The following is a 168,136-nucleotide window of genomic DNA, read 5'->3' as shown; positions in this document are numbered from 1 at the left end:
CGCTCGGTGCCGTTGATGATGAACGTGCCCTTCGGCGTCATGAGCGGGAAATCGCCCATGAACACCGTCTGGCTCTTGATCTCACCGGTGGTGTTATTGATGAACTCCGCCGTCACGAACATCGGGGCGGAGAAGGTCATGTCCTTGTCTTTGCACTCATCGACTGAGTACTTGGGCGGCTCGAACCGGTGGTCGCGGAACGACAAGGACATGGTCCCCGAGAAGTCCTCGATGGGACTGATCTCTTCGAAGATCTCTTCGAGGCCCGACTGGGTCGGGACGTCCCTGCGCCCGGCCTGACGAGCCGCCTCTACCCGGCCCTTCCACTTCTCGTTGCCCAGCAACCAGTCGAACGACTCGGTCTGCAGAGCGAGAAGATCAGGAACTTCGAGGGGCTCCTGGATGCGCGCGAAAGAGACGCGACGGGGACCAGCGGGTACGGCGGAGGCGTTGCGCGAGGCTGCCAACAGATGTCCTTCCGAGGGCTCGCGGCGGACTGACTACACGCACGCCAGACAACCTCGCAACGTGAGCAAGCATCACGGGTCGTCAAAGGGCAGCGCAAAGGGGCAGTGTAGCCGAACGGCACACGCCTGTCCACTTCGCTCTCGCTGCATGCTCCACGTTGGTCGCAGCATCGCCCGTTCAGCCGCAAACGTCAAGCCCGCGAGCCCGACTTTTAGCCGCCTAGAGGCCCGGACGCTGGGTTTTCTCCCCAGTGTGATCGGGCGCCTACCGCCAGGCCCAAGACGATACCCGCGATCGTGGGCGGTTAACGCTCCGTCACCCCGGGGGTCGAACCCATGCCGACCACCGATGTAGCTGTGACTGGAGTACCCCTATCAAGGGCTTCGCCAAACCTGATTTTTGGTAACAATTGAAGGTAGCGGCACGCCCGGCGGCTCAGGCCGTTCCCAGCAGCGTGGACAGCCCCTCGACCAGCCATCGCCCGCCTTGCCTGACCATGACGAACCGGGCGCGGTTCTGGGTCACCTGTTGCTGGGGCCTGTCCTGGTTCGGCACTACTTTTACCGTAACCATGTTCACGAACAACAGGACCTCGACCCTGTCGGGCGTGGCGCGCTCGACGCCGGCGTCCACGACGGCCGCGGTGCGGACGGTCTTCTCGGCCTTGGCCTTGGACACCAGCGACGTGGTGAGCTCCTTGTAATGCCTGGTCAGCTCGCCCGTCGTGTACGCCCCGGCCCTGGCCAGGTCGGCCTCCACCGAGCGGTAGTCGTAGGAGAACATGTCGGGGGCGACCTGCCGGGCCGTCGCCATCGCCTCGGCCCCGGCCCCTTCGGCCCCCCGCAGGTCGCGCAGGTCGAACCACATCCTGGGCACCAGCACGCCCGCGACGATCACCAGGACGCCGAGCAGCACCACAGTGACGGTTCTCACACCACCTGCACCACCTTCGACACCAGCCACACGCCGCCGACCTCGGTGACGTCCATCGTCCAGCGGTAGAAGCGCTCCTGGGGCGGGCTCTTGGAGCCGTCCCAGCGGATCTCGGCGTCGGCCACCACCAGCACCTTCGCCGTGCCGCCGGACATCGACACCAGGCCGGTCGCGCGCAGGACGCCGTGCTGGACGACCTTGTTGGCGACCGTGGTGCTCTTGAGCTTGCCCGCGATGGCCTGGTAGCCGGTTCTGGCCCCGCCGGTGCAGGTGTCGAGGATGCGCTGCACGTCGGCGTCGACGGTCTTGTAGTCGAGCGAGACCAGGTTCTTGGCGTGGGTGCCGGCCGCCAGCAGCGCGGCCTGCCGGTCGTCGGCCAGGGCCTGCGCGTCACGCGCCTGGAGGGAGATCCACACGCCGGCGGCGACGAGCGCCGCCAGCGTCACGCTGAGGGCGGCCACGAGGATGCGTGCCGGGCGCGCGGGAAGTGCTCCCACCTGTGCTCACCCCTTCCGGCCGGTCGCCGGATCATAACCCGCGAGCCAGTCCTGAAGCCCTGGAATCGACGGAGGCGGTTGGGGTGCGGGGGCGTTGCGGGCGCCGCGCACGCCGGTCGCGCTGCCGCGCGGCTCCCGGCAGAACGCCTCCGGGTCGGGCGGCCGGGCGCTGACGTCGTGGGGCTGCCGCCTGCGTACGCCCTCGTAGCCGCGGGTACAGGGCCTGGGGACGTTGAGGTCGAGGTCGAGGCCGAAGTGCAGGCCGTCCCGGTCGACCACGGAGAAGGCGCCCGCGACGGCGGCCGGGTAGCCGATCAGGAGCTGCCGGAGGGCGGTGACCCGGGCGGAGACCGTCCGGCCGCCGATCACCAGGTGGGTCAGCAGCGGGCGCAGGTGAGGCGCGACGCCGTCGGTCAGGCGTTCCAGCGACTCGGCCGCGCGCGGGGTGCGGCCGATCACGCCGGCGAGGTCGCCGCGACCGTCGCGGAGCGAATCCGTCAAGCTCGCCAGATTCCCGGCGAATGCCTTCAGATGGCCCCCAGAGGCCCGCTGAGCGTCGAGCACGGTCTCCCCGGTGTGCAGGACCGCCACCGTCTCGGGAAGCACGCTCTCGGCCTGTCCGAGCAGCTTCTCGCCCGCGTCGGCCAGCCGTCGCAGGGCCGGCCCGTTGCCGCCGAGCCCCTTGTCCAGCTCGGTGACCACCGTCTCCAGGTCGCGCGGGTCGATCGAGGCCAGCAGGCGGTCGGTGTCGCCGAGCAGCTTGGACGTGGGGACCGGCAGCCGCGTGTGCGCCCGGTCGATCACGTCCCCCTCCCTCAGGTACGGCCCCGCGCCCCCGGCGGGCCGCAGGTCCAGGTACTGCTCCCCCACCCCCGACCGGTTGGCCACCACCGCCAGCAGGCCGCGGGCCGGGACAGGATCGCCGGACCCGAGCCTGACCACGGCCCGCGCGCCGTCGCCCGCCACCGCCAGCGACTCCACCCGGCCGATCGGCACCCCTCGGTAGGTCACCTCCGAGCCGTCGAACAGCCCGCCCGCGTCGGCCAGCTCGACCGTGACCCGGTAGGCGGGGTCGAACAGGTCGGCGCCGACCCGGGCGTACCTGACCAGCGTGTACGCCACCGCCACCACCCCGATCAGCGCGAACGCCACCAGCCTGACGGTCATCGCGCACCGCCGAGCAGGTTGCGCAGCGTGGCGCCGGGCGAGGCGTCGACGGTCAGGTCGGTGTTGGCGTAGTCGCCGCGCAGCATGGACGAGGCCGACCCGGGGAACGGGAACGTGATCGCGGTCGCCAGCCCCGACGCGACGCTGTCGCGCGCCCGGTCGAGGTTGAGCAGGAGCTCGCGCAGGCGGCCGAGGTCGGCGAGGGCGTCGGCCTGGGAACGCTCGACGACGCGGGTGGCGGTGCGGCCGAGCCGGTCGAGGGCGGCGAGCATGGCGGTCAGGCCGGCGCGCTGGTCCTTGAGCAGGGTGACGGCCGGGCCGATCTCGGTGGCGGTGGCCCTGATCGTGGCGCGCTGGGCGGCCAGGGTGCCGGTGAGGCCGTCGAGGGCGTCGATCAGCCGGACGATCTGCTTCTTGGAGCCGTCGAGCCCCGCGGCGAACGTGCCGAGCCTGCGCAGCAGGTCCTTCAGCCGGGCCGAGCGGCCGTCGAGCACGTCGGCCAGCTCGCGGTTGACGGTCGCGAGCTGGTCGAGGCCGCCGCCGTCCACCAGCAGGGAGGCGGCCGACAGCACCTCCTCGACCTCGGCCGTCGTGCTCGTACGGGCCACCGGGATCGGACCGCTCAGCCGGCCGCGCCCGGCGGGCAGCAGCCTGACGAACTTCTCCCCCAGCAGGCTCGTCTGCGAGATCGCCGCCGACGTGCGGTCGGGCAGGGCGACGTCGCCGCGTACCGCGCAGACCACGTCGGCCCGCCAGTCGCCGCCCAGCTCCACGCCGGTGACCTCGCCCACGGTGACGTCGTCGACCTTGCACGGCGAGCGCGGCACCAGGTCGAGCGCGTCGGCGAAGCGGATGGTCACCGCGTACGGCCGCGCGCCCAGGTCGGCGCCGCCGGGCAGCGGCAGCGAGGCCACCCCCTCGAAACCGCAGCCGGCCAGGGTGAGGAGCAGCAGCGCCAGGACGAGCGGGCCTCTCATCGCACGGGTCCTTCCGGCAGGGGGTCGGGCGGCCGGATCGAGGCGGGCAGCGGGACCAGGTTCTGGATGATCGTGTCGAACCAGCGCCCGTTGCCGGTCGCGTCGGCGAGCTGCCGGGCGAACGGCCCGAGCAGGGCCAGCGACCGGTCGAGGCTCTCCTCCTGGCGGCGAAGCACGGCGACGAACGAGCGCAGCCGTTCGAGTGCCGGTCGCAACGTGGTCCTGTTGTCGGCGACCAGCCCGTCGATCTGCCCGGCCAGCACCACCGTGTTGACCAGCAGCCCGTGCACGACGGCCCGCCGCGCGGAGACCTCGCGCAGCAGCAGGTCGCCGTCGGTGACCAGGCCGTGCAGGTCGGCGTTGCGGCGGGCCAGCAGGCCGGTGACGGTACGGGCGTGGCTCACCAGGTCGTGCAGGCGGGCGTCGCGGGCGGCGACGGTACGCGAGAGCCTGCCGAGCCCCCGGAGTGAGGCCCTGATCTCCGTCGAGGAGCCCTCCATGGTCTGCGACAGCGCGGTCATGGCCGCGGCCAGGGCCCGCTCGTCGACGCGTCCCGCGGCCGCGCCCAGGTCGGCGACGGCGGGCGCGACCTCGTAGGGGACGCTCGTGCGCGCCAGCGGGATCTGGCCCTGGAGCCGGCCGCCGCCCTCGGGCACGAGCATGACGAAATGTGCGCCGAGCAGGGTCTTGATCCGGATGTCCGCCCTGGTCAGCGAGCCGAGCCGGACGTCGTCGCCCACCCGCAGGTCGACGCGGACGTGGTCGCCTTCGAGATCGACGCCGGCGACCTCCCCGACCTTGACCCCGGCGATCATCACGTCGTCGTGCTCGCGCAGGCCCGCCGAGTCGGCGAACGCGGCCGAGTACGTGCTGCCGCGCGGCAGGCCGCCGACCGCCAGGGCCGCCACGACCAGCGCGACGGCCACGACGATGCCGCCGACGCCCAGCGGCACGGGGTCGCGTCTCCTGAAGGGGGTCAGTGGCATCGCGGGCTCCCGTTGACGATCTTCGGAGTGCGCACGCCGCCGCTCCTGACCGTGAGCGAGCAGAGGTAGAAGTTGAACCAGGACCCGTAGGAGGAGGCCCGGACGAGCCGGCCGAGACGGTCGGGCGCGCGGGCGAGGGTGTCCTCGACCAGGGCGCTCCTGGCGTTGAGCGCCTTGAGCAGCCCGTCGGCGTGCCGGACGCTCGCCCGCAGGTCGGGCCGCGCCCTGCGGACGAGATCGCCGGTGACGGCGGTGAGACGGTCGAGGGTGGCCAGCGAGTCGCCGATGGCCTCGCGGTCGCCGGCCAGGCCGCCGATCAGGGCGCGCAGGTCGATCAGCAGGCGGTCGTAGTCGTGCTCGCGGCCGGCGATCTCGCCGAGCACCGCGCCGAGGTTGGTGATCACGCGGCCGATGACGGCGTCGCGGTCGGCGAGCGTGCCGGTGAGGGAGGCGATGTGGCCGAGCAGGGCCTCGACCGTGCCGCCCTCGCCCTGGAGCACCTGGACGATCTGCCAGCTCAGCTTGTTGACGTCCTGGGGGCGGATGGCGTTGAGCAGCGGCCTGAAACCGTTGAACAGGGCCGTGACGTCGAGGGCCGGGCGGGTGTCGGTGACGCGGGCGCCCGGCGGCAGCAGGCCGGGGCCGCCGGGGCCGGTGGACAGCGTCAGGTAGCGGTCGCCGACGAGGTTGCGCCAGCGGACGGCGGCCACGACCCCGCGGGGCAGCGCGGTGGTGCGCCGTACGGAGAAGGCGACCTCGGCCTGGACGCCCGCCAGCGTGACGCTCTCGACCCGGCCGACCCGCACGCCCGCGATGCGCACCTCGTCGCCCTCGCGCAGCCCCGAGGCGTCGGTGAACAGGGCGTGGTAGACGACCGCCGCGGTGAAGCGGGCGCCGGAGATCGTGATCGCGAGGGTGGCCACGCACAGGGCGGTGACGAGGGCGAAGACGGCCAGCTTGAGCGCCGGCCCGAGCGTGCTCATCGCAGCATCAGCCTCGCCAGGTCGGCCGTGCCGTCGTCGAAGCGCACCCCCGGGAAGGGCACGGGCGCGTGGTCGGGCAGGCCGTAGCAGGCCGGGCCCCTGCGGTCGGCGTAACGCGGGGTGTCCTTGCCCGGTTCGTACGGGTGCGCCGGCCGGACGATCTCCAGCACCGCCTTGGCGCTGCCGTGGCCGAAGGCGTTGTCCAGCAGTGGCCGGAGGCGGTCGAGGCCGCGCAGGACGCACGGGATGACGGGCGCGTGGTGGGCGGCCACGTCGAGGGCCGGGCGGACGACGTGCGGCAGGCCGACGATGCCCGGCTCGTCCGTGCTCAGCAGGCGGTCGGTGGCGGTGGCGGCCCGGGTGACGGCCGCGGTGGCCGGGCCGAGGGGGGCGGCGGTGAGGGTGCGGCCGATCGCGGCGCTGTTGGCGAGGGTGCGCAGCAGGTCGGGGGCGGCCTGGCCGTAGCGGGCTGTGACGTCGGCGAGCTTGGCGATGTCCCGCTTCAGCGCCGGCAGGTGGGGCTGGAGGCGGCGCAGGTAGGCGTCGGTTCTGTCCAGGGTCGTGCCGAGCCGGGCGCCGCGGCCGTCGAGGGCGGTGGCCAGGGCGTTCAGGACGGTGTTCAGGCGTTCTGGATGGACGGCGCGCAGGTGGGCCAGCAGACGGTCGAGGATCTCGGTGATCTCGACGGCGGCGGCCGACGACCTGATCACGTCGCCGTCGCGCAATGGGCCGCGCGGCGAGCTGGGCGGGATCAGGGCGACGTACTTCTCGCCGAACAGGGTCTTGGCGCGCAGCTCGGCGGTGGAGCCGCGGTCGACGTCGTGGTCGAGGGCCAGGGTGAGGCGGGCGCCGTGGTCGGCGGGCGCGAGGTCGGCCACCTCGCCGACCACGACCCCGTTGACCTTGACGTCGGCCCGGCGGTCGAGTTGCAGCCCGGCTGCGGGCAGCAGCAGCGTGACGTGCCGGGCGGTGGAGAACGCCTTCGTGTAGACGGCCAGCGTCAGGGCCGTGAAGGCGGCGATGATCGCCAGGAGCGCGACGCCGTGTCTCATCCGGCCAGCCTCACCGTCGTGGTCGTGCCCCAGATGGCCAGGCCGAGCAGGAGGTTGGCGACGTTGACCGTCACCAGCACCGCGCGCACGGCCCGCCCGACCGCCACCCCGACCCCGGCCGGCCCGCCGGTGGCGTGGAAGCCGTGGTAGCAGTGGATGAGGATCACCAGGACGGCGAAGACCATCGCCTTGCCGAAGGACCACAACACGTCGTAGGGCGACAGGAACAGCTCGAAGTAGTGGTCGTAGGTGCCCGTGGACTGGTCGTGCAGCACGGTCACGATCAGGCGGGTGGCGACGTAGGAGGCGAGCAGGCCGAGCACGTACAGGGGCATGACGGCGGCGAAGCCGGCGATCAGCCGCGTGGTGACCAGGAACGGCACCGGCGGGACCGCCATGACCTCCAGCGCGTCGACCTCCTCGCCGACCCGCATCGCGCCGAGCTGGGCGGTGAACCCGCAGCCCACGGTGGCCGACAGGCCGATGGCGGCCACCAGCGGAGCGATCTCGCGGGTGTTGACGTAGCTGGACAGGAAGCCGGTGAAGGCCGAGCCGCCGATGCGGTCGAGGCCGGTGTAGCCCTGCAGGCCGACCTCGGTGCCGGTGAAGAAGGTCATGAAGGCGACGATCGTCATCGTGCCGCCGATCACCGCCAGGCCGCCGCTGCCCAGCGCGACCTCGGCCAGCAGCCTGAGCACCTCGCGCCGGTAGCGCGCGCCGGCCGGCAGGGCCCTGATCGCCCTGGCGTAGAACTCGCCCTGCCGGTCGAGCGCCCTCATGACCGCACCAGCTCGTTGTAGACCGCGCTGATCAGGAAGTTCTCGGCGAACAGCAGCAGGGCGGCGAACACCACGGCCTGGTTGACCGCCTCCCCGACGCCCTTCGGCCCGCCCGCCGCGCCCAGCCCCTTGTACGCGGCCACGAGCCCCGTCGTGACGCCGAAGACCACCGCCTTGCCCTCCGACACCCACAGGTCGGAGACCTCGGCCAGGGCGTTGAACGACTGCAGGTACGCACCGGGCGAACCGCCCTGGACGACCACGTTGAACAGGTAGCCGGCGACCAGCCCGACCGTGACGACCAGGCCGTTGAGCAGCGGCGCGACCAGCGCGCAGGCGGCGATCCTGGGCACGACGAGCCGGTGCAGCGGGTCGACCGCGAGCACCTCCATGGCGTCGATCTCGTCCCTGATCCGGCGGGCGCCGAGGTCGGCGCAGATCGCGCTGCCGGCCGCGCCCGCGATCATCAGCGCGGTCACCACCGGGCCCGCCTCGCGGACGATGCCGAGCACGGCGGTGGCCCCGGTGAAGGACTGGGCGCCGAACTGGCGGATGAGGTTGCCGGTCTGCATCGCGAGCACGGCTCCGAAGGGGATGGCGACCAGGGCGGTGGGCAGGGCGCTCACGCTGACGATGAACCACGCCTGCCGGACGAGCTCGCGCACCTGGAACGGCCGTCGCGCGGCGGCCCTGGCGGTGTCGAGCGACATGGCGACGAACCGCCCGACCTCCGCCGTCACCATGCGCTTCCCGCCGAATGCGTACGGTGACTCACATGGGCCGCGAGGAGGCACTTCCGGGTCGGATTCATGATCTAGGCGACGCCGTCGGCGTGGGCGTCGATCAGCCGGGGGTACTCCTCCAGCCAGTTGCGGCCGCGTTCGTCCACGAACGAGCCCTGTGGCGGGATCACGCCGTGGGCCGCCAGCCACCGGCCGGGCGGCCGCTGCGAACGGCGCAGCACGTTGCCGCTCGGCATGAGCTGCGGCGGGATCGGCGGCAGCCCGCCGGGGTCGTCGCCCATCCGGGCCTCGGCCTCCAGTTCGGAGACGTCCTTCTCCTCCGACATGCCGATCGGGCCGTGCCTTCGGGCGTTGAGGAACTGCCGCACCACCGGCTCGTCGCTGGACAGCAGCATCTCGCGCGGCCCGAACATGACCAGCTCGCGGCGGAACAGCAGGCCGATGTTGTCGGGGACCGTGCGGGCGGTGTTGATGTCGTGGGTGACGATCAGGAACGTGGCCTCGATGTCGGCGTTGAGGTCGACGATCGTCTGGTTGAGGTAGGCGGTGCGGACCGGGTCGAGGCCGGAGTCGGGCTCGTCGAACAGGATGATCTCGGGGTCGAGCACCAGCGCCCTGGCCAGGCCGGCGCGTTTGCGCATGCCGCCGGAGATCTCGCCGGGCAGCTTGCCCTCGGCGCCGGCCAGCCCGACCAGGTCGATCTTGTCCATCACGATCCGGCGGATCTCGGCCTCGGTCTTCTGAGTGTGCTCGCGCAGCGGGAAGGCGATGTTGTCGTAGAGGCCGAGCGAGCCGAACAGGGCGCCGTCCTGGAACAGCACGCCGAACAGCCGGCGCAGCTCGTAGAGCTTGCGCTCGGGGCAGTTCGCCAGGTCGTGGCCGTCGATCCAGATGTGGCCGCGGTCGGGACGCAGCAGGCCGACCAGCGTCTTGAGGAAGACGGACTTGCCGGTGCCCGACGGGCCGAGCAGCACCGAGATCTCACCCGCGGGCAGCGTGAGCGAGACATCCTCCCAGATGACCTGCCGACCGAACGACTTGGTCAACCCCTCGACCACGACCTCGACGCCCACTGGCCACCTTCCCGATCACAGGGAGCACTCAGGGGATTACGTGCCGCACACTTTACTTCCAGATTGGACTGGCGGTGGCGGCGTTCCGAGGAATTGGAACTCGTTCCCGCCCGCCGTCATGAGCCGTCGGGGCCGGTGAGGGCGCGCAGGCTCGGGCGCAGCAGCCGGGCGATGCGCTCCGGCGGGGCGTCGCGCAGCTCGGGCAGTTCGAGAAGCTGGTGGCCAACGGTGACGCCGAGCAGGATCGTGGTCATCAGGGCCGCGCGCAGGCGGGCGTCCTCGCCGGGGATCGACGCGGCGAGCCTGTCGACCTGCCGGGCGAGCGCCTCGCGGGCCGCCGTGCCCGCCTCGGGGTGGGTGAGCATCGAACGCATCATCGCCAGTGAGCCCTGGGGCAGCTCGCCCATCTTCACGTCGAGGGTGCCGAGCAGGTGCTCGACCAGTTCCTCGGGGGTGGCGGCGGCCTCGGGGGCGGGCGTGGCGCGCACGGCGGCCCTGAAGAGCTCCTGCTTGTTGCCGAAGTACTGCATGACCAGGGCCGGGTCGACCTCGGCGGACTTCGCGACCGCCCTGATGGTGGCGCGCTCGTAGCCGACTTCGGCGAACAGCGCCCTGGCCGCGTCGAGGATCCTTCCCTCGGTCCTGCGCCGCCGTTCGGCACGGGGAAGCACTCGCTCGCTCACGGTCCGACTCTACCCGTGTTGACCGTTCGGCCGAATTCGCTCTACGCTCGTTGAGTCAACGCCTGTTGAGCGAAATGCGAGAGGTCGTGGTCATGACCGTCGAGGAGATCGTCGGCGCCTTCCATGGGGCGATGCTGCACAAGTCGGCCGACGAGCTGGCAGACCTGTACGCCGAGGATGGGAGGCACGAGTTCCCGTTCGGGGGGCTGCCGCCGTACGAGGGGCGGGAGGCGGTGCGGGCGGGGTACCGGGCGTCCTGGGGCGTCTCCCCCGCCGTGCCGCAGGAGGTGGAGCGGGTCGCGTTGCACCGTACGGAGGATCCCGAGGTGGTGATCGTCGAGCAGAACGCGCACGTCAAGGTGGGCCAGCGGGCCATCACCGTCCCGGGGCTGCTGATACTGCGGATCAGGGACGGGCGGATCGTCCACTGCAAGGACTTCATGGACGCCGGCGCCATCGCCGAGATCCGCGAGGCGGCCCAGGAAACCGGGCCCGCCTCCGGGTGACCGCACGCTGGGCAGGCGCGTTGGCCGGGCGATGAGACCAGCCTGAGCCGTTACATGCGAAAAGAGGCGGTCACACCCGGCACCAGGGTGTGTCCGCCTCTTTCGAAGAGCTGTGTGAAGTGGGAAGTTACTTCACGGTCACGGTGGCGCCGGCGCCCTCAAGGGCAGCCTTGGCCTTCTCCGCCTGCTCCTTGTTGACCTTGCCGTCGAAGACCGGCTTGGGAGCGCCGTCCACCAGGTCCTTGGCCTCCTTGAGGCCCAGGGACGTGAGGGCGCGGATCTCCTTGATGACCTGGATCTTCTTGTCGCCGGCGGCCTCGAGGATGACGTCGAACTCGTCCTGCTCCTCAACGGCGGCGGCCTCGCCACCACCGGCGGCGGCGGGGGCGGCGGCGACCGCGACGGGGGCGGCGGCCTTGACGTCGAAGACCTCTTCGAACTGCTTCACGAACTCGGACAGCTCGAGGAGGGTCATCTCCTTGAACGCGTCGAGCAGCTCGTCGGTGCTGAGCTTCGCCATGATGCTTTTCCTTACGTTTAGGACTTGCAGAAAACTAGGAACGGGACCGCGGAAGTTGCGGCAACCCCCGTGTTACTCGCCCGCTTCTTCGCGCTTGGCACGAAGGGCGTCGGCCAGCTGAGCCATCTGCGTGGGCAGCGCGGCGAAAACCGCGGCGGCAGCGCTCTGCTTCGCCTTGAGAGCACCGGCGAGCTTAGCGAGGAGGACCTCGCGGGACTCGAGGTCGGCGAGCTTGGTGATCTCGGTGGCGTCGAGCGTCTTACCGTCGAGGACACCACCCTTGATCACCAGAAGGGGATTGGCCTTGGCGAAGTCACGCAGACCCTTGGCCGCCTCGACAACGTCGCCGTTGACGAAGGCGATCGCGGTCGGGCCCGTGAGCAGGTCGTCGGGGAACGACAGACCGGCCTCGTTAGCCGCGATCTTGGTCAGGGTGTTCTTCGCCACGGCGAACTTCGCATTCTCACCAAGAGCAACGCGCAGCTGCTTGAGCTGAGCGACGGTGAGACCGCGGTACTCGGTCAGAACGGCGGCGCTGCTGCCTTCGAACTCGCTCTTGAGCTCGGCAACGGCTGTCGCCTTATCCGCCCTCGCCATGGGCCTCCTTCCAGGTGTGCCGCCGGCGAAGGCCCCTGGAAATGAGAACAGCCCCGGGCGCAGGGGCGCACGGGGCTCACATATGGAACTGCACCATATGGGAAACTCGCATCACACCTGCGCGGGCCGTCCACAGAACGTGGATCCTTCGGTCGCCAGGACTGATGCACCTGACGACGACCGGCGGTCTTCGGCAACGACCAGAGTACGTGCTGGTCGCCGAGTTTCCAAATCGGTTCTCAGTTGACGGTCGTCTTCGGCAGCTCACCGACCTGGTCCGCGGGCGGGGCCTCGACCTTCACGGGCTCGTTGAAGCCCTTGAACAGCAGGGTGGCGTCCAGCGTCGCGCCCTCCTTGGAGCCGTTCAGGGTGAGCTTGCGGGGCAGGCCGTCGCCGGCCACCCAGATGTCGAACTTGACGTCCTTGAGCTCGGCGAGGTTCGTCCTGGCCTGCTGCTGCTTGTCGGCGGGCAGCTGGCCGACGGCGGCGTCCACGGGGAACGTGCCGCTGTAGTGGGTGGTGTCCGCGCCGTTGACGCTCTCGGTGCCGACCTGCTTCACGTCCTTGGACACGGTGACCAGCTTGGTCACGTTGGCGAGGTCGAACTGCTGGATCTGGCTGAGGTACTGGTTGACCTGGTTCTGGTCGCCCACTTCGTTGAGCGCGACCTTGATCCACGGCTTGGTGGCGCCGACGAGCTGCTTGAGCGCCTCGACCTTCACATAGACGGTGTCACCCTGGAGGACGGCGCGCACGCCGCCCGGCAGGTTCCGGCCGCCCATGTCGACGGTGTCGAGGGTCAGGTCGACGGCGAGCTGGGGCTTGCTCTGGTAGAGCATGCGTCCCTGCACCTTGCCGTTGCCTTCTTGGGGGTGCGTCACGTTCGCGACGGCGTCCACCGTGTAGCTGGTGACCTCTGCGGTCTTCTGCGCGGCCTGCGCGAGCACCTCTGAGGCGGCCAGGTTGACCTGGATGGGCTGCACGTTCGTACCGCACCCGGCGACCGAGGCCGCGATGAGAGCAGCTCCGGCCACGGCGGTGGCGAGACTTATCCTGCGCTTCAGCATGTTTTGACCCTACGGTTGGCTTGTCCCATCGTGGCGACTTCCCCGCATAATTCGGGGAAAACCCAGGGTTCTCCCCCACACGCTGTGCACGATTTCTGCACAACCCCGCTCACCTGGAGAGATCATCCGCGCCGGAGAACCCCGGCCAGACGGGTCCGTCCCGGCGCCCGGAGGTGCCCGGCGGCGCCCGGACAAGCCGAAAGGCCCCCGCCTGGGACAGGCGGGGGCCTTTCGAAGAACGTGCGGCCGTTACGCGTCGAGCTCGGCGGTCAGGCCACGGGTGAGGTTGGGGTCGACGGGGACGCCGGGGCCCATGGTGGTGGAGAAGGTGACCTTCTTCAGGTAACGCCCCTTGGCCGCCGACGGCTTGAGACGCAGCACCTCGTCAAGGGCGGCGGCGTAGTTCTCGATGAGCTGACGCTCGGGGAACGACGTCTTGCCGATGATGAAGTGCAGGTTGGCCTGCCGGTCGGTGCGGAACTCGATCTTGCCGCCCTTGATCTCCGTCACGGCCTTGGCGACGTCGGGCGTCACGGTGCCGGTCTTGGGGTTGGGCATGAGACCGCGCGGGCCGAGCACGCGGCCCAGACGGCCGACCTTGCCCATGAGGTCGGGCGTGGCGACCACGGCGTCGAACTCGTTGAGCCGGTTGCCCTTGGCGATCTCGTCGATCAGCTCGTCGGCGCCGACGATGTCGGCGCCCGCCTCGCGGGCTGCCTCGGCACGGTCACCGGTCGCGAAGACCAGGACCCGGGCGGTCTTACCGGTGCCGTGCGGGAGGTTGACCGTGCCGCGCACGATCTGGTCGGCCTTGCGAGGGTCGACACCCAGCCGCAGCGCCACTTCCACGGTGGCGTCGAACTTGGTGGTCGACGTCTCCTTGGCCAGCTTCGCGGCGTCGGCGGGCGTGTAGAGCTTGTCGCGGTCGACCTTGGCCGCCGCGTCCTTGTGCGCCTTGCTGCGCTTCATGTCTGTCTCCTTGTGGTACGCGGGCCGGGACCCGGCCCTCCCACGGATCTGGGAAAGGTCTTAGTCGGCGATCGTGATGCCCATCGACCGGGCGGTGCCGGCGATGATCTTCTCTGCAGCCTCGACGTCGTTGGCGTTGAGGTCGGGCATCTTGGTCTCGGCGATGCTGCGCAGCTGCTCGCGCGTCAGCCGGCCGACCTTGTCCTTGTGGGGGACGGCGCTGCCCTTGTCGAGACCCAGGGCCTTCTTGATCAGCTCAGGCGCCGGGGGCGTCTTCGTGATGAAGGTGAAGCTGCGGTCCTCGAAAATGGTGATCTCAACGGGGATGATGTTGCCCCGCTGGGACTCCGTGGCAGCGTTGTACTGCTTGACGAAGTCCATGATGTTGACGCCGTGGGGACCGAGGGCGGTACCGACCGGCGGAGCGGGCGTGGCCTGGCCAGCGGGGAGCTGGACCTTGACGAGCGCCGCGATCTTCTTCTTCGGAGGCATGAGTCCTTCTCCGGGTCCTGATCGTGATGCCGTCCGGACGCGGATGCGCCCGGACATGTCGGAAGGCCACCCTTCGCGAAAGGCGGCCGACCGAACGTCTAAGTGTAGGTGATCGTCTTAGATCTTCGAGACCTGGTTGAACGAGAGCTCGACCGGGGTCTCACGACCGAAGATCGAGACGAGCACCTTGAGCTTCTGCGACTCGGGGCTGATCTCGCTGACCGAGGCGGGCAGGGTGGCGAAGGGGCCGTCCATGACCGTGACGGACTCGCCGATCTCGAACTCGACCGTGGGGCCGCTGGCCGCCTTGGCGGTGGCCTTCTTGCTCTCCTCGGTCGGCTCGGGCGCCAGCAGCTTGGCGACCTCGTCGAGGCTGAGCGGGCTCGGCTTGTTGGACAGGCCGACGAAACCGGTCACGCCGGGCGTGTTGCGCACGGCGGCCCAGGACTCGTCGGTCAGCTCCATGCGCACCAGGACGTAGCCGGGCAGCACGCGCTCCTTGACCGGGACCTTCTTGCCGCTCTTGAACTCCTGGACGGTGTGCGTGGGCACCTCGACCTGGTAGATGTAGTCCTCCATGTTGAGCGACACGTTGCGGCTCTCGATGTTGGACTTCACGCGGTTCTCGTAGCCGGCGTAGGAGTGGATCACGTACCACTCGCCGGGGAGCCCGCGCAGGGAGCTCTTGAACTCCTCGACCGGGTCGACGTCGGGCAGGATCTCGGCCTCCGCGTCGGCGGGGGCCTCCTCCGACTCCTCGACCTCGTCGGTCTCGTCGGCCTCCTGGAGAGCCGCCTCGACGCCTTCGTCGCGAGCCTCACCCAGCTCGTCGCCCCATTCGTCGGTGGCCTCTCCCAGCTCGTCGTCGCCCCGCTCGTCGCGGGGTTCCTCGGCCGGAACAGAAGACTCGGACACGTGACCTTTCCTCATTTCCTCGAATCGAATGGTGTCGCCGTCAGCCGACACCACACGGTGTCGAGCTAGGCGGGATCACTCCCCGCCGAAGACGCGGAGGACGGCCCAGCCCAGAGCGGCGTCGAGCCCATAAACGATCGCCACCATGATCAGAACGAATACCAGAACGACCGTGGTGTAGGTGATGAGATCCTTGCGTGTCGGCCAGATGACCTTGCGGAGCTCGTTGACGACCTGCCGGTAGAAAAGGGCAGGTGAAGTGCGTGTCTTCTTCTCGCCACTGGGCTTGCCTGCGGTCTCGCCGCGCGTGTCGATCGCCACAGTCCTCACCTGAATCTGTCGTATCCAACGCAGTTTTGCGGCGCGCTTACACGCCATTATTGCGCGGACCGCACTCGCAGGGCACGAGGGACTCGAACCCCCAACCGCCGGTTTTGGAGACCGGTGCGCTACCAATTGCGCCAGTGCCCTATGTCGTCAACCACACTACCCTGATTGACTCACTGCCTGGACCGAACCGCTCGCCGACATGCGGCGGAAGGACCAGGCGAAAGCATACGGGGGATTGCCCGGTACGTCGAACCCAAACCTGATCGCCCAGGTCACGCCCGCGTGGGAGCATGGGAGGCATGTCCACGCGACCCCGTATCTCCGCAAGAATCTCCGCGATTTCCGAGTCCGCCACGCTCGCGGTGGACGCCAAGGCGAAGGCGATGAAGGCCGCCGGCCGCCCGGTCATCGGCTTCGGCGCCGGCGAGCCCGACTTCCCGACGCCCGGCTACATCGTCGAGGCGGCGGTCGAGGCGGCCCGCGACCCGCGCAACCACAAGTACACGCCGGCGGGCGGCCTTCCCGAGCTCAAGCAGGCCATCGCCGACAAGACGCGGCGCGACTCCGGCTACTCCGTCGAGCCGTCCCAGGTGCTGGTCACCAACGGCGGCAAGCAGGCCGTCTACGAGGCGTTCGCCACGCTGCTCGACCCGGGCGACGAGGTCATCGTCGTCGCCCCCTACTGGACGACCTACCCCGAGGCGATCAAGCTGGCCGGGGGCGTGCAGGTCGACGTGGTGACCGACGAGTCCACGGGCTACCTGGCGAGCGTCGAGCAGCTCGAAGCGGCCCGCACCGAGCGCACGAAGGTGCTGCTGTTCGTCTCGCCGTCCAACCCGACGGGCGCGGTCTACTCGCGCGAGGAGACCGTGGCGATCGGCCGGTGGGCGGCCGAGCACGGGCTGTGGGTGGTCACCGACGAGATCTACGAGCACCTGGTCTACGGCGGCGCCGAGTTCACCAGCATCGCCACGGCCGTGCCCGAGCTGGGCGACCGGGTCGTGATCCTCAACGGCGTGGCCAAGACGTACGCGATGACCGGCTGGCGGGTGGGCTGGCTGATCGGCCCGGCCGACGTGGTCAAGGCCGCCGCCAACCTGCAGTCGCACGCCACCTCCAACGTGGCCAACGTGTCGCAGAGGGCCGCGCTGGCCGCGGTCTCCGGCGACCTGTCGGCCGTGGCCGAGATGCGGTCGGCCTTCGACCGGCGGCGCCAGACCATGGTGCGGATGCTCAACGAGATCCCGGGCGTGTTCTGCCCGGAGCCGAAGGGGGCGTTCTACGCGTACCCGTCGGTCAAGGAGCTGCTGGGCAAGGAGCTGCGCGGCCGGCGGCCCGGGTCGTCGGCGGAGCTGGCCGAGCTGATCCTGGAGGAGGCCGAGGTCGCGGTCGTGCCGGGCGAGGCGTTCGGCACCCCCGGCTACTTCCGGCTGTCCTACGCCCTCGGTGACGACGATCTGGTCGAGGGCGTCAGCCGGATGGCCAAGCTGCTGTCCGAGGCCCGCTGAGCGGCTCACGAGGCGCCCTGCCGGCCTTCCATGGCCGCCGCGGGGCGCCATCGCCGCTTCAGGAGCTCAGGAGGCGGCGGGCCTGACGGCGGCGGCGGTCTGGCGGAGCTGGGCGGTCATGCCGGGCGTGGCGGCGAGGTAGACGGCCGTGCCGGGGCTCTCCAGCCACATGAAGTTGCGCAGGCCGTCGCGGCTCGTCCAGCGCAGCGCGGGTTTGCCGCGGTAGGCGGTCAGGGTCGAGCGGGCCACCAGCGTGGCGAACTGCTCGGCCGTCCGCACGCCGCACACCACGCCCACCCGCAGTTGCTCGTCCTCGTCGTCGCGCCAGGTCACGCCCTTGACCGTGAGCCGCCTGGCGAGCGCGCCCAGGCGGCCGAAGGTGCCGGCGCGGGCCAGGGGCGGTGGCGCGCCGGGGATCTCCAGCCTGGTCGATCCGCAGGCCAGCGTGACGGGCTTCCCGGTCGCCGGCTCGCTCGCCGACGGCGGCGGAGGGGTGGCGCTGGGCGGTCGCGGCGTGTCGCCGCCGCACCCGCCCGTGCCCGCGGCCAGCGCGAACGTGATGAACACCGCTGCCGGGCGCCGCATCGTCCCCCCATGACTCGTGGGATCAACCAGGGAAAAGGCTCCTAGTCTCCTACAGGAGCGCGGGCCGAGGCGGCAATAGGCAGCAGCTCGTCGCCGAGGGAGTCGCTCACCCGGATCCAGGCGCCCGTGCCGGGGCGTTCCAGCCAGGCGATCACCCTGCCGCCGCGCGGATGCGCGCCGACGACCGCGGGCCGGCCCCTGATCGTGGTCTCGCGGGGGTCCAGCACGCCGGCGTGCGCGCGGTAGGCGTCCCAGTCGGCGGCCACCGTGCCGTGCTCGACCTGGGCCTCCACGTAGCGCTTCGCGGTGCCGTACCTGGCCCGGACGCCGTCGGGGGCGATCGGGCCGCCGCCGCTGCGGCGCAGGCCGCGGGGCAGGTAGGTGAGCCAGAGGTCGTCGGAGACGACCGCGAGCGGCGGCTCGGGCCGCGCCGCCGCCGCGCCGGAGCCGGACGGCGCCTTCAGCGGCGGCGGCGGCACGTACGACGAGCCCCCCGAAGGCGGGTGCGGACGGCCGAAACCCGAGTGGAACAGGGCGTAGATGGCGAGAGCGGTCACCGCGAACGCCAGGCCGGCGAGCAGCGCGCGCCGGCCCTGCCCCGCGACGCCCGCACTCTCAGGGATCATGGACGGTTGATCCCCCGATCCGGGCGATCTCTACCGTGCCGATGCCGGGCCGGCAGCCTTGGGCGACATGCGAACCCGCACCTGAGGCCAGTGGCAAAATATGGAAATGCACCGGCCCCTGCACACGCTGCCCAAAGCCCATCTCCACCTGCACTTCACCGGCTCCATGCGGCACTCGACGCTGATCGAGCTGGCCAGGGAGCAGGGGCTGCACCTGCCCGACGCGCTGGAGCAGGACTGGCCGCCGCGGCTGCGGGCCACCGACGAGCGCGGCTGGTTCAGGTTCCAGCGGCTGTACGACATCGCCAGGTCCGTGCTGAGCCGTCCCGAGCACGTCTACCGGCTGCTGCGCGAGACGGCCGAGGACGAGGCGGCGGCCGGTTCCCGGTGGCTGGAGATCCAGGTGGACCCGTCCGGGTTCGCCGCGCGGTTCGGCGGGCTCACGGCCACGCTGGAGCTGATGCTCGACGCGGCGCGGCAGGCCGCCGAGCACGCCGGGGTGCACATGCCGGTGATCGTGGCGGCCAACAGGACCCGGCATCCGCTCGACGCGAACACCCTGGCCAGGCTCGCCACCCAGTACGCCGACCGGGGCGTGGTGGGCTTCGGCCTGTCCAACGACGAGCGGCGCGGCGCGGCGCGCGACTTCGAGCGGGCCTTCCGCATCGCCAAGCGCGGCGGGCTGCTGGCCGTGCCGCACGGCGGCGAGCTGCTCGGGCCGCGCAGCGTGAGCCAGTGCATCGACGACCTGGGCGCCGACCGGGTCGGGCACGGCGTGCGGGCGGCCGAGGACCCGTGGCTGATGCAGCGGCTGGCCGACCGGCAGATCTGCTGCGAGGTGTGCCCGACGTCCAATGTGGGGCTGGGCGTGGCCGAGCGGGCGGCGGACGTGCCGCTGCGGCGGCTGTTCGACGCCGGGGTGCCGATCGCGCTGGGCGCCGACGACCCGCTGCTGTTCGGCACCCGGCTGCTGCGCCAGTACGAGCTGGCCAGGGAGGTCTACGAGTTCTCCGACGCCGAGATCGCCGAGCTGGCCCGGCAGTCGATCCGGTCCTCGACCGCGCCGGAGACCGTGCGCAAGGAGCTGCTCCAGGGCGTGGACGACTGGCTGACCGGCTCACCGGAGTGACTCGGCGATCCGCACCGCCCGTTCCTTGGCGCCGGCGCCCTCCAGGCGGTAGGTGAGCGCGTCCCGCTGCCAGACGAGGGTGGGGGCGGCCTGGCGCAGGGGGATCTCGGTGCCGTCCTGGCGGCGAATGTAGCCGAGCGGGTGCTCGCCGGGGATCCACCAGGCCGTGGTCCCGGCCAGCTCGACGTAGTCGGGCCAGGGCGGGCCGAGCTTCTTGAAGAAGAACGGGTCCACACCGCCCTGGAACTGGTCGAGCCGGACGCCGTCCGGCCAGAACATCGACACGAGCCGGCCCTGGTCGGCGACGGTGGCGCGGGCGGGCGGCCCGAGCTCGGCCGGGGTTCTGACCTGGAACCTCACCAGTCCGGGCAGGTCGTCCGGGGCCACCGGGTGCTCGCCGGGGAGGTTCGCGGTGGTCCGTACCGGCGGGGGCGGCGTGTCGCCGAGCTGGAGTTCGACGCCGGCGAGGCGGAGGATCCGGGCCACGGCGGCACGGCCCTGGGGGGTGGCGGCCGTGACGGCGACGACGGCCAGCACGACGGCCGCCACGATCCGCCACCGAGCCCGCCGCCGCCCGTGCCTCTTGGGCGGGCGCTCCGGACGGGCGCTCCGCCGCGCGTGCTTCTCGGGCGGGAGCTCCAGGCGGGCGCGCACGGCGGCGGCCACGTCGGCCGGGGGCGGGGACGGGGTGTCGAGGAGGGGGCCGAGGGCGGTCAGTTCGGCTTCCAGGTCGTCGAAGGGGTCATGCGAGCTCACCGCCCACCTCCTCCCTCAGCCGGGCCAGCCCCCGATGGGTGCTGGACTTGACGGTACCGACCGGCCAGCCGAGCACCTGGGCCGTCTCCGCCTCCGACAGTTGCAGGAAGTACCGGCACACGACCGCCTGGCGTTCCCGTTCGGGCAGGCCGCGTACGGCCGCCAGCAGCCGGGCCCGCCGGTCGGTGGCGACGGCCGCGCCCGCCGGGTCGTCGGGGGCCACCGCACCGGCGGGGTCGGCGGCGGTGAGCCGTACGGCGAGGTCGGAGCGGCGCCCGCGGGCCCGGGTCAGGTTGTGCGTCTCGTTGGCCACGATCCGCAGCAACCAGGGACGGAAGGGCGCGTCCCGCCGGAACGTGGGCAGATGGCGGAAAGCCTTGACGAACGCCTCCTGCACGACGTCCTCGGCCTCGTCGCCCGCGCCGAGCATGGCGGCGGTGCGATGGGCGAGCGCGCTGTACCTGGCGACCAGGGCCTCGTAGGCCCCCAGGTCACCGTCGAGCGAGCGGGCGATCGCCTCGTCGTCGTCCATGGCGTGTCAGATTCCATCGCATCCGCCCGCGCCCGGGGAAGGGTGTTTCACGCATCAGGTCATCCTCGGGGGCATTAGACTCGTGCAATCCGTCTGCCCCTCAAAGGAACGGGACTATGTCTTCTGGGTATGACCGTGTAGTGCAACCGGCGGCCGGTGACGAGGCCCTGGAGAACCACCTGGGTGGGGACGAGGCCAAGAACTATCGGCAGTACGAGTTCGACATGGTCGCCCCGCACGTCGGCCGTTCGATGCTGGAGATCGGCTCCGGGCTGGGCCACTTCGCCGAGCAGTTCCTGCCGCGGCTCGACCGCCTGGTCGTCAGCGACTTCGACCCCTACTGCGTCGAGCAGCTGGAGAAGCGCTTCGAGGGCCGCGACGACATCGACGTGCTGCAGTTCGGCCTGCCGACCGAGATCCCGCTGAAGGACAAGGTCGACACCGTCGTCATGATGAACGTGCTGGAGCACATCGAGGACGACGCCGAGGCGCTGCGCTCGCTGGCCCGCGTCACGCTGCCCGGCGGCCGGATCATCATCTGGGTGCCCGGCTACATGCAGCTTTATGGGGACTTCGACCGCAAGGTCGGGCACGTCCAGCGCTACACGCCGAAGACCCTGCGCGCCACGGTGGCCAAGGCGGGGCTCGACATCGACGTGCTCAAGCCGATCAACTTCCTGGGCGGCATCGCCTGGTGGGCGGCGGTCCGGCGGGGCGGCGTGGGCTACCCCGACCCGCGGCTGGTCAAGATCTACGACCGCACGGTGGTCCCGGCCACGCGGCTGATCGAGCGGTTCATCACCCCGCCGTTCGGCCAGACGGTGTTCTGCGTGGCCCGCGTCCCGCAGAAGTGAGCCCTCAGAAGTGAGCCCGGCCGCCACCCGGTGGGTTGGTGGCGGCCGGACGTTTTCTACTTGATCGAGCCGGCGGTCAGTCCGCCGACGACCTTCCGCTCGATCAGCGCGAACAGGATGATCACCGGGATGGTGGCGATCACCGAGCCCGCGAAGAGGTTCTGCCAGTCCACCTGGTACTGGCCGATGAACGAGTTGAGCGCGACCGTCAGCGGCTGGTTGGCCGGGGTCGTGGTCAGGGTCAGGGCGACCACGAACTCGTTCCACGCCGCGATGAACGTGAAGATCAGCGCGGTGATCACGCCCGGCATGGCCAGCGGCAGCGTGATCCGGAACAGCGCGCCGAAGCGGCCGTTGCCGTCGATGAAGGCGGCCTCCTCCAGCTCGCGCGGGATCGAGGCGAAGTAGGCGTTCAGGATCCACACCGCGAACGCCAGGTTGAACCCGCCGTTGACCAGGATCAGCGACCAGATCGAGTCCACCAGGCCGAACTGGTAGAACTCGCGGTAGATGCCGACGAGCATGGCCGTGGGCTGGAACATCTGGGTGATGAGCACCAGGATCAGGAACGCCGTGCGTCCCCGGAACTTGTGCCGGGCCGAGTAGTACGCGGCCGGCAGCGCCACGAGCAGCACCAGGATCGTCGAGCCGCCGGCGACCTTGAGCGTCACCCACAGGTTCCCGGCCAGGCCGCTGGTCCAGAAGTTGGCGAGGTTCGACCACACCCACTCGTCGGGCCAGAACGTCACCTCGCGCAGCGAGTCCTGCGACCGCAGCGAGGTCAGCAGCATGACGAGGTACGGGAACAGGAAGACGAACGCGACGAGGTAGGCCGCGCCCGCCACGATCACGGTCTTGAGCCTGGGCATGCGGCGCTGGGCCCGTCCGCGGTGGCCGGGCTGGTGGCGCGTACCGGCCTTGGGCATGGTCTGCACGGCCATCACGCCACCTCCTTGTTCCAGCGCGACACCTTCAGGAAGATCGCGGTCAGCACGATGACCATGCCGAAGTTCACCACGGACATCGCGGCCGACTCGCCGATGTTCGAGCCCTTGAGGATGAACATGAGGATGGTCGAGGTGGCCGTCGAGTAGCCCGGCTGGCCGTGGGTCATCGCCCAGATGATCGGGAAGCTGTTAAAGACGTTCATCACGTTGATCAGCGCGGCGACGGTGAGCGCGGGGCGCAGCAGCGGCAGCGTGATCGACCAGTACGTCCGGAGCTTGGTGGCGCCGTCCATCTTGGCCGCCTCGTAGACGTCGGCGGGGATGGTCGCGAGCCCGGCCAGCAGCGCGTACGTCGTGAACGGCACCGAGACGAAGACCGCCACGAACACCAGCCACGGCATCGCGCTGGAGGCGTCGCCGAGCTGGTCGGCGGAGGCGCCGCCCATCGCGTCGATGAGCCCCAGCTTGACCCTGATCTGGTTGATCACGCCGACCTCGGGGTCGAGCATCCACTTGAAGATGATCGCCGTCATCAGCACCGAGGCCGCCCAGGGCGCGATGAGCGCCCAGCGGGCGATCTTGCGACCGGGGAAGCGCTGGTTGAACAGCTGGGCCAGGGCGAGCGAGATCAGCACGGTGAGCGCGACGACCGCGACCACCCAGATCACGCTGCGGATCATGATGTCGGCGAAGTCCTTCTCGCCGAACAGCTTCGTGTAGTTGTCCGGGAAGTTGTTGCCCTGGACCACTCCGAACCGGCTGATCTTGAGGAACGACGACCGGATCATCTCGATCACGGGCCAGAGGACGACCAGCGCGATCAGCACCACGGCCGGCCCGATCCAGGCCAGGGGTTCGAGGGCGCGCAACCTTCTCATGAGGAACCTTCCATGACGGTGGAGCCGGCGCGGGGACGCGACCCGCGCGCCGGCTCCACAGACCCCCGCTTGATCAGCTGGCTTCGGCGGTCTTCTGCAGCTCGCCGAGGACCTTGGCCGGGTCGTCCTTGACGGCGCCGCCGATGGTCTGCTTGATCGCCGGGTTCACCTCGGCCCACTTCGGGTCCTGGAACGGGTAGAAGCTGGCGTTGGGCAGCGCGTCGAGGAACGGCTTGAGCTTCTCGTCGCCCGACAGCTTCTGGATGCCGCCGTTGGTGACGGGCAGCAGCTTGTAGGTGTCGGAGATCTTCTGCGCCGCGTTGCCGGTGTAGAAGAAGTCGAAGAACTTCTTGATCTCGGCGGCGTGGCCGTTCTTGTTGAACGCCATGATCCAGTCCATGACGCCGAGGGTGGTGTCGAGCGGGCCGGACTTGCCGGGGATCGCCGTGACGCCGTAGTTCTTCAGGCCGGCCGCGTCGAAGATCGGGATGGACATGGGTCCGCCGTTGACCATGCCGACCTTGCCCGCGCCGAAGTCCTCCCAGACCGTCTTGCGGTCCTTGGTGCCCGGGTTCGGGGTGGTGAGGCCGGCGTCGACCAGGCCCTTCATGTAGGTGAAGGTCTCGACGTTCTGCGGGGAGTTGATGGCCCACTTGCCGGAGGCGTCCTTGTAGCCGCCGCCGTTGCCCAGCATCCACAGGAACGACTCGCCCTGGGCCTCCTCCTGGCCCAGCGGGAGGCCGAACGGCTGGCTCACGCCGGCCTTCTTCAGCTTCTCGGCGGCGGCCTTGAGCTCGTCCCAGGTCTTGGGCGGCTCGGCGATGCCGGCCTTGGTGAACAGGTCCTTGTTGTAGAACAGCGCGCGGGCGGAGGAGACGAACGGGATGCCGTAGCCGGTGCCGTCCACCTTGCCGAAGTCGGCGAACTTCTGCAGCATGTCGCCGGAGACGTTCGGGGACAGGACCTCGTCGACCTTGTAGAGCAGGCCGTCCTTGACGAAGCCGGAGTAGTCGCCGGTCTGCAGGATGTCGGGCACCTGGCCGTTCTGGACCATGGTGGCGACCTGCTTGTCGATGTCGTTCCAGTTGATGACCTGGACGTCGACCTTGATGTTGGGGTTGGCGGCCTGGAACTCGTCCACGACGCCCTTCCAGAACGTCTCGCCCGAGTTCGGCTTGCCGGGGCCGTCGCCGTAGTCGGCGGCGACCATCTTGAGGGTGACCTGGCCGCCGCCCGAGGCCTGGGTGTTGTTACCGCCGCCACCCGAACCGCCGTCGGAGCCGCAGCTGGACAGGACCAGCATCGTGGCAAGGCCGAGAGCGGCGCCGCCCACAAGCTTCATGTTCACTGGTGATACCGCCTTCTCGTCGGACGGGTCGCTGGTCCGTACCAGCCACCTGACCCCGTCCAAAGGGATGAGGGGTGCGAGAGCCACAGCTCAACGCGTTTGCGCCAGAGTAAGCCTGTGTTCAGCAGCCGGTCTATACCGGCTGGTATCGGTTTGAAAACACTCAGAGCAGAAAAAGCTCACAACCGGTCTAGACCGGGCGTCACAGGATCTTTCTCCGCACGTTCTCGCCGCCGTCCGGCGTCCCGATCCACGGGCCCTCGATGGACGGGTCGAGAATGCCCTCCTCCAGGAACTCGTAGCGCCCGTCGAGCACGTACCGGGCCAGGCGCACGTCCTGCTCGTCGCTGTTGTCCCAGAGCTCGTCGAACAGCGTGCGGACGCGGCGCCGGGCCTGGCGGCAGAAGGTGTCGGCCAGCTCGTACGGCCTGCGCCCGAGGTCGTCGGCGTCCTCCTCGGCCTTCAGGCAGACGGCCGTCATGGCGAACAGCTCGGCCCCGATGTCGACGATCCGCCCGAGGAAGGACTGCTTGTGCTCCAGCCTCCCCTGCCACCGGGACATGCCGTAGAAGGTGGACCGGGCCAGCTTCCTGCTGGTCCGCTCCACGAACCGCAGGTGCTGGGCCAGCGGGCCGAAGGCGGTGTAGCCCGTGGGCAGGTTGCCCGAGCCGGCCACCAGGGTCGGCAGCCATCCGGCGTAGAAGCGGCTCGCCCGGCCGAGCGCGCGGGCGCGTTCCTGGGGGGACGCCTCGGGGTTGATCAGCTCGCCGGCCGCGGTCAGGTGCGCGTCCACGGCCTCGCGGGTGATCATCAGGTGCATGATCTCGGAGGAGCCCTCGAAGATGCGGTTGATGCGGGCGTCGCGCAGCATCTGCTCGGCGGGCACGCCGCGCTCGCCGCGGGCGGCCAGCGACTCGGCGGTCTCGTAACCGCGGCCGCCCCTGATCTGGACCAGTTCGTCCAGCGCCCGGTACGACAGCTCGGTGGCGTACAGCTTGGCGAGGGCGGCCTCGATCCTGATGTCGTTGCGCCGGTCGTCGGCCAGGCGGGCGGTGAGCTCGCTGACGGCCTCCAGCGCGTACGCGGTGGCCGCGATGAAGGCGATCTTGGTCGCCACGGCCTCGTGGCGGCCCACCTTGCGCCCCCACTGCTCGCGGGCGTTGCCCCACTCGCGGGCGATCTTCACGGCCCACTTGACGCTGCCCGCGCAGGTCGCCGGGAGGGACAGGCGGCCGGTGTTGAGGGTGGTGAGCGCGATCCGCAGCCCTTGGCCCTCCTTGCCGATCAGGTTCTTGGCGGGCACCCTGACCTGGGAGAACTCGGTGACGCCGTTCTCGATGCCGCGCAGGCCCATGAAGCTGTTGCGACGCCTGACCGTGATGCCCGGACTGTTCCCCTCGACCACGAACGCGCTGATCTTCTCGCCGGTCCTGGCCATGACCACCAGCAGGTCGGCGACGACGCCGTTGGTCGTCCAGAGCTTGACGCCGTCCAGCACGTAGTCGTCGCCGTCGCGCACGGCGGTGGTGGACAGGCGGGCGGGGTCGGAGCCCACGTCCGGCTCGGTGAGCAGGAAGGCCGAGATCTCGCCGGCCGCGCACCGGGGCAGGAACTCCCGCTTCTGCTCCTCGGTGCCGAACTGCTTGAGCGGCTGCGGCACGCCGATCGACTGGTGCGCCGACAGCAGCGTGGCCAGGGCGGGGCAGTAGGAGCCGACCAGCGTGAGGGTGCGGCAGTAGTACAGGTAGGGCAGGCCGAGGCCGCCGTACTCGGTGCCGATCGTGATGCCGAACGCCCCGAGAGCGGCCAGGCCCTTGACCACCTCGTCGGGCACCTGCGCGGTGCGCTCGATGAGGGCCGGGTCGACGTGGTCCTCCAGGAAGCGCCGCACCGCGTGGACGAACTCCTCGCCCCGCTCGGCGGCCTCGGCCGGCAGCCTGGGCGCCGGATGCACCAGGTCCAGCCGGAGATCGCCGAGGAACAGCTGCTTGGCGAAGCTGGGCAGCGTCCATTCGCGCTCCCTGGCCTGCTCGCCGACCTGCCTGCTCTCCGCGTACGTGGTCTGCTCACTCATGGCACCCTCCCGACGGTGCGCCGTCATGTGCTGGGAGTACTGCCCGCCTGAGGGCTTTAAGCACGCCCAGCGCGACGACGGCCAGCGCGGCGGGCACCGCCAGGAAGGCTCCGCAGCACGCCAGCGCGACCGCCGACATGCCGGTCGCCACGACGGCGGTGACCCGCAGCCGTCCGGCGGGCAGCACCCGCACCGCCGCCGCCACGCCCGCCGCCGTGACGGCCGCCAGGCACGCCGAGGTGGCCCGCATCAGCAGGTCCAGGTCCACCGCCCACACCACGACCGGCACGGTCAGCACAGCCAGCGCCCCGAGGCTCCGGTACGGCCCCCGTCCCCCGGCGAGCCAGGCGGGCATGGCCCCGTCCCGGGCCAGCGCCACCCCCAGCCGCGCCGCCCCCGCCAGGTACGTGTTGACCGCCCCGAACGTCAGCAGCACGGCCAGCACCCCGGTCACCGGCCGCGCCGCTCCCCCGAGGCCGATCTCCAGCAGCGCGCTCAGCGGCACGCCCGGCATGTCCGCGCCGAGCACGCCGACCGAGGTGATGCCGACGCCCAGGTACAGCACGCCGACCACGACGAGGGTGACCGCGGTGGCCCTGATCAGCCCGCGCCGACCGGCGAACTCGGCCGACAGGTGGCTGGCCGCCTCCCAGCCCACGAAGGCGAACATGAGCACCCCGGCCGCGCCGGCCACCCCGGCGAGCCCGTACGGCGCGAAGGGGGTGAAACGGTCGAGGTCGGCCCGCGGGACGGCGGTGACCACGGCGACGGCCAGCAGGACGACGAGCAGCCCGACGGAGACGAGCTGCAACCGCCCCGAGGCACGCAGCCCGGCGGCGTTGGCGGCGAAGGCCGCGGCCAGGATCAGCACGCCCGCCAGGGTGCCGTCCACGCCCAGGCACGCCTCGACGTACCGGCCGCCCACGAGCGCGCCCGCCACGGTCCCCACCGGCACGGCCCCGTAGAACCACCAGCCGACCACGGCGGCGGCCCGCGGCCCGAAGGCCAGCCCCGCGAAGCTCGCCACCCCGCCCCCGCCGGGATGCCGGACGCCGAGCGCCGCGAACGTCAGCGCCACCGGCACGCTCAGCGCGAGCAGCCCCGCCCAGGCCAGCACGGAGGCCGGCCCCGCCGCCGCGGCGGCGAGCTGCGGCAGCACCAGCATCCCCGGCCCCAGCACCGCGCCCACCAGCAACGCCGCGCCCTGCCCCGCACCCATCCGGCCCTGTTCAGTCATGTCCGCGAAAGTAGCCCGATCGTTCGGCCCCAACCGGGCTCCACCGAACGTTCGATCGGAGAAAGGAGCAGAATCGCGTCATGGATGAACTTGATTCGGCGATCATCCGCCTCCTCCAAACGGATGCGCGGCAGTCCAACCGGGAGCTGGCCCGCCGGCTGGGCATCGCCCCCTCGACCTGCCTGGAACGGGTCAGGGCGCTCACCCGGCGCGGCGTGATCCGCGGCTACCACGCCGACATCGACCCCGCCGCGCTCAACCGGAGCACGCAGGCGATGGTCTCGGTCCAGGTCCGCCCGCTGAGCCGGGCCGTGATCAACGCCTTCAAGCAGTCGGCCGCCGAGCTGCCCGAGGTGCTGAGCGTGTTCGTGCTGGCCGGCGGCGACGACTTCCTGCTGCACGTCGCGGTCCAGGATCTCGACCACCTCCACTCCTTCCTGCTCGACCGGCTCAGCAAGCGCAAGGAGATCGTCGGCTTCCGCACTTCGGTGATCTTCCAGCAGGTGCACGACGCGGTGCCGGAGCGGCTGCCGTCCCCCGCGGAGACCTGACTTTCGTCAGGGGTGCCGCTGGACGGTCGGCAGATCCGGCGGTGGGGGCGTTCTCCGTACGTTTGCCTGCATGAGCTTGAAGATCGCCCTCGCCGGGCTTGCCGCGGCCCTGACCCTCACCCCCGCCCCGGCCCTCGCCTCGGCCCCCGTCGAGCCGACCCCCGCCGCCGTGGACGCCTACCTGCGCGAGGCGCTGGAGGCCACCGGCGTGCCGGGTCTGTCCGTCGTGGTGACCCGCGGCGACAAGGTCGTGCACGCCGCCGGCTACGGCGAGGACTCCGAGGGGCGTCCGGTCACCGCGGCCACGCCGATGCGGGTGGCCTCGGTGAGCAAGTCGTTCACCGCGATGGCCGTGCTGACCCTGGTGGAGCAGGGGAAGATCGCGCTGGACGAGCCGGTGGCCGGGCAGCTTCCCGGTTTCCGGATGGCCGACCCGCGCCACACCAGGATCACCGTGCGCCAGTTGCTGAACCAGACCTCCGGGCTGTCCGACAGCTCGCTGGACATCGGCGACCTGGAGTCCGCGAGCTCGCTGGCCGACTACACCGCCCGCCTGGCCGAGGGCCGCCTGGCCGCCGACCCGGGCAGCCGGTACGCCTACTGCAACGTCAACTACGACCTGGCCGCCCGCCTGGTCGAGACCGCGAGCGGCCGCCCCTTCGACGCCTACATGAAGGACCGCGTCTTCGGCCCGCTGGGCATGACCGGCAGCGCCGTGAGCGCCCAGGCCGTCCGGCCGGCGGACGGTTTCGTCTCGGTCTACGGCATGTGGCTGCCCCGGCCGGAGGCGTCCGGGTTCCTCGACGGCAGCGGCTCGGGCGCGGTGATCACGACGGCCGCGGACATGGGCAGGTGGCTGATCGCCCAGAACGGCGCCGGCCGCCCGCTGGTCAAGAAGCAGAGCCTGGAGACCATGCACAAGCCCGGCGTGCACGGTTACGGCATGGGCTGGAGCCTGGAGGAGGAGTCCGGCCTGCTCGTGCACTCGGGCAACCTGTTCACCTACAACGCCGTGGAGGCCGTCTCGCCGAAGACCGGCTACGGCTTCGCCGTCATGACCAACGGCGCCTCGCTCTACGACCCGACCTACGACATCATGCGGGGCCTGGCCGCGATGAGCGAGGGCCGCGCGCCGGCGGCCCTGGGCGGCGACCGGCAGCTCTACGACCTGGTGCTGGGGCTGCTCGCCGTCGTGGCGGCCGGCCTCGGGGTCATGGGCGTGCTGCGGGCGCGGCGGTGGGCGTCCCGGCGGTCGGGACGGCCGTGGTGGCGGATCGCCCTGCGGCTGGCGCCGGTGCTGCTGCCGGTCCTGCTGTTCGCCTTCTACCCGGACTGGGTGTCCGTGCTGCTCAACGGTCGTTACGTGACGTGGGAGCAGCTCACCTACTTCCCGGCGTCGTTGTCGATCACCCTGCTCGCCGCCGCTCTCGCGGGCCTCTTGACGGCCGTCGCCCGAATTTGTGTACTGTGTAAGCTTACGAGGTACGCAAATTCGAGGAGATCCCGATGACCACGGTCGCCGTCACCGTCCCGCTCGTATGGCTCGCCTGGCTCGTCGTCACCGACTGGGTGCCCATGTTCCCGCTCAACGACCTCAACGGCGCCAACGTCAGGGGCCGGGCCCTGGCCGCCGCGATCAACTACCCGTTCCCGCTGCTCATCGCGGCCGGCGTCGCGCTGCACCGCACGTGGTCGCTCACCGCCGCGACCGTCCTGTGCCTGCTGGTCGTGGCCGGGCACGTGCGGAGCTGGTGGCTGCCCTACTTCGGCACCGCCACGGCCGAGCAGCGCGAGCTCTACCTGCGCGAGTACAGCCGCACCTGGAAGATCCTGCCGACCGCGGGCCACGCCGTGGTCATCGACGTCCAGCACATGGTGGTGGGCCTGCTGTCCCTGCTCATGCTGGCGGCCACGGTCGTCGTTACGCTGACCGCATGACTCAGGCACCCAGGCGGGCGGGGCGACCGGCCGTGCTCACCGTCGAGCGCATCGTGGCCGCGGCCGTCGGCATCCTCGACGCCGAGGGCCCCGACGCGCTGACCATGCGCCGCCTGGGCGCCGACCTCGGGGTGGCCGCCATGTCGCTCTACCGCCACGTGCCCAACCGGGACGCGCTGGTGTCCCTGGTCGTCGACCGGCTGTTCACCGAGGCCATGGCCGGATACACGCCGGTCCCCGACTGGCCGCGGGCGCTGACCGGGTTCGCCGTGGCCTACCGCCGCTTCCTGCTCGCCCACCCGCGCGCCGTTCCCCTGCTGGCCACCCACCCCGTGGACGTACGGCTCGGCACCGAGCTGATCTCCGGCCTGCTGGCCCGCTTCGAGGCGGCCGGCGTGCCCTCCGGCGACACCGTCAACGCGGTGCAGTCGGTGGCCGTCTACGTGCTCGGCCACGCCCTGGCCCAGGTCGGCTCGACCGCCGAGACCCACGACCCGGACGCGCTGCGCTTCTACGACCAGTGGTTCGACGCGGGCCTGCGGGCCATGGTGTCGGGCTTCGAGCAGCAGCTCGCGGCGCCGCGTTAATTCAGTTGCCCGGCGTTCCGGACAGGCCGTAGCTTGTCCGTCATGCGCCTTTACCTGTGACAGCAGCCACCTCAGTCCATCGTCCGACAGACGCGGCCACGCTGTGCTCGTCGACGCCCGGCCTCACCGAGCCGCGTCCTGAGTTCGCGTAAAGGAGCTTCGCATGCGAGTTCGCTCAGCCAAGAAGAAGACCGCCACGCCCGCGCCGCCCCGGCAACTGCCCAAGACGCCGCAGCGCCCGGTCGTGCCGCCCCGGCGGATCATCCCGCCCAAGGGCCGCTAGACAACTACCGGGATGGTAGTCAGCGAGCGCCGCCTCCCCTCTTACGCCCGGGAGGCGGCGCTCACCCTTGTCTTGACCGGTTCCGTTAGAGCCGCTCGATGATGGTGACGTTGGCCTGGCCGCCGCCCTCGCACATCGTCTGCAGGCCGTAGCGGCCGCCCGTGCGCTCCAGCTCGTGCAGCAGCTTGGTCATCAGGATCGCTCCCGTGCCGCCCAGCGGGTGGCCGAGCGCGATGGCGCCGCCGTTGGGGTTGACCTTGGCCGGGTCGGCGTCCAGCTCCTTGATCCAGGCCAGCGGCACCGGCGCGAACGCCTCGTTGATCTCCACGACGTCGATCTCGTCGATCGACATGCCCGCCTTCCGCAGCGCCCGCCGCGTGGCCGGGATCGGCGCGGTCAGCATGTAGACCGGGTCGTCGCCCATGAGCGCGAGCTGGTGGATGCGGGCCCGCGGGGTCAGGTTGTGCTCGCGCACGGCCTGCTCGGAGGCGATCAGCACGGCCCCGGAGCCGTCGGAGATCTGCGAGGAGGTGGCCGCGGTGATCTGGCCGCCCTCCTTGAGGGTCTTGAGGCCGGCCATCTTCTCCAGCGTCGTGTCGGGCCGCGGGCCCTCGTCGTCCTCGACGCCGTTGATCGGGGCGATCTGGTCCTTGAAGTAGCCGTTGGCGACGGCCTTGGCGGCCCGCTGGTGGGACTCGTAGGCGAACTGCTCCAGCACGTCACGCTGGAGGCCCCACTTCTCGCACATCAGCTCGGCGCCGCGGAACTGCGAGATCTCCTGCTTGCCGTAGCGCTCGACCCACTTGTCGCCGAACGGGAACGGCATGCCCTTCTCCAGGGCGGCGGTGATCGACGCGCCCATCGGGACGATGCTCATCGACTCCACGCCCGCGGCCACCACCAGGTCCTGGGTGCCCGACAGGACACCCTGGGCGGCGAAGTGGATCGACTGCTGGGACGACCCGCACTGCCGGTCGATCGTGACGCCGGCCGTCGTCTCGGGCAGCCCCGCCGACAGCCAGGCGTTTCGCGCGATGTCCATGCTCTGGGGGCCGAACTGCATGACGCACCCCATGATGACGTCCTCGACCGCCGCCGGATCGACGCCGGTGCGGTCGATGAGCGCCTTCAGCGTGTGGGCGGCCAGGTCGGTGGGATGGACGGCGGACAGCCCGCCCTTCTTCTTGCCGACCGGGGTACGGACCGCTCCGACGATGTACGCCTCTGCCACAGTGCCTCCTGGAAACCGAGCATTATTCGGTTATTGAGGAGAGACTACAACAGAACGACGTTCTGTGGCTCGTCACTCCGGGGGCACAAGGTCCTCCGCGGCGTCGATCCTGAACCGCCACCGGTCCACGACCAGGCCGTTCAGCGATTCTGCCAGCTCCAGCGCCAGGCTTCCGAGCTTGACGGGCTCCTCGCCGCGCAACTCGATCGCGGTCAGCTCGGTGGCGAACGGCAGCAGCTCCCGCACCGCCGGCGGCTGCCCCTTCTGCGGCACCAGCGCGGCCCGGATGTCGCCCGACGTGTACGTGAACTCGTCCTCCCCCTGCTCCAGCAGCGGCGCCAGGTCGTCGGCGGACGGGCGTACCGGCAAAATGACGGCGGGACCGCCCTCCTCGCCGTCGGCCGGATCGCTCACCTCGCCCCGGCACACCGCGAGCCCCTTGAGCCGGAAGGCCAGCCCCTCGGCCAGGTAACGGTCGAAGAAGTCGAACGGCAGCGGCCCCTCGGCGGTGACCCGGCAGGCCCACGCCTTCTCCAGCACCCCGCCGGTCAGCTCGGCCTCGGCCTCGACCGGCGCGAACACCCGCACGTCGGCCGCCAGGATGTCGTCGCCCTCGCGCCGGGCTTCCGGGTCGGCCAGCCGGACGATCCGCAACAACTCGGCGGGGTCCGGCCTGGCGGGCAGGGCCGCCGTCGGGCCAGTACGCAGTTTCCGCTTCGCCAGCCAGCCCATGCCCGCCTCCGCCAATCAGCTTCGATAGGAGCTCGTCATCGTCGCGTAGACGATGATGTTGTCGTTGTAGTGGCCGATGGTGCGATCGTAGGCACCACCGCAGGTGATGAGGTGGAGCTGGGCGTTCTCCCGGCTCCCGTAGACGCGCTCGGTCGGGAACGTCTTCTTGCTCGCCTGCTCCACGCCGCCCACCGTGAACACGGCGGTCGTCTTGTCCTGGCGCCTGACCTCGATGGTGTCGCCGTTCGTGAGCTCGCCGAGGCGGCTGAACACGGCGCTGCGCGTGCGGGTGTCCTTGTGCCCGAGCAGCACCGCGGGGCCCTCCTGGCCCGGCGTGGACATGTTCCGGTACCACCCGACCAGGTTGGGATTGTCGGACGGCGGCACCTCGATCGACCCGTCCTTGGCCAGCCCCACGGACTTGATCGGCGCGTTGATGCCGAGCCGCTTGATCACGATCCGGATCGGCGTCGAGGGCAGCATCGGCGGCGCCGGAACGATCTTCGGCAGCGGCGGCGGCTGGTCGGGCGGCGCCTGGAACAACGCCTGCTGCGGCTGCCCCGACGCCTGCGTCTGCACGGCCACGGGCAGGGCGTCCCTGTCCATGCCGTACTCCTCGGGCGACTGCAGCACGATCAGCATGCCCGCCACGACCGTGACGACCCCGGCGATGGCCGCGCCGATCAGCACGGTCCTGAGCGCGGTGCTCCCCCGGTCCCGCGGTGGCGGGCCGCCGTACGGATACTGCCCGGCCACGCCGCTCAGCCCCTGCCTGCCGTACGCCGGCGCAGCACCAGCCCGCCGGCCGCCGCGGCCGCGATCAGGACGGTCCCGGTCAGCACGAACAACCGCCCGTCAGGCCCCGCCATACCCCCGGCCCCGGTGTCGGCCCCCGCCTTGGGCGTCTTGGACTTGTCGGGCGGGGTGACGGTCACGGTGGCGGTGCTGGTCTTGGTCGGCTTGGGGGTGGGGGTCGGCGTGGGCGTGGGAGTGGGGGTCGGCGTGGGCGTCGGAGTCGTCCCCGTCCCGGCCGCCACCTGGAAGCTGAAGTTCTTGAGGCCGGTCGTGGGGGCCTCGCACTTGATCGCAGGGGCGGTCGAGGAGGTGCCCAGAGCCAGATCCCCCGCCGTCAGTTGCACAGTGCCGGTGGTCGTGGGCTTGATCTTGACGGTGACGCTGGGAAGCGTCGTGATGTCCTGACCGGCTACGGCGCCGGTGAGGGTCCCTTCGCCCGTCGCCGTGGCGGGCGCGCCTGCGCCGGTCGCCTTGACGGTGACGAAGAGCTTGCTGCTCACCGGGAACCCAGTGGGCGCGGTGAGCGGGTCATTCGTGTTCTCGATGGTGCCTGTCCAGGTGATGGAGGCATCCTCGTTGGCCTTGGCATTGGTGGGCGTCGTCATCGCGACCTTGATGTCGACAGTGGCGGGGTACAGGGCGTCTGTCCCGGTGGGGAGCTTGCAGGTGTAGGCGACCACGTCGGTCCCGGCACCTCCGCCGCCGGTCTGGACCGGGATCGAGATGCTGGCGGGAGCGGTCGACCCGTAGGTGCAGGTGGTCGTGTCCTGGCCGATCTTGATGCTCAGCAGCGGCGTCGTCCCGGTCGCCGTCGCGAGCGGCGTGAGGACGAGGTTTCCGCCCGTCGTCGCGGTCACACTGACCGACGCCGACATCTTCGGCGGCGTGTAGGACCCGCCCATCGCGACCGCCGTGGTCGTGCCCGTGCCGGTGCCCTTCAGGGCGGTGGGCGTCCCGCCGGTCACCGTGAGGTCGCCGCCGCTGGTGGTGACGGTCTCGTTGGCCGTCAGGGCCTTCGCCACCGGGATCGCCGGGAACGTCCAGTCGATCGTCGTCGACTTGGCCGGTTCCACCGACGCCGGAGGCGTGATCGTCACGATCACGGCACCGGTCTGGAGAGCGCCGCCTGTGCAGTTGTAGGTGATCTTCAGGGGTTCTGCCACCGCGGCCTGGGCCGGTGAGGACAGGCCGACCAGCGAGCCGGAGAAGGCGGCGAGTGTGCCCATCAATCCCAAGGCGGAGGTCTTGTGGGCGAGGCGGCGCCACGCCTGGGACGTAAGCACGGGTCCATCTCCGTTTCAGCGCAGTGTCAACAGTCGTGCCAGAATTCCAGCCGATGGTCACGGTTCGGTTGAGATCCTACGAACTGTCCCTGTCAACTTCCCGTAAAACCCAAAATTCGCCCCAAAAACCCCATCAGCCCTTCTTCTTCGACAACGTCGCGTACACCACGATGTTGTCCGTGTAGCTGTGCGCCTCCTTGTTGAAGACGCCGCCACACGTGATCAGCCGGAGCTGCGAGTCCTTGGTGTTCCCGTACACGCGGGACGTCGGGAACGCCGACTTGCTGACCTGCTCGATCCCGCTCACCGTGAACCGGGTGACCTTGCCGTCCGACCGGTACACGTAGATCTGGTCGCCCTTGGCCAGCTCGCGCAGGCGGTCGAAGACGGCGGGGCCCTTGCGGGTGCTGACGTGGCCGTTGATGATCGCGGGCCCGAGCTCGCCGGGCACCGGCGAGAAGCGGTACCAGCCGGTCTGGTTCGGCCGGGTCAGCGGCGGGGTGCCCAGGTTGCCCTTGATGTCCACGGTGACGCCGCCGATGGGGGCGTTCACCTTGATCTTGGGGATCTTGATCCGGCTGGGCCTCGCCTTGGCCTTGGCGGCCTTCGTCCTCGCCTTGGGGATCGGCGGCACGGTCGGGGCCGCGGCCAGCGGCGGCGGCGCGTCCGGCCGGGCCGGGGTCAGCGTCGCGCCCTTGCCGCCCGGTCCCACGGTCGCGGGCAGCACGAACGCGCCCGCGTTCTCGATCTGCACGGCGGTCGGCCGGTCGGCGGCGGCCAGCGTGCCGGAGCCGTCGTCCACCTTGGGCGCCACGGAGAGCAGGCCCACCATGATCGCGCCGACGCCGGCCAGCGAACCGGCGATCAGCAGTCCGGGCATCGCCCGCTGCATCGGAGTCTTCTGCTCGGCCATCACTTCGTTCCTCCCGCGTGCGCGGCCCTGCGGCGGCGCAGGACGAGCCCGCCGCCCGCGCTGCCCATGAGCAACATCGCCCCACTGGCCATCAGCCCGTACGGCCGGTCCGGCTCGTCGGGCGCCTCACCGGTGTCCACCCCGCCCTTGGGGACCTTGGCCACCTGCGCCCTGACGTACGTGGTCGCCGTGGGGCCGGTCGCGGTGGGCGTGGCCGTGCTCGTGCTCGTCCCCGTGACCGCCGGCACCACGACCACGTGCCCGAGCCCGTTGGTCGGGGTGGGCTGGGAATGGCGCCGCGTGGGGGTGCTGGTCGCCGTGGACGTGCCCGTGTTGGTGGGAGTGTTCGTCGGCGTGTTGGTAGGGGTGTTCGTCGGCGTGTTGGTGGGGGTCTGACTGTTCGTCGGTCCCGACTTGTCCCGTACGGTCACCGTCACCGACACCGGCCCGCCCACGAGCTTGCACTTCGCGCCGTGGTAGCCCGTCGGGATCTTGGCGGTGTTGGTGGACACCTTGAACGCGTCGAGCCAGGCGGGCTTGCTGGAGGCGTTCACGATCCTGATGGTGTGCTTGCCGTACTTCAGCTCCGGCGACTTCCAGATCGTGTAGCCGCCGTCGAGGTCGTCGTTGACGGGCAGGTCGTCGTCGGAGCGCGAGGGGTCCTCGGTGGCCACCTTGCCGCCGTCGATGTAGATGTCCACCGGGCCGGCGTCCTTGTCGTGCGGCCCGATGTACTCCACGCCGGTGCCGGTGAAGCTCAGCTCGGCCCAGGCGCCGAGGTCGTTGGTCTCGTGCAGGTCGTTGTGCACGTGGTTCTCCGAGCCCGGACGGTCGTCGATCGAGCTCCAGCCGGGGCCGTAGTTGATCTTCATGTCGGTCGGGTTGTCGGTCTCGTTGCCGTCGTTGGCGACGACCGTGCCGTCCGGCGGGGTGAAGTCGAGCTCGATGTCCTTCGGCGTGACCTTGATGGTCCCGACCTTGTCGATCAGACCGGGGTCGTTCAGGGACTCGGGCAGCGACAGCTCGCCGTCGGGGCGCAGCTTGCCCTTCTGCTCGACAGAGCCCTTCGGCTGCAGGATGCCCTGCCAGCTGCTGGCCAGCTCGACGTTGCCGGTGGCGTGCACGTTGGCGCCCGGGGCGAAGTAGCCGGGCGACTGGAGCCGTCCGTGGTCGGCGTAGTCGAGCTTCCAGGTGAAGTTGAGCGGGTCGCCGACCACCAGGTCGGTGGCGAAGGTGAGATGGGTGTCCAGACGCACCGGGCCGTGCCGCACGATGCTGTCGGCCCCGGAGGGAACGCATTCGTACTGCACGTCCAGGTCGGCCGGTGCGGCCGAGGCCGGGACGCCGGGCAACGCGACGACCCCGACGGCCGCCACCGATGCGATCGACGCGGCGAGCAACGACTTGCGCCACCGACTCACGGGACACTCCGATCATCACAAATAGACCGAGGGTAGATCTTAGAGTCGAAAACACCCGCAACGCAGGCGGTTTCCCCCAAGTTCCAGCACTTGTGATGAAGCCGTGTCCCCTGCCGTGTCCCCCGCCGCCTCCCTCGCCGCGAAAGCGGGTATACCTCCGGGTAACAGAATCGTATTCTGTCGTGCACCACACCTGCTTGGAGGCGAATCGATGCAGCGAGACCTCTTCGACGAGGAGCACCTGCTCTTCAGGGAGACCGTGCGCGAGTTCATGGCCCGCGAGGTCGTGCCGCACCACGGGCAGTGGGAGAAGGACGGCATCGTGCCCCGCGAGGTCTGGAAGAAGGCCGGCGAGATCGGCATGTTCGGCTTCGGCGTCCCCGAGGAGTACGGCGGATCCGGCATCACCGACTTCCGCTACAACGCGGTGATCGTCGAGGAGATCATCAGGACCGGCGCCTCCGGCCTGGGCTTCTCGCTGCACAACGACGTCATGGCCCCGTACGTCGTCGAGCTCACCGACGACGAGCAGAAGCAGCGCTGGCTGCCCGGCTTCGCCTCCGGCGAGCTCATCACCGCGATCGCGATGACCGAGCCGGGCGCCGGCAGCGACCTGCAGGGCATCAGGACCACCGCCGTCCGCGAGGGCGACCACTACGTGGTCAACGGCCAGAAGACGTTCATCACGAACGGCGTCAACGCCGACCTGGTGGTCGTGGTCGCCAAGACCGACCCCGAGGCGGGGGCCAGGGGAACGACGCTGATCGTGGTCGAGCGCGGCATGGAGGGCTTCAACCGCGGCCGGAACCTGGACAAGGTCGGCATGAAGGCCCAGGACACCGCCGAGCTGTTCTTCGAGAACGTGCGCGTGCCCGTCGCCAACCGCCTCGGCCCGAAGGAGGGCGAGGGCTTCTTCCACCTGATGAACAACCTGCCCCAGGAACGCCTGTCGATCGCCGTGGCGGCGGTGGCCGCGGCGGAGACGGTGCTGGAGCAGACGATCGAGTACTGCAAGACCCGCCAGGCGTTCGGCCGCAACATCGGTTCGTTCCAGAACACCCGCTTCGTCCTGGCCGAGCTGGCGACCGAGACGGACATCGCCCGCCACTACGTGGACAAGTGCATCCTGGCGCTCAACGCCCGGCAGCTCACCGCCGTGGACGCCGCCAAGGCCAAATGGTGGACGACCGAGCTGCAGAACAAGGTCATCGACCGCTGCCTCCAGCTCCACGGCGGCTACGGCTACATGATGGAGTACCCGGTCGCCAAGGCGTGGCTGGACAGCCGCGTCCAGACCATCTACGGCGGCACCACCGAGATCATGAAGGAGATCATCGGCCGGTCCTTCGGATTCTGACGGCCGGCGCGCGCCCGGCCGGGCCGCGCCGCATACTGTCAGCATGGACGGCGGCCTGATCCTCCTCGTTTTCCTGGCGTTACTGTTCGCCTGGGGGCTCAACCGCGTGCGCAGGGCGTTCCGGCTCGGCCCTGTCGGCTACGCGGGCGTGATGATCGTCTTCGTCATCGCCATGCTGCTCGTCTGGGGCCAGACGATGCGCTGAGGCCGGCGCAGCTCATCCCGGCATCGCCTGCACGAACCGCGTCAGCAGCCGGGCGAACTCGGCCCGCTCGGCCGCCGACCACCCGGCGGTGGCCGAGGCGAAGGCCGCCTGCCGGGCCTGCCTGGCCTGCGCGAGCGCGGCGGCGCCCGCGTCGGTCAGCACGAGCCAGGCCCGCCGTCCGTCGGCCTGGTCGGCCTCCCGCCGCACCAGCCCCGCCGTCACAGCGGCCGTCACGAGCCGGCTGGCCCGCGGCTGGTCGACGTTGAGCGCCTCGGCGACCGCCGACACGGTGAGCCGCCCACCGGCGGCCTCGATCACGTCGAGCACCTCGAACTCAGGGCCCGCCGCGCCGTGCTGCCGGGCCAGCGCCCGCCTGCTCTGCCTGCGCCTGATCGCCACCATCGCCTGCTCGATCGCGGCAATTTCCTTGTCTTCATACATATAGTTGCTATTGTACATGCATGGACAGACCTATCGGATATTGGGTGAAGCACCTCGACAACCTGCTGGAGAGCGCGATGGGGCAGGCCCTGGCCGCCCACGGTGCCTCGCGCAGGGAATGGCAGCTGCTCCACGCCACCGCCCAAGGGGAGAACGCCACCGCGCTGGCGCCGTTCGAGGGGGTGGAGGCGGCCGTACAGGGCCTGACGTCGAAGGGATGGCTGGCGGACGGGCGGCTGACCGACGAGGGCCGGGCCGTGCACACGGCCGTCTCCGAGCGCGTCACCCGCTTCCGGCAGCAGGTCACCCACGGCGTGAGCCCGCAGGAGTACCGGACCGCCGTCGAGGTGCTGCGCCGCATGGCGGCCAACGCCGAACGTTAGGAGGCCGCTCGGTCGGCCTCCAGCACCACCCGGGCCACCAGCTCCGGATCGTCGCTCATCGGCACGTGCCCGCAGCCCTTGAGCAGCCTGACCCGCTGCCCCGACCAGCGCGCCGCGCGCACGGCCTGGCGGCGCGGCAGCAACCGGTCGCGCTCGCCCCAGGCGATCGTGATGGGCGTCTTCGGCGGGGCGGGCGGCATCAGGCCGCCGAACGACTCCAGCGTCTCGTCGAAGCCCGCCGCCCCGGCCAGCGCCTGCGTGGCCGCGACCAGCCCGGCGGGGTCGAGCCGGCTCGGACGGGCCACCAGCACCCCGCTGGACACCGCCCGCATGAACGGGTTGCCGGCCGCCCTGGCCGCCTGCTCCGGCGACATCGCGCGCGCCGAGTTCCGCAGGGCCTTCAGCGTCGTCTGGCAGTAGAGCAGCTCGGAGCGCGACCAGAAGCCGGCCGGCGACAGCGCGGTCGCCGCGCGCACGACGCCGCGCGAGGCCAGTTCGAGGGCGATGTAGCCGCCGAGCGAGTTGCCCACCACGTGCGGCTCCCGGACGCCGAGCAGCGCGCAGAACGACTCGACCGCGTCCGCCAGCGACTCCGCGGTGTACGGGATGCCCGCGGGCAGCCGCGGCGACACCCCGAAACCGGGCAGGTCGACGGCGATCACCGTGTGGTCGGCGGCCAGCCGGTCCATCACCGGCAACCACGCCTGCCAGTGATGCCCGATGCCGTGGACGAGGATCAGCGGCTCGCCGGTGCCCCGGCGTTCGAAGGCCAGCTCCATGCGGCCCAGTGAACCACTCACCTGCTCCGGGTGGGAATCTCGAACCAGACCGCTTTGCCTTCCCTGGTGGGACGGGATCCCCAGCGCTTGGCGAGCTGGTCGACCAGGTAGAGGCCGCGGCCGCCCTCGTCGTTCTCCCCGGCGCTGCGGATGCGGGGCAGGCGCAGGTCCTGGTCGAACACCTCGACCCAGACCGACTCCTCGCCCCTGCGCAGCCGCAGCGTGAACTCCTTGTCGCCGATCGGCTCCTCCTCGAAGCCCGGCATGTCCCAGGACTCCTCGAACGGCAGCGGCGGCCCCTCGACGACCAGCTCCCGGCGCGGGGAGTTGGCGGTGGAGGCGTGCAGCACCACGTTCGTGACGACCTCGGAGACCAGCAGGCAGGCCAGCTCGGCGCGTTCCTCGGGCACGTTCCAGCCGGAGAACGCCTCGGAGGCCATCCGGCGCGCCTCGCCGACCATGATCGGCTGGGCCGGGAAGGTGCGCTCCTCGACGTCGAGGTCGACGTCGCTGGAGCGGACGACCAGGATCGCCATGTCGTCGTCGATCTCGCCGGGCACCGCGATCGTGGCGGCGTCGGCGATGCGCTCGACGTCGGCGTCGGCCATCTTGGCGAGCTTCTCGCACAGCACGCCGAGCGTCTCCTCCTCGCTCGGCATCCGGCCGTCGCGGCCCGGACGCCGGTCGACCAGGCCGTCGGTGTAGAGCAGCAGCGCCGCGCCCGGCGGGAGGGTGCGGGTCTCCTCCTTGTAGACGAGGTCGGCGTGCAGGCCCTTGGCCCGGACGCCGAGCGGCTGGCCGACCTCCTCGATGTCCATCTCCAGGCACTGGCCGTCGACCACCAGCAGCGGCGGCGCGTGCCCGGCGTTGGCGAAGGAGAGCTGCCGGGACCAGGCGTCGTAGACGAGGTACTGGCAGGTGACGATGGGCGGGATGCTGACGTCGGCGCCGTTGTCGTCCTGCTCGGGGGTGGCGATGATGCGGGTCCACTCGTCGAGCCTGGCGAGGATGTCGGCGGGCGACTTGTCGTCCTGTGCGAAGGCGCGCAGCGCCGCCCTGAGCTGGCCCATGATGGCCGCGGCCTTGGCGCCTCTGCCCTCGACGTCGCCGATCACGATGCCGACGCGGCCGGCCGAGAGCGGGATCACGTCGTACCAGTCGCCGCCGACCTGGGTCTGGATGCCCTGGCCGTGGGAGGCGAGGGGGGCCGCCGGGTAGTAGCGCACCGCGATGTCGAGGCCGTCGAGCTGGGGCAGCGCCCTGGGCAGCAGGTGCTTCTGGAACGACTCGGCGGTGTGGCGCTCCTCCTCGAACAGCAGCGCGTTGTCGATCGCGAGGGCCACGCGGGTGGCGATGGCGCCCACGAAGTCGCGGTCGAAGGCGTCGTAGTGGGGGCTGCGCCGGTCGGTCAGGTTGGACAGGCCGAGGTACATCAGGCCCAGCGTCTCGCCGCGCACCAGCAGGGGGGCGACGATGGCCGAGGTCATGCCGATCTCGCTGGCCAGGCGCGCGCTGCCCTCGTGGGGCATCGGGTAGCTGGTGGTGGAGAAGTCCTCGACGAGGATGGTCTCCTGGCGGCGCAGCGCGGTGTCGGCGTAGTGGCCAGAGGGGTAGCGGATCTCCGCGCCCACCGGCTTCCACGTGCCCGCGGGCGGGGTCCAGCCCTGGACGTGCTCGGAGACCCGGCGGACCAGCCGGTCGCCCTCCATGAGCTCGATGAAGCAGTGGTCGGCGAACTGCGGCACGAGCATCTCGGCCACCCGCTTGAGCGTCTCCTCGACGTAGAGAGAGCCGGCCAGCCGCTCGCCGATGCGTTCGAGGAGCCCGAAACGGTCTTTCTCGCGTTCGTTGCTGCGCAGGGCCTCGCGGGCCAGGATGACGATGCCGGTGACCGCCCCGGACGGGTGGCGCAGCGGCACGGCCTGGGCGCGGACGTAGACGATCGTGCCGTCGCCGCGCCTGACGTCGAACGTGCCCTCCCACACGCCGCCCTTGAGCACGTGCTTGGCCAGCTCGATCGCCAGCGGGTGGTCCTTCTCCATGATCCCGAGGGACAGGACGGACGCGTCACGCGCCGGCGCGTTGCCGGGACGGCCGAACAGCTGCTCGGCGAAGGGATTCCAGTAGAGGAGATTGCTGAAGCGGTCTGTCACGACCACTGCCATTTCGGCATGGTCCAAAACGGACCCGGCACCAAGGTGATCAGCCGTTTCTTGTGACAGATCCCCCCATCGCTTCATCCGGAGACCACTCCTTGGGGTGGCTTGTGCGCACAGCGGACCACGGGTGCTCCTGCAACTGTCTTGGCCAGGGGAGAGTGGAGGGCCTCCCAAGAGGGATTCAACCAAGTGGCTGCGCGCGCGTCAGCGCTTGGAGACAAAAACGTGCGCGGCAACGTCACGCGGAAGCTCCGCGGGAGTGTCGTTCGCGTCACCGTCACCTGTCACCCGCACACCGTCGTCGCTCGCCGCGAGCGTCACCTCGCGTCCGGGTTGTATCCCAACTTGCTTGAGTTTAAGCATCACAGCAGGATCGCTTTGCACTTGTTCGCTGATCCGGCGCACCACGACCGGAATGTCACGCGGCCCGGCGGCCTCGGACATCGAGGTCAGGACGTTGGCCGCGCCGTCGGTCACCTCCGGCGCCCCCAGCTCGGCCAGCCCCGGGATGGGGTTGCCGTGCGGGCAGACCGTGGGGTTGTCGAGCAGCGTCACCAGCCGCGCCTCGACCGACTCGGACATGACGTGCTCCCATCGGCACGCCTCGATGTGCACCTCTTCCCAGGGAAGGCCGATGACCTGGGTGAGCAGGCATTCGGCCAGGCGGTGCTTGCGCATCACGCGCGTGGCCAGCGTGCGGCCCAGGTCGGTCATCGACAGGTGCCGGTCGCCCTCGACGCGGACGAGGCCGTCGCGCTCCATGCGGGCGACGGTCTGGCTCACGGTGGGTCCGCTCTGCTGGAGGCGCTCCGCGATGCGGGCGCGAAGGGGGACGATGCCCTCCTCTTCGAGCTCGTAAATCGTGCGGAGATACATCTCCGTCGTGTCGATCAGGCCGTGTGCGGTCAAGGCTCCTCCCAACTGAAATGCTACGCCGGTCGTGGCGGGGACTGAGCCCGTCCGCTACGGGCACAGAAGTCATCAGGAACCCTATTGGGAGAACGACCGACGATGGTTAAGGACGGCAACAACGGAGCGGCCGAGTTCCTTCCCGCCCGGCGCGACCTCGGCTCCCTGCGGACGGCGGCGGCCCGCTGCGAGGGCTGCGACCTGTATGCGAAGGCCACCCAGACGGTGTTCGGCGAGGGCCCCGAGCAGGCCCGTTTCATGCTGGTGGGCGAGCAGCCGGGAGATCGCGAGGACCGCGAGGGGCATCCGTTCGTGGGGCCGTCGGGGCGCGTGCTGGATCGGGGGCTGGAGGAAGCGGGAATCGAACGGGACGCGGTTTATCTGACGAACGCTGTCAAGCATTTCTCCTTCACTCCCAGGGGGAAGAGAAGAATTCATCAGAAACCGACGGTCGCCGAGATCGAGGCGTGCCGGCCGTGGCTCGGCGCGGAGCTGGAGCTGGTGCGTCCGGACGTGGTGGTGGTGCTCGGCGCGACGGCGGCCAGGTCGCTGCTGGGCCGGGCGTTCCGGCTGACCGAGCACAGGGGCGAGCCGGTGCCGCTCGGCGACGCGCTGGCGGTGGCCACGATCCACCCCTCGGCGGTGCTGCGCGCGCCCGACAGGGACGCGGCCTACGCGGGCTTCGTCTCCGACCTCAAGGCCGCGGCGCGGGTGTCGGAGCGGTAGTCGCGGAACCCGGCCACCGACAGGCCGACGACGAGCACGGTGACCGCGCACGCCAGTCCCCCGCCCACCCAGGCGCCGGTGAGCCCGAAGGCGGTCGCGGTCGCGCCGGCGCGCAGGTCGCCGAGGCGTGGGCCGCCCGCCACGACCACCATGAACACGCCCTGCATCCGCCCGCGCATCTCGTCGGGGGCGTAGAGCTGCAGGATCGACTGCCGCCACACCGACGAGATCACGTCGGCCACGCCGCCGACCGCCATGAACGCCACGACCAGCCACAGCTCGCGCACCAGCCCCGCGGCCGCGACGGCGAGCCCCCACATGGCGATGGCCAGCACGAGCGCGACGCCCTGCCGCGAGATCCGGCCCACCCAGCCGGAGAACAGCGCGCCGGCGACCGAGCCGATCGCCATGGCGGAGGTCACCCAGCCGAGCGCGGTCATCGAGCCGCCGAAACGATCGGCGGCCAGCTCGGGGTAGAGGGCGCGCGGCATGGCGAACACCATCGCGATGATGTCCACGACGAACGACATCAGCAGCACCGGGCTCCTGGCGATGAAGCTGAGGCCCTCCCAGACCGCCCGGGCTCCCGGACGTGTCACCTCGCCCAGCGGGGGCAGGGCGGGCAGCCTGAGGGCCGCGTAGAGGCCGGCGCTGAACAGCAGGGCGTCCGCCGCGTAGGCGGCGGCGTAGTTGGGGTGGTCGCCGCCGGTGGCCAGCAGCACGCCGCCGAGCATCGGGCCGGCGACCGCGCCGAGACTGTAGACCAGCGAGTTGAGCGCGTTGGCGGCCGGTACCAGCTCGGGGTCGAGGACGCGCGGGATCACCGAGCCCCTGGTCGGGCCGGTGATCGCGAACCCGGTGGCGTTGACCGCCGTCGCCGCGAAGATCAGGTACACGTTGTCCAGCCCGAGCAGGGCCTGCGCCAGGATGACCAGGGTGGCCGCCCAGGTGATGAGCGAGCCGATGACGAGCAGTCTGCGCCGGTCGAAGGCGTCGGCGACGGCCCCGCCCCACAGCCCGAAGACCAGCAGCGGGACGAGGTTGGCCATGCCGAGCAGGCCCACCCAGAGCGAGGACCGGGTCAGCTCGTAGACCTGCTGGCCGACCGCCACGACGGTGACGGCGACGCCCACGTTCGAGACGGCCTGGCCGGACCAGATCCGCCGGTACGCGGGCACGGCCAGCGGCCTTGTGTCCACAAGATGACGTTTGACCAGTTCCCCGAATGCCACCTAAGGCAATTTATGGTGCAAGTCTCTCCAAGGCCCAACCGGGTCGGGTGCGCCGGTAGCGCAGCCTGTCGTGCATCCGGTCGAGCTGTCCCTGCCAGAACTCCACCTCGGTCGGCGTCACCCGGAAGCCGCCCCAGAAGTCGGGCACCGGCGGATCCTCCGGCCAGCGGGCGGCCAGTTCCTCGTAGCGCTCGTCGAGCTCCTCGCGCGAGCGCACGACCGCCGACTGCCGCGAGGCCCAGGCCCCGATGCGGGAGCCGTACGGGCGGGAGTTGTAGTAGTCGGCCGACTCCTGGTGGGAGATGCGGGCGACGGTGCCCTCGATGCGGATCTGGCGGCGGATGGCGTGCCAGGGGAACAGCAGCGAGGCGCGTCCGTTCTCGGCCAGGTCGCGGCCTTTGCGGGACTCGTAGTTGGTGTAGAAGACGAAGCCGTTCTCGTCGTAGCCCTTGAGCAGGACCGTCCTGGCGCTCGGCCGGCCGCCCGCGGAGGCGGTGGCGAGGACCATGGCGTTGGGTTCGGGCAGGCCGGCTTCGAGCGCGTCCTGGAACCAGACGGTGAACTGCGCGACGGGGTCGGACGCGAGGTCGGTCTCGAGCAACGGCTCGCCCTCGTACGTTCGGCGTAGCGCCGCCAGCAGGGGCGGGCGCGGGGTGGCATCCACGAGACGGTATTCTTGCGCGCTCATGTGGCAGATCCCACGCTAGGGCGCGTTCGGCGGCCTGACGCAGGTCGCGGGACACGTGCCCACAGCAGGCTCCCTACCAGCGGGTTTGACGTTTCGGCGGGTCCCGAGACCGACCATGACCTGGGAGGGGGTTAAATTGACCCGCCGGTATCTCGACATCAAGGCATTGCCGTTACATGGCAAGAAAGGGAGGCGGCCGAGCATGTCCGACTTCAAACCCGGCCTCGAAGGCGTCGTAGCTTTCGAGACCGAGATCGCGGAACCGGACAAAGAAGGGGGCGCCCTTCGATACCGGGGCGTCGACATCGAGGAGCTGGTCGGCCGTGTCCCGTTCGGGCACGTTTGGGGCCTGCTGGTCGACAACAAGTTCCAGCCGGGCCTGCCCCCGGCGGAGCCGTACCCCATCCCTGTCCACTCCGGTGACATCCGCGTAGACGTGCAGAGTGCGCTGGCCATGCTGGCTCCGGCCTATGGCTTCAAGCCCCTGCTCGACATCAGTGACGAGGAGGCCCGCGACCAGCTCGCGCGCGCCTCCGTGATGGCACTCTCCTTCGTCGCGCAGTCCGCGCGCGGCCTCGGCCTGCCGATGGTGCCGCAGAGCCGGGTCGACGAGGCGAAGACCATCGTCGAACGCTTCATGATCCGCTGGCGCGGTGAGCCTGATCCCAAGCACGTCAAGGCCATCGACGCCTACTGGACCTCGGCCGCCGAGCACGGCATGAACGCGTCCACGTTCACCGCCCGCGTCATCGCCTCCACCGGCGCCGACGTGGCCGCGGCGCTCTCCGGCGCCGTGGGCGCGATGTCGGGCCCGCTGCACGGCGGCGCCCCTGCCCGCGTGCTCCACATGATCGAGGGCGTGGAGCAGCTGGGCGACGCCAAGAAGTACGTCCAGAGCGAGCTCGACAAGGGCAACCGGCTCATGGGCTTCGGCCACCGCGTCTACCGCGCGGAGGACCCGCGCGCCCGCGTGCTGCGCCGTACCGCCAAGGAGCTCGACGCGCCCCGCTACGAGGTCGCGGCGGCGCTGGAGCAGGCCGCCCTGGAGGAGCTGCACGCCCGCAAGCCCGACCGGGTGCTCGCCACGAACGTCGAGTACTGGGCGGCCGTGGTGCTGGACTTCGCCGAGGTGCCCTCGCACATGTTCACCTCGATGTTCACCTGCGCCCGCACGGCCGGCTGGGCCGCGCACATCCTGGAGCAGAAGCTCACGGGCCGGCTGGTGCGTCCGAGCGCCAACTACATCGGCCCGGCCTCGCGTCCGCTGAGCGACGTCCCCGGCGCCTCCGAGGTTGTCGGCACGATCTGACACGTTCTCGCCCGTGTCATGAACGGCCCGCCCGCTCAAGGGCGGGCCGTTCCGCGTCTCATTCGGCGGACCCGTGCGACGTCACCCGGACGGCCTCAGTACGCTTGGCACGTGGCTGACATCGTGATTCCCGCTGACATCAAGCCCGCCGACGGCCGCTTCGGCTGCGGGCCCTCGAAGGTTCGCACCGAGCAACTGGCCGCGCTCGCCGCCTCCGGCGCGAGCCTCATGGGCACCTCCCACCGCCAGAAGCCGGTCAAGAACCTGGTCGGCCGCGTGCGCTCCGGGCTCGCCGACCTGTTCTCGCTGCCCGAGGGCTACCAGGTCGTGCTGGGCAACGGCGGCACCACCGCGTTCTGGGACATCGCGGCCTTCGGGCTGATCAGGGAGAAGTCCCAGCACCTGTCGTTCGGCGAGTTCTCCTCGAAGTTCGCCGCCGTCGCCAAGAAGGCGCCCTGGCTGGCCGACCCGAGCGTGATCAAGTCCGACGTCGGCACCCACCCCACCGCGGCCGACGAGGACGGCGTCGACGTCTACGCCCTCACCCACAACGAGACCTCGACCGGCGTCGCCATGCCGATCTCCCGCGTGGGCGGCGACGACTCCCTGGTGCTGGTCGACGCCACCTCCGGCGCGGGCGGCCTGCCGGTCGACATCGCCGAGACCGACGTCTACTACTTCGCGCCGCAGAAGAGCTTCGCCTCCGACGGCGGCCTGTGGATCGCGATCATGTCGCCGCGCGCCCTGGCCAGGGTCGAGGAGATCGCCGCCTCCGGCCGGTACGTCCCCGAGTTCTTCAGCCTGCCGATCGCGATCGACAACTCCGGCAAGGACCAGACCTACAACACGCCGGCCGTGGCCACGCTGTTCCTGCTGGCCGACCAGCTCGACTGGATGAACGGCAACGGCGGCCTGGCCTGGACCACCGCCCGCACCGCCGAGTCCAGCCAGCGGCTGTACACCTGGGCCGAGAAGTCGTCCTACGCCACGCCGTTCGCCGCCCCGCAGTTCCGCTCGCAGGTGGTCGGCACGATCGACTTCAACGACGACGTCGACGCCGCCGAGGTGGCCAAGGTGCTGCGCGCCAACGGCATCGTCGACACCGAGCCCTACCGCAAGCTGGGCCGCAACCAGCTCCGCATCGCGATGTTCCCGGCCATCGAGCCGTCCGACGTCGAGGCGCTGACGGTCTGCGTCGACCACGTGGTCGAGCGCCTCTAGCCCGTCGCCCGCCGGCCCGTCCGGCGGGCCAGCTCGTCCAGGAGCGCCAGGGCGTCCGCCTCCTCGACGCTCTGCGCGAACCTCGTCAGCACCGGCAGCCTGTCGGTGCTGACGGATAGGGCCTCCAGCATCAGGCGGCTGACGTGCTCGGCCCTTGAGCAGGCGGCCGCGTAGCGGAAGGCGTTGCGCGCGGGCGTGCGCACGAGCAGGCCCTTGCGCACCAGCCGCTCGGCCACGGTCTGCACGGTCGTGTACGCCAGGTCGCGGTCCTCGTTGAGGCTGTCCAGGAGCTCCCGCACGCGCATGGCCCTGCCGGCATCCCACAGCACGTTCATGATCGCGCGTTCCAGGGATCCCAGGTTCGCCAACTCACCAGTCCTCCGGCTCGATCAGTAGGAAACATTCTTGCCCGAACAGCCCCCGATCGGCCAGGGGCGAGCGCTGCCCCGCAGCCTCGGCTACCTCATGTTCGCCAGCCGCTGGCTGCAGGTCCCGCTCTACCTGGGCCTCATCGTGGCCCAGGCGGTGTACGTCTGGCAGTTCATGACCGAGCTGTGGCACCTGCTCAGCAGCGTCTTCCTGCACCCGGCGACCGGCGACGGCACGTCGGCCGAGGTCGTCGTCATGCTGACGGTGCTGGCGCTGATCGACGTCGTCATGATCTCCAACCTGCTGATCATGGTGATCATCGGCGGCTACGAGACGTTCGTCTCGCGCATCAACCTCAACGACCATCCCGACGAGCCCGAATGGCTCTCCCACGTCAACGCCAACGTGCTGAAGGTCAAGCTGGCCACGGCCATCGTGGGCATCTCGTCGGTGCACCTGCTGCAGACGTTCATCCGGGCGCGTGACGTGCCCAACGACAAGATCATGTGGCAGACGATCATCCACCTGGCGTTCGTGGCCTCGGCGATCGGCCTGGCGCTCATCGACCGCATGCTCGCCGGCTCGCCGGCCGAGCGCACCAAGCCGCACCTGTAGCGCTCAGAAGCGGGCTGGCAGCTCTTTCCTGCGGCGCAGCACCCAGGCGGCCACCACGCCGCCCAGGAGCCCGAACAGGTGGCCCTGCCACGAGATGCCCTGCTGGTTGGGCAGCAGCCCCCACAGGATCGAGTAGTAGGCCACGCCCACGCCGATGGCGATCAGGAGGTCGACCAGGCGGCGGTCGAACACGCCCCGGGCCAGCACGAAGCCGAAGTAGCCGAAGATCAGGCCGCTCGCGCCGATCGTGATCACGCCGGGGCTGGACACCCACGTGCCGAGGCCGCCGATCAGCACGATCAGCAGCGTGGCCCAGAGGAACTTGCGGATGTCGCGCACCGCCGCCAGGAAGCCCAGCACCAGCAGCGGCAGCGAGTTGGCCATGAGGTGGCCGAAGCCGCCGTGCAGGAACGGCGCGAAGAGGATGCCCACCAGGCCGTCGGCGTCCCAGCCGGCGATGCCGTAGGAGTCGAGCGCGCCGCCCATCACGTAGTCGACGCCCTCCAGGACCCACATCACGGCGAGCATGGAACCGAGGATGAGGATCGCCTTGATCGCGCTCGACAGGAAGGTGCCGGCGCCGCGCTTGGCCGACTCGAACCTGGAACCCGAATGGTCGCTCATGCGCTCTCCTGGTGGTCGTCTCCTCCCCTTTACCGTACGCAGGAAACGCCGCGCACGCGCGTTGACGCGGCCCCTTCCGGACGTGCGGAAGGGGCCGGCGTACGGGTGAGGGTTACTCGCCCTTCCACTGGGGGGCGCGCTTCTCGGCGAAGGCCGCCGCGCCCTCCATGGCGTCCTTGGAGCCGAACACCGGGTTGATGATCGCGCCCTGCTTCTTGAACATCTCCTCCAGGGGCCAGTCCTGGGACTCGATGATCACCTTCTTGGTCGCCGCGAGCGCCAGGGGGGCGTTGGCGGCGATCTTGCGGGCCAGTTCCAGCGCGCCCTCCAGGGCGGCCCCCGGCTCGGTGATCCGGTTGACCAGGCCCAGCTCGTACAGGCGGGAGGCGGGGTAGTGGTCGCCGGTCAGGGCGATCTCCATGGCCACGTGGTACGGGATCCGCCGCGGCAGCCGCATGATCCCGCCCGCGCCCGCCACCAGCCCGCGCTTCGGCTCGGGCAGCCCGAACGTGGACTCCGACGAGGCCACGATGACGTCGCACGACAGGGCGAGCTCGAAGCCGCCCGCCAGCGCGTACCCCTCGACCGCGGCCACCAGCGGCTTCTTGGGCGGCGCCTCGGCGATGCCGCCGAAGCCGCGCCCCTCGACCACCGGGAAGTCGCCGGACAGGAACCCCTTGAGGTCCATGCCCGCGCAGAACGTGCCCCCGGCGCCGGTCAGCACGTACGCCGAGATCTCGGCGCGGGCGTCGAAGGTGTCCAGCGCCTCGGCGATCCCCCGGGCCACCGCGCCGTTGATCGCGTTACGCGCCTTCGGCCGGTTGATGGTGATGACCGCGACGTTGCCGGACTCCTCGACGAGCACTTCGTCAGACACGGGACCTCACTTGGGCTGGAAGCGGATGCCGCCGTCGAAGCGCACGACTTCGGCGTTCATGTAGTCGTTCTGGACGAGCGAGTGCACCAGGTGGGCGAACTCGTCGGCCCGGCCCATGCGCTTGGGGAAGACCACGGGGGCCACGAGCTTGGCCTTGAACTCCTCGGCGTTGCCGGAGAAGCCGTAGATGGGGGTGTCGATGATGCCGGGGCAGATCGTGTTCACGCGGACGCCGATGGCCGCCAGGTCGCGCGCGGCGGGGACCGTCATGCCCACGATGCCGCCCTTGGAGGCCGAGTAGGCGAGCTGGCCCGTCTGGCCCTCCAGGGCGGCGACGGAGGCCGTGTTGATGACCACGCCGCGCTGGCCGTCGGCGTCGACCGGCTCGGTGGCGGCGATGGCCGCCGCGGCGATGCGCATGAGGTTGAAGGTGCCGATCAGGTTGACCTCGATCACCTTGCGGTACGTGGCCGGGTTGTGCGGCTTGCCCTCGCGGTTGACCGTGCGCTCGGCCCAGCCGATGCCCGCGCTGTTGACCACGACGCGCAGCGGCTTGCCCGTGGCCACGGCGGCGTCGACGGCCGCCTGCACCTGCTCGTCGTCCGACACGTCCGTCTTGACGAAGACGCCGCCGAGCTCGTCGGCGACGGCCTTGCCGCGCTCCTCGTTGAGGTCGGCGATGACCACGGTGGCGCCCGCGCGGGCGAGCTCGCGGGCCGTCGCCTCGCCGAGGCCGCTGGCACCGCCGGAGATGATTGCTGCAGATCCGTTGACGTCCATATCCCGGACCTTAACGCGCCAACCGAATGAAGTTCTACTCGGGGCGGGTTAAATCCCTCCCACGGCGCTGTCGACGTCGGAGTACACCTTGATCCGCCGGTCGAGCCCCGTGGTCCGCAGGATGCGCGCCACGGGCGCCTGGGGCGCGGCGAGGGACACCCCGCCTCCCTCTCCCGTGGCCAGCCGCCAGGCCTCGATCAGCACCGACAGACCGCTGGAGTCCATGAACGACAACTGCTGCAGGTCGAGCACGAGCCTGGCGCTGTCCTGCTTGATGGCGTCGCGGACCTCGTCGCGGAGGAACGGTGCGGTGAACAGATCGAGCTCTCCCTCAACGGCCACCACCACGGCGTCACCCAGGGCGTGTCGCGCAAGCCGCAGCTTCATTTGGCCCCTCCTCGATGAGCCACTGTACTTCGACATCCCCGGATAGCGGGCATGCACAAACTACGAAGAGCCGGATACAGAAGGACTAGAACGGACTAATCACCCGCTGGACGCGGCGCTGAGGGTTCTTACCCCGCCGGCCGCCCGGCCCGCGACCTGGGCGCCAGGTTGCCTCACCCGGCCGGGACGGCGAAGCCGTACGGGAGCTCCAGGCGGTGCCCGGCCAGCAGCTCGGCGTCGGCCAGCAGCTCGCGCGTGGGCCCGTCGGCGGCGATCACGCCTCCCGACAGGATCAGCGAGCGCTCGCACAGCTCCAGCGCGTACGGCAGGTCGTGGGTGACCATGAGCACCGTCACGTCCAGCGAACGCAGAATCTCGGCCAGCTCCCTGCGCGCGGCCGGGTCGAGGTTGGAGGAGGGCTCGTCGAGCACCAGGATCTCCGGCCGCATCGCCAGCACCGTGGCCACCGCCACCCGGCGCCGCTGGCCGAACGACAGGTGGTGCGGCGGCCGGTCGGCGGCCTCCAGCATGCCGACCCGGTCGAGCGCGTCGTGGACCACCCGGTCCAGCTCGGCGCCCTTGAGTCCGGCGTTGGCCGGGCCGAAGGCGACGTCGTCCCTGACCGTGGGCATGAAGAGCTGGTCGTCGGGGTCCTGGAAGACCAGGCCGACGCGCTGCCTGATCTCCTTGAGCGTGTCCTTGCGCACCGGGACGCCGCCCACGGCCACGCTGCCGTGCCCGGCGGTGAGGATGCCGTTGAGGTGCATGACGAGCGTCGTCTTGCCGGCGCCGTTGGGACCGAGCAGCGCCACCCGCTCGCCGCGGCCGATCGCCAGGTTCACGCCGAACAGCGCCTGAGTGCCGTCGGGGTAGGCGTAGGCCAGGTCACTGACCTCCAGAGAGTTCACCATGAGAGCCCCAGAACCGCGAGTGCCACGACGGGCAGGACGAGCGCCGCCGCCCACTGCCCGATGGATGCCGAAATATCTTGAATTATCGGCATCCGTCCAGCGTAGCCGCGACTCAGCATCGCCAGATGCACCCGCTCCCCCCGCTCGTACGAACGGATGAACAGCGCCCCGGCCGAACGCGCGATCACCGGGATCTGCCGGAAGTTGCGCGCCTCGAACCCGCGCGACTCGCGGGCCACCCGCATCCGCCGCATCTCCTCCAGGATCACGTCCATGTACCTGAGCATGAACATGGCGATCTGCACCAGCAGGCTCGGCAGCCGCAGCCGCTGCGCCCCGAGGAGGATGACCCGCGGCTCGGTGGTGGCCGCGAGCAGGATCGAGGCGATCACCCCGAGCGTGGCTTTGACCAGGATGTTCCAGGCCGCCCACAGCCCCGGCACGCTCAGCGAGACGCCGAGCACCGTCGTGCGCTCGCCCATCCCGATCACCGGGATCAGGAACGCGAACAGCACGAACGGCAGCTCGATCACCATCCGCCGCAGCACGTGCCCGGCCGGCACCCGCGCGGCCAGCGCGACGCCCCCGAGCAGCGCCGCGTAGACCGCGAACGCCCAGAAGCGCTCCCGCGGCGTGGCCACCACGACGACGGCGAAGGCGAAGACGGCGAGCAGCTTGCACTGCGGCGGCAGCCGGTGGACGAGGGAGTCAACCGGCAGGTAGAGATCGTGCCGATGCCCCGCGCCCACCGTCACTCACCGTCTCTCACAGATCAGACCCTCACGTTCGTACGGCTGCGCGCGGCGAACGCCACGGCGCCGGCGATGAGCAGCACGAGCCCGACGCCGACGATCCCGGCCACGCCGACCGGGATGCCGCCCACCTCACCGTAGTCGGCCAGCGCCCACGACCCGAACGCGTGGTCGGCCGCCTGGTCGCCGAAGCCCTTGTTCTCGGCCACGGCCTCCAGCCCGTCGGGGTCGGAGGCGGCGAAGAAGGACACCACGCCGGCCAGCACCAGGGTCAGCCCGATCCCGCCCAGCAGGAACGGCTTGAGCGCGCGCGGCCGGGCCGCCGGCGCCGGCTCGTCCACGGTCGTGGTGGCGCCGTCGGCCCCCTTGAGCACCAGCGGCCTGGCCAGCCCGCGGGCGCCGTACACCAGGTCGGGCCGCACGGCCAGCACGGCGGCGACGGTGGTGGCGGTGATCAGCGCCTCGCCGATGCCGATCAGCACGTGCACGCCGCCCATGGCCGCGGCCACGGCCGACACCTCGATGGGCGCGGTGCCGCCGATCCAGAACAGCACGGAGAACACCAGCGCCGAGGCCGGCACCGAGACCAGCGCCCCGAGGAAGGCCCCGAGCGTCACGCCGCCCCGGCCCCTGGCCATCGCGGTGACCAGCCGGAAGACGCCCCACCCGACCAGCACGGTGACGATGCCCATGATGGTGATGTTGACGCCCAGCGCGGTCAGCCCGCCGTCGGCGAAGAACACCGCCTGCACCAGCAGCACCACGGCCATGCAGAGCACCCCTGTGTAGGGCCCCACGAGTATCGCCGCCAGCGCGCCGCCCAGCAGGTGGCCGCTGGTGCCCGCCGCGACGGGGAAGTTCAGCATCTGGACCGCGAAGATGAAGGCCGCCACGAGCCCCGCCATGGGCGCGGTCCGGTCGTCCAGCTCGCGGCGGGCGCCCCGCAGGCAGACCGCTACCCCGGCGGCCGCCACCGCTCCGGCGGAGACGGATGTAGCTGCGTTGAAGAAGCCATCGGGTACGTGCACGGCAACGCCTCCAGAAGGACGAACAAATCCTCCTCACTTTAGAGCATCGCCTTGCACCTGCACATAGGTGGCAATTACTGAAGGAGCTTCCTGAGGATCGTTCGCGGCGTCAGCCGGCGCACGACCGTGCTCAGCCGCCCCTTGCCCGAGGTCGCGTACGGCCGCACGCTGCGCAGCAACGCCGCGCCCCGCCACCTGCGCGGGCCGGCGACCGTGTCGGCGTCGGTCTCGATCCTGAACAGCGCGGGCGGTCCGCCGAGGTCGAGCTCCAGGTAGGCGTCCCAGGTGCCGGGCGGGAGCCGGCCCACCGCCGGCCTGGCCGCGAACCCGCCCCCGGGCAGCGCCGTCACGCGCTCGGCGCGCTCGCGGCCGGTACGCCGTTCGCGCCAGACGATCTGCCTGATCGCCGCGCTCTCGGGCACCTGCCCGGCCACGCTGACCTCGCCGTGCACGACGAGCCGATGGCCGAGCCCCCACCTGGTCCGCTCCAGCCGGACGGTGCCCGGCACGGCGACGACGTGGCCGCCGACGTCGATGCTCAGGTTGCCGTTGTCCCTGGTGAAGTACGGCAGGGTCACCACGCCGCCGATCAGGCGGGGCTGCGGCCGGGTGACGCCGTTGTCGCGGTCGGCGCCCAGCCTGCCGTGGCGCACCACCCCCTCCAGCTCGACCGCCACCCGCAGGTCCCAGATGCCGGAGGCCAGCGTGGCGGCCTCCACCCGGGCGGTGAACTCCGCGCCCTGCCGCTCTGCCGGGACGACCAGCTCGCCGTGCGGGTCGTTGCGGGGGCGCAGCACCAGGGCCACGCCGTCGTCCTGGCTGATGCCCTCCAGCCCGGCCGTGCCGGTCACCACCAGGTGGTCCTCCTCCCAGCGCAGCCCGGTCAGCCGCCGCCGCACGGTGGCGCTCTCGATGCGGGCCAGCCGGACCAGGCGGTCGACGTCGCCGAGCGCGGCCACGCGCTGCCTGTCGATGCTGTTGAGCCGGTCGTGCACGCCGGGGGTGAACCACTCGTCGCACAGCGCCGCGACCTCCTGGGCGATCTCCTTGCGGCGCACGTCGTCGCTCTCCAGGAACACCGCGCCGAGCTGGCTGAAGGCGTCGAGCCTGAAGTGCCGGCGCAGCAGGTGGTCGCGCAGCGGGCCGGGCTCGACGTGCCGGGCCATGAGCCGGATGGGCCGCCGGATCATCGTCAGCCAGGCGACCGGGTCGCGGCTGCCCGCCTGCTGCATGATGCTGCTGCCGTCGGACCTGGAGACCAGGTGGTAGCAGTCGTAGTCGGCGACCACCGAGATCACGCCGGCGTGGCAGTAGGCGTGCACGGTGAACATGATGTCCTCGCCGACCAGCATGTCCTCGGCGAAGCGGATGCCGTGGCGCTCGACCATCTCCCGCCTGAACAGCTTGAAGCAGCTCAGGCTGTTGTAGACGTTGCTGTCGGCGAGGGTCAGGCGCTCGGCGTTCTGCTGGAACATCGACGCGGGGGCCCGCCTGCCGTGGCCCACGATCTTGCCGAGCACGATGTCGGAGCCGTTCCTGTCGGCCATGGCGACCATGCGTTCCAGCGCCTCGGGGCCGAGGTGGTCGTCGGCGTCGCAGAAGAAGACGTACCGGCCGGTGGCGTGGGCGAGGCCGACGTTGCGCGGCCGGCCGGCGCCGCCCGACCCCTCGATGTGCACGACCTTGACGCTGGACTGGTGGTAGGCGGCGTAGAGGTCGAGGAGCTCGGCGCCGCCGTCGGTGGAGCCGTCGTCGACGACGATGATCTCCTTCTTCACCCGTTGCACGAGCGCCGAGGTGAGACACCTGTCCAGATAGGGACGGCAGTTGTGCACCGGGATGACGACGCTGACGTCGACCGTCTCGTCGTTGTTACCCGCCGCCGACATCGCCACCACTGCCGTCACCTCGGAGTCACGTTGCGCCGCCATGTCGTTTCAGTATGTGACGAACGCCCGTCGCCGCGGGGGGCGATCGGCCGTCTTGGAGTCACCTATTTGCCGACCCCGGCGATTCGTTGCATTCTTCGGATAGACCCCACAGATGGCTCTAATCAGCACATTCACCGGGGACCGAATGAGTTTCAGGGGAAAATCCTCGACCTGCCAGAGGAAGAAAACTCTCCGCCGGGATCAGGGACCTACTCCGTGGGCGTCTCAGGTCATCCTCCGGCGGGGTACACACGTCTACAGTTAGGCAACCTTGACCGGGGAGGTGGCGGTAATGGCATCGAATCTTCGCTGGCATCGGGCGGGCGGCACGGGCATGGGCAAGGCCGACTTCGCTCGTTCCTCAGCGCGCCTGACGGAGCTCTTCCAGTGCTCGGCGATGCTGCGACGTACGCGGATGCGGGCCGAGGAGATCGTGGACGAGGCCCGCGCGCTGCTGGCCGAGGCCGAGGCCGAGGAGCTCGCCGACCCCGATCGCATCGAACGCCTGCGCGGCCAGCTGGAGCAGGCGCGGGCTTCCTACTCCAAGGTGCTGACCGCATATGTCACCATCTGTCGCAGGATCAACCAGGAGCGGCAGGAGATTCTGGCGATGCAGATGGACATCGAGTTGAACCGCGATTCCGGCCTTTCGGGAGTCGCCTGACGATTTGCCCGGGACAATTCCCGGATCCCTTGACCGAATGACTTCCCCTCCCTCCGGTCCGTGCCTCCTCTGAGAACGTTTCAGATAGATGTGAACCTATGTGACACCTGAGACGTCTTTTGTTCAGGGAGGCCCACCATGCGCGTCCTTGACGGTCTGGCGTCGCCGGACCTGGAGGAGCTCAACCTGGAGCTGATCCTGGTCGCGGCGTTGCACGAAGAGGCGGAAAGGCTAGCCGCCGAATGAACGGGCTCCAGCTCCCCGGCCCCGCCGGGGAGCTGGAGCAGGGGGCCGCGGCGTAGGATCACGGATCATGCTGCGCTGCGCCGTCCTCGACGACTACCAGGGCGTGGCCCTCGGGCTGGCCGACTGGTCGCGGGTCCGGGCCACGAGCTTCCGGGCCCACTTCACCAGCCAGGACGAGCTGGTGGCGGCCCTGGCGGACTTCGAGATCGTGGTCGTCATGCGGGAGCGCACCCCGTTCGGCGCCGAGCTGTTCGAGCGGCTGCCGCGGCTGCGCCTGCTGATCACCACGGGCATGCGCAACGCCTCCGTCGACCTCGACGCCGCCCGCGCCCGCGGGGTCACCGTGTGCGGCACCGGCAGCGCCGCCACCCCGCCGGCCGAGCTGACCTGGGCGCTCATCCTCGGCCTGGCCCGCCACCTGGTGCCCGAGGCCACGGCGATGCGCTCCGACGGCCCGTGGCAGAGCACCGTCGGCATGGACCTGCACGGCGGGACGCTCGGGCTGCTCGGCCTCGGCAAGATCGGGGCGCAGATGGCCCGCATCGGGCAGGCGTTCGGCATGGACGTCATCGCCTGGAGCCAGAACCTGACCGCGGCGCGCGCCGGGGAGCTGGGCGTGCGGGCGGTGGCCAAGGAGGAGCTGTTCGCCGAGTCCGACGTCGTCTCCGTCCATCTCGTGCTGAGCGAGCGCACCCGCGGGCTGGTCGGCGCGCGCGAGCTGGCGTTGATGCGGCCCAGCGCCTACCTGGTCAACACCTCGCGGGCGGCCATCGTCGACCAGGCCGCGCTGGCGTCGGCGCTGCGCGAGGGGCTGATCGCGGGGGCCGGGCTCGACGTGTTCGAGACCGAGCCGCTGCCCGCCGGGCACGAGCTGCGCAAACTGCCCAACGTGCTGGCCACCCCCCATCTCGGGTACGTCACCGGCGGCAACTACGAGACCTACTTCCGCGACGCCGTGCAGGACATCGACGCGTTCCTGGCCGGCGCGCCGATCCGCGTCCTGGGCTGACCCGGCTCACCACGGCTCACTCCGCCTTCGTCCTGGCGCGGAAGGCGGCGGTCTTGACGCGGTTCTGGCAGGCCGTGGAGCAGAAGCGGCGGGTGCCGTTGCGGGAGACGTCCACGTAGACGCGGTCGCAGTGGGGGGCGGTGCAGACGCCGAGCCGGTCGCTGAACTCGCTGCCGAGCACGATCGCGAGCCCGGTCGAGCAGCTCGCCGCCCAGTCGCCCGCCACCGAGCCGCCGGGGCCATGGAAGTGCAGGTGCCACGGCTCGCCGTCGTGGCGTTCGAGCATCGGCCGGGCCCTGCTCTCCTCCAGCAGCGCGTTCGTGGCCATGGCGGCGGCGTCTACGTCGCCGTCCGCCACCGCGCGGAACACCACGCGCAGCCGGGCCGCGACCTCGGCCAGCTCGGCGGCGTCGGCCGCGCCGATCCCGCGGTGGCCGGAATAGACGCCGGCCAGGGCGCCGGAGGCGGCCGCGGCGAGGTCGTCAGGGACGGGGAAGTCGCGCCCGCGCTGCTCGCCCGGGGTCAGCGCGTTGACCAGCGCCACCGCGACCCGGACGATCGCATCTGTGTGACTGTTGTAATCCACTTGACCAGTTACACCTTCGCGTCCTAAGTTGTGACTGCTCAAATCTTAGACGACAGTCACAGGGGAGATCTGATGCTCACTCAGGAAACCGCGCTGGCATGGATCGAGCGTTGGGACCGTCAGCAGGAGGGCTACCTGCCCGACCGGGAGGCCCGCTTCACCGCGCTGATCGACGCGGTCGAGGCGCTGGACCGGCCGGACCCCGTGGTCATCGACCTGGGGTGCGGGCCGGGGTCGTTGTCCGCCCGGCTGCTCGAACGCCTGCCCTCGGCCACCGTGATCGCCGTCGACGCCGACCCGCTGCTGCTGGGGCTCGGCCGGGCCGCCTACCCGGGGCTGCGGTTCGTCTCGGCCGACCTGCGCACCGGCGGGTGGACCAGGGCACTCGGCCTCGACCGTCCGGCCGACGCCGCCGTCAGCACCACCGCGCTGCACTGGATCTCGCCCGAGGAGCTTCAGGAGACCTACGCCGAGCTGGCCGGCGTCCTGCGTCCTGGCGGGATCCTGCTCAACGGCGACCACATGGACTCCTCCTCCCCCACCCTGGCCCGGCTGGAGCAGGCGGTGCACCAGCGCGAGACCGACCGCGTCTTCGGCGACCGCCGGCCCGAGGACTGGCGCGCCTGGTGGGACGCCATCGCCGCCGACCCCGCCTTCGCCGGCCTCAGCCAGGAGCGCAGCACGGCCGGCGCGTCCCATCACGGCTCGGAGTCCCACCTGGTCGAGCAGCACGTCAGCGCGCTGACCAAGGCCGGGTTCGGCGAGATCGGCACGTTGTGGCAGCGCGGGAACAACCGCCTGCTGTGCGCCGTGCGAAGCTGACCCGCACCGCCATCCGGCGGGCGCGGGCAGGCGAGACGTGGTTTCCTGTAGGTCATGGACGAGTCGCAAGTCACCCGCTACCTGGACAGATTCGGAGCGTCCCGGCCGGTGCCGCCGGACGTCCACGGCCTGCGGGCCCTGCAGCTCGCGCACCTGCGGGCGGTGCCGTTCGAGAACCTGAGCATCCACCTCGGCGAGCCGATCTCCCTCGCTCCCGACGCGCTGTTCGACAAGCTCGTCACCCGCCGCCGCGGCGGCTTCTGTTACGAGCAGAACGGCCTGTTCGCCGCGCTGCTCACCGCGCTCGGCTACCGGGTGACGCTGCTCGCGGCGCGGGTGTTCGGCGGCGGCCGGCCGGGGCCGCTGTTCGACCACCTCGCGCTCCGCGTCGACCTCGACGAGCCCTGGCTGGTGGACGTCGGCTTCGGCGACTTCGCCGACGAGCCGCTGCGGATCGACGAGCGCGGCGAGCAGAAGGACGGCGCCGGGGTGTTCCAGATCGTGCCCGCTCCCGGCGAGCACGGCGATCTCGACGTGTCGCACAACGGCGAGCCCGCCTACCGGCTCACCGCGCGGCCGTACGAGCTGGCCGACTTCGTGCCGACCTGCTGGTGGCAGGCGACCTCGCCGGACTCGCACTTCACCAGGTCACCGGTGTGCTCGATCCGCACGGCGGAGGGGCGTACCACGATCAGCGGGCGCAAGCTGATCGTCACCACGCAGGGCGAGCGCGCCGAGCGCATCCTGAACGAGAACGAGCTGCTTCCGGCGTACCGGGAGCACTTCGGCGTCACGCTCGACCGGGCGCCGGCCGCGGGCGCCTGACCCCGCCGAGGTCGCGCCGGCTGTACTACGGTGGCCGGCCATGGCCGACTACATCTCGCCCGTCTTCTACGATCTGCTCGCCGTGCGCAGCCACGTACCGGGCGTGCGCGAGAAGTTGCCGTCCCTGCTGGCCGGGGTTCGCCGCAGCATCCTGGAGATAGGCGCGGGAACCGGCCTGATCACCACGTCCCTGGCCGAGTGGACGCCCGCCGAGGTCTTCGCGCTGGAACCCTCGGCCACGATGCGGGCGCTGCTGCTCTCCCGCCTGGCCGAACGGCCCGACCTGCTCGAACGGGTCACCGTGCTGCCCTGCGACGCCCTGGGCCTCGACCTCGACGAGCCGGTCGAGGCCATGGTGATGATCAACGTGTTGTACGCCCTGGAGCCCGGTTACCGCAGGCGGCTCTGGCCCGTCCTGGCCGGCCACCTGGAGCCCGGCGGGCTTCTCGTGTTCACCTGGCGCGACGGCGGCCCGCCGAAGCCGCGCCCCATGCGGCACCTGGACTCCCGCCGGGTGGGCCGCCACACGTACACCGTCTCGTCCGAGATCGTGGAGTCGGACGATGAGCGCGCCACGTGCCGCTACCTCTACCGGATCATCGAGGGAGAGAAGGTGCTCAGCGAGGAAGAGCTCGTCGGGCACGCCTACCGTCCCGCCTGGGAAACCCTTCGGGACGAACTCGTGAGCGCGGGATTCGTCCGGGCCGCCGCCCCCGACGGCCTCCTGGCCTGGCGACGCACCTGAACTCCCTCCCGGGCGGGCCTCAGTCGTCGCTCCAGACGTACCAGCGTCCGTCGAAGTGGCGGTACGAGCCTGACCCGTCGACGTCGGGCTCACCGTCCGCGCTCCAGGCGAATCCGTAACTGCCGAAGAATCCCGCGTCCTTGATCATGAATCCGAAGGCCCCGCGGGAGCCTTCCAGATACTTGACGGGATAAAGCCCGATCCATCGCCGCTTCCCCGGCGGCGTGCCCTCTGACACCGTCTGCGCGATGTGCTCAAGGCCGCCACGCGACAACTCGAACCGCACCCTCATCGGCGCGTCGATGTAGACCAGCGCCCCCGTCAGAGCCACCACCAAGAGCGGCACGCCCCAGAACGGCCAGTGACGGCGTAACGTCACCACTCGCTCCCGCCGGATCAGAACGCCACCCAGCATGACGAGCCAAGCAACGCCGAACAACACCCACCCGGCGCCGGCGGCCATCAACCACGGAAAATGCCAACCGGGAACGCTGGTGGCATAAAGCGTCCCCAGCCCCAGCACAACAGCAATCGCTCCCCATGCCCTGTCTCCGACCCCCGTGGAAGCCTCCGCACCGGACGAGCGCGGACGCAAGGGCCGCCCTTTATTCATCCGCGAAATCACCAGTCGGCACCCGATCGTTACGAGATATCGCCCATCCGCCGAGCATCGCTCTCTTACTCTTTCCTCTGCTATATCCACGAAAATGAAGGACACCGATGAAGCTCTTCTTCGCGGGCCTCGCGACCACGGCCGCGGTCGTGTGCGCGGCGGCCGTACCCGCTCAGGCCGCGTCCCCGGCAACCGCGCAGGCCGCCCCCGCGGACGCGGTGAAAGCCCTGAAAGCCCAACTACTACCAGGCAAGGGCGTGAAGATCACTGAATTAAACAGCATCACCCTCGATTTCACCGTCGACGACCAATCGATGCAGGTGCAGGTGACCACCCGCACCCATGGCACGCTGGCGTTCGGCAGGGGCAAGGTGGCGGCTGCCGACCTGCGGGTGCGCATGTCGTCGCGCCAGAAGGAGTTCGAGCCTCCCTACCGGGTCGTCGCCGAAGGCAGGAACGCCTACGTGACCAACCCCGGCATCGCCAAGGCGTTGCCCGCCGGGCGTTCCTGGATCGGCTCGCGGACCAGCGAGCGCGAGAACTCCATCCTCGACACGGGCGTCACCCCGGCGGACCTGAAGTTCATGCTGGACCACTCCTCCGAGGTGGCGCCTGGCGAATACCAGGGCACCTCCACCCTCGCCGCCTATCGGCACAACAAGTCGGCCGGTGAGGGCAGCGCCGAGTTCCACCTGTACTTCGACAAGAACAACCTGCTCACCCGCGCGGTCGTCGACTCGGCCCCCGTCCCGGACGACGACGAACGTGGCCAGATGACCTTCCACACCGACACCCGTTTCTCCAACTGGGGCGCCAAGGTGCAGATCACCGCACCGGCGGCCGGCAAGGTCATCAACGAGAAGAAGCTCACCCCGAACACCCGCAGGGCCGTCATCAAGGCCGGCTACCCGGAACCCGGCCCCTTCTGACCACCCGCCACCGGGCCCAGCACCACCGAGGCGGGGCCACCCCCGCAGCCCCGCCCGCCATTCGGTGACCTTCTCCGGACGAAGCCCGGCGGCGAACAGCCAGTGGCGGCCCACGACAAAGGAGCGCTGTTCTGGCTGCTCCACGAGAGCTGACGCGGTGCAGACGGTGAGCTGAAATTGTTCCTCGCCTGGCTCCCTCCGAGGATCGACATACATTTCCAGAAGTTTGCAGGCATGGGCGGGGTCATCGATACTCAGCGTTTCTCCGGAAGCCGTTTCGGTGACATCGCGGGAACTTACTAATGGGGTTCGACGTCTGAGAGGAGTGAGACGTCCCGCATATTCAGGCTTACTGGTCACCGCATTAGTGGTCATGCTCACCGCCGGTACAGGCGGTTGCTCGGCACATATCTCGGAATCGGCGTCACGACCCACTGACCTTCCTCCGGTGCCGGCCTTGCCGGCGGCCGAGGACGTCTGGCCCGAGGCGTTCTTCTCCGGTGCCCCGCTGGTTCAGCGACACCCGTGACGTTCAGCCACTGGCGATGCTCAGCAAGCACGAGGTGCTCATGGCCGACCCCGGCGAGCACCGGCCGATCCTGGTGAACTACGACCGGCGGACCGGCAGGCACAAACTGTTGGGCACCGTCCCCGAGAGCGTGGCGCGTTACCACCGGATCGAGAATGTGACCGTCAGCGATTCGCAGATCGCGTGGATCGCCGCGGTCCGCCACCCCGACCGGACGAGCCCCGAGTTGCAGCTGTGGACGATGCCGATCACCGGCGGTCAGATCCGTGTCGGCGGCGCGGGCGGCAGCGAGTGGGCGGCGTGCCCGTTGCTGAGCGGCCGGCCCCTGTCGCGCCCGCCCCCAACCGGCCCGCGGGCCGAGATGGTCATCTGTACCGCCTGGAGATCGTGGGCGACCAGATCGTCTGGTGGCACGACAGGGGAGGCGCCGCCTACCGCGTCCCCCTCGCCGGCGGAGCTCCGGCCCTGATGGGCTCCGGCCACCTCTCCACCTGGCCCTGGGTGCACGACGGCAAGAACACCGTCACCAACGTCGTCACCGACGAGAAACGCTCCGCCGAAAAGGTCGACGGCACCGACCGGCGCTGCGGGCCCGACTGGTGTGTCAGCGGCGTCGCCCGCGCCGCCGGCCGGCTCACGCAGGTGATCGTGCAACGCCGGGACGGCTCACGACACAGCGTCCTCCCCGGCGGGTTCCGCAGAAGCCCTCTCTTCCACGACCGGTTCGGGTTCTTCGATCCGCCGAAGGTCATCGGCGAGGGCTCCTCCATCTCCACAGCCCGGATCGGAACGCTGGAGAACGGCAGCGTGATCTACGACCGCTGCGCCGACACGTCCGCTGTGCTGCAACCGAAGGAGGGCAAGCCGGCCGAGGGTGAGCTGACCGTTCAGGTCGGCGGCTCCCTCTCCGGCGGCCCGCTGTTGTTCTGGCGGGACGACGCCCGCAAGCGGTACATGGTCATGGATCTGGCCGCCATCCCCAAGCAGGCATGCTGACCGTCATCCAACTCGCCAACGGACACATCCGCGCGACACACGCCTTCCGACTGCAGACCCTTTCCTGTCGGTGCCGGCTGCCAGCATGACGACATGCCCTTGCAGCCCCCCGACGTCTCCTGGCTCCGCGGCGAGTACGCCGAGGAGTGCTACAGCTTCATCTACGTGCGGACCACGCCCGAACAGGTGGTCGCGCGCCTCGGCGGCCGTTGGGAGGACTTCACGCCGGGCCCCTTCCCCGAAGGCCCGGACGCCTACTCGGCCCCGGGGGCCCCTGTCGGCGTCACCTCCATCGGCGACTGGACGTTCCTCTTCGACCCCGACTGGCTCGGCACCTGCGAAGACCTGATCACCGAGCTGTCCAGGGGCACCCGCCTGGTCTCCCAGGCCGCACTCGGCGTCAAGGACCTCGACTACTTCTACTGGTGCGAGGACGGCGAGATCAGGTTCGGCTGGGGCGGCGACGACGGCTTCCTGACGGAAGTGCCCGCCGAACTCGCGGGCACGATGGAGGAGATCGACAGGCTCTACCCGTCGCTTCCCCGCCTCTACAGAGGCCCGGCCTTCCTGCTCGTCGAGCACCTGACCGGCATCAGGATGACGGAGCACCTGCTGGAGAGCTCCAGGTTCAGCTGGGGCGTCATCCCACCTGCGACCAGGCCCTGAAGTCGGCTGGAAGCCGAGTCGCTCCCGAAGCGCCCGCACCTTGCCGGGGTCATGTGCCCGCATCTCCCCTCAAGGTGGAATGTTGTGCCACCATGATCGCCTCGTGGTGCGGCAAAGGAGGCTGTTTGGTCGTCTTCTCCTGTGCGTCGTGCGGCGCCGTACTGACCGCGCGGGTGGCGCGGGTGGCGCTCCCCGACCACTCCGGCCAGAAGTACGGCCATGACCTGCTCCCCGGTCTGCTGGAGCCGGGAACATACGTCGTGGACCCTGGAGATGGCCGTCCAACAGCCCCTTGGGTGCCCGAACCGGAAGATCACGGCGTCCGGCTGATGATGTACCGCATCACGGGCCCTCCGGACAGGATCGGGATCGCGCCGGGCGACGTCCGCGGAACCGTCTGTATCCCGGACCGGTTGGGCGGCTGCTGTTGCGGCTGGGACGGCCAGTACGGTCCCAACCTGGCCTGCGCCGGGTGCGGCTGCCCGGTGGCGACCCGCGTCGACGACTGCGGGTTCTGGCAGGTCGTGTGGCTGGAACCGGACGCCGTGCGTCCCGTCGCCGTCGCCGGCCCCGTCCAGCGGGTGATGGACTGGACGGAACTGCCGAGCACGCCGCCCGTCGATCCGCGGGGCTTCTGGAACCCTCAGTGGGAGGCCGCGATCGCGGTGGCCCTGGCACATCTGGTGGCGGCTTCGGGCGGCAGGCGGGTGTCCGTCCCCGAGGGGCCCGTCGCGGAAACGTTTCGCCGGACGATCGACAGCCTTCTCCCTCCCGGGCCGCCGGAACGGCGCCTGGTGCTGGCCGGCCCCGGCCTGTCCTCCCCGATCACGGACCTCGCCCTGGTGCCGAAGCATCCCCAGACCGGTGAGGTCTGGCCGTGTGACGCGGGCGCGGTGGTGCCGCTCGCTGCGGACGTGTGGACGTACCTGGCCTTCAACGACGATCGCCGGCTCATGCCTGCCGCTTATGGGATGCCTGCCGCCGTCCGCCGCGACGATCCGCTCCCGCTGCTGCCGCACAGGTTGTTCCGTCCCGACGAGCGCGTGTTCTCCAGCGCACTGGAGCGGCTGACGACGGTTCGGCCACCATGGCTGCGCCGCATCCACGACTCGCTGAAAGCGGGCTCAGACCTGTTCGCGTAGACCTTTCCACATCAGCCCCGAGATCCGATCCCGTCAGCGGACCTCCCAGAGTTTCCGCAGACGCTTCGCCCCGAACGCACGGTTGTCCAGCACTCGACCCATCGCCGTACGGGAAATGCCACCCGACGTACGTGCTCCTCGCGCAACTGCCCAGGTCGAGCACAACGCCCGCCGGCGCCCCTCCGCGCTCAAGCTCAGCGGTCCGCTCCCCCATGGCCGTGATCACCTGACGGCCGAAATCCTCGATCGCCGCGACGCACTCCGAGGCGGCCAGGACGACACGCCCACTGCGCGGACTCGCAAGAGTCACCTCGTCGTCCTCGGGATTCACGCACCCACCCTTCCTCGTGCCACCAGACAACCTTCCGATGCCCCTGCACACACGGCCCTGCTACGGTTCCAAGGCGATCTGATCAAGGTCCACTGCACCGATGTCGGCCTCGCTTAACGTGCGCATATGCGGCGCTTACGCGTGATCGTGCTGGTGACCATCGGACTCACGAGCGTGACGAGCTGCTCACCTCCCATAGCGGGGGCCACCGGCGTCAGCGTCGACGCAGAGGGGCATCCGATCATCGTCCTGGCATGGTGCGGGGAAGCAACTCCCGAAGGCGTAGACATCTCGCACTACGAGGACAATTCAGGCCCGTGGGCCACCATGCCCGGCCCTTCCTCAGCAGCAACGGTCGTGGACGACGTGGACTTCATCGCACCGTCTCTGGACGGGCAGAACGCATCCGTCCGGCTGGACGCTCCGAATGATGGTTGGGCAGTAGAGCCGAGACCGTTCGTCCTGCGCCCGGGTGTGCTCTATTCGGCGTTCGGCTACCAGGGGCGAGGCCACAACCAAGTCAACACCAGCCACGTCACCTTCTCCACTGACAGCATGGCGGCTCTCAAGCCGGGATTGGTGCTCGTCCAGAGGTACGACGACAGCCGGTCGCTGACCGGGTGGGGCGACGTGACGATCACGCAGGAACAGTTCGACCGCCAGAGCCAGGATCCGGCCAACTGCCAATGACCACTCGTCGACCTGATCCTCAGGATCACCACTGGCAGATGACAGGTACTCACGACCATGCTGGCTACAGCGAGGCCGAGCGCTCCGCGATTCACGAACGGTGGCTTGCGGGGTGCCATCGGCGTACCGAGGATCCCGATTACCGAGAGGAGTGGTACTCCGAGCAGTGCGGTGCCTGCCGATTCTGGTTCCCGCTGGCCGGCGCGCTGGGCAACGATTACGGCGCGTGCGCGAACGCGGCGTCCCCCTTCGACGGCCGGGTTCGCTTCGAGCATGACGGGTGTGACGCCTTCCAGGAATCGGGAACCTGGTCCGTTCCGGCGGACCACGAGACGTATCGACGCTGGAGGCTTTACCTCGACGCGCTGGGCAACACGGACGAGCACGGCTTGTCGCTGCTGCGCGACGCGCTGGCCGAAGAGCCTGACCGGGAACTGGCACTGGCCGTGATCCTGCGCGCACTGGAGGCGGTGACCGCAGGCGAGCGGCGAGACTGGATCGCTCTGGCCCCTACCGGCCAGCACCGGGAGCGAGCCGAGACCCGCGCGAAAGATCTCGAACTCCTGGCGAGCGGCCCGGCCGGCCAACCCGGCGAATGGTCGGAGTGGTTACAGCTCAGACTCGCAGCGACCACCTCCGATCCGGCAACACTCGAAACCCTCGCCCGAGCAGGGCGCACAAAACGCGTCAGACGCCTGGCCACAGAGCGCGAGCTGGCAATGCGCACCCCCGACCCCTAAGGCCGAATCACCCACCCCTCGCCTTGTACAACTACCTGCTCCGCGACATCGTCAAGAGCGCCAACTCCGGATGTCTTCGCGACGCCTCACCTGGGCACCAGCAGGACGTTCTGATAAATCATCCATCCGCGCGAGAAGCGAGCCTGCCCACCAGACGAACGACATCGCCCCCGTCGCCCAAGCTCGTTCGCTTTGTCCCAGGTGAATGGCAGACGGGATGATCATCTTACGCTCTAGCCGCCAGCAAGGGCGTTAACAAGATCGCATCTTTGTCCTGACAAACAGACAGCCGATGAGAGGTATCGAACTCCTGACCGCCTTTTACAATGGCAGGCAAGCGCCTGGTGAATGACGCTCAGGGATATCCGAGCAACAGGTCCAGTCCGTTTCATGCGATCAGGTAAGTCGGCGTTGCTGTCCGGGTTGCTGTACAGCAACCGTCACCCGTCGGCGTTCTCAGGGGCGCGGCCTGCTGCACGTAGGTTCCCTTGCCATGAACGCTCCGGATAAGGCCACGCTCGCGTAGCTTCTTCATCCCACGCCGAACGGTCATTCTGGCTATGCGTACTGCTCCGTGAGGTCCAGTTCCGGAGGAAGCCGCTGCCCAGACTGAACCATCGTGGTCAACGCACTAGCGAGGGTAGATGAGCGAGTGCGTCGCCTCAAGCCAGTCAGCGGCGATGTCCGTCCCCGTGATCCGGCCGATCAGCGTCAGGACCGAGCTGATGCTCTCGCCCTCGTCCACGCGATCCTCGATGACGTCGTCGCCGCTGGTCTGGAAGCGCAGCCCCTCCATGAGGTGATCGAGCGCGCGCGGATCGCTACCCTGCACGGGATCGGGCCAGGTGGGCTGGAAGGCGACAACCACCTCCCCGTCCTTCAAATACTTGAAATGGTCATGGCCGCCCATATCCATACTGAAGCACAGCGCCTCCCGCCCACCCATCGTCAACGGCAGCAGGAAATCGTCGTCGGTCGGCCCCGGAATGATGCAGGTCCACCCTCCGGCCTCGCCCACCCAGGTGGGCCCGCCTTCCCCACTGTTGTCGAGCAATTCGTTCAGGTGGCTCGGCGTGCTGGTGACGAGGTCCAGGGAGAATGCCTCGGCGACGGCGTCGCGATCCATTCCTTTGACCCAGAGGGCGCTGAATCCCAGCGTCCAGAGGTCCATCTCGTCATCGAGTCCCTCGGTGAAGATGGTCGACACTAGGAGATCGTGCAGGTGCGTCGGCGACTGCATGCTCACCTTCCGATGGTGGAGGGGCCGGGAGAGGGCGAAGCCCTCTCCCGGCTATGACGTTATGACGGTGGTGCGCCGTTGCGGATTCTGACCCAGAAGGCATTGGATGGCCAGTTGCCCGCGCCGCCTTCGAGCTGGCCAGAGGTGAAGACGCGGTAGCGGGCGTAGAAGGCTGCCAGGTCGCGTCCTGCGGCTTGGTTGTGGTCGGTGCTCACCTGACGCAGTGAGGCGTTGAAGGTGGGCGTCCAGACGTTGTTGGTGAGCTGGCCCTCGACACCGATCGCCTGGTTGGTGGAGGCGAACGGATACTCGTCGCACTGCTTGCCTGGGCCGGCCCCAGGGAGGTTCGGGCAGTACCAGGTCATCTGCGTGCGGTTCTTCGAGTTGAGGAGAGGGCCGTCGGGTGCGCTCCCGTTTCTCGCCCGCCTGGTCAGGGGCGGTCTGGGTATCCGGTCATAGTTGCCGGGGAAGCTCTTGGTGATCGGGTTGCCGTTCCGGTCAAGCTTCGGATCGGTCGCCTGCGGGTTCTGGAAGGCATCCCTGATGTGCCTCGCCACCTCACTGCGAACGGGTCGTCCGCGTACAAGGAGGAGTAGGTCTTGACCTGCGCGTTCAGTGGCACCCCGCCCGCCTGATCGAGCGGGTGACCGGAATCGAACTCGTACTGTCAGCTTGGGAAGCCTTAAAGATCATGATCCCTGACTTGCGAAAACGTTGACTTGGGCGTGTGCAGATCCAGTTACCGTGAGTCTCTGTGAATCCCCACTGATCGCTGACCGTACGGGCACGCAACGGGCACGCGCCTTCTGGCCCGTAGGGCCTCAAACGATCTCCAGGATCGTTGAGACCTGTCCGGCTCAGTTCGTGGTCGTCCACACGGGTGGCTCCCGAAAAGGGCTTGCCGACACCCGCCTGAGCTGCCAAGACTCGTCGAAGTGATCCGCTGGCAAGCCCGCCCGCGTACCTGCTTGGTGAGTCGTACGGCAACGCGTCAGGGCACTGGCGCGGCAATGGTGTCTTGGAAGTCAGCGGATCACCAACATGCGGATTAAAAGATCCAGTTCGAGCCGTTCCAAATCGTTTAATGCAGGTCAGTGGAGCTGTGTACGGTCTCCTCTGAACGCTCCTGAACGGCATGGAATTGCAACGGCAACTGCAACTGCCGGCAGCCGTGCCGACGGTTTTTACAGCTCGTGACCGGTGCGAACTATGCACGTCCTTCTACTTGCGGTGGAACCTCCGAGGCGCACCTTCATGCCCTTGATCATTACACGCATATTGCACACGCCGCCTGGGCACAAGGCTCAGGTGGCGGCGTCGTTCAAATGAGCGATCCATTCGCCCTGCTTGACGACGACGGGCGGGGACGGCTGTGCGGGCCAGATCTGCAGGTAGTGATGGTTGCCAGCGAAATCAGGCTGCTCCTCAAGCGTGCTACAGACGTGGTAACGCAGCCGGTGAAGGCCCGGACCGGCCGGCAGCGGGGGAAGGCGGCGCATTGCCGTATCCCAGTCCATGCCCCATCCGATCAGGGAGACCTCGCCGGTCGCCGACATTAAGTCGATCTCCACGACCTCCTCGTACCCGTCGAGGTCGGCGCCCGGGTCGTGATCGGCAATGGTCACCATGAAGGGGATGCCGTCGCCGTGCTGATACATGATCGACAGTTCAGCCATGGCGTTCCACACCGTGACGAGCGCAACGGATGACACCACGTCGCCCGCATCGTCGCCGTCCCAATCCGTCAGTAAGACAGTGCCGCAGTCCTCGACGTCTACTTCTACCCGGACGGTCTCCGCATAGGGACTCATAGGTGGCGATCGTAGGGTCTGCCACCGACAGACCGGCCAGATGTCCGCAGTCCGAAGATCAGCCAGGTTACTCGGCGGGCCAGGGCTGAGGAACGAAGCTCTGGACCTTCGATCGCCCCCAACCATGTCCGGCGGCCAGCCATGCAGTGGCGATCGTAGGGCTCATCTGTGCGGCGGTGTGGCAACCCCGGTCGGCGCGTTCGGCAAGTGCGGCGGGGCCGGCGTACGGTGCCCGGTCCGGTGTCCCGCCGCCGGCCGGGACCGGCCCCCAGGCCGCACGCCCGGACGGCGGGCGGGCGGAGGGCCGGGGGTACGGCGGCGCGCCGCGTCGCCGCTTGATACCTAAAAGAACAACTCGGCAATTCGGCAGACCCGCCCGTGTTGCGCTCAGTCGAGCAGGTCAGGACGGCGGCTGGTCAGAGCTCTGCGGGCGGTGACGAAGCGTTCGTGGAACTCTTCGGCAAGTGCTTCGCGTCGGTAGCGCTGTCGTAGTACGCGGTCGAGGTCTCCGGCACGGTTGACGAGGTCTGTGAGGGATCATCGGTCGATGTCGAATGCGGCCAGACCCTCATCAACCGCTGCGTCGAGTTCGCCTCGGCGGGCGTGGACGATACCGAGATCAATATGTGCGTCGGCGACTCGCATGGGGGCGTTGGAGGTCCCGTCTGGGCGGGTGTGCATCTGGATGGTTTCGCGGGCGTGTTCTTCGGCGCGGTCGTCGTCTGCGAGCCAGGTGTAGCAGGTGGCGGCATAGAAGACCCATTTGGCGTGGTCGAACACGAAGTGGTGGTCTGGGTGGTCGGGCATGGGCAGGCTGCTGAGGACTTCGGCTCCGCGAGTCAGGGCACGGTCGGCTTCCCGGCGCTCTCCGATGCGGGCCAAGCCACGGGCTTCCTGCAAGGTGAGTTGGACCATGGCGCTGCTGGTGCCGGCGACTGCCTGGCCCATGCGGGCGGAGGTGACGACGTCTTCGTAGCGGCCTTCGACGAGGGCGAACCACGCGGACATCTCGTGTGCCCAGCCCATGAGTTCGCCGTGTCCGACCTGGCGGCCCATCTCGAACGCGGCCCGTCGAGCTGTCTCGGCTTCTTCCCTCTCGCCCAGGTCGTAGTGGACGCATCCCAGTAGTGCGGTCAGCCATCCAGTGATCACGAGTAGTTCGCGATGCTGATCGAGGGTGAAGCGTCCGGCCAGGAGGTGGTTGATCTGGGCGAGGCGCTTCTGTGTGCGGTCGTGGAGGGTGCCTGCGGGCACCGCTGGCTGCTCAACCTCCCCGGTCACATCGCCGATGGCACCCTGGACGACTACGAGGACACAGTACGGCTGCACCTGAAGTCGGGACTGGGCCGCCACAAGCTGACCCAACTCACGGTGGCCCAGGTCGATGCCCTGTGGCAGGCCAAGCGCACGGCGGGATACAAGGCGAACAGCGTCCGCAACATGCGTGCCGTTCTGCGCAAGGCCATGGGCCAGGCTGAGCGGGAGGGCCTGGTCATGCGGAACGTCGCGGCCCTGTCCATGCCTCCACGCGTCCCGGTCGAGGAGGGCCGGACGCTCACGGTGGAGGAGGGCTAGCTACTCCTCAGCACAGCAGCCGATCACCGCATGGGCGTCCTCGTCCTCCTGGCCCTCGTCTTCGGACTGCGTCGCGGCGAAGCACTCGGACTCATGTGGAACGCCTTCGACCCGGATGCCCGCACCCTTCGCGTCACCCACTCCGTCAAACGACTCAAGAACCGCGACCCGAACGCCACCACCAAGACCCGCATCGTGATCAGCGAACTCAAGACCAGGCGATCACGCCGTATCCTCTGCCTCACTCCCGAGCTGGTCGAGGCGATCAAACGGCACAAGGCCGCGCACAACCAGGAACGTCTCAAGGCCGGCGAGAGCTGGACAGAGCACGGGCTGATGTTCCCAACAGCTTTCGGCAACCCGTCCGACCCGGACACCTTCTCGCACCTGTTCTCCCGGCTGGCCAGGAAAGCGGGCCTCGGCCACTGGCACCCCCACGAGCTTCGCCACTCCGGCGCATCGCTCATGCTCGCCCAAGGCACACCGCTGCACGTCGTGTCCGAAGTCCTCGACCACGCCAGCATCTCGATCACCAAGGACGTCTACGGCCACCTGCTGGAGGGCGACCGGCGCGCGGCCACGGAGGCCATCTCCAGCGCCCTCCTGGGCGGACAGGCCCCGGTGGCTCCCAAGGTGGCTCCCAAAGACACCGAAGACACCGGTTGAAGATCGGAAAGCAGAAGGCCCCTGACGGCGTAATGCCTGCTCAGGGGCCTTTCGCTCGCAGAGCCGACGAGGGGAATCGAACCCCTGACCTTCTGTTTACAAGACAGATGCTCTGCCGATTGAGCTACGTCGGCACGGCCTACCAGTGTAGACGCTAGCGGCGCCTGTGACGAGCGACCTCGTACAGAGCCACACCGGCGGCGACCCCCGCGTTGAGGGATTCCGCGGCGGCCTGCATGGGGATGCGGACGACCACGTCACACTGCTCTCGGACCAACCGGCCGAGGCCCTTCCCTTCGGAGCCCACCACGACCACCAGCGGCTCGGCGAGGAGGTCGGCGTCACCGATGTCGATCTTGCCGGCGCCGTCGAGGCCGACGATGAAGAGGCCGGCTTCGCGGTATTCGCGGAGGGCGGCCGTCAGGTTGGAGGCGCGGGCGACGCGCAGCGTGGCGAGCGTGCCGGCTGAGGTCTTCCAGGCGCCACCCGTCACCCCGGCCGAGCGGCGGGACGGGATGAGCAGGCCATGCGCCCCGAACGCGGTGGCGGAACGGGCGATGGCGCCCAGGTTGCGCGGGTCGGTGACCGAGTCGAGCGCCACGATCAGCGGGACCTCGGCCGCGTCGTGGGCCAGTTCGACCAGCTCGGACGGGTGCGCATAGTCGTAGGCGGGGATCTGGAGCGCGATGCCCTGGTGGACCACGCCCTCCGTCATGCGGTCGAGCTTGTCGCGGGTGACTTCGAGCAGCGCGATGCCGCGCTCCGCCGCGATCTTGATGGAGTCGCGTACGCGGTCGTCGTTCTCGACGCGCTGGGCTACGTAGAGGGCGTTGGCGGGGACCCCTGCCTGCAGGGCCTCCAGCACCGGGTTACGGCCGCCGATGTATTCGGGGGCGTCCTCGGAACGCTTCTGCCGGGCCGGGCCGCTGCCCGGACGGCGCGACTCGCCGCCGCGATCCTCCCTGGCGATGCGCTCGGACCTGGCCTTGTCCTTGTACCAGTGGCGCATCTCGGCAGGCGGCGTCGCGCCCCTGCCCTCGAGCGACCGGCGCTTCTGGCCCCCGGTGCCCTTGGAGGGGCCCTTCTTCTTCGCGGGCCTGCCCGATGCCCTACCGCCTGCTGCCATGCCATCAAGGGTATCGGCCCGCCGACCCACCCGATCCCGCCGGGCAATCCCCCACCCGATCCCGCCAAGAAGCACGAATCCGACCACGCGACAGAGGTCCGCTTCCAGAAAGGACGTGTCCGGGTCACGCGGCAGAGGTCCGATTCGCAGGGAGGACTTCTCCGTATGACGCGGCAGAGCTGCCATCCGCCGGTAGCTCCCAACCGGTCACGACTCCCAACCCCCCAGAACAGGAAGACCGATCGAGCCTCCAGGGAGGCGCAATCCAGCCCCACCGCAAACCCTCAGCCGTCGGAGGACCAGGAGTCACACGGTAGGTGCCCTTCCTCTGGGTAAGGCCAATCCGGTCACGCCGTAGAAGACGCAGTCTAGGAAGAGCGGCCGCAGGAACAGCGGTCCCCAGAAAGAGCGATCCGTGGAAGAGCGATCCCTAGAGAAGCGGACCCAGGAGGGCCGGCTCTGAAGATCGGCCCAAAACAACGGTCCCTGGAAAGCCGCCCGACGGGCGCGCGGCCAGCCCCTGGAAGAACGGTAGAGCGCGATCGTAAGAAAACCTGCATGCCCATGGCAGAGACGCTGCAGGAGGACAAGGCACATGCCTTCTACGGCCAGCCAGCACACCCATCGAGCCGTCTGCCTCACCCTGGCGCGCACGTAGCGCCCCGCTCACAGCCCCAGCGCGGCGTCTCGCGCAAGCACCTCACCACAAAGGCTTCACTCACCCCATCGGGCCGCACGCGGAACGGCGGCCCCGCATCGCGTCGACCGCCTGCACGCACACCTGCCCTCTCCCAGCACAGCCTCCCAAACACAACGCAAAAGGCGTCCACCTCCCTACGCCCCCAGACAACCCCAAGGCCAGTTACCGTCCATGGCCATGACTGAGTCCGCCTACCTCGACGCCACCCGAACGGCCTATGACACCGTCGCCCCCGAATACGCCGACCTACTCCGGGACGAACTCGACACCAAGCCCCTGGACCGGGCCATGCTGGGCGCGTTCGCCGAGCTCGTACAGGGCGCGAATGCCGGAGAGGTGGCTGACCTGGGCTGCGGGCCGGGCCGCGTCACCGCCCACCTCCACGCCCTCGGCGTGAACGCCTTCGGCATCGACCTGTCGCCAAGGATGATCGACGTCGCCCGTCAGAGCCACCCCGGCCTCCGCTTCGAAGTGGGCTCAATGACGGCGCTGGACCTGGCGGACGCGTCCCTGGTCGGCGCCGTCGCGTGGTACTCCACCGTGCACACCCCGCCAGAGCTCCTTCCGACGGTGTTCGCCGAGATCCACCGGGTGCTGGCGCCGGGCGGCCACCTGCTGATCGCGTTCAAGGTCGGCGACGAACGCCGCCACCTCAGCCAGGGCTACGGCCACAAGCTGTCGCTGGACGTCTACTGGACTCCCCCGGAGCACATCGCCGACCTCCTCGCCAAGGCCGGACTGTCCCTGGACGCCCAGCTCATCCGCGAACCCGACGAGAGCGAGAGACCCCGCTCAGGCCGGCAGGCCTTCCTCCTGGCCCACAAATCCACCCACAAACCCACCGACAAGCCGACGGACAAGCCAACGGACAAGCCGGAAAACCCAAACTCCAGCTCCTAAGCCCCACCCTCGAACAAGAGCCCCGAAACAGAACTCCCACTGACGGAGGATGTCAGCGATCAAGGGCTAACGTGCCAGCCACCCACCACTTCCCCGAACGCCGCCCCGAAGGAGCACCCGCATGATCCTGGAAATCCGTACCTACCGCCTCAAACCCGGCACCCGCGAAGACTTCGTCCGGATCATGCGCGAAGAAGCCCTCCCCCTCCTGGCGAAGGCCGACATCGACGTCGTCAGCAGCGGCGCCTCCCTCGTGGACGAGGACGGCCACGAAGAGGCGTACCTCATCCGCGCGTTCCCCTCGAAAGAGACCCGCGACGAGCAGGAGGACGCCTTCTATTCCAGCCCCGAATGGCACCAGGGCCCGCGCGAGGGCATCGTCTCGCGCATCGACGGCTACCACACGATCGTGATCGAGACCACCGACGCCGCCGTCACGGCCCTCCGCGCCTGACGGCGGACGCGAAAGGCGCCCGCCGCCGCCAAACCCGGATGGAAGGTCAGCGGGCCAGTTCCCAGCGGGCGCCGTGCGGCGTGTCCTCGACCGTGATGCCCGCCGCGGCGAGCTGGTCGCGGATCGCGTCAGCAGCCGCGTAGTCCTTACGGGCCCGCGCGGCCTTGCGCTGCTCCAGGGCCACCGCCACGAGCGCGTCGACCACCGGCGACAGGTCCGAGCCGCCCCCGCGCCACTGCGGCGATCGAGGGTCGAGGCCCAGCACGTCGAGCATGTTCTGGGTCTCGGCGAGGAGCCGCGCGATGGCCTCCTTGTCGCCCCGCGACAGCGCCACGTTGCCCTCGCGCACCACCTCGTGCACCACGGCGAGCGCCTGCGGCGTGCCGAGGTCGTCGTCGAGCGCGTCGGCGAACGCCTGCGGAAGGGGCGCGTCGGCGTCGACGTCGTGGATCACCTCGGCGGCGCGGGTGACGAAGCCTTCGATCCGCTGGTAGGCCGCCGCCGCCTCCAGCAGCGCCTCCTCGGAGTACTCGATCGAGGAACGGTAGTGCGGCGCGGCCAGGTAGTAGCGCAGCTCCACCGGACGCACCTTCTGCACCATCTCGGGGATCAGCAGCGAGTTGCCGAGCGACTTGCTCATCTTCTCGGCGCCGATCTTGAGCATGCCGTTGTGCATCCAGTAGCGGGCGAAGCCGTCGCCGGCGGCCTGCGACTGGGCGATCTCGTTCTCGTGGTGAGGGAAGATCAGGTCGATGCCGCCGCCGTGGATGTCGAACGTCGGCCCGAGGTACTTGGTGGCCATCGCCGAGCACTCCAGGTGCCAGCCGGGACGCCCGAGCCCCCACGGCGTGGGCCAGGTCGGCTCGCCCGGCTTGGCGCCCTTCCACAGGGCGAAGTCGCGCGGGTCGCGCTTGAGCGACTCGTCGTCGGTGTCGCCCGCCCCCCGCATGTTCTCCAGCTTCTGGTTGGAGAGCTTGCCGTAGTGGTCGGCATAGGACTGGACGCTGAAGTAGACGTCGCCGCCCGAGGCGTAGGCGTGGCCGCGCTCGATCAGCCGCTCCATGAGCGTGATCATCTCGGGCACGTGGCCGGTCGCCCGCGGCTCGACGGTGGGCGGCAGGCAGCCGAGCGTGTCGTAGGCCCAGGTGAAGGCCCGCTGGTTGCGCTCGGCGATCACGAACCAGGGCACGTCCTCCGCGGCCGACACCCTGATGATCTTGTCATCGATGTCGGTGACGTTGCGGCAGAACGTCACGTCGTATCCGGAACGCGCGAGCCAACGCCTGAGCACGTCGAAGTTCACGCCTGAGCGGATGTGCCCGATGTGCGGAGGAGCCTGCACGGTGGCCCCACACAGGTAGATCGACGCCCGGCCGGCTTCGACCGGAACGAATTCACGGGTGGCGCGCGTGCTGGTGTCGTAGATGTGCAGGCTCACGAAGGCAAGGCTAACGCCTCGGGGGCTCTCGTAGGCCGATTACTCAGCCTCGCACCGTGACCTTGTCGGGACGGATCCGGATGATCAGACGCTCGGTCCCCGGCTTGTCCTCCCAAGGCCCGCCTATGTACTTGTGGGCCAGCTCCTGGATCAACGCGCCTTCCGGGTCCTCCTCGATCGTCACCCGGCCGCGCACCTCCACGTAGCGGTAGGGGTTGTCCGGGTCGATGACCAGCAGACTCGTCCGCGGGTCGCGCTCGAAATTGCGCGGCTTCACCCGCCCACGGACGGTCGAGAACAGGACGTCGCCGCCGTCCGTGCGCACCCACACCACGGTCGACTGCGGTCCGCCGTCAGGGTTGAGGCTGGTCACCGTCGCATGATTCGGGGCATCCAGGAGTTCGCGGGCTTCTTCCGGCAGCTCGGGCATGTGTCTCCCTCGATCGGTCGTGATCGCCATTCTTCTGTAGTCTCGAAGGCGCCATGGACGTGACTCCCCCCTCTACGCTCCGCCGCCTGGGCATCGCCCTGGCCGGGCTCGCGGTGGCCGCTCTGACCGGAGCCGCCTGCGCGCTGTCCTTCGACGATCTGCGCGCGCTGGCCGTCACCGGCGAGGCGCGGCAGGACCTCGCCTTCCTCTATCCGGCCGCCTTCGACGCGCTGCTCGTGGTCGCGCTGCTCGGCGTGCTGCTGCTGCGCCCCGCCCGGCCGCTGGTGCGGGCGCAGGCCGCCACCGTGCTGGTCCTGCTCATCGTGGCCGCCGCGGCGGCCAACGTGGCGACCGCGCTGCGGTTCACCTTCGACGCGCGCCAGGTGGCCGTGGGCGTGGCCCTGGCGCCCTGGGTCATGCTGGCCGTGGCCCTGTGGCTCTGGCTGCTGCTGATCAAGCACGTCCAGGCTCACCGGGGCGCGGCGCGCGAGGAGGAGGACGACGACGACTTCGTGCCCTTCCACCCGGGCCGCGCGGCCGACACGCCGCCGCCGCTCGTGACCGAGGCGCCCCCGCCCGTGCTGGAGTCCACACCGCTGGTGGGGCCCACGGCCGCGCCGGAGACGCCGCCGGTCCACGTGCCCGAGCGGCAGGCCGTACCGCAGGACCAAGCCCCGGACCCCGAGCCCGTACGAGCCCCTGACCCCGAACCGGACCCCGAGCCGGCCCCGGAACCCGAACCGGAACCGGAACCGGAGCCGGAGCCGGAGCCGGAACCGGAACCGGAACCAGAGCCAGAGCCCGAGCCGTTGAGGCGGCCGGTCCGGTGGGGCGACCGGGTGAAGCCGACCGACGTCCTGGTGCATCCCCGCACCGGCACCCGGCCCGCCGACACCCGCGACGTCGACACCCAGCCCGTCCCCGTCATCGAGGACGACCGCAGAGCCGCCGACGAGCCCAGGACGCCCCAGAGCGACTCTGAGGACACCGCACCCCACCCCGTGATCCACGAGGACACCCAGGCCCCGTCCGGCCGCCTGCGCAGCACTCCGCGCCCGCCGGACCCCGAGGAATAGCGGCCACGCCCCGAAGAAACGCGAGGAACACGAGAGGCCCGTCCGGGATGATCCCGGACGGGCCGTTTCGTGTGCGTCTATCTCGTCTACACCCCTGGTGCCGCTAGACCCTGGAGCCGCGGCGTAGGCCGGCGACCAGGCCGACACCGACGATCGCCAGGACGACCTGCATCACGAGCTCGATCCAGTCGATACCGGGGGTCGTCTCGACGCCGAGCACCTGGGCGATGAGGGTGCCCAGCAGGGCGGCGACGATGCCGACGACGATGGTGAGGATCCACCCGATGGCCTGCCTGCCGGGCAGCAGCAGGCGACCGATTGCGCCAATGACGGCGCCAATCACGATGGCGCCAAGGATGGACTGAATGGTCATGACACGAAACCTCCCCGTGAGAGTGAGCCGTTCACTCTCACGAGGAGCTTCGCTACCCGATCGCCGCCGATTATGCGCCGGCTTTACGAACGAGCAGGTCAGGTCGTGGTTCGACCGGTGCGTCCACCGCGTCCCCCCCAGCCCATCCGCGTCACGAGCAGCACGCCGACCACAGCCAGGACGAGCTGGAGTATGTGTTCGAGCCAGTCGATGCCCTTGGTGTCGGCCCAGCCGAACGCCTGCGCGATCAGGGTGCCGATCAGGGCGGCCACGATGCCCACGATGAGCGTCAGGCCGATGGACATGTTCTGCCTGCCAGGCACTATGAGCCGGGCCAGCGCACCGACGATGGCGCCGATGACTACTGCGGAAACGATCGCGCCGATCATGTGTGACTCCCCCCGAGACGTTCACATGTCTTAGATGGGGACATACCCGACACCTGGGGAAACTACCCCCTGAGGAAGGCGGCGGTCCGTACCGCGCCAGTGACGAACCGCCGCCCCCACAGTTGGCGGGTTCGGCGACGACCCGCCGGGACACCCTCACGCATCCCATACATAAGACGCTGAATGCCTACGAAAGGTTGACCACGACCGCCGTGGCGATGGCGGCGATCCCCTCGCCGCGCCCGGTGAGCCCGAGCCCGTCGGTGGTGGTCGCCGAGACGCTCACCGGCGCCCCCACGGCGCCACCGAGCGCCAGCTCGGCCTCGGTACGCCGAGGAGCCATCTTGGGACGGTTGCCGATCACCTGGACGGCCACGTTGCCGATCTCGAAGCCCGCCGCGCGCACCTGGCGGGCGGTCTCCTGCAGCAGGGTGACCCCGGAAGCCCCGGCCCAGCGTGGATCGGACGTGCCGAACAGGCCGCCCAGGTCGCCCAGGCCGGCCGCGGACAGCAGCGCGTCGCAGGCGGCATGCGCCGCGACGTCGCCGTCGGAATGACCGTCGAGCCCCAGCTCGGCCGGCCAGCGAAGGCCGGCGAGGCTGAGCTCACGCCCCGAGTCCGCCGAAGCGAACGGGTGGACGTCGACTCCGACGCCCACCCGTGGAAGATTCGTGTTCAGGAGTTGAGAACCTCGTCGAGCAGGGCCTCAGCCTTGTCCTCATTGGTCTTCTCGGCGAGCGCGAGCTCGCTGACGAGGATCTGACGAGCCTTCGCGAGCATGCGCTTCTCGCCCGCTGACAGGCCGCGCTCGCGGTCGCGACGCCACAGGTCGCGAACCACCTCCGCAACCTTGTTCACATCGCCGGAGGCGAGCTTCTCCAGATTGGCCTTGTAACGGCGCGACCAGTTGGTCGGCTCCTCCGTGTGCGGCATCCGAAGAACATCGAAAACCCGCTCAAGGCCTTCCTGGCCGACGACGTCGCGCACACCGACGAGTTCCGCGTTTTCTGCTGGCACCTGGACGGTAAGGTCGCCCTTGTCGACCTTGAGCACCAGGTAGGTCTTTTCCTCACCCTTGATGGATCGCTTCGTGATTGCTTCGATCCGAGCAGCCCCATGGTGGGGGTAGACGACAGTGTCGCCGACCTGGAAAGTCATGTGACAAGTACCCCTTCCGCTGTACTCCAGGGTACCACGCATCCACAGCCTCCCGGAACAGTGAAATCCTCATAACTGCAGGTCAAAGCCGCATATTGGGGCTTGACAAGTCCTCGACCGTATGAATCGCATTTCCGGACATAGCGAATGACCTGCAGGGGTGCGGATATGACCATGGATTCAGGTGGATATGGTAGGCGCTGCCCAACACCCCATGCGCCATACCGCGCAAGAGCAAGGAGAACCCGCACGTGACCAGCCGTCGCTGGATTGTCGTAGCCGCCGCGTTCTTGGCAGCCCCCGTGCTCGCGGGCTGCGGGGCAGGATTCGACGCCAACACCAACAAGCCGTACGCCCCGAACGAGGCGGTCGCACTCATCGACCAGGGTGCTTATGGCACGCGCGGCATTCACATCCCGCAGGCGTTCATCCTCGGCCCCGACTCCGGCGCCCAGCTCCCGTGGCGCGGTTCGGCCCCGATCTACCTGAACATCCTCAACACCGCGGGCGCCGCCGACACCCTCCAGGCCGTCTCCGCGGGGTCGGTCGGGTCCGTGAAGGTCGCCACGCCGATCCAGCTTCCCCCCAACCAGCTCGTCAACACCGGCAAGCCGCAGCCCCAGCTGATGCTGGAGAGCATCTCCACGAGCCTCAGAGGCGGCGAGAGCGTGCGTCTGGACCTCCAGTTCGCCAACGCCGGGACAGTGACCCTGACCGTCCCTGTGGTCACGCGCAGCCGTGAGTTCAAGGACTACCCCGCCGCCCCCAACGCCACCCCGGCTCCGACGCCCTCGGCGTCGGCCACCCCCACGGCCACCGAAGAGGCCCACTGACGGCATGAGAGAACCCTTGTTCTGGTACGAACCCACGTACCAGAACAAGGGTCGTTCACTCCTCGACGGCGTCGAACTTGTAGCCCAGGCCGCGCACGGTGAGGATGCAGCGCGGGTTCGACGGGTCCGCCTCGATCTTGGCCCGCAGGCGCTTGACGTGGACGTCGAGCGTCTTGGTGTCGCCCACGTAGTCGGCGCCCCAGACGCGGTCGATGAGCTGGCCGCGGGTGAGCACCCGGCCGGCGTTGCGCAGCAGCACCTCCAGCAGCTCGAACTCCTTCAGCGGCAGCTGCACCTGCTCGCCGCGCACCGCGACGACGTGGCGGTCGACGTCCATGCGCACCGGGCCGACGGCCAGGACGGCCGTCTCCAGCTCCTCCACCACGTCGCCCTGACGGCGCAGCACCGCGCGGATGCGGGCCACCAGCTCCCGTGAGGAGAACGGCTTGGTCACGTAGTCGTCGGCGCCCAGCTCCAGGCCCACGACCTTGTCGATCTCGCTGTCCTTGGCGGTCAGCATGATGACCGGCACCTTCGAGCGCTGCCGCAGCGAGCGGCACACCTCGGTGCCCGGCAGGCCGGGCAGCATCAGGTCGAGCAGCACGAGGTCCGCGCCGTTGCGGTCGAACGTGTCGAGCGCCTCGGGCCCGGTCGCCGCGACCGACACCTCGAAGCCCTCCTTGCGCAGCATGTAGGACAAGGCGTCGGAGAAGGACTCCTCATCCTCAACCACTAGAACTCTGGTCATTTTGCGGTCTCCAGGGGAATCGAGGGTGGTACTGCCACCGCCGTGCCGCCGAAGGCGGGCAGACGGAGGGTGAAGGTGGACCCGGAGCCTTCCTTGCTCCAGACGGACACCTCGCCCGCGTGGGCCGCGGCGACGTGCTTGACGATGGCCAGGCCGAGCCCGGTGCCGCCGGTCGCCCGTGACCTGGCCGCGTCGACGCGGAAGAAGCGCTCGAAGATGCGCTCCAGAGACTCCTCGGGGATGCCGATGCCCTGGTCGCTGACGCTGATCTCGACGGAGTCGCCGGCCGGGCGGACGCTGACCACGACCCGCGTGTGCTCGGGGCTGTAGGCGACGGCGTTGTCGATGAGGTTGCGCAGGGCGGTGACCAGCAGCTCGTCGTCGCCCCAGATGCGCAGGCCCTCGGTGCCGCCGGTGACCAGCGTGATGTCCTTGGCCACCGCCTTGGTGTTGCAGTGGTCGATGGCGTCGTGGATCGCCTCGTCGATGGCGACCTGGCCCGGGGTGGGGATGGGCTCGGCGCCCTGGATCCTGCTCAGCGTGATCAGGTCCTGGACCAGGTAGGTGAGCCGGGCGGCCTCGTGCTGCATGCGCCCGGCGAAGCGGGTGACCGCCTCGGGGTCGTCGGCGGCGTCCTGGATGGTCTCGGCCAGCAGGCTCAGCGCGCCCACGGGGGTCTTCAGCTCGTGGCTGACGTTGGCGACGAAGTCGCGCCGCACGGCCTCGACCCTGCGCCGCTCGGTCTGGTCCTCGGCCAGCACCAGCACCTGGCCGTAGGAGCCGAGGGGGGCGACGCGGACGGCGAAGTTCGTCGTCTCCTGGCCGAACTTGTGGCCGGCGACGTCGATCTCGCTCTCGCGGATCTCGCCGTCGCGGCGTACCTGTCTTGCCAGTGCGAGCAGCTCCGCGGCCATCAGCCTGTCGCCCTTGACCAGCCCGAACGCGCGCGCGGCCGAGCTGGCGCGCAGCACGCGGTCGTGCGCGTCGAGCACGACGGCGGACGAGGGGAGCACGGCGAGCACGGAGGCCACGCCCTGCGGCAGCGCCGCTCCGGTCTCGACGCCGTCGGCTGAATCGGTCCTCTTCGGAGCCTCGATCTGGTTCCGGTAGAACAGGACCGCCAGGGCTCCCACGACGAACCCGGCCAGGGCCGCGAAGCTCATGGCCATCTCACTCATGCCTTCGATGGTAGGTGGCGAAGCCCAAGGGACAGACCTCTCACCTGCGGATGAACGGCCCTTTCCTGGAAAGTTCATCTCGCAGTAGAGGTTCGTTCATCGAGTGGCACGTACGGTGACGACATGCGCGACGCGTACCATGAAGAACTTGATCTCCTGACGGGCAAGCTGGTCGAGATGACGAGGCTGGTCCGCTCGGCCATCTCCCGTGCCACCACGGCCCTCCTCGACGCCGACCTCCAGCTCGCCGAGAGCGTCATCTCCCGTGACCAGGAGGTGAACGCCATCTTCGCCGACATCGAGTCGTCGATCTTCGAGCTGATGGCCAGGCAGCAGCCGGTCGCGGTGGACCTGCGAATGGTCATCACGGCGCTGCGCATGGGCACCGACCTCGAACGCATGGGCGACCTCGCCGTCCATGTGGCCAAGGTGGCCCGCCTGCGGCACCCCGACTCGGCGATTCCGCCCGAGACGCGCTCGACCATCGTGGAAATGGGGCAGATCGCCGAGAACCTGGTCACCAAGGCCGGGAGCTGCGTGGCCTCCAGGGACGTGGAGTCGGCCCTCGAACTGGAGGAGGACGACGACGCGATGGACCGGCTGCACCGCCGGCTGTTCCGCAACATCCTGGCCAAGGACTGGAAGCACGGCGTGGAGCCGGCGATCGACATCACGCTGATCGGCCGGTACTACGAGCGGTACGCCGACCACGCGGTGCGAGTGGCGAGGGACGTCGTCTACCTGGTCACCGGCTCCCGTCCCAGCTGACGGCCTCCCGGAGGCGAGCTCTTCACCCGGACGCAGCGGGCGGCACCTGTCGGGGGGCCGCCCGCTTCGCATGTCCCCGGCCGGGCATGGGGCGGGAAACCGGCGGGACAAGCCGGCGGGACGAACCGGCGGGACGAACCCGCTGTGCAAACCGGCGGGACAAACTGCGGCGAGCAGCGACAGACGCCCGCCAACCGCCTCGTCTCCTGGTCAAAAGCGGATGCGGCGACGTCTCCGCATGTGGCACGCTCCGCCGGTGAATCGTGAACAGATCTCCCGGCTCGCCCACGCGGACCATCCGATCGCGGCTCCGCTCGACGACGACTCGGTGCGCCGCCTCCTCGACCGCGCCCTGCCCCAGGGCGACGCGCGCGTGCTCGACCTCGGCTGCGGCGGCGGGGAGTGGCTGCTGCGCGCGCTGGGCGCGCATCCCAAGCTGCAGGCGGAGGGCGTGGACATCGCCGAGGGCTCGCTGGCGCACGCGCGCGAGAGCGCGCAGGCGCTGGGCGTCCACGACAGGCTCGTCCTGCATCGTGCGGACGCCGCCGAGTTCACCTCCCCGCACGCGTTCGACCTGGTGATCAGCGTGGGGGCGACGCACGCGTTCGGCGGCCTGCTCCCCACGCTCGCGGCGGCGCGCGAGCACCTGGCCCCCGGCGGGCGCGTCCTGGTGGGCGACGGCTTCTGGGACCGGGAGCCGTCCGCGGAGGCGGTGGAGATGCTCGGCGAGCTCACTGACCTGCCGGCCCTGGTGGACCGCGTCACCGCCGACGGCTGGACGCCGGTGCAGGGCCACATCAGCACGCGCCAGGAGCTCGACGACTACGAATGGGCCTGGACGGGCTCGCTGGCGTCCTGGGCTCTGGACAACCCCGACCATCCGGACAGGAGCGAGGCCATCACGACGGCCGACGCCCACCGCGCCGAGTGGCTGCGCGTCTACCGGGACGTCTTCGGGTTCGTCACCCTCGTCCTGCGCCCGACGTCCGGCTGACGGGCCGTGCCACGGCCGGTCGCGTCAGGAGGCCGCCTGCCGGCTCCGGCACACGTGCCGCCGTGCCAGCTCGGCCCAGACCGCGGCGGCACGGGCGTACGGGCCCCTGGCGGTCTCCTCGTGCTCCCCTCGCTCGGTGACCCGCCGCACGAAGAACTGCGCCGCCTCGAAGCACAGGACGTACTCCTCGCAACAGGACGCCTCGACCACGCGTACGAGCCCGCGCGACACATGCGGCTCCCAGGTCGGCACGTCAGACCGTCCCGCCCGGAATGCGGGCTTCCCCGGAGGACGGAAGGGGGCAGGAGCGCTCAGCTCTGGCAGAGGTGCTCACATCCCCGAAAGCATAGGCACCTCGCCCCAGAACGGCCCACACATTTCAGAGTCCGGCATCGGCGAATCAGCTCCCCCGGCCCCGACCCCGCGCCCATCGCGGACGCCCCGGACACGACGCCGCAGGCCAAGCCAGGAAACCGGCGGGCGCCTCGCGCGGCACACGCGGCGCCGCGCGAGGCGCCCGAGAAGCTGTGGGGGTCAGCGGCCCTGGTTGGCCACCGCTTCGATGGCGGCCTTGGCGGCCTCCGGGTCGAGGTAGCGCCCGCCGCGCACCCGCGGCTTGAAGTCGGCGTCCAGCTCGTAGGCCAGCGGGATCCCCGTGGGGATGTTGAGCCCGGCGATGTCGTCGTCGCCGATGCCGTCGAGGTGCTTGACCAGGGCGCGCAGCGAGTTGCCGTGCGCGGTCACCAGGACCGTGCGCCCCGCGGCCAGGTCGGGGACGATCTCGTCGTACCAGTACGGCAGCATGCGGTCGACGACGTCCTTCAGGCACTCCGTGCGCGGCATGAGCTCCGGCGGCAGGAGGGCGTAGCGGGGGTCCCCGGCCTGGGAGTACTCGTCGTCGTCGGCGATGGGCGGCGGCGGCACGTCGTACGAGCGGCGCCAGAGCATGAACTGCTCGTCGCCGAACTCCTCACGCGTCTGGGCCTTGTTCTTGCCCTGCAGGGCCCCGTAGTGGCGTTCGTTCAGCCGCCAGCTGCGCTTGACCGGGAGCCAGAGCAGGTCGGCCTCGCCCAGGGCGAGCTGGGCCGTCTGGATGGCCCGGGTCAGGAGGCTGGTGTGCAGGACGTCGGGCCGCAGACCGGCCTCCTGCAGGAGCCGGCCGCCGCGCCGGGCCTCGTCCTCGCCCTTGGCCGACAGGCTGACGTCCACCCAACCGGTGAACAGGCCCTTCGCGTTCCAGTCGCTCTCACCGTGCCGTAGCAGCACCAAAGTCGCCATGCGGCCAATCCTATGGCCGCCGCCCGGAGCGCCGGCAGGTCGCCGGCAGGTCGCCGGCAGGTCACTGCCCGGGGTCGGCGAACCGGGCGAATGCCTGCAGGTTGGCCAGGGACTCGCCGCGCTTGGCACGCCACTCCCACTCCCGCCTGATCGAGGAGGCGAAGCCCAGCTCCAGCGCCCGGTCGAACCAGTCGTCGGCGTACGTCAGCACGCAGCCGAGCAGCCGATCGACCTCCTCCTCGCTGACGGCGGCCAGCGGCAGCCGGCCGACGAGGTAGACGTCGCCGACGGGGTCGAGGGAGAAGTGCACGCCGTACATGGCGCCGTTCTTGCCGAGGAGCCAGCGGTAGAACTCCTCGTGGTTCTCGTCCGGCTGGCGGCAGAAGAACGCCTCGACGTGCAGCACCCGCTCGCCGACGATCAGCCATGTCATGGTGGCGAGCTTGTGCTGTCCGGGCAGTTTGACCAGGAACGCCCCGGGCCGCGGCTCGTCGTAGGAGACGTCCGCGGCCTTGAGCGCGGCTTCGACGACATCGCGCATGGGATCCAGCTTAGGAGCGCGCGACGCGAGGGCGTCCAGCCGCTAGAAGTTGAGCGCCACGGGCACCTTGTGCAGATTCGCGACGGCGCCCGCGTACACCTCCATGAGCCGGCCCGCCGTCGCCTGCCAGCCGAAGGCGGCCGCGTGCGTGCGCGCCCCCCGCGACAACTGCTCACGCCATTCCGGCAGGGTGACCAGGCGGTGCAGGACGCGGGCCCATTCGTCGGGGTCGTGCCCGTCCACCAGCACGCCGGAGACGCCGTCGTCGACGGCGGTGCGCAGCCCGCCCACGGCCGCGGCGGCGACCGGCGTCCCGCACGCCTGCGACTCCAGGGCCACGAGCCCGAACGACTCGCTGTAGGACGGCACGACGGTCACGTCCGCCGCCCGGTACCAGTCGGCCAGTTCCTCCTGCGGAGCCGGCGGCACGAGCCGGACGACGTCCGAGATGCCCAGCTCAGCGGCCAGCTCGGTGAGGATGGACGGCCGGGCGAGCCCGTTGCCCGACGGCCCGCCGACGCAGGCGACGACCAGCCGGCCGCGCAGCGAGGGGTCGTCGATGAGCATGCGCGAGGCCGCTCGCAGCAGCACGTCGGGGGCCTTGAGCGGCTGGATGCGGCCCACGAACAGCAGCACGCGGGCGTCCTGCGGCAGGCCGAGCCGCTGCCGGGCGGCGCCCTGCGAGGCGGGCTGGAACACGGTGAGGTTGACGCCGGGGTTCACGACGGCCACGCGCTGCCGGGCGGCGCCGTACAGGTCGATGAGCTCGCGGGCCTCGTCGGCGGTGTTGGCCACGAGGCGGTCGGCGATCTCGACGACCTGTTCCTCGCCCACCACGCGGGCCTGCGGCTCCGGCTTGTCGTCCTGGGCGAGCAGCAGGTTCTTGACCTTGGCCATGGTGTGCATGGTGTGCACGAGCGGCACGCCCCAGCGCTCCTTGGCCAGCCAGCCGACCTGCCCGGACAGCCAGTAGTGGGAGTGGATGACGTCGTAGCGGCCCGGGTCGTACATGGCCTCGGTGCGCAGCACCTCCGACAGGAAGGCGCACAGCTGCCCGGGAAGGTCCGCGCGGTCCATCTCCTCGTACGGCCCTGCCGTCAGGTGCCGTACCAGGACGCCTGGGGCGAGTTCGGCCACGGGCGGCTGGTCGCGGGCGGTGGCCCTGGTGAAGATCTCCACCTCCACGCCGAGTTGCGCCAGTCTCCTGGCCGACTCGACGATGTACACGTTCATCCCACCGGCGTCGCCCGTGCCGGGCTGGTCCAATGGCGATGTGTGCATGCTGATGGTCGCGACCCGGCTGACCCGTCGTCGCCTCACTCGACATCACCTCCAAGCGGAATACAACTATCCGAATTTTTTCGACATTCCCTGCCGCGGTTCGCACCGCGTCCGCCCTGGCAGGATGAGGGGCATGCAGAGAACGGCAGTGGTGACCGGCGCGAGCGGCGGCATCGGCGAGGCGACCGCGCGGCGGCTCGCCGCTGAAGGTTACGTGGTGGTGGCGGGCGCCCGTCGCCGCGACCGGCTGGACAAGCTGGCCGCGGAGGTGCCCTCGATCAGGCCGGTGACGCTCGACGTGACCTCTCAGGAGTCGGTCGACGCGCTGGTCGGCTCGCTCGACCGCTGCGACGTGCTGGTCAACAACGCCGGTGGCGCGCTCGGCATGGAATCGGTCACGGACGGCCTTCTGGACGACTGGCAGCAGATGTACGACACGAACGTACTCGGCTCCCTACGCATGACCCAGGCGCTGATCCCCAAACTCGTGGAGTCGGGCGACGGCGTGCTGGTGATGCTGACCTCGACCGCCGCCCTGGTCTCGTACGAGGGCGGCGGCGGCTACTGCGCGGCCAAGCACGCCCAGTCCGCGATGGCCGAGACCCTCCGCCTTGAGCTGGTCGGTCAGCCGGTCCGGGTGGTCGAGATCGCGCCGGGCATGGTCAGGAGCGAGGGTTTCGCGGTCACCCGCTTCCGCGGCGACGAGGCCGCCGCCGCCCGCGTGTACGAGGGCGTCCCCGACCCGCTGTCCTCCGACGACGTGGCCGACGCCATCGCCTGGTGCGTGACACGCCCGTCGCACGTCAACATCGACCGCCTGGTGATCAGGCCGCGCGCCCAGGCCGCCCAGCACAAGGTGCACCGCGTCAGCGGAGGCTGAGCCGGATGGCCAGACCGGTCGGCGCGATCACCCGCGGCACGACGTGGCACAACCGGCTGCGCCGGGTCGACCGCTGGACGGCCGCCGTGCACGGCCCGGCCCTGCGCGCCGCCGTCCGTCCGCTCGTCGTCGACCTGGGCTACGGCGCCTCGCACACGACCACGCTTGAGCTGTTCACCCGGCTGCGCGCGGTCGCGCCCGGCGTCGAGGTGGTCGGCATCGAGATCGACCCGGCCAGGGTGGCCCTGGCCAAGCCGTACGAGCGGGAGGGGCTGAGCTTCGTGCTCGGCGGCTTCGAGCTGCCCGTCCCGCGCCCGCCGACGCTGGTCCGCGCCTTCAACGTGCTGCGCCAGTACGGCGAGGCGGAGGCGTGGCACTACTGGGACGTGCTGTGCGGCAGGCTGGCCCCCGGCGGCGTGCTGGTCGAGGGCACCTGCTCCGAGACCGGGCGGCGGGCGGTCTGGGTGGGCCTGTCCCCCGACGGCCCGCGCACGCTGACGTTCTCCGCCCGTTTCGACGCCTTCGAGCGGCCTTCCGACCTGGCCGACCGGCTGCCGAAGACCCTCATCCACCGGAACGTCCCGGGTGAGCGCATCCATGCGTTCCTGCGCGACTTCGACCACGCGTGGGCGGTCAGCGCCCCTTACGGGGTGCACGGGCTGCGGCAGCGCTGGCTGGCGTCCGTGCGGCTGCTGGCCGCGCAGTGGCCGGTGGCGACGCGCCCGCCGCTCGGCGGCCCGGCCCGATGGCGGCTCGGCGAGCTGACGCTGCCCTGGTCGGCGGTGGACCCGCGCTGACGGATCCGGGCCATCGGGAGAGCTGACGGGATCCCGGCTATCGGGAGAGCTGTGCGAGGAACACCTCGTAGGCCGCGGTGTCGAACAGCACGAACCTGACCTCCTCCACCGATGTCCCGGCCGCGCGCACGGCGGCGACGGCGATGCGGGCGGCGTCGTCGAGCGGCCAGCCGTAGACGCCCGTGGAGATCGCGGGGAAGGCCACCGTCCGCGCGCCGAGCTCGTCGGCCACCCGCAGGGACTCCTGGTGGCAGGCGGCCAGCAGCTCGGAGCGGTCCTGCGACCTGGAGTAGACCGGCCCGACCGTGTGGATCACCCAGCGAGCCGGCAGCAGGCCGGCGGTGGTGGCGACGGCCCGGCCGGTCGGCAGGCCCTTGCCGTAGTGCCCGGCGCGCAGCCGCCTGCACTCGGCCAGGATCTCCGGCCCGCCGCGGCGGTGGATGGCGCCGTCGACGCCCCCGCCGCCGAGCAGCGAGGAGTTGGCCGCGTTCACGATCGCGTCGGCCCGTTGCTCGGTGATGTCGCCCTGCACCAACGTGACATTCATCTCACCGAGCCTGCCAGGCGGGGTTCCGCGCCGCCACTCGCCGCTCCCGGATGCCAGCTCGACGCCTTGTAGAGCTACCCTGAAGGGCGTGAAGGGTCTTGGCGAGCTTGAGCGCAGCATCATGGACATCCTCTGGGCGGAGCACAACCCGCTGACCGCCCGCGAGGTCGGCAGGCTGATTGCCGATCGCGACCTCGCCCCCACGACGGTGATGACCGTACTCGACCGCCTCACGCGCAAGGGCTTCCTGGAGCGCACCAGGGACGGCCGCGCGTGGCGTTACGAACCGGCCGCGAGCCGTGACGCCTACATCGCCGAGCTTATGCTTGAGGCGTTGGACCTGACGGGCGACCGATCGGCCGCCCTGACCCGCTTCGCCCAGGCCGTGTCGGGCCCGGAGGCGGAGATCCTGCGGAGAGCCCTCACGGAGCTGGAGGAAGAGTGATCACGGCAGCGGTGCTAGCGGCGCTCGCCACGGCGTGCGCGCTCGGCTCCTGGCGTTTCACGACGGCCCGGTGGACCTCCCGTGCCCCGAGGCTCGCCATCATCGTCTGGCAGTCCCTGGGCGTGGCCTGGGGCCTGGCCACCACCGGCGCCATGCTGGCCTACGCGGTCATGCCCTACAACGTGGGCGTGCTGCCGGGGCTGATCGCCTTCGCGCGCGGGGAGACGCCGGTCGAGGCGTGGGACCCGCTGCACGTCCTGGCCATGATCGCCGGTCTCACGTCGCTGGCGGTGCTGGTCGTGGTGCTGCTCACGGCCGGCGTGCAGGCGTTGCGCGCGCGGCGGCGGCATCGCGTGCTGCTGGCGCTGATCTCCCGCGACGATCCGGGCGTGCCGGGGGTGCGGGTGCTCGACCATCCCAGCGCGGCGGCGTACTGCGTGCCGGGGCTGCGGTCGCAGGTCGTGGTCAGCGCGGGCGCGCTTGAGCTGCTGTCGCCGGACGAGATGGCGGCCGTGCTGGCGCACGAGGCCGCCCACGTGCGCGAGCGGCACGACCTGGTGCTGCTGCCGTTCGCCGCGCTGCGCCGGGCGTTGCCCTGGTCGAAGGTGGTGGCCGACGCGCAGGCGCAGGTGGAGCTGCTGATCGAGATGGCCGCCGACGACCGCGCCCGCCGCTACTGCTCGCCGCGCAGGCTGGCGACGGCGCTGCTCAGGTTCGGTACGGCCGGCGCCATGCCGACCCCCCAGGGCATGCTCGGCGTGCACGCGCACAACGTCATGGCCAGGGTGGACCGCCTGATCAAGCCGGGGCCGGAATTGTCAGCATTTGTCCGGTACGGCTATCTCGCCCTCTCTGTGAGCTTGCTCACCACCACCCCCTTCCTGTGGGTCTACCAGCTCTGACTGCTTGCAGGTGTTAGCCGTTCCGTTTGCAATTGCAAGCACGGGACGGCAGACTGTGGGTATGGCACTACCGAAGGTCGGCTCGATCGGCGAGTACATCCGCGAGCAACGGCAACAGGCGAAGATCTCGCTGCGCCAGCTCGCGCAGGCGGCAGGGGTCTCCAACCCCTACCTGAGCCAGATCGAGCGCGGGCTGCGCAAGCCGAGCGCGGAGATTCTCAACCAGATCGCCAAGGGTCTGCGCATCTCCTCGCAGGCGCTCTACGTGCAGGCCGGCCTCATCGAGGACCGGGAGCCGCCGAGCGACGTGATCACCGCGGTCAACGCCGACACGCTCCTCACCGAGCGGCAGCGCCAGGTGCTGATCGACATCTATGAATCGTTCCGCAAGGAGAACCGCACCGAGGGCGAGCAGACCTCCCAGAACGCCCGCCCTCAGCACGACTCCACCGCGGACGACGAGCCGCCGCTGCCCGAGGAGTATCTCGCCGCGCTTGAGCCCTACGCGGCCTCCCCCGGCAACGGGACCGTCACCCAGGAAACCAAGGAAGGTTAACCCATGACGCTTGCCACCGAGGTCAAGAAGCTCACCGACTCCAAGCCGTTCTACGCCGTCGCCGGCGCCGGCGACTTCGCCGTCGAGAAGCTGCGCGAGCTGCCCGAGCAGCTGCGTCAGCTCCAGTCCCGCCGCTCGGAGCTGGCCAGGGAGCTGCCGGAGAAGACCCGCGAGTACGCCGACAAGGCCGAGGGCTTCGTCCGCGAGTTCCCGGACAAGGCCCGCGAGTACGCCGACCAGCTGAGCAACAAGGCCACCGAGGTCTACGAGGACTTCGCCACCCGTGGCCGCAAGGTCGTCAGCAAGACGACCGGCGAGGCCGCCCTTGAGCTGGAGGAGGTGTCGGAGGCCGCCGAGCCGCCCGTCGCCGAGCCCGTCAAGAAGACCACGCGTACCCCTCGGGCCAAGGCCTGAGCGACCGAAAGGGCCCGCCTCCGCGGAGGCGGGCCCGTTTCTGTTCCGGCGCCCGCTTGTCGGGGACGCCTATTAGGCTGGGGCCGATTTCATCGCGGCGTTGGGTGGAGCCAGCAACATGAATATGATCAACGGCGTTTTCAACTTCCTCTTCCTGGTGCTCGCCGCCGTCATCTTCGGCATGTCGATCTACGCGCTGGTGCACGCGGCACGCGTGCCGACCAACGCGTTCGTCTCGGCGGGCAAGCTGCAGAAGAAGATCTGGGTGCTCATCCTCGCGCTGGCGACCCTGCTCTCCGGCGGCGGCGCGCTGGGCTACTTCAACGACTTCATGCTGATCGGCGGCTTCCGGTTCATCGGTCTGAACGGGCTCGGCCTGTTCTCCATCCTGGCCGTCATCGCCGCCACCATCTACATCGTCGACGTCAAGCCCGCCGTCAAGGGCATGGGCCGCGGCAACAGCGGCCCCTACGGCCCCTGGTAGACCGGCCCGGCCGGCCCCTGGCCGGCTCAGGCCAGCTCCGCCGCCAGCCACGCGGCGATGCGCTCGTGCCCGGCGAACGTGGGATGCACGCCGTCGGGCAGCACCGTCTCCGACGGCCTGCCGGTCACCCATTTGCGGCGCATGGGGTCGAGGAACGGCACGCCCGCGGCGCCCGCCACCTCCGCCAGGGCGTCGCGCACCCGGTAGGCCTTGGCCGGGGTGTCCTCCAGCCAGATCGGGCCGACCATCACGACCTTGGTGACCGGCCAGCGGCGGCGCACCTCGGCGAGCAGGTCGGCGGCGGCCTCGCGCACCTGCCCGGTGCTCCAGCGCTGGTCGTTGTGGCCGCCGGAGATGACCAGCACGTCGGGGGCCGGCCGCCAGGCCAGTTCCTCCTCGAACGACCGCCGGAACGTGCGGCCCACCTTGCCCTCGTTGAGATAGCCGGTGCCACCCGCGCCGGCGATGACCGGCTGCCAGCCGAGCAGCCGCGCCGACTCCGAGGCGTAGGTCCGCCAGGGCGGCACCGGGCCGGATCCGACCGTGAAGCTGTCGCCCACGAACATCATCACGGGCACCGCCGGACGGGCGGGAGGGACGGCCTCAGGCGCCCGCTGCGGCGGCGTCCGGGCCACCGCACTCGTACATGCTGAAATTCCAGCAAATATCCCCATTATTGCGATGACCGGGGCGATTCTTCCTCGAAGCATCAGGCCACGCATAATCACCCCGGGGCACTAGGCTGCCGATATGACCGCCGACCTCCACGGACGCACGCAGCGGCTCGAACTGTCCGACCAGAGCCTGCGAGATTTCGAAGCCGTCGTGCTGGACGCGGCGCCTGAGGGGATCGTGCTGAGCAGGTCGGCATTCTATCCAGGCGGGGGCGGCCAGCCTGCCGATCACGGAGTTCTGGTCTGGCAGGGCGTGGAGACGCGCATCGTCGGAGTACGCAAAGGCGACGATCTCTACCTGATCCCCGCCGAAGGCGACCCGATCCCGCCCGCCGGCACGGTGGTCGAGGCAGCGGTGGCCGACGCCCGGCGTTCGGCGCTCATGCGTACGCACTCGGGGCTGCACGTGCTGTGCGGCGTGGTGTTCAGGGACTACGGCTGCCTGGTCACCGGCGGCAACATGGACGAGCTGAGCGCCCGCATGGACTTCGACCTGCCCGAGGTGCCGCCCGGCTTCAAGGAGGCCGTCGAGGACGCGTGCAACGCCGAGATCGCCGCCGACCGCCGCATCGACGTGCGCGTGCTGCCGCGGCGGGAGGCGTTCGAGATCCCCGACATCATCCGCACGGCCAGCAACCTGGTGCCCGAGGCCGTCCAGGACGTGCGCATCGTCGACATCGTGGGCCTCGACACGCAGGCCGACGGCGGCACCCACGTGGCCTCGACCAAGCAGATCGGCCGCATCAAGGTGGCCAAGATCGAGAGCAAGGGCCGCGGCTTCCGCCGGCTGCGCATCGCGATCTCCGACTAGCGCCGCTCGATCAGCCCGGCGAGCCCGTCGAGCAGCGCGTCGAGGCCGAAGGCGAACAGCCGGTCGAGGTCGAGGTCGAACTCGCCGCCCAGCTCCTCGATGACGCCGGTGAAGGCGGTCAGCCGCCCCGACTCGGCCAGCGCCTGGAGCTCCCCCTCCCGGCTGGTCATCCACTCGTCGGCGGTCAGCCCGGTCGCGGCCTGGGCCTGCTGCTCCATCTCGATGTTGGCGGCCAGGCCCTGGACGAAGCTGAACAGCAGGGTGTGCACGTGCATCTTGCTCATGGGATCGAGGGGAGAGCCCTCCAGCGTGCGCATGACCCACTCGGTGTGGGTGATCAGGCTGGCCGAGGGCAGCGGCCTGGTCAGTGACGTGACCCTGGCCATCCACGGGTGGGTGCGGTAGCCCGCCCACTGCATCCGGGCGGCGGTCTCCAGCCTGGCCCGCCATCCGTCGGGCGGCGGGTCGGGCAGCGGGAACTCCCTGATCACCTGGTCGATCATGAGCATGACCAGGTCGTCCTTGCCGCCGACGTGCCGGTAGAGGGACATGGTGGCCACGCCGAGCCGGCCCGCGACGCCGCGCATGGTCAGCTCGGCGAGCCCGTCGGCGTCGGCGATCTCGACGGCCGCGGCCACGATGCGCTCGCGGGTCAGGTCATCGCCGGACGGGACGGGGGCCCGCCGCGCCCTGCCGCCGCGGGTCTCGGCCACGATCGTGCCCACGCGCGGCTCGGCGACCACCACGCCCTCCTGGGCCAGGACGGTGAGCGCCTTGGCGGCCGTGGCGAGCGCGACCTCCCAGTCGCGGGCGAGCTGCCTGGTGGAGGGCACCCGGTCGCCGGGGCGGAGCCGGCCGTCGGCGATGCGCCGCCTGATGTCCTCGACGATGCGCGCGTAGGGCGGAGCGGTCATCGCAACCCTTTCTCTGTACTAGTACAGATCTTATCAGTCTACCCTTGTGAGCTGCTGTATGTACGCCGTACATTCAGTTCCGCGTACAACGTCAACAACAAGGGGCGCAGCATGAAGGTTCTGGTATCGGGAGCGAGCGTCGGCGGGCCCGTCCTGGCTCACTGGCTGCGGCGGCGCGGCTTCGAGGTCACGCTGGTCGAGCGCGCGCCGCGTCCGCGCAAGGGCGGCCAGGCCGTCGACCTCCGCGGCGCCGCCCTCGTCGTGGCCGACCGTATGGGCATCCTGGAGCAGGTCAGGGCCGCGCGGACGACCATGCGCGGCATGTCCATGGTCGACGGCGACGGCAACGAGATCATGCGCAGCACCGAGGAGACGATCAGCGGCGGCCGGCTCGACAGCCCGGACGTCGAGATCGCCCGCGACGACCTCACCGCGATCGTCGGCGCCGTCACCGACGCCCCCTGCCGCTACGGCGACTCCATCGCCGCCCTCGCCCAGGACGGCGACGGCGTGGACGTGACCTTCGACAGCGGCGTCCGGGACCGCTACGACTACGTGATCGGCGCCGACGGCCTGCACTCCAACGTCAGGCGGCTGGTGTTCGGCCCGGAGGAGCGCTTCCTCAAGCACCTCGGCATGTACGTCTCCATCTACACCACCGACAACTTCCTCGGCCTGGACCGCTGGCAGCTCTGGCACCGCGAGGGCGAGGCCGGGTTCGGCCTGTTCAGCGACCGCGACCCGGCGGTGATGAAGGTGAACCTGGGCTTCGCCGCGGGCCCGATCGACTACGACCACCGCGACGTCGAGCAGCAGAAGCGCCTGGTCCAGGAGCACTGCTCGGGGCTGCGCTGGGAGGCGCCCAAGCTGCTTGATGCCATGTGGCAGGCCGACGACTTCTACTTCGACGCCATGGCCCAGGTCGAGATGGACCGCTGGTCGCAGGGCCGGGTCGCGCTGATCGGCGACGCGGCGTACTGCCCCTCCCCGCTGTCGGGGCAGGGCACCAGCCTGGCCCTGGTCGGGGCGTACGTGCTGGCCGAGGAACTGGGCCAGGCCCCCGAGGGGGCGTTCGACCGGTACGAGCGGCGCATGCGGCCCTACGTCGCCCTGAACCAGGCGCTGGCCCTGGAGAACCCGGGCATGGCCGCCTCGCCCGAGAGCGTACGCCGGGCGGCCGACGCCATCACCCTGGATTGACACCCGCAACCGCTACGATGTCCCGCCATGACGGGTTTCAGACTCACATTGGCCGCCCTGGGAGCCACCGCTCTGACGTTGCTGGCCACCCCCGCCTCGGCGGAGGCCGGGATCACGGACCAGGTGACGATGACGCTCGCCAAGGACGGCACCCTCCACGTGGTCGAGAAGATCACCGGGGCGTCCGGTGGCCTCAAGCGCACCCTGCTCACCAAGACCCGTTACGACGACGACAACGACCGCGTCTACCGGGTCACCAACGTCAAGGGCGGCAAGCTCGACGGCGACGTCCTGACCGTGACGGGCCAGACCGTCGAGTACGACGTCAAGGGCGCGGTGACCACCTCCGGCGGGGCCGAGGAGCTGCGCTGGTTCGCCGTCAGCGGCTGGAACGTCCCCGTGACCAAGGCGACCGTCCAGGTCAGCGGGCCCGGCCAGGTGCAGAACCTGTCGTGTTTCGCCGGTGACCTGACCTCGGCGATCGGCTGCACCTCGGCCTCGATGGACCACACCGGCACCCGGGCCGACTTCGAGCAGGACAACCTCGCGGCGGGCCAGGCCCTGACGGTGGTCGTCGGCTACCCCAAGGGCTCCAGCACCGGCGCGCCCATCCTGGAGCGGCGCTTCTCGCTGGCCTCGGCGTTCACCCTCGACCTGGTCACCGGCGGCGCGCTGGCCGCCCTGCTCGTGCTGCTGCTCGGCGGCGTCGGCCTGCTCTACTGGACGCGCGGCCGGGACGCCCGGGTCGCGGGCCACGAGAAGGGCGGGATCGACCCCATCCAGAACGGGCACTTCACCCCGCCGGACGGCGTGCGTCCCGGCCAGATCGGCACGCTGGTGGACGAGCAGGCCGACGTGGTCGACGTGACCGCCACCATCGTCGACCTGGCCGTCCGCGGCTACCTGCGGATCGACGAGCAGCCCCGCCAGACCTACGACGCCCCCGACTGGCTGCTGGTCAGGCTGCAGAACGCGCCGGTCAACTCGCTGCTGACGTACGAGCGCGCCCTGTACGACGCGGTCTTCGACGGCCGCGACGCGGTGCTGCTGTCACAGCTGTCCGGCTCGTTCGCCGGCCATCTGGGCAAGGTGCGCGACGCGCTCTACACCGACGTGGTCGAGCAGGGCTGGTTCGCCCGCCGTCCCGACACCGAGCGCACCCGGTGGACGACGATCGGCGTCGTGCTGATCGGCGTGGGCCTGCTGGCCACGGTCGGGCTGGCCTGGTTCACCACGTACGGGCTGCTGGGGCTGGCGCTGGTCATCGCGGGCGGCGCGCTGGCCGTCGGCGGCCAGTACATGCCGGCCAAGACCGCCAAGGGCTCGGCCGCGCTCGCGCACACGATGGGCTTCCGCGAGTACCTGTTCTCCGGCGACCTCGGCGAGGTGCCCGAGCAGCACCGGGTGGAGCTGTTCTCGCGCTACCTGCCCTACGCGGTGATCTTCGACGGGGTCGAGCACTGGTCGCGGGTGGTGGCCTCGGTGACCGGCAACGGCCACCAGGCCGACAACCTCTACTGGTACCACGGGCCGGCGGAGTGGGACCTGTCCAAGTTCGCCGGGTCGATGCGCACGTTCACCACGACGACCTCAGGGGCCATCTCCGCCAGCCGCCAGTTCCGCACCCTCTAGACACTCCGCGTGGCGGCGGCTGCGGACTCGCCCCTCTAGCGGATCCGCAGCTCCCCGACCGGCCGGCCGCCGCCCAGCAGCGCCGGCCGGGCCAGCTCGGCCAGCTCGGGCGCGTCCAGGCCGAGCGAGCGCAGGGCCGCCACGGTGACCGGCACGCGGGCCCGCTGCGAGCCGTCCTCGATCTTGATCGTGCCGGCCCGGCCGTCCTCGAACGCGAACGCGTCGAACGCCTCCGCGCCCGCCTTCAGCATCAGCCCGGGGATCGCCCGCATGAGCTTGGCCTCGGGCCGGTCGGTGCCGGAGGTCCACTCGGGGTGGGCGCGCATGGCGTCGAAGATGCGCCGCTCGAACGAGCCCTCCGCGGCCAGCGGGAAGGCCCGGAACGCCTTGGTCACGCCGAGCATCGAGACGAAGAACAGCGGCGCGCCGCAGCCGTCCACGCCGGAGGCGGCCACCCGCTCGCCGGTCAGGTCCTCGACCGTCGCGCGGATCGCGCGCTGGAGCGGGTGCGCGGGCTCCAGGTACGTCGTCAGCGGCCAGTCGTTGAGCACGCAGGTGGCCAGCATGGCGGCGTGCTTGCCGGAGCAGTTCATGTAGACCCGGCCGAACTCGGTCGAGGTGCGCTCGTACGGGTGGTCCTCCGGACACAGCAGGGCGGACTCGTCCAGGCCCGCTCCGGCCAGGATCTTCCGTACGCCGTCCACGTGGAACGCCTCACCGGAGTGCGAGGCGCAGGCCAGGGCCAGCAGCTCACCCTCCAACCGGAGGCCGTTGCGCATCATGCCGAGCGCCTGCAGCGGCTTCATCGACGATCGCGGCGAGGCCGGCACGTGCACCGCTCCCCGCGTCTCCACCGGGACGCCCTGCGCGTCCACGGTCAGCATGCGGGCCTGATGGGTGGACTCCACGAACCCCGACCGGACAACCTCGACAACAAGCGACATTACGCGCCCCCTTTCGGCACGAGTCTACGAACAGTTCCATCTGCGCCAGAATGGGATGCCATGCGAGCAGTCGTACAACGAGTGAGCTCGGCCTCCGTCGAGGTCGAGGGGCAGACGGTCGGCGCGGTCGACGAGCCGGGGCTGCTCGTCCTGGTCGGCGTGACGCACACCGACACCCGCGCCGAGGCCGCCAAGCTCGCCGCCAAGCTGTGGGGCCTGCGCGTGCTGCACGGCGAGAAGTCGTGCTCCGACGTCTCCGCCCCGCTCCTGGTGATCAGCCAGTTCACCCTCTACGGCGACGCGCGCAAGGGCCGGCGCCCCACCTGGCAGGCCGCGGCTCCGGGGCCGGTCGCCGAACCGCTGGTGGAGGCCGTGGTCGAGGAGCTGAGGGCGCTCGGCGCCCACGTGGAGACCGGCCGCTTCGGCGCCGACATGAAGGTCTCGCTGGTCAACGACGGGCCGATCACGCTCGTCCTCGACATCGACGCCTGAGCGGGGTCAGCGGATCCGGCGGCGCAGCGAGGGGTCGATGCTGACGTTGCGACCGGCGTCCGGCGGCACGACGACCTCCTGGGCGGCGGCCACGCCACCGGCCAGCAGCGGCGCGTCGACCGGGACCGTCCGCTTGACCACGGCCAGCGCGATCGGGCCCAGCTCGTGGTGGCGGGCGGCCGAGCCGACGACACCGATCTCCTGGCTCTCGAAGATCACCGGGTCGCCGTGCGCGGGCAGGGTGTCGACGCTGCCGTCGAGGTGCAGGAACACCAGGCGGCGCGGCGGGTGGCCCAGGTTGTGGACGCGCGCGACCGTCTCCTGGCCGCGGTAGCAGCCCTTGCTCAGGTGAACGGCCGAGCCGATCCAGCCCACCTCGTGGGGGATCGTCTTGTGGTCGGTCTCGAAGCCGAGCCGCGGCCGGTGGGCCTCGATGCGCAGCGCCTCGTACGCCCACAACCCCGCCAGGGGCCGGCCCAGATGATCGGCCAGCTCGTCCCGCGGCACCAGGAAGTCTTCACCGGCCGTGGACAGCACCGCCAGGTCGTCGGCCCGCGAGACCTCGACGCGCAGCATGAACCGCATGCGGTCGAGATAGTCGATCAGGCTCTGCGCCGTGCCGGGCTCGACGTGCGCCAGCACGCTCTCGCCGTCGTCGACCAGCGTGAGGTGGTGCAGGACGCGGCCCTGGAGGTCGAGGTCGAGCGTCTGGGTCCACTGGCCGGGCGTCAGCGTGTCGAGCTTCTGCGAGGTCAGGTCGTTGAGCCATTTCAGCCGGTCGGCGCCGGAGATGCGGACCACCTCGCGGTTGCTGCGGTCGACGACCGCCTCACCCTTGGCCAGCGCGCGCTGCTCGGCGAACAGGTCGCCATAGTGCGCGGCTACGTCGGCGTCCGGCCCGTCGGCCGCGACGGCGCCGGGGAGATCGAGCAGAGGGCTACGCATGTACCCAAGGCTATCCGCCCGCGCGACGCCGCCCGACGCCGGTGCCCGCGCCGGAGCCGAGATGTCAGCGGCAGTTGCGGCAGCGGCCGAACACCGTGAGGTGATGGACGTCGGCCGCGAACCCCAGCTCCTCGTCGAGCCCCTTCACCAGCCCCTCGGCCAGCTCGGGACGCACCTCGAAGACCTCGTCGCAACCCCGGCACACCAGGTGGACGTGGTCGGCCTCGGCCGCCAGGTGGTAGGTCGGCGCGCCGTGACCGAGGTGGGTGTGGGTGACCATGCCGAGCTCTTCGAGCAGTTCGAGCGTGCGGTAGACCGTGGAGATGTTGACCCCGCGCGCCGTCTCGCGCACCTTGGTGCAGATCTCCTCGGGCGTGGCGTGCTCCAGATCCTTGACCGCTTCGAGCACGAGCTGCCGCTGCGGGGTGACCCGGTAGCCCTTGGCGCGGAGTTCCTCGTGCCACTGCGTCTCGGTCATGCCCCCGAGTGTAAAGCGCACGATCGCCTGTTCGCGGCCGTCCGATAATTACTTGCCCCCGGCGCTCGCGACCGCATAACTTCGTGAGTACGCGGAAAGGAGGTGGTCCGAATAATGGATAGTCATAGTCGGGCTAGCGAGGTGGTTGTCCGCTAGCGCTGCGGACTGTTGTCTCGTGTCGCAAGCGAATCCGAGGCAACCACCGGGGCCCCTGGCAGCCGGAGGGCGGGATGACGCATCCCGACCATGGTCCATCCGGCCCGTCTGCTCGGCAGGCGGAGTGTTGCCCGGGGCCCTTCTTGTTTCTCCCCTCAGTGTTCCCCGTGGGGTTCGATGCCCAGCTCGGCGCAGGCCGCCCGGTAGAGGCGCACGACCGCCTTGCGCACCTGGGCGCGCTCGGTCAGCGTCTCGCCCCACGGCACGCGCACCCGCTCGCCGCCGTCGACCGTGAACTCCATGGCCTCGGCGTCGACGTCGCTGGTCACCGCCGAGGCGGCCTGCGGCCGGCCGCCGAGCCCGCGCACGATGACCAGGGCGTCGCCGGTGTGGTCGTCGTTCATGTGGCGCTTGATCGCCTCGACGGCGTCGGGGGTGAAGGGCGAGGTCATGCTCAGGACACCTTCTTCAGCTCGGCCGACATGTGGTCGGTGAGCGGGTGGCCGACGGCCGCCATCTCGTAGGCCCACATCAGGTTGCCGTTGACCAGGCCGTAGAGGCGGTGGCCGGCGGTGTACTCCTTGGCCGTGGAGGTGCGGGCCACGACGTCGGTGCGCAGCTCGATCTTGTGGAAGACGACCTCGCCGATGTAGATCTCGACGATGCCGGTCGGGTGCGCGAGCACCACCTCGATCTGCCGGTCGGGCTGCGGACGCCAGTAGCCGGACTCGGTGGCCAGCGGCCTGACCCGGTTGCCGTCGTTGTCGAGCAGCCAGGTGCGGCTGACGTAGGTCAGGAACGGCTTGCCGTTGTGGCCGAACTCGATCTCCTGGCCGAAGTTGAAGCTCTCGATCGTCGGATAGCCGCCCACGCCGGCGCCCTCCCAGCGGCCGAGCAGGAACGCGATCTGCTCCAGAGCGGGGTGCACCTCAGGTTCTTCCATGCTCACCAAGCCTAGCGCCGGTCGCTAACCTTCTGGATCGGGGAGAGGTTTCGCCGGGGGGAGCCGCGATGCTGGATGCCTGGGCCGTGCCGCCGCACGTCGACGTGCTGTTCGTGGGCGCCCATCCGGACGACGAATACCAGTCGTTGTCCACGTTCGGGCAGTGGCGCGAACGCCTGGGGCTGACCACCGGGGTCGTGACGGTCACCCGCGGCGAGGGCGGCGGCAACGCCGCCGGGCCGGAGAAGGGCGCGGCGCTCGGCCGGATCAGGGAGGCCGAGGAGCATGAGGCGGTCGCGCACGCGGGCATCCACGACGTCTTCTACCTGGACAGACCGGACTTCTGGTACACGCTGTCGGCGCCCCTGACCGCCCGCGCGTGGGGGCCGGGCACCCTCGGGCGGCTGGTCGAGACGATCAGGGCGACCAGGCCCTCGACCGTGGTGACGATGGACCCGCGACCCTTCGGCCAGCACGGCGGGCACCAGCTCGCCGCCCGGCTGGCCGTCGAGGCGTTCCGGCTGGCCGCCGACCCCGCCGCGTTCCCCGGGAAGGGCGCGCCCTGGCGGGCCACCCGGCTGCTGACCCAGAACTGGGGGCTGCGCGGCCCGGTGGGCCCCGGCTGCGCGACGTCCGGCCTGCGCGACCCGGCCACCGGGCTGCCGCAGCTCGGCGTCTGGGCGGGCGCCTGGTCGCCGCGCCACCGCGTCACGTGGGCCCAGCGGGAGCGCGACGCCGAGCGCGCGTACCGCACGCAGGGGTTCGCCGCGCGGCCGGCGAAGGTGGCCGGGCCGTTCGGGTGCGACTGGTTCTCGGTCGTCTTCGACGGCGGGCGGCCGGTGCCGGCTCCCGTCGTCGAGCAGGCGGGCCTGCGTCCTCTGTACGCCGAGTTCCGCGACTGGGCGCGCGCGACCGGCCTGCCCTGGCTGGCCAACCGGGCGCAGCCCGACTACCCCGCGCCGCCCGCCACCACGCTCCCGGTCGCCGGGCGCGCACCCGTGCTCGACGGCGTCGCCTCCCCCGGCGAGTACGCGGGCCCGGCCCTGCCCCTCGCCCACTGGGAGGGCGAGCGCTGCCCGCCGGCCGACTGCGCCGCGACCGCCCGGCTGACCCGCCACGGCGCCGACCTCTACGTCCAGGTCGAGGTCACCGACGAGGCGCGCGGCGCGGCCCTCGACGAGTGCGAGCGCCACTGGCGCACCGACGCGGTCGAGATCGCCCTCGACCCGCGCGGCGACTCCGACGACACCTCGACCACGTTCAAGCTGGGCGTCCTGCCCTACACCGCCGGGGGCGGCCCGTGCGCGGCCCGCGACGCCGACGCCCGCCAGGGCCCCGCCCCGCGGGTGGGCGTGGCGTCCGCGGCCCACGACGGCGGGTACGGCGTCGAGGTGCGCATACCGTTCGCGCTGCTGCCCGCGCCGCCCACCGCGCTGAGAGCGAACGTGCTCGTCTACGACTCCGACACCCGGGACAGGACCGGGCAGACGCGCCTGGCCTGGTCGCCGTTCGGCAGCGCCCAGGCCGATCCGTACGTGTGGGGCCGCGTCGGTCAGGGTTAGGGTGACGCCATGGCACGATCTTTGGTGATCAAGGTGACCGCGGGGGCGGACGCCCCTGAGCGGTGCAACCAGGCATTCACGGTGGCGGCGGCCGCGCTCGCGAGCGGCGTCCCGGTCTCCCTCTGGCTGACCGGCGAGTCGTCCTGGTTCGCCCTGCCGGGGCGGGCCAAGGAGTTCTCCCTGCCCCACGCGGCGCCGCTGGCGGACCTGCTGGAAGCCGTCCTGGCGGCGGGCCGGGTGACGCTGTGCACGCAGTGCGCCGCCCGCCGCGCCATCACGGTCGACGACGTGATCGAGGGGGTGCGCATCGCCGGCGCGCCCGCCTTCGTGGAGGAGGCGGTCAGCGAGGGCGCCCAGGCCCTGGTCTACTAGGCCCGTCAGCCGGACAGGACGGCGCTCAGCCGCTCCTGGCGCAGGGCCTCGTAGCGGGAGTCGTCGAGGGGCGTCAGCTCGCCCACGCGCCACGACAGCAGCAGGTCGGCCAGGGCCGGGTTGCGCGCCAGGGCCGGGCCGTGCAGGTACGTGCCCACCACGTGGCCCGCGTAGCAGCCCTCGAAGCCGTCGCCGTTGCCGACCCCGGCGACCGTCTTGGACAACGGCCGCACGCCCGGCCCGAGGTGCGTGACGCCCATGTGGTTCTCGAAGCCGGTCAGCGTGGGCAGGTTGAGGGCGGCGTCGACCTCGGCGACCAGCTCGCCCACGGCGCGGGCGGGGCCGCGCGAGCTGGCGATGTCGAGCAGGCCGATGCCGTCGACGGGCTGGCCCTCCTCGCCGCCGAACGTGCTGCCCATGATCTGGTAGCCGGCGCACACGGCCAGCATCGCCGCGCCCCGGGCGATGGCCCGCTGGAGCCCGCCGTCGCGGCGCAGGCGCTGGGCGGCCAGGATCTGCGGACGGTCTTCGCCGCCGCCGATCAGGTAGATGTCGCCGGTCTCCGGCACGGGGTCGGCCGAGCGGACGTAGACGGTCTCGACCTCGATGCCCCGGCGCTGCGCACGCTGCTCCAGGACGAGCACGTTGCCCTGGTCGCCGTAGGTGCTCAGCAGGTCGGGGTAGATCCAGACGATGCTGAGGGCGCTGTCAGACGGCACGTCCGAACTCCGATCGGATCTGCTGGAAGGCGGTGTAGTTGGCGATCACGTCGACCCGGCCGGGCGGCTGCATGGCCAGCGCCTCGGAGAACGAGCTGCACAACGTGAACGGCACGTCGGCCACGTCGAGCCGGAGCGCCAGGTCGAGCCGCCGCTCACCGGTGACGAAGACCGGACGGCCGCGCAGGATGCGGTAGTCGACGTCCCACAGCCACGAGGTGTCGCGGCCGTCGGGGCCCTGCGCGTTGACCGAGAGGATGATCGGCAGTTGCGGGTCGGCGACGTCGAACGCCTCCAGCCAGCCCGCCGGGTTCTTGCTCAGCAGCAGCCGCGCGTGGCGGCCCTCGCGCTCGACCGTGGTGTAGCGGCCGGCCACCGAGGTGACCTCGCGCAGCCGGGGCAGCGCCCGGTCGACCGGCAGCCCGAACGCGTCGGCCACGGCCAGCGCCATCACCGCGTTGGAGCGGTTGGCCAGGCCGGGGAGCTGGATGTCGAGCAGCCAGCGCTGACCGCGGGGGTCGACGGCGACGTCGTCGTCGAGCACCCACTGCGGCTCTGGACGGTGGAAGGTGCACTCACGGCAGGACCAGTCGGCGTCTTTGCGGTCGAGGGGGCCGCCGCACTCGGGGCAGCACCAGGAGTCCTCCTTCCAGCGCTGGCCGCCGGCGACCCAGGTGACCTTGGCGGCGGTGGAGGCCCCCCAGGTGACGAGGGGGTCGTCGCAGTTGGCGATGACGTGGGTGGGCCTGCCCGACAGCGCCCTGCGCCACTTCTGCGCGAGCAGCCAGATCTCGGCCGCGCGGTCCATCTGGTCGCGGCTGAGGTTCATCAGGCAGACGACGCCGGCGCCGGTGGTGTCGAGCACCTCCGGCAGGTACTTCTCGTCGACCTCCAGCACGCCGTAGGGGGCGCCCTTGTGCTGGGAGAGCGCCGAGACGTGCCCGGCCGGCATGTTGGCGCCGAAGGCGTTGGTGGCGACCTCGCCCATCTCCAGCAGCGCGGAGGTGATCAACCTGGTCGTGGTGGTCTTGCCGTTGGTGGCGCTGACCAGGGCCAGCTTGCGGTCGCGGGCCAGCTTGCGCAGGAGGTCGGGCTCAAGCAGCAGGCCGACCCTGCCGCCGATCACCGAGCCGTCACCGCGCCCGGTCATCCGCGAGAGCGTGGCGGCGCTGCGTCCCAGGGCGCTGGCGAGCTGAGCCCGCAGAGGAAGCTGGGTCATGCACATGGATCCTAGTCGCCGTTGAGTCGTACTCTGGAGTTGCACACGAAAACGCGGCCCGGTTGGTAGCCCGGGCGAAGCATCACGTATCCGCCCTTCCAGGGATGTCCGGTGTGCCGGAGGCGGCCTGTCCAGGTCGCTTTCCCGGCATGTCTGGTGAAGGGCGGAGAAGATGGTCACGTTGTCGGTCTATTTGGACGGCCCGTTCTGGGTCGGGGTGCTGGAGGTCGCCGAGGGCGGGCGGCTGCGGGCGACCCGGTTCACCCTCGGGTCCGAGCCCACCGATCCCGAGCTGCACGCGTACCTGATGCGTCATGGCGTCGCGCTGCTGGAGCAGGCCCATGCCGCGCCCGCCGTGGCCGGCGGGGAGCGGGCGCGGCGGGTCAACCCCAAGCGGGCGGCCAAGCTGGCGGCGCGGGCCGCCGCCCAGGTGTCCGTACGGAGCACGGCCGCGCAGGAGGCGATGCGGCTGGAGCTGGAGAGCCGCAGGCGGCAGGCCGCGCAGGGGCGGCGGGACCGGCGGCGCGAGCTGGCCGAGCACAAGCGCGAGGTGGCCCGCCGCAAGCGCCTCGAACGCCGCCGCGACCGCTGACCCCCGCCCCGGGAGGCGGGCGTCAGGCCGAGGGGACGTCGACGAAGGCGATCTCCGGAGCGCCCCCGTGGTCGAACGGCAGGACGAACCGCTGCGGCCACGACAACACGCCCTCCAGCCAGCCCGCGCCCATCGTCTGGCCGACGTGCCTGATCCTGGCCGACGCCTCGATGCCGATCGCCACGTTGGTGATGTCGCGCTGGACGCTCTCGTTCTCGTCGTCGCCCAGGATGACCCGCCAGGCCAGGGCCCGGTTGTGGTCCACCTCCATGGACAGCGGGTGGTGGCGCAGGGCCTTGGCGCGGTGGCCGAGCAGCTCGGCGTGCACCAGGTCGGCCGTGCCGTTGCCGTTGGACTGGCGGAACAGGGCGTACTCCATGGGCGGGGCCGGGCTGCGCAGGTTGGGGGCGGGCTGGCCGTACGGGAAGAGCCGGTCGACCTCGTGCAGCCAGCGCACCTGCGGGATCACCCACGACGCGCCCGGACGGTCGCCGCCGGGCTCGGCCCCCGACAGCAGCCGCGCGGCGACCTCGGCGGCCTTCTCGGTGAGCAGCGCCGGGTCGAACCAGCTACGCAACGACCAGGCCCGCCGCTGGACGGCGCGTTCGACCAGCGTGGCCAGCAGGCACTCGCGGCGGCGGGCGGGCAGCTCGCCCCAGGAGGCCGACAGGGCGCGCGGCACGCCGGGCAGCGGCCGGTTGCTGACGAAGGCGAGCACGACCGTGTCGCACCAGATGCGCAGCCACGCCCAGTCGGGCCCGTCGGCGAGCACGTCGGCCTCTCTGAGCTCCACCAGGGTGCACGCCTGGCCGGTCCGGCACTGCGCCCCGCACGCGGCCGACCTGCGCCCGCGGATGGGCGGCTGAGGGCCCGGCAGCGGCTTCTCCCGCGACTCGCCCAGCGGGACGCGCACCCGCAGCGGCCGGTCCATGCCGTCGGCGAAGACCGCGGCCGAGCCCGGCTGGAGCGAGACGACGTGCCTGGACTGCTCGTCGCTGAGGTTCATGGCCGCGCCGACGAGCTTCCTGTCGTCCTCGGCGGGCAGCCGGTGGACGACCTTGAGCGCGGTGTTCTTCACGACGTCGGAGACGAGCTTGGTCGGGATCTGCTCGGCCACCACGATGCCCTCGCCGTACGCCCTGATCTCGGCGAGCAGGCCGGCCAGCAGCTCCACGGCGTGCGTGGAGGCCCGGCCGTGGCCGCGGTCGCGCAGCAGCCGGTGGGCCTCCTCGATCACGATGACGTGCCGCAGCCCGGCGGACTTCTCCTTCCTGGCCCGCATGCGCAGGTGCTCGACGATCCGGATGATCAGCGTGCCCATGAGGAACGCCTTGTCCTCGTCGTTGGCGACGTCCTCGATGGCCAGGACGACGTTGCGCTCCAGCAGGCCGCCGATGTCGGCCGGGTGGCCGCCCTCGAAGAAGCGCCCGGCCGAGCCGACCCGCAGTGACCGCAGCCGGAGCGAGATGAAGCCCTCGACGTCGGCCTGGACCTCGCGGCCGTAGCCGATCTCCTTGATGACGTCCATGGCGTGCTGCTGGAGCTGTTCGAGCGTCGGCACGCTGGGCGGGACGTTCGAGCCGGGCACGGCGCCGCCGGTCACGACGTCCCAGCCGGTGGCCTCGTAGACCCGTTGCAGGGACAGCGACATGATCTGCGGGAACGGCTCCTCGGCGTCGAAGGCGGCCATGAACAGCGCCCTGATCATGTCGATGTGCGCCTGGACGGGGTAGCCCGGCTCGGGTTCCAGCGGGTTGACGCTGAGCGGCACGCCCTCGGGGGCCGACGGGTTGATCACCGTCACCGGGTCGGCGATGCGGCCGGCCATGGCCGCGTACTCCGACTTGGCCGGCTCGATGGCCAGCCACGGGATGCGCGCCTCGCTGAGCTGCTCCAGCAGGTGCCGGACGGTCTGGGACTTGCCCGAGCCGGTCGCGCCGGTGACGAAGGCGTGCCTGTTGAGCGTGGCCAGGGGCACCCGGAAGCTGCCCACGCCTCTGTCCTGGCCGTCGAGGATCTCGCCCAGCTCCAGCTCGCCGCCGTCGGCCTCGGACGTGACGTCGAAGAAGCCGGAGTCGAGCACGCGCACGCCGGGCACCTCGCGCCTGGGCAGCCCGGCCAGCGCGGCGAGCGCCCCGGCGGTGGCCGCGAAGGGCGCGGCGGCGCCGTCGGCCGGGTCCTGCATGGTGATGGCCAGGGCCTCCGACAGCGCGTAGACCGCGCCGTGCGCGCTGCGCAGCCGGTACGGGTGGTGGCTCATCTCGACCGACCCGACGAGCACGGGCGCGATCTGCCGCAGTTCCTCGGCGGTGGCACCGCCGGCCAGCACGCGCACGTTCCACAGGCCGGCCTCGCGGAAGGCGTCGAGCTCCTGCATGCGGCGCTCGGCCCGCTCGGCGTCGAACCGGGAGCGCTCGGAGGCGTCGCCGTACTGCCGCAGGACGTTGAGCTGGGTGCGCAGGTGCGCCACCTCGGCGTCGAGCAGGTCGGTCGGCTCGGCCACCACGAGCCAGGCGAACGGCCGCGACATGAGCGTGACCAGCGTCGACTCGAACAGCGTGGGCCGCTTCAGCTCCTCGGGGTCGGACCCGGAGAACTCGCGGCCCCGCCCGCCCAGCGGCGGCGCCTGGCGGCCGGGGCACGGCGTCCAGACCAGGTCGGCGAGGTCGGCCAGGTACTCCTCGTCCAGCTCGACGCCCCGCGCGCCGCCCGGGAACAGCAGCGGCTGGGGCCCGGTCGGCAGGCCGGGCACGTCGGTCGCCCGGCGCGGCTGGCGCGGCGGCGAGAGCGGGCCGGCATTGGTGATCAGTTCGAGCGGCGCCCCGGAACCCCGCGACAGCCACCCGATGACGAACGGCCGGTCACGCTGCGCCGCCGACAACACGGCGGGCAGCACGGTGACGAAATCCCATTCCGCCGACGAGCTTCGCGAGGGTGCGGCGATCGACTGGATCCGATACCAGGGCCCGCTCAGCGAGACACTCGGCTGCATCTTCAATTCCCCCACAGTCGGTTCTCAGTAAAATCCCGCTGATCGTCAGCTCCTCACCACGCCCTTGACCAGGTCATTGCCTGCCCTTGCGCCAGTCAAGGCGTGGCGGTGGTGGCCCGAGGTTGGGCGGCGGCTCCTCGCCGTCGTCCTTCGCCTCCAGGGCCAGCACGGCCTCGCGCACCTCCTCCAGGTCGCCGAGCGTCGTCTTGGGGAAGGTGAGGATGGCCGGGTTGGCGTCGGCCAGCCGCACCCGCCTGCCCTGGGCGGTCGCGTCGGTGACGATCACGGACGTCGTGGGGAGCTGCTGGAGCTGGTGCGGCTCGACCAGGAACTCGCGCGAGCGGTGGAGCACCCGCTCGGTCTCGGAGATCTTGTCGGCGGTCCTGCCCCACTCGGTGGACTCGGTGATGTCCTCGACCAGGTCGGCGTGGCCGTCGCCGCGGTCGTGGCGGGCGTCGTCCACCTGGGAGATGGTGGAGGTGTAGCCGCCGTCGAGGCCCGGCAGGGCGTCGCTGATCGTCTCGGTGAGCTGGGCCAGCTCCAGCCGGTGCTCGGTGCCGACGTGCTCGCTGGCGACCCGGGCGTCCTCGGCGTTGCCGAGGCGCATGAACGCCACGGCCGCGTGGCCGCGCCCCAGGCGCTCCTTCACGGTGGGGGTCAGGCTCCGGTACGTCAGCACCAGCCCGGTACGGGAGGTCTCGCACGCGTCCATGAGCCGGTCGAGCACGTCGCCGCGGAGCTTGTCGGCGCCCGCCACGATGATCGTGTGGTACCAGGGCCGGTCGGAGGCGGGCGACTGCCGCAGGATGTGGGTGAGCGCGGTGGCCACGTACGTGCCGAGCACCCGGTTGCCGAACACGCCCGCCTGCCGGTCCATGCTCACCACCCGCAGCCGGGCGGGCGGCAGCCGCACCGCCTGGGTGCCGAGCGTCTCCAGCTTGCGCAGCTGCGACTCAAGCGCCCAGGCGCGCTCGATCACCACCCGGTCGCTCACACCGCGGCCGAACAGCGTGCCGATGCGTTCGAGCTGGGTGGCGGTGATCAGGCCGAAGCGCAGGTCGTCCCGCGGGTCGCCGACCTGCGCCAGCGCCCGCAGGGCGGCGGTGACCTGGCTGATGGTGGCGTTCTCGCCGAGCACTTCGAGCACCCGTTCCAGGATGGCGTTGTCGAAGCTGAGGTCGCGGGTGGTGCGGTGCTCCTCGCTCACGCTCACCACGTGGGCCAGCACGTCGGCGAACGCCTCCGGCTTGAGCGTGGCCCCGAGGTCGAGCTTCGGCAGGTCGACCGGCAGCACCCAGACCAGCGGGTCGTCGCCGCCCTTGCGGGCCAGCTCGATCAGGTCCTTGGCGATCGCGCCCTCCGACAGGTCGAGCACGGTGAGGTGGCCGCCGCTGTAGAGCCGGGTGGCGCCGAGCAGCGTGATCAGCGCGGACCAGCCGGGCAGCGTGCCGCCGGCCACGTCGATGCGGTCGATCTCGTCGGGGACGGCGACGGCGTACCAGGTGAGCTGGCGTTCGTGGCGCTCCTTCGACTCCTGCCAGTCGCGGTAGCGCCGGGCGTGCTCCTCCTGGGCGCGGAACAGCTCCTTGTCACGTTCCTGACGTTGCCGGTCGTCCCTGGCCTGCTGTTCGAGCACCCGGTAGCGGACCGCCCGGTCGCCCTGGAGCAGGGCGTAGGTGCAGATGCCCGCCACGCCGCCGGCCGCGACCAGCCCGAGGAGCGCGAACGACCAGCCCAGGTAGCCGCTGACCGCGGCCGCGAGGATCAGCGCGGACATGGTCAGGCTGATGGCCCGGATGACGCGTACGGGCCGGTTGAGCATGTCCTCCTGGAGCCGCTCGCGGCGCAGCGCCTCGGCCGCCGCCCGGCCGGACGACTCGGCGTCCGGCGCCGGTTCCTTCTCGGGCGAGGGACGCTTGGGCGGCGGCCCCGGGTCGGGATGCAGCAGGATGTACTGCCACCCCAGGTAGATGCGGTCCGCCTGGAGCTGGGCATGCTCGGGATGCACGTCCGCCACGTGACCCTCCGGCCGCGATATGTCGTTAGTTGCAGGGGCCAGCCCTTTTCCGCTCCGTGACAGCGTATGAGCTTCCACCCCCGTAGCGGCAGGGTTCGCGGCAATTCCACCCGCCAGAAGGGACCATTGCGGCAGATGGGGCAACCGTGACCTATTACCATCCATACCCATGACGGAACCCTCCGGCGACGGCACGAGGCAGCGACGCCCGGTGGCGGTGCCCATCCTGGCCCTCGTGGCGGTCACGGCCGTCGGCATCACGGCCTTGCTGGGCGGGCTGAACGAGGCCCCCGACAAGGGCCCCGACCTGCTCGGCCAGGGCGCGACGCTCGACCAGGGCCGTTACTCCACGCGCTTCGTCGAGTCGCGGGTCAAGGTCGAGCGGGCCAAGACGCAGTTCGACGAGGACAAGCGGTTCGTGGAGCTGGTCTTCGAGGTCACCAACAAGGGGGACGAGACCTCAGGCGTCGGCGTGCCCCCCGACCCCGCCCAGCCGGACAAGGCGTGGCTCGGCACGTCCTTCGCCGACTCGCTGGTCTCCATCAGCCCCAAGTTCTCCAAGGAGTCGGGGCCCTTCGTCTACGCCCTGGACAAGGGCGACGAGACCCGGCAGCTCCACCCCGGCGTGACCAGCCAGGTCCTCGTCCGGTACCGGCTCGGCGCGTCGGAACGGCCACCGGACAAGATCACGTTCGACGTGGCCGCCTTCGAGTACATCTCCGGCTTCCAGGACGAGCGGCTGCGCTGGCAGATGGTCGCCAAGGAGAAGGACGACAAGTTCTACCCCGAGGTCAAGGCCCGCGTGACGCTGCCGGTCAAGGCGGGTGAGGGGGCATGACCGCCACCCAGCCGCGCTCCTCCGCCGTCCCCGAGCGCCCCGACCGGCCCGGCCGCGGCGCCGGACGCGGGCCGGGCGGCTCCAGACTGCTCAACGCCTGCGCCGGGCTGCTGCTGGCGGCCGCCGCCGTCGGGCTCCAGACGTTCCACCTGTCCGCCAACGAGGCGAGCGCCCGGGTGACCTACACGGGCGTCAAGGGCGAGGACGTGGACGCCAGGCGGTTCACCGTCCGGCTCGACTCGTTCCTGGCCACCAAGACGATCCAGAACAGCGACGAGACCATCACGACGGACAACCTGTTCCTCGTGGTCAACGCCTCGGCCAGGTCGAGCCTCAAGCCGTACCACCTGGGGCAGCCGCAGCTGCTGACCGAGGACGGCAAGAAGTTCACGGCCACCGACCGCGTGGCGAGCCCTCTGACGCTGGCGAACACCTGGGTGCAGCCCGACATCTGGGTCAGCGGGCGGTTCTTCTTCGAGGTTCCTCCATCGGCGCTGCCGGGGGCGCGGGTGGTCTTCGGGCTGCCGGCCGAGATGCTGGTGGAGCCGTTCCAGCCGGAGGTCGAGATCGACCTCGGGCTCGACGAGGAGGCCGCGCGCAAGCTCGCGGCCTCGCCGCAGGCCGTCTACTCCACCGTCAAGAAGTGATCGCACTGTGAGCACGAACGAGCGCGACTGGTTCGCCCCCAGGAACGACCACCACTCCGAGGACCCCGCCCCGGCGCCCTCGGCCTTCCCGCCTCCCCCGCCTCCCGCCTCTCCCCCCGCGCCCGCCGACCCGCCTGCGCCGCAGACGCCGCAGCCCGGAGCCGGGCCGATGCCGCCGTCGCCGCAGGCGCCGCTGCCCCCCAGGCCCCGGCGCCGCCGCACGGGCTCCCCGCGCGACCGCGCCACCCCGCCGCCGGCCCGCCCCACGCCGCCTCCCGGCTACGCCCCCGACCCCTCGGGCCCCGTTCCTTCAGGTCCCGTTCCCTCGGGTCCCGTTCCTTCAGGTCCCGTTCCCTCGGGCCCCGTTCCCGCCGGCCACGCGGCTCCCCCGGCCGCCCCCGCCGGAGCGCCTCAGGGACGTGGCGGCGCGCAGCATCCCGGCCCCGGGCGGGGGCGGTTCGTGCATCCGGACCAGCAGGTGTGGCCGCCCGCCCCGCGCGAGTCCTCAGGAGGCAGCACCCAGCCGCTGCCCGCCATCCGTCCCGGCATGACGCCGCCGTCCCCGCCGTCCCCCCAGCGGCCCACCGGCGCGGCCGCCGTGCCGCCCGTGCGGCAGCCGCCGGCGGCCCCGCAGGACGCCCGGCCGCCCAGGCGCGGCCGGCTGGTCCTGGTCGCCGTGGGCGCCGCCGTGGCCTCCGTCGTCGCCATGGGCCTCAACACCTACGACGGCTACCGCTTCTACGACACGACCGTCACCGACGGCATCAAGATCAACGAGGTCGCCGTCGCCCCCGGCCAGTCGGGGAAGGTGCACGAGATCGAGTGGAAGGCCGCCCTGAAGGCCGTCCAGGCTCCCGAGGGCAGCAAGCACGGCCCCGAGGTCACCTGGCTGAAGGTGGACATCACCCAGAAGCTCCTCGACGAGTCCAGCGCCACCATGACCGCCCCGCCGGACAAGGTCAAGCTGGAGGACCGCGCCGGCCGCACCTGGACGGTGGAGTTCACCCCGGGCGACCGCCCGACGGACCGGCTGGAGCTGGGCAAGGAGTACCGGTTCGAGGGCATGGCCATCGTGCCGACGCCGGTCAAGGACGAGGTCGAGCTCTCCTTCAGAGTCAGCGACTACCGCTCCGACACCCCGACGGCGGACTTCTTCAAGCGGGAGAAGGCCGGCAAGCCGGAGGCGGACGTGCTGCGGTTCACACGTCGCTGAGCGGCTCGCCCTTGAGCCGGGCCCGCGTGGCGGCCAGGTCGTACGTGGCCGCCAGCAGCGCCATGGTGAGCACGGTCACGACCAGCCCGCGGACGAACGTCACGGGCCCCTCCTTGTACGCCCACGCCCACTCGGCCTGCGAGCCGACGAGCGTCACCACGGCGCGCTCGGCGTACTCGGCGCCCACGGTGAGGGCGACGTAGCTCAGGCACATCATGCCGAACAGCGGCGCGCCGCCCTTGGCGATCATCCGCAGGGAGTTGGCCAGCGGCAGCCAGCGGTCCCGGAAGCCGCCGGTGAGCTGGTCGAACGACCTCTTGGTGAGGTCGTGGCTGTCCTCCAGCCGGTCCACGCCCCGTTCGAACCGGGTGCCCTTGACCAGGCTGCGGGTCTCGTCGGAGTAGGCGCCGAACACCAGCATCGCCACGGTCAGCCAGGCCAGCGGGACGGCGACGCCGTCGATGAAGAACGGCCAGAAGTCGCCCACCGCGCCCGTGACCGTCTTCCACAGCGGCACGCTCTTCTCCGCCTGCTCCACCAGGTCCGCAGTGCCGGCGACCACGCTGCGGTGCTCCACCCAGTCCGAGCGCAGCCCGGCGATGGCGACGGTGGCGTTCAGGCCGTAGAAGACGAAGGCGAACTCGGAGAAGGCGGCGCCGAAGCCGTACAGCTTGCCCTTGCCCTGCTCCACGAGCTTGGCGAACAGCCACTTCAGGCCGAACAGCACGACCATCGCGCCGAGCGAGACCCGCCAGTCGAGGTCGGTGAGGCCCTTGCCGACCTGGGTCTCCTCGCCGAACCAGGCCGCCGACGTCATGTCGTAGAAGTGGTGGTTCAGGTCCATCTTCTGGAGGGCGCGGGCGTCCTCCACGTGCCAGCCCCACGACAGGTAGAGCACCGCGAAGGCGGGGGCCACCCGGTCCAGCACCCGGAAGAAGCGCTCGTCCTCGACGCCCTCCTCCCTCCTCGCGCGCATCTCCCACAGCGCGCCGCGCAGGGTGTAGAGCATGCCCGTGGTGACCGTCAGCACCGCGAGGACGATCAGGGTCAGGAAGGTGACCGTGCCCACCAGCCGGAGCTGTCGCAGGTCGCCGTAGGCGAGCTCGGTGGCGGCGTACAGCAGGACGAAGCGCACGACCTGGCCCGCCGCGTACCAGAGGATCAGCGGCAGCGCGCATTTCCCCGCGAGGCGCAGCGCGTGCAGGGGCAGCGAATACGGCGACGGCATCCGCTGAGCCGGCGTAGGCCCAGGTCGGGGCGGGGCCATCACACCTGTCGATCCGGACATCTGCTGAATCGTAGCGGTCTGTCCCTTACGCCGCAGCAGCAACCCGTGGACAGCCTGTGGCCAGGGTGTTTCCAGGCCATTCCTGAGCACTGGCAAATGCCGGAATCGACGATTCGGCCCCCGGGAGGCGGTCACATCGGACGAGCCTTGCGGCACGATGGCGTTATGGAGCCGCTGCCCGCGTTCGACCAGGACCCCGCCGTCGTCGGCGACCGGCTGCGACGGCTGCGCCAGGCGCGCGGAGTCTCGCTGTCCGAGCTCGCCAAGCGGGCGGGCATCGGGAAGGCCACGCTGTCCGGCGTCGAGACCGGCACCCGCAACCCCACGCTGGAGACGCTGTGGGCGATCACCGCGCAGCTCGGCGTGCCCATCGGGGCGATACTCGACTCGCCGCCCGAGCCGCAGACCATGCGCGGCGCCGCCATCGAGGCCGACCTGCTGGAGGTCTTCGAGGACGACAGCGTCACCTACGAGCTCTACCGCGTCCGCGTGCCCCCGGGCGTCACCCAGACCTCGCCCGCCCACCACAAGGGGGTGAGCGAGCACGTCACGGTCTTCACCGGCACGCTCAGCGCCGGCCCGATCCACGAGCCGCTCACGGCCGGGCCCGGCGACCACATCTCCTGGCTCTCCGACGTCCCCCACGGGTACCGCGCGCACGGCCCCGACGTCGTGCGCGCCACCCTCCTGATGCGTTACCCGACCAAGCCCTCCGCCTGAGCGGGCCGGCAGCTTCGGCACGGCCGGTAGCCGGCCGCCCTGGCCTGGGCGAGGCTGCGGAAGCCGTGCCGGTGCGCGGGGGTGATCCGGCGGGCGTTGTGGCAGGTCGGGAAGCACACCACGCCGGTGGTGTCGCTGGCCAGGTAGAACACCCGCTCCCCGGCCAGCGCGCGCACCCGATCCAGGTCGACGCCCTCGGCCAGCAGCAGCCGTTCCTTGGCCGCCCGGCCGAACACGTAGTCGCCGGTCACGCCGTCGGACCTGACGACCCGGTGGCACGGCACGAGCAGCGGCACCGGGTTGGCGCCGAGCGCCGTCCCCACCGCCCGTACGGCCCGGGGGCGCCCGATCTGCTCGGCCACCCACGAGTACGGCCGCACCTCGCCCCTCGGGATCGTCCTGACCGCGTCGAGCACGTCACGCTGGAAGTCGCTGACGCCGCGCAGGTCCAGCGGCACCTTGCCGAGACGGCCGGTGCGCAGCGCTGGAACCAGCCCCGCGGGCGGCCGGTCGGCGGCCAGCAGCGGCCGGCCGAAGCGTTTCCTGAACGTGGCGGCGAAGTCGTCGCCGGCGTGCACGTACGCCACGCCCTGGTCGGTGAAGGCCACCCGCAGCTCGCCGATCGGCGCGGGCACGCTCACCCAGCGGGCGGCGATCCGGTCGAGCAGTCCGGCGGGCGCGTCGGTGGCCAGCGCGGCCAGCCCGGCCAGCAGTGAGTCGTCGTTCATCGGGCACCTCCCAGTTCGCGCAGCCGCCGCAGCCCTCGCGACACGTGCGACTTGACCGTCCCCTGCGGAATTCCGAGCACGGTGGCGATCTCGCTGACCGGCAGGTCGACGACGTGCCTGAGCACCACGGCGGACCGTTGTTCCTCGGGCAGCAGTGCGAGCAGCTCCGACAGCTCGTCGCCGGTCTCCCTGCGGACCGCTGCCCCCTCGACGTCCTGGGCCGGGTCGGGCTCGTCCACGGGCTCGTCACGCAGGTCGGGCGGCGGTTTGCGGGATCTGGCCCTGGCACAGTTGCGCCAGATGTTCATGAGGATCGTCATCAGCCAGGCCCGCGGCTGCAGCGCGGCCACGCGGTCCGGCTCGTAGCCCGCCAGTGCCCGGTACGCCCGCAGGAAGGCCTCGGCGGTGAGGTCCTCGGCGTCTGCCCAGCGCCCGCTCAGCCGCAGCGCGGTCGAGAAGACCAGGCCGCGGTGGGCGGCGTACAGCTCGGCGAAGCCCTCGTCGAGGTCGTCGAGGAGCGCCTTGCGCACCGGGTCGAGACAGTCGGTTCCACTCACGCCCTCTACAACACCGCCGCGCCCGGTTTCGTTGCGCCCGTCCGGAACGGGAACGGGGCCCGTGTCCGGTGTGGACACGGGCCCCGTCTCGGCGCCGTGGTGGGCGCTGTCTGGGCTCAGTATGGGCTCAGCGTGGGCTCAGACGGCGACCGCGAGCTGGGAGACCTCACCCAGCCGGGCCTCCACCTGAACGTCGCGGGTGACGCCGCCGCCCGCGATGATGCGGACGGTCCAGTCGCCCGGCGCGGCGAAGAAGCGGAAGACGCCGTCGTCGGAGACGACGACCTCACCGGTGAACTCGCCGGAGTGGTCGAGCAGCCGCGCGTAGGCGGTGGTGGCGCCCGTCACCACGCCCTGGATGACGGCCTGGTTGGACAGATCGATCCCGGCCGGCAGCGCGATGGTCTGCTCCGGCGCTCCGCAACCCTGTGCAGTGGTCATCAGCGGGCCTCCCCCAGCTCGATCGGCACGCCCACGAGCGAGCCGTATTCCGTCCACGAACCGTCGTAGTTCTTCACGTTGCCCTGGTCGAGGAGCTCGTGCAGCACGAACCAGGTGTGCGCCGAGCGCTCGCCGATGCGGCAGTAGGCGATGGTGTCCTTGCCGAAGTCGACGCCGGCCTCGCCGTAGAGGGCGCGCAGCGCGTCGTCGGACTTGAAGGTGCCGTCGTCGTTCGCGGCCTTGGACCACGGGATGTTGCGGGCGGTGGGCACGTGGCCGCCGCGCTGGGCCTGCTCCTGCGGGAGGTGGGCCGGGGCGAGCAGCTTGCCGGTGAACTCGTCGGGCGAGCGGACGTCGACCAGGTTGAGCTTGCCGATCGCGGAGACCACGTCGTCGCGGAAGGCGCGGATCGCGGTGTCCTGCTCCTGGGCGACGTACTGGGTCTTGGCGCGCTCGGGCACGTCGCGGACCAGCTCGCGGGAGTCGAGCTCCCACTTCTTGCGCCCGCCGTCGAGCAGCTTGACGTCCTGGTGGCCGTAGAGCTTGAAGTACCAGTACGCGTAGGCCGCGAACCAGTTGTTGTTGCCGCCGTAGAGCACGACGGTGTCATCGTTGGAAATGCCGCGGTCCGACAGCAGGGCCTCGAAACCGGTCTTGTCCACGAAGTCGCGGCGGACCGGGTCCTGCAGGTCCTGCCGCCAGTCGACCTTCACGGCGCCACGGATGTGGCCCTTGTCATAGGCGCTGACGTCTTCGTCGACCTCGACGAGTACGACGTTGGGGGTGTCGAGGTTGGCCTCGACCCAGTCGGCGTCCACCAGGGCGGCGGAGCGGCTCATTGGGAAACCTCCATTTTGGCGGCGGGCAGTAGACGGCGGGTGAGCAGGTACGTTTCGCAGCCGAGGCAGAATCCGAAGGCTGCGTTGAGGAAGGCGGCGAGGAGAGCCGCGGCCGTGGCCCCGAGGGCCAGCGGTGTGATCCCGGCGGCGAACCCGGCCAGCCCCGCGACCGCGAAGAGCAGCCCCACCCCCTGCGCGAACCGCGGCGGGCGGGCGTCTTCGGTCTCCTTCGGCGCGCTCCTGACGAGCGCCTTGAAGAGCATCGTGTACGGCGAGCGGCGCACGACCCCCAGCGCGAAGACCGCCGCCTGGACGGCGAGCAGCCACGCGCTGCCCGTCACGAGGACGAGAGCGAGGACCAAGGTGGTGACGGCCGCGCCGAAGCGCAGCGCTCTGGGATCAGCACGCATCGCGGGATGCTCCTGAAGGGGTCGGATGGGGCGGACCAGATGTCCGCGGTGACCGTCCTCAGGCAGCGCGACAGAGCGCGGTGGCGACGCGGCAGAAATCAACCGCGCGCCGCTTCGTGAGCAGCTCTGTCGACGGGTTCATAGCGACGACCCTACTCGTCGTCTCGCCATCTGTCACATCTCGTCCGGGTTATGAGACAGTTCGTGAGACGGCCGTGACTCCCCGGAGGGGATCGCGACCGCCAGCGCGGCCAGTACGTCGGCCTTCCGTGGCTGGCCAGAGGCCCTTTTGACCACGTTGCCTGACGGATCCAGCACAAACACGGTGGGCGTGCGCATGACGTCGAACCGCCGCACCAGGTCGAGCCGGGACTCGGCGTCGATCTCCACGTGCGCCACCCCGGGCACGAGCGCGCTCACGTCGGCCAGCACCCGCCTGGTCGCCCGGCAGGGCTGGCAGAACGCGGTCGAGAACTGCACCAGCGTGGCCCGCTCGCCCATGGCGGCGCCCAGCATGTCCGCGGTCAGCCGTTCCCCGGCCGCCGCGCGCACCCGTCCGTCGCGGCGCAGACGAACCACCCCGATCACCGTGCCGAGCGCCAGCGTCGCCAGCGCGATCCACAGACCCGTCACCTCAGGTGCCAACCACGGGCGGCCGCGATTACTTCCTGGCCGGGCCGGCGACGTGCACCAGGACGCGTCCCCGCCGGTCGACGACCTCGAAGCGGTCGATGCGCCGCATGAGCACCGGCGTCGCCATCTGGAAGACGGTCTCCTCGCGGTAGGTCCGGCGGCTGACGGTCCAGCTCCCGACGACCTCGCGCCGCCCCCTGTCGTCGTAGACGGCCAGGCTGCAGACGGTGCCGACCGGCACGTTCCGCACGGTCACCAGCAGCTCGGTGCGCCCGTCGCCGGGCAGGGCGTAGACCGTGGCGTAGTAGTCCTCGGCCCGGTTCTCGCCCTTGAAGGCCCGGCCGTCGCGGGTGGCGCCCAGCTCCGCCGTGGGCATCGCGCTCGGCGTCGGGACGGCCTTCCTGAGCTGGGCGTCGGGCGCGGCGTCGCTGGCGACGAAGCCCTCGGTCTGCGGCGACTTCGCGGCCGCCGAGGACTGGGGGGCGGCCGCGGGCGCGGCCACGGTGTGCGTGTCGTCCTGCCGGGTGACGGTCCAGACCGTGCCGCCGACGGCGATCACCGCGACGGAGGCGGCCACGGCCAGCATGAGCCGGCCGCGCCGGTGGCGCCGGGCGCGGGCGTTGAGCAGCCGGTCGAGCACCTGGCGCGGCGGGCTGGCCACCAGCTCGACGTCGCGCTCGGACACCTTGCCGAGGAAGGCGGCGACGCCTTCGAGTTCGAGCAGCTCGGCGCCGCAGGTCTCGCAGGTGGCCAGGTGGTTGTCGATCTCCAGCGCCTCGTCGGGTTCGAGCGCGCCCAAGGCGTGCGCGCCCATGGCGATGCGCACTTCTTCGCAGGTCATCACGGCGCCAGCCCCCGCTCTTCGAGCGCCAGCTTGAGCGCGCGCAGCGCGTAGTAGGTGCGCGACTTGACCGTGCCCGGCGGTATGCCCAGCGTCGCCGACGCCTCCTTCACCGATCGCCCCCGGTAGTAGACCTCCAGCAGCACCTCGCGGTGCTCGGGCCGCAGCGCGGCCAGCGCCTCGGCCACGGCCCACGACTCGACCGCCCGCTCCAGCTCGTCGTCGGCCGGCAGGACCGCGAGGGCCTCGTCGCCGGTCTCCTGCGGCCTGGCCTTCTTGGCGCGGTGCTGGTCGACCACGAGGTTACGCGCCACCGTGAACAGCCAGGCCCGGATGGGACGGCCGGAGAGCGCGTCGGGGTGCCGCCAGGCCCGCAGCAGCGTCTCCTGCACCACGTCCTCCGCACGTCCGGAATCACCGGTGAGTCGCAGCACGTACCCGTAGAGTGGCCCGGCGTGCTCGTCGAAGAGGGTGCGTACGAGCTCCTCGTCCGCGGTGCCTGCTGCGCTCACGCCCTCATCACGTACGGGGGGCCGCAGCGGTTCAGGCTCATCCACGGATCGGCACGTCAGACGCTTCGGCCGAGAACTCCAATCCGTCGGCCACGCTCTTGACCCCGGTGATCTTCACGTCGAAGGGCAGGCCGCCCTTGAACGGGATCGTGTAGGTGACGAAGTGGGCGAGCTGGTCGGGCACGCCCTGGATCTTCTCCGCCTGGAGCCTGATGGCCCCGTCGGCCACGTCGACCCGCATCTCCGCGGTGAACTGCACCTTCTGCACCCCCACCGTCACCTCTCCCGACGCCACGAGCCGCCGCCCGTTGCCGCTGATCTTGATGCCCCGGGGCGCGTACTTGTCGATCGTGGCCCGGGTGAGCACGCCGCTCACGGTGACCCGCCCGGCCCGGACGTCGGCACGGTTCTGCAGCACGTCGGACAGCGGGGCGGTCACGTCGTAGGCGACGCCGCGCAGGTTCTTCACCGGCACGCCTCCGTAGGTGAGGGTGCCGAGATCGAACCGTACCTCGGGATAGTGCCCCGAGACGGCCTGAGTGAGAAACGGGATGCCCTCGATCGTCACCTTGGGGGTGCCGCTGAGGTCGGTGGCGGCGGCGATCCGGTTGGACAGGTCACGCTCCACCCCGGCCACCGCGACGCGGTCGACGACGACGAAGAGGACGGCCAGGACGATCAGAAAGATGATCAGCTTGCGCATGGGGCTCCCTGTCGTCGGCGGGGGTGTCGAGCCTATCGATCCGGCGGTCTCCTTCCCCGCCGGAGCCGTCGATCACCCGCCGGCGAAGGGCGGCAGCACCTCCACCGTGACGCCCTCGCCGAGCACCACCGTGTCGTGGGCGCGCCGGCCCACGGGGGCGCCGTCGACGAGGAACGACGAACGGCCGACGACCCGGGCGAGCTCGGCCCGATTTTGTGTGATTTTGGTCATCAGTTCGTCAAGAGTCGCCGCTTCGAACGGCTCCTCCGCGACTCCGGCGGCCTCCTTGGCCGCCGCCCAATAACGTACTTTTCCTGTGGCCATGCGTTGCCTCACAATCGCCTTCGCTCTATTGTGCGACGCCCTTAACACGCCTGTTTCAAAGGGCCCGCTGTTCACCTGGTGGACGCGCAATGGACGCGACTAAGCCGTGGGATATCCTCGCGTACAGGACCTGGGCGACGTCGCCTCCGGGTCCTTGTGTGTTAGAGGAGGCCGTGATGAGCAACCTGCTGCTGCTGACCAACGCCCTCGAGCCGTCCTCCGAGGTGCTGCCGGCGCTGGGGTTGCTGCTCCACTCCGTCCGGGTCTCGCCGGCCGAGGCGTCGGCGCTCATCGACACGCCGCCCGCCGACGCCGTCGTCGTCGACGCGCGCAAGGAGCTCGTCCAGGCCAAGAGCCTGTGCCGGTTGATCCGCACCACGGGCATCGACTGCCCGCTGCTGGTGGTGGTGACCGAGGGCGGCCTGGCCGCGATGACCGCCGAGTGGGGGGTCGACGACGTGCTGCTGGAGACCGCCGGGCCCGCCGAGGTCGAGGCGCGGCTGCGCATGGCGACCGGGCGCAGGTCGCAGGCCGCCGCCGAGGACGTCCCCGACGAGATCCGCAGCGGCGACCTGTCGATCGACGAGGCCACCTACACCGCGCGGCTGCGCGGGAACGTGCTCGACCTGACGTTCAAGGAGTTCGAGCTGCTGAAGTACCTGGCCCAGCATCCCGGCCGGGTCTTCACCCGCGCCCAGCTCCTGCAGGAGGTCTGGGGCTACGACTACTTCGGCGGCACCAGGACGGTCGACGTGCACGTCCGGCGGCTGCGCGCCAAGCTCGGCACCGAGAACGAGTCGCTGATCGGGACCGTCCGCAACGTCGGCTACCGGTTCGTGCCCGATCGCAGCGATTCGGCGCACGTGTGATCCGTTGACCCGTGTTCGCCTGATGTGACACTTTGTCGTTGGGACTGTTTCCAACCTGTCATGTCGAGGACACCGCCGTCCCCGGATCGGTGGTGGCATGGGTCTGTTCAGGTCACTCGTGGACGAGGGCGCGAGCCCCCGCCTCTTCCGCCGCGGCGAGCTGATCTGCTCGCCGGTCCGGCCGGTCAGCCGCGTCCACGTGATCGACCACGGGTACGCCCGCGAGCACGTCCCCGGCGGCGACCGGGAGGTCGTGCACGACCTGCGCGGCCCCGGCGACCTGGTGGGCGAGCTGGCCTTCTGGAGCCCGGGCGAGCGCGTCAAGGTGGACGCCCTGACCGAGGTCCGGGCCTGGCCCATCGATCTGCGGCGGTTACGCGAGCACGCCTCGGCGAACCCGGCGGTGGCGACGGCGCTCGTCCAGGAGCTGTTCGCCAGGAACCTGGCGGCCCGCCGGCACGAGGCGCTGGCCCGGGCCCCGGTCGCCGCCCGGCTGGCCGTGTGGCTGCTGCACCTGGACGAGCGGTACGAGCTGGCCTCCCCCGCCGCGCCGCCGCTGTCCATGGAGACGCTGGCCGATCTCGTCGGCAGCGCGCCCGACGTCGTGCAGCGGCAGCTCACGCAGTGGGTCAGGCGCGGCTGGCTGGTGCGGCCGGGGTATCGCAGGCTGCGGATCGCCGACCCGGTGGCGCTGCGCGAGGCCGCGGGGGCCTGGGAGCACCTGTCCGAGCCGTGGCGCGGCCGGGTGACGCCGTTCCTCACCCGGCCGGGCGCCCAGGCCGGGCCGCTGCCGGTCGGCGAGCTGCCGAAGCCGCGCCAGCTTCCCGCCGACGTGTCCGACTTCACCGGCCGTCAGCAGAGCCTCGACCTGCTCACGGCCTGGCTGGACCGGCAGCGGCGGACGAACACCATGGTCGTGCAGGGCCTGACCGGCGTGGGCAAGACCGCGCTGGTGACGCACTGGGGCCACCTGCACGCCGACCGGTTCCCCGACGGCCAGATCATGATCGACCTGCGCGGCCATTCCCCGACCCAGCCGCCGATGAGCTCGGCCGAGGCGCTCGGGCAGATCCTGCGCTCGCTCGGCGTCGGCGAGCACATGCCGGCCTCCGACGAGGCCGAGCTGATGCTGCTCTACCGCAGCAGGATCGCCGGGCGCAGGCTGCTGCTCGTCCTGGACAACGCGGCCGACCCGGCCCAGGTGCGGGCGCTGCTGCCGGGCGGCAAGGACTGCGTGGTGCTGGTGACCAGCAGGACGCGGATGGCGCCGCTGCGCGCCACCGGGCACGCCGACCTCATGGACCTGTCGGTGCTCGACCCGGGCAACGCGGTGGCGCTGCTGGTGTCGGTGCTCGGCGAGGGCTCGCCGCGGGCCGCCGACCGGGACGCGCTGGCCGAGCTGGCCCGGGTGTGCTCCTACCATCCGTACGCGCTGCGGATCTCGGCGGCCAAGCTGGCCGAGGACCCCGGGCTGAGCGTGCGGGCGCGGGCGGCGGAGCTGCGTACGCCGGACCGGCCGCTGGCCGGGGACCCGGAGGAGGCGTTCAGGTCGGCGCTGGACCTGGCGTACGAGTCGCTGAGCCCCGCGCAGCGGCGGGCCTTCCGGCACGTCGGGCTGCTTCCCGGGCGGGACTTCGCGCCGGAGGTGCTGGCGGCGGCGCTGGGCGTGCCGGTGGGCGAGGCGGTGGCGGCGGTGGAGGGGCTGCACCGGGCGTACCTGGTCGAGCCGCTGCCCGGGTCGCGGTACCGGGTGCACGACCTGGTCAAGTGGCAGGCCAGGGAGCTGGGCCGGCACGCCGAGGCGGGGGTGCGCGAGGCCAGGGTGCGGCTGCTCGACCACTATCTGGCGGTCGCGACCGGCCCGGACACGCCGCGCGAGTGGTTCGAGGCCGAGCGGCGGTCGCTGGTCTCGGCGGTGCGGCTGGCCGAGGAGAGCGGCGCGTACGGGATGGCCTGGCAGCTCGCCGAGGCGGTGTTCGAGCCGTTCAGGAGGCTGCGGTACTACGAGAACAACCTGGAGGTGCAGCAGGCCGGGCTGACCTCGGCCCTCCAGGTGGGCAACCGGCGGGCCGTCGCGCTCATGCGCAGCCACCTCGGCTCGATCCACCGCGACATCGGGCCGTCCACGCTGGCGGCGAGGTTCATCGGCGAGGCGCTGGCCGACTTCACCTCGCTGGGCGACCGCGCGGGGCTGGCCCGCGCGCTCAACGACCTGGCCGAGGTGCACGGCATCGCGGGCAACAGGGACGAGGCGCTGCGCCGCGCGGATGAGGCGCTGGAGGTGCACCGGGAGATCGGGGACCTGCCCGGCGTGGCGAAGTGCCTGCACACGCTCGCCCGGCTGCACCTGTCGCAGGAACGCAACGACCTGGCGCTCCGGTACGCCGGCCAGGCGCGGCGCGTACGGGAGGAGCTGGGCGACCGCAGGGGCGCCGCGCAGAGCCTGATCATCTCGGCCCGGGTGCGGCGGAGCCTGGGCGAGCCCGACGCGGCGCTGTCGGAGGGCCTGGAGGCGCTGTCGATCTGCCACGAGCTGGGCGACGAGCACGCCGAGGCCGAGACGCTGCTCTGCCTGGCCGAGATCTACGACCAGCTCGGGCTCCAGCAGGACGCCCGGCGCGACGCCGAACGCGCCCTGGCCGGGTACACGGCCACCGGCGACCAGCACGGGTGCGGGCGGGCGCTGTGCGCGCTGGGCCGCATCGCGCGCAACGGCTCGCGCTACGACGAGGCGCTGGCCTGCTACGAGCAGGCGCTCGCGGTGCAGGTCGAGCTCCACCACGAGCAGGGCAAGGCCGAGACGCTGGGCGACATCGGGGTGGTGCACTGGCGGCTGTCGGACTACCTGCGCGCCGACGACTACCTCAACCAGGCGCTCGTCATCAGCCGGGTGATCCGCGACGAGCCCGTCGAGGCCCGCATGCTCAACCGGCTGGCCCGCGTACGGCGCCGCCAGGGCCTGCCCCAGGTGGCCTTCGTGTACGCGCTGGAGGCGCTGGACCTGGTCCAGGGGCTGGGCAACCGGCGGGCCGAGGCCGACGTGCAGGAGACGCTGACCTACACGTACCTGTCGCTGGGGCGGCACGAGCCGGCGGTGCGGGCGGCGCGGGCCTCGCTGGCGATCCGGGAGGAGACGGGCGACAGCAGGGCCAGCGCGCTGCTGTCGATCGCGCACGCGCTCCACGCGGCGGGCGAGCCCGCGACGGCCCTGGCGTACGCCGTGGAGACCGTCGAGCTGCAGCACGTGACCGGCACCAGGGACCGGTGGGGTGCGGCGCTCACGACGCTGGCCATGGTGCTGCTCGACCTGGACCGGGCCGAGGAGGCGCTGGTCCACGCCAAGCAGGCCAGGGACGTGCACCTGGAGTGCGGGACGCGGCGCGACCTGGGGTGCGCGCTGAGGGCGCTCGGCCTGATCACCGCCAGGCTCGGGGACCGCGAGGCGGCGGCGGCCCATCTGGCCGAGGCGGTGCGCACGCTGGACGAGGTGGGGGACGTCTTCGAGAGCCGGCGGGCGGCGCAGGAGCTGCGGGAGCTCTCCTGAAAGACCGCTAAAAGTCGGGAAATCTCGGAAGTGAGGTCGCAGATCTTCTCCGCGCCTTCTCGTTAGCTGGTGCCACCAGCGACGACACGGAGGTGATCCGGATGCTCAAGAACCATATGCGTCGAGACCTGCAGTCACTCAAGCGACAGGCGCGCAGGGACCGGCGGGTCACGCTCGGCCTGCTGGCCGGGGTGCTGGCGGCCTGGACCCGTCAGCTCTCGCCGGGTGACCCGCCGGCGGGGCCGGGGGTGCTGCTCGCCCTGTCCGTCGGGCTGCTCACCGCGTCGGGGGCGGCCTGGCTGATGGCGGCCTGCTTCGCGGTACGGGCGGTCAGGCCGCGGTCGGAACCGGTGGAGGTGCTGGTCTGGGTGGCGCGGGTGAGCAGGAGCAAGGAGTGGGCGTTCTGCTCGCTGGCCGCGTACGTGGCCTGGCACCTGCTCCAGTTCGTCTCCGCGCTGCTCCTGGCCTGAACGGGGGCGCGGCGGGCCGTCACCTTCGCGGTGGCGTCCCGCCGCCTTCGCGCCGACGACCCCGCCGACCTCGACGTCGAGGCCGCTCTCCTCCAGGACCTCGCGGCGGACGACCTCGGCGAGGGTGTCGTCGGCCCGGTCGGGCCAGCCGCCGGGCAGCTCCCAGGCGTTCCTGGGGTTCCTGCAGAGCAGGACGCCCTCGTCGGTCAGGACCACGCCCTTGATCGAGGCGTGCATGAGATACCAGCCGGTCTCCGCGTCGATCACGAGGGGATCACGACACGGTCCGCGATCCCGCGCGCGGGGTCAGGGGAAGGCCGGTGGGGGCCGGTGCCGGGGTCAGGGGAAGGCGGCCTGGTGGGGGCCGGTGTCGGGGTCGAACTCGTGGCGGATCCTGGCGCAGTCGTCGAGCAGGGCGCCGTACAGGGGCCACAGGGGGCCTTTGGGCGGGGAGCCGGCCAGCTCGGCGGCCAGGTGGCGCTGCTGGTGCTCGCCCTCGCGCAGGGCCGCGCACAGGTTCGCCATGTCCCTGGACGCGGCCTTGCCCACCTGGATCAGGCCGAAGTCGCGGAAGATGCGCGACAGCGCGCGCAGCTCGCCGGACAGGGGTTCGGGCAGGTCGGCGGCCTTCTCGCCGGGCAGGCCGCGGGCGCCGGCGACCAGGTCCACCAGCCCGCGCGCGATGCTCCTGAGCTGGTGCCCGGCGTGGTCGAGGCAGGTCGCGGCCTCGGCCGACTGGCGCAGGCGCCGGTCGTAGCGGCGGCGCCTGCGAAAGGTCAGGCGCACGGACTCGGCCGCCTGGTCGGCGGTGTCCTTGGTCTCCTCCAGGCGCTGGGACAGCTCGCGGGCGCGGTCGAGCCAGTCGCGGGCCATGTCCTCGGTCCAGTGGCCGCTCAGGCCGTCGGCCATGTCCTGGGCCAGGTCGGCCAGCTCGGCCGACATGTCGCACAATTCCCTGGCGGCGTGCTCGACGAAGCGCGGGGGCAGGATGAGCAGGTTCGCCGCGATGCCGATGGCCGCGCCGAGCAGGACGTCGGCCAGGCGCGCGAAGCCGTACGTGCGGCCGAGCGAGAGCACCAGCAGGGCGGTGATCGGGATCTGCACGTTCTGGGCCGGCAGGTTGAGCAGCCGGGTCAGCACGAGCCCGGCCGCCACCAGCACGCCCAGCGTCAGCGCGTTCACGCCCATCAGCCAGATCAGCCCCGACGCCGCCGCCACCCCGACCACGACCGCCCCGACCTGCTGGAACCCGCGCACGACCGTGCTGTAGGCGGTCGCCGACACCGTGAGCAGCACCCCGATCGGCACCAGCACGGGCAGCGGCACCTTCAGCGCGAACGTGGCCAGCCACCACCCGAACACGCAGGCCAGCGTCACCTTGACCGTCTGGGCGAACGCGTCCCGCTCGGCGCCCAGCCACTCGCGGAACCCCTGGGCGCGCAGGCGCGCGAGCCCGGCCGCCGCGCCCGAGACGATCCGCCCGAGCGGCGCGCCGGCGCCCTGCTGCTTGCGCCCCGGCTCTTTGTCCATACTCCCAGGTCAATGCCCATTCGAGCGATGGATAGAGGTCGCCGTGCCTGGGTAGCGGCAAGGTTGTGGCGCAGCGGGGCAGCGCGCCCGTCGGAGGTGAAGCATGACCGGCGACCTGGTCGTCCCAGACGCCGCCCGGGGGGTGGTGGTGTTCGCGCACGGCAGCGGCAGCGGCCGGCTCAGCCCGCGCAACCGGTACGTGGCCGAGGTGCTGAACAAGGCCGGCCTGGGGACGCTGCTGTTCGACCTGCTCACGCCGGAGGAGGAGGCCGACCGGGCCAACGTGTTCGACATCGCGCTGCTGGCCGGGCGGCTGCTGGAGCGTACGGAGGAGCTGCGCGGGCGCGAGGAGGCGGCCGGGCTGCCGATCGGCTACTTCGGCGCGAGCACGGGCGCGGCGGCGGCGCTGTGGGCGGCGGCCGAGCCGGACAACCGGATCGCGGCGATCGTCTCCCGCGGCGGGCGGCCCGACCTGGCCGGGAAGCGGCTGGCCGCGGTGCGCGCGCCCACCCTGCTCATCGTCGGCGGCCGGGACCCGATCGTGATCGACCTGAACGAGGAGGCGCAGCGGCACCTGAGCGCCGAGCACCGCCTGACCGTCGTGCCCGGCGCCACCCACCTGTTCGAGGAGCCGGGCGCGCTGGAGAGCGTCGCGGAACACGCCCGCGACTGGTTCACCACGTACTTCAACGCGCCGTGACCGGGGCGGCGCCCTTCGCCTCGGCCAGCAGGCGGGCGTAGACCTCGGGGTCGGTGGTCTCGCAGCCCAGGCGGTGGCCGGTCAGCTCGCCGTGGTCGTCGCTGGACCCGGTCACTTCGAGGCCGAGCCCGGCGGCCAGGCGGCGCAGGTGGGCGCGGGCCTCGTCGTCGTGGTCGAGGTGGTCGGCCTCCACGCCGAAGAGCCCGGCCGCGGCCAGCTCGGCGATCCACTCGTCGGCCACCGCCTCGCCGCGCCGGACCGCCTTCGGATGGGCCAGCACGGGCACCCCGCCGGCCGACCGCACCAGGCGGACCGCGCGTACGGGATCGAGGGCGTAGCGGGTGACGTGCGCGCGGCCGCCCGCGCCGATCCACTCCCGCGTGAACGCCTCCTCGGGCGCGGCCACGGCCCCCGCGGCGACCATGGCGCGGGCGATGTGCGGGCGTCCGACCGGGCTGTCGCCGGCCACCGCGGACACCTGCTCCCAGGTGATCGGCACGCCCAGCTCGACCAGCCGCTCGACGGTCAGCCTGCCGCGTTCCTCGCGGGCCCGGCGGATGCGTTCGCACTCGGCCAGCAGCTCGGGGTCGGCGGGGTCGAAGAGGTAGGCGAGCAGGTGGATGCTCTGCCCGGCCCGCCGGCACGACAGCTCCATGCCCGGCACCAGCGTCAGGCCCTCGGGCAGCGCCTCGACGGCCGCGCGGTGCCCGGCGACGGTGTCGTGGTCGGTCAGCGCGAGCACGTCGAGGCCGCGCTCGCGGGCGCGGCGCACCACGTCGGCCGGCGGCTGCGTGCCGTCGGAGGCGGTGCTGTGGCTGTGCAGGTCGATGCGCATCGCTCGATGGTAGGCGGTCACACCTGCACGGTGGCGAGGATGCGGCCGTCCAGGGTCTCGATGCTGAAGTGGTTGAGGTCGTCCTGGGTCAGGCTGGTGCCGCCGTGCAGCAGCAGGGGGTCGGGGGCGCCCGGGACGCCGTACCCCTTGTCGGGCACGCCCCAGCTCGCCACGGTCTCCGAGCGGCCGTCGTCGCCGAAGGCCACCAGCCGGCACTTCAGCGGCCCCTTGACGCCCTTGAGCTCCAGCGCCACGTGGGTGCCCCAGCCCTTGTCCTCGACGCCCACCACGCCGGACACGCCGGTCGCGGGGTCGTTGACCGGGTAGGTGCGGCCGGTCATGAGCAGGGCGCGGGCGGGGCTGTGCACGCTGTCGGGGTCGGGGCCCGAGGTCGCCGCGTTGACGGCGAGGAAGACGCCGGTCGCGACGAGGAAGCACGCGGCGGCCGACATGAGCCCTCGATGGAGGGTCCGGCGGCGGCGCTCCACGGCGGCCCGGCGCACCAGCAGCGACTCGACCGGCGACTCCAGCTCCGACTCGACCGGCCCGCGGCGCAGGTCGTCGGGATCGACGCCGCGCATCAGCTCCCCCATGGCCGCGAACGCGCCGACCTCGCCGGCGCAGCTCGGGCAGCCGTGCAGGTGGTGTTCGAAGGCGTTGCGCTCGTCGTCGTCCAGCAGGCCCAGCGCGTACGCCGCCACGTCCTCGTGGTGCACTTCGTTCACGGGAGCCCCACCCCCCTTTCCTCCAGTGCGATGCGTAAGGCCCGCATCGCGTAGTACACGCGGGACTTCACCGTGCCCACGGGCACGCCGATCGTCTCCGCGGCCTCCTGCAGCGTGCGATCGCGCAGGAAGGTCTCCGTGAGCACCTGGCGGTGCGCCGGCGACAGCGAGAGCATGGCGTCGGTCACCACGATCTCGCGCAGCAGGCGGTCGTCCTCGGCGGCCACGGCGTTCGCCCGTTCCGGGACCTCCTCCACGGTGTCGAGGGGGCGCGTGCCGGCCCGGCGCCGGTCGTCGATCACGACCCGGCGGGCCACGGTGGCCAGCCAGGGCATCAACGAGCCGTTGTCGGTCCGCAGGTCCCCGAGGTTGCGCCAGGCGCGTACCAGGGTCTCCTGGACGACGTCCTCCGCCCAGCGCCGGTCGCCGCCCGTCAGCCGCACGGCGAAGGCCATCAGCGGGGACCCGTATTCGCGGTACAGGGCCCGCACCATGGCCTCGTCGGTCACACGATGATTCACGCGGCGACTCCTCGCGCTGCGTACATCATGAAATGTCGCCCGGATAACTACTGATATTGAATTATTGCCCTAGTCACGGGCGAGGAACAAGATACGGGATTTGCATCCATCACCCCACCTGTTGAATCAGCGATAAAAGCTGATCATTTACCCCGACGGCGTACGCCCGTGCCGTCCCGCCGGCCGCCTGTCCGGACGCGCCGGCTCGTGCGGACCGGCCCAGGCCTCGGCCTCGCGCAGCAGGTCGCGCACCGAGGCGTGCCGGGCGGAGGCCGCGTGCCCGAGCAGGACGCGCACCAGCTCGATCGCCGTCGGCCGGTCGGCCGGGTCCGGCCGGCGGCACCGGTCGACCAGGCCGCGCAGCGGAGGCGGCAGCCGAACGAGGTCCGCGCCGCCCCCGGCGTGCCCGGCGGCGGCGAAGACGATCACGTCGGCCCACTCGCGCACGTCGGCCGATGGCAGGTCGCTGCTTCTCGGGCCGGGCGCGAAAGACGCCTCGCCGAGCGGCCCGACCAGCACGTTGTGCGGCCCGAGCCGCAGCCCCGCGATGCCGGTCAGATGCAGCCTGGCCAGAGTGGCGGCCGTGCCCAGCGCGAGCCGGTGCAGCGCCTCCCCCTCGTACGGCCCCGCCGCCGCGACCACGTCGGCCAGCGGCTCACCCATCCCCAGGTAGTCGCGCGGCCGAAGGGCCAGCCCGCCACCCCATCCCTGACTGTCCATCGCCGTCCTCCGGCTCGGTGCTCGTCGTCAGGGTGTACGCCGTCCCGCGCGGGCGGGGTTCAACGGCTTCCATGCGGAAAACTCATGGAACGGCTGCGAAGAACGGTCCCAGCCGTTCCAGGGGCCCGGCAATGGCAGCGGCACGTCTTCGACGACCTGACCGCGTCCCGGGACGAGCCGGACCGGCGGCGGTTCGGCGCCTGCCTCGGCCGCCTGGCCGACGACGTGGGCGCCTGGCATTTCGGTCGCGAATTTAGATGAGATCAGCTCATGTTCGGTCTTGCCGGGACCCTTCCGGCGGTGGATGCTTGCGGCGACCCCGGTACCGCAGCCTGGGAGGTGGTCCCGTGTTCCACCGTCTCATCCGCCGGGCGGCCGCAGCCGTCCTTCTCCTGACCGGCGCGCTGGTCGCGCCGTCCGTCCCGACCGCCGCCGCGCACGCCGCCGCCGCCGTGAGCGGCTTCGTGGACGGCCACAGCCACCTGTTTTCCTACGAGACGTTCGGCGGCATGCTCATGTGCGGCAAGCCGTTCGACCCCGACGGCATCGAGCACGCGCTGACCGACTGCCCCGACCACTACCCGAACGGCGAGCTGGCCTGGTACGAGAACTTCACCAGGACCGGCAAGCCCACCGGCACCCACGACCCGGTGGGCTGGCCCACCTTCCGCGACTGGCCGGCCAACGACTCGCTGACCCACCAGCAGGCGTACTACACCTGGGTCGAGCGCGCCTGGCGCGGCGGGCTCCGGGTGCTGGTCAACGACCTGGTGGCCAACCGGCAGCTCTGCGCGATCTACCCGCTGAAGAAGTACTCCTGCGACGAGATGACGTCCATCCGCCTGCAGGCCCAGCGGGCCCGCGAGCTGCAGGACCACATCGACGCCGAGTCGGGCGGCCCCGGACGCGGCTGGTTCCGCCTCGTGAACGACCCCGCCGAGGCCAGGAGCGTGGCCGCGGCCGGCAAGCTGGCCGTCGTCCTCGGGATCGAGACGTCGGAGCCGTTCGGCTGCCGGCAGATCCTCGGCATCCCGCAGTGCACGAAGTCCCAGATCGACCGGGGCCTGGACGAGATGTACGCGCTCGGCGTGCGCAGCATGTTCGTCTGCCACAAGTACGACAACGCGCTGTGCGGGGTGCGCTTCGACTCCGGCACCCAGGGCGCGATCGTCAACGTCGGCAACCTGCTGTCCACCGGCTCGTTCTGGCAGGCCCGCACCTGCACCGGGCCCGAGCACGACAACACCATCGACCCGGCCGGCGTGCTGCCCGACCAGATCGCGCGGCTGCTGCCGCCGGGCGTCTCGCTGCCGCTGTATCCGCCGGCGCCCCACTGCAACACCCGGGGGCTGACCTCGCTCGGCACGTACATGGTCCAGGGCCTGATCAGGCGCGGCATGATGGTGGAGATCGACCACATGAGCGTGAAGGCCGCGGCCCAGACGCTCGGCCTGCTGGAGGCGGCCCGCTACCCCGGCGTGATCTCCTCGCACAGCTGGGCCGACCCGGGCTTCTTCAGCCGGATCTACGCCCTCGGCGGCATGATCACCCAGTACGGCCACAACTCCCCCGACTTCGTCGCGGAGTGGCGGCGCACCGCACCGCTGCGGCAGCAGTACAACGTGCCCGGATACGGCTACGGCCTGGACGTCAACGGCATGGGCCGCCTGCCCGCCGCGCGCGCCGGCAACGCCGCGAACCCGGTGACGTACCCGTTCACGTCCTTCGACGGGAGCGTGCGCCTCGACCGGCAGCGCACCGGGCAGCGGGTCTGGGACGTCAACGTCGACGGCGTGGCCAACTACGGCCTGGTCCCCGACTGGATCGAGGACATGCGCCTGCTCGCCGGTCCGGACATCGTCCGTGACCTGGCGAGCGGCGCGGAATCGTACCTGCGGACCTGGGAGGCGACCGCCGCGCGGCGACTGCTGTGAGGCGGGCGTCCCCGTCGTTCACGCGACCGGCTGGACGGACCGCGAGGTCCGCCGGCCGGTGGCGAGGTTGAGCAGCAGCGAGGCCGCGGTCAGCGCCACGCCGAACCACACGACGCTGGTGACGCCGACGTTGTCGGCGAACAGCCCGCCGAAGAGCGCGCCGAGCGCGATGGAGGTGTTGTACGCCATCGTGTTGAGCGACATGGCCGCCTCGAAGGTCTCCGGCGCGGCGGCGAGCGTCATGTTGACCTGCGCGAGCTGCACCACCCCGAACGACAGCCCCCAGACGACCAGCGCCACGATCGCCCCCGTGGCGCTGCCGCCGATCGCGAGCAGCAGCAGCATGGCCGTCACGAGCCCCGCCGCGCCGACGACGAAGCTGCCCCGCAGGCTGCGGCTCACGGTGTGCCCGGCGACGAAGTTGCCGATCGCGCCGGCGACCCCGAACACCATCAGCACCCCGGTCACCAGCAGCGGCGAGGCGCCCGCGTTGGCCTCCAGGAAGGGCCGGACGAAGGTGTAGGCCCCGAAGTGGCCGAGCACGAACAGCACCACCGTGACCAGCACCATGCGCAGCGGCACGTTCCGCAGCGGGAGCCCGAACACCTCGCGGACGGAGACGGCGTTCGCCGACGGCAGCGACGGGATCGCGAAGGCGACCGCCAGGAACACCAGCGCGCTCAGCCCGCTCCAGATGAGGAACGTGGTGCGCCAGTCGGTGAGGCTCTCCAGGAAGGTGCCGAGCGGGATGCCGACCACGGTGGCGATCGAGATGCCGGACATCACGATGGCCGCGGCCCGGTTGGCGTGCCGTTCCTGGACCAGCCGCATCGCCATGCTCACGCCGATGGCCCAGAACACGCCGCTGGCGAAGCCCAGCAGGAGCCGCGTCGTCAGGATCACCCCGTAGCTCGGCGCGATGCCGGTCACCAGGTTGCCCACGGCCAGCACCGCCAGCAGGACCGACAACAGCACCCGCCGGTTGACCCGCCGCGACCACGCCACGATGAACGGCACGCCCAGCCCGGCCGACACGCCCTGCAACGTCACCATCAACCCGGCCGCGCCCACGGAGATGCCCAGATCCTCGCTGAGCGGGGTCAGCAGCCCCACCGGCATCAACTCGGTGGTGAGGAAGACGAAAAGGCTGGCCGTGATCGCGGCGACCCCGGCCCACGCCCGGAAGGCGGAGCTCGTCGCCTGCGGAGAAAGAGTCTGCGTCATGCGACCAGCCTGCCGACCCTCCATCGATGAGTCCAACACATAGTTTTCATCGAGATCGATCGTCTGACACGATTGATCCATGGAGCTTCAGCAGCTGCGGTACGTCCTCGCCGTCGCCGAGACCAGCAACTTCACCCGGGCCGCCGAGCGCTGCCGGGTCGTGCAGTCGGCGCTCAGCCACCAGATCGCCGCCCTGGAGCGGGAGCTGGGCGCCCGGCTGTTCGAGCGCACCAGCCGCCGCGTGCGGCTGACCACGGCCGGGGAGGCGTTCCTGCCCGCGGCCCGCGACTGCCTGGAGGCCGCCGACCGGGCGCGGACCGACGTCGCGGCGGCCAGCGGGGAGATCCGCGGGCGGCTCGCCGTCGGCTCGATCCCGACGGTCTCCGCCGTGGACCTGCCGGTCGTGCTGAAGGAGTTCCGCCGCCGGCACCCGCGGGTGCGCATCACGCTGGTCTCCGCCGGCAGCGAAGACCTGATCGAACGCGTCCGGCGCGGCGAGACGGACGTCGCCTTCCTCGGCCTGCCGACCCGCGCGGAACCGAAGGCCGTCCAGAGCCGCCCGCTGGCCAGAGGCGAGCTGGTCGCCGTCGTCGCGCCGGACCATCCCCTCGCCGGTGGCGAGAGCGACCTGCGCGGCCTCGCCGACGAGCCGTTCATCGACTTCCGCGCCGGGCACGCCGGGCGCATCCAGTCGGACGTGGCGTTCGCGGCGGCCGGCGTCCACCGCGAGGTCGCCTTCGAGGTCACCTCCGCCGAGTTCATGGTCGATCTCGTCCGGCACGGTCTCGGCGTGGGCCTGCTCCCCGCCGCCTACGCCCCCCGCTTCCCGAACCTCGGCCTCGTCCGCCTGCGCGACGCCCCGGCACGGGTGGAGCACCTGATCTGGGGAGCCCACCCGTCCGCGGCGGCCACGGCGTTCCTCGGCCTGATCGGCCCGCCGGTCGGCGGCGGGAGCGGGGTCAGCCGCGCAGCAGCGGCTGGCCGGGGAGCTTGACCTTGGTCTTCATCAGGCTGGGCGCGCCGTTGCCGCCGATGTTGACGAAGTAGAGCGCCTTGCCGTCGAAGGCCAGGCTGGCCGGGCTGTCCAGCTTGTCGGCCAGCACCTCCACGCCGCCGCCGGTGCGGACGATGCTGAGGGTGTTGCCCGTGTAGCTCGGCACGTAGAGCTGCCCGCGCACGTCGAAGGCCACGCCGTCGGCCCCGGCCAGCTTGGCGTCCTTGACGTACACGGTCGGCGTGCCCGCCTTGCCGCCCTTGCCGTACGGGACGCGGACGATCTGGCCTTCGTCCGACACGGCCACGTAGAACGCGCCCGCGCGCCAGGCGATGCCGTTCGCCCCGGTGCCGTCCGAGCCGACGAACAGGGACGACTTGGCCCAGACCGCCGCCTTGCCGTCGGTCACGCGGTAGACGACGCTGTTCGTGGTGTCGGTGACGTAGAGCGCGTGGTCGGGGCCGAAGGCCAGGCCGTTGGCGAAGCCGATCGGCAGCGCGGAGTAGAGCTTGGCCTCGCCGTAGGGGGTGATCCGCCAGATGCCGTTGGTGGCGGCCGCACCGGAGTTGAGCGCGGCGTAGACGTTGCCCTGGCGGTCGGTGGCCAGGCCGTTCAGCTTGCCCTCGCCGATGGGGAGGGCGGCCAGCAGGGTGTCGGTGCCGGTGCTGTCGACCTTCCTGATCTCGCCCTTGGTCAGCAGGCCGACGTAGATCGTGCCGTCCGGGGCGACGGTGACGCCCTCGGTCAGGTCGCCGTACGGCTGCACGACGATCGGGCGCAGTGCGGCGGCCTGGGCCGGCGTGGCGACCAGCGTCAGCAGCGCGGCGGTGGAGAGGAAGAGGGGGATGCGCTTCATGGCTGTGATCCTTTCGCCGCGAGATCGCCATGACGTCACCGCCACTTCCGCGAATCATCATGTGATCGACAGACCCTGCGAGCCGGAGGTCTCCCCGCTCCCCTGATGGTCGGCGAGGTCGCGCAGGCGCCGGACCGGCGAGGCCAGCAGGACCAGCGGCACGCAGAAGGCCGCGACGACGAAGAGCAGCAGGGTCGCCCGCGCGCCGAGCAGCCCCGCGATCACCCCCGCGACCAGCCCGCCGACCGGGATCGCGCCCCAGGAGACGAAGCGGACCGTGGCCATCACCCGGGACAGCAGCTCGGGCGGGCTGGCGAGCTGCCGGTACGTCCGGGTCAGCACGCTGAGCACCACGACCCCGGCGGCGAACACCACGTTGCCGACGGCGAACGCGGCGAAGCCCCGCCAGCCGTCGCCGAGCGGGATGACGAGCGCCCCGGCCACCACGACGAAGCCCGCGCCGAGCAGCGTACGGGCGGTGCCGAACCGGGCCGTGAGCCGGCTGGTGGACGCCGCGCCGATCAGCGTGCCGACGCCCTCCACCGCCAGCAGCAGGCCGACGAGGCCAGGCTCGGCGTGCAGCTCGCGGACCAGGTAGAGCGCGTAGAGCGCGTGCTGCGCCCCGCAGACCGTGTTCACCGCGGTGGCGGCCCACATGCTCGGGCCCATGACCGGATGACGCACGACGAACCGCCAGCCCTCCCGGATCATCGCCCCCATCGGCGGCCGGCGGTCGGGGTTCTCGGGACGGCGTTCCGGCAGGGTCCGCAGCAGCAGGGCCGAGGCGAGGTAGCTGACCGCGTCCACGAGCAGGGTGGGCACCGCCCCGAGCACCTGGACGACGAGGCCCCCGACCGACGGCCCGGCGAGCTGGGTGGTGGCGTGGGTGCCGGAGGTCAGGCTGTTGCGGGACTGCAACTGCTCCCTGCTCACGATCGACGGCAGGAAGGTGGCGTTGGCGACGTCGAAGAGCACGTTCGCGAAGCTGGTCACCAGGGCCACGATCACGAGCTGGGCGATGGTCAGCTCGTCCAGCCACCAGGCCAGCGGGACGGACACGACCGCCGCCGCCCGCGCCAGGTCGGCGACGACCTGGACGGTGCGCATCGGCAGCCGCTGCACGATCACCCCGGCGGGCAGGCCGATCACGATCCAGGCGACGTAACCTGCGGCGGCGATCACGCCCATCTCGAACGCGGAGGCGTCGAGCACGGTCAGGGCCGTCAGCGGTAACGCCACCGCGCCGACCGCCGAGCCGGCCGCGCTGGTCGTGCCGGCCGTCCACCACCGCCAGAAGACGGCCGCGCCGCCTGCGCCGTCGATCCCCATCCCGCACCTCCGCCGAGTAAGTTCCATAATGGAACGCACTATACTGGAGCCCGTGAAGCGCGCCGATCTCCCCGACTCCGACTGCGGCATCGCCCAAGCGCTCGGCGTGATCGGCGACTGGTGGACGTTCCTGGTCGTGCGCGACATCGCGGGCGGCACCACCCGCTTCGACGGCCTGCAGCGCGAGCTCGGCGTCAGCCGCCGGGCCCTGGCCGAACGCCTGGCCAAGCTGGTCGAACACGGCGTGCTCGAACGGCGGCCCTACTCCACCCGCCCCCCGCGCCACGACTACGTGCTGACGGCGAAGGGCGAAGGTCTGCTGCCCGCGCTCATCGCCCTCCAGGACTGGGGCGCCAGGCACGTGATGGGCGACGGCGCCCTGACCGCCACCAGCGAGAACGGCTCCGCCGAGAGCCGTCGCGTGCACGAGCTGGTCGGCCGCAGGCTCCCCGGCGTCCTGCTGGAACGCCACGACGGCGAGCTGGTCGCGCCCAACGCGCCGGACGTCTGGACGGTGCTCTACTTCTTCCCCGGCGCGTTCGCCCCCGGCGTCCAGGACCCCCCGCCCGGCTGGGCCGACATCCCCGGCACGAAGGGCTGCACGCTGGAGGCCCTCACCTACGCGTCACGGTTCGCCGACTTCGAGGCGGCCGGCGCCACGATCCGCGGCGTGAGCACCCAGCGCCCCGACCAGCTCGCCGCGTTCGTCCGGCACGCGGAACTGCCCTTTCCCCTGCTGTCCGACCAGAACGACAGGCTCGCCGCCGGGCTGCTGCTGCCGACCTTCCGGACGGCCGGCGTCGACCGCTTCAAGCGCGTCACTCTGCTGGTCGACCCCGACGCGGTCGTCCGGGCCGTGCAGTTCCCGATCACCGATCCGGCCGGATCGGTGGCCGAGATGCTCGCCCTCGTCCGCGACCGCTGACCGCCGGCCTGCGGCAGGATGACGCCATGCTGGAGATCGACTTCCTCGCCGAACCCGACCGCGCCCACTGGGAAGTGCTGGCCCGCGGCCAGGACGCCTACTTCGACACCGAACGCGACGACGCCGCCTACGAACGCACCTGGCGACGCCTGATCGACGACGACCAGACCCGCGGGATCACCGCCCGCCTGGACGGCCGGATGGTGGCCATCGCGCACTACCTGTTCCACGCCAGCGTCTGGTACGCCGGGAGGTGCTACATGGCGGACCTGTTCGTGGACGCCGACTTCCGGCGGCGGGGCATCGCCACGGCGGTGATCGAGTGGGTGGCCCGCGACGCCAAGGACCACGGCTATCCCAGCCTCTACTGGAACACCCTCGAAGACGCCCAGGCCCGCGCGCTGTACGACAAGATCGGCAGGTTCCACGAGGGCCTCATCCTCTACACCTACCGCCGCGACACCGCCCGGTAGGGCTGTCAGGCCTCGCCGTACAGGGCTGTGACCTGGGCGGCCAGCTTCGTCAGCTCGTGCTGGACGGACTCCGGGCCCTCCACGACGACGAGGTCGCCCCAGCCCGCGAGCTGGCGGGCGATGTCCAGCGCGGTCGGCGCGGTGAGCGTGACGCGTACCCGCTCCCCATGGGAGATCACCTCGCAGTGGCGGCCGAAGCGGTCGCGCAGGACGCGCAGGTAGCGGGGCTCGATGGTGGCGGTGGCCGTGGTGGTCGCGCGCCGGGCCTCCATCGCGGTGACGACCTCGTCCCAGGCCGTCGCGAGGTCGAAGTCGGCCGGGCGTTCGGCCGGCTCGTCGGTGACCTCGGCGTCGGTGACCCGGTCGACGCGGAAGGTGCGCTGCCCGTCGGGGGTGCCGGCGATCAGGTACCAGGTGTCGTCCTTGTCGACGAGGCCGTACGGGGCGAGGACGCGCTCCCGTCCGGAGTAGGTGAGGCGGACCTTCCGGCGCCGGACCACCGCGTCCTCCAGCAGGTTGACGAGCACGGGCCGGGTACGGCGGTGCTCGCCCCAGCGCGCCGGATCGACCACGACGGCGTCCGCCGCCGCCTCGGCCTCCTGCCGGAACGTCGAGGGCAGGGCGCGTACGAGCTTGCGCAGCGCCGCCTTGGCCTCCGGCGCGATCGCCGCGGCCGGGCCGAGCAGCAGGAACAGCGCCCTGGCCTCGGAGGCCTTGAGCCCGGACAGGTCGGTGCGGGCGCCGCCGAGCAGGGCCCACCCGCCGCCGCGTCCGGCCTGCGGATACACGGGGATGCCCGCCGCCGACAGGGCCTCCAGGTCGCGGCGTGCCGTGGCGACGGACACCTCCATCTCGGCGGCGACGTCCGCCGCCGTCACCCGTCCGCGCGACTGCATCAGCAGCAGGACGGCCACCAGTCGATCCGCTCTCATGTCTTCGACGATGCCAGAAAAAGTGCTCATTCGATGAGCACTTTTTCTGGAAGTATCGATCTCACAAGCCACCGCACGAAAGGCCCGGAACATGCTCCGCGGACTCACCACCATCAGCTTCTACGCCCACGACGTCGCCGCCGCCCGCGACTGGTACGCCGACCTCCTCGGCATCCCCGCCTACTTCCAGCGCCCCGAACAGGGCGACCCCGTCTACGTGGAGTTCCGCCTCGGCGACTACCAGCACGAGCTCGGCATCATCGACGCCCGCTACGCCCCCCGAGGCCGGACCGCCGAAGACGGCGGCGCCATCGCCTACTGGGCCGTCGACGACCTGGAGACCACCTGGCAGCGACTCCTCGACATGGGCGCCACCCCCTACGACCAGCCCACCGAGCGCGGCCCCGGCTTCACCACCGCCTCGGTCCGCGACCCCTTCGGCAACATCCTCGGCATCATGATCAACCACCACTACCTGAACGTCCTCGCGAGCCTGAAGGGCTGACCACGATGACCGACGACGCCCTGCGCCTGGACGACGCCGCCGCCTGGAAATCCTGGCTCACCGAGCACCACGAGACGGCCGCCGACGTCTGGCTGCTGATCGCCAAGAAGAACAGCGCCGCGACCACCGTCACCCTCGACGAGGCCCTGGACGAAGCCCTGTGCCACGGCTGGATCGACAGCCACCGCAGGGCCTTCGACGGCGACTACTACCTCCAGCGCTACTCCCCGCGCACCCGCCGCAGCCCCTGGTCCGACATCAACGTCGCCAAGGCCGAGGCGCTGACGGCCGCCGGCCGGATGCGCCCGGCGGGCCGCGCCGCGATCGAGGCCGCCAAGGCCACCGGCCGCTGGCCCGCCTGACACCTTCCCCCTCGGCAGGGACGCTCCGGCCCCTCGTGACGTGCGCCTTGCACGGGGCTCCAAGCCGTGTCAGAACGATGTCAGGGCCGTGTCGGGTCGTCCGGCCACGATTGCCGGCATGGACACAGCAACGCGGCCCCCGGCCGGCCCCCACCCGACAGGCTTCGTCGCGAAGCTTCTCGCGGATCGTCACTCCGTCCCGCTCTCCGTCGCACTGCACCTGGTGCCCGGCGCGGCCATCGTCGCCGTGTACGCGTTCGTCGCCGCCCCGCTGGTGCGGGCGATGGGCGCGCCGATCTTCGCGGCCTGGGCCATGGCCCTGGCGATCGTGCTCTTCCCGGTCCAACTGTTCCTGCTGTGGCTGGGAAAGAAGCAGACCGGCCGCTTCACGTTGAAGGGCGTCCTGCGCTACCGCGACAAGCCGCTCTCGCGCGGCAAGGTCATGTGGCTCGGGGGCGCGTGCCTGGTGTGGATGACCGTCGTCTCGCTCGCGCTGACCCCGCTGGACAACCTCGTCTACGACTGGTTCTTCACCTGGGTGGACTACCAGGGCGCCGGCCCCGACGGCACCACCTACCTCCAGGGCTACCCGCACGCGGTCGTGCTCACCACGCTGATCCTCTGCGGGCCGTTCACCGGCTTCACCCTGCCGCTGATCGAGGAGTACTACTTCCGCGGCTTCCTGCTGCCCCGCCTGCCGCAGCTCGGCAAGTGGGCCCCGATCTTCAACACCCTCCTGTTCTCCGTGTACCACTTCTGGGCCCCGTGGACCGTCCTGTCGAAGCTCGTCTTCCTCTACCCCGGCGTCTGGCTGGCCTGGAAGAAGCAGGACATCCGCATCTCGATCACCATGCACCCCGGCACGACGCTGCTGATGACCGTCGTCGGCATCGTCGCCCTCGCCTCCGGCGCCGCCTCGATGTGAGCCGCCCCCTCCCCCGGAACGACGACGGCCACGACCCCGCACAACGCCGCGGGGCCGTGGCCGGACGCCTTTCCCCTACCGGATGAGCACGCTGGTGCCGACGATCTCCTGGCCGTCGCCCGGCGGCACCGTCCCGGTGATCGGCCCCTGGCAGCCCGGCCCGAGGAACGCGAAGGCCACGGCGTCGGTCCGGTTGTAGACGAAGGGGTTCGCGCTGTCGGAGGTGTAGCAGCCGCTGGGGTTCTCGTGCTGTGCCCAGTTGATGTAGAGGGTGCCGGTCGCGGCCGAGGCGGGGGTCGCCAGGCTCAGGACGAGTGCGGCGGCGGTGGCGAGGCCGGTCAGGCTGGTCGTGGTACGGAGCATGAGCGCGTTCCTGTCCCTTGAGGTACGGCGCCGTGGCGCCGTCGTCCCCGCCATCATGCACGCAGTGCAGTCATTCAACTACTGTCCGTGACGACAGTGGTCGGTGACGCCCGGCGCACGGCTACTCCGGACGCAGCAGCTCCTCGCGCCTGGTCAGCAGCCGCGACTGCTCGGCCAGCAACTGGCCGCGCCGCCCCCTCAGGTGCGCCCTGGTCTCGCGCACCCACTGCGCCAGCCTCTGCACCTCGGCCCTGGTCCTCTCGATGCGCTGATGCTTGAGCACGTCGCTGATGATGTTGTCGAAGAAGGCGTCCACGAACCACCGGGTGTCCACCTTGGGCATCACCGGCCGGGACGCGATCCCGGTGTCGGCCAGCTCGCGGGAGAAGACGTCCAGGGCCCGCTGGGCGTGCCAGGCGGCCTGGTCGGCGCTGGTCAGCCGGTCGTGCTCGAAGGCGTCGGCGATCAGGCCGCCGCCGAACACGTCGAAGGTGGAGGCCGTCCTGGCCGAGTCGAGCAGGCGCAGCACGACGGCCAGCGCGTCGTGCGCGCCCTGCCCCGCGTGGTGGGCCTCGTCGCACTCGCGCACGTCGGCGCTCACCCGGTCGAGCGCGGCGGCCAGGTCGGCCAGCTCCCGCGCGCGCGGATCGCCGCCGCGGACGAGCTGCTGCTCCTTCTCGACCAGCAGCCGCGCGTACTCGCGGGAGGCGGGGTCGAGGACGGCCAGCTCGGCGTCGGCCGCCGCGACGTCGGCTTCGAGCTGCGCGAGCCGGGCGCGGTGACCGTCCACGCGTTCCCTGGCCACCACCACCTCGGCGCGCTCGCGCGCCAGGCGCTCCTCCCGGTTGCCCAGCATGCGCGACAGGACGGCGGACAGCCCGCCCTCCAGCCGGGCGACGTCGCGCTCCTCGCCGGCCAGCTCGGACTCCAGGCCCTTCAGGGTGTCGCGGACGTCCGCGATCTGCTGCGCGGCGTTCCCGCGCAGCCGCCGGACGTGTTCGGCGCGGTGCATCCTGGCGGACGCCTCGCGCAGCCGTTCGTCGAGTTCCGGGGAGAGGGTCACACCATGACGACGAACGGGCCGGACCAGACGTTCCTCCGGCCGCGCCGGAAAGTGCTCATTCGCGACGAGCTCGGCTCAACGTGCCCGCCCCAAAGACTCGCTCGGCGACGCGCTCGTACCCAGCCTTGGGGACGGCGACCAAAGGCAGCTACTTGACCAGCGCCGTGGCGTTCTCTTGATAGAAAAAACCGACGAAAGCCGTATAGTCGCCTCTATCGCAAACCTCTGGATGCCACCAGATATCTGTGTAGGGCCCCGTCTGAATCCTCTTCAACGTCCGGCCGGACCTGTCTTCATGGATGACCGGAGTCCCGCCCTGCTTGTGCGCCCAAAGCCACTCGTCCCCATTGGTTACCAAGCGGTAGAAATGGTAGTCCTGACCGGGCCAAACCGCTCCCGCGATAGTCAACCCGTCTGGCTGCTGACAAGTCTCCCTCCAGCCGTCAGCGTCCAACCCCGACGCTATCTGGCCGACTGACATACTTTGGGCCGGCGCCCCCCCTCTAAGCCCGGGCAGGGCATAGCGGCGGTTTGCGATGTGATTTGCAGCGAAGCAGTAACAGTTGTTCTTTCCTACGACGTCCGGGCCGTTGAATGTCGCATAGTTGTCCCAATACAGGGAATTGGCGTCCGGGCATGGATCTAGCCAAACTCCCCGTATGCCCTCGAATGATTGTTCCTGTTTGCCAGGGCGGGAGCCCCCAGACTGCGGTGGCGGTGGCGGTGGCGGATCCTCAGGTGGCGGCGGAATAAGATTTACCCCCCGCGATGCAGATGACAGCAGCTCGTCGTCTACCCCCACTCGCCTTGCAGACGTTTCGAGTAGCCACTCGGCAACGGACGACCCCGCATCTGTTGGCACACTTCCTACTCGAAACTCAATGGGAAACGGAGTTTCTCTGGAGGATTGATACCGACTCCAGGGGCCATTGTCGTCCTTGATCAGACGCACGATGAATCCGCGATAACCGAGACCGAACGCCTCGCCGCTCGTATGCAGCGGCGAAACCTGCTGCGGTACAGCCCGAATGCGTTCTGTCAGCTCACCCTCCTCTTCATAGGTGAGGGTCCACGTAGGATTCGGCATTCCGGAAAAAATGTCGAGTTCGACTTCCAGCATGATCTGATCACCTCGTTATCGTGGGCCGATTGGATTGATCTAGCGGAAGAGGATGGGCAGAAGCCGCCGCTAATTTCCTTCCCTTGACCTGGCGCATGAAGCCGCCTCCAGGCCAACTTCCAGCAAACGGACGCCATCGACAAGGCAGGTGCGTGACGAGGTGTCTTAGGCATCTCGCCATAGCTCATGCAAGAAGGGGTCGGCATGGCGCTGGGCAGCGAGCGGACGATCGCGTACGTGGCGCGGAAGTTTCCGATCAGTGCCGATACGCGTCTGACCTGTATGGAGTGAGCTCAGGGACGGGCGTAGGCAACACTCCTGCTGGATTCCACTCCATCGCTACTGGTCCCCTGCCATGGAAGGACCACAGCAGGAAATGGAGACACGAAAACACCGAAATCCCGTCGCGTCCTCCTAGTCCCCAAGTGGGGTGTCCAAGTGCTGACCGAGCTGCACAAGCCCAGGGCAGCAGAACGCCTCGCGGCGGGAGAAGGAGAAGAAGACACCGCACACGTGTTCCGTCGAGAGGACGGAACACCGATGAACCGCTACTACATCTGGCGGGAGTTCAGACTCATCGCAGATGTAGCAGGGATCGGCACCAACTGGTGCCCGCGTGAGCTTCGGCACAGTTTCGTGTCCTTGCTGTCCGCTCACGACGTGGCGATCGAGGAGATCGCCCGCATCGTCGGTCATTCGTCAACGCACGTGACCGAGACCGTCTACCGGCAAGAGATCAGGCCGGCCCTGACCAGGGGCGTGGTCGTGATGGACAAGATCTTCAAGCCGCAGGCCGGGTGGAGCAGTGGCTCCCGTCTGGCTCCCAAAGATCAACACAGACCCCCGAAGCCCCTTCCGAGCAGCCAGAGAGGCCGGAACCCCGTCGGCTTGACCTTGACGCGACGTCAAACTGTTCAATGAGGGCATGCGGATCGGCGAGCTGGCCGCGCTGGTCGGGGTTTCGACCCGTACCGTGCGCTATTACCACCACCTGGGGATCCTGCCCGAGCCCGAACGTCTTCCCAACGGCTACCGCGAGTACCGGCTGCGCGACGCCGTACGACTGGCGCGGGTGCGGCACCTGGCCGGGCTCGGGTTGTCGCTGGAGGAGTTGCGGGACGCGCTGGCCGACGACCGGGGCGCGGACTTCCGGGAGGCGTTGCAGGAGCTGGACGCCGACCTGGCCAGGCAGCAGGAGGCCATCGCGGCGCGGCGGGCCCGGCTGGCGGCGTTGCTCGCGCAGCCCGGCCTGAGCCCGGAGTCGATGGTGTCCCCCGGCGCGGCGGCCGTGCTGCGCGACCTGGACGGCGGCGGTTCGGCCTTCGGGGCGTTCGACCACGAGCTGCTGACCCTGGCCACCATGTTGTCCGACGAGGAGGGCCAGGCGGGCCTGGCCGAGCTGATGCGCCCGATGACCGAGCCGGACGCGCTCGCCGCCGGGCAGGAGCTGTACCGGCGGCTCGACGAGCTGGCGGACGCGCCGGCCGGGGACGAGCGGATCGGCCCGCTCGCCGCGGACATGGCCGCCCACATACCGGACGAGCTGGCCGGGATGGTGCCCTCCGGCCCGGGGGCCGACCTGTCCTGGATGGAGACGATGCTCGGGGAGTTGTCGCCCGCCCAGGCGGAGGTGCTCCGGCTGCTCTTCACCGAACTCACGGAGACCGACGCCGAGGAGAAGACGTGATGATGGGCGTGCTGCGCGCGGTCCTCAGGTTCGAGCTGGCGGGACTGACCAGCGTGGCCCTGTGGACGGCCCGGCGACGACACGGCGTCCCGGCGGGGGCGACCGCCCTGTCGTACGCCAAGGAGCAGGCGTTCACCCTGGGGCTGTTCATGTTCGCGATGGCGGTCGAGACGGCGGTCGTGGACCTGCTGCTGGTGGTGAACGACGTGCCGGCGGCGATACGGGTGCCGGTGCTGGCCGCCGACCTGTACAGCCTGCTGTTCGTCGTCTTCATGGCCGCCGCCTCCGTCACCAGGCCCCATGTGGTCACCGGGGACGAGCTGCGCGTCCGGTACGCCGCCTACTTCGACCTGCGCGTGCCGCGCGACCTCATCGCCTCCGTCCGGACCGTCCAGAACTACAACGAGGCGGGGCTGATCAGCGTGGACGGCGGGCGGCTGGGCGTCGCGGTGGCGTCCAGGACGAACGTGACGGTGGAGCTGAGCGAGCCGGTCGTCGCGGTGCGACCGCTCGGCGGGCGGGCCGAGGTCACCTCGATCCGCTTCTTCGCCGACGACCCCGCCGCCGCGGTCGCCGCCCTGCGCGCCCCGAGCCGTACAAGCTGAAGGACCCCGGGCGGGCGGCGGCCCGCCCGGGATCGCCTGCTCAGCGCGCCGACTGCGAAGTGAGCGCGGTCTTGGCGGCGGCGGTCCGCGGCGGGATGCCGTTCAGGTTGAAGGCGAACCTGGCCGTGGAGTCGGCCACCGCGTCGGCGTCCACGTCGAGCGCGGTCGCGTTGATGTTGGCGATCGTGTCGCACGCCGAGTGGTAGCAGGCGTCGTAGGGCTGGCCGGCGACGCCGCCGAACAGCGCGGCCTCCTCCGCCGTCTTGACGCCCTCGGCGCCGGTGAAGATGCCGCCCGCGGGGATGCCGACCGCGATGAACGGCCCGTAGTCGGAGCGCCCGTCGAAGTCGGTGCCCACGGTGGGCAGGTGGCGGGAGGCGTAGAAGTCGGCGAGCTGCCGCTCGATCTGCGCCGATCCGGGCGGACCGGCCGGCGAGCCCTGGCCGTCGGAGTCGTCGCCGTCGTACAGCTTGTACGCGTAGTTGGGCGAGGCGACCATGTCGAAGTTGAGGTAGACCCTGATCCGGTCGCGCTGCGCCTGGGACAGCTTCTCGACGTACTGGTCGGAGCCGAGCAGGCCGATCTCCTCGGCGGCCCAGAACGCGAAGCGCACCTTGTTCTTGACCGGGAAGTGCGCCATCTCCTCGGCCACTTCGAGGATGGTCGCGCTGCCCGAGCCGTTGTCGTTGATGCCGGGACCGGCGGTCACGCTGTCGAGGTGCCCGCCGACCATGACGACGTTGCGCGGGTCGCCGAACCGGGACTCGGCGATCACGTTGTCGTTGGCGCCCAGGACGAGGTTGGCGTCGACCTTGAGCCGCACGGTCGGCGAGCCGGTGGCCAGCTCGTTGCCGACGGCGAAGTCGGCGAAGACCATGGGCACGTTCGCCCGCCACTCGCCGATGTCCAGCGGGAACGCGTCGGTCCGGCCCGGCTGGCCCTCGTTGAACACGATGATCCCGGACGCGCCGGCCCGGCCCGCGTTGCGGATCTTCTGGGCGAACGCGCAGGTGCCGCGCTGGATGAGCGCGATGCGCCCGGCGACGAACCCGGCGAAGTCCGACTCCTCGCAGCCGCTGGTCGAGGTGGGCGTCGGGGTCGGGGGCAGGATCAGATCCACGCCCTGGACCTGCGCGGTCACGTCCCCGGCGGGCGAGGGCTGGAAGGAGTAGAAGTCCTCGTTCGGCACGTACGTCTTGGCGTCCGGCGCGGTCCGGTTCAGCGTGGGCGGGCTGTTCTCGGTCCAGCTCTCGACGAAGTTGATCGGCTGGAGCGTGACCTTGTAACCGGCCTTGCGCAGCTTGCCCGCCACGTAGTCGCGGGAGGCGTTGTAGCCGGGCGTGCCGGCGGCGCGGGTGCCGCCGTTGGCGTTGGCGATGGATTGGAGGGCTTCCAGGTGCTTCTTCACGTTCTCGCCCTTGACCTGCTTCACCAGCAGCTTGGCGAAGACGTCGTCGAGCGGGCCCGCGCTCGCCGGGACCGCCATGGCGACGGGTAAGGCGAGAGCGGTGAGCAGAGCGATGATGATTCTGCGCATGCAGGCTCCCCTAGGAGTGAGATGCGGAGAAATCCCCCGAGCCGCAATGATTCGCAAAGTAGCCCGTCGAGGCAGCCCTGAGAAGGTCTACCGGCCTACGCCAATGCGTCAATATCCGGACACTACGGTGACTCGGCACGCCGGGCGCGGGCCCGGCGCTTGCCCTCGTGCATCGCCTGGACGCGGGCCACCGGGATGGTGTGCCCCTCCGCGACCAGGTCGGCGGGCAGCTCGCGCGGCTCCGGCATGAGCTCGGCCCACGGGTCGCGCCCGCCGAGCAGCCCGGCCGCGTTGTGGATGGTGAAGTCGGCGGGCACGACCTGGTCGAGTTCGTCCCAGGGGACGGGGAAGGAGACCGGCACGCCCGGCCGCACCCGGGGGCTGTAGGCCGACACGACCGTCGCGCCGCCGGCCCTGGTGGAGTCGATGAACACCTTGCCCGCGCGGTCCTCCCTGATGAAGGCCGTCGTGGCCAGCGCCGGGTCGAGCCGCTCGGCGCGGGCGGCCAGGGCCCGGGTGGCCGCGGCCAGGTCGTCCATGGCGGTGCCCGGCGGGACGGGGACGAACACGTGCACGCCCTTGGCGCCGCTGGTCTTGACCGCGCCCGCCAGCCCGGCGTCGGCGAGCGCCTGGCGGACGAGGTGGGCGGCCCGCACGGCGAGCGGGAAGGAGTCGTCGCCCTCGGGCGGGTCGAGGTCGAGGATCAGGTGCGTGGGCCGGCCGTCCAGGAACAGCGCCGGGTGGTACTCGACGGCCCGCTGGTTGGCGAACCAGAGCAGGGTGCGCCGGTCGTCGCACAGCGCGTACGTCACCTCCCGGCGGGACGCCTCGGCCCAGACGGTGACGGTCCTGATCCAGGAAGGAGCGTATTTGGGCAGGTTCTTCTGCATGAAGGGTTCCTGGCCCGGCCGTACCCGCAGCACCGACAGCGCGCGCCCGCGCAGCGCCGGGACGATGCGGTCGGCGACCGCGTCGAGGTAGTCGACCAGGTCGCGCTTGGTGGCGCCGGACCCGTCGAACAGCGGCTGGTCGAGGTTGGTCAGAGCGACGTCATCGGCGGTCACCCGCCCCACGATGCCCACTGGCCCGCGCCCGGGTCAACCACGGACGGACCGGGCGAGTTCCCGCGAGGAGTCGATCTCCGCCCGCAGCCGGGCGACCGTGCGGCCGGTCGCCGAGTCCGGGTCGGCGGTGTACATGACGATCGCCAGGTCGGGCTGGCCGGGCACGGCCAGGGTCTCGTACGCGAAGTCCAGCTCGCCCAGCTCGGGGTGGCGCAGGCGCTTGGTCCCGTACGTCTTCTCGGCGACCCCGTGCTCGGCCCACAGGCGGGCGAAGTCGGGGTCGGCCGACAGCTCGGCGACCAGCTCGGCCAGCAGCGGGTCCTCAGGGTGGCGGCCGGCGTACAGCCGCAGGTAGGCGACCGTGTCGGCGGCCACCTCGGCCCAGTCGCGGTAGAGGGTGCGCGTGTGCGGCGCCAGGAACACCTGGAGGAGCTGGTTGCGCCGGCCGTCCGGGACGCCGGCGAAGCCGCTGACGCGGTCGGCCAGCGCGTTCCAGGCCAGCACGTCCATCCGGGGCCCGAGGACGAAGGCGGGCATGCCGTCGGCCAGGTCGAGCAGCCTGCTCAGCCCGGGCCGCAGGACGGGCCGGCTCACGTGCCTGACCGGCCGGAGCAGGTCGCTCAGGTGGGCGCGTTCGGTGTCGTCCATGCGCAGCACCCGGGCGACGGCGTCGAGCACGGCGTCGGAGACGTTCTGGACGCGTTCCTGCTCCAGGCGGATGTAGTAGTCGACGCTCACGCCCGCGAGCAGCGCGACCTCCTCGCGCCGCAGGCCGCTGACCCGCCGCCGCCCCGACGCGGGCAGCCCGGCGTCCGCCGGATGGATCCGGGCCCGACGAGAACGGAGAAACTGCCCCAAATCACCTTCCACCGCTTCAGGGTAGTACCGCCGTTACCAGGAAAAGCCGTGCGCTGGGTAAGTCCGCGCGGCTCGGCCAGGGTGAGAGCCATGACGAACTACGAGAACCTCTCGGGCCGCATCGCCGTCGTGACCGGAGCCGCCAGCGGCATGGGCGAGGCCACGGCCCGCCTGCTGGCCGCCAACGGCGCCAAGGTGGCCCTGCTCGCCCGCCGCGCCGACCGGCTGGCCGAGCTGGCCGCCAAGATCGACGCCGACGGCGGCACCGCGCTGCCCGTCACCGTGGACGTCACCGACGACGCCGGCGTGGCCGCCGCCGTGGAGGTCGTCCACACCGGGCTGGGCCGGGCCGACCTGGTCGTCAACGCGGCCGGCGTGATGCTGCCCAACCCCGTCCAGGACGGCCGTCTCGACGAGTGGACGCGCATGCTGGACACCAACGTCGCCGGCGTGCTCCGCGTCACCGGCGCCTTCGCCGCCGACCTGCTGGCCGCCGCCGACGCCGGACGGACGGCCGACCTGGTGAACATCTCCTCGATCGGCGCGCACGTCACGTTCCCCAACTACGCGGTCTACGGCGCGACCAAGGCGGCGCTGACCCACCTGTCGGCCTCGCTGCGCCCGGAGTTCGGCCCGCGCGGCGTGCGCGTGACCAACCTCGAACCCGGCCTGACCGCGACCGAGCTCGGCGACCACATCGACAACGCCGAGCTGGGCGCGCAGCTCGCCGGGATGTTCGAGGCGTTCACCCCGCTGACCGCCGACGAGATCGCCGACCTGATCGGCTACACGGTCAGCCGGGCCCGGCACGTCAACCTGCGCCAGGTGGTCGTGCTGCCGACCGCCCAGGCGTAGGCCGGGAAGCCCGCGCGCGTCCGGCGTGTTGACGCCTGCATGGACGATCGTTTCGCGGATCAGCGCGTGATCAGGCAACTGCTGCACGAGGCCGGGACGTGGGTGTTCGTGGGGCTCGGCGACGACCCGCAGCGCACGGCCTACGACCAGGCCCAGCGCATCCAGGCGCGCGGCAAGAAGATCATCCCGGTCCATCCGGCGGGCCGGCCGGTCCTGGGCGAGCCGGGCTACACGTCGCTGGCCGAGGTGCCGGTCAAGGCCGACGTGGTGGCGGTCTACCGGCGTTCGGAGTTCGCCGGCCAGGTCGTGGACGAGGCCATCGCGGCCGGCGCGAAGGCGGTGTGGCTGCCCATCGGCGTGATCGACGAGGCGGCCGCCCAGCGCGCTCTCGACGCCGGGCTCGACGTCGTCATGGACCGCTGCCCCGCGGTGGAGTGGGCGTTGCGCCGCAATCCCTGATCGCGAGGTACCGTGCGGTGAGGGAGGGCGGATCCATGGAAGACGACCACATCACCACGATCGGCACGTGCTTCGCATGCAAGCGCACGTTCCCCTACACCGCCGCGAACGTCACCATGATGACCATCGACCCGGAGACCGGCCTGCCTCCGGACCGGACGGTGCTCGGCACCCGGCGCGAGCCGCCCCCGGAGGCCCTGGCCCGGTCGGTGCCCGAGCCGGTCTGCCCCGACTGCCTGACCAGGGCGCGCGAGTTCAAGGAGCGCATGAGCTCCCCCGCGCCGCTGGAGACCTGGCGCCGGCCCGGCCCGAACTGACCTCGCCCCGGGTCAGCGGCGGCGCAGGGTGAGCACGAAGTACAGCGCCCCGGCCAGCAGCAGCGCGATGACCACGCCGATGTTGGCCGCCCCGAACGTGCTGTCGCGCAGCTCGTCGCTCATCAGGAACCCGACGACCGCGGCGATGTGCTCGTCCGCGGACGTGATCAGGCCGACGCCCACGACCGAGGCCACCACCAGGGAGACCAGCCCGGCCGGGTTGAGTGCGGGCGCGCCGGGACGCAGCAGGCGCTCGTCGTAGGCGCGGCCGCCGTCCCGCAGCCGCCACATGTCCACCAGGAAGATCGCCACCCAGGCGGCCATCACCACGCCGATGATCGCCAGGAACGCCTGGAAGGTGCCGAAGAAGTTGTCGGAGACGAACAGCAGGTAGTAGCCGCCGAGCACCATGAGGAGCCCGTCGATCAGCACCGCCAGGTGCCGCCTGACCGGCACGCCGAGCGCCAGCATCGACAGCCCCGACGAGTAGATGTCCATGATCGCCCCGGCCAGGAAGCCGCCGATCGCGGTCAGCAGGTACGGCAGCAGGAACCAGGTCGGCAACGCCGCCGCCAGCGCGCCCACCGGGTCGCCGCCCGCCGCCTCGGCCAGCTTCGGGTCGCCGCCGGCCAGCAGCACGCCGAACACCAGCAGCACCATCGGCGGCAGCGCGCCGCCCAGCGTCGTCCACAGGGCCACCGACCTGGGCCGGGAGCCGGCCGGCAGGTAGCGGGAGTAGTCGGCGCCGCAGTTGACCCAGCCCAGGCCGAGCAGGGTCATGGAGAGGATGACGCCGCCCACCCAGCCGCCGGGGCCCGCCGTCGTCTCCAGCGAGCCGCCCAGCTTGGGCAGCATGAGGATCAGGTAGACGACGGTCAGCACGACGAACGCGTACGTCAGGTAACGCTGGACGACCATGATCATGGCGTGGCCGTACACGCCGACGGCGATCACGACCAGCGCCGAGACGGCGAAGCAGCCGGCCGTGGCGGTCGTCTCGGGGATCCCGGGCGCCACGCGGCGCAGGATGGCGGCGCCGCTCTGCGCGGAGAGCGTGACGAGCACGATCTCCCAGCCCACGTTCGACACGTACGACAGCAAGGCGGGCAGCTTGTTGCCCTGGTACCCGAAGGGCGCCCGGCCCAGCGTCATCGTCGGCACGCCGGACCGGCTGCCCGCGACGGCGACCAGGCCGACCAGCAGGAACGACAGCCCGTACCCGACGGCGCCGGTCACCACGGCGGGGACGACGCCGAGGCCGAGCCCGACGACGTACACGCCGAACGCCACCCCGAACAGGGACAGGTTCGCCCCCGCCCAGGGCCAGAACAGGTCGGACGGTCTTCCGCGCCGCTCGCTGTCGGGGACGGCGTTGATGCCGTTCCGCTCCACGGCCATCGTGTCCATGATCACTTGCTCCTTCGCGGGGGCCCGGCAAAGAAATCATTGTCCGCCTAGGACGATATTTCCCAGCCTGGGGGGAATCATGATCGCTGCCCCTGTCCCGCAGAGAGGTCGCGATGCAGGCATCCGGTTCCGACACGCGCAGGCGGGCGCTGGGCGTGTGCCTGGTCGCGGCGTTCATGTCGGGCCTGGACGTGAGCATCGTCAACGTGGCCCTGCCCTCCATCCGCGCCGGCCTGCACGCCTCGGACGACGGGCTGCAGTGGACGCTGTCCGGCTACGCGCTCACGTTCGGCCTGCTGCTGGTCCCGGCCGGGCGGATGGGCGACGCGAGGAGCCGCAGGACGCTGTTCATGTGGGGCGTGGTGCTGTTCACGGCGGCCAGCGCGGCCTGCGGCTTCGCCGGGAGCATGCCGGTGCTGATCGCGGCCAGGCTCGTGCAGGGCATGGCGGCCGGGATGCTGAACCCGCAGGTGTCCGGCCTGATCCAGCAGATGTTCCTGGGCCACGAACGCGGCCGGGCCTTCGGCGCGCTCGGCGCGACCATCGGCGTGTCCACCGCCGCCGGGCCGCTGATCGGCGGCGCGCTGGTCACCGGGTTCGGGGCCGAGCAGGGCTGGCGGTGGGTGTTCCTGGTGAACCTGCCCATCGGGATCGCGCTGCTGCCGCTGGCCTGGAAGTGGCTGCCCGAGCCCGCCCCCGGGCCGGTGCGCGCCGGGCGGCGGGAGAGCATGGACCCGGTCGGCGTGCTGCTGCTCGGCGTGGGCGTGGCGACGCTGCTGCTGCCGTTCATCCAGCAGCACCAGTGGAAGAGCGAGGCCAAGTGGCTGCTCGTGCCCGCGGCGCTGCTCGTGCTGGCCGGGTTCGTGCTGTGGGAACGGCTGTACCCCAGGGAGCCGCTGGTGGACCTGGCACTGTTCGCCCGGCGCTCCTACAGCCTCGGGTCGGCCATCGCCCTGTTCTACTTCGCCGGGTTCACCGGGATCTTCTTCGCCTTCACCCTGTACCTGCAGAGCGGCGAGGGCTACAGCGCGCTGCTGGCCGGGTTGTCGATCACGCCGTTCGCGCTGGGGTCGGCCGGGTCGTCGGTGGTCGGCGGCAGGCTCGTCGGCCGGGCGGGCAGGAAGCTGGTCGCGGTGGGGCTCGGGACGGTGATCGCGGGCCTGCTGGCGACCATGGTGGCGACGCTGCTGGTGCCGGGGGCCGGCGTGGGCGCGGCGACCGCGCTGCCGCTGCTGGTCGCGGGCATCGGCAGCGGCCTGGTGATCTCGCCCAACCAGGCGATCACGCTCTCGGAGGTGCCTCCCGCGGGCGGCGGCAGCGCCGCCGGGGTGCTCCAGACCGGGCAGCGGCTCGGGTCGGCGATCGGCATCGCGGCGGCGGGCTCGGCGTTCTTCGGCTCGCTGCCGCAGGGCTGGCCGACGGCCTTCCGGCACGGCCTGTGGGTGGTGCTCGGCTTCGTGGTCATGGCGCTGGCCGCCGCCCTCTACGACCTCTTCCGCTCCCGCGCCGCCCACTGACCGGGCGGCTACAGGTCGGCGGGGTCTGGTTCGTCCTCGTCGCCGTACTGGGCCGGGGTGAGCGGGCCGCGCGTCCTCGCCGGCTCGCGGTCGGGGACGCGGACCCGCCGGACGGGCTCGGGCTCCCCCGGCACCCGGACGGTGAGGCCGGGGGCGAGCAGCTCGACGTCGGCGTTCTCGGGAGTGCGCCGGGCCCGCCAGGAGGCCGCCACGGCCAGGGCGAGCAGCAGCTCCGCGGCGCCCCCGCCGTAGAGCATGATCTCCGCCGCGCCCCTGAGCTGGTCGGACGGCGCCGGCAGGGCCAGCCGGCCGGCGTACATGGCCCCGGACAGGCCCGCGTGCACGGCGACCGCCACCCCCACCACGGCCAGCCGCACCGGCACCGGCGGGCGGCGCGGCGCGGGGTCGGGCCCGGCGACGACCCAGGCGAACAGGTAACCGGCCAGCAGGAGGCAGGCGTGCACCGGCGGCGCGGGGGCGAGGCCGTACAGGGGCGTGCAGTACAGGGCCGCCATGCCGCCGGCGCTGAGCGCCAGCGCGGTCCACGGGTTGGCCGCCAGGTGGACGGCGGGCCCGCGCAGCGCCCAGGTCAGGCGGCGGGCCCGCGGGACCGGCAGCGAGCGCAGCAGCAGCGTCACCGGCGCGCCCAGGGCCAGAGCCAGGGGCGCCAGCATGCCGATCAGCAGGTGCTGCATCATGTGGCCGCGGAAGTCGGTCGCGGCCAGCGCGGCCACGGGATCGGTGAGCGCCACGGTCACCAGCGCGCAGCCGCCGGCGAAGCTCGCGGTACGCCACCGGCTCCACGCCGTCCGCCCGGCCAGCACCACGTACGTCACCAGCACGACCAGCGCCGGCGCGGCCCAGAACCCGCTCAGGGGGTGATGATGCGGCACGGATCGATCACCTCGCCCATGTGTCGCGACAGCCGCCCGCCGAGGACCGGCGGCAGGCCCGTGGCGCCTCCCACGTGATCCACTATTCGAGCGGGACGCAGGGCCGGCCCGGCGGGACACCCCTCTTTGCGGGCCGCTTGCCGAATCTCGATCCGGCCTTTTCCCCGTCCGGGTCTCCATGGGTAGGTCTCACGGGATGGCGAAAAGGCTCTTTCCCCGCTCGATCCGCGGGCGCCTGACCACGCTCGCGACATTGGTGGCGGCAGTGGTCCTGGCCGTCACGGGCACGCTCGCCCTCACCCTCGGCCCGGACAACCTGCACGGGCTCGTGGAGACCCGGGTGGAGCTGGCCGTGCGCAGGGTGGCCAGCGAGGCCCGCACCGGGCAGCTCCCCGCGTCGCTGGAGGCCCCGGCCCGGGTGCAGCTCCTGCAGGTGGTCGACGCCGACGGACGGGTGCTGGCCACCAGCCCCGGCCTGCACCCCGGCCAGCGGCTGTCCGGCATGCAGGTGGCCAGGCCGGAGACCCTCTACAGCGCCGAGAGCACGCTCACCGGCCTCAGGGACGAGAAGGAGGCCCAGTACCTGATCATGGCGATCCAGGTGCACACCCCCGACGGCCGGCTCGTCACGGTCTACGGCGCCTCCTCGCTCAGCGACGTCAACCGGGCGCTGTCCTGGCTGAACGCCATGGTGTTCCTCGGCACGCCGATCGCCCTGGTGCTCGTCGCCGGGATCACCTGGGTCGTGGTCGCCTCCGCGCTGCGCCCGGTCGAGCGCATCCGCGCCGAGCTCGCCGAGATCACCGGCCGCGACCTGAGCCGGCGCGTGCCCGTCCCCGACACCGGTGACGAGATCACCGACCTGGCCGCCACCACCAACCACACCCTCGACCGGCTGGAACGCTCGGCCGAGACCCAGCGCCGTTTCGTCGCCGACGCCTCCCACGAGCTGCGCAGCCCCATCTCCGCCCTGCGCACCCAGCTCGAGGTGGCCAACGCCTACCCCGACGAGACCGACTGGCCCGCCACCGGCGCCCGCGCCCTGGCCGCCGCCGAACGCCTCACCGGGATCATCGACGAGCTGCTCCTGCTGGCCCGCCTGGACGCCGGCGCCATCCCCGACCGCCGCGTCGTCGACGTGTGCCGCCTGGCCGAGGAGCAGGTGCGCCGCCGCGAGGGCGGCAAGATCCCCATAGTGGTGGACGTGTGCGCCCAGGCCCCCGTCCTCGGCTCGCCCGTGCAGCTCGACCGGCTGCTGACGAACCTGCTGGACAACGCCACCCGGCACGCCGCGCACCGGATCGACCTGAAGGTGTGGGTGGAGGGCGACCACGTCTGCGTCTCGGTCACCGACGACGGCGACGGCATCCCGCCCGCCGACCGCGAGCGCGTCTTCGAACGCTTCACCCGGCTGGAGGACGCCCGCCGGAAGGAGAAGGGCGGCAGCGGGCTCGGCCTGCCGCTGTCCCGCGAGATCTGCGTCTCGCACGGCGGCACGCTCAAGGTCGCCGACCACGAGCCGGGCGCCCGCCTGGTGGCCCGCCTGCCCCTGCACCGCGAGCAGGATCCCGCCGGCGACTCACCGCACCGGAGCTGAGACCCGTCGCGCCCGGTCAGGAAAGGCCGGAGGCCCCGCGCGGCGGGACCTCCGGCCCGGAGATCACTTGATCATCGTGATGCGGTCGGCCGCCGACGGGCTGATCGGCGAGTGCGCGGTCAGGTACGCCGTGAACGCGTCCAGGTCGACCGGCCCGCTCCACGTGTCCGTGCTCTGCGTGAACACCGAGAAGCCGTCACCGCCGCCCATCAGGAAGTTGTTCGCGGCGATCTTGATCGACTGCGTGTCCGTGACGGGGGCGCCGTTGAGCTTGACGTCCGACACGCGCGACCCCACCGGCTTGGTGGTGTCGAAGGTGTAGGTCAGCGACGACGACACCTGGAGCATCCGGTGGTTGATCGCGCCCGTCGCCGGGTTGGGCGTCCAGACCTGCTGCTCCAGCAGCGCCTTGAGCTGCGCGCCCGTGTACGTCCGCACCTGGACGATGTTGCTGAACGGCTGGACGGCGAACGCCTCGCCGTAGGTGACGACGCCGTCGCCCTCGGACCCCGACTGCGCGTACGTCAGCGAGGTGCGGATGCCGCCCGGGTTCATCAGCGCGATCTCGGCCCCCGCCGGCTTGGCCGCCTCCAGCTGGGAGTCGGCGATCAGGTCGCCGAGCGGCGTCTCCGGCCTGGTGGTCGCCGCCGAGGTGTTGGTGACGACGTTGGTGATGTCACCGGTGATCGAGCCGATCTTGCGGTTGGCCACTTCGGCGCTGCGCGTCCGCCACGTCTGGACCTGGGCCTCGACCTGCGGGTCCGGGGTGACCGTACGGGCGACGACCTTGTTGTCCGCGGTGACCGAGGAGCGGACCACGTCCCGGGTGCGCTTGTCGACCCGCAGGTCGATCTGGGTCAGCACGCGGCCGAAGGACGAGCCCTGCGTGTAGTAGCGGTCCTGGCCCGCCGGGTCCTTGGTCTTGCAGATGTAGGCCTGGTGCGAGTGGCCGCTGATGACCAGGTCGATCTGCGGGCTCAGCTCCCTGGCGATGCGCGAGCCGGCGTTGGCGGTGTTCGCCGAGCACGCGTCCGGGCTCTGGTTCGGGGTGGTCGAGTCGCCCTCGTGCATCAGGACGACCTGCGCCTTGACGCCCCTGCGCGCCAGGTAGGCCGAGGCCCGGTTCGCCGCGGCGACCTCCTCGGTGAACTGCAGGCCCTTGATGCCCTCCGCGGTGACGATGGTCGGCGTGGTCGCCGTCACCAGGCCGATGAAGCCCACCTGCACGCCGTTGATCTTCTTGACGTAGAACGGCGGCAGGGCGTACTGGCCGGAGCCCTCCTTCAGGACGTTGGCGGCGAGGAAGTCGAAGTCCGTGCCCTTCCACTGGCCGGCGGGCGAGCAGCCGTCCACCGGGTGGCAGCCGCCGTTCATGAGGCGCTGCAGCTCGGCGTACCCCTCGTCGAACTCGTGGTTGCCGGCCGCGGTGGCGTTGAGCCCGAGCGAGCCGAGCACCTCCAGGGTGGGCTCGTCGTGGTAGGCGGCCGAGATCAGCGGCGACGCGCCGATCAGGTCGCCCGCCGCCACGAGCAGCGTGTTCTCGGTACGCGCCTGCTTGACGTACGTCGCCAGGTACGACGCGCCGCCGGCGATCGAGTACTTGCCGCCGGGCAGCCCGGTCAGCGAGCCGTCGGCGTCGACGAGGGGGCCGTCCGGGTCGAGGATGCGGCTGGAGGAGCCCGACGGCGGTTCGAGGTTGCCGTGCAGGTCGTTGATGCTCAGCAGGCGGACCGGGACGGTCGGCCCGCCGTGGCCGTTTCCGTGGCCGTTTCCGTGACCGGCCGAGCCGCTGGTCGCGGCGACCGCGGGCGCCATGGCCAGGGCGATCCCGGCCGCGGTGGCGGCGCCGGCCGTGCACAGCCGGAGGAGGGTGCGTGACGTCATGAGAGGGACGTTACGACGTCTCCCTATGCAACGAATGTCGCAAAGGTAACGATTGACCGGGGCAGCCCATGGCATTGTTCGCCATTGGTACGCCTAGAGTTCCTTATGTGGGTGCACATGTGAAGATCTGCGAACGGCTCGACGACGACGAGGTCTCCCAGGTTCTCCGCATCGTCGAGGCGGCGACCGAGACGGACGGGGTCCGCCCGCTCAACGAGCACGTGATGCTCCATCTCCGGTACGGCGGCGATCCCCGTGCCCGCTCGCTGCTGCTGCACGCCGACGACGGCGCGCCCGCGGGCTACGCGCACGTCGATCCGACCGACGAGGTCGAGGGGCCGAGCGCGGAGCTGGTCGTCCATCCCGCCTACCGGCGCCAGGGCCACGGGACGCGGTTGCTGCGGGCCGTACTGGAGCTGACCGGCGGCAGGGTGCGGCTGTGGGCGCACGGCGACCACGCCGGAGCCGGGGCGCTGGCGGCGTCGTTCGGCTTCGACCGGGTGCGCTCGCTGTGGCAGATGCGCCGCTCGCTGTCGGCCCCGCTGCCGCCCTACACGCTTCCGGAAGGTGTGGAGCTGCGCACGTTCGTCCCGGGCCAGGACGAGGAGGCGTGGCTCAAGGTGAACGCCGCCGCCTTCGCCCACCACCCCGAGCAGGGCGCCTGGACGCTCGACGACCTGCACCGGCGCGAGCGCGAGCCCTGGTTCGACCCCGAGGGCTTCTTCCTGGCCGTCCGCGGCGACCGGCTCGCCGGCTTCCACTGGACCAAGATCCACGGCTCGTCCGAGCACGGCCACGAGCCGCTCGGCGAGGTCTACGTCGTGGGCGTCGACCCCTCCCAGCAGGGCACCGGCCTGGGCCGGGCGCTCACCCTGGCCGGCCTGGCCCACCTGCGCTCGCGCGGCCTCGCCCACGCGATGCTCTACGTGGACGAGGCCAACACGGCCGCGATCAGGCTGTACGAGTCCCTGGGCTTCGCCCGCTGGGACGTGGACGTGATGTACGCCGGCGGATAGCCCCCGGCGTGCCACTCCACCGTCAGGCCCTACTCCACCATCAGGTGGAGGACTGCGTAGGCCAGCGCCGCCACGAGGGCCGCCGCCGGGATGGTGAGCACCCAGGCGGTCACGATGTTGCCGGCCACGCCCCACCGCACGGCGCTCAGCCGCTTGGTCGCGCCGACGCCCATGATCGCCGTGGTGATGGTGTGGGTGGTGGAGATCGGCGCGCCGAACCCGATCGCGGCTCCGTACAGGACGGTGGCCGCGGCCGACTCGGCGGCGAACCCCTGGGGCGGGTCGAGCGCGATGATCCGCCGGCCGAGCGTGCGCATGATGCGCCACCCGCCGGCGTACGTGCCGAGCGAGATCGCACCGGCGGCGCTCAGGATGACCCACTGCGGGATCCCCTCGCCGGGGCTGGCGTACCCGCCGACCGTCAGCGCGAGGAAGATGACGCCCATCGTCTTCTGCGCGTCCTGCAGGCCGTGCCCGAGCGCCATGGCGGCGGCCGAGACGGTCTGGGCATAGCGGAAGCCGCGGTTCGTCCTGCCCGGCTGGCTGTTGCGGAAGATCCAGTAAATTGCGATCATGATCAGCGCGGCGAGGCTGAACCCGATCAGCGGCGACAGGATCATCGGGATGACGACCTTCTCGACGACGCCGTCCCAGTGCACCACGCTGGCCGAGGCCAGCGCGGAGCCCACCAGGCCGCCGATGAGCGCGTGACTGGAGGAGGAGGGCAGCCCGAAGTACCAGGTGATCAGGTTCCAGACGATCGCGCCGATGAGCGCCGCGGCCACGACGACCAGGCCGTGCGGACCGTTGGGAGCGTCGATGATCCCTTTTCCGACGGTCTGGGCCACCTGGGTGCCCAGGTGGGCGCCGATGAAGTTCATCGCCGCGGCCATGAACAGCGCGGCCCTGGGAGTGAGCGCCCGGGTCGAGACGGAGGTCGCGATGGCGTTCGCCGCGTCGTGGAACCCGTTGGTGTAGTCGAAGGCCAGGGAGATGACGACCACGCCGATGACGAGGGCGAGCGTGAGGTCCACTGGGCCTAGCTTTCCTTGACCGCGATCGACTCGACGGTGTTGGCCACGTGCTCGAAGGCGTCGGCGGCCTCCTCCAGGGCGTCGACGACCTCCTTCATCTTCATGACGGTGAGGGCGTCGTACTCGCCGCTGAACAGCTTGGCCAGCAGCCTGCGGTAGACCTGGTCACCCTGGTTCTCCAGGCGGTTGACCTCGATCCAGTACTCGTTGAGGTTCTTCATGGAACGCAGCCGGGGCATCGCCTCGGCGGTCAGCTCGGCGGCGCGTTCCAGGACCTCGACCTGCCGGACCACGTCCTTGGGGAGATGGTCGATCTGGTAGAGGACGATGAGGTCGGAGGCGGCCTCCATCGCGTCCATCACGTCGTCGAGGTTGGAGGCGAGGCGGTAGATGTCCTCACGGTCGAACGGAGTGATGAAGCTCTCGTTGAGCCGGTTCATGATCGCATGGGTGCGTTCGTCACCGGCGTGCTCGCAGGCGCGCATCTTCTCGGCCAGGGCTTCCCTGTCCGATCCGTCACTGATGATCTCGACCAGCAGACGGGATGCCGTGACCAGGTTGTTCGCGGAGTCGGCGAACAGGTCGTAGTAGCTGTCCTCACGTGGCGTGAGACGCAGGCGCACGTCGTTCTCCAGATGTGCGGGGATGGTCCGTGGAAGAGGGTACGGGTTACCAGGCGAAATGCGAACTTCATGTCCCCTTCGCCTTCTGGCTACCCTGCGTATGTTGTGCGACACCGGCGTCCGTTGTAGTTTGGCCGCTTTTTGCAGGGAAATCCGGCCGGTGACGTGGCCTGTTGTCGGGTGCGCGGAGGGCTCATCCTTCCGCGACGTTCCCTAAATGTTCACCTGTTGTTCACTCAAATCTTCGTCCGGTGGAAGTTCCTGAACGACCGGGACGGAGTCGGGCCCCGCTGCCCCTGATACCGGGACTCGTACTTGGCGGATCCGTACGGGTGCTCGGCGGGCGAGCTGAGCCGGAACACGCACAACTGCCCGATCTTCATCCCCGGCCACAGCTTGATGGGCAGGGTCGCCACGTTGGACAGCTCAAGCGTCACGTGCCCGCTGAAACCGGGATCGATGAACCCGGCGGTCGAGTGGGTCAGCAGGCCCAGCCGTCCGAGCGAGCTCTTCCCCTCCAGCCGCGAGGCCAGATCGTCGGGGAGCGTGATCACCTCATAGGTGGAGGCCAGCACGAACTCCCCCGGATGCAGGATGAACGGCTCGTCACCGGACGGCTCGACCATCCGCGTGAGATCCGGCTGCTCGACGGAGGGGTCGATATGGGGGTACTTGTGGTTCTCGAAGACACGGAAGTAGCGGTCGAGCCGTACGTCGATGCTGGACGGCTGGATCATGTCCTGGTGGAAGGGGTCTAGGGCGAGCCGGCCGGAGTCGATCTCAGCAAGGATGTCACGGTCAGATAGCAACACGGTGAGCCAACTTACCGTCCCGGCCGGAAAAGGTGGGGCGTTGGGTTTGCTGTTGGGGGGCAAGTTTCCGCTACAGTGGGGGGCGCGTACTTCGGTTCGTGCGGGTGTAGTTCAATGGCAGAACATCAGCTTCCCAAGCTGACAGCGCGGGTTCGATTCCCGTCACCCGCTCCAACTCCTCCTCCGTTCGGTGAACGCCACCCACCCGTCGCCTGCCCACACAGTGGGCCTGCCGCCTGCCCGAGTCGCCCTCGATTCGCCCGGACCATCCTTCTTGGGGCTTCGCCAGATGGCGAGGGACTCCCGCCCCTCGAACTCCCCACCGCTCGGCCCGCTTCTTCGTCGGCCTTCAGCGCTTCGTACGCTCGCTCAGGGGACGGCGATGACCCGTCACGCTCGCCGTGGCCTTGCGGTCGTCTCGCGCTTCGAGCCGCCGATCGACGGCGTTGGTGATCGCCTCGCCGGCTCCTCTGACCGCATGCTGGTAGATCATGGCCGCTCGGACGTTGTCGTGCCCCATGCGTGCCATGCGGTCCCTTGAGGCCCGCGCCGGACTCGGCCCGCCAGCATGTTGCCCGTGTGCCTCAGGTCACGCAAATGAAGCCCTGGCAAGCCCGTCTCCGTGACGACGTCCACCCACCGCGTACGGGTGTTGAAGCCACTCCGGCGCATCGGTCCGCCCTTGGCTGCCGGGGACATGAGCGCGCCCGGCTCGTCCTGGCCCAGGGTGTCCATGTACTCCCGGAGGATCGGGACGATGCCCTGCGGGATGCCCACCGTCCGGCGTCCGGCCTTGGACATGCCCGAGCCGCCGCACAGCTGTCCAGCTCCATGCACGAAGACATGCACGCCGGAGAGATCGAGACCTCGATCCTGCTGCACGCCTGCCCGGAAGTCATCCGCCCGGGCCATGAGAACGCTGACCATGTGGCCAACGAACGGCGACACCTTCTGTCCGAGGGCATGCAGGCGAAGAACGGCGTCATCGGCCGCCCCATCCTTCGCGACAGCCGCAAAGGGCAAAGCCGTGCCCGACTCGCTCACGGCTAGCTTCACCCACGTGATGAATCTGCTCCTCAGTCACCGAGCGGACACAGCGTGAGCACTGCGGCGGCGCGGCGCGCCGCCGCACCCCCCGGCCCTCCGCCCGCCCGCCGTCCGGGCATGCGGCCTGGGGGCGGTCCCGGCCGCCGGCGGCCCGGGCCGCGCACTCGTGTTGTGGCGCGGCAAGCTCCAGCGCAACTTTCACGGAACCCAGCAGCGAGCCGAAAGCGCCTTTTCCCGGTACCCGCCATCGCCGTCTGCCTCGACGAACCATGCGTTCCGGTCGGGAAGGACGCTCACGACCTCGTGCAGTTCGGTGCCCACGTAGCGGAGGGCGACTCCGTCCTCAGTGGCGTATCCCGCCGGCAGCCTCCCGGTGCCCACGAGTTCGCGGAACCGAGCCCGCCGGGGCTGATCGCCCAAGTCATCATGGACGCCATTGCTGAACGGCAGGAATCCCAAGCCGTCATTGAGAGCATCGAGATCGTCGCCGAAGGAGTCGGTCACACCGCCCGTGTGCCAGCACAGGCTGCCCGCGCTCTGACCGGCCAGTACGACGCCCTTCTCCCAGCACTCCCGCAGAATTTCATCAAGGCGGTGCGCCCGCCAGACCGCCAGCAGGTTCACCACGCTCCCCCCGGACACGAAGATCACATCCTGGGCAAGGAGGTGCGCCCGCACGTCGCGCACGTTCGGCTGCGTGAACAACTGGAGATGGGACAAGTCCGCGTCACCGAACGCCGCGGCCCGCGCGTACCAGCCGTCGATGAATTCCCGCGAGTCACCCACCGCCGTCGCGATGAGGCACATCCGCGGCTTACGCACACCAGCCAACTGCCTCGCCTGCCATATCTGAACGCCGACGTGCCGAAACCCCTCAGGCGGATACAGCACCCCGGAACAGGCCAGGATTTGCGACTCTCTTATCATGAACACGCATCTTTCAACTGGGACGGGTTACACGCAAGGAGCCCTTCGTAACTCTCACCCGCTTCATGCCTCCGGCGGGGCCTCGGCTCCGGGATGAGCGCATGAGCACGAGCAGAGGCCCGTAGCTGGTCGAGGTGGAAGCCTGATCATCCCGCCCACCGTCGACCCCGGACAAGCCGAGCGGGCCAGGGCCACGGGGTGATCAGACAGGGGAGATGCGCGCGGTGCACCTCAACATGCACAATGCGCTCGTGGAAATCGTTGGTGCGACCGCCGAAGTGATCACCGTGAAACTGGGTCCGGACGACGCCCTCGCGATCAACAATGCTCTCAACGAGGTCTGTAACGGCGTCCATCTTGACGACTGGGATTTCGGGACTCGCATGACGCCTACCTCGACCATCCTGGGTGGATCAACATCCTGAACTCGGCCGGCGCGGTCTACCTGGCCTTGTCGTCCGACAACCGCGGATCGTGACGAGACCTCGCGCAACGCGCCCTGGCACAAAGGAGCGTCAGGCAGGGGAGAACGTACGGATTTGCAGTCCGGAAACCGTCGCTGCCGCCTGCTACTTTCTC

190 protein-coding genes, 3 tRNA genes and 4 pseudogenes are annotated in these 168,136 nt (G+C 70.8%); 77 read left to right on the top strand and 120 right to left on the bottom strand.

The window, feature by feature from the left end; all coding sequences use genetic code 11:
* The 12 genes and pseudogenes from ACIBQ8_RS37970 to ACIBQ8_RS37915 form a co-directional block, all read right to left on the bottom strand.
* A pseudogene (locus ACIBQ8_RS37970) lies at nucleotides 1-467 on the bottom strand (DNA-directed RNA polymerase subunit beta); the annotation flags it as partial.
* Between the two features lie 436 nt (nucleotides 468-903).
* Complete coding sequence (locus tag ACIBQ8_RS37965) at nucleotides 904-1,401, bottom strand: hypothetical protein (RefSeq protein WP_364326192.1); 498 nt, start codon at nucleotides 1,399-1,401, stop codon at nucleotides 904-906.
* Nucleotides 1,398-1,898, bottom strand: coding sequence for a hypothetical protein (locus ACIBQ8_RS37960; RefSeq protein WP_397173519.1), 501 nt, complete (start codon nucleotides 1,896-1,898; stop codon nucleotides 1,398-1,400). Before ACIBQ8_RS37960 ends, ACIBQ8_RS37965 begins: the two co-directional genes overlap by 4 nt.
* Nucleotides 1,899-1,904: 6 nt before the next feature.
* The gene (locus tag ACIBQ8_RS37955; RefSeq protein ID WP_397194459.1) at nucleotides 1,905-3,065 is read right to left on the bottom strand and encodes an MlaD family protein; all 1,161 of its coding nucleotides are present in this window, start codon (nucleotides 3,063-3,065) and stop codon (nucleotides 1,905-1,907) included.
* Entirely contained in the window at nucleotides 3,062-4,042 is a 981-nt protein-coding gene (locus ACIBQ8_RS37950; RefSeq protein ID WP_397173515.1) for an MCE family protein, read from the bottom strand. The genes ACIBQ8_RS37955 and ACIBQ8_RS37950 overlap by 4 nt, the downstream gene beginning before the upstream one ends.
* Nucleotides 4,039-5,028: an MCE family protein gene (locus ACIBQ8_RS37945; protein WP_397194458.1), complete on the bottom strand. Its 990-nt coding sequence runs from the start codon at nucleotides 5,026-5,028 to the stop codon at nucleotides 4,039-4,041. Before ACIBQ8_RS37945 ends, ACIBQ8_RS37950 begins: the two co-directional genes overlap by 4 nt.
* Entirely contained in the window at nucleotides 5,019-6,011 is a 993-nt protein-coding gene (locus ACIBQ8_RS37940) for an MCE family protein (protein ID WP_397194457.1), read from the bottom strand. Before ACIBQ8_RS37940 ends, ACIBQ8_RS37945 begins: the two co-directional genes overlap by 10 nt.
* Nucleotides 6,008-7,063 (bottom strand): MCE family protein, encoded by a 1,056-nt coding sequence (locus tag ACIBQ8_RS37935; RefSeq protein ID WP_397173510.1) that lies wholly within the window; start codon nucleotides 7,061-7,063, stop codon nucleotides 6,008-6,010. The genes ACIBQ8_RS37940 and ACIBQ8_RS37935 overlap by 4 nt, the downstream gene beginning before the upstream one ends.
* Nucleotides 7,060-7,842, bottom strand: a complete 783-nt coding sequence (locus tag ACIBQ8_RS37930) for an MlaE family ABC transporter permease (protein WP_397194456.1) — start codon at nucleotides 7,840-7,842, stop codon at nucleotides 7,060-7,062. The genes ACIBQ8_RS37935 and ACIBQ8_RS37930 overlap by 4 nt, the downstream gene beginning before the upstream one ends.
* Entirely contained in the window at nucleotides 7,839-8,585 is a 747-nt protein-coding gene (locus tag ACIBQ8_RS37925) for an MlaE family ABC transporter permease (RefSeq protein ID WP_397194455.1), read from the bottom strand. The genes ACIBQ8_RS37930 and ACIBQ8_RS37925 overlap by 4 nt, the downstream gene beginning before the upstream one ends.
* A gap of 71 nt (nucleotides 8,586-8,656) precedes the next feature.
* Nucleotides 8,657-9,658 carry an ABC transporter ATP-binding protein gene (locus ACIBQ8_RS37920; RefSeq protein WP_397194454.1) on the bottom strand — a complete coding sequence of 334 codons (1,002 nt, stop codon included), beginning with the start codon at nucleotides 9,656-9,658 and terminating at the stop codon, nucleotides 8,657-8,659.
* Nucleotides 9,659-9,774: 116 nt separating this feature from the next.
* Nucleotides 9,775-10,341, bottom strand: coding sequence for a TetR family transcriptional regulator (locus tag ACIBQ8_RS37915; RefSeq protein WP_397173504.1), 567 nt, complete (start codon nucleotides 10,339-10,341; stop codon nucleotides 9,775-9,777).
* 74 nt (nucleotides 10,342-10,415) lie between these two features.
* Between ACIBQ8_RS37915 and ACIBQ8_RS37910 the strand changes: the two genes are divergently transcribed.
* Entirely contained in the window at nucleotides 10,416-10,847 is a 432-nt protein-coding gene (locus tag ACIBQ8_RS37910; RefSeq protein ID WP_397173554.1) for a nuclear transport factor 2 family protein, read from the top strand.
* A 127-nt stretch (nucleotides 10,848-10,974) separates the two neighbouring features.
* Here the strand turns inward: ACIBQ8_RS37910 and rplL are convergent, their stop codons facing one another.
* The 8 genes from rplL to ACIBQ8_RS37870 all read right to left on the bottom strand — a co-directional run bounded on the left by rplL (nucleotide 10,975) and on the right by ACIBQ8_RS37870 (nucleotide 15,878).
* Nucleotides 10,975-11,367 (bottom strand): 50S ribosomal protein L7/L12, encoded by a 393-nt coding sequence (gene rplL, locus ACIBQ8_RS37905; RefSeq protein ID WP_185070580.1) that lies wholly within the window; start codon nucleotides 11,365-11,367, stop codon nucleotides 10,975-10,977.
* A 72-nt stretch (nucleotides 11,368-11,439) separates the two neighbouring features.
* Entirely contained in the window at nucleotides 11,440-11,964 is a 525-nt protein-coding gene (gene rplJ / locus ACIBQ8_RS37900; RefSeq protein ID WP_125642941.1) for a 50S ribosomal protein L10, read from the bottom strand.
* A gap of 239 nt (nucleotides 11,965-12,203) precedes the next feature.
* Nucleotides 12,204-13,031, bottom strand: a complete 828-nt coding sequence (locus ACIBQ8_RS37895; protein ID WP_352325430.1) for a DUF1396 domain-containing protein — start codon at nucleotides 13,029-13,031, stop codon at nucleotides 12,204-12,206.
* A gap of 249 nt (nucleotides 13,032-13,280) precedes the next feature.
* On the bottom strand, nucleotides 13,281-14,000 hold the full coding sequence (rplA, locus tag ACIBQ8_RS37890) for a 50S ribosomal protein L1 (RefSeq protein WP_352325431.1): 720 nt from the start codon (nucleotides 13,998-14,000) through the stop codon (nucleotides 13,281-13,283).
* A 60-nt stretch (nucleotides 14,001-14,060) separates the two neighbouring features.
* Nucleotides 14,061-14,492, bottom strand: coding sequence for a 50S ribosomal protein L11 (gene rplK, locus ACIBQ8_RS37885; RefSeq protein ID WP_125642947.1), 432 nt, complete (start codon nucleotides 14,490-14,492; stop codon nucleotides 14,061-14,063).
* Between the two features lie 117 nt (nucleotides 14,493-14,609).
* The gene (nusG, locus tag ACIBQ8_RS37880; protein ID WP_397173502.1) at nucleotides 14,610-15,407 is read right to left on the bottom strand and encodes a transcription termination/antitermination protein NusG; all 798 of its coding nucleotides are present in this window, start codon (nucleotides 15,405-15,407) and stop codon (nucleotides 14,610-14,612) included.
* Between the two features lie 75 nt (nucleotides 15,408-15,482).
* Nucleotides 15,483-15,728 carry a preprotein translocase subunit SecE gene (gene secE, locus ACIBQ8_RS37875; protein ID WP_125642950.1) on the bottom strand — a complete coding sequence of 82 codons (246 nt, stop codon included), beginning with the start codon at nucleotides 15,726-15,728 and terminating at the stop codon, nucleotides 15,483-15,485.
* A 77-nt stretch (nucleotides 15,729-15,805) separates the two neighbouring features.
* Nucleotides 15,806-15,878 (bottom strand) — tRNA-Trp (locus tag ACIBQ8_RS37870).
* Between the two features lie 158 nt (nucleotides 15,879-16,036).
* Between ACIBQ8_RS37870 and ACIBQ8_RS37865 the strand changes: the two genes are divergently transcribed.
* The gene (locus tag ACIBQ8_RS37865) at nucleotides 16,037-17,245 is read left to right on the top strand and encodes a pyridoxal phosphate-dependent aminotransferase (RefSeq protein WP_397173500.1); all 1,209 of its coding nucleotides are present in this window, start codon (nucleotides 16,037-16,039) and stop codon (nucleotides 17,243-17,245) included.
* A 66-nt stretch (nucleotides 17,246-17,311) separates the two neighbouring features.
* Here the strand turns inward: ACIBQ8_RS37865 and ACIBQ8_RS37860 are convergent, their stop codons facing one another.
* Together ACIBQ8_RS37860 and ACIBQ8_RS37855 are read right to left on the bottom strand one after the other, a co-directional pair.
* Nucleotides 17,312-17,830 (bottom strand): hypothetical protein, encoded by a 519-nt coding sequence (locus tag ACIBQ8_RS37860; protein ID WP_397194453.1) that lies wholly within the window; start codon nucleotides 17,828-17,830, stop codon nucleotides 17,312-17,314.
* Between the two features lie 41 nt (nucleotides 17,831-17,871).
* A complete protein-coding gene (locus ACIBQ8_RS37855; RefSeq protein ID WP_397194452.1) occupies nucleotides 17,872-18,456 on the bottom strand; it encodes a hypothetical protein in 585 nt (194 codons plus the stop codon).
* Between the two features lie 106 nt (nucleotides 18,457-18,562).
* Here ACIBQ8_RS37855 and ACIBQ8_RS37850 point away from each other — a divergent pair, with 106 nt between their 5' ends.
* Complete coding sequence (locus ACIBQ8_RS37850; protein ID WP_397173494.1) at nucleotides 18,563-19,585, top strand: adenosine deaminase; 1,023 nt, start codon at nucleotides 18,563-18,565, stop codon at nucleotides 19,583-19,585.
* On the opposite strand, the gene ACIBQ8_RS37845 is transcribed toward ACIBQ8_RS37850, so the two are convergent.
* Both ACIBQ8_RS37845 and ACIBQ8_RS37840 read right to left on the bottom strand, forming a co-directional pair.
* Nucleotides 19,574-20,341, bottom strand: coding sequence for a hypothetical protein (locus ACIBQ8_RS37845; protein WP_397194451.1), 768 nt, complete (start codon nucleotides 20,339-20,341; stop codon nucleotides 19,574-19,576). The two genes, ACIBQ8_RS37850 and ACIBQ8_RS37845, sit on opposite strands and share 12 nt — an antisense overlap.
* The gene (locus tag ACIBQ8_RS37840) at nucleotides 20,328-20,873 is read right to left on the bottom strand and encodes an RNA polymerase sigma factor (RefSeq protein ID WP_397173491.1); all 546 of its coding nucleotides are present in this window, start codon (nucleotides 20,871-20,873) and stop codon (nucleotides 20,328-20,330) included. The genes ACIBQ8_RS37845 and ACIBQ8_RS37840 overlap by 14 nt, the downstream gene beginning before the upstream one ends.
* Nucleotides 20,874-20,989: 116 nt before the next feature.
* Between ACIBQ8_RS37840 and ACIBQ8_RS37835 the strand changes: the two genes are divergently transcribed.
* The gene (locus tag ACIBQ8_RS37835) at nucleotides 20,990-21,727 is read left to right on the top strand and encodes a methyltransferase domain-containing protein (RefSeq protein WP_352355331.1); all 738 of its coding nucleotides are present in this window, start codon (nucleotides 20,990-20,992) and stop codon (nucleotides 21,725-21,727) included.
* 56 nt (nucleotides 21,728-21,783) lie between these two features.
* Here the strand turns inward: ACIBQ8_RS37835 and ACIBQ8_RS37830 are convergent, their stop codons facing one another.
* The 5 genes from ACIBQ8_RS37830 to ACIBQ8_RS37810 form a co-directional block, all read right to left on the bottom strand.
* A complete protein-coding gene (locus ACIBQ8_RS37830) occupies nucleotides 21,784-22,668 on the bottom strand; it encodes a carbohydrate ABC transporter permease (protein ID WP_397194465.1) in 885 nt (294 codons plus the stop codon).
* Nucleotides 22,668-23,552 (bottom strand): carbohydrate ABC transporter permease, encoded by an 885-nt coding sequence (locus tag ACIBQ8_RS37825; RefSeq protein WP_397173489.1) that lies wholly within the window; start codon nucleotides 23,550-23,552, stop codon nucleotides 22,668-22,670. The genes ACIBQ8_RS37830 and ACIBQ8_RS37825 overlap by 1 nt, the downstream gene beginning before the upstream one ends.
* A gap of 73 nt (nucleotides 23,553-23,625) precedes the next feature.
* Entirely contained in the window at nucleotides 23,626-24,894 is a 1,269-nt protein-coding gene (locus ACIBQ8_RS37820) for an extracellular solute-binding protein (protein WP_387679208.1), read from the bottom strand.
* Between the two features lie 208 nt (nucleotides 24,895-25,102).
* Nucleotides 25,103-26,974, bottom strand: a complete 1,872-nt coding sequence (locus tag ACIBQ8_RS37815) for an acyl-CoA dehydrogenase family protein (RefSeq protein WP_397194450.1) — start codon at nucleotides 26,972-26,974, stop codon at nucleotides 25,103-25,105.
* Complete coding sequence (locus ACIBQ8_RS37810) at nucleotides 26,967-28,211, bottom strand: APC family permease (protein ID WP_397194449.1); 1,245 nt, start codon at nucleotides 28,209-28,211, stop codon at nucleotides 26,967-26,969. Before ACIBQ8_RS37810 ends, ACIBQ8_RS37815 begins: the two co-directional genes overlap by 8 nt.
* 80 nt (nucleotides 28,212-28,291) lie before the next feature.
* Between ACIBQ8_RS37810 and ACIBQ8_RS37805 the strand changes: the two genes are divergently transcribed.
* From ACIBQ8_RS37805 to ACIBQ8_RS37790, 4 genes are all read left to right on the top strand, one after another.
* The gene (locus tag ACIBQ8_RS37805; RefSeq protein WP_397173483.1) at nucleotides 28,292-28,762 is read left to right on the top strand and encodes an Lrp/AsnC family transcriptional regulator; all 471 of its coding nucleotides are present in this window, start codon (nucleotides 28,292-28,294) and stop codon (nucleotides 28,760-28,762) included.
* Nucleotides 28,763-28,832: 70 nt separating this feature from the next.
* Nucleotides 28,833-30,272, top strand: a complete 1,440-nt coding sequence (locus tag ACIBQ8_RS37800; protein ID WP_397194448.1) for a serine hydrolase domain-containing protein — start codon at nucleotides 28,833-28,835, stop codon at nucleotides 30,270-30,272.
* On the top strand, nucleotides 30,269-30,700 hold the full coding sequence (locus ACIBQ8_RS37795) for a hypothetical protein (RefSeq protein WP_397173480.1): 432 nt from the start codon (nucleotides 30,269-30,271) through the stop codon (nucleotides 30,698-30,700). The genes ACIBQ8_RS37800 and ACIBQ8_RS37795 overlap by 4 nt, the downstream gene beginning before the upstream one ends.
* Nucleotides 30,697-31,287 (top strand): TetR/AcrR family transcriptional regulator, encoded by a 591-nt coding sequence (locus ACIBQ8_RS37790; RefSeq protein WP_397173478.1) that lies wholly within the window; start codon nucleotides 30,697-30,699, stop codon nucleotides 31,285-31,287. Before ACIBQ8_RS37795 ends, ACIBQ8_RS37790 begins: the two co-directional genes overlap by 4 nt.
* Nucleotides 31,288-31,655: 368 nt before the next feature.
* Here ACIBQ8_RS37790 and ACIBQ8_RS37785 read toward each other — a convergent pair whose 3' ends face one another.
* The 6 genes from ACIBQ8_RS37785 to ACIBQ8_RS37760 all read right to left on the bottom strand — a co-directional run bounded on the left by ACIBQ8_RS37785 (nucleotide 31,656) and on the right by ACIBQ8_RS37760 (nucleotide 37,945).
* The gene (locus tag ACIBQ8_RS37785; protein ID WP_397194447.1) at nucleotides 31,656-32,801 is read right to left on the bottom strand and encodes an acetyl-CoA C-acetyltransferase; all 1,146 of its coding nucleotides are present in this window, start codon (nucleotides 32,799-32,801) and stop codon (nucleotides 31,656-31,658) included.
* Nucleotides 32,802-32,873: 72 nt separating this feature from the next.
* The gene (locus tag ACIBQ8_RS37780) at nucleotides 32,874-33,533 is read right to left on the bottom strand and encodes a hypothetical protein (protein ID WP_397173476.1); all 660 of its coding nucleotides are present in this window, start codon (nucleotides 33,531-33,533) and stop codon (nucleotides 32,874-32,876) included.
* Between the two features lie 15 nt (nucleotides 33,534-33,548).
* A complete protein-coding gene (locus tag ACIBQ8_RS37775) occupies nucleotides 33,549-34,289 on the bottom strand; it encodes a class F sortase (RefSeq protein ID WP_397173474.1) in 741 nt (246 codons plus the stop codon).
* Nucleotides 34,290-34,294: 5 nt separating this feature from the next.
* Nucleotides 34,295-35,554: a hypothetical protein gene (locus tag ACIBQ8_RS37770; RefSeq protein ID WP_397194446.1), complete on the bottom strand. Its 1,260-nt coding sequence runs from the start codon at nucleotides 35,552-35,554 to the stop codon at nucleotides 34,295-34,297.
* Nucleotides 35,555-35,744: 190 nt separating this feature from the next.
* On the bottom strand, nucleotides 35,745-36,524 hold the full coding sequence (locus ACIBQ8_RS37765; protein WP_397173470.1) for a class F sortase: 780 nt from the start codon (nucleotides 36,522-36,524) through the stop codon (nucleotides 35,745-35,747).
* Complete coding sequence (locus tag ACIBQ8_RS37760) at nucleotides 36,524-37,945, bottom strand: hypothetical protein (RefSeq protein WP_397194445.1); 1,422 nt, start codon at nucleotides 37,943-37,945, stop codon at nucleotides 36,524-36,526. The genes ACIBQ8_RS37765 and ACIBQ8_RS37760 overlap by 1 nt, the downstream gene beginning before the upstream one ends.
* 211 nt (nucleotides 37,946-38,156) lie before the next feature.
* On the opposite strand from ACIBQ8_RS37760, the gene ACIBQ8_RS37755 reads away from it, so the two are divergent.
* Both ACIBQ8_RS37755 and ACIBQ8_RS37750 read left to right on the top strand, forming a co-directional pair.
* A complete protein-coding gene (locus ACIBQ8_RS37755; protein WP_397173466.1) occupies nucleotides 38,157-39,302 on the top strand; it encodes an acyl-CoA dehydrogenase family protein in 1,146 nt (381 codons plus the stop codon).
* Nucleotides 39,303-39,345: 43 nt separating this feature from the next.
* Entirely contained in the window at nucleotides 39,346-39,507 is a 162-nt protein-coding gene (locus tag ACIBQ8_RS37750) for a hypothetical protein (protein ID WP_352355363.1), read from the top strand.
* Between the two features lie 12 nt (nucleotides 39,508-39,519).
* Here the strand turns inward: ACIBQ8_RS37750 and ACIBQ8_RS37745 are convergent, their stop codons facing one another.
* Nucleotides 39,520-39,948: a MarR family winged helix-turn-helix transcriptional regulator gene (locus ACIBQ8_RS37745; protein ID WP_397173464.1), complete on the bottom strand. Its 429-nt coding sequence runs from the start codon at nucleotides 39,946-39,948 to the stop codon at nucleotides 39,520-39,522.
* 20 nt (nucleotides 39,949-39,968) lie between these two features.
* Between ACIBQ8_RS37745 and ACIBQ8_RS37740 the strand changes: the two genes are divergently transcribed.
* Entirely contained in the window at nucleotides 39,969-40,331 is a 363-nt protein-coding gene (locus tag ACIBQ8_RS37740; RefSeq protein WP_397173462.1) for a MarR family winged helix-turn-helix transcriptional regulator, read from the top strand.
* Here the strand turns inward: ACIBQ8_RS37740 and ACIBQ8_RS37735 are convergent.
* From ACIBQ8_RS37735 to ACIBQ8_RS37725, 3 genes are all read right to left on the bottom strand, one after another.
* A complete protein-coding gene (locus ACIBQ8_RS37735) occupies nucleotides 40,328-41,131 on the bottom strand; it encodes an alpha/beta fold hydrolase (RefSeq protein ID WP_397173460.1) in 804 nt (267 codons plus the stop codon). The genes ACIBQ8_RS37740 and ACIBQ8_RS37735 overlap by 4 nt on opposite strands.
* Nucleotides 41,128-43,350, bottom strand: a complete 2,223-nt coding sequence (locus tag ACIBQ8_RS37730; protein WP_397173458.1) for a SpoIIE family protein phosphatase — start codon at nucleotides 43,348-43,350, stop codon at nucleotides 41,128-41,130. Before ACIBQ8_RS37730 ends, ACIBQ8_RS37735 begins: the two co-directional genes overlap by 4 nt.
* Nucleotides 43,351-43,473: 123 nt before the next feature.
* Nucleotides 43,474-44,178 carry a metal-dependent transcriptional regulator gene (locus ACIBQ8_RS37725; RefSeq protein ID WP_352355373.1) on the bottom strand — a complete coding sequence of 235 codons (705 nt, stop codon included), beginning with the start codon at nucleotides 44,176-44,178 and terminating at the stop codon, nucleotides 43,474-43,476.
* 102 nt (nucleotides 44,179-44,280) lie between these two features.
* Here ACIBQ8_RS37725 and ACIBQ8_RS37720 point away from each other — a divergent pair, with 102 nt between their 5' ends.
* Complete coding sequence (locus ACIBQ8_RS37720) at nucleotides 44,281-44,904, top strand: UdgX family uracil-DNA binding protein (protein ID WP_397194444.1); 624 nt, start codon at nucleotides 44,281-44,283, stop codon at nucleotides 44,902-44,904.
* On the opposite strand, the gene ACIBQ8_RS37715 is transcribed toward ACIBQ8_RS37720, so the two are convergent.
* Together ACIBQ8_RS37715 and pdxH are read right to left on the bottom strand one after the other, a co-directional pair.
* Nucleotides 44,850-46,103 (bottom strand): MFS transporter, encoded by a 1,254-nt coding sequence (locus tag ACIBQ8_RS37715; protein WP_397194443.1) that lies wholly within the window; start codon nucleotides 46,101-46,103, stop codon nucleotides 44,850-44,852. The genes ACIBQ8_RS37720 and ACIBQ8_RS37715 overlap by 55 nt on opposite strands.
* Nucleotides 46,104-46,146: 43 nt before the next feature.
* Nucleotides 46,147-46,824 carry a pyridoxamine 5'-phosphate oxidase gene (gene pdxH / locus ACIBQ8_RS37710; RefSeq protein WP_397194442.1) on the bottom strand — a complete coding sequence of 226 codons (678 nt, stop codon included), beginning with the start codon at nucleotides 46,822-46,824 and terminating at the stop codon, nucleotides 46,147-46,149.
* A 202-nt stretch (nucleotides 46,825-47,026) separates the two neighbouring features.
* On the opposite strand from pdxH, the gene ACIBQ8_RS37705 reads away from it, so the two are divergent.
* The gene (locus ACIBQ8_RS37705; protein WP_352322285.1) at nucleotides 47,027-48,133 is read left to right on the top strand and encodes a citrate synthase 2; all 1,107 of its coding nucleotides are present in this window, start codon (nucleotides 47,027-47,029) and stop codon (nucleotides 48,131-48,133) included.
* Nucleotides 48,134-48,244: 111 nt separating this feature from the next.
* The gene (gene serC, locus ACIBQ8_RS37700; protein ID WP_397173451.1) at nucleotides 48,245-49,354 is read left to right on the top strand and encodes a phosphoserine transaminase; all 1,110 of its coding nucleotides are present in this window, start codon (nucleotides 48,245-48,247) and stop codon (nucleotides 49,352-49,354) included.
* Here the strand turns inward: serC and ACIBQ8_RS37695 are convergent.
* Nucleotides 49,351-49,722, bottom strand: coding sequence for a BlaI/MecI/CopY family transcriptional regulator (locus ACIBQ8_RS37695; RefSeq protein WP_397173450.1), 372 nt, complete (start codon nucleotides 49,720-49,722; stop codon nucleotides 49,351-49,353). The two genes, serC and ACIBQ8_RS37695, sit on opposite strands and share 4 nt — an antisense overlap.
* A gap of 37 nt (nucleotides 49,723-49,759) precedes the next feature.
* On the opposite strand from ACIBQ8_RS37695, the gene ACIBQ8_RS37690 reads away from it, so the two are divergent.
* Entirely contained in the window at nucleotides 49,760-50,338 is a 579-nt protein-coding gene (locus ACIBQ8_RS37690) for a TIGR00645 family protein (RefSeq protein WP_358289220.1), read from the top strand.
* A 3-nt stretch (nucleotides 50,339-50,341) separates the two neighbouring features.
* Here ACIBQ8_RS37690 and ACIBQ8_RS37685 read toward each other — a convergent pair whose 3' ends face one another.
* The 8 genes from ACIBQ8_RS37685 to ACIBQ8_RS37650 all read right to left on the bottom strand — a co-directional run bounded on the left by ACIBQ8_RS37685 (nucleotide 50,342) and on the right by ACIBQ8_RS37650 (nucleotide 57,628).
* Nucleotides 50,342-50,962, bottom strand: a complete 621-nt coding sequence (locus ACIBQ8_RS37685; RefSeq protein ID WP_397173449.1) for a rhomboid family intramembrane serine protease — start codon at nucleotides 50,960-50,962, stop codon at nucleotides 50,342-50,344.
* 112 nt (nucleotides 50,963-51,074) lie between these two features.
* Nucleotides 51,075-51,839 carry a crotonase/enoyl-CoA hydratase family protein gene (locus tag ACIBQ8_RS37680; RefSeq protein ID WP_357967301.1) on the bottom strand — a complete coding sequence of 255 codons (765 nt, stop codon included), beginning with the start codon at nucleotides 51,837-51,839 and terminating at the stop codon, nucleotides 51,075-51,077.
* Between the two features lie 6 nt (nucleotides 51,840-51,845).
* A complete protein-coding gene (locus tag ACIBQ8_RS37675) occupies nucleotides 51,846-52,619 on the bottom strand; it encodes an SDR family NAD(P)-dependent oxidoreductase (protein WP_397173447.1) in 774 nt (257 codons plus the stop codon).
* Nucleotides 52,620-52,667: 48 nt separating this feature from the next.
* Nucleotides 52,668-53,006, bottom strand: a complete 339-nt coding sequence (locus ACIBQ8_RS37670; protein WP_138689510.1) for an STAS domain-containing protein — start codon at nucleotides 53,004-53,006, stop codon at nucleotides 52,668-52,670.
* Nucleotides 53,007-53,179: 173 nt separating this feature from the next.
* A complete protein-coding gene (locus ACIBQ8_RS37665; RefSeq protein ID WP_352322298.1) occupies nucleotides 53,180-53,917 on the bottom strand; it encodes an ABC transporter ATP-binding protein in 738 nt (245 codons plus the stop codon).
* Entirely contained in the window at nucleotides 53,911-54,666 is a 756-nt protein-coding gene (gene cbiQ / locus ACIBQ8_RS37660; RefSeq protein ID WP_397173444.1) for a cobalt ECF transporter T component CbiQ, read from the bottom strand. The genes ACIBQ8_RS37665 and cbiQ overlap by 7 nt, the downstream gene beginning before the upstream one ends.
* 23 nt (nucleotides 54,667-54,689) lie before the next feature.
* Entirely contained in the window at nucleotides 54,690-55,697 is a 1,008-nt protein-coding gene (locus tag ACIBQ8_RS37655) for an energy-coupling factor ABC transporter permease (RefSeq protein ID WP_397173442.1), read from the bottom strand.
* A gap of 74 nt (nucleotides 55,698-55,771) precedes the next feature.
* A complete protein-coding gene (locus ACIBQ8_RS37650; protein ID WP_397194441.1) occupies nucleotides 55,772-57,628 on the bottom strand; it encodes a glycosyltransferase family 2 protein in 1,857 nt (618 codons plus the stop codon).
* A gap of 292 nt (nucleotides 57,629-57,920) precedes the next feature.
* On the opposite strand from ACIBQ8_RS37650, the gene ACIBQ8_RS37645 reads away from it, so the two are divergent.
* On the top strand, nucleotides 57,921-58,292 hold the full coding sequence (locus ACIBQ8_RS37645) for a hypothetical protein (RefSeq protein WP_397194440.1): 372 nt from the start codon (nucleotides 57,921-57,923) through the stop codon (nucleotides 58,290-58,292).
* 313 nt (nucleotides 58,293-58,605) lie between these two features.
* Entirely contained in the window at nucleotides 58,606-59,547 is a 942-nt protein-coding gene (locus ACIBQ8_RS37640) for a D-2-hydroxyacid dehydrogenase family protein (protein WP_397194439.1), read from the top strand.
* Between the two features lie 16 nt (nucleotides 59,548-59,563).
* On the opposite strand, the gene ACIBQ8_RS37635 is transcribed toward ACIBQ8_RS37640, so the two are convergent.
* Nucleotides 59,564-60,133, bottom strand: coding sequence for a CGNR zinc finger domain-containing protein (locus tag ACIBQ8_RS37635; protein WP_397173434.1), 570 nt, complete (start codon nucleotides 60,131-60,133; stop codon nucleotides 59,564-59,566).
* A 72-nt stretch (nucleotides 60,134-60,205) separates the two neighbouring features.
* On the opposite strand from ACIBQ8_RS37635, the gene ACIBQ8_RS37630 reads away from it, so the two are divergent.
* From ACIBQ8_RS37630 to ACIBQ8_RS37620, 3 genes are read left to right on the top strand one after another with little or no spacing between them, the layout of a single operon-like run.
* Complete coding sequence (locus tag ACIBQ8_RS37630; protein WP_397194438.1) at nucleotides 60,206-60,955, top strand: class I SAM-dependent methyltransferase; 750 nt, start codon at nucleotides 60,206-60,208, stop codon at nucleotides 60,953-60,955.
* A 54-nt stretch (nucleotides 60,956-61,009) separates the two neighbouring features.
* On the top strand, nucleotides 61,010-61,780 hold the full coding sequence (locus tag ACIBQ8_RS37625; protein WP_397173430.1) for an arylamine N-acetyltransferase: 771 nt from the start codon (nucleotides 61,010-61,012) through the stop codon (nucleotides 61,778-61,780).
* Nucleotides 61,781-61,820: 40 nt separating this feature from the next.
* A complete protein-coding gene (locus tag ACIBQ8_RS37620) occupies nucleotides 61,821-62,525 on the top strand; it encodes a class I SAM-dependent methyltransferase (RefSeq protein WP_397194437.1) in 705 nt (234 codons plus the stop codon).
* Nucleotides 62,526-62,544: 19 nt separating this feature from the next.
* Here the strand turns inward: ACIBQ8_RS37620 and ACIBQ8_RS37615 are convergent, their stop codons facing one another.
* Complete coding sequence (locus ACIBQ8_RS37615) at nucleotides 62,545-63,048, bottom strand: hypothetical protein (protein WP_397194436.1); 504 nt, start codon at nucleotides 63,046-63,048, stop codon at nucleotides 62,545-62,547.
* A gap of 197 nt (nucleotides 63,049-63,245) precedes the next feature.
* Here ACIBQ8_RS37615 and ACIBQ8_RS37610 point away from each other — a divergent pair, with 197 nt between their 5' ends.
* Nucleotides 63,246-64,067 carry a hypothetical protein gene (locus ACIBQ8_RS37610; RefSeq protein WP_397194466.1) on the top strand — a complete coding sequence of 274 codons (822 nt, stop codon included), beginning with the start codon at nucleotides 63,246-63,248 and terminating at the stop codon, nucleotides 64,065-64,067.
* A 72-nt stretch (nucleotides 64,068-64,139) separates the two neighbouring features.
* Here ACIBQ8_RS37610 and ACIBQ8_RS37605 read toward each other — a convergent pair.
* Nucleotides 64,140-64,442 (bottom strand): annotated as a pseudogene (locus ACIBQ8_RS37605) (Imm8 family immunity protein); the annotation flags it as partial.
* A 170-nt stretch (nucleotides 64,443-64,612) separates the two neighbouring features.
* Between ACIBQ8_RS37605 and ACIBQ8_RS37600 the strand changes: the two are divergent.
* The 4 genes from ACIBQ8_RS37600 to ACIBQ8_RS37585 all read left to right on the top strand — a co-directional run bounded on the left by ACIBQ8_RS37600 (nucleotide 64,613) and on the right by ACIBQ8_RS37585 (nucleotide 67,400).
* Nucleotides 64,613-65,065 carry a hypothetical protein gene (locus tag ACIBQ8_RS37600; RefSeq protein WP_397194435.1) on the top strand — a complete coding sequence of 151 codons (453 nt, stop codon included), beginning with the start codon at nucleotides 64,613-64,615 and terminating at the stop codon, nucleotides 65,063-65,065.
* Nucleotides 64,984-65,592, top strand: a complete 609-nt coding sequence (locus ACIBQ8_RS37595) for a hypothetical protein (RefSeq protein ID WP_397194434.1) — start codon at nucleotides 64,984-64,986, stop codon at nucleotides 65,590-65,592. Before ACIBQ8_RS37600 ends, ACIBQ8_RS37595 begins: the two co-directional genes overlap by 82 nt.
* A gap of 93 nt (nucleotides 65,593-65,685) precedes the next feature.
* The gene (locus ACIBQ8_RS37590; RefSeq protein ID WP_397194432.1) at nucleotides 65,686-66,258 is read left to right on the top strand and encodes a DUF6461 domain-containing protein; all 573 of its coding nucleotides are present in this window, start codon (nucleotides 65,686-65,688) and stop codon (nucleotides 66,256-66,258) included.
* Between the two features lie 92 nt (nucleotides 66,259-66,350).
* A complete protein-coding gene (locus ACIBQ8_RS37585; protein ID WP_397194431.1) occupies nucleotides 66,351-67,400 on the top strand; it encodes a hypothetical protein in 1,050 nt (349 codons plus the stop codon).
* A gap of 157 nt (nucleotides 67,401-67,557) precedes the next feature.
* Here ACIBQ8_RS37585 and ACIBQ8_RS37580 read toward each other — a convergent pair.
* Nucleotides 67,558-67,710 (bottom strand): annotated as a pseudogene (locus ACIBQ8_RS37580) (DUF5984 family protein); the annotation flags it as partial.
* Nucleotides 67,711-67,872: 162 nt separating this feature from the next.
* Between ACIBQ8_RS37580 and ACIBQ8_RS37575 the strand changes: the two are divergent.
* On the top strand, nucleotides 67,873-68,421 hold the full coding sequence (locus tag ACIBQ8_RS37575; protein WP_397194430.1) for a hypothetical protein: 549 nt from the start codon (nucleotides 67,873-67,875) through the stop codon (nucleotides 68,419-68,421).
* Nucleotides 68,352-69,161: a DUF3027 domain-containing protein gene (locus ACIBQ8_RS37570; RefSeq protein WP_397194429.1), complete on the top strand. Its 810-nt coding sequence runs from the start codon at nucleotides 68,352-68,354 to the stop codon at nucleotides 69,159-69,161. Before ACIBQ8_RS37575 ends, ACIBQ8_RS37570 begins: the two co-directional genes overlap by 70 nt.
* A 631-nt stretch (nucleotides 69,162-69,792) precedes the next feature.
* On the opposite strand, the gene ACIBQ8_RS37565 is transcribed toward ACIBQ8_RS37570, so the two are convergent.
* From ACIBQ8_RS37565 to ACIBQ8_RS37550, 4 genes are all read right to left on the bottom strand, one after another.
* Entirely contained in the window at nucleotides 69,793-70,401 is a 609-nt protein-coding gene (locus ACIBQ8_RS37565) for a DUF6461 domain-containing protein (protein ID WP_397194464.1), read from the bottom strand.
* A 59-nt stretch (nucleotides 70,402-70,460) separates the two neighbouring features.
* Complete coding sequence (locus ACIBQ8_RS37560) at nucleotides 70,461-70,958, bottom strand: hypothetical protein (protein WP_397194428.1); 498 nt, start codon at nucleotides 70,956-70,958, stop codon at nucleotides 70,461-70,463.
* A gap of 747 nt (nucleotides 70,959-71,705) precedes the next feature.
* Nucleotides 71,706-72,212 (bottom strand): hypothetical protein, encoded by a 507-nt coding sequence (locus ACIBQ8_RS37555; RefSeq protein ID WP_397194427.1) that lies wholly within the window; start codon nucleotides 72,210-72,212, stop codon nucleotides 71,706-71,708.
* A gap of 537 nt (nucleotides 72,213-72,749) precedes the next feature.
* Nucleotides 72,750-73,466, bottom strand: a complete 717-nt coding sequence (locus tag ACIBQ8_RS37550; RefSeq protein WP_397194426.1) for a hypothetical protein — start codon at nucleotides 73,464-73,466, stop codon at nucleotides 72,750-72,752.
* Between ACIBQ8_RS37550 and ACIBQ8_RS37545 the strand changes: the two genes are divergently transcribed.
* Together ACIBQ8_RS37545 and ACIBQ8_RS37540 are read left to right on the top strand one after the other, a co-directional pair.
* Nucleotides 73,446-73,787 carry a hypothetical protein gene (locus tag ACIBQ8_RS37545; RefSeq protein WP_397194425.1) on the top strand — a complete coding sequence of 114 codons (342 nt, stop codon included), beginning with the start codon at nucleotides 73,446-73,448 and terminating at the stop codon, nucleotides 73,785-73,787. The two genes, ACIBQ8_RS37550 and ACIBQ8_RS37545, sit on opposite strands and share 21 nt — an antisense overlap.
* 30 nt (nucleotides 73,788-73,817) lie before the next feature.
* Complete coding sequence (locus ACIBQ8_RS37540; RefSeq protein ID WP_397194424.1) at nucleotides 73,818-74,453, top strand: site-specific integrase; 636 nt, start codon at nucleotides 73,818-73,820, stop codon at nucleotides 74,451-74,453.
* A gap of 61 nt (nucleotides 74,454-74,514) precedes the next feature.
* Here ACIBQ8_RS37540 and ACIBQ8_RS37535 read toward each other — a convergent pair.
* Nucleotides 74,515-74,587 (bottom strand) — tRNA-Thr (locus ACIBQ8_RS37535).
* Between the two features lie 20 nt (nucleotides 74,588-74,607).
* Entirely contained in the window at nucleotides 74,608-75,579 is a 972-nt protein-coding gene (gene rlmB / locus ACIBQ8_RS37530) for a 23S rRNA (guanosine(2251)-2'-O)-methyltransferase RlmB (RefSeq protein ID WP_397173418.1), read from the bottom strand.
* 877 nt (nucleotides 75,580-76,456) lie between these two features.
* Between rlmB and ACIBQ8_RS37525 the strand changes: the two genes are divergently transcribed.
* Nucleotides 76,457-77,179 (top strand): class I SAM-dependent DNA methyltransferase, encoded by a 723-nt coding sequence (locus ACIBQ8_RS37525; RefSeq protein WP_397194423.1) that lies wholly within the window; start codon nucleotides 76,457-76,459, stop codon nucleotides 77,177-77,179.
* A 121-nt stretch (nucleotides 77,180-77,300) separates the two neighbouring features.
* Nucleotides 77,301-77,633, top strand: a complete 333-nt coding sequence (locus tag ACIBQ8_RS37520) for an NIPSNAP family protein (RefSeq protein ID WP_397194422.1) — start codon at nucleotides 77,301-77,303, stop codon at nucleotides 77,631-77,633.
* A 46-nt stretch (nucleotides 77,634-77,679) separates the two neighbouring features.
* On the opposite strand, the gene cysS is transcribed toward ACIBQ8_RS37520, so the two are convergent.
* Both cysS and ACIBQ8_RS37510 read right to left on the bottom strand, forming a co-directional pair.
* The gene (gene cysS / locus ACIBQ8_RS37515) at nucleotides 77,680-79,071 is read right to left on the bottom strand and encodes a cysteine--tRNA ligase (RefSeq protein ID WP_397194421.1); all 1,392 of its coding nucleotides are present in this window, start codon (nucleotides 79,069-79,071) and stop codon (nucleotides 77,680-77,682) included.
* A gap of 43 nt (nucleotides 79,072-79,114) precedes the next feature.
* A complete protein-coding gene (locus ACIBQ8_RS37510) occupies nucleotides 79,115-79,501 on the bottom strand; it encodes a PPOX class F420-dependent oxidoreductase (protein WP_397194420.1) in 387 nt (128 codons plus the stop codon).
* Between the two features lie 59 nt (nucleotides 79,502-79,560).
* On the opposite strand from ACIBQ8_RS37510, the gene ACIBQ8_RS37505 reads away from it, so the two are divergent.
* Nucleotides 79,561-80,577, top strand: coding sequence for a DUF2637 domain-containing protein (locus ACIBQ8_RS37505; protein ID WP_397194419.1), 1,017 nt, complete (start codon nucleotides 79,561-79,563; stop codon nucleotides 80,575-80,577).
* A gap of 103 nt (nucleotides 80,578-80,680) precedes the next feature.
* On the opposite strand, the gene ACIBQ8_RS37500 is transcribed toward ACIBQ8_RS37505, so the two are convergent.
* The 4 genes from ACIBQ8_RS37500 to ACIBQ8_RS37485 form a co-directional block, all read right to left on the bottom strand.
* Entirely contained in the window at nucleotides 80,681-80,950 is a 270-nt protein-coding gene (locus ACIBQ8_RS37500) for a GlsB/YeaQ/YmgE family stress response membrane protein (RefSeq protein WP_352322341.1), read from the bottom strand.
* A 98-nt stretch (nucleotides 80,951-81,048) separates the two neighbouring features.
* Nucleotides 81,049-81,339 (bottom strand): GlsB/YeaQ/YmgE family stress response membrane protein, encoded by a 291-nt coding sequence (locus ACIBQ8_RS37495; RefSeq protein WP_352322343.1) that lies wholly within the window; start codon nucleotides 81,337-81,339, stop codon nucleotides 81,049-81,051.
* A gap of 187 nt (nucleotides 81,340-81,526) precedes the next feature.
* Nucleotides 81,527-81,997: a 2-C-methyl-D-erythritol 2,4-cyclodiphosphate synthase gene (gene ispF / locus ACIBQ8_RS37490; RefSeq protein WP_397173406.1), complete on the bottom strand. Its 471-nt coding sequence runs from the start codon at nucleotides 81,995-81,997 to the stop codon at nucleotides 81,527-81,529.
* A gap of 17 nt (nucleotides 81,998-82,014) precedes the next feature.
* Nucleotides 82,015-82,497, bottom strand: a complete 483-nt coding sequence (locus ACIBQ8_RS37485; RefSeq protein WP_043624891.1) for a CarD family transcriptional regulator — start codon at nucleotides 82,495-82,497, stop codon at nucleotides 82,015-82,017.
* 251 nt (nucleotides 82,498-82,748) lie between these two features.
* Between ACIBQ8_RS37485 and ACIBQ8_RS37480 the strand changes: the two genes are divergently transcribed.
* Nucleotides 82,749-83,330 (top strand): copper chaperone PCu(A)C, encoded by a 582-nt coding sequence (locus tag ACIBQ8_RS37480; protein ID WP_397173404.1) that lies wholly within the window; start codon nucleotides 82,749-82,751, stop codon nucleotides 83,328-83,330.
* 55 nt (nucleotides 83,331-83,385) lie between these two features.
* On the opposite strand, the gene ACIBQ8_RS37475 is transcribed toward ACIBQ8_RS37480, so the two are convergent.
* The gene (locus tag ACIBQ8_RS37475) at nucleotides 83,386-84,078 is read right to left on the bottom strand and encodes a response regulator transcription factor (protein ID WP_195898926.1); all 693 of its coding nucleotides are present in this window, start codon (nucleotides 84,076-84,078) and stop codon (nucleotides 83,386-83,388) included.
* Entirely contained in the window at nucleotides 84,075-85,247 is a 1,173-nt protein-coding gene (locus tag ACIBQ8_RS37470; RefSeq protein WP_397194463.1) for a sensor histidine kinase, read from the bottom strand. Before ACIBQ8_RS37470 ends, ACIBQ8_RS37475 begins: the two co-directional genes overlap by 4 nt.
* A 132-nt stretch (nucleotides 85,248-85,379) precedes the next feature.
* On the opposite strand from ACIBQ8_RS37470, the gene phoU reads away from it, so the two are divergent.
* Both phoU and ACIBQ8_RS37460 read left to right on the top strand, forming a co-directional pair.
* Nucleotides 85,380-86,024, top strand: a complete 645-nt coding sequence (phoU, locus tag ACIBQ8_RS37465) for a phosphate signaling complex protein PhoU (protein ID WP_397173402.1) — start codon at nucleotides 85,380-85,382, stop codon at nucleotides 86,022-86,024.
* Nucleotides 86,025-86,280: 256 nt separating this feature from the next.
* Nucleotides 86,281-87,018 (top strand): SAM-dependent methyltransferase, encoded by a 738-nt coding sequence (locus ACIBQ8_RS37460; protein WP_397194418.1) that lies wholly within the window; start codon nucleotides 86,281-86,283, stop codon nucleotides 87,016-87,018.
* Nucleotides 87,019-87,042: 24 nt separating this feature from the next.
* On the opposite strand, the gene ACIBQ8_RS37455 is transcribed toward ACIBQ8_RS37460, so the two are convergent.
* The 4 genes from ACIBQ8_RS37455 to mshA all read right to left on the bottom strand — a co-directional run bounded on the left by ACIBQ8_RS37455 (nucleotide 87,043) and on the right by mshA (nucleotide 90,157).
* Complete coding sequence (locus ACIBQ8_RS37455) at nucleotides 87,043-87,249, bottom strand: hypothetical protein (RefSeq protein ID WP_397173398.1); 207 nt, start codon at nucleotides 87,247-87,249, stop codon at nucleotides 87,043-87,045.
* A gap of 303 nt (nucleotides 87,250-87,552) precedes the next feature.
* Nucleotides 87,553-88,296 (bottom strand): phosphoglyceromutase, encoded by a 744-nt coding sequence (locus ACIBQ8_RS37450; RefSeq protein ID WP_397173396.1) that lies wholly within the window; start codon nucleotides 88,294-88,296, stop codon nucleotides 87,553-87,555.
* Between the two features lie 61 nt (nucleotides 88,297-88,357).
* Nucleotides 88,358-88,837, bottom strand: coding sequence for a YbjN domain-containing protein (locus ACIBQ8_RS37445; RefSeq protein WP_397173394.1), 480 nt, complete (start codon nucleotides 88,835-88,837; stop codon nucleotides 88,358-88,360).
* A 42-nt stretch (nucleotides 88,838-88,879) separates the two neighbouring features.
* Complete coding sequence (mshA, locus tag ACIBQ8_RS37440; RefSeq protein WP_397173392.1) at nucleotides 88,880-90,157, bottom strand: D-inositol-3-phosphate glycosyltransferase; 1,278 nt, start codon at nucleotides 90,155-90,157, stop codon at nucleotides 88,880-88,882.
* A gap of 94 nt (nucleotides 90,158-90,251) precedes the next feature.
* On the opposite strand from mshA, the gene ACIBQ8_RS37435 reads away from it, so the two are divergent.
* Together ACIBQ8_RS37435 and ACIBQ8_RS37430 are read left to right on the top strand one after the other, a co-directional pair.
* Entirely contained in the window at nucleotides 90,252-90,998 is a 747-nt protein-coding gene (locus ACIBQ8_RS37435) for an SDR family NAD(P)-dependent oxidoreductase (protein ID WP_397173390.1), read from the top strand.
* A gap of 5 nt (nucleotides 90,999-91,003) precedes the next feature.
* The gene (locus ACIBQ8_RS37430) at nucleotides 91,004-91,795 is read left to right on the top strand and encodes a class I SAM-dependent methyltransferase (protein ID WP_397173388.1); all 792 of its coding nucleotides are present in this window, start codon (nucleotides 91,004-91,006) and stop codon (nucleotides 91,793-91,795) included.
* A gap of 37 nt (nucleotides 91,796-91,832) precedes the next feature.
* On the opposite strand, the gene ACIBQ8_RS37425 is transcribed toward ACIBQ8_RS37430, so the two are convergent.
* A complete protein-coding gene (locus ACIBQ8_RS37425) occupies nucleotides 91,833-92,342 on the bottom strand; it encodes an O-acetyl-ADP-ribose deacetylase (protein WP_397194417.1) in 510 nt (169 codons plus the stop codon).
* Between the two features lie 88 nt (nucleotides 92,343-92,430).
* Between ACIBQ8_RS37425 and ACIBQ8_RS37420 the strand changes: the two genes are divergently transcribed.
* The 5 genes from ACIBQ8_RS37420 (at nucleotide 92,431) to ACIBQ8_RS37400 (ending at nucleotide 95,143) form a co-directional block, all read left to right on the top strand.
* Nucleotides 92,431-92,787 (top strand): BlaI/MecI/CopY family transcriptional regulator, encoded by a 357-nt coding sequence (locus ACIBQ8_RS37420; protein WP_352319711.1) that lies wholly within the window; start codon nucleotides 92,431-92,433, stop codon nucleotides 92,785-92,787.
* Nucleotides 92,784-93,689, top strand: a complete 906-nt coding sequence (locus ACIBQ8_RS37415; protein WP_397173384.1) for a M56 family metallopeptidase — start codon at nucleotides 92,784-92,786, stop codon at nucleotides 93,687-93,689. The genes ACIBQ8_RS37420 and ACIBQ8_RS37415 overlap by 4 nt, the downstream gene beginning before the upstream one ends.
* 61 nt (nucleotides 93,690-93,750) lie before the next feature.
* Nucleotides 93,751-94,245, top strand: a complete 495-nt coding sequence (locus ACIBQ8_RS37410; protein WP_352355473.1) for a helix-turn-helix transcriptional regulator — start codon at nucleotides 93,751-93,753, stop codon at nucleotides 94,243-94,245.
* A gap of 3 nt (nucleotides 94,246-94,248) precedes the next feature.
* Complete coding sequence (locus ACIBQ8_RS37405; RefSeq protein WP_397173382.1) at nucleotides 94,249-94,659, top strand: hypothetical protein; 411 nt, start codon at nucleotides 94,249-94,251, stop codon at nucleotides 94,657-94,659.
* Nucleotides 94,660-94,777: 118 nt separating this feature from the next.
* Nucleotides 94,778-95,143, top strand: coding sequence for a DUF2516 family protein (locus ACIBQ8_RS37400; RefSeq protein ID WP_357967187.1), 366 nt, complete (start codon nucleotides 94,778-94,780; stop codon nucleotides 95,141-95,143).
* Nucleotides 95,144-95,169: 26 nt separating this feature from the next.
* Here the strand turns inward: ACIBQ8_RS37400 and ACIBQ8_RS37395 are convergent, their stop codons facing one another.
* Nucleotides 95,170-95,712 (bottom strand): SGNH/GDSL hydrolase family protein, encoded by a 543-nt coding sequence (locus tag ACIBQ8_RS37395; RefSeq protein ID WP_397173549.1) that lies wholly within the window; start codon nucleotides 95,710-95,712, stop codon nucleotides 95,170-95,172.
* 181 nt (nucleotides 95,713-95,893) lie between these two features.
* Between ACIBQ8_RS37395 and ACIBQ8_RS37390 the strand changes: the two genes are divergently transcribed.
* On the top strand, nucleotides 95,894-96,628 hold the full coding sequence (locus ACIBQ8_RS37390) for an alanyl-tRNA editing protein (RefSeq protein WP_397173380.1): 735 nt from the start codon (nucleotides 95,894-95,896) through the stop codon (nucleotides 96,626-96,628).
* Here the strand turns inward: ACIBQ8_RS37390 and ACIBQ8_RS37385 are convergent.
* Nucleotides 96,625-97,542: a TetR/AcrR family transcriptional regulator C-terminal domain-containing protein gene (locus ACIBQ8_RS37385; protein WP_397173378.1), complete on the bottom strand. Its 918-nt coding sequence runs from the start codon at nucleotides 97,540-97,542 to the stop codon at nucleotides 96,625-96,627. The two genes, ACIBQ8_RS37390 and ACIBQ8_RS37385, sit on opposite strands and share 4 nt — an antisense overlap.
* A gap of 111 nt (nucleotides 97,543-97,653) precedes the next feature.
* On the opposite strand from ACIBQ8_RS37385, the gene ACIBQ8_RS37380 reads away from it, so the two are divergent.
* Complete coding sequence (locus ACIBQ8_RS37380; RefSeq protein ID WP_397194416.1) at nucleotides 97,654-98,742, top strand: FAD-dependent monooxygenase; 1,089 nt, start codon at nucleotides 97,654-97,656, stop codon at nucleotides 98,740-98,742.
* A 27-nt stretch (nucleotides 98,743-98,769) separates the two neighbouring features.
* Nucleotides 98,770-100,374: a DUF2207 domain-containing protein gene (locus tag ACIBQ8_RS37375; protein ID WP_397194415.1), complete on the top strand. Its 1,605-nt coding sequence runs from the start codon at nucleotides 98,770-98,772 to the stop codon at nucleotides 100,372-100,374.
* Nucleotides 100,375-100,409: 35 nt separating this feature from the next.
* On the opposite strand, the gene ACIBQ8_RS37370 is transcribed toward ACIBQ8_RS37375, so the two are convergent.
* Entirely contained in the window at nucleotides 100,410-101,318 is a 909-nt protein-coding gene (locus ACIBQ8_RS37370; protein WP_397173372.1) for an asparaginase, read from the bottom strand.
* Nucleotides 101,319-101,378: 60 nt separating this feature from the next.
* Here ACIBQ8_RS37370 and dtd point away from each other — a divergent pair, with 60 nt between their 5' ends.
* Entirely contained in the window at nucleotides 101,379-101,810 is a 432-nt protein-coding gene (dtd, locus tag ACIBQ8_RS37365) for a D-aminoacyl-tRNA deacylase (protein ID WP_357967172.1), read from the top strand.
* A 6-nt stretch (nucleotides 101,811-101,816) separates the two neighbouring features.
* On the opposite strand, the gene ACIBQ8_RS37360 is transcribed toward dtd, so the two are convergent.
* The 4 genes from ACIBQ8_RS37360 to ACIBQ8_RS37345 form a co-directional block, all read right to left on the bottom strand.
* The gene (locus ACIBQ8_RS37360; RefSeq protein ID WP_397173370.1) at nucleotides 101,817-102,755 is read right to left on the bottom strand and encodes a YgfZ/GcvT domain-containing protein; all 939 of its coding nucleotides are present in this window, start codon (nucleotides 102,753-102,755) and stop codon (nucleotides 101,817-101,819) included.
* 64 nt (nucleotides 102,756-102,819) lie between these two features.
* Nucleotides 102,820-103,233: a Fur family transcriptional regulator gene (locus ACIBQ8_RS37355; RefSeq protein ID WP_357967168.1), complete on the bottom strand. Its 414-nt coding sequence runs from the start codon at nucleotides 103,231-103,233 to the stop codon at nucleotides 102,820-102,822.
* Nucleotides 103,234-103,544: 311 nt separating this feature from the next.
* Complete coding sequence (locus ACIBQ8_RS37350) at nucleotides 103,545-103,841, bottom strand: DUF2470 domain-containing protein (RefSeq protein ID WP_387679382.1); 297 nt, start codon at nucleotides 103,839-103,841, stop codon at nucleotides 103,545-103,547.
* 2 nt (nucleotides 103,842-103,843) lie between these two features.
* The gene (locus tag ACIBQ8_RS37345) at nucleotides 103,844-104,332 is read right to left on the bottom strand and encodes an FABP family protein (protein WP_352319740.1); all 489 of its coding nucleotides are present in this window, start codon (nucleotides 104,330-104,332) and stop codon (nucleotides 103,844-103,846) included.
* A 68-nt stretch (nucleotides 104,333-104,400) separates the two neighbouring features.
* On the opposite strand from ACIBQ8_RS37345, the gene ACIBQ8_RS37340 reads away from it, so the two are divergent.
* Entirely contained in the window at nucleotides 104,401-105,894 is a 1,494-nt protein-coding gene (locus ACIBQ8_RS37340) for a sugar-binding protein (RefSeq protein WP_397194414.1), read from the top strand.
* Between the two features lie 9 nt (nucleotides 105,895-105,903).
* On the top strand, nucleotides 105,904-106,266 hold the full coding sequence (locus ACIBQ8_RS37335) for a DsrE family protein (RefSeq protein WP_397194413.1): 363 nt from the start codon (nucleotides 105,904-105,906) through the stop codon (nucleotides 106,264-106,266).
* Nucleotides 106,267-106,271: 5 nt separating this feature from the next.
* Here the strand turns inward: ACIBQ8_RS37335 and ACIBQ8_RS37330 are convergent, their stop codons facing one another.
* Both ACIBQ8_RS37330 and ACIBQ8_RS37325 read right to left on the bottom strand, forming a co-directional pair.
* A complete protein-coding gene (locus tag ACIBQ8_RS37330; protein ID WP_397173366.1) occupies nucleotides 106,272-106,985 on the bottom strand; it encodes a type 1 glutamine amidotransferase in 714 nt (237 codons plus the stop codon).
* Entirely contained in the window at nucleotides 106,975-108,204 is a 1,230-nt protein-coding gene (locus tag ACIBQ8_RS37325) for a MurT ligase domain-containing protein (protein ID WP_397173364.1), read from the bottom strand. Before ACIBQ8_RS37325 ends, ACIBQ8_RS37330 begins: the two co-directional genes overlap by 11 nt.
* A 181-nt stretch (nucleotides 108,205-108,385) precedes the next feature.
* On the opposite strand from ACIBQ8_RS37325, the gene ACIBQ8_RS37320 reads away from it, so the two are divergent.
* Nucleotides 108,386-108,796, top strand: a complete 411-nt coding sequence (locus tag ACIBQ8_RS37320) for a YjdF family protein (protein ID WP_397173362.1) — start codon at nucleotides 108,386-108,388, stop codon at nucleotides 108,794-108,796.
* A 22-nt stretch (nucleotides 108,797-108,818) separates the two neighbouring features.
* On the opposite strand, the gene ACIBQ8_RS37315 is transcribed toward ACIBQ8_RS37320, so the two are convergent.
* Together ACIBQ8_RS37315 and ACIBQ8_RS37310 are read right to left on the bottom strand one after the other, a co-directional pair.
* The gene (locus ACIBQ8_RS37315; protein ID WP_397194412.1) at nucleotides 108,819-111,788 is read right to left on the bottom strand and encodes an ATP-binding protein; all 2,970 of its coding nucleotides are present in this window, start codon (nucleotides 111,786-111,788) and stop codon (nucleotides 108,819-108,821) included.
* Between the two features lie 73 nt (nucleotides 111,789-111,861).
* Entirely contained in the window at nucleotides 111,862-113,805 is a 1,944-nt protein-coding gene (locus tag ACIBQ8_RS37310; protein ID WP_397194411.1) for a hypothetical protein, read from the bottom strand.
* A gap of 169 nt (nucleotides 113,806-113,974) precedes the next feature.
* On the opposite strand from ACIBQ8_RS37310, the gene ACIBQ8_RS37305 reads away from it, so the two are divergent.
* The 3 genes from ACIBQ8_RS37305 to ACIBQ8_RS37295 all read left to right on the top strand — a co-directional run bounded on the left by ACIBQ8_RS37305 (nucleotide 113,975) and on the right by ACIBQ8_RS37295 (nucleotide 116,503).
* Nucleotides 113,975-114,643 carry a hypothetical protein gene (locus ACIBQ8_RS37305; protein ID WP_397173356.1) on the top strand — a complete coding sequence of 223 codons (669 nt, stop codon included), beginning with the start codon at nucleotides 113,975-113,977 and terminating at the stop codon, nucleotides 114,641-114,643.
* Nucleotides 114,640-115,290, top strand: a complete 651-nt coding sequence (locus tag ACIBQ8_RS37300; protein ID WP_397173354.1) for a hypothetical protein — start codon at nucleotides 114,640-114,642, stop codon at nucleotides 115,288-115,290. Before ACIBQ8_RS37305 ends, ACIBQ8_RS37300 begins: the two co-directional genes overlap by 4 nt.
* A gap of 460 nt (nucleotides 115,291-115,750) precedes the next feature.
* Nucleotides 115,751-116,503 (top strand): hypothetical protein, encoded by a 753-nt coding sequence (locus ACIBQ8_RS37295; RefSeq protein WP_397194410.1) that lies wholly within the window; start codon nucleotides 115,751-115,753, stop codon nucleotides 116,501-116,503.
* On the opposite strand, the gene ACIBQ8_RS37290 is transcribed toward ACIBQ8_RS37295, so the two are convergent.
* Nucleotides 116,490-117,731, bottom strand: coding sequence for a hypothetical protein (locus ACIBQ8_RS37290; protein ID WP_397173350.1), 1,242 nt, complete (start codon nucleotides 117,729-117,731; stop codon nucleotides 116,490-116,492). The genes ACIBQ8_RS37295 and ACIBQ8_RS37290 overlap by 14 nt on opposite strands.
* 225 nt (nucleotides 117,732-117,956) lie before the next feature.
* Here ACIBQ8_RS37290 and ACIBQ8_RS37285 point away from each other — a divergent pair, with 225 nt between their 5' ends.
* Nucleotides 117,957-118,511, top strand: a complete 555-nt coding sequence (locus ACIBQ8_RS37285) for an XRE family transcriptional regulator (RefSeq protein WP_358289368.1) — start codon at nucleotides 117,957-117,959, stop codon at nucleotides 118,509-118,511.
* Here the strand turns inward: ACIBQ8_RS37285 and ACIBQ8_RS37280 are convergent.
* The 11 genes from ACIBQ8_RS37280 to ACIBQ8_RS37230 all read right to left on the bottom strand — a co-directional run bounded on the left by ACIBQ8_RS37280 (nucleotide 118,487) and on the right by ACIBQ8_RS37230 (nucleotide 124,499).
* Nucleotides 118,487-119,239 carry a methylated-DNA--[protein]-cysteine S-methyltransferase gene (locus ACIBQ8_RS37280; RefSeq protein ID WP_397173347.1) on the bottom strand — a complete coding sequence of 251 codons (753 nt, stop codon included), beginning with the start codon at nucleotides 119,237-119,239 and terminating at the stop codon, nucleotides 118,487-118,489. The two genes, ACIBQ8_RS37285 and ACIBQ8_RS37280, sit on opposite strands and share 25 nt — an antisense overlap.
* A complete protein-coding gene (locus tag ACIBQ8_RS37275) occupies nucleotides 119,236-119,796 on the bottom strand; it encodes an RNA polymerase sigma factor (protein ID WP_397173346.1) in 561 nt (186 codons plus the stop codon). Before ACIBQ8_RS37275 ends, ACIBQ8_RS37280 begins: the two co-directional genes overlap by 4 nt.
* A gap of 138 nt (nucleotides 119,797-119,934) precedes the next feature.
* Nucleotides 119,935-120,237 (bottom strand): DUF1416 domain-containing protein, encoded by a 303-nt coding sequence (locus ACIBQ8_RS37270; RefSeq protein WP_357706203.1) that lies wholly within the window; start codon nucleotides 120,235-120,237, stop codon nucleotides 119,935-119,937.
* The gene (locus tag ACIBQ8_RS37265) at nucleotides 120,237-121,076 is read right to left on the bottom strand and encodes a sulfurtransferase (RefSeq protein WP_358289377.1); all 840 of its coding nucleotides are present in this window, start codon (nucleotides 121,074-121,076) and stop codon (nucleotides 120,237-120,239) included. Before ACIBQ8_RS37265 ends, ACIBQ8_RS37270 begins: the two co-directional genes overlap by 1 nt.
* Complete coding sequence (locus ACIBQ8_RS37260) at nucleotides 121,073-121,486, bottom strand: DUF4395 domain-containing protein (RefSeq protein ID WP_397173344.1); 414 nt, start codon at nucleotides 121,484-121,486, stop codon at nucleotides 121,073-121,075. Before ACIBQ8_RS37260 ends, ACIBQ8_RS37265 begins: the two co-directional genes overlap by 4 nt.
* A 58-nt stretch (nucleotides 121,487-121,544) precedes the next feature.
* Nucleotides 121,545-121,628: a putative leader peptide gene (locus tag ACIBQ8_RS37255; RefSeq protein ID WP_350668905.1), complete on the bottom strand. Its 84-nt coding sequence runs from the start codon at nucleotides 121,626-121,628 to the stop codon at nucleotides 121,545-121,547.
* Between the two features lie 32 nt (nucleotides 121,629-121,660).
* Nucleotides 121,661-122,119: a thioredoxin family protein gene (locus ACIBQ8_RS37250; RefSeq protein WP_397194409.1), complete on the bottom strand. Its 459-nt coding sequence runs from the start codon at nucleotides 122,117-122,119 to the stop codon at nucleotides 121,661-121,663.
* Between the two features lie 28 nt (nucleotides 122,120-122,147).
* The gene (locus tag ACIBQ8_RS37245) at nucleotides 122,148-122,960 is read right to left on the bottom strand and encodes an anti-sigma factor family protein (protein ID WP_397173340.1); all 813 of its coding nucleotides are present in this window, start codon (nucleotides 122,958-122,960) and stop codon (nucleotides 122,148-122,150) included.
* Nucleotides 122,960-123,472, bottom strand: a complete 513-nt coding sequence (locus tag ACIBQ8_RS37240; protein WP_125643242.1) for a sigma-70 family RNA polymerase sigma factor — start codon at nucleotides 123,470-123,472, stop codon at nucleotides 122,960-122,962. Before ACIBQ8_RS37240 ends, ACIBQ8_RS37245 begins: the two co-directional genes overlap by 1 nt.
* A 37-nt stretch (nucleotides 123,473-123,509) precedes the next feature.
* On the bottom strand, nucleotides 123,510-124,175 hold the full coding sequence (locus ACIBQ8_RS37235) for a DUF2993 domain-containing protein (protein WP_397173339.1): 666 nt from the start codon (nucleotides 124,173-124,175) through the stop codon (nucleotides 123,510-123,512).
* A 72-nt stretch (nucleotides 124,176-124,247) separates the two neighbouring features.
* Nucleotides 124,248-124,499 carry a MoaD/ThiS family protein gene (locus ACIBQ8_RS37230; RefSeq protein ID WP_397173337.1) on the bottom strand — a complete coding sequence of 84 codons (252 nt, stop codon included), beginning with the start codon at nucleotides 124,497-124,499 and terminating at the stop codon, nucleotides 124,248-124,250.
* 176 nt (nucleotides 124,500-124,675) lie between these two features.
* Here ACIBQ8_RS37230 and ACIBQ8_RS37225 point away from each other — a divergent pair, with 176 nt between their 5' ends.
* The 3 genes from ACIBQ8_RS37225 to ACIBQ8_RS37215 all read left to right on the top strand — a co-directional run bounded on the left by ACIBQ8_RS37225 (nucleotide 124,676) and on the right by ACIBQ8_RS37215 (nucleotide 129,382).
* A complete protein-coding gene (locus ACIBQ8_RS37225; protein WP_397173335.1) occupies nucleotides 124,676-125,368 on the top strand; it encodes a winged-helix domain-containing protein in 693 nt (230 codons plus the stop codon).
* Between the two features lie 97 nt (nucleotides 125,369-125,465).
* Nucleotides 125,466-128,912 (top strand): tetratricopeptide repeat protein, encoded by a 3,447-nt coding sequence (locus tag ACIBQ8_RS37220; RefSeq protein ID WP_397173334.1) that lies wholly within the window; start codon nucleotides 125,466-125,468, stop codon nucleotides 128,910-128,912.
* Between the two features lie 101 nt (nucleotides 128,913-129,013).
* Nucleotides 129,014-129,382: a hypothetical protein gene (locus ACIBQ8_RS37215; protein WP_397173561.1), complete on the top strand. Its 369-nt coding sequence runs from the start codon at nucleotides 129,014-129,016 to the stop codon at nucleotides 129,380-129,382.
* A 63-nt stretch (nucleotides 129,383-129,445) separates the two neighbouring features.
* On the opposite strand, the pseudogene ACIBQ8_RS37210 reads toward ACIBQ8_RS37215, so the two are convergent.
* Both ACIBQ8_RS37210 and ACIBQ8_RS37205 read right to left on the bottom strand, forming a co-directional pair.
* A pseudogene (locus ACIBQ8_RS37210) lies at nucleotides 129,446-129,619 on the bottom strand (NUDIX domain-containing protein); the annotation flags it as partial.
* A 102-nt stretch (nucleotides 129,620-129,721) separates the two neighbouring features.
* Entirely contained in the window at nucleotides 129,722-130,912 is a 1,191-nt protein-coding gene (locus ACIBQ8_RS37205) for an aromatic acid exporter family protein (protein ID WP_397173332.1), read from the bottom strand.
* 103 nt (nucleotides 130,913-131,015) lie between these two features.
* Between ACIBQ8_RS37205 and ACIBQ8_RS37200 the strand changes: the two genes are divergently transcribed.
* Entirely contained in the window at nucleotides 131,016-131,612 is a 597-nt protein-coding gene (locus ACIBQ8_RS37200) for a dienelactone hydrolase family protein (protein ID WP_397173330.1), read from the top strand.
* Here the strand turns inward: ACIBQ8_RS37200 and ACIBQ8_RS37195 are convergent.
* From ACIBQ8_RS37195 to ACIBQ8_RS37180, 4 genes are all read right to left on the bottom strand, one after another.
* Nucleotides 131,599-132,447, bottom strand: a complete 849-nt coding sequence (locus ACIBQ8_RS37195; protein WP_397173328.1) for a PHP domain-containing protein — start codon at nucleotides 132,445-132,447, stop codon at nucleotides 131,599-131,601. The genes ACIBQ8_RS37200 and ACIBQ8_RS37195 overlap by 14 nt on opposite strands.
* A 17-nt stretch (nucleotides 132,448-132,464) precedes the next feature.
* Nucleotides 132,465-133,172, bottom strand: coding sequence for a zf-HC2 domain-containing protein (locus ACIBQ8_RS37190; protein ID WP_397194408.1), 708 nt, complete (start codon nucleotides 133,170-133,172; stop codon nucleotides 132,465-132,467).
* Entirely contained in the window at nucleotides 133,169-133,663 is a 495-nt protein-coding gene (locus ACIBQ8_RS37185; RefSeq protein WP_352355860.1) for a sigma-70 family RNA polymerase sigma factor, read from the bottom strand. Before ACIBQ8_RS37185 ends, ACIBQ8_RS37190 begins: the two co-directional genes overlap by 4 nt.
* Nucleotides 133,664-133,840: 177 nt before the next feature.
* On the bottom strand, nucleotides 133,841-134,413 hold the full coding sequence (locus tag ACIBQ8_RS37180) for a hypothetical protein (RefSeq protein WP_397194407.1): 573 nt from the start codon (nucleotides 134,411-134,413) through the stop codon (nucleotides 133,841-133,843).
* A gap of 84 nt (nucleotides 134,414-134,497) precedes the next feature.
* Between ACIBQ8_RS37180 and ACIBQ8_RS37175 the strand changes: the two genes are divergently transcribed.
* Nucleotides 134,498-134,674 (top strand): hypothetical protein, encoded by a 177-nt coding sequence (locus ACIBQ8_RS37175; protein ID WP_397173323.1) that lies wholly within the window; start codon nucleotides 134,498-134,500, stop codon nucleotides 134,672-134,674.
* A gap of 86 nt (nucleotides 134,675-134,760) precedes the next feature.
* On the top strand, nucleotides 134,761-136,347 hold the full coding sequence (locus ACIBQ8_RS37170; RefSeq protein ID WP_397194406.1) for a Coagulation factor 5/8 type domain-containing protein: 1,587 nt from the start codon (nucleotides 134,761-134,763) through the stop codon (nucleotides 136,345-136,347).
* A gap of 18 nt (nucleotides 136,348-136,365) precedes the next feature.
* On the opposite strand, the gene ACIBQ8_RS37165 is transcribed toward ACIBQ8_RS37170, so the two are convergent.
* On the bottom strand, nucleotides 136,366-137,571 hold the full coding sequence (locus tag ACIBQ8_RS37165) for an MFS transporter (protein WP_397194405.1): 1,206 nt from the start codon (nucleotides 137,569-137,571) through the stop codon (nucleotides 136,366-136,368).
* 79 nt (nucleotides 137,572-137,650) lie between these two features.
* Here ACIBQ8_RS37165 and ACIBQ8_RS37160 point away from each other — a divergent pair, with 79 nt between their 5' ends.
* Nucleotides 137,651-138,565 carry a LysR substrate-binding domain-containing protein gene (locus ACIBQ8_RS37160; protein ID WP_397194404.1) on the top strand — a complete coding sequence of 305 codons (915 nt, stop codon included), beginning with the start codon at nucleotides 137,651-137,653 and terminating at the stop codon, nucleotides 138,563-138,565.
* Here ACIBQ8_RS37160 and ACIBQ8_RS37155 read toward each other — a convergent pair.
* Nucleotides 138,531-139,421, bottom strand: coding sequence for an SMP-30/gluconolactonase/LRE family protein (locus ACIBQ8_RS37155; RefSeq protein ID WP_397194403.1), 891 nt, complete (start codon nucleotides 139,419-139,421; stop codon nucleotides 138,531-138,533). The two genes, ACIBQ8_RS37160 and ACIBQ8_RS37155, sit on opposite strands and share 35 nt — an antisense overlap.
* A gap of 57 nt (nucleotides 139,422-139,478) precedes the next feature.
* Nucleotides 139,479-140,750 (bottom strand): MFS transporter, encoded by a 1,272-nt coding sequence (locus ACIBQ8_RS37150; RefSeq protein WP_397194402.1) that lies wholly within the window; start codon nucleotides 140,748-140,750, stop codon nucleotides 139,479-139,481.
* Nucleotides 140,751-140,802: 52 nt separating this feature from the next.
* Between ACIBQ8_RS37150 and ACIBQ8_RS37145 the strand changes: the two genes are divergently transcribed.
* Both ACIBQ8_RS37145 and ACIBQ8_RS37140 read left to right on the top strand, forming a co-directional pair.
* Nucleotides 140,803-141,675, top strand: a complete 873-nt coding sequence (locus tag ACIBQ8_RS37145; protein WP_397194401.1) for a winged helix-turn-helix transcriptional regulator — start codon at nucleotides 140,803-140,805, stop codon at nucleotides 141,673-141,675.
* A 26-nt stretch (nucleotides 141,676-141,701) separates the two neighbouring features.
* The gene (locus ACIBQ8_RS37140) at nucleotides 141,702-142,148 is read left to right on the top strand and encodes a GNAT family N-acetyltransferase (RefSeq protein ID WP_397173311.1); all 447 of its coding nucleotides are present in this window, start codon (nucleotides 141,702-141,704) and stop codon (nucleotides 142,146-142,148) included.
* Between the two features lie 5 nt (nucleotides 142,149-142,153).
* Here ACIBQ8_RS37140 and ACIBQ8_RS37135 read toward each other — a convergent pair whose 3' ends face one another.
* Complete coding sequence (locus ACIBQ8_RS37135; protein ID WP_397194400.1) at nucleotides 142,154-143,080, bottom strand: helix-turn-helix transcriptional regulator; 927 nt, start codon at nucleotides 143,078-143,080, stop codon at nucleotides 142,154-142,156.
* Between the two features lie 91 nt (nucleotides 143,081-143,171).
* Here ACIBQ8_RS37135 and ACIBQ8_RS37130 point away from each other — a divergent pair, with 91 nt between their 5' ends.
* The 3 genes from ACIBQ8_RS37130 to ACIBQ8_RS37120 all read left to right on the top strand — a co-directional run bounded on the left by ACIBQ8_RS37130 (nucleotide 143,172) and on the right by ACIBQ8_RS37120 (nucleotide 144,872).
* Nucleotides 143,172-143,585, top strand: coding sequence for a VOC family protein (locus ACIBQ8_RS37130; RefSeq protein WP_397173309.1), 414 nt, complete (start codon nucleotides 143,172-143,174; stop codon nucleotides 143,583-143,585).
* A gap of 5 nt (nucleotides 143,586-143,590) precedes the next feature.
* Nucleotides 143,591-143,947 carry a YdeI family protein gene (locus ACIBQ8_RS37125; RefSeq protein WP_397173308.1) on the top strand — a complete coding sequence of 119 codons (357 nt, stop codon included), beginning with the start codon at nucleotides 143,591-143,593 and terminating at the stop codon, nucleotides 143,945-143,947.
* A gap of 118 nt (nucleotides 143,948-144,065) precedes the next feature.
* Nucleotides 144,066-144,872, top strand: a complete 807-nt coding sequence (locus tag ACIBQ8_RS37120) for a type II CAAX prenyl endopeptidase Rce1 family protein (RefSeq protein WP_397194399.1) — start codon at nucleotides 144,066-144,068, stop codon at nucleotides 144,870-144,872.
* Between the two features lie 75 nt (nucleotides 144,873-144,947).
* Here the strand turns inward: ACIBQ8_RS37120 and ACIBQ8_RS37115 are convergent, their stop codons facing one another.
* From ACIBQ8_RS37115 to ACIBQ8_RS37105, 3 genes are all read right to left on the bottom strand, one after another.
* Nucleotides 144,948-145,235, bottom strand: coding sequence for a hypothetical protein (locus tag ACIBQ8_RS37115; RefSeq protein WP_397173305.1), 288 nt, complete (start codon nucleotides 145,233-145,235; stop codon nucleotides 144,948-144,950).
* A 121-nt stretch (nucleotides 145,236-145,356) separates the two neighbouring features.
* Entirely contained in the window at nucleotides 145,357-146,298 is a 942-nt protein-coding gene (locus ACIBQ8_RS37110) for a hypothetical protein (RefSeq protein WP_397173303.1), read from the bottom strand.
* Between the two features lie 148 nt (nucleotides 146,299-146,446).
* A complete protein-coding gene (locus ACIBQ8_RS37105; protein WP_397194398.1) occupies nucleotides 146,447-147,418 on the bottom strand; it encodes a hypothetical protein in 972 nt (323 codons plus the stop codon).
* A gap of 318 nt (nucleotides 147,419-147,736) precedes the next feature.
* On the opposite strand from ACIBQ8_RS37105, the gene ACIBQ8_RS37100 reads away from it, so the two are divergent.
* From ACIBQ8_RS37100 to ACIBQ8_RS37090, 3 genes are read left to right on the top strand one after another with little or no spacing between them, the layout of a single operon-like run.
* On the top strand, nucleotides 147,737-148,339 hold the full coding sequence (locus tag ACIBQ8_RS37100) for a tyrosine-type recombinase/integrase (RefSeq protein ID WP_397194462.1): 603 nt from the start codon (nucleotides 147,737-147,739) through the stop codon (nucleotides 148,337-148,339).
* A 4-nt stretch (nucleotides 148,340-148,343) separates the two neighbouring features.
* Nucleotides 148,344-149,105: a MerR family transcriptional regulator gene (locus ACIBQ8_RS37095; RefSeq protein WP_397194397.1), complete on the top strand. Its 762-nt coding sequence runs from the start codon at nucleotides 148,344-148,346 to the stop codon at nucleotides 149,103-149,105.
* A complete protein-coding gene (locus ACIBQ8_RS37090) occupies nucleotides 149,102-149,710 on the top strand; it encodes a hypothetical protein (RefSeq protein WP_397194396.1) in 609 nt (202 codons plus the stop codon). Before ACIBQ8_RS37095 ends, ACIBQ8_RS37090 begins: the two co-directional genes overlap by 4 nt.
* A gap of 40 nt (nucleotides 149,711-149,750) precedes the next feature.
* Here the strand turns inward: ACIBQ8_RS37090 and ACIBQ8_RS37085 are convergent, their stop codons facing one another.
* The 3 genes from ACIBQ8_RS37085 to ACIBQ8_RS37075 all read right to left on the bottom strand — a co-directional run bounded on the left by ACIBQ8_RS37085 (nucleotide 149,751) and on the right by ACIBQ8_RS37075 (nucleotide 153,181).
* Nucleotides 149,751-151,247, bottom strand: a complete 1,497-nt coding sequence (locus ACIBQ8_RS37085; RefSeq protein ID WP_397173295.1) for a M28 family metallopeptidase — start codon at nucleotides 151,245-151,247, stop codon at nucleotides 149,751-149,753.
* Between the two features lie 122 nt (nucleotides 151,248-151,369).
* Nucleotides 151,370-152,311, bottom strand: coding sequence for a DNA polymerase domain-containing protein (locus ACIBQ8_RS37080; protein WP_397194395.1), 942 nt, complete (start codon nucleotides 152,309-152,311; stop codon nucleotides 151,370-151,372).
* 33 nt (nucleotides 152,312-152,344) lie between these two features.
* Complete coding sequence (locus ACIBQ8_RS37075) at nucleotides 152,345-153,181, bottom strand: helix-turn-helix transcriptional regulator (protein ID WP_397194394.1); 837 nt, start codon at nucleotides 153,179-153,181, stop codon at nucleotides 152,345-152,347.
* A 78-nt stretch (nucleotides 153,182-153,259) separates the two neighbouring features.
* Between ACIBQ8_RS37075 and ACIBQ8_RS37070 the strand changes: the two genes are divergently transcribed.
* The 3 genes from ACIBQ8_RS37070 to ACIBQ8_RS37060 are packed head-to-tail and all read left to right on the top strand — an operon-like array spanning nucleotide 153,260 to nucleotide 154,800.
* Complete coding sequence (locus ACIBQ8_RS37070; protein WP_397173289.1) at nucleotides 153,260-154,024, top strand: SDR family oxidoreductase; 765 nt, start codon at nucleotides 153,260-153,262, stop codon at nucleotides 154,022-154,024.
* Between the two features lie 39 nt (nucleotides 154,025-154,063).
* Nucleotides 154,064-154,483 carry a CoA-binding protein gene (locus ACIBQ8_RS37065; RefSeq protein ID WP_397194393.1) on the top strand — a complete coding sequence of 140 codons (420 nt, stop codon included), beginning with the start codon at nucleotides 154,064-154,066 and terminating at the stop codon, nucleotides 154,481-154,483.
* Between the two features lie 35 nt (nucleotides 154,484-154,518).
* Entirely contained in the window at nucleotides 154,519-154,800 is a 282-nt protein-coding gene (locus ACIBQ8_RS37060; protein WP_397194392.1) for a hypothetical protein, read from the top strand.
* A gap of 12 nt (nucleotides 154,801-154,812) precedes the next feature.
* Here ACIBQ8_RS37060 and ACIBQ8_RS37055 read toward each other — a convergent pair whose 3' ends face one another.
* Nucleotides 154,813-156,207 carry a purine-cytosine permease family protein gene (locus ACIBQ8_RS37055; RefSeq protein WP_397173283.1) on the bottom strand — a complete coding sequence of 465 codons (1,395 nt, stop codon included), beginning with the start codon at nucleotides 156,205-156,207 and terminating at the stop codon, nucleotides 154,813-154,815.
* A 113-nt stretch (nucleotides 156,208-156,320) separates the two neighbouring features.
* Between ACIBQ8_RS37055 and ACIBQ8_RS37050 the strand changes: the two genes are divergently transcribed.
* A complete protein-coding gene (locus ACIBQ8_RS37050; RefSeq protein ID WP_397173281.1) occupies nucleotides 156,321-157,724 on the top strand; it encodes an MFS transporter in 1,404 nt (467 codons plus the stop codon).
* A gap of 8 nt (nucleotides 157,725-157,732) precedes the next feature.
* Here ACIBQ8_RS37050 and ACIBQ8_RS37045 read toward each other — a convergent pair whose 3' ends face one another.
* Complete coding sequence (locus tag ACIBQ8_RS37045; protein WP_397173280.1) at nucleotides 157,733-158,617, bottom strand: cytochrome c oxidase assembly protein; 885 nt, start codon at nucleotides 158,615-158,617, stop codon at nucleotides 157,733-157,735.
* Nucleotides 158,618-158,873: 256 nt separating this feature from the next.
* On the opposite strand from ACIBQ8_RS37045, the gene ACIBQ8_RS37040 reads away from it, so the two are divergent.
* Entirely contained in the window at nucleotides 158,874-160,214 is a 1,341-nt protein-coding gene (locus tag ACIBQ8_RS37040; RefSeq protein WP_397173278.1) for a sensor histidine kinase, read from the top strand.
* A 63-nt stretch (nucleotides 160,215-160,277) separates the two neighbouring features.
* On the opposite strand, the gene ACIBQ8_RS37035 is transcribed toward ACIBQ8_RS37040, so the two are convergent.
* Complete coding sequence (locus ACIBQ8_RS37035) at nucleotides 160,278-162,098, bottom strand: bifunctional metallophosphatase/5'-nucleotidase (protein WP_397194391.1); 1,821 nt, start codon at nucleotides 162,096-162,098, stop codon at nucleotides 160,278-160,280.
* 107 nt (nucleotides 162,099-162,205) lie between these two features.
* Here ACIBQ8_RS37035 and mshD point away from each other — a divergent pair, with 107 nt between their 5' ends.
* Nucleotides 162,206-163,114 (top strand): mycothiol synthase, encoded by a 909-nt coding sequence (mshD, locus tag ACIBQ8_RS37030; RefSeq protein ID WP_397194390.1) that lies wholly within the window; start codon nucleotides 162,206-162,208, stop codon nucleotides 163,112-163,114.
* Nucleotides 163,115-163,143: 29 nt separating this feature from the next.
* On the opposite strand, the gene ACIBQ8_RS37025 is transcribed toward mshD, so the two are convergent.
* The 3 genes from ACIBQ8_RS37025 to dcd all read right to left on the bottom strand — a co-directional run bounded on the left by ACIBQ8_RS37025 (nucleotide 163,144) and on the right by dcd (nucleotide 165,583).
* Nucleotides 163,144-164,148 carry an anion permease gene (locus ACIBQ8_RS37025; RefSeq protein ID WP_397173273.1) on the bottom strand — a complete coding sequence of 335 codons (1,005 nt, stop codon included), beginning with the start codon at nucleotides 164,146-164,148 and terminating at the stop codon, nucleotides 163,144-163,146.
* Nucleotides 164,149-164,153: 5 nt separating this feature from the next.
* On the bottom strand, nucleotides 164,154-164,771 hold the full coding sequence (locus ACIBQ8_RS37020; RefSeq protein ID WP_106243913.1) for a DUF47 domain-containing protein: 618 nt from the start codon (nucleotides 164,769-164,771) through the stop codon (nucleotides 164,154-164,156).
* Nucleotides 164,772-165,007: 236 nt separating this feature from the next.
* Nucleotides 165,008-165,583, bottom strand: coding sequence for a dCTP deaminase (gene dcd / locus ACIBQ8_RS37015; protein WP_364326571.1), 576 nt, complete (start codon nucleotides 165,581-165,583; stop codon nucleotides 165,008-165,010).
* Nucleotides 165,584-165,683: 100 nt separating this feature from the next.
* Here dcd and ACIBQ8_RS37010 point away from each other — a divergent pair.
* Nucleotides 165,684-165,757, top strand: a tRNA-Gly gene (locus tag ACIBQ8_RS37010).
* 175 nt (nucleotides 165,758-165,932) lie between these two features.
* Here the strand turns inward: ACIBQ8_RS37010 and ACIBQ8_RS37005 are convergent.
* Nucleotides 165,933-166,103, bottom strand: coding sequence for a hypothetical protein (locus ACIBQ8_RS37005; protein ID WP_397173559.1), 171 nt, complete (start codon nucleotides 166,101-166,103; stop codon nucleotides 165,933-165,935).
* 77 nt (nucleotides 166,104-166,180) lie between these two features.
* Here ACIBQ8_RS37005 and ACIBQ8_RS37000 point away from each other — a divergent pair, with 77 nt between their 5' ends.
* Nucleotides 166,181-166,633 carry a creatininase family protein gene (locus tag ACIBQ8_RS37000; RefSeq protein ID WP_397194389.1) on the top strand — a complete coding sequence of 151 codons (453 nt, stop codon included), beginning with the start codon at nucleotides 166,181-166,183 and terminating at the stop codon, nucleotides 166,631-166,633.
* Between the two features lie 195 nt (nucleotides 166,634-166,828).
* Here the strand turns inward: ACIBQ8_RS37000 and ACIBQ8_RS36995 are convergent, their stop codons facing one another.
* Nucleotides 166,829-167,557 carry a Type 1 glutamine amidotransferase-like domain-containing protein gene (locus ACIBQ8_RS36995; protein WP_397194388.1) on the bottom strand — a complete coding sequence of 243 codons (729 nt, stop codon included), beginning with the start codon at nucleotides 167,555-167,557 and terminating at the stop codon, nucleotides 166,829-166,831.
* 215 nt (nucleotides 167,558-167,772) lie between these two features.
* Between ACIBQ8_RS36995 and ACIBQ8_RS36990 the strand changes: the two genes are divergently transcribed.
* A complete protein-coding gene (locus ACIBQ8_RS36990; RefSeq protein ID WP_397194387.1) occupies nucleotides 167,773-167,982 on the top strand; it encodes a hypothetical protein in 210 nt (69 codons plus the stop codon).
* Nucleotides 167,983-168,136 lie beyond the last annotated feature (154 nt).

The organism is Nonomuraea sp. NPDC049646, assembly GCF_044465525.1.
GTDB lineage: Bacteria > Actinomycetota > Actinomycetes > Streptosporangiales > Streptosporangiaceae > Nonomuraea.
Note: the sequence above shows the minus strand (reverse complement) of the source record. Positions and strands in the feature narration are given on the sequence as shown.

What these genes read in the sequence shown, in the direction of transcription:
- ACIBQ8_RS37955 (WP_397194459.1), bottom strand. Translation starts at nt 3,065, where the DNA reads ATGACCGTCAGGCTGGTGGCGTTCGCGCTGATCGGGGTGGTGGCGGTG.
- ACIBQ8_RS37950 (WP_397173515.1), bottom strand. Translation starts at nt 4,042, where the DNA reads ATGAGAGGCCCGCTCGTCCTGGCGCTGCTGCTCCTCACCCTGGCCGGC.
- ACIBQ8_RS37945 (WP_397194458.1), bottom strand. Translation starts at nt 5,028, where the DNA reads ATGCCACTGACCCCCTTCAGGAGACGCGACCCCGTGCCGCTGGGCGTC.
- ACIBQ8_RS37940 (WP_397194457.1), bottom strand. Translation starts at nt 6,011, where the DNA reads ATGAGCACGCTCGGGCCGGCGCTCAAGCTGGCCGTCTTCGCCCTCGTC.
- ACIBQ8_RS37935 (WP_397173510.1), bottom strand. Translation starts at nt 7,063, where the DNA reads ATGAGACACGGCGTCGCGCTCCTGGCGATCATCGCCGCCTTCACGGCC.
- ACIBQ8_RS37930 (WP_397194456.1), bottom strand. Translation starts at nt 7,842, where the DNA reads ATGAGGGCGCTCGACCGGCAGGGCGAGTTCTACGCCAGGGCGATCAGG.
- ACIBQ8_RS37925 (WP_397194455.1), bottom strand. Translation starts at nt 8,585, where the DNA reads ATGGTGACGGCGGAGGTCGGGCGGTTCGTCGCCATGTCGCTCGACACC.
- ACIBQ8_RS37910 (WP_397173554.1), top strand. Translation starts at nt 10,416, where the DNA reads ATGCGAGAGGTCGTGGTCATGACCGTCGAGGAGATCGTCGGCGCCTTC.
- rplL (WP_185070580.1), bottom strand. Translation starts at nt 11,367, where the DNA reads ATGGCGAAGCTCAGCACCGACGAGCTGCTCGACGCGTTCAAGGAGATG.
- rplJ (WP_125642941.1), bottom strand. Translation starts at nt 11,964, where the DNA reads ATGGCGAGGGCGGATAAGGCGACAGCCGTTGCCGAGCTCAAGAGCGAG.
- ACIBQ8_RS37895 (WP_352325430.1), bottom strand. Translation starts at nt 13,031, where the DNA reads ATGCTGAAGCGCAGGATAAGTCTCGCCACCGCCGTGGCCGGAGCTGCT.
- rplA (WP_352325431.1), bottom strand. Translation starts at nt 14,000, where the DNA reads ATGAAGCGCAGCAAGGCGCACAAGGACGCGGCGGCCAAGGTCGACCGC.
- rplK (WP_125642947.1), bottom strand. Translation starts at nt 14,492, where the DNA reads ATGCCTCCGAAGAAGAAGATCGCGGCGCTCGTCAAGGTCCAGCTCCCC.
- ACIBQ8_RS37865 (WP_397173500.1), top strand. Translation starts at nt 16,037, where the DNA reads ATGTCCACGCGACCCCGTATCTCCGCAAGAATCTCCGCGATTTCCGAG.
- ACIBQ8_RS37860 (WP_397194453.1), bottom strand. Translation starts at nt 17,830, where the DNA reads ATGCGGCGCCCGGCAGCGGTGTTCATCACGTTCGCGCTGGCCGCGGGC.
- ACIBQ8_RS37855 (WP_397194452.1), bottom strand. Translation starts at nt 18,456, where the DNA reads ATGATCCCTGAGAGTGCGGGCGTCGCGGGGCAGGGCCGGCGCGCGCTG.
- ACIBQ8_RS37850 (WP_397173494.1), top strand. Translation starts at nt 18,563, where the DNA reads ATGCACCGGCCCCTGCACACGCTGCCCAAAGCCCATCTCCACCTGCAC.
- ACIBQ8_RS37840 (WP_397173491.1), bottom strand. Translation starts at nt 20,873, where the DNA reads ATGGACGACGACGAGGCGATCGCCCGCTCGCTCGACGGTGACCTGGGG.
- ACIBQ8_RS37835 (WP_352355331.1), top strand. Translation starts at nt 20,990, where the DNA reads ATGTCTTCTGGGTATGACCGTGTAGTGCAACCGGCGGCCGGTGACGAG.
- ACIBQ8_RS37830 (WP_397194465.1), bottom strand. Translation starts at nt 22,668, where the DNA reads ATGGCCGTGCAGACCATGCCCAAGGCCGGTACGCGCCACCAGCCCGGC.
- ACIBQ8_RS37825 (WP_397173489.1), bottom strand. Translation starts at nt 23,552, where the DNA reads ATGAGAAGGTTGCGCGCCCTCGAACCCCTGGCCTGGATCGGGCCGGCC.
- ACIBQ8_RS37820 (WP_387679208.1), bottom strand. Translation starts at nt 24,894, where the DNA reads ATGAAGCTTGTGGGCGGCGCCGCTCTCGGCCTTGCCACGATGCTGGTC.
- ACIBQ8_RS37815 (WP_397194450.1), bottom strand. Translation starts at nt 26,974, where the DNA reads ATGAGTGAGCAGACCACGTACGCGGAGAGCAGGCAGGTCGGCGAGCAG.
- ACIBQ8_RS37810 (WP_397194449.1), bottom strand. Translation starts at nt 28,211, where the DNA reads ATGACTGAACAGGGCCGGATGGGTGCGGGGCAGGGCGCGGCGTTGCTG.
- ACIBQ8_RS37805 (WP_397173483.1), top strand. Translation starts at nt 28,292, where the DNA reads ATGGATGAACTTGATTCGGCGATCATCCGCCTCCTCCAAACGGATGCG.
- ACIBQ8_RS37800 (WP_397194448.1), top strand. Translation starts at nt 28,833, where the DNA reads ATGAGCTTGAAGATCGCCCTCGCCGGGCTTGCCGCGGCCCTGACCCTC.
- ACIBQ8_RS37795 (WP_397173480.1), top strand. Translation starts at nt 30,269, where the DNA reads ATGACCACGGTCGCCGTCACCGTCCCGCTCGTATGGCTCGCCTGGCTC.
- ACIBQ8_RS37790 (WP_397173478.1), top strand. Translation starts at nt 30,697, where the DNA reads ATGACTCAGGCACCCAGGCGGGCGGGGCGACCGGCCGTGCTCACCGTC.
- ACIBQ8_RS37780 (WP_397173476.1), bottom strand. Translation starts at nt 33,533, where the DNA reads ATGGGCTGGCTGGCGAAGCGGAAACTGCGTACTGGCCCGACGGCGGCC.
- ACIBQ8_RS37770 (WP_397194446.1), bottom strand. Translation starts at nt 35,554, where the DNA reads ATGGGCACACTCGCCGCCTTCTCCGGCTCGCTGGTCGGCCTGTCCTCA.
- ACIBQ8_RS37765 (WP_397173470.1), bottom strand. Translation starts at nt 36,524, where the DNA reads ATGGCCGAGCAGAAGACTCCGATGCAGCGGGCGATGCCCGGACTGCTG.
- ACIBQ8_RS37755 (WP_397173466.1), top strand. Translation starts at nt 38,157, where the DNA reads ATGCAGCGAGACCTCTTCGACGAGGAGCACCTGCTCTTCAGGGAGACC.
- ACIBQ8_RS37750 (WP_352355363.1), top strand. Translation starts at nt 39,346, where the DNA reads ATGGACGGCGGCCTGATCCTCCTCGTTTTCCTGGCGTTACTGTTCGCC.
- ACIBQ8_RS37745 (WP_397173464.1), bottom strand. Translation starts at nt 39,948, where the DNA reads ATGTATGAAGACAAGGAAATTGCCGCGATCGAGCAGGCGATGGTGGCG.
- ACIBQ8_RS37740 (WP_397173462.1), top strand. Translation starts at nt 39,969, where the DNA reads ATGGACAGACCTATCGGATATTGGGTGAAGCACCTCGACAACCTGCTG.
- ACIBQ8_RS37730 (WP_397173458.1), bottom strand. Translation starts at nt 43,350, where the DNA reads ATGAAGCGATGGGGGGATCTGTCACAAGAAACGGCTGATCACCTTGGT.
- ACIBQ8_RS37720 (WP_397194444.1), top strand. Translation starts at nt 44,281, where the DNA reads ATGGTTAAGGACGGCAACAACGGAGCGGCCGAGTTCCTTCCCGCCCGG.
- pdxH (WP_397194442.1), bottom strand. Translation starts at nt 46,824, where the DNA reads ATGAGCGCGCAAGAATACCGTCTCGTGGATGCCACCCCGCGCCCGCCC.
- ACIBQ8_RS37705 (WP_352322285.1), top strand. Translation starts at nt 47,027, where the DNA reads ATGTCCGACTTCAAACCCGGCCTCGAAGGCGTCGTAGCTTTCGAGACC.
- ACIBQ8_RS37685 (WP_397173449.1), bottom strand. Translation starts at nt 50,962, where the DNA reads ATGAGCGACCATTCGGGTTCCAGGTTCGAGTCGGCCAAGCGCGGCGCC.
- ACIBQ8_RS37675 (WP_397173447.1), bottom strand. Translation starts at nt 52,619, where the DNA reads ATGGACGTCAACGGATCTGCAGCAATCATCTCCGGCGGTGCCAGCGGC.
- ACIBQ8_RS37670 (WP_138689510.1), bottom strand. Translation starts at nt 53,006, where the DNA reads ATGAAGCTGCGGCTTGCGCGACACGCCCTGGGTGACGCCGTGGTGGTG.
- ACIBQ8_RS37665 (WP_352322298.1), bottom strand. Translation starts at nt 53,917, where the DNA reads ATGGTGAACTCTCTGGAGGTCAGTGACCTGGCCTACGCCTACCCCGAC.
- ACIBQ8_RS37650 (WP_397194441.1), bottom strand. Translation starts at nt 57,628, where the DNA reads ATGGCGGCGCAACGTGACTCCGAGGTGACGGCAGTGGTGGCGATGTCG.
- ACIBQ8_RS37645 (WP_397194440.1), top strand. Translation starts at nt 57,921, where the DNA reads ATGGCATCGAATCTTCGCTGGCATCGGGCGGGCGGCACGGGCATGGGC.
- ACIBQ8_RS37640 (WP_397194439.1), top strand. Translation starts at nt 58,606, where the DNA reads ATGCTGCGCTGCGCCGTCCTCGACGACTACCAGGGCGTGGCCCTCGGG.
- ACIBQ8_RS37630 (WP_397194438.1), top strand. Translation starts at nt 60,206, where the DNA reads ATGCTCACTCAGGAAACCGCGCTGGCATGGATCGAGCGTTGGGACCGT.
- ACIBQ8_RS37625 (WP_397173430.1), top strand. Translation starts at nt 61,010, where the DNA reads ATGGACGAGTCGCAAGTCACCCGCTACCTGGACAGATTCGGAGCGTCC.
- ACIBQ8_RS37620 (WP_397194437.1), top strand. Translation starts at nt 61,821, where the DNA reads ATGGCCGACTACATCTCGCCCGTCTTCTACGATCTGCTCGCCGTGCGC.
- ACIBQ8_RS37610 (WP_397194466.1), top strand. Translation starts at nt 63,246, where the DNA reads ATGAAGCTCTTCTTCGCGGGCCTCGCGACCACGGCCGCGGTCGTGTGC.
- ACIBQ8_RS37600 (WP_397194435.1), top strand. Translation starts at nt 64,613, where the DNA reads ATGCTCAGCAAGCACGAGGTGCTCATGGCCGACCCCGGCGAGCACCGG.
- ACIBQ8_RS37590 (WP_397194432.1), top strand. Translation starts at nt 65,686, where the DNA reads ATGCCCTTGCAGCCCCCCGACGTCTCCTGGCTCCGCGGCGAGTACGCC.
- ACIBQ8_RS37585 (WP_397194431.1), top strand. Translation starts at nt 66,351, where the DNA reads ATGATCGCCTCGTGGTGCGGCAAAGGAGGCTGTTTGGTCGTCTTCTCC.
- ACIBQ8_RS37565 (WP_397194464.1), bottom strand. Translation starts at nt 70,401, where the DNA reads ATGCAGTCGCCGACGCACCTGCACGATCTCCTAGTGTCGACCATCTTC.
- ACIBQ8_RS37555 (WP_397194427.1), bottom strand. Translation starts at nt 72,212, where the DNA reads ATGAGTCCCTATGCGGAGACCGTCCGGGTAGAAGTAGACGTCGAGGAC.
- ACIBQ8_RS37540 (WP_397194424.1), top strand. Translation starts at nt 73,818, where the DNA reads ATGGGCGTCCTCGTCCTCCTGGCCCTCGTCTTCGGACTGCGTCGCGGC.
- rlmB (WP_397173418.1), bottom strand. Translation starts at nt 75,579, where the DNA reads ATGGCAGCAGGCGGTAGGGCATCGGGCAGGCCCGCGAAGAAGAAGGGC.
- ACIBQ8_RS37525 (WP_397194423.1), top strand. Translation starts at nt 76,457, where the DNA reads ATGACTGAGTCCGCCTACCTCGACGCCACCCGAACGGCCTATGACACC.
- ACIBQ8_RS37520 (WP_397194422.1), top strand. Translation starts at nt 77,301, where the DNA reads ATGATCCTGGAAATCCGTACCTACCGCCTCAAACCCGGCACCCGCGAA.
- ACIBQ8_RS37510 (WP_397194420.1), bottom strand. Translation starts at nt 79,501, where the DNA reads ATGCCCGAGCTGCCGGAAGAAGCCCGCGAACTCCTGGATGCCCCGAAT.
- ACIBQ8_RS37500 (WP_352322341.1), bottom strand. Translation starts at nt 80,950, where the DNA reads ATGACCATTCAGTCCATCCTTGGCGCCATCGTGATTGGCGCCGTCATT.
- ACIBQ8_RS37495 (WP_352322343.1), bottom strand. Translation starts at nt 81,339, where the DNA reads ATGATCGGCGCGATCGTTTCCGCAGTAGTCATCGGCGCCATCGTCGGT.
- ACIBQ8_RS37485 (WP_043624891.1), bottom strand. Translation starts at nt 82,497, where the DNA reads ATGACTTTCCAGGTCGGCGACACTGTCGTCTACCCCCACCATGGGGCT.
- ACIBQ8_RS37475 (WP_195898926.1), bottom strand. Translation starts at nt 84,078, where the DNA reads ATGACCAGAGTTCTAGTGGTTGAGGATGAGGAGTCCTTCTCCGACGCC.
- ACIBQ8_RS37470 (WP_397194463.1), bottom strand. Translation starts at nt 85,247, where the DNA reads ATGGCCATGAGCTTCGCGGCCCTGGCCGGGTTCGTCGTGGGAGCCCTG.
- phoU (WP_397173402.1), top strand. Translation starts at nt 85,380, where the DNA reads ATGCGCGACGCGTACCATGAAGAACTTGATCTCCTGACGGGCAAGCTG.
- ACIBQ8_RS37450 (WP_397173396.1), bottom strand. Translation starts at nt 88,296, where the DNA reads ATGGCGACTTTGGTGCTGCTACGGCACGGTGAGAGCGACTGGAACGCG.
- ACIBQ8_RS37445 (WP_397173394.1), bottom strand. Translation starts at nt 88,837, where the DNA reads ATGCGCGATGTCGTCGAAGCCGCGCTCAAGGCCGCGGACGTCTCCTAC.
- ACIBQ8_RS37435 (WP_397173390.1), top strand. Translation starts at nt 90,252, where the DNA reads ATGCAGAGAACGGCAGTGGTGACCGGCGCGAGCGGCGGCATCGGCGAG.
- ACIBQ8_RS37430 (WP_397173388.1), top strand. Translation starts at nt 91,004, where the DNA reads ATGGCCAGACCGGTCGGCGCGATCACCCGCGGCACGACGTGGCACAAC.
- ACIBQ8_RS37425 (WP_397194417.1), bottom strand. Translation starts at nt 92,342, where the DNA reads ATGAATGTCACGTTGGTGCAGGGCGACATCACCGAGCAACGGGCCGAC.
- ACIBQ8_RS37410 (WP_352355473.1), top strand. Translation starts at nt 93,751, where the DNA reads ATGGCACTACCGAAGGTCGGCTCGATCGGCGAGTACATCCGCGAGCAA.
- ACIBQ8_RS37405 (WP_397173382.1), top strand. Translation starts at nt 94,249, where the DNA reads ATGACGCTTGCCACCGAGGTCAAGAAGCTCACCGACTCCAAGCCGTTC.
- ACIBQ8_RS37400 (WP_357967187.1), top strand. Translation starts at nt 94,778, where the DNA reads ATGAATATGATCAACGGCGTTTTCAACTTCCTCTTCCTGGTGCTCGCC.
- ACIBQ8_RS37395 (WP_397173549.1), bottom strand. Translation starts at nt 95,712, where the DNA reads ATGATGTTCGTGGGCGACAGCTTCACGGTCGGATCCGGCCCGGTGCCG.
- ACIBQ8_RS37390 (WP_397173380.1), top strand. Translation starts at nt 95,894, where the DNA reads ATGACCGCCGACCTCCACGGACGCACGCAGCGGCTCGAACTGTCCGAC.
- ACIBQ8_RS37385 (WP_397173378.1), bottom strand. Translation starts at nt 97,542, where the DNA reads ATGACCGCTCCGCCCTACGCGCGCATCGTCGAGGACATCAGGCGGCGC.
- ACIBQ8_RS37380 (WP_397194416.1), top strand. Translation starts at nt 97,654, where the DNA reads ATGAAGGTTCTGGTATCGGGAGCGAGCGTCGGCGGGCCCGTCCTGGCT.
- ACIBQ8_RS37375 (WP_397194415.1), top strand. Translation starts at nt 98,770, where the DNA reads ATGACGGGTTTCAGACTCACATTGGCCGCCCTGGGAGCCACCGCTCTG.
- ACIBQ8_RS37370 (WP_397173372.1), bottom strand. Translation starts at nt 101,318, where the DNA reads ATGTCGCTTGTTGTCGAGGTTGTCCGGTCGGGGTTCGTGGAGTCCACC.
- dtd (WP_357967172.1), top strand. Translation starts at nt 101,379, where the DNA reads ATGCGAGCAGTCGTACAACGAGTGAGCTCGGCCTCCGTCGAGGTCGAG.
- ACIBQ8_RS37360 (WP_397173370.1), bottom strand. Translation starts at nt 102,755, where the DNA reads ATGCGTAGCCCTCTGCTCGATCTCCCCGGCGCCGTCGCGGCCGACGGG.
- ACIBQ8_RS37355 (WP_357967168.1), bottom strand. Translation starts at nt 103,233, where the DNA reads ATGACCGAGACGCAGTGGCACGAGGAACTCCGCGCCAAGGGCTACCGG.
- ACIBQ8_RS37350 (WP_387679382.1), bottom strand. Translation starts at nt 103,841, where the DNA reads ATGACCTCGCCCTTCACCCCCGACGCCGTCGAGGCGATCAAGCGCCAC.
- ACIBQ8_RS37345 (WP_352319740.1), bottom strand. Translation starts at nt 104,332, where the DNA reads ATGGAAGAACCTGAGGTGCACCCCGCTCTGGAGCAGATCGCGTTCCTG.
- ACIBQ8_RS37340 (WP_397194414.1), top strand. Translation starts at nt 104,401, where the DNA reads ATGCTGGATGCCTGGGCCGTGCCGCCGCACGTCGACGTGCTGTTCGTG.
- ACIBQ8_RS37335 (WP_397194413.1), top strand. Translation starts at nt 105,904, where the DNA reads ATGGCACGATCTTTGGTGATCAAGGTGACCGCGGGGGCGGACGCCCCT.
- ACIBQ8_RS37325 (WP_397173364.1), bottom strand. Translation starts at nt 108,204, where the DNA reads ATGACCCAGCTTCCTCTGCGGGCTCAGCTCGCCAGCGCCCTGGGACGC.
- ACIBQ8_RS37315 (WP_397194412.1), bottom strand. Translation starts at nt 111,788, where the DNA reads ATGCAGCCGAGTGTCTCGCTGAGCGGGCCCTGGTATCGGATCCAGTCG.
- ACIBQ8_RS37305 (WP_397173356.1), top strand. Translation starts at nt 113,975, where the DNA reads ATGACGGAACCCTCCGGCGACGGCACGAGGCAGCGACGCCCGGTGGCG.
- ACIBQ8_RS37300 (WP_397173354.1), top strand. Translation starts at nt 114,640, where the DNA reads ATGACCGCCACCCAGCCGCGCTCCTCCGCCGTCCCCGAGCGCCCCGAC.
- ACIBQ8_RS37290 (WP_397173350.1), bottom strand. Translation starts at nt 117,731, where the DNA reads ATGCCGTCGCCGTATTCGCTGCCCCTGCACGCGCTGCGCCTCGCGGGG.
- ACIBQ8_RS37285 (WP_358289368.1), top strand. Translation starts at nt 117,957, where the DNA reads ATGGAGCCGCTGCCCGCGTTCGACCAGGACCCCGCCGTCGTCGGCGAC.
- ACIBQ8_RS37280 (WP_397173347.1), bottom strand. Translation starts at nt 119,239, where the DNA reads ATGAACGACGACTCACTGCTGGCCGGGCTGGCCGCGCTGGCCACCGAC.
- ACIBQ8_RS37270 (WP_357706203.1), bottom strand. Translation starts at nt 120,237, where the DNA reads ATGACCACTGCACAGGGTTGCGGAGCGCCGGAGCAGACCATCGCGCTG.
- ACIBQ8_RS37265 (WP_358289377.1), bottom strand. Translation starts at nt 121,076, where the DNA reads ATGAGCCGCTCCGCCGCCCTGGTGGACGCCGACTGGGTCGAGGCCAAC.
- ACIBQ8_RS37260 (WP_397173344.1), bottom strand. Translation starts at nt 121,486, where the DNA reads ATGCGTGCTGATCCCAGAGCGCTGCGCTTCGGCGCGGCCGTCACCACC.
- ACIBQ8_RS37255 (WP_350668905.1), bottom strand. Translation starts at nt 121,628, where the DNA reads ATGAACCCGTCGACAGAGCTGCTCACGAAGCGGCGCGCGGTTGATTTC.
- ACIBQ8_RS37245 (WP_397173340.1), bottom strand. Translation starts at nt 122,960, where the DNA reads ATGACCTGCGAAGAAGTGCGCATCGCCATGGGCGCGCACGCCTTGGGC.
- ACIBQ8_RS37235 (WP_397173339.1), bottom strand. Translation starts at nt 124,175, where the DNA reads ATGCGCAAGCTGATCATCTTTCTGATCGTCCTGGCCGTCCTCTTCGTC.
- ACIBQ8_RS37230 (WP_397173337.1), bottom strand. Translation starts at nt 124,499, where the DNA reads ATGGCCACAGGAAAAGTACGTTATTGGGCGGCGGCCAAGGAGGCCGCC.
- ACIBQ8_RS37225 (WP_397173335.1), top strand. Translation starts at nt 124,676, where the DNA reads ATGAGCAACCTGCTGCTGCTGACCAACGCCCTCGAGCCGTCCTCCGAG.
- ACIBQ8_RS37220 (WP_397173334.1), top strand. Translation starts at nt 125,466, where the DNA reads ATGGGTCTGTTCAGGTCACTCGTGGACGAGGGCGCGAGCCCCCGCCTC.
- ACIBQ8_RS37215 (WP_397173561.1), top strand. Translation starts at nt 129,014, where the DNA reads ATGCTCAAGAACCATATGCGTCGAGACCTGCAGTCACTCAAGCGACAG.
- ACIBQ8_RS37205 (WP_397173332.1), bottom strand. Translation starts at nt 130,912, where the DNA reads ATGGACAAAGAGCCGGGGCGCAAGCAGCAGGGCGCCGGCGCGCCGCTC.
- ACIBQ8_RS37200 (WP_397173330.1), top strand. Translation starts at nt 131,016, where the DNA reads ATGACCGGCGACCTGGTCGTCCCAGACGCCGCCCGGGGGGTGGTGGTG.
- ACIBQ8_RS37195 (WP_397173328.1), bottom strand. Translation starts at nt 132,447, where the DNA reads ATGCGCATCGACCTGCACAGCCACAGCACCGCCTCCGACGGCACGCAG.
- ACIBQ8_RS37180 (WP_397194407.1), bottom strand. Translation starts at nt 134,413, where the DNA reads ATGGACAGTCAGGGATGGGGTGGCGGGCTGGCCCTTCGGCCGCGCGAC.
- ACIBQ8_RS37175 (WP_397173323.1), top strand. Translation starts at nt 134,498, where the DNA reads ATGGAACGGCTGCGAAGAACGGTCCCAGCCGTTCCAGGGGCCCGGCAA.
- ACIBQ8_RS37165 (WP_397194405.1), bottom strand. Translation starts at nt 137,571, where the DNA reads ATGACGCAGACTCTTTCTCCGCAGGCGACGAGCTCCGCCTTCCGGGCG.
- ACIBQ8_RS37160 (WP_397194404.1), top strand. Translation starts at nt 137,651, where the DNA reads ATGGAGCTTCAGCAGCTGCGGTACGTCCTCGCCGTCGCCGAGACCAGC.
- ACIBQ8_RS37155 (WP_397194403.1), bottom strand. Translation starts at nt 139,421, where the DNA reads ATGAAGCGCATCCCCCTCTTCCTCTCCACCGCCGCGCTGCTGACGCTG.
- ACIBQ8_RS37150 (WP_397194402.1), bottom strand. Translation starts at nt 140,750, where the DNA reads ATGGGGATCGACGGCGCAGGCGGCGCGGCCGTCTTCTGGCGGTGGTGG.
- ACIBQ8_RS37140 (WP_397173311.1), top strand. Translation starts at nt 141,702, where the DNA reads ATGCTGGAGATCGACTTCCTCGCCGAACCCGACCGCGCCCACTGGGAA.
- ACIBQ8_RS37135 (WP_397194400.1), bottom strand. Translation starts at nt 143,080, where the DNA reads ATGAGAGCGGATCGACTGGTGGCCGTCCTGCTGCTGATGCAGTCGCGC.
- ACIBQ8_RS37130 (WP_397173309.1), top strand. Translation starts at nt 143,172, where the DNA reads ATGCTCCGCGGACTCACCACCATCAGCTTCTACGCCCACGACGTCGCC.
- ACIBQ8_RS37125 (WP_397173308.1), top strand. Translation starts at nt 143,591, where the DNA reads ATGACCGACGACGCCCTGCGCCTGGACGACGCCGCCGCCTGGAAATCC.
- ACIBQ8_RS37120 (WP_397194399.1), top strand. Translation starts at nt 144,066, where the DNA reads ATGGACACAGCAACGCGGCCCCCGGCCGGCCCCCACCCGACAGGCTTC.
- ACIBQ8_RS37115 (WP_397173305.1), bottom strand. Translation starts at nt 145,235, where the DNA reads ATGCTCCGTACCACGACCAGCCTGACCGGCCTCGCCACCGCCGCCGCA.
- ACIBQ8_RS37105 (WP_397194398.1), bottom strand. Translation starts at nt 147,418, where the DNA reads ATGCTGGAAGTCGAACTCGACATTTTTTCCGGAATGCCGAATCCTACG.
- ACIBQ8_RS37095 (WP_397194397.1), top strand. Translation starts at nt 148,344, where the DNA reads ATGCGGATCGGCGAGCTGGCCGCGCTGGTCGGGGTTTCGACCCGTACC.
- ACIBQ8_RS37085 (WP_397173295.1), bottom strand. Translation starts at nt 151,247, where the DNA reads ATGCGCAGAATCATCATCGCTCTGCTCACCGCTCTCGCCTTACCCGTC.
- ACIBQ8_RS37070 (WP_397173289.1), top strand. Translation starts at nt 153,260, where the DNA reads ATGACGAACTACGAGAACCTCTCGGGCCGCATCGCCGTCGTGACCGGA.
- ACIBQ8_RS37065 (WP_397194393.1), top strand. Translation starts at nt 154,064, where the DNA reads ATGGACGATCGTTTCGCGGATCAGCGCGTGATCAGGCAACTGCTGCAC.
- ACIBQ8_RS37060 (WP_397194392.1), top strand. Translation starts at nt 154,519, where the DNA reads ATGGAAGACGACCACATCACCACGATCGGCACGTGCTTCGCATGCAAG.
- ACIBQ8_RS37055 (WP_397173283.1), bottom strand. Translation starts at nt 156,207, where the DNA reads ATGGACACGATGGCCGTGGAGCGGAACGGCATCAACGCCGTCCCCGAC.
- ACIBQ8_RS37050 (WP_397173281.1), top strand. Translation starts at nt 156,321, where the DNA reads ATGCAGGCATCCGGTTCCGACACGCGCAGGCGGGCGCTGGGCGTGTGC.
- ACIBQ8_RS37035 (WP_397194391.1), bottom strand. Translation starts at nt 162,098, where the DNA reads ATGACGTCACGCACCCTCCTCCGGCTGTGCACGGCCGGCGCCGCCACC.
- ACIBQ8_RS37005 (WP_397173559.1), bottom strand. Translation starts at nt 166,103, where the DNA reads ATGGGGCACGACAACGTCCGAGCGGCCATGATCTACCAGCATGCGGTC.
- ACIBQ8_RS37000 (WP_397194389.1), top strand. Translation starts at nt 166,181, where the DNA reads ATGAAGCCCTGGCAAGCCCGTCTCCGTGACGACGTCCACCCACCGCGT.
- ACIBQ8_RS36995 (WP_397194388.1), bottom strand. Translation starts at nt 167,557, where the DNA reads ATGATAAGAGAGTCGCAAATCCTGGCCTGTTCCGGGGTGCTGTATCCG.
- ACIBQ8_RS36990 (WP_397194387.1), top strand. Translation starts at nt 167,773, where the DNA reads ATGCGCGCGGTGCACCTCAACATGCACAATGCGCTCGTGGAAATCGTT.